The organism is Paraburkholderia sp. MM5384-R2, assembly GCF_014201025.1.
GTDB lineage: Bacteria > Pseudomonadota > Gammaproteobacteria > Burkholderiales > Burkholderiaceae > Paraburkholderia > Paraburkholderia tuberum.
Genome location: NZ_JACHDI010000003.1, coordinates 227899 through 458584 on the forward strand (window position 1 = coordinate 227899; position 230686 = coordinate 458584).

Genomic DNA, 230686 nt, shown 5'->3' on the forward strand with positions numbered 1-230686 from the left:
GGGAAGCCAGGGTCTGTTGATTGATGAACTGCGACTGCGCAACTGCAACCAGCAAGTGCAACGTGAACTGCGTGCAACAGGGACTACGCAACGGACTACAAGACGGACTGCTAGTGCAACTGCAACGGAGACTTGAAACGGCGACTGTACACGGCGATTGCTCGACCCACTGGAAGCGGGGCCCGCGCGTGCCGCACCGCGTACGCGGAACGACACGAGCGCTGCCGAATCGCGACGCCGACGAGGGAGAAAGGAGCCACGGGCTGCCAGCCCGCGCTGGGACCGAACACGCGGCAGGCATTGCCTCAGCATGTTCGCCGCATTGCATCATCCCGCATGCCGCCGCGCAGTGCGCGAACGACCGTACGAGACAACGCGCAATGGGCGCCTTCGCGCATGGCGCGAAGCCCGTCTCCTCCGTCGATGCCGCTTGCGCACGGCGCTTCGCCGTGCCTTGGAACCAAAGGGCGCGAACGAGGGCGCGTGCTAACATTGATTGTTATTCCATCCCGACATCCAGCAGCAAGCTAATGAACACCGAGACGTTTTCCACGCCACCCCACACGCTTGTGATTGCGTCGCGAGAGAGCCGCCTTGCCATGTGGCAAGCCGAGCATGTGCGATGTGCGCTGCACAAATTATATCCATCTTGTGACGTAAAAATCCTCGGAATGACGACACGCGGTGATCAGATTCTCGATCGCACGCTCTCGAAGGTGGGTGGCAAGGGGCTCTTCGTGAAGGAGCTCGAAGCCGCGCTCGCCGATGGCCGCGCCGACCTCGCGGTGCATTCGCTGAAAGACGTGCCGATGGAGTTGCCCGCCGGTTTCGCGCTGTCCACCATCATGGAGCGCGAGGACCCACGCGACGCGCTCGTGTCCAATCAGTACGACTCGCTCGCCGCGCTGCCGGCCGGTGCCGCGGTCGGCACCTCGAGTCTGCGGCGTGAGGCGATGCTGCGCATGCGCTATGCGCATCTCGACGTGCGGCCGTTGCGCGGCAATCTCGATACCCGACTCGCCAAGCTCGATCGCGGCGACTACGCGGCGATCATTCTGGCCGCGGCCGGGCTGAAGCGGCTGGGTCTCGCCGATCGCATCCGCGCGCTGCTCGATCCCGAGGACAGTCTGCCCGCGGCGGGCCAGGGCGCGCTCGGCATCGAGATTCGCGCCGATCGCGCGGACCTCGCCGCATGGCTCGCGCCGCTGCATCATCCGCACACGGCGGCGGCCGTCGAAGCGGAGCGCATGGTATCGCGCGTGCTCGGCGGCAGCTGCGAGGTGCCGCTCGCGGCCTACGCGACCTGGGGCGATGGCGCGCTGCATCTGCGCGGCATCGTCGCGACGCCGGACGGCCAGCGCGTGCTGAGCGCGCAGGCATCGGCGCCGGCGCCCACCGTCGAGCGCGCGCGCGCGCTCGGCGAGGAAGTGGCGCACTCGCTCGCGCAGCAGGGCGCGCTCGACATCGTCCGCGCGCTCAGTACGGCGAGCGGTCCCGCGGCCGCGCCCGGCGCGGCGGCCAACGAGTGATGGCCGCCGTCTCGCCCGAGAAGGCGCCCTTCACGGTCGTGATCACGCGGCCGGCCGGCCAGTCGAGCGAACTCGTCGAACGGCTCGAAGCAGCCGGACTCGCGTCGCTCGACTTCCCGCTGATCGACATCGCGCCCGTCATCGACGACGCGCCGTTGTGCGCGGCGCTCGCGTCGCTCGAACGCTACGCGCTCGTCGTGTTCGTGTCGCCGAACGCAGTCGATCACGCGTTCGCGCGCCAGGACGATATCTGGCCGCATGCGCTGCCGATCGGCGTGGTCGGCCCGGGCAGCGTGCATGCGCTCGCGCGCCACGGCGTCAGCGCGCCCGAGCATCGCGTGATCAGCCCCGCGGCGGGCGCCGACGACGAATCGACGAGCTTCGACTCCGAGAGCCTGTTTGCTGCCCTCGAGGCGCAACTCGGTGCCGCGGGCCTCGAAGGCAAGCGCGTGCTGATCGTGCGCGGCGACGGCGGCCGCGAATGGCTGAGCGAGCGCCTGCGTGAAGCCGGCGCCGAAGTCGACGCGGTGGCCGCTTACCGGCGCATCGTGCCGGAGCCGTCGATCGGCGCATGGGCGCGCGTGCACGAACTGCTCGCGGGCACGCCGCACGCATGGCTTCTGACCAGCTCCGAAGGCGTCCGCAATCTGCACGAACTCGCGCACGAGCATCTGACCGCCGGCGAGATCGAGCAGCTCAAACACGCGCCCCTCGTCACGCCGCATCCGCGCATCGCGCAGACCGCGCGGGCATTGGGTTTTGATAGGATTACGGTGTCCGGCGCGGGCGACGAGCGCATAGTCCGAGCCCTCGTTGCCGCGGCCGCCGTGCCTCCCGTCGTCCAACCGGTATCGTCCAACCCGGCTCAACCACGCATGACTGAAACGAACGCATCCACGAACGCCTCACCTCAGCCGCCCGCAAGCGGCGCCTTGCCGCCGAACCAACCCTTCACGCCGTACGAAGCGCAAAAGCGCCGCAGCGCGAGCGGACCGCTGCTGTGGTTTGCCATCGTGGTCATCGCGTGCGCGGCGGGCGTGGGCGGCTTCGCGATGAACCGCAAGCTGGTGCGCACCGAGCAGGAACTCGCGCAGCGTCAGCAGGCCAACGACACGCAGACCAACGAACTGCGCATCAAGATCGACCAGGCGCTCGCCACCGTGCATCAGTCGGACTCGCAGGTCGCGCAGCTCGAAGGCAAGCTCGCCGATGCGCAGGCCGCGCAGCAGGCGCTGCAACAGCAATACGCGGATCTCGCGCGCAATCGCGACGACTGGACGCTCGCCGAAGTCGGGCAGATGCTGTCGGCGGCGAGCCAGCAGTTGCAGCTGACCGGCAATACGCAGCTCGCGCTGTTCGCGTTGCAAAGCGCCGATACGCGCCTCGCGGCGTCGGACAGTCCGCAGGCGGTCGCGGTGCGCAAGGCGATCGCGCAGGACATCGACAAGCTGAAGGCCGCGCCGTCTACCGATCTGACCGGCCTCGCGATCAAGCTCGACAACGCGATCGATCGCGTGGACGGCCTGCCGCTGTCGGGTGAAGCACCGATTCCGCGTGCCGCGCCGCATGCGGCCACGTGGGCCGACACCGCGAAGGTGGCCGCGGCCACCGGCAAGCCGCGCTGGGAAGTGTGGATCGACGAGGTCACGCACGGCATCGGCGAACAGCTGACGAGCCTCGTGCAGGTGCGCCGTATCGATAACGCCGACGCGATGCTGGTCACGCCGGATCAAGGTTACTTCGTGCGCGAGAACCTGAAGCTGCGTCTGCTGTCGGCGCGTCTCGCGCTGCTGTCGCGCAACCAGACCACGCTGAAGTCCGACCTGCAGGCGGCGCAGTCCGCGTTGACGCGCTACTTCGACGCGTCGTCGAAAGACACGCAGACGGTCATCGATCTGGTCAAGCAGGTGGACGCCGGTTCGGCCGCGGTCGCGCTGCCGAACCTCGATACGAGCCTGCAGGCCGTCAATCAATACCGGAACCGGGGTTAATCATGGCGATCCGGGGACTCCTGTGGCTCGCGGCGCTGTTCGCCGTCGCGGTCGTGCTCGCGGTGGGCGGGCGCTTCGACGCTGGGCAAGTGCTGCTGATCTATCCGCCGTACCGCGTCGACATGTCGCTGAACCTGTTCGTCGTCGGGCTGGTGGTGCTGTTCATCCTGCTCTATGCGCTGTTGCGCATCATCCGCAATATCTGGCGCATGCCGCAGCGCGTCTCCGCGTACCGCGCACGCGCGCGTGTCGCGAAGGCGCACGCGGCGTTGCGCGATGCGATCGGCAACCTGTACGCGGGGCGTTTCTCGCGCGCGGAAAAGGCCGCCAAGGACGCGCTCACGAATGGCGACAACAAGGGCGCGGCCGGTTTGATCGCGGCGACCGCCGCGCATCGCATGCATGAGTACGCGCGGCGCGACGAATGGCTCGCGCAGATCGACGAAGCCGACTGGCAGGACGCGCGCCTGATGGCCACCGCCGACATGCGCGCCGACGGCCGCGACGCCGACGGCGCGCTCAATGCGCTGACCGAGATGCAATCGCAGGGCGCGCGGCGCATTCACGCGCAGCAAATCATGCTGCGCGCGCAGCAGCAGCTGAAGAACTGGGGCGAAGTGCTGAAGCTCGTGAAGACGCTGGAGAAGCGCGAGGCGATCCATCCGGCGGTCGCGGTGCGGCTGCGTCAACTGGCGGCGGAAAATCTGCTGCGCGATCGTCGCCACAATGCGGACGCGCTGCTCGAACTGTGGAACTCGCTGTCGGCGACCGAGCGTCATTCGCCGCGCCTCGCCGACACCGCCGCCGAACTGCTGGTCGCGCTGAACCGTCCGCAGGAGGCGCGCAAGCTCGTCGAGGAGGCGCTCGCGCAGAACTGGGATGCGCGCCTGTTGCGACGCTATCCGGACACGGCCGGCGGCGATGCATTGCCGCTGATCCAGAAGGCCGAGGCGTGGCAGAAGGATCGGCCGGAAGACGCGGACCTGATGTTCGCGCTGGGGCGCCTGTGCCTGCATCAGCAGTTGTGGGGCAAGGCGCAGTCGTTCCTCGAACGCGCGCTGAAGCTTGCCGACAACGAGACGCTGAAGATCCGCTCGCATCGCGCGCTCGCGCGTCTGCACGAGCAGCTGGGCGATACCGACAAGGCGAGCCAGCACTATCGCGAGAGTGCGTTGGCGATGAACGTGACGTGAGTTCGGCGTTTTCGGCCATGCGCTGAAGCGCGCAAGCCTCGGAAACCGCTACCTGATGGCCGCAGCCCCGCGCTGCGGCCATTTGTTTTTCCGGCGGCCGGCGCTCCGGCGGCCGGCGCTCCGGCGGCCGGCGCTCCGGCTGCCGAGCGTGCGCTGGACTCGCGCGCAATTCGCGGATCCCCAGCTCGAATCGTCGGGACTGCGCTTTGCTTCACCACCTCACTGGATGCGCAACCTCGGAGGTGTTCAAAGTGGCCAGCGACGCTGTGACGGTGCAAACCGAGACCCGCAGCGGCGACGTCGAGCGCAAGGGCGTCGTCGTCATTACAGGGGCAAGTGCCGGCGTGGGGCGCGCGAGCGCGTCCGAATTCGCGCGGCAGGGCTACGACGTTGGGCTCATCGCGCGCGAGCCGCGACGGCTCGCTCGTGCCGCCGAGGAGATCGCCGCGACCTATGGCGTGCGCGCACTCGCCATGCCGGCCGATGTCGCCGATGCCGACGCGATCGAGCGCGCGGCGCAGCGTGTGAAGCGCGAGTGGGGCGGCATCGACGTCTGGGTCAACGTCGCGATGGCGACCGCGTTTGCGCCGGTGTCGGCGCTCAGCGCGCGCGATGTCGAACGCGGCACGCAGGTGACCTATCTGGGGCAGGTCAACGGCATGCTGGCGGCGCTCCCCGTGATGCGCGCGCGCGGGCACGGGACGATCGTCAATGTCGGCTCGGCGCTCGGGTACCGGTCGGTGCCGTTGCAGTCGATCTATTGCGGCGCGAAGTTTGCCGTGCGCGGCTTCACCGATTCGTTGCGTTCCGAGTTGCTGCACGACGGAGTCGATATCCATCTGACGATGGTCGATCTGCCCGCGGTCAATACGCCGCAATTCGACTGGGCGCTCAATCGCACGGGGCGCAGGGCACGGCCGGTGGCGCCGGTGTTTCAGCCGGAAGTGGCGGCACGGGCGATCTACTTTGCGGCCACCCATCGGCGGCGGCAGGTGTGGGTCGGGTGGTCGACGGTCAAGGCGATCCTCGCGAACCGGATCGCGCCGACGCTGCTCGACCGCTATCTCGCGCGGGCGGGTTACGACGGGCAATTGACCGATGAACCGTTGCCCGCCGATGCGCCCGCGAATCTCTACGAGCCGGTGCCGGGCCACTACACTTCGCATGGTCGCTTCGATGACGAAGCGCATGCGTACTGCTGGCAGATGTTCACCGATCGGCATCGCAATGCGGTGTACGGCGCGGCAGTGATGGCGCTGGCGGGGGGCGTCGCGTGGCTGCTGAGGCGCCAGCGGCCCTGATGCGCGGCCGGTCGGCCTCATCCCTGTCGCCGACGGAATGTCTGGACTATCCTTCGAATGACGGTACCGCCCACAAACCGTGGTGCGGCGTCCTCGACTACGAACATTCCACAAATGGAAGCGAACAGGCCAGTTCCTCACAAGGAACAGACTGCTGTAAGCAGCGCGCGCCGCTGGATGCGCTGGCTGCCGGGACTGACGGTGTTCAAGACGTACCGGCTGAGCTGGCTGCCGAACGATCTGACAGCGGGACTGGTACTGACCACGATGCTGGTGCCGGTTGGGATCGCTTACGCGGAGGCATCCGGCGTCCCTGGCGTGTACGGCCTCTACGCGACGATCGTTCCGCTGTTGGCGTATGCGCTATTCGGTCCGAGCCGGATTCTCGTGCTCGGTCCCGACTCCGCGCTCGCCGCTCCGATTCTGGCGGTCGTGGTGCAAATCGCCGCGGGCGACCCGTCGCGCGCGATTGCGGCGGCCAGCATGATGGCGATCGTGTCGGGCCTGTTCTGTATCGTGATGGGCTTGCTGCGGCTGGGATTCATCACTGAATTGTTGTCGAAACCCATTCGATACGGCTATATGAACGGCATTGCGCTTGCCGTGCTGATCAGTCAGCTACCCAAACTGTTTGCCATCTCAATCGAGGAGCGCGGGCCATTGCGGGACATCGTGAGCCTCGTGCAGGCCATCGCCGATGGCAAATCCAACTGGTATAGCTTCGCGGTGGGCGCTGGAAGCCTCGTGCTGATCCTGTTTCTCAAGCGCTTCGAAAAGCTGCCGGGCATCCTGATCGCCGTGATCGTTGCGACGTTGTGCGTAACCGCGTTGCACCTCGATAGCATGGGTGTGAAAGTGCTCGGCAAGATTCCTCAAGGCCTGCCGACCTTTGCGCTGCCGTGGGTCACCGATGCCGATCTGGTCAAGATTCTGCTCGGCGGCTGCGCGGTCGCGCTGATCTCGTTCGCGGATACCAGCGTGCTGTCGCGAACTTTCGCGGCACGTTTTCGCAGCCGCGTCGACCCCAATCAGGAGATGGTCGGGCTCGGCGCGGCCAATCTTGCGGCCGGCCTGTTCCACGGCTTCCCGATCAGCAGCAGTTCGTCGCGCACGCCGGTCGCCGAGGCGGCGGGTGCGAAGACGCAACTGACGGGCGTCGTCGGCGCGCTGGCGGTCGCGGCGCTGCTGATGGCCGCGCCCAATCTGATGCGCTACCTGCCCAACAGTGCGCTCGCCGCGGTCGTCATCGCGGCGGCGATCGGTCTGTTCGAGATCACGGACCTGAAGCGGATTTTCCGCATCCAGCAATGGGAGTTCTGGCTGTCGATGGCCTGCTTTGCCGGCGTCGCGGTGTTCGGTGCGATTCCCGGCATCTGCTTCGCGGTGGTGATCGCGGTCATCGAATTTCTGTGGGACGGCTGGCGACCGCACTACGCGGTGCTGGGAAGCGTTGAAGGTTTGCGCGGCTATCACGACTTGCAGCGCTATCCGCATGCCCAGCGAATCCCCGGGCTCGTGCTGTTTCGCTGGGATGCACCGCTGTTCTTTGCGAATGCCGAGCAGTTTCAGGAGCGCCTGCTGGAAGCCGTCGCCGAATCGCCGGCACCGGTGCGGCGTGTGGTGGTGGCGGCCGAACCGGTGACGAGCGTGGACGTCACCTCCGCCGACATGCTGCGCGAACTGACGCGCACCCTCGACGAGCGCGGGATTGCGCTGCACTTTGCAGAGGTGAAGGATCCGGTTCGCGACAAGCTCAGACGCTTCGAGCTGACCGATCTGATTGGCGATGCGCGCTTTCATCCGACAGTGAGCAGTGCGGTTGATAGCTATGTCGAGGGGGTTGGGAAGGAATAGTATTCGGACTTGGAGCTGGATCACCGGAGAGCCGGCATGACCCTGCCGTCCGCTTCTAAAACGCCTGCGAAAACGGTTTGGGACCGCGCCAGTTCACGTCCGCGGCATACCGTGATCCTGTGTTTCGGCGTGGTATTCGTCGTCACGTTGATTCTTGCTGTACACCAATATTTTCTCGTACGTGCCCGGGAGCTCGATAACCGTTCGCATCGGCTCGAGATTCAGGCCAGGGTTCTCGATGTCGCGGTCCGCAATAACAGGCAGCACTTGCAGTTTCTTCGCGAGAGTGCCGAGCGGCTCCTTGCGGACCGGACAGCACAGTTCGATCGAACACCGGATGCCTCGCTCCAGGCAGTACTCCGGGCGCAGGACGAGCGCGTCTGGAATCTTCAAGTCCGCGATATCGACGCCCCCATTCGGGGTATCGGAACACAGCAGCTCGCGGTGACTCCTGATTTGCACCGTGACGAGCCCACATTTGTCGAGGACCTGCGGCTCGCCCAATTGATGAGCCGGCTGTTTGCCGTGCAATTCCAGATGGGCACGGGTCTCGAACGCGCGGTATATGTCTCGCCGACCGGTATCGTGGTCGCTCACCCAACCATTGACGACGACGAGGTAGTCCGGCTGTTGCAAATGTACGGCAGCTCGCGCCTGTTACAGCTGGCCAACCAGAACCCGCTCGACTATGACGTCACGTTCGATCCGGTTCGCGGGCGCAAGAACCCGGCAGGACCTCGCCTGCTGTTTGGGACACCGGTGATGAGTAACGACGTGGTTCGCGGCCTCATATTCTTTGTGGTCCCGCAACGCATCGTTCAGGACTATCTGTGGAACAACACCACAGCGGATGAAACTCACGCTCTGATAGACCCGAGCGGGATGCCAGTTGCAACGAGCGGAAGTACTTTCTCGGTCAATGATGAGAATTGGCTGAAGACTCTGCCGGCGCAGTGGAACACGCTCTCTGCTTCCACGCTGTTTCGGACACCCAGCGGAACGTTGAGTGCGGGACAGGACTTCCTGCTCTTCAGAAAGCTGGATACGGCAGATCTCGTATTGACCGATTACGTATCCGCTGCGACCGTATTCTTCTCGGTCGTTCGCTTGAGCAGCGCGCTGTTCGCCGGGGTGTGGATACTGATGGCATTGCTTCTCTGGGCCACTCTTTTTGTCGTCGACCAGCTTCTTTCCACGCAGATGGCACTCAACGGGCGGCTGCGGGAATTGTCGCTCGCGGACCCCCTGACCGGTCTCGCGAACCGCCGCCGTTTGAATGAGGAATTCGACGCACTTTCACGGCGCAACGACGAGCGCCGCATTGCGCTGCTGATGATCGATATCGACCATTTCAAGGTGATCAACGACAACTGGGGGCACGCTGCCGGAGACGAGGCCTTGAAGCACCTGGCCAACGTGGTCAGGATTGCCGTGCGCCCGGGGGATCTGATGGCACGTCTGGGTGGCGAGGAGTTCTGTGTGCTGCTGCCCGATACGACCGCGGACGACGCGGCCCGAATTGCGGAGCGCGTGCGCGAGGCCGTCGCCCGCAACGCCTGCGTCCTTCAGGAGACGCAATTAACCCGCACCGCGCCGGGCCGTGAGATATGGTTCACGATATCGATCGGGGTGGCGGAGAGTGTCTCGGATAACTGCTTTGACCTCGAGGGGTTGATCGCGATCGCGGACCAGCGACTGTACGCCGCGAAGGCGAGTGGGCGAAACAGGGTGGTGGCAAGCGAGTCCATGCAAAGCTGAAAATGCGGATGTCGTCTCTGTACATGCGGCGCTTTGCCACCTGCTGTTCAAGACGGGCTCTATTCACGGTGTTGCCGTTTCAACGCGGAATAGTCACGACTGAGGAGAACGTCCATCAGGACCGGCGTTTTGGGTTCGTCCGGCGCCGGATCGTTCGGGTCGGGGTCGCCGAAAGCAAATTCGACATCCACCGGAAACCGGCTCGTCGGCAGATTCGAAGCACGATAACGATAGCCATGCAGCCGAATCTGCGGTGGCGTCGTTCCCATATCGTTGCCGGGCCGCCGCTCGCCGTTGCCGTCGATCCAGTAGCCGATATCGACATGGAGGAGGTCTTCCAGCGTCGAACGGTTAATGTCTGTCAACAGTGGACTGAAACGGATCGTGAAGTGCGTCACGACTTGCTTGCCCTTCGTGCGGTCGGCGGAGGGGGCGGCCGGATCGGGTACCACGAATAGAATGATTTGCGTCCGCGGAAATGCCGGATTGACGAAGGAGTACTGCATACCACCTACACGACCGCGCAGTGGGTGCGCCGCAAGAATGCGGCCGAATATCGTATGCGCGGGATCGAAGGGCTGGTCGTCCCGCAGGATCGCCATTGCCGTGGTCAATATCCTGAATGCCATGTCGCGCTGGGCGTCGGTCACAGTCGGTCTCATCTCAACTCCTGGCCCCGACTGTCCTGAGGGCGTCGACGTACTGAGCTGTGCATGTACCGGGATTGCGAAGGAGAGGATCACCACGATTCTGCCAGTAGGCCTGAACCACTTCCGCGCGCCGTGGCGCGTTGCCACCTGCTGTTCAAGACGGGCTTCATTCACGGTGTTGCCGTCTCAACGCGGAATAGTCACGACTGAGGCGAACGTCCATCAGGACCGGCGTTTTGGGTTCGTCTGGCGCCGGATCCTTTGGGTCGGGGTCGCCGAACGCAAATTCGACGTCCACCGGAAACCGGCTCATCGGCAGTTTCGAAGCACGATAGCGATAGTGATGCAGACGAATCTGCGGTGGCGTCGTTCCCATATCGTTGCCGGGCCACCGCTCGCCGTTGCCGTCGACCCAGTAGCCGATATCGACATGGAGGAGGTCTTCCAGCGTCGAGCGGTTGATGTCCGTCAATTGTGGATTGAAGCGGATCGTGAAGCGCCTCACGACCTGCTTGATTTTCGTGCGGTCGGCCGAGGGGTCGAGCGGATCGGGTACCACAACTACGATGATTTGCGTGTCCGGCAACACCGGATTCACGAAGGAATACTCCGCAACACCTACCACACCGCGCTCAGGCCGCGCCGCAAGAATGCAGCCGAATATCGTATGCGCGGGATCGAAGGGCTGGTCGTCCCGCAGGATCGCCATTGCCGTGGTCAATATCCTGAATGCCATGTCGCGCTGGGCGTCGGTCACAGTCGGTCTCATCTCAGCTCCTGGCCCCGACGGTCCTGAGAGCGTCGGCGTACTGGGCTGTGCATGTACCGGGATCGCGAACGAGAGGATCAACAGGATTGCGCCAGTAGGCCTGAACCACTTCCGCGCGCCGTGGCGCTTTGCCACCTGCTGTTCAAGACGGGCTCTATTCACGGTGTTGCCGTTTCAACGCGGAGTAGCCACGTTTGAGGAGAACGTCCATCAGGACCGGCGTTTTGGGTTCGTCCGGCGCCGGATCCTTTGGATCAGGGTCGCCGAAAGCAAATTCGACATCCACCGGAAATCGGCTTGTCGGCAGATTCGAAGCACGATAGCGATAGCCATGCAGCCGAATCTGCGGTGGCGTCGTTCCCATATCGTTGCCGGGCCACCGCTCGCCGTTGCCGTCGACCCAGTAGCCGATATCGACCTGGAGGAGATCTTCCAGCGTCGAGCGGCTAATGTCAGTCAATAGTGGATTGAAACGGATCGTGAAGTGCGTCGCGACTTGCTTGACTTTCGTGCGGTCGGTGGAGGGGTCGAGCGGATCGGGTATCACAAATACGATGATGTCCGTCCGCGGGAAAGCCGGATTCACGAAGGAATACTCGGTACCACCAACTTTACCGCGCAGGGGATCAGCCGCAAGAATGCGGCCGAATATCGTATGTGCGGGATCGAAGGGCTCGTCGTCCCGCAGGATCGCCATTGCCGTGGTCAATATCCTGAAGGCCATGTCGCGCTGGGCATCGGTCACAGTTGGTCTCATCTCAGCTCCTGGCCCCGACGGTCTTGAGAGCGTCGGTGTACTGAGCCGTGCATGTGCCGGGATTGCGAACGAGAGCATCACCAGGATTGCGCCAGTAGGCCTGAACCACTTCCGCGCAGGCGTAGGCATCTTCTTCATGAAGTTGGCTCCTATAGCCGGTTTCGAATTGCGCCATTTTTTGTGCTGTTTCAGCAGAGACGTTCAGCAGTTCACATACCTTCCTTTCAGCACTCGGGAGATCTCGCCTGACGTACTCCCAACCCCGTTTGTCCTGCATGTAGGAAATCAGCCAGTAGTAGTGGAATACAAGCATCCTGTGCAGACCGATGTGAACGCGGTGATCGTCGGGTAGCGGCGAATTTCCAGCCACTTCATAGGCTTCGCTCAGCATCGTCGACCGATACAACGTCTGGATATTCGGCAGGTCCCTATAGTCGTCTGGAAAGTGCTGAAGCAAAGAAAACATCCAGAAGTACTGCTGGCAGTGGCGACACTCGTGATACAGCGTGTCGGCAAATGCGCTGAGACGGTTGTCCAGCGAGGGCTGCTGGTCTCTGAGTTCGACGATGTGCGCGATCTCGCTCTCGTTGACGGCGATAAGCCAGTACTTCCCGATGAATGCGGCGCTGACATCGTGTCGCAGGTTAAACTCCGTTGCCCGCAGTGGATTGACAATCACAACCTGTGGCATGGAACCGTTATTTTCCGGGCTAGCGGCATAGCCTCGTGGCAATCCAAAGGGCCCGGCACCAAGCGCGATTTCCAATTGCGGCGTGACCGCGTTTTGAATGGTCTTTATCGAATCGGAAGTCAACGGCCACGTCACCCCGGCCCAATCGATTCCCTGCAACGCCGTCTTGATCGCAGCCGTATAAGCCTTGGTCACCGGATATTCAACATCCTTGCGCATCGACATACCGGCCGGCGCATCAGCCTCGGTCGCACCGTTGATGAAGTGATGAAAGCGCAGACCGAAGTTCATCGGATCGCACGAAACGAATTCGGGCGGCTTGTCTTCCGTCGTCGCGCTTTGATTGGGAGAGGCCACGGCCTTTCCTGCGACCCTGGCGGTGCGTTTCTCGGCGTTGGGCACTGCGCCCGCAAACGGCTCGTTCGTCTCCCTGATCACCGCGCCTCTGCTCACCGCAATAATCTTGTCCGGTTCACTCGCGGCGAACAGTTCAACCGTCGCGAATGCAAGAAGATTGCTCGTGACGAGACTCGTTTCTCCAAGCGCGTTGGTCACGCCCTGAATCACCTGACCATCGTCGAGCGTGATCCGGTACGGCTGGTTCGGCAGTGCAAAGCCCGTATCGTGTTCGATCAGAACGTGATGCGCGGCCAGCTTGCCCGGCTTTCCGGGCGTTACCGGCACACTGACAGGCCGCCCCGCTGGCCTGTCAGTTTGATGACCACGCGCATGGACCCGATGCTCTCCATCCGTATAGACCCGGTACCCCTCCGAATTGATGACCACCTTCGTGCTTCCCGCATGGAGCACGATCTCTTTGCTGGCCATCAGATTGATCGAATCGGTTCTACTGATGATGCTGACGACCCGCTGCGCGATGACCTCGACATCATCGCTCTGCGCGTCGATTCGCACCTTGCCTGACGCGGCCTTGAGCCTGATGCCGAGATTCTGCGTGAACACCCGCACGCCGTTGATTGCCGACGCCAGCAGCGATTTCGCCGCCGCCATGCTGACGTGTCCGCCCGCTGTGAGCGCGATGTGTTCGATACTCGCCACGTGCGCGCTTTGCGCTGCGGTGAGACCGACCCCCGCCGCGCTGGCCAGCACCATGTCGGGCGCGCTCAGTTGCGGGAAGGGAAGGTCCGCACGCGCCGCGACGCCGCGTATCGCCTCGTTCTGCGCCTTGATGGCCCGCGATACGTCGCTTTGACTGGTCTGTTGCTCCTGTGCCTCATACTGCCGCGCGAGACCCGCGAGGTTCTCGTGGATATCGCGCGCCTGCGTGAGGCGCGCCACGGTCTCGCCGAGATCCTTTGCCGGCGCGGTCGCGCCGCGACGCGCCTCCGTGGTGATCAGCATGCCTCTGTTGGCGCGCGCGACACCCCATGCGTCGGTGGCCAGTTCCCAGCCTTCGCCGCGTGCCTGCTGTCGGCCGGCCTCGCGCACGACCTGCGTGTTGTAGCCCAGCACGAGGCGCGAGCGTGCGTGATCGCTGGCGAGCTGTGCCTGGAGTTGGCCCGGCGTGTCATCCAGTACGACGTGATTGGTCTGGCCGTCGCAGCCACCTTTGAGCTCATTGCTCAAGACGCCTGAAAGTGCCTGGTTATCCGGTAGCTTCCAGGGCGGCTGGTTCCAGCCATTGATCATCCGGCCCGATACGTACGGCTTGTCCGGGTCCTCTTCGTGGTAGCTGACCATGACCTCCTGACCGACACGCGGCGGATAGATCGCGCCGAAGCCATTGCCTTGCCACGGCGACGACACGCGCACCCAGCAACTGGCGCTCTCGTTTTTCGGGCCAAGCCGGTCCCACACGAAACGCACCTTCGCGCGCGCGTATCCATCGACCCAGATCGGCTGGTGCTCGGGCCCAACCACGATCGCCGTTTCCGCCGCGCAGCGCGGCTTTTTCTTCGGGCGGTTTCTGAAGAATGTATTGGCAGGCTGAAGCACGAAGCTGGTCACGCACCGGCGCAACGCGTCGTTCGTGTCGTTACCGGACGGCTGTGTGTTCTGCGGCGCGTTGCGAATGTCGAGCGTGGTCGATACCGCCAGGTACTCGGCGTTGATGTCGCATTGCGGATGGTTGTCGAGCCAGAATGTTTTCCCGGTTGTCAGGCCGCGCAGATTCCCTTGGCCCTTCAGACGCAGCCGGTGGCAGCGCATTGCATCGACGCGCACGCTCGCGAGGTGTTCGGCTTCATTGCGGAAGTTGTTTCGCCTACCCGACAATCCCGTCGCGCCGGCGAGCGGTTGCGAGTAGTCGCCCCAGCCGTGTTGCTCGATGTTGTCGAAGGCCCGTTCGCTGAAGCTCTCGTACTCGCCCTCGAAGTGCATGCCGGGGCGCGTGTAGTCGTAGTCGATCAGACTGACCTTGCCCGTCGTGATCTGACGCGAGACCTCGAGCCTGTGAATGTGTTCTTCGTCGACGTGCCGGCTGTCAGGCGCGTGATAGCGGATAGTGTCGTAGCCGTTGTCGTGCTGTTTGTGCGAGCCGGGCGAATCGCACAGTACCAGCGTCATTCCGTCGAACAGATAGTAGATTCCCCATTCTCTCCAGATCCGCGTGAGGAATTCGAAATCGGATTCCCACATCTGCCGGACATGGTCCCGCTTTGGGTAGCCTTCGCACAGACCGGTCGCGCCCAACTCCATCACCACCGGAAAGTGATAACGCTCCTTGAGTATCCGGTCAGTGATGTCCACTACGCTCGCGTCCTGAAAGATCCTGCTTTCGCGGTTCTTCGTGGCCAGCCACAACCAGGGGCGCACGACGAAGCGGTAATGGGCGCGCCGGTCGTCGGTGCCGGTCTGTTTCATGCCTGTGACGAGGCCCGAAATCGTGCGGCGGCCCGCGCCCGCGTGTGCCACGTCACCGGATTCCAACTCCTGTTGACCGAACAATCCGTTCCCGTCGAACGCGATCGAAATGTCGATGACTTTGCCAATCAGGTTATCGGGTACGACCAGTTCCTGTGCTTGCCACAATCCGAGCGTCGGACTTTCGATCGTCGCCACATCGAGCGTGTATCGATAGAGCTTGCCCAGGGATTCGGTGCCGCGCAGGCGGAGCGGAGCGAGCAAAGGCTCATTGCCCCATGTGGGTAGTGCGTCACTGGAAAGACCTAGCGTGCGGTCCTGTGCGGGTTCGACCATGCGTGCAAGGCGCTCGGTGTTTCGTGGCAATCGGGAAGCGATCATGAAGCGATCAGGATCGCGCCGCAGCCCGTCCTGTCGCCGGCATGGCTGACCCGCTTGCCGTTGTGGGTTCGCTGGCCGGTCGCGATGATCGGATAGACACCGCCACACCTCGGACACTCGACGCCGTGTCCATCGAGTGCAACCGGGATGCCCATGTGCATGAGGTCTGTCGCGGCCTCGATGACCGTGCCGTCGTGCGTCGTCCTGTCTGCGAGCCGGATCATCGGCTGGCCGTTGCCGTTCTTCATCGGTCATCCCCTGTTATGTGCGAATGACAGTATCGGGAGCGGGGCAACCAGGAGCATTCGGAATTGGATGAATTTTTAGCCTATGTAGGCAATTTGTTTGATTTGTCGGGCGAACGGGATCTCGCAGCCTCCAGAAGAGAAGTCGAGGCGGACTGAGGTCTGAGGGGACTTCGTGATTTCGGATCGATTGATGCAGCCGGAGCGGCCACCACGCCGCACGGCCGCATTCTTCGGCACGGCGCCGTCCATAGACGACGCGCCCTTCGCTTAGAAGAACCCCAGCGCCTCCGCCTGATAGCTGACCAGCAGACACTTCGTCTGCTGATAGTTCGACAACGCCATCTTGTGTGTTTCGCGCCCGATCCCCGACTGCTTGTAGCCACCGAAGGCCGCATGCGCCGGATACAGGTGATAGCAGTTGGTCCACACGCGTCCCGCCTCGATCTCGCGTCCCATCTTGTAAGCGCGGGTACCGTCGCGAGTCCACACGCCCGCGCCCAGGCCATAGTACGTGTCGTTCGCGAGTTCGATCGCTTGCTGTTCGTCCTTGAACGTCATCACCGAGGCGACCGGCCCGAAGATCTCCTCCTGGAACACACGCATATCGTTGTTGCCGAACAGCATCGTCGGCTTCACGTAGAAACCCTCGCCGAGGCCGGCGCCAGGGGTTGCGCGCTCGCCGCCGACGAGGCACTGCGCCCCTTCGTCCCGGCCGATGTCGATATACGACAGGATCTTGTCGAGCTGCTGCTGCGATGCCTGCGCACCGATCATCGTTTCGAGGTTCAGCGGATGGCCAGCCTTGATGCGTTCCACCCGGGCGATCGCCTTCTCGATGAAGCGCTCGTAGATCGACTCCTGAACCAGCACGCGCGACGGGCACGTGCACACTTCGCCCTGATTCAGCGCGAACATCGCGAGACCTTCGAGCGCCTTGTCGAGGAACGCGTCGTCGCGATCGAGCACGTCGGCGAAGAAGATGTTCGGGCTCTTGCCGCCGAGTTCGACCGTCGACGGGATCAGGTTGTCCGCGGCTGCGTGCAGGATGCGCTTGCCGACCGGCGTCGAGCCGGTGAACGCGATCTTCGCGATGCGCTTGCTGGTGGCGAGCGCTTCGCCCGCTTCCTTGCCGAAGCCGTTGACGATGTTGATGACTCCGGCAGGGAACAGGTCGCCGATCAGTTCGATCAGCACGAGTATCGAAGCCGGCGTCTGCTCGGCGGGCTTCATCACGACGCAGCAGCCGGCCGCGAGCGCGGGGGCGAGCTTCCATGCGGCCATCAGCAGCGGAAAATTCCACGGAATGATCTGACCGACCACCCCAGCCGGCTCGTGAAAGTGATAAGCGACCGTGTTGTCGTCGATCTCCGAGATGCCGCCTTCCTGCGCGCGGATGCAGCCCGCGAAATAGCGGAAATGATCGACGGCGAGCGGCAGGTCCGCGGCCATCGTTTCGCGCAGCGGCTTGCCGTTGTCGATCGTCTCGGCGACCGCGAGCAGCTTCAGGTTCTTCTCCATGCGCTCGGCCACCGCCAGCAACTGGTTCGCGCGCTCTGTCACCGACGTCTTCGCCCATTTGCGGCGCGCTGCGTGCGCGGCGTCGATGGCGAGGTCGATATCGGCAGCGCTCGAGCGAGGCACGCGACAAAACGGCTGCCCGTTGATCGGCGACACGTTGTCGAAATAGTCGCCGCCGACCGGCGGTACCCACTTGCCGCCGATGTAGTTTTCGTAACGCTGGCGATAGGGATACTCGATGTCGATGCCGAGGGCTTTCAGGTCAAATGGATTCATCACTTGTCTCCGTTTTGTGATGGTGATCGGGTGACTGCGCGGGACCACATCAGGCACGAACCGTACCAATGCATCGAAGTGGGCTATTTCAGGGACTGCGGTGGGCTGTATGGCGGAAGTGTTCCGTTTCGGGACAGTTGCGCGGGCAGCGGGTGTTCAGAAACGCCGCAGATTCGGCCGACGATGACGCAGATCAAGGATGCGGGCCCGCGCGGGGTCGCCGCACGCGTCGGGCGGACCGGCAAAGGGAGTATTCTGTCGACACGCATCAAAGCGTCCGGCACGACCCGGGCGCATTCAGGAGGAGACAATGCGCGACGACGTTCATCCGCTCGGCGTGGCGGCGGCTAACCGCTCCAAAGGTTGGCCCGCACCGGCGATCCAGAAAGCCCACGAACGCTCCGAGACGTTCGGCCTGCGCGCATCGATCCGGCCGGATTACGACATCCTGTCCGACACGGGCCTCGCGCTGAAGCGCGAACAGAACCTGGTGCTGTGCGCGCATGCGATGCCGGTCATGGAGACGCTGCGCGAGCAGATCGTCAACACGCAAAGCATGATCGTGCTGACCAACGCCGAAGGGTTGATCCTGCATTCGATCGGCGACGACGACTTTCTGCATCGCGCGGAAAAAGTGGCGCTGCGGCCTGGCGCGAACTGGGCCGAGGATCGTCAGGGGACCAACGCGATCGGTACCTCGCTGGCCGAGGGGTGTGCGATGGTCGTTCATGGGGACCAGCACTATCTGGCGGCGAACCGCTTCCTGACCTGTTCGAGTGTGCCGATTCTCGATCCGTACGGCGATCTGATCGGCGTGCTCGACGTGACGGGCGACCACCGCAGCTATCACCAGCACACGACGGCACTCGCGAAGATGTCGGTGCAGATGATCGAGAATCATCTGTTTTCGACTGCGTTTCGCGACGTGCTGCAAGTGTCTTTTCACGGCCGGCCGGAATTTCTCGGCACGCTGATGGAAGGGATCATTGCGTTTACCGATGATGGTCGCTTTCTGTCTGCCAATCGGAGTGCGCAGTTTCAGTTGGGCTTGTCGCTCGCTGCGTTGCGCGCGCATACGCTGTCGTCGCTATTTCAGATCTCGTATGCGCAATTGATCGATCGTTTGACGCATGGCGTCGCGCCGCATCTGATGCTGAATTTGCACAACGGTGCGGTGGTTTGCGCGCGCGGGCAGTTCAGGCGGGCGTCGTTTGGGCTGGGGCGTGGGGCCGTCGATGTGCAGGGTGCAGTCGCGCCGCGACCGGTGTGCGCGAATGCGCGTCAACCGGCTGCGGGACTGTCGCGGCTCGGCGATCTCGATACCGGCGATGCTCGTGTGTCCGCACTGATCGCGAAGGTTCGCAAGGTGCTCGGCAAGGATATTCCGATTCTGATCACCGGCGAGACCGGTACCGGCAAGGAGTTGCTCGCGCAGGCGATTCATAACGATTCGCCGCGAGGTGATGGGCCGTTTGTTGCGGTTAACTGTGCTTCGATTCCGGAGTCGCTGATCGAATCCGAGCTATTCGGGTATGAAGAGGGTGCGTTTACCGGCGCGCGGCGTAAAGGGGCGATCGGCAAGCTGATGCAGGCGAATGGAGGCACGCTGTTTCTCGATGAGATCGGGGATATGCCGTATTCGTTGCAGGTGCGGTTGCTGCGTGTTTTGCAGGAGCGGGTTGTGACGCCGCTTGGGGCGACGCGGGCGGTTTCTGTCGATGTCTCCATTATTTGCGCGACCCACCGCAACTTGCGCGAGATGATCGCGCAGAACCAGTTTCGTGAGGATCTTTACTATCGGATCAACGGGCTTGCGGTTCGGTTGCCGGCGTTGCGTGAGCGGAGCGATCTCGCGGTCGTCGTTCAAAAGATGTTGCAGTGGGAATCAGTCGAAAGCGGGGGGCGGCAGGCGCTCAGCGTTGCGGCTGATGTGATGGCGGTGTTCGGGCGACATGCGTGGCCGGGTAACTGTCGGCAACTGGCTAATCTGCTGCGGACCGCGGCGGCGATGGTGGATGAGGATGGGGTGATTCGGTGGGAGCATTTGCCGGATGATTTTTTGGATGATGTGGGGGGCGCGGGTTGCGGCGATGGCGAGGTTGGACAGGGGGACTCTGCTGCGTCGGCCGCTTCGAGCTCTTCAGCCATTTCGGCCGGTTCGGCTGCGGATGCCCCGGCTGCTGGCGATGCGTCGCTGCCCGACGGTGCTCGGCTGCAGGATGTTGCCACCTCTGTGGTTGCGATGACGCTGGCGCGCCACGGCGGAAACGTGTCTGCCGCGGCGCGTGCGCTCGGGGTCTCGCGGAACACGATCTATCGCAGGATGCCGGCTGTGCAGCCGGGGCGGGTGGCGGAAAAGGATTGAGGCGGGAGTTTTCGCAGGACCAATCGATAATGGCCGCGGTGACCGGCCAGTTTTCCCTATGAGTCGAGTCACATGGGTGACGAAGGCTGCGGCGCCCGATGGCCGCCCGCCGGCCGCGCGCGCCGCGTGATGATCATGGACGTAGCCCCCATTACTTCACGAGCTCCCGCAGACTGTCAACGACCTCCGGGTTAGCCAGCGTGGATACGTCGCCGGGGTCTTGATGGTTTGAAAGTGCTGCGAGCACGCGCCGCATGATCTTGCCCGACCGGGTCTTGGGCATGTCCGGAACAATGACCACCCGGTGCGGCTTCGCGATGGCTCCGATCCGATCGACCACCGAGTTCGTGACCCGCTTTGCAAGCTCCTCCGAAGCTTCCACTCCGGGCTTTAACGAAACGTACAGTTCGGGCACTCTGCCCTTGATCTCGTCGGCGACCGGCACGACGGCCGCTTCGACGACTTCGGGGACAAGCAGGGCGGCTGACTCGATTTCTTTGGTACCGAGGCGATGGCCGGCGACGTTGATCACGTCGTCGATGCGACCGAGAATCCGGAAGTAGCCGTCCGCAGCGTCGACAGCACCGTCTCCCGCCATGTAGGGCCAGTCGCGCCAGTCCTTGCTCTTGGGATCCCGGCAGTAGCGGGCATAGTACGTTTTCACGTAGCGCTCCGGGGCCCTCCAGATGGTCTGAAACGCGCCGGGCCACGGATTGAGAATACAGATGTTGCCCGCCTTGCCGGAACCGCTTGCAAGCTCATTACCGTCGTCGTCGTAAATCACCGGATGAATGCCAGGTATTCCCGGACCGGCACTGCCGGGCTTCATCTTGTGCAACGCCGGCACCGTGCTGCAAAGGAACCCGCCCGTTTCAGTTTGCCACCACGTGTCGACAATGACGGCCTCCCCCTTCCCGACAGACCGGTGATACCACTTCCAGACTTCGGGCTCGATGGGTTCGCCCACGGTCGTCATGTGCTTGAAGTGATAGCTGTACTTCGCGGGTTCGTCCGGTCCGCTGCGCCGCAGCGCGCGGATCGCAGTCGGCGACGTGTGGAAGATGTTGACGCCGAGGTTTTCGGCAATTCGCCAAGGGCGCCCGGCATCGGGGTAGACGGGCACGCCTTCATACACGACCGTCGAGGCCGCGAGCGCGAGCGGGCCGTAGACAATGTAGGAGTGACCGGTAATCCAGCCGATGTCGGCCATGCACCAATACACGTCCTCGGGGTGGATGTCCTGGATGTATTTCGATGTCCAGGCGACGTAGGCGAGGTAGCCTCCAATGGAATGCTGGCACCCCTTGGGGCGGCCCGTGGTACCGCTCGAATACATGAGGAATAGCGGTGCCTCAGCGGGCATCTGCACGGGCTCGACACGTTTGCCGCGGAACGCCTTGAGGGCGTCGTTGACGATGACATCGCGTCCTTCCACGAGCTGCGTCGGACTCGAATACTTGCCCGGATACCGCTGCCAGATCAGTACCTTCTCGGCCTGGTGACCCTTCCCGGCAGCTTCGGCGAACGCGGTGTCGGCTTTTTCCTTGTGATCGATCAGCTTGCCGCCACGCCAGTAAGCGTCCATCGTAATCAGCAGACGGCTCTCGGAATCCAGGATGCGGTCGGCGCAGGCCGCGCCGCTGAAGCCGCTAAATACCTGCGAGTGAATCACCCCGAGCCGGGCGCAGGCGAGCATCGTGATGGGTAGCTCCGCCACCATAGGCATATGGAGAGTAACCCGGTCACCGGCTTTTAGACCGCAGAAGTCGCGTAGCATGGCCGCGAACTCGCTTACGCGCACATAAAGTTCCTGGTAGGTGACATGCTGGACCGTCTCGTCCTCGGGCTCTGGCACGAAATGGATCGCGGCCTTGTTCCGGTAGGCGGCGAGGTGACGATCCACGCAGTTGTAGCAGGCATTGATCCGGCCACCGACGAACCAGCGCCAGAACGGAGGATTGCTCGCGTCGAACATCGTGTCCCAGTACTTGTACCAGTCGAGAAGGTCCGCGAACTCCTTGAAGCACTCGGGGAATTTGTCGAGAGAGAAACGTGCGAACACTCCCGCGTCTGTCAGATTGGCTTGGGCGATGAACGAGGCGGGCGGCGGGAAATATTCCTCTTCAGGCCAGTGCACGGCGATTTGCGCCTCGGAAACCTCGGCCGCTTGTTGCTCTGCGCAAGCGCGGCGCGATGACTTGTCTCGTGACATGACAGTTCCTCCTTGCTTCTAGGGGCCCAGGGACACGAGGTGTCCCACGCTACCCGCGGCAGCGCGTCTTTTGACCTGTCTCATGGGTCTGGACACCAGGCGCGACAGTCCGTGCGCTGCATAACGAATTTAAGGCCAGGGCGGATGCAATGCCAAGCAACGTATTCCCTGTCAAAGAGCTGCATCCCGAGGGCCAATGGTGTTAACGCGACGACGAGCGTTGACTTGCCGGTCGGTCAACCCTGAACTAAATTTTCGTTGGGGTTCATCAAACGGGAGAGGCGCCATGGATCTGCTCGTTGAACGTGTCGATGTATGGGCGGCCACAATCGAGGACAGGCCCGGCGGTCTCGCCGAAGTGTTAAGTGTCCTGCGAGATGCCGGAGCGAACCTGCAATTCATCATCTCCCGTCGAACTGCGGAAGCACCCGGGAAGGCAGTCGTGTTTCTCGCGCCGCTTCAGAACGACCGAGAAATTCGTGCCGCCTCGCAGGTGGAGTTCAACGTCCTCCCGAGTCTTCACTCGGTGCGGGTGATGGGCCCTGACCGGCCGGGCATCATTGCAGAGTTGACCCAAAAGTTGGCTACCGGGGGAATCAACCTTCGCGGCGTTTCGGCTGCCGCTATCGGCACACAGTTCGTTGCCTACCTGGCAATGGACGCGCTAGGCGACACGATTCGTGCAATGGAGATTTTGCAGCAGGCGTAGGACGTTGCGCCGCCGCGACAGCAACGGGTGCCGCAATGCCGTGTGCTCGGCATGGCCCACTCCTCAGACAAGACGAAGGCGACATGCTGCCGAGGCCCCGAATTTGTTCACCGGCCCCGATATACCAGCACTGGTATCTTGCTGGGTGTTAGCACCTTTTGCGCTTCGTTGCCAAAAGGAGTGTTTGCGTGCCGCGCCGGCCGTGGGACGCCATCACAGCAGCGCCCTGACACGTTTATGACGTCATAGAGCCGGCCAGCGATCACACCCGCCGATAGCGCGAATTGTCAGGGGGTATTCGTTCGAACATCAGAGTTCCTCCATCGAACGGCGATCCATCGCCTCGTAACGAGTCCAGTCGGTCCACATTTCTCGACCCACTTAGCTGATACCGGAAAGACTCGATACTCAGACCTGGTCTCCGTCTCCATGGAGCACCGCAGGCCTGACTGGCCGGCGCGCTTGCTGCACGCCGGCCGACCCTCGCCGAGTGGCTAGGCCGCTCGCGGATGGGCTTGTGCCCAGTCGTGTGTCGGAAGCACGGTGTGTCCGAAGCTTTCGTTGATCACCATCGCCGCCGACGCATAGAACGCCAGTAGAGCGGTAATCAAGCCTACATAGCCGCCGGCCCGCGTGGCAAGGCTCATACCTGTCCATGCGCCGATCGCCAACAGCAGATAAGTGATCCACAGCGAGAGAAACACCAGTTGCACAGACGTACTCGTGTGCATCGAGCCGATCCACATGTAGAACGTGAAGACCCCCCACACAAACAGATACCAGCCGATGAAGGCCTCAGGCACCTTGGTGCCCAGGAACGCGACAAACAGCGCAAAGGACCACCAGAAGGCGCCGTAACTGAGGAACGCCACCGTGCCTAGCGTATTGCCGCGTGGAAATTCGAGCACGCCCGCGATCATCTGCGCCGTGCCGCCGAAAGCGAACGCTAGCGCCAGCACGAGCCCCAAGGCATCCTTGTCGAACCAGCCGGCATTCACCATGCTGAGCATCCATGTGGTGAATGCGAATCCAGCGAGCCCGAGCGGCGCCGGGTTGGCTAACTTACTGTTCATAAACCGCCTCCTTGGTGGTTAGTCTCTGAGACATATCCGGAGGCGATACGAATCCCTCGGTCGCCGCCGAACGCGACCGCGCCATGCTCGCTATCGATGGCCATCAGCGCAATATGCGTTCGGCCCAATTTGTGGCGCAGCCACGTGCAAGCCTGCGCGGTTGAACTTAAGTGTAGGATGCGTTGCGCCGCTCGCCGAATCGGATGGTACTTATCTGGCTGGAGGATGACCGCCAGATGGACGCAGCGTGTCGCTACCCGTATGAACGTGATCGAAAGCGGGTCAATGGCGTTCGAGCGTCGGTTGGCACGGGTGCGGCCATGAAGGGACAGTCGCGAAGCGCAGGCGAATGGCCTTTGATTTCGCCATACCGGCCGGTCGCGGACGGCGGCCAAAGGTTGCTCAACGTCGCGGCCCACGCGGCCACTTCCCAGAGCTCAGCCATGGGAGGGCCGGTAGTCAATGTGACTCCAGGAAGCCTTGAAGAAAGTGATGGGATTCGGCTCGCTCACCGTCGCCCGTTTGGACTCACCTAACCCCTGCTTGACCGGGAGCCTCGATTTCAATCGGATCAAGATGGACGGCGGGTGCTCAGCGGTACCGGCAACGTTCTTGCGCGAAGGCTGCCGATACAGGGATACGAAAGCATGATCCCGCGTGCACATCTCCCCGCGCGGGGGAGATGTGTCTAGCGCGCCGCGATCCCTTGTGCCCCCGGCGGTACGCCGGTGACTGTGCCAACTGGCTCGAGTGTTCCGTCTGGCATCACGCGAAAGCCACTTACAGCGCCGTTACCTTCACGAACGTAGAGGAATTTGCTGTGACCACTGAGCGCCATGTCAAGGGGAGCGCTGAGTGTGCCTGCAGTCGGATTGAGCAAGCGTACCGTACCGTCCGCCGCGATCCGCAGACTGCTGATCGAGTCGCTCCCGGCATTGGCCGTGTAGGCAAAACGTCCATCGCCCGTGGTGACAAGCCAGCAAGGGGCGCTCTGGCCCAAGGGAATTGCTGCACTGATCGAAGTCAGATGTTTGCTGTCCTCGACCTCATATGAGGAAACAGAACCAGACCCGGCCTCGGAGACGATCGCGTAACCCCGGGTCGTGATGGAAAACCCGAACGGCGTGACGCCGTTTGACGCATGGGGGGTTGGAGTCTTCGAGGCGTAGCCGGTGAAGCCGACATAATACGTGTCAATGAGTTGTGTGCCCTTTTCGGTCACGAGCAGTTCGTTGCCTTCCGGCGCAAACGTCACTTGCGCGGGCTGGGCGGAGTTTCCGCCGGCAAGTGGTCGTTGTGAGCCTGGTAATGGAACGAGACGCTTGCCAAGCGCGTCGACGATAAAGCCATTGATGTTCGGCGTGCCTCCGGCATTAAGCACATACGCGATGGGCCCCTTGACTGTCACGCTGACGGGCATTTGACCACCTGATGGTTTTCTGTCGAGCAGCGTCAGTTTGCTGCCGTCGACCGCGAACAGCGAAACATCATTGCTGCCCGGATTCACGGCGAAGAGAAAGCCCGCTGCTAACGTTAGGGAACCCTGCGAGCCTAGTGGATCGGCTCCCGTGCCTGCTCCTTTACCGCCAGTTGAGTACGTGGCCTCGTAGTTCAGTATTCCGTTGGCAGCGCGCGAATAGACAAGAACCGAGTTCCCGGACGGCTGGTTTGACAGAACGTAAACCGCTCCTGGCGGATCAACCTCCGAGTCGGCTTGCGCAATGCTGATTGAAGCGAATCCTAACGCCGTCGCGAACGCGATGGTTCGCAATAGAAACGTTAAACGGCACGTGATAAATGACATGGCGTACTCCTTGCATCGGCGACGAGCGAACGGGTGACGTCGGATGGACGAGTTAAATTGGGCTACAGGCAGAGCTGCAAGAGCGTTACCCAGTTCGCGATCTGTTTCATTACTTCACCCCTTGTCGCGTTTACTTCACGGTGGTTAAGGAGGTCGAACAGGGAACATCGGGCAGCGGTGGATTGGTCGGGAACGCGTCGCCCCCGGCAATGATGCTAACGCTGCGACCCACTGACCGGTCTATGTGGGAAAAGACGGGTCGCGACTATTCGGCGTCGTACATCTCCGTTCGGCTTGACTGCGGCTCTCGCGGACCTGAGTCAAGGGCGGTTTTCGTTGGACGTACAGCCATTCGCCGCCCTTCGTTTGTATATAGTCCATCTGGTCCGCTTGACCATGAACATTTTTTGACGGTGCTCCCGATGCCGTTGAATCCCGGCAAGGTATGACTGATCCGCCAATAAGTGCTGCCAATGGACTACCTTCGACCTTGACTTGAAAAAGCCCTTCGGGGCGAACAGATTGACGATGGCCTCCTGTAGGGGCAGCAAGGGGACATTCGTCAACGTGGATTGAGTGACTCGAAGGGGTCGCGTGCCGCCAATCGCTGCCGGGCTGCAGCCGGGGAACGAGCGACACTCGCCCGCGCCGGGGCAGTACACTACCGGTCTCGGCAAAAGCCAGGTAATCCCATCCACGTCAGACAGTCCATGGACTACTTCGCCGCAGTACGGGCCTTCGTTTGCGCAGCGGAACTGCAGAGCTTCAGCAAGACGGCCAATGCACTGTCAGTCAAGACCTCGACTGTCTCCCGCTACGTAAGCGAACTCGAAAGAGATCTGGGCATCGCCCTATTCAACCGGTCGACGCGCGGCCTCGTCCTGACAGAAGGCGGCCGGCTGTTTCGTGAACACGCCTTGTTAGCGTTGCAAGCACTCGATGACGCGCGCGACGTGACGTCGTCGCTAAATCGCACGCCACAAGGCGTGCTGCGCGTGACAATGCCACCGGCATTCGGCCGCCTGCACATCGTGCCGCATCTGCCGGCCTTCATGGCGCGCTATCCTGATATCGACCTCGACATCGTCTCTACGGACGAAACGCTCAACATGATCGATGCGGGCATTGATGTGGCGATCCGTACCGGCGTGCTGCCCGATTCGTCATTGATGGCGAGGCGCCTCGCACCGCATCGTCGTATCGTCTGTGGCAGCCCGGCGTATTTCGCGCGTAGCGGCACACCGCGTGTGCCTGGCGATCTGGCCGCGCGCGATGCGCTTCGCGTGTCCCTGGTCCCGGACGACAAATGGTATTTCACGCTGGTCACCACGGACGCGCGGGCGTCGCAAGAACAGGAACAGGTGCTGGTGGAGTTGCAGGGGCGCCTGCGCGCTGACGACTCCGAAGCCGTGCTCGCGCTCGCCGTGGCCGGTTGTGGCGTGGCGCTCCTGCCGACATGGCTCGCCTCTACGGCCCTGCGCGGAGGACGCTTGCAGCACGTGCTACCGGAATGGGAGGCACGCACCGGACGAGCCGAACCCGCGGTCTGGGCGGTCTATCCACCGAAGAAGATCGTCTCGTCGAAGGTGCGCGCCTTCGTGGATTTCTATGCCGAGGCGTTCGGCGAGCCGCCGTACTGGGACGACGGACTCGCACTGGAGCGTCAGCCTTAATGGGCGAAGCGGATGTCTAGCGTGCGCAGGTAAGTCTGCAAGCCTGCATCCTGGATCGGAATCAGATAGGCGTTTTCGTTCGTTTCGTTGAAATGCGCATGCCAGTGTCCCGGCGGCGTGACGAATGCCATTCCCGCTTCCCAATCGACGCGCGTCGGATTCACGATATTGCCATCGCTATCCAGTTCGGTTCCGACCAGCGTATAGACACCCGGCTTGCCGCTGGCGATGAAGTCGAGTGCAATCGACTGGTGCCGGTGCGGCTTCTGCACCGAGTTGGGCGGCACGATGCCGAACATCGCCCACAACACATGCGTGACAGTGCGCGTCTGCGGAAAGTTGGTGTTGCCCATTAGTACGCTGATGCGGTTGCGACGACCCGCGTTCGCTTGTTCCGCGACCGCGCGCAGTGCTGCCTGCGCCTCGGCGGCCGGATAGCGTGTCGGCGCAAAGCGCGCATGTACCCCGGTGGTACCGAGATAGGTGAGCAGTGGCGCGTCATTGACGTAATAGAGCGTGGCCGTCGCAGCAGCGGACAGCACCGTGGCATGGCCGCCAGGGAGCGTGAAGAAATCGCCCATCGAAAAGGGGAAGCTCGTTTCGGACTGCTGCACGCTACCCGCTCCGCTAATGACGTAGCAGACCTGCGAGGTCGCATTGGGATCGAGTGTCAACGCGTCGCCCGCATTGATGCGCAGGAAGTTGGCGCTCAAGCCGGGACCGGTCGCGGGACCCGGGCAGCCCAACTCCGCAGACAGGTCAAGCGGCACGACTCGGGTTGCGCCGTCTGCATAAAGCGAAGGCGAGAAGCTGCAGAACGGCACACGCGAGATGAGCTTCGCCCCAATCGGATTGGCGGACGAAGTGTATTCGAAGTATTGCGCGTCTTCCGTGGCGACATTCGGTTTGGTGAGAAGCGCGGGGGATGTCCTGGTCAGCATGGTTTTGCTCCTTTTTGAGTTTTGAGGGGGCTTCGCGCGGTTCCATTTGTGAGGATCCGCATCCGAAGGCTGACCTGACTTTAGGCGCGGGGCGTTGGCGCCGGAAGTGCCGGACATCGAAATCACCTTTGCGCAAAAGGAACACCGTGCCACGACGGTTTCGAGGCGCGGCGGGTCGTTCGTGCCGGGCCGCTATGCAGTTCATCATCGGCCAAGGTTCGGCCAGGAGGCAATGTTCAACGAGGTTGTGTTGACGGGCCGAAATCGTACCGGGGGACGTTTGATTTCGGACACTGATCGACCGCTTCACGCCCTGAGGCGGTCCGTTAAGCTTTTAGAAGGGGGAAGCATGAGGTTTGCAAGAAGGGGCGAGCCTCGCTTCCTCAATGCGTTTAGATAGACGCTTTCGTCGTATCGTGTCCCAGTCTGCCAGCAGCGGTAGAGGATGCGTATCCATTTCAACACCAGCCATTTCTCTTGAGGCCGGTCTAGCGGCGAAGCACTCATGCTGGCAGGCCGTCCTGTTCATGGATTTAGGGATTTCCCAGGCAGCCACAGGCCTGGGTAAACCAGAGATCCGGGCCCGACGACATTGGTTCGACATGTTGTTAAGTGCCGCGCTAACAGGATCTTTCAAGCCGCCTCTGGTGCCATCGCGAGAATATGCCCGGCACGATCAATTCGATGCTGACGTGACATGGCTTAGCTCCCTAAGCATTGGAAACGTTTCGGGTCTTAACGTTTCCTTCAGATCGGTCTAGTACGATCTTGGGCAACATGTGTTTCACCGTATTCGAGCACATGCTGCGCATCCCGTCGCGTTGTTACGCTGACGGCAGTTCCTCCTGCGGGCGGTTACGCATCGAGGCGCCAATTGAAGCATCGGAAGGTTTGAATAGATCCGGGGCGGACTGAAGTTGCCTTCAATCGTCGCCACCATGATCCATGGCGATCATGGTGCGGGCCGCGATCGTCGTTCACGTTGCGTCTTAGAGTAACTGCAGAAAGCTCTAGTTACGCGAACCTTTCGCCACACTGCTGCGCGAGGGCGAAAATGAGATCGATGACTTCTGGAATCAGGGTGACAGGGAGACGGTGCGGAGCCGCCGCAATCACGGCGTTCACTTTTTCGGGCGCATATGCCGGCGGGATCGATCATGAAGTCGCGCTGGATCAGAGCGGCATATGGAACCGCAATGTTCAGCTCGCACTTGAATACGCCGTGATAGCCACGACGGCGGGTGGGGCTCTGTGGCTTGGGAACGACAACGAACTGGGCCATACATTCTGGCAAACGGCCGACGCTACGGCGATATCGGCGGTCGCTGCTCAAGGCATGAAGTATGCGTTCGGTCGCCAGCGGCCCAGCGCTGGCCAGGGACCGAACCAATGGTTCAGCGGCGGAAAGAGTTTCCCCAGTGGTGAAGTCACCCTTCAGGCGAGTTTCGTAACGCCGTTCATCGTCAACTATGGTCGGCGTGATCCATGGGTTTGGGCACTCGAGGTGTTGCCGCTCTATGATTCGATCGCACGCGTGAAAAGCCAGGCGCATTGGCAGACCGACGTCCTCGCCGGTTGGGCGCTGGGCACGGCGGTAGGATACTTGAGCACGACATGGCAGACACCCCTGTTCGTGCAGATTCTCCCGCACGGTTTAACGATAGGCTTCGCGAAGCGGTTCTAGGTCTGGTTGCGAAACGCACGTGACTGGTGTGCAGGTGGCGGCGCGGCGACGTCCTGACCTCGTTTGAACAACGCTGCGTAAGTTCGACGCGCAGAGTTGCTCGCAACCACCCGTATCCAGCGTCGCGAACCGTCATCGCGATGGAATGGCCGTTTGAATCCGCCCTCCAAACCTGACGATTTCACCACGTTGCGTCGAAGGACGGAAAGGGGTCGACAGTACGCATTCGCTCGCAGCGAGTGCGACATTCGCCAACTCCGATATGCGAATGTCGGAAATGCGACTTGGAGCGGCCTCACAAACCCCGACAGCCGAACGTCGGGTATGGCCGATGAGAAGCGACCGCCATCCCTCCGATTTAATGGCTGCTTCCTGGGCGCAGTGGAAGCCTGAGTGTGCGAGCTGGTTACCGAAGATTGATTGTTGGCCGATCACCACAGGTGCCGCTGCTCGTGTACGGCTATAGCTTTCGGTTGGGAACTCACACGCGAGGCACTAACCAGACCGAGTCATTGCTCCAAATGCCAACGCGCCCAACACTGGGGGGACGCTTTTGAAGTAAGTCGAGCGAAGCTCGCCCGCCAATTTGACACCGACTGATTTTGCGTCTGCTTCACTAAGGTCATATAAACCCGACCTCGTCGGTGGCATTCCGCGAAGGCGGGCAATCACTCTTTCCGCAACATTCTCGCTCAACCTCTTCAGGAGGGTGTCCTCGCCAGCGGCCTGGAACATCTCCCTGGAGAATGAAAGGGACTTCCCCGTCCCGAGGCTACGGCGGAAGCCGCGAGTCCGCATCAATGTGCCAAGATGAAGTTGCAAATGTTCATCGATACCGGCGAGAGGGGAAGTCCATGCCTATTGTCACTATCGGAGTCGATCTTGCCAAGAATGTATTCGCCGTTCACGGTGTGGACGAGGGGCTCTCCGCTTGGAAGAACAGAGAGGCAGTAACGAGTGTCGCTAGACTCTCGCAGCGGCGACTCCACTCACTTATCAACCATCCTCGCCGGCACACTAATAGCAAGCAAACCGCCCAGTACCATAAACGCCGCGAGCATATACATGCCCGAATCGTTCGCCGCGGTAACCTCCTTCAACCACCCCACAGCATAAGGACTAAGGAAACCGGCAAGGTTGCCAATCGAATTAATCATCGCAATCCCGGCAGCGGCGCCGGTGCCTGCCAGAATCGCCGTAGGCAAACTCCAAAACAACGGCAGTGTAGTGAGGATGCCCATAGTAGCCAGCGTCAACCCAGTCATGGCAAGCAGGGTGTTATGCGCCCAAACGACGGAAAGCACGAGCCCCACAGCGCCAAGAAACGCCGGCAACGCAATATGCCATCTCCGTTCCCTCGACCGATCCGCACTCCGCGCCACAAACACCATCGCCACAACAGCCGCCGCAAACGGCACCGCCGATAGCAGCCCAATCAAAAACGCATCGGTAACGCCGGTCGATTTGATAATCGTCGGCAACCAGAAGCTCACCCCATAAAGCCCCATTACAAACGAGAAGTAGGTGAGGCTCAACATCAACACCCGCCCGCTAGTGAGTACCTGCCGAATCGGCATGTCGTGCTTGGTCGCTTCCTCAGCCGACACCTGACTCTCAAGCAACTGCTGCTCTTCCCGGGTCAGCCACTTAGCCTTCGAAATCCGATCATCGAGCATCACGAACACGATGATCCCGACCAGCACCGACGGCACCCCTTCGAGCAGAAACAGCCACTGCCATCCGTGCCAACCGTTCACGCCGTTGAAGTTCTTCAGGATGTACCCAGACACCGGCCCACCAATCACCCCCGACAACGCAATCGCCGTCATAAACCAGGTCGTCATCCGTCCACGCCGATGCGCCGGATACCAGTAGGTGAGATACAAAATAATCCCAGGAAAGAACCCCGCCTCAGCTAGCCCGAGCAAAAAGCGCATCACATAAAACATCGTCGGCGTGGTGACTAACATCGTCAGCATGGATATCACGCCCCACGAAATCATGATCCGCGCGATCCAGACACGCGCGCCGACCTTATGCAGGATCACGTTGCTCGGCACTTCGAAGATGAAATAGCCGAGGAAGAAAATCCCCGCGCCGAAGCCATACACCGCATCGCTCAAGCCAAGATCGGTGCTCATCCCCAGCTTCGCGAAGCCGACGTTCACGCGGTCCAGATAGGCAACGATGTAGCAGAGCATCAATAGCGGCGCGAGCCGCCAGGTAACCTTGCGATAAGTCGCCTCTTCGAACGTCGAAGGCGGCGCGCCAGCGCCGGGATGGTGGAGCGGATTTGCAGGACTAGCCATGACTATGTCTCCTCATTTTTATGGAATTGAAGTGCCGCCGCCGAACGATTCTATCCGCGCTAGGTCTTTTGCAGGACGAATCGATATTGGGGGAAAACACTGACCGCGCACGCAGTGCGTGCGCAGCGCTTCATCTACCGCTACACGCAGCGCCCCCCATCCACGTCGAGGCACACGCCGGTAATAAACTCCGCCTCATCCGAAGCCAGATACAGCGCCGCATTCGCAATATCCTGCGGCGTCGAAAACCGCCCGAGAGGAATCCCTGCCAGGAACTTCTGCCGGTTCTGCGGCGTATCCTCGACCCCCATGAACTCGGACAGCAGCGCGGTCTCACCGATCACCGGATTCACGCAGTTCACGCGAATCCGCTCCGGCCCCAGCTCAACGGCGAGCGACTTGCTAGCGACGATCACCGCGCCCTTGCTGCCGTTGTACCAGACGAGCCCGGGCCGCGGCCGCACGCCCGCCGTCGACGCGATATTGATGAAGCTGCCGCCGCCTTGCTCCCGAAAATACGGCACGAACTCCTGCACGCTCCAGTAGATGCTCTTCACGTTCACCGCATAGACGCGGTCGAACTCGGCCTCGGTCACTTCGAGTACCGGCTTGTTGCGATGCGTGGTGCCCGCGTTGTTGACGACGATCTGCACGCTGCCGAAGTCTTCCAGCGCGGCCTCGCGCAGCGTGCGCCAGTCGTCGCGTTGCGCGACGTTGCCGGGGACCGCGATCGCCTTGCCGCCCGCCATCGCGATCTCACTCGCGACGCGTTCGGCGGCCGGCCCGTTGAGGTCGTTGACCACGACGTTCGCGCCTTCGCGCGCAAAGGTCTTTGCGATGCCTTCGCCGAAACCCGAGCCGCCGCCCGTGACGATGGCCGTTTTACCTGTCAACCGCATGATGTCTCCGTTGTTTGTGATGGATAGAACGATGCGTTGCTGCGTGTAACGTGCTGCTCGCGCCGATCGCTAGCGAGCCCTACGGCACCCGCTAGCCGTGCCGGATCGCGATGGTCTTCAGCACCGTAAAGCCGTACAGCGCCTCGAAGCCTTTCTCGCGGCCATGTCCCGAATGCTTGACGCCGCCGAACGGCAATTCGACGCCGCCGCCCGCGCCATAGTTGTTGATGAACACCTGGCCCGAGCGCACGCGTCGGGCGAGGCGCATCTGGCGCGCGCCATCGCGTGTCCAGATGCCGGCGACGAGCCCGAACTGCGTGCCGTTCGCGAGCGCGAGCGCTTCGGCTTCGTCGCGGAACGACATCGCGGCGAGCACCGGACCGAACACTTCGTCGCGCGCGAGGCGGTGGCTCGCGGGCACGTCGCGAAGCAAGGTCGGGGCCTGATAGAAGCCGCTTTCAGGCGCTTCGGGAATCACCTCGCCGTGCGCGGCCATCGCGATGCCGTCGTGTTGCGCGTCCGACAGAAAGTCCCACACGCGTTGCTGCTGTTTCGCGCTGATCAGCGGTCCGCAGTCGAGGTCGGCATTCGACGGCCCGACGCGCAACGCCTGAAAGGCGCTGCTGAGTCTGTCGAGCAGCGGCTCGTAAATCGCCTGCTCGATCAGCACGCGACTGCCCGCCGAGCAGGTTTGCCCGGCGTTCTGCACGATCGCGGAGATCAGCACCGGCAGCGCGGCGTCGAGATCGGCGTCGGCGAACACGATCTGCGGCGACTTGCCGCCGAGTTCGAGCGTGACCGGCACGTGGTTTTCGGCGGCCATCTGCGTGACGAGCTTGCCGGTTTCGGGCGAGCCCGTGAAGGAGATGTGATCGATGCCCGGATGACGCGCGAGCGCGGCGCCCGCTTCGTGCCCATAGCCGGTCACGATGTTCAGCGCACCGGCCGGCAAGCCGGCCTCGGCGGCGAGCTCTGCGACCCGCAGCACGGAAAGGCACGCGTCCTCGGCCGGTTTGACGACGCACGCATTGCCGGTCGCGAGCGCCGCGCCGACGCTGCGCCCGAAGATCTGCATCGGGTAATTCCACGGCACGATGTGGCCGGTCACGCCGTGCGGCTCGCGGATCGTCAGCACCGTGTAGCCGGATTGGTAGGGCAGGGTTTCGCCGTGCAGCTTGTCGGCCGCGCCGGCGTAGAACTCGAAGTAGCGGGTCAGGGCGGCGGCGTCGGCGCGCGCCTGCTTGAGCGGTTTGCCGGTGTCGCGCGCTTCGAGCCGTGCAAGGTCTTCCTGGCGCGCTGCCACCAGCAGCGACAGCCGGTACAGCACGCGGCCGCGCTCGGCGGCGCTCAGCGCGCCCCAAGTGCCGTCGAACGCTGCGCGCGCGGCGTGCACGGCGGTGTCGATATCGGCCTCGGTGCCGCGCGCGATGCGCGTGAACGGCTGGCCGTCCGAGGGATCGAGTACGGCGATCGATTCGCCGCCGGAAGCGGCGCACCACTCGCCGCCGATGAAATGCCGTGCTTCTTCCATGCATGCTCCTTGATGACGTGCGGCCGGCGTGCGGCGGCGCGGGTTCGAAGGGGAGACACAAAACGGTAGAGACGCGAAGCGAGACTCGCCAGACGATTATCGCGCCGATCCCACCGCGGATGCCACCTGCCGATTGGCTATAATGGCGCATTCCGTACGGTCCGGTGCGCGGCCCCGTCGTTCGGGGCGAGAGGGTTTCAGTGCCCGACGTTCGCGGTTCGCACACACTTCGCACCGCATCCGCAGCCCGCGCGCCGTTCGCCGCCTTCCGATTTCCATCCCCTTCAGAGAGCGCTCATGAGCTTCAATCACGTTCCCGCAGGCAATGACCTTCCGCACGATTTCAACGTCATCATCGAAATCCCGGCGCAAAGCGACCCGGTGAAGTACGAAGCCGACAAGGACCTGGGCCTGCTCGTCGTCGACCGTTTCATCGGCACCGGCATGCGCTATCCGGCCAACTACGGCTTCATTCCGCAGACGCTGTCGGGCGACGGCGACCCGGTCGACGTGCTGGTGATCACGCCGTTCCCGCTGCTGGCAGGCTCGGTCGTGCGTGCCCGCGCGCTCGGCATGCTGCAAATGACCGATGAGTCCGGTGTCGACGCGAAGCTGATCGCCGTGCCGCACGACAAGATCTGCCCGATGACGGCGAACCTGAAGTCGGTCGACGACGTGCCGGCTTACCTGAAGGACCAGATCAAGCATTTCTTCGAGCAATACAAGGCGCTCGAGAAGGGCAAGTGGGTCAAGGTCGAAGGCTGGGCCGACGTCGATGCTGCCCACAAGGAAATCAGCGAAGGCGTGGCGAACTACAAGAAGTAAGCGCGCCGCGGTTCATCCGCTTGCTGCATGCAGTACGAAAACCGCGCGAGTCCGCAAGGACCGCGCGGTTTTTTCATCTGATTTGCGCGGCATTCGACTACCGTGCAAAAACGCCGCGATCTTCGTCTCGCACGCTTCGTCTCGCACGCATAACCTGAACGCATCGCTCCGATGAACGGAACGCATTTTTATATTTAGGTGTAAACCCTTATCATTCGCCGCACGACCTCGCGCGCGAACTCACGGCATCAACGCGCGTTTCCATCACTTCAAGAACCACGGTCCGGATGATGAACAGCAGCAAGTCCCACTCGACATCGCAGCGCTGGTCGACCCGGCTGCATTCGATCGTCACCGCGATCTATCGCAAGCGGCCGGTCTGGATGGTGTCGTTTGCGGCGAGCGAGGCGAATCTGTCGGAGGGCTTGAGGGCGGCGTGCGCATCGACGGCGATGCTCGCGCTCGGCAACGTGCTGCACGATCCGGTATTTGCGTGGGCGGCGATCGGCGCGTTCTGGACCTGCCTCGCCGATGCCGCCGGCTCGAACCGCGCGCGCTTCATGTCGATGATGAGCTTCGCGCTGCTGTCGACGCTGTGCGGCGGCATGACCGCGTTCGCGTCCGCCTCGGGTGCCGCGTGGGCCGCGCTCGCGGTGCTCGCGTTCACGACGCTCGGCGCGTTCGGCCGCATCTGGGGCGCGGCCACGTCGCAGGTGACGATCCTCGCGGCGACCGCCTGCGTCGTGATGGTCGATCGGCCGATGCACGACGCGCGCGCGGGTGTCGCGTTTCTCGGCGTCTATTTGGTCGGCTGCCTGTTCGCGATCGTGCTGAGCTTGACGGTGTGGCGCATTCATCCATTCGGCGCGAGCCGCGCGTCGTTGCGCGCGGTGTATCTGCGCCTCGCCGATGTCGCGTTCGATAGCGCGCGGCTTGTCGGCGGCCGTGCCGCGCCGCGCGAATGGGCCACGCATGCCGCGCGCTTTCGCGCCGATGCGCGCGCGTCGCTCGAACGTTCGCGCGATGCGCTCGCGAACGTGCCCGCATCGAAGGCGGGCGGGGCGGCCGTCTACGACACGTTGCTCGGTTTGCTGACCGGTGGCGAAGCGTTGTTCGCGTATCTGATCGCGGTGTCGGGCGCGGGCGCGAAAGTGCCCGACGATCCGCGCCGGACGCGACGCGCGGTGCGCTCCCTCAATGCGATCGGCGAAGTGCTCAGCGACATCGGCGGCGCGACCGGCGACGCGCGCTGGGAACGTCTCGCGGACCCGCAGGCGCGTCTGCGGCGTCTCGCGCATCGGCTCGAAAGCGCGTTGCTCGAACCGGTGAAGCTGCAATCCGGTTTCGAGCTCGTCGATTTCGCGCCGCGTGAGGTGCACGTCGAGCCGTGGAGCGCGTGCATCGCGCGTTATACGGCGCGCGCGTGGTCGACGCTGAAGGCCAACCTGTCGTGGCAGTCGGTCGGCTTGCGCCATGCGGCGCGTGTCGGCGTGACGACTACGGCGGGCTTCGTCGTGATTCGCGCGCTCGGTCTGCCGTTCGGCTATTGGGCCACGATGGCCACGCTGCTGATCCTGCAGCCGTCGATCGCCGCGACCTGGCCGCGCAGCATCGAACGCGCGACGGGCAGTATCGTCGGCGGCGTGCTCGCGGCGGCGATCGGCTATGCGATTCATTCGCCGCTCGGCATCTCGCTTGCGGTGTTCCCGCTGGTGATGGCGACGATGGCGCTGCGCCCCGTCAGTTACAGCCTGTTCGTGCTGTTCCTGACGCCGACCTTCGTGCTGGTCGCCGACTTCGCGACGCCGGGCGCCAACGAGTTGGCGTTCGCGCTGACGCGGCTCGGCAACAACGTGCTCGGCTGCGTGCTCGCGCTGCTCGCGACGTTCCTTCTATGGCCGACGCGCGAGAAGCTCGATGTGCGCGTCTATCTCGGCGATGCGGTGCGCGCGAATCTCGCGTATCTGCGCGCGTCGCTCGACGCGCCTCGGCATGGCGGCAAGGAGATCGAGCAATTGCGCCGCGCCGCGGGCCTCACCAGCAACAACGCGGAAGAAGCGATCGGCCGCGTGCGACTCGAAAAGCTCGAGGACTCGATGGCCGATACGGTCACGCTGACGGTGCTGAGCCTGCTGCGACGGATGGCCGGCACCGCGACGCAGTTGCGCCTCACCGCGAACCGTCGCGACATGCATAGCGAACTCGACGAATGGGTCGAGGCGATCAGCGCGGCGATCGAGGCCGCGCTGAATCGCACGTTACGGCCGGTGCGGCTCGACTTACCCGCTCGCGAGCAGTTGACGTCGCTGGAAGCAGATGTGGTGGGCGAGCTGGCGCGGGTGCATCGGCTGCTGACGGAGAGGATGCGGGAGGCGAGGGGGTAGCACGACTCAGCCGTCGGAACGCTCGCCGTCTTCCGCGACGTCATTCACCGCCGCAACCGGCAACACCGACTGCAGCGTGCACACCCCGGCCGCCAGCGCCCGTTTATCGGCCGCCGTGAGCCGCTTGACCCAATACTCGGCGCTTGACGCGCTCGACCGGTCCGCCAGCTCGAACGACGCCAGCACCCGCACCGGCTTGCGCGAGCGCGTATAACGCGCGCCCGTGCCGCTCAGATGTTTGTCGAAGCGAGCAGCGACATCGGTCGCGATGCCGGTATAGACGCTGCCGTCCGAGCATTCGAGCAGATAGAGAAACCACGCCATAACCGCGCTGCTAGCCTTTGAACGGATTGTGTTCGCGCAGCTCGTCCACGTACGCGTGGATGCTGTTTTTTTCGTTATCGAGAAAATGGCCGACCGCATCGGCGAACGCCGGATGCGCGAGCCAATGCGTCGAGCGCGTGACCGTGGGCAGAAAGCCGCGCGCCATCTTGTGCTCGCCCTGCGCGCCACCTTCGAATGCGCCGAGTTTTTCTTCGATGCAGAATTCGAGCGGCTGATAGTACGCGGTTTCGAAGTGCAGGCACGGCACGTGTTCGAGCGCGCCCCAGTAGCGGCCATACAAGGTGCCGCCGGTTTTCTCGTCGCGCTGATAGACGACGAGCGAGCTCGCGATCGGCTTGCCTTCATATTCGGCGATCACGAGCAGCAGATTCTCCGGCATCGACGCGCCGATCATCCGGAAGAAATCGAGGTTCAGATACGGACTCGAAAAATGCTCGCGATAGGTTTGCCGATAGCACTTGCTGAAGAAGCGCCAGTCGGCATCCTCGATGTCTGCGCCGCGGATCCTTCGCATCGTGATGCCGGCCTCGTGCACCTTGCGCCGTTCGGCGCGGATGTTCTTGCGCTTCTTCTGTTCGAGCGTCGACAGAAAGTCTTCGAAGTCGCGATAGCCGTCGTTGAGCCAGTGAAACTGCACGCCTTCGCGTTGCATCATGCCGATATCGGTGAGCGCGTTCGCTTCGCTCTGCGTCGGAAACAGCACATGCAGCGACGACACCTCGGCCTGCTCGGCGAACGCCATCAACGTGGCCGCGAGATGGCGCAACGCATGCTCGTTCGCCGACAGCAGCCGGTTGCCCTGTACCGGCGTGAAGGGCACCGCGCACAGCAGCTTCGGGTAATAGGGCAGGCCGTTGCGCTTGTACGCGTCGGCCCAGGCCCAGTCGAACACGTACTCGCCGTACGAGTGTCCCTTCAGATAGACGGGCGCCGCCGCCGCGAGCATGCCCGTGCGCGCGTCGGTCAGCGTGACGAATTGCGGCGCCCAACCGGTGTCGGGAACCGCGCATTGCGTCGCGTTGAGCGCGCTCAGAAACTCGTGCCGCAAAAACGGCGTGGGCTGCGCCTGCGCGGCGAGGAGGGCGTTCCACTCGGCGGCGTCCACCTCGGAGGGCGAGGCCAGAATGCCCGTGCGATAATCGATACGTTGCTGGTTCAATCTGAGTGACTGTATGCAATGACCGGCGCGGCGCTGTGAAACTGAAGCTGCCACGTCGTTCGTTGAGTTCGTTTATCCGGTTTGTTCAATCCCGTCGAGCCATCGAGCCGCGGTACCGCGAGCCGTGAAGGCTTGCCTGTCGATCCTGCCATGAAGACCCGAATCGCTCTTGCTCAAATCAATGTCACCGTCGGCGACTTCGCCGGCAACGTCGCGAAGATCGTCGCCGCCGCGCGCGCCGCGCACAGCGATGGTGCGAAGCTGCTGGTCGCGCCTGAACTCGCGCTGTCGGGTTATCCGCCCGAAGACCTGCTGCTGCGCCCCGCGTTCTACACCGCGAGCGCGGCCGCGTTGGCCGATCTCGCCGCACAGTTGAAGCCGTTCACCGGTCTGCATGTGATCGTCGGCCATCCGCTGCGCGACGGGTCGGACAACCTCGCGCACAGCCCGGCGAACGGCCATGGTAATGCAAACGCGCCGATCGAGCGCGGCGTGCCGCCAGTCGATACGTTCAATGCGGCGTCGCTGATCGTCGACGGCGAAGTGAAGGGCACCTATCGCAAGCAGGATCTGCCGAACACCGAAGTGTTCGACGAGAAACGCTACTTCGCCTCCGACCCGCAGCCGTTCGTGTTCGAACTCGACGGCGTCAAGTACGGGGTCGTGATCTGCGAGGACGCGTGGCATGCGTCGGCCGCGCAGATGGCAAAGGCCGCGGGCGCGCAGGTGCTGCTGATTCCGAACGGCTCGCCGTACCACCTGAACAAGGAGGCGGTGCGCTTCGACATCCTGCGCGCGCGCATTCGCGAAACCGGTATTCCGATGGTCTACGTGAACATGGTCGGCGGCCAGGACGAACTCGTGTTCGATGGCGGTTCGTTCGTGCTCGACGCGCGGGGCGAACTCGTCGCGAAGCTCGCGCAGTTCGAGGAAGCCACGGCTGTCGTCGAGTTCGACGCTGGCACGCCGCTGCCGGCCGCGATCGCGCCGGAGCAGTCGATCGAAGCGCAGGTCTACGCGGCGCTCGTGATGGGCGTGCGCGACTACATCGGCAAGAACGGTTTTCCTGGTGCTTTGATCGGTCTGTCGGGCGGCGTCGATTCGGCGCTCGTGCTGGCCGTTGCATGCGATGCGCTCGGCGCCGACAAGGTACGCGCGGTGATGATGCCGTCGCGCTACACGGCCGATATCTCGACCAGCGACGCCGCCGAGATGGCGCGCCGCGTCGGCGTGCGTTACGACGAGATCGCGATCGCGCCGATGTTCGACGCGTTCCGCGGCTCGCTCGCCGAGGAGTTCGCGGGCCGCGCCGAAGATGCGACCGAAGAGAACATTCAGGCGCGCATTCGCGGCACGCTGCTGATGGCGCTGTCGAACAAGTTCGGCTCGATCGTGCTGACCACCGGCAACAAGAGCGAGATGGCGGTCGGCTATTGCACGCTGTACGGCGACATGGCCGGCGGCTTCGCGGTGATCAAGGACATCGCGAAGACGCTCGTGTACCGGCTGTGCCGCTATCGGAACGCGGCCACCACGTTTGCGACGGGCGACGTGATACCCGAGCGGATTCTAACGCGCGCGCCGTCCGCTGAACTGCGCGAGAACCAGACCGACCAGGACAGCCTGCCCGAATACGAAGTACTCGACGCGATCATGCGCATGTATATGGAGGAGGACCGTTCGCTCGCGGAGATCATCGCGGCGGGTTATCAGGTCGACGACGTGAAGCGCGTCACGCGCCTGATCAAGATCAACGAGTACAAGCGCCGTCAGGCGCCGATCGGCATTCGCGTTACGCATCGCGCGTTCGGCCGCGACTGGCGTTATCCGATCACGTCGCGCTACACCGAACCGGTGGAGTGAAAGTCGACACCCGCGCGCGGATGCCGCAATGCATCCGGCGCGGCGTAGAATAAAAATCATCCTTTTCCTTTCCACTCTTCCCATCAAGAGACGAGGTTCGCCATGAAGCGCATCACCGCAGTCATCAAACCGTTCAAACTCGACGAAGTGCGCGAGGCCCTCGCGGAAGTCGGCCTCACCGGCCTGACCGTTACCGAGGTCAAGGGGTTCGGCCGCCAGAAAGGGCATACCGAGCTCTATCGTGGTGCGGAATACGTGGTCGACTTTCTGCCGAAAGTGAAGATCGAAGTCGTGGTCGCGGACAGCCAGTGCGATCAGGTCATCGACGCGATCATCGGCGCGGCGCGTACCGGCAAGATCGGCGACGGCAAGATCTTCGTCGCGGACGTCGAGCGCGTCATCCGTATCCGTACCGGCGAAGAGAACGAAGCAGCGGTATAAGCTGACGCAATCACGCACCGGCCCGGTGCGCGCAACGGCAAAAACCGTGCGCCGAATAAAAAACGGTGCAATACCCTTGCGGATATTGCACCGATACGCGCCTCTCGCAGCAGCGTGAAAAAGATTCTCTTGAAGAAACCTGTATTACGCCCCGAGGGATGACCCTCGGGGCGCACCGTTCGATTAGAACGAGTGCTGGATACCTGCGTACACGCCGCTTTGCTGGCGGCCTTGCAGCGGGTTGTCCGTTGCAGCGGCGAAGCCCGCATTGTTCGCGTTCAGACCGAAGTTAGCATTGCGGCTGTTGCGCACCGTCGCTGCCTGCAGGTCGAGCAGCGTGCGCTTCGACAGGTTGTACGAACCGCCGATCGTGTAGATCGTCGCATTGCCCGCGCCGTTGTTGCCGTTCACGTGGTAGACCGCCGCGATCAGCGCTGCAGCCGGCGTTGCCTGCCACGTCACACCGCCCCATTCGTGATCGAGCGTGGTCGGCTGACCGGGCAGAACGCCCGTTGCGCCTGCCGAACGGACCGCCTGGTAAGCGGCCTGAATCTTGAACTGGCCGAGGAACACGTTCAGCAGAGCCGAGTACTCGCGCGATGCCGCGAACACGCCGTTGCTCGTGTTATTTGTATTGATGCCGTTGTTGGCAACCGGGCCACCCCACAACCCACCGGTCGTCGGGTTGCGGATTTCGTCGTACAGACCGCGGATCTGGAACAGCGAGCTGGTGTAGGTGATCTGCGCACCAGCTTCGCGACCTTGCGGCGTCGTGCCGTTACCGTTCCAGCTCGTCGCGTTCGACAGCGCGTACTGACCGTAGAAGTCAAAGCCTGCGATCTTCGGCGACTGGTACGCGAAGTTGTTGCTCGACTGCGGCCAGTTGCGGCCACGCACCAGCGATGCCGACGACCAGTCCGACTGACCGAACGGGTCGAAGTCCCACACGCCGTTCGAGATGAAGAGCATGCGGCCCATCGTGAACGTACCGTACTGGTTGTTCGAAATACCGACCGTTGCCCAGCGATTGAAGAGACCGCCGCCGCCGGGACCTGCGCCCGTCATCGTGTTGAACGAGCCTTCCAACTGGAACAGGATCTTGTTGCCGGCGCCGATGTCCTCGACACCCTTCATGCCCCACAGGCTGGTGCCCCAGTCGCCGCTTTCCGCCTTGAAGCGGTTCGAGCTGGTGTTGGCCGCGCCGTTGGCGTTAGCGCCGGTCGGGACGCCCGACATGTACTCGAGACCTGCATCCAAACGGCCATACAGCGTGACGCTACTCTGAGCGTGTGCAACAACGCCGGCCGACATCAGCGCAGCGACGAGCAAAGCTTTCTTCATCTTCTCCTCCATACCCTGTCAAAAAAAAACCCAGTACTGCGAGTGGTGTTCGGACGCGATAAGCACCGAACAGAAAGCGGTACCAGGGAGAGTGGCGGGTGGATAGGGATTCTCCTGTCATGACATGTAGCGTCGAGCTATCTTTGCATCATGCCGATCCCACGCCGACCGGTTCTCCTCTGTGTTTTGAAGTGAAACTACTTTTAATCAACTTTGTTTTGCTACTTTGGTTACCAATTTATCAAAAATAACTTTAACTGGAAGAAGAAATTAGTACCGTCCACAAGGGGTGTCGCCAAATTGCAATACGAATGTGGGCCGACACCCGAAGCAGTTCCTCGGGAAAAGGCGCCAAGTCTTGTCCGGCAAGGGAATCGCGGCCTGGAAGCGGTCGCATTAAGGATTGCCACTATTGACGAGTAAAAAGTGGCAGTGTAGGGCGAAAACTCGGCCTGAATGGCCCGTTTTTTGGGATTTTCGGCGCTTTTTCGTCGTTCGAATGGCCGGGCGGAAGGACATGGTAGAAACGAAAAAGGCGCTCGTAAGCGCCTTGTAAAACTACATTGACTACATTTTCGATGCCATTCGCATCATAAGTCGCGGGTAATTTTATTACTTGAGACTGCCCGACAGGAATTGCTTCAGACGTTCGCTCTTCGTGTTCCTGAACACATCGTCGGGATGGCCTTCTTCCTCGACGCGGCCCTGGTGCAGAAACATCACGTGGTTCGACACGTTGCGCGCGAAGCCCATTTCGTGCGTGACGACGATCATCGTGCGGCCCTCCTCGGCGAGCTTCTGCATTACCTTCAGCACTTCGCCGACGAGCTCCGGGTCGAGCGCGGAGGTCGGCTCGTCGAACAGCATCACGTCGGGGTGCATTGCCAGCGCCCGCGCAATCGCGACACGCTGCTGCTGGCCGCCCGACAGATGCGACGGATACTGCTTCTCGAGACGCGGCGCGAGACCGACCTTCTCCAGATATTCGCGCGCGCGGTCCTCGGCTTCCTTGCGCTTCAGACCGAGCACATGCACCGGCGCCTCGATGATGTTCTCGAGCACGTTCATGTGCGACCACAGGTTGAAGTGCTGGAACACCATCGAAAGCTTGGTGCGCACACGCTGCAACTGCTTCGGGTCCGACACGCGCAACGCGCCGTCCTTGGTGGTCTGCGTGCGCACTTCCTCACCGTCGACGAAAATGCGCCCCGCGTTCGGCTGTTCGAGAAAGTTGATGCAGCGGAGCATCGTGCTCTTGCCCGAACCGGACGAACCGATCACGCTGATCACGTCGCCGGCATTGGCTTTCAGCGACACGCCCTTGAGGACTTCGTTGTCGCCGTACTTTTTGTGAAGCTCGTCGACGAAGAGCTTCTGCTTCTTGGAGTTCATCAGGATCCTTAACGAGCTTGCTTGTCCAGGGATGCGCAGTTACTTGCCTTGCGGCCGCAGGTAAGCGAGCCAGCGACGCTCGGCGCGGCGGAACAGCCACACGAGCGCGAAAGAAATACACAGATACAGCAGCGCGGCGATGCCGAACGCGTTGAACGACTGGTACGTCGCGGAGTTCACGTCGCGCGCGATCTTCAGGATGTCCGGCACCGTGGCCGTGAACGCGACGGTGGTCGCGTGCAGCATCAGGATCACTTCGTTGCTGTAGTAGGGCAGTGCGCGGCGCAGCGCCGACGGCAGAATCACGCGCCGGTACAGCGTGAACGACGACATGCCGTACGCGCGCGCCGCTTCGATCTCGCCGTAGGGCGTCGCCTTGATCGCGCCCGCGAAGATTTCGGTCGTGTACGCGCAGGTATTCAGCGTGAACGCGAGCAGCGTGCAGTGCATGCCGTCGCGGAAGAACGCGTTGGTCAGCTCGTTGTTGCGGATGATCTCGAGGCTGTAGAGACCCGTGTAGCACAGCAGCAGCTGCACGTAGAGCGGCGTGCCGCGGAAGATATACGTATAGAGCCACACGAGGCCCGCGAGCCATTTCTTCTTCGACACGCGCGCGACCGCGAGCGGCACCGACAGACAGAAGCCGAGGCCGATCGACACGACCAGCAGCCATAACGTGATCGCGACGCCGGTGAAGCGATAGCCGTCGGTGAACAGATAGTTGCGCCAGTATTGCTGAATGATCTCGATCATAGATCCGCCTTTCGCACGCCGGTCGAGTAACGCTTTTCGAGGTACATCAGCACGAAGTTCGACACGGTGGTGATGACGAGATAGATCGCCCCCGCGAGCAGGGTAAAGAAGAAGAACCGCAAGGTACCCTTGCCGGCGTCCTGCGAGGCCTTGACGACGTCGGCGAGACCGATGATCGACACGAGCGCGGTCGCCTTGACCATCACCTGCCAGTTATTGCCGATGCCCGGAAGCGCGAAGCGCATCATTTGCGGGAACATCACGCGCGAGAACACCTGCCAGCTCGTCATGCCGTAGGCGGCGCCCGCTTCGAGCTGGCCGCGCGGCACCGCGATAAACGCGCCGCGGAAGGTCTCGGTGAAGTACGCGCCGTAGATGAAGCCGAGCACCACGACGCCGGCCACGAACGGGTCGATGTCGATCTGCTCCCAGCCGAGCGCGTCGGTCAGGTTGTTCAGCCAGATCTGGATGCTATAGAACAGCAGCAGCATCAACACGAGATCGGGCACGCCGCGCACGAGCGTCGTATACACCGTGCCGATGCCGTTCGACAGACGGTTCTTCGACAATTTCGCCGCCGCGCCGAGCAGGCCGAGCACGAACGCGAGCGCGAGCGAGAACACCGCCAGCTTGACGGTTTGCCAGGTGCCGCTGAGAAGCAGCGGGCCGTAGCCTTGAAGGAACATAGGTAGTCCACGACGATGCGCTACGCGCACCGCGAAAGACGCGGTCCGCGTAGCGCCGCGTCGGGGACGAGCGCCTGGCTCGCCGTGATCCGCGGCGCACAGCGTGCCGCTGTGCAAATCATGCTGCAGAAACGTTGGTGCTCCTACAGCGCGCTTGTGGGACTTTCGTCTCGGATTGTTTTGAATCTACTGCCTGGTGTCGCCACCTTCGTTGCCGCTTTCACTGCCACCGGCACGAGCCGGCTTACCACGCAGTATCCTGCCTGTTTCGCTCAACGGCCAGGATAAATGTCGAAATCGAAGTACTGCTTTTCGAGCTTCTTGAACGTGCCGTCCTGATGAACCTCGGCGAGCGCCTGATTGAACTTCGCCTTCAGCTCGGCATCGCCCTTGCGCAGACCGATCGCGGTGCCTTCGCCGATCGTCTGCGGATCCTTCACTTCCGGACCGGCCAAGGAGAATCCTTTGCCGCGCGGCGTCTTCAGAAAGCCGGCGTCGGCCTGCACTTCGTCCTGCAGCGCGGCGTCGAGGCGCCCCGACGCGAGATCCGCGTACACCTGGTCCTGATTCTGGTATGACACGACGAGCACGCCCTTCGGCTCCCACCAGGCCTTCGCGTACTGTTCCTGCGTCGAACCCTGCTCGACGCCGACGTGCTTGCCTTTCAGCGATTCAGGGGTGGGCAGAAGCGGCGAACCGGTTTTCGGAATCATGCGGGCGGGCGCGTCGAACATCCTGTCGGAGAAGTCGATCTGCTCGCGGCGCTTGTCGGTGACGCTCAGCGAGGAAACGATCGCGTCGAACTTGCGAGCTTTCAGCGCCGGGATGATGCCATCGAGATCCTGCGAGACCCACACGCACTTCACGTTCATCTTCGCGCACAGCGCGCGGGTCAGGTCGGCATCGAAACCGACGATGTCGCCATCAGGCGCCTTCGATTCGAATGGCGGATAACTGGCGTCGACCCCGATGCGCACCGTTTTCCATTCTTTCGCCATCGCGCCGGTGGCCATGACTGCCAGAGCCACGCACAGTGCGAACTTCTTCATGTTTCTCCTGAATCAAACTGATCGTCGTGATGACACGACTCGACGAGCACCGGCCGAGGGCCGACGGTCGCTATTCTAGGCGGTCAAAATTGCCGTGCCGCTGGGATTGTCGCCGCGCTCTGGTCGTCCTTGCGCGGGCGGTTCGTCCGACGTGGCGCGCCGGTCCGGCGCGTTCGGTGCTTATCGGGCGTGGCTCGCACGGTTTGGTGCCGAGTCGAAGCCCGTCGCGCACCGGTTGCGGCCCGCCCGCCGAGGCTTGCCGGCGCGCCCTGCACGTCCCGCGGGACGTCCAGGCGGCTCGAAAAGCGCGGTATTTTACCCGAAGAGCGGCAAGCTGCCAGCGCAGCGCGGCATCGAGCGGCAAGACGCCGTGCAACGCGTTGTGCGTGCGCGACGCCGGCGTGGTTTTGCGGGCGCCGGGCATCCGGGCGCCGGGCTTTCCGCGCGATGGGCTCGCCGGTCGCGCGATTGCACGCAGCGATGGAACGCTGCGGTGCGGTTGCGCACGATTGTTATGGGGCGGCGCAACCCCTACATTCCCAACATCGCTCTGATTGACTACTTACCGGGAGACTTTCCATGATCGAGATTCGCCGCTCCGCAGAACGCGGTCACGCCAACCACGGCTGGCTCGACTCGTATCACAGCTTCTCGTTTGCCGATTACCGCGACCCCGAGCACGTGCACTTCGGGCCGCTGCGCGTGATCAACGAAGACCGCATCGCCGGCGGTCAGGGTTTCGGCGCGCACGGGCATCGCGACATGGAGATCGTCACGTATGTGCTCGAAGGCGCGCTCGCGCATCGCGACAGCTTGGGCAATGGCTCGACGATCCGTCCCGGCGACGTGCAGCGCATGAGCGCGGGCACCGGCGTGCAGCATAGCGAGTTCAACGCGTCGCGCGACGAATTCGCGCACTTGCTGCAGATCTGGATCATCCCGCGCCGCGCGGGCGACCAGCCCGGCTACGAGGAAAAGCGCTTCGACGCCGACAGCAAGCGCGGCCGCCTGCGCGTGATCGCGTCGCCCGACGGCCGCGACGGCGCGGTGACGATCCATGCGGACGCGTCGATCTACGCGGGACTGTTCGACGGCGCCGAACACGCGACGTTCGCGCTGCCGGCGGGGCGCCTCGGCTATCTGCACGTCGCGCGCGGCACGCTGAGCGTGAACGGCACGGTGCTCGAGGCGGGCGATGCCGCGAAGCTCAGCGACGTCGACACGGTGACGCTGGAAAAGGGCGACGACGCGGAAGTGCTGCTGTTCGATCTGGGTCAGTTGAACGGCTGATTCAAGCAGTTGATTCGCGCTGGCCGCCGATCGGGCAGCGAGCAGCGCCAAACGGCAACGCCACGGAAAACCTCTTCCGTGGCGTTTTCCTATTAGCGAGGCGCCCTCCCTGGTCCGCCTCGCGAATGCGCCGCTTATTGATTGGCGGCCGGCGCCGACGCCGCGCCCTTGTGATGCTCCCAGCGCTCGCGCATCTTCTCGTGACGCTGCTCCATCCGCGCGAAGCGCTGCTTCAGCGCCGTGCTGACGGTGGTCTTCTGCTGGTCGTTCAGGCCGTTATAGAACTTCAGCCACGCGTCGGTGGTTTGCTGACGCAGTTGCGCGTCCTTCTGCTCGATCTGCTGATGCGTCGCGGCCATCGCGTTCAGATCCAGGATCGGCTGTTGCTGTGCGGCCTTGAACTGGTCTTGAACCTGCTTGTGGTTGGCGCGCATCGCTTCGTGGTTCTGCTTCATCGTATCGAGCGCGTTTTGCCACAGCTTTTCCTGATCCGCGTTCAGCTTCAGCCGGTCGTGGAGTTGGGTCAGTTCCTTCATGAAGTGGCCATGCCAGCCGCCGGGCCCGCCGTGCGCCTGCTCGGCGGGTTGGGCGGCGTAAGCGGCGCCCGCGCCGATGGCGAGAGCGGTGGCAGCAACGGCGAGAACGCGCGACATCTTTTTGGTGGACATATGAGGCTCCTTGTAATGGAATAGCCGACGAAGCAACCGGTCTTTGGACTGCCTGCACTCGGTAAGGCACAGCGTAGAGAACCGGGTGCGCCGCTGTGTTACGCGCCCGGACGCCGCTATTACCAGCAATTACGTGTGGCTTTCACCGTAACACCCGGTAACCCTTCAGACCGTTTGGAAAACGAAATCCCTTTTAGCTGCGCGTTAAACTTCATTCCATGGCTACTCAAATCCTGGTCGTCGACGACGACGTCGAACTGCGCGATCTGTTGCGCGACTATCTCGCCCGTCAGGGCATCGAAGTTTCGGTGCTGCACGACGCGGGCTCGCTCGAACGGCGCCTCGAGCGCGAGCGCCCCGACCTCATCGTGCTGGACCTGATGATGCCCGGCGTGGACGGCCTCACCGCGCTGCGCAAGCTGCGTGCGTCGGGCGACGATATCCCCGTCATCATGCTGACCGCGCGTGCGGACGACGTCGATCGTATCGTCGGGCTCGAACTCGGCGCGGACGATTACCTCGGCAAACCGTTCAATCCGCGCGAACTGCTCGCGCGCGTGCAGGCGGTGCTGCGGCGGCGCCGCACGCTGCCGTCGGCGGCCGCGCCCGAGCAGCGCGAGCCGTTCAGCTTCGGCCGCTTCACGCTGGATTTCCAGTCGCGCACGCTGCATCTCGAAGACAAGCCGCTTACGCTGTCGGGCAGCGAGTTCGCGCTGCTGAAGATTTTCGTCAATCACCCCATGCGCACGCTCACGCGCGAGCGCCTGCTGGAACTGCTGCACGGTCCCGAGTACGACGGCACCGACCGCGGCATCGACGTGCAGGTGTGGCGCCTGCGCCGCATTCTCGAAACCGATCCATCCACGCCGCGCTTCATCCAGACCGTGCGCGGCCGCGGTTACGTGTTCGTGCCGGACGGCGAGCAGCATGCGCCGGCCCATTGATTCGCTGTTCGGGCGGCTCGCGCTGCTCGTCGTCGCGGTGCTGTTGCTGTCGCATTTCGCGTGGTATGCGCTGATGCGACTCGAACGTTCGCAACTGCAAACGCGCTACGCGGTCGAGGAAGCGACCTTCCTCGTCGACGCGGTGCGTCAGCACGTCGCCCGCACACCGGATCAACCGCTGCCGTCGCGTGTGAAGCTGGTCGACCCGGCGAGTCCGGACGTGCCGGCGGCCAGCGCGAACATGCCGCCGCCGCTCGCGCGTTTCGTCGAGGACGTGCGCGACCGCATGCCGGCCGACACCCAGGTGCGCGTCGGTCCGCCCGGCGCTCCGCCCATGCTATGGGTGCGCGCCGTGACCGATCAGAACTGGATCGTCGTGCCGGTGCAGCCGCTGCGCATGCCGCGCTCGCTCGACCGCACGGTCTTGTGGCTCGTCATCATTTTCTCGTTTGCGGTGATGGCGGCGCTGTTCGCCGCGTGGGCGCTGCAGCGGCCGCTGCGCTTGCTCGCGCAGGCGGTGGCGCGCTTCGGTCGCGGGCTGCCGGTGCCGCCGGTGCCCGAGCGCGGGCCGCGCGAGTTGCGGCAACTCACCCATGGCTTCAATCAGATGGTGCAGGAAGTCGCGCGAACCGAGAACGATCGCGCGGTGATGCTTGCCGGTGTCGCGCATGACCTGAAGACGCCGCTCGCGCGTCTGCGGTTGCGCGCCGAAATGATGGACGACGCGAAGACGCGCGACGGCGTCGTGCGCGACGTCGATTCGATGACGCATATCGTCGAGCAGTTCCTGCTGTTCGCGCACGACGGCGCGGACCGCAGCGAACCCGTGGAAGTGGATGCGCAGTGCGAGCGTGTCGTGCGCAGCTATCGGGCGGTGGCCACCAGTGCGCCGACCGTGCACACGGAACTGAACGCCGGGCCGTCATTTCTGCTGCCGGCGGCCACGCTCGATCGGATTCTGTCGAATCTGATCGACAACGCGCATGCGTATGGCGCGCCGCCGGTGGTCGTCGCGACCGCGCGCACACCGCAGAGCTTTACGCTATCAATTAGCGACAACGGCACGGGCATCGCAGCCCAGGACCTGATCAACGCGAGCCGGCCGTTCGTGCGGCTCGATCCGGCGCGAGGCGGCAACGGCCATAGCGGGCTGGGCCTTGCGATCGTCGAGCGGCTCGTGCGGCGCGCGGGCGGTGAATGGGAAATCGGCAATCATGGCGGCCGCGGTTTGCGGGTGTTGATGAGTTTTCCGTTCGACGTGCTGCCGCGGGTCGCGACCGCCTCGGAAAACGCCTGGTAGAAGCAGGGGTGTTGGAGTCGTGATGCGCGCGCGAAGCGTCGGCATCGCGAGCGGCGAGAGCTCAGTCCGAAAACAGCGTATTCAACGCGTTCGCCGTTTCGCTATCGACGGTATTCCACGTCACCGATTCTGCCTCGAAAATATAGTGCGTCGTGTATTTGCCGAGGCGCGCGAGTATTTCCTCCTGAATCAGTTCCGGCGCGACCTCCAGCTTCAGATACCACGCGGTCGACGACAGACGCGTCTGGAACGCGCCGTATTCGGCGAGCAGATGGTCGAAAGCATCAGCGTCGTGATCGCGACAGACGATCACCAGATTTCCCTTCATGCGAATCTCCCGTTAGTGCGGTAGTGACAATCCGATATCAGGATTGATGATACCTGCTTCGTTGCGGGAGGCTCGGCGTCGTTTTCAGCACGGGGCAGGGGTCGGCGTGGGTTGGCTGAGCGGAGAGGGCGATACCGTCGCGCGCTGAATATTTCGGCGAGCGTCAGGCATTCACCAGGCATTCACCGCGGTGCGCGTAGGCGGCGCCGTATCGTCGGGCGGCAGTGCTTCGGTGCGGTCGCGTCCGCCGGTCTTCGCCGCATACAGCGCGGTATCGGCGCGGCTCATGAGACGCTCGGGCAGATCGTCGGGCGACAGTTCGGTGATGCCGATGCTCACGCTCAGCCCCGCCGAGGCCGGCAGCTTCGGCGAGGGCACCGCTTTCAACCGCAGCCGCAGACGCTCGACGACCTCGCGCCCGCCCGTCAGATCGGTGGCCGGCAGCAGCAGGCCGAACTCTTCGCCGCCGAGCCGGCCGACCGCGTCGGAGCCACGCAGCTCGGCGCGACACGTATCGACGAAATGTTCGAGCGCGCGGTCGCCGGCGGCGTGGCCGAAGCGGTCGTTGATCTGCTTGAAGTGGTCGAGATCGGCGATCGCCATGCACAGCGGCTCGCGCCCCGCGTGCGCGCGATCGATCTCGTGGCGTAGCAGGTCGAGGAAATAGCGCCGCGACAGCGCGCCGGTCAACGCATCGTGCCGCGCCTCCGCCGACAGCAGCGTATTGGCCGACTGCAACTGCTCGGCGAGATCGCGTGTCGCGCGATGGTGGCGCCGCTCGCGTACGTAGGACACGGTGATCACCCACGCGAGCGCGACGGTGCCGGCCAGCGTCAGGAACACCAGCAGGTGGTCGCGCTTGTGGTTGCGCAGCAGCTCCGGCCACGCGGCGAGCGGATCGACCAGGTGCGCGGAGAGCCCCGAGTTCAGGCCGCCGCGGTTCTGATAGAGCGCCGGGGCCGGCTGTTCGATCATGCCGAACAGCTGCGCGGCGACCGACGCCGGCACCCACGGCGCCTGCTCACGCACTTGCGTGTCTTCGCGGATCAGCATGTCGGGGAACGTCTCCCGGCGGTAGATGATGCGCCGCTCGGCGGGGCTCATCAGCGTGACGCGCGAGTTCGGCAACGCGTGGCCTTCGAGCGCGCTGTTGTGCGCCATGATGATGACGCCGTTGTCGTCGGACACGAAGGTGCCCGCGTGCGCGACCCAATGGCGCAACCGCGCGATGCCGACCTTCGCGACCACCGCGCCGACCAGCAGCCCGTCCGCATACACCGGCGCGGCGATGAAGATGCCCGGCTCGCCGCTCGCGCGACCCACGCCGTAGGCTTCGGAGAATGCGCCGAGCAGCGCGTTGGTCAGATAGCCGCGCGCGCGCATGTCCACGCCGACGAACGATTGCTGCGCACCCTCGGGGTTCGACATCGTGCCGCTCGACGCAACACAGATGCCGTTCGCGTTGACGATCCAGACCTGATCGAGCCCGGAGAAGCCCTGCGCTTCGTGCAGGAACCTGCTGACCCCGGCCATCTTCGGATCCTTGAGCAAGGCGGATCGCAAGGCGGGTTCCGCCGCCTCGCTGTTCACGGCATAATTCTGCGATTGCACGAGGGCACGCTGGACCACGTCCATTTCGGCCATGGTTGCGGGGATGGCGCGGGACATCGCGAGGTCGCTGGCAATCACTTCAGCCATGTTGTCGACGATCGACGTGGACATTTGCCGCTGCGTGTGCAACGCCGCGTCCAGCTCTTGCTGTACCATCCGGTCCGCGACCATGCCAGCCACGAACCAGCAGACGAGTACGATCAGCACGAAGCTGACCGGCCCGGCTACCTGGCGCAAGGTTGTCCTGTTCATCGACCCTCTGATCCGTCTGGCTGTGACATGCAACTTGCTCGTTCGTGGGCAGCGCGCTCTCAACGCTGTGTCGTTATCTGCATCAGCTGCGGTTTCGTCCCGTCGCGAGCGAGGTGCGCTGCGCCGTCGCCATGTCCGGGATGAACCGCTGATAAACAGGTACGTCGTTTCCCGATTTTAACCGTCGCGGGGCACGATGCCACCGTTATTGCTGGGATGCCGCCTGCATATGCCGCGCCGATCAGATTCTTAACGGCAACCGCGCCGCTTTCTTGATAGCTGTGCGGGCCAATGAAGCGATCGAGCGACGATGGCCGGATGGCCGGGGGCGACGCGCCGATGTGGCTTGCGCGCCACGCCGCGAGACGGCCTCGCGACGTGTCACGCTGAAGCACGCGGCAGCAGAGTACAGTGCGGCGCGGCGACGCGTGCCGGGGCTTGCTGAAGCCTTACGCCACGGCCTCGCGAGGCCGTATCGCAATTTGCGGCGAAAGGTTGTGCCTGAAACATAGGATGGTGTAGTGTCGTGCCGTCCAAAACGAGGAAAGCCCGCCAGCCCTCGGGCGGCGCCCGCGGCGACAGGAGTTCGGCGTGATGGTTGTGGTCGTGGCCGACGCGTTCACGAACCTGTCCATTGCCGGCCCATGTGTCTCCAACGCTAACGATTTACCACGCACGCGCGTTTTGCCATGCCTGATTTCCGCTTTCCGGACCGACCCATAGACCGCCGCGGAGCAGCCGCGGCCTCCTTCGAGCGTTCGAATGCCTGTTTGAAGAGGGAGGGCATCTGATGGATTTCAGCTTCGACCTGAAGCGCACCGCCAATGCGTCGGCATGGCGCGTGTTGCCCAACCGCTGGGACTTCGTCGCGTTCCCGCTGATCATCTGCCTGATCGCGATGGCGTCGATCGGCTTTCACGAGACGCTCGCGCCGATGTCGACGCTAAAGACGCAGGCGATCTCGCTCGATCCGGCCAACCTGCCCGAGTACGCGATGCGCACCACGCTGCGCATGCTCGCGGCGATGGTCGCGTCGCTGATCTTCACGCTGGTCTACGGGACGCTGGCCGCCAAGAGCCGCCGCGCCGGTCTCGTGCTGGTGCCGATTCTCGACATCCTGCAGTCGGTGCCGGTGCTCGGCTACATCTCGTTTACGGTCACGTTCTTCCTCGCGATGTTCCCGGGCCGCGTGCTCGGCGCCGAACTCGCCGCGATCTTCGCGATCTTCACGAGCCAGGCGTGGAACATGACGTTCAGCTTCTATCAGTCGCTGCGCACGGTGCCGCGCGATCTCGACGAAGTCTCGCGCGGCTTTCATCTGACTTCATGGCAGCGCTTCTGGAAACTCGAAGTGCCGTTCTCGATGCCCGGCCTGATCTGGAACATGATGATGTCGATGTCGGGCGGCTGGTTCTTCGTCGTGGCTTCAGAAGCGATCACGGTCGGCAATCATACGGTTACGCTGCCGGGCATCGGCGCCTACCTGGCGCAGGCGATCAGCGACAAGAACCTGCACGCGATCGGCTGGGTCATCCTCGCGATGACGGTCGTGATTCTCGCCTACGACCAGTTGCTGTTCCGTCCGCTCGTCGCGTGGGCCGACAAGTTCCGCATGGAGTTCACGAGTTCGGGCGATGCGCCGGAATCGTGGCTGCTCGACCTGATCCGCCGCACGCGGCTGATTCACCGGTTGCTCGTGCCGCTCGGCTGGATGTTCGCGCGCGCGGCTCGGGTGCGCTTCCAACTGCCGGCGTTCAGCGCACCGCGCTTTCACATCCCGCAGCGCGAGAAGAACTCGAAGCTCGGCGACATCATCTGGGCGGCGATCGTGCTGCTCGCCACGGTGTATGTGGTGTACCGCGTGTTCCTGTATGTGCGGACCGGCGTGACGCTCGACGAGATCGGCCACGTGTTCGTGCTGGGCCTGATCACGCTCCTGCGCGTGGTCGTGCTGATCGCGATCGCTTCCGTGATCTGGGTGCCCGTCGGCGTGCTGATTGGCCTGCGCCCCGCGCTCGCGGAAAAGATGCAGCCACTCGCGCAGTTCCTCGCGGCGTTCCCGGCGAATTTGCTGTTCCCGGTATTCGTGATCGCGATCGTGCGCTTTCACCTGAATCCGGACATCTGGCTGTCGCCGCTGATCGTGCTCGGCACGCAGTGGTATATCCTGTTCAACGTGATTGCAGGTGCAAGCTCGTATCCGAACGACTACCGCGAGGCGGCCAAGAATTTCCACATTCGCGGCTGGCAGTGGTGGCGTCAGGCGATGCTGCCGGGCATTTTTCCGTACTACGTCACCGGTGCGATCACCGCGTCGGGCGGCGCGTGGAACGCGAGCATCGTTGCCGAGTTCGTGCAGTGGGGCGATACCAAGGTCGCCGCGCATGGCCTCGGCGCCTATATCGCGCAGACTACCGCGGCGGGCGACTATCCGAAGATCATCGTGGGCATCGCCGTGATGTCCCTGTTCGTGACCCTGTTCAACCGTCTGCTGTGGCGTCCGATGTACGCCTACGCCGAAGGCAAGCTCCGTCTAGATTGAGGAATGAAGGCTTAACGCGATGCAAAATCCTAAAGCTGCTATGACCGCCGCGCCGATCCAGACGCCGCCGAAGCCCCCGCGCCTCGGCGAGGAAATCCTGCGCGTGAAGGACGTGTGCCGCGGCTTCAACAAGACGCAGGGCGAACTGCTCGTCCTCGACGACGCGAATCTGTCGCTGCGCGAGGGCGAGATCGTCGGCCTGCTTGGCCGTTCGGGCTCGGGCAAGTCGACGCTGTTGCGCATCATCGCCGGTCTGATCGAGCCGACCGACGGCGAAGTCACGTACATGGGCAAGCCGCTCGCAGGCCCGGCCAAGGGTGTCGCGATGGTGTTCCAGACCTTCGCGCTGTTTCCGTGGCTGACCGTGCTGCAGAACGTGGAAGCGGGTCTCGAGGCGCAAGGCGTCGGCGCGTCCGAGCGGCGCACGCGCGCGCTCGCCGCGATCGACCTGATCGGCCTGGACGGCTTCGAAAACGCGTATCCGCGCGAGTTGTCGGGCGGCATGCGCCAGCGCGTCGGCTTTGCGCGCGCGCTCGTCGTCGATCCGACGCTGCTGCTGATGGACGAGCCGTTCTCCGCGCTCGACGTGCTGACCGCCGAAACGCTGCGTACCGACCTGCTCGATCTCTGGACGCAGGGGCGCATGCCGATCAAGGCGGTGCTGATCGTGACGCACAACATCGAGGAAGCGGTGTTCATGTGCGACCGCATTCTGGTGCTGTCGTCGAACCCGGGCCGCGTGATCGCCGAGATCAAGGTGCCGTTCAAGCATCCGCGCAACCGTCTGGACCCGGCATTCCGCCGCCTCGTCGACGAGATCTACGCGAAGATGACCGCGCGTCAGACCGACGAAAAGACCAAGAAGGGGCTGGAGCTCGGTAGCTGGCTGCCGCACGTGTCGACCAACCTGATGGCCGGTCTGATCGAAACGCTCGCCGCCGCGCCGTATCACGGCCGCGCGGACATGCCGGAAATCGCGCGCTCGCTGCATCTGGAGGTCGACGATCTGTTCCCGATCGCCGAAGTGCTGCAGCACCTCGGTTTCGCCGACGTGCGCGAGGGCGACATTTTCCTGACGCCGCCGGCGCGCGTGTTCTCCGAGTTCGGCACGCAGGAACGGAAGATGATGTTCGCCGAGCATCTGCTGCGGCACGTGCCGCTCGCGGCGCGGATCAAGAAGGTGTTGAACGAGCGGCCCGGACATCGCGCGCCGCGCGTGCGTTTCGAGCAGGAGCTCGAGGACTTCCTGTCGGACAGCGCGGCGGAAGAGACGCTCGACGCGGTCATCAACTGGGGCCGTTACGGCGAGATCTTTTCGTATAACGACCAGACCGAAATCTTCAGTCTGGAAGACGTGGAGTCTTAAGCCTGGGTTGCCGCGGAAACGACTGCGGTTCAGACAAAAAAGCGGCGAGGAAAACCTCGCCGTTTTTTTATTGCAGATTGCCCCAGCGTGCAACCGCCGGCTCGGCCGTCGCCCATTTCCAACCCTTGTCCTGCTGGCACGCGCTCGCCGTGAACCACCTCTCGGGCGCGTTCGGGCCGTCGCCGTCCTGCACCGAGAACACGAAATCCTTGCACAGCGCGAGCGCCGAGCTGAACGCGCGGGTCACGCGCACCTCGCCATGGCCGTTTTCGATCGGCAAGGTGTGCTTGACCGACCACGGTTTCGTTTCGCCGACCGGCATCGTGCCGACCAGCGCCGCCATCAGATCCTGCTGATCCTTGTGCATGCTGCGCATGTAGCGCGCGACCGCTTCGTCGGTCGCGGCCTGCACGGCCACGCCGACGCCGAGCGCGACGGCCGGATTGCTGGTCACGAGGCCCGACGTGACACCCGCCGCCGCGCCGCTCGCCGCGCCGATCGACGCGCAGCCGCTCGCCAGCAGGCTCGCGCCGACGCATAGCGCGCCGGCTGCGACGAGCCGCATCCGATCACCCATCGGAACGCCAAGCGAACGCAATTTCATTGCAGCGCACCCCAGCGCTCGGTGGCGGGTTCGGCCGATGCCCAACGCCAGTCCTTACCATCACGGCAAACCGATGCGATGTAGAACGCGCTGCTCGCGGGCTTGTCGCGCGTTGCGTTTTGATCGACGGAAAAGACGATCTCCTTGCAGTCGAGCGGGCCGGTGCTGATCAGACGGCTGACGGTCACGCGGCCGTGTTCGTCGTCTTCGATTGGGAAAGAGTGGGTGATGCTCCACGGGGCGACCGCGCCGACCTCGAGCGGACCGGCCGCCTGCGCGATGCTGTTCTGCGTATTCGTGTGAACCACGCGCTCCGAGTACTGCACACCGGCACGCGCGGCGGCGACCGCGCCAAGACCGATACCGGTCGCGACCGCCGCATTGCTGGTGACCTTGCTGGCGACCGCGGCGCCCGCGACACCGGCGCCCGCAACCGCGCCTTCCGTGTACAACGAACTACAGCCGCTCAATGCCGACGAAACCGCCAGCGCCAGCGCGATCAGCGCTGTTACGTGGGGGCGTTTGCCAGCGACAACGGACTTCGCGTTGACAACCCACACCATGTTCTTTTGCATTTCTCCCGTCCCCGCCCGTACAGGTGCCTGCGTTCACGCTTCGCGCGTGTAAACGAAGGACACGTCGTTCATTACGCAGCCGCATTGTGCAGGATGCGTTTTGTAATTGGCAGCGAAAAAATGCAAGAAATTGCAAAACATCGTGCGCTGCGATGTTTTCTGTCGCATGGGCGGGCTTACCTGGCTCTGCCAGGTATTTGGGACATCAGGTGAATTTGCCGTCGGCGTGAGACGTTGAGCAGGTGAATTCGGTGCCGCGAAACGCGCGGCGAAAGGATCATGACGAACAGCGCAACAGCTGGCCGCCGCCATCGGCGGACGGCTCGCGTTGCACCGTGCCTATGAGTCGGCTTCGTCTTCCCCGCTTTCGTCGCCGTATGCGCTCAGCCGGTTGTACAGCGTTTTGAGGCTCACGCCGAGCGCTTTGGCAGCGCGTCGCTTGTCGCCGCCGCAGTACTTGAGGGTGCCGAGAATGATCTGCTTCTGCGCGTCGGCGAGCGGCGTGCCGATCCACACGCTCATCGTATTGCCTTGCGTGACCGCTTTCTTGACTCGCGACGCAAGATGCGGATGCGGCAATTCGACCGTCTTTTCCGCGAGAATGAACGCGCGATAGACGGCGTTCTTCAACTCGCGCACGTTGCCCGGCCACGACCATGAACGCAGCGTTTCGATCGAGCGTTTGCTGAAGCTCTTGTTGGTGCCTTCCTGCTGATTCAATTGCGCGAGGAAGTGTTGCGCGAGCAGCTCGCGATCGTTTTCGCGCTCGCGCAGCGGCGGCGCGCGCAGCGGAAACACCGCGAGCCGGTACATCAGATCCTCGCGCAAGCCGTTTTCCTTGACGGCTACGGCGGGGTCGCGATTGGTCGCGGCGATCACGCGTACGTTGCCGCTGATCAACTCGTTGCCGCCGACGCGATAGAACGTGCCGGTTTCGAGCGCGCGCAGCAGCTTGACCTGGCGCACCGGCGCCATTTCGGTGATTTCGTCCAGAAACAGCGTGCCGCCGTTCGCATGTTCGAAGTAGCCGACGCGGCCCTGGACCGCGCCGGTGAAGCTGCCTTTTTCGTGGCCGAACAGTTCGGCTTCGATCAGCTCATCGGGAATCGCGCCGCAGTTCACGGCGACGAACGCGCCGTCCTTGCGGCCGCTGCGCTCGTGAATGGTGCGGGCGATCAGCTCCTTGCCGGTGCCCGATTCGCCGATGATCAGCGCGGTCGCGTCGGTATCGGCGACGCGTTCGATCTGTTCGTACAGATCGAGCATTACCGGCGACGAGCCGTACAGCAGCCCGTACGATTTCAGTCCCGAGACGGCGTCCGCGACGCGCTGCTTCGCTTGTGGCGAAGCATTGCCACCGGCGGACACGGTGGGCGAGTCCAGATCGATTGACGCCATAAAAAGGGAAGTCCTGTGCAAATGGAGTTCGTGTTGCGGCGCACAGGCCTTGAATGCGATAGACCGTACAGCCACTGTCTCGTAAAAGACGATTTAACCACTTCGACACCGATTCCGGCAATCGAACTGGCAGCCGCTGAAATTGCCTTGCGCGCAATCGGTCGAAAGTGCGCGAAATTGGCTTTATCAGCGCGCTGGGGCCGGTAAATATACCGGGCACATGCATTGCATCATTGACCGTTTGATCGAGTCGTGCGAGGTTTGACGGCTACGTCGCAGCGCCGCCGGCCAGCGCAAACCGGCAACCCGCATCGTGCGCCCGAACGCCGAACTGTTGCACCTGTCGACGCACCGATTCCGCGGCAACGCACGAACGCCGAATCAGACGAGGAGTGAACGATGACTGACACCACACAACAACTTGCACTCGGCGGACAGAAGATCGTCGAGGATCTTCGGGTGCTGCTGAGGGACTCGGAGGAAATGCTGCGGCTCGCCGCCAACGTGCCGGGCGAAGGCGTCGACGCCTTGCGCGACCGGCTCGGCACGCACGTGGAAACGCTGCAATCGGCGCTCGGCGATGCGCAACGCAACGTGCATCGCCGGTATCGCGGGGCGGCGGTCAGCACCGAGCACTATGTGCGCCATAACCCGTGGCGCTCGCTCGCGCTCGCGGCGGGCACCGGTTTTCTGCTCGGCGTGCTGGTCGCCCGTTAGACGCGGCGCACGCTTGGCACGGCTGCATTCATCCGCATCACGATCCAAGGAGTTCATGATGACACGACCCACAATTGGTTTCTTTGGCGCATTGATGGCAATCGGCGGCTTCCTGGCGGTTCGCTACGTGCAACACAAGCGCACGGGCCAGGTCTCACCGGCGCGCGAGCTGAGCCGCTGGGAAAACGAGGGCGGCGCGGTGGCGGCGCCGGCGACTTTGTCGACCGAGCTGGCGCCCGCCTCGCACAGCGCCAACGGCTCGGGGCAGGTCAACGGCGAACCCCGCGCATGGCCGTTTCCGCGCGGCTGACGCGGTTCGCTCGAATGCAACGCGGCCTGCGGCCGGCGCCCGGAACGGGATTGTTAAATGAATCTTATAAAGCCGTATAATAGGCAAATAGACAACAATGACGTCGAAGTTGGCGCGAATTTGGCCGTTATTGTTGCAATTTTTCATCAAATGGTCGGCGGAACGGAACGCAGTCGATTCCGCGTCATGCAGCCGACCGGACCCAGCCGCATGCCGATTGGCATGTTCCGCATATTTTCTGACCCACGCTTGCAGGCTTTCGAAACGCGATGCCACATGTACTCATAGTCGATGACGACGCAGGTACCCGCGAGGCACTTTCCGCCGTCATCGGGGAAGACGGGCTGACCACCGCCACCGCGGGCGATCTGCGCGAAGCGCGTATTCAACTGATCCGGCAGATGCCGGACGTCGTTTTCACCGACCTGAAGCTGCCCGACGGCAGCGGGGTCGATCTGTTCGAAGATCTCGATCCGCGCTCCGGCGTCGAAGTGATCGTGATCACCGGCCACGCGACGGTCGAGTCGGCGGTCAGCGCACTGAAAATGGGCGCGGCCGACTACCTCGTGAAGCCGATCAACATGCAGCGCGTGAAGTCGATCCTGTCGCGCCTGCCGCGCGCCGGCGACCTGAAGGCCGAAATCGGCACGCTGCGCGGCGAGTTGCGCCGCATGGGCCGCTTCGGTCTGATGCTCGGCAATTCGCCGGCGATGCAGGAGGTCTACGACCAGATCAGCCGCGTCGCGCCGACGGCGGCCTCGGTGATGCTCGTCGGCGAATCGGGCACCGGCAAGGAAGTTGCCGCGCAGACGCTGCACGAGCTGAGCCTGCGCCGCAAGCACGCGTTCCTCGCGGTCAACTGCGGCGCGATTTCGCCGAATCTGATCGAATCGGAAATGTTCGGCCACGAGCGCGGTTCGTTCACCGGCGCGGACCGGCAGCACAAGGGCTATTTCGAGCGCGCGAACGGCGGCACGCTGTTCCTCGACGAAATCACCGAGATGCCGATCGAGCTGCAGGTAAAGCTGCTGCGCGTGCTCGAGACCGGCATGTTCATGCGCGTCGGCACGACCAAGGAAATCGAAACGGACGTGCGTCTGATCGCGGCCACCAATCGCGATCCCGAGCAGGCGGTGCTCGAAGGCAAGCTGCGGCTCGATCTGTACCACCGGCTGAACGTGTTTCCGATCAGCCTGCCGCCGCTGCGCGATCGCGGCAAGGACGTCGAGCTGCTCGCGCAATCGTTCCTCGATGAGCTCAACGAGCGTCACGGCACGAAGAAGCATTTCCCTGTCGCGGTGAAGGACATGCTGCTGTCGTATCCGTGGCCGGGCAATGTGCGCGAGCTGAAGAACTACGTGCAGCGCGCGCACATCATGTCGAGCGGGGATTCGGATAGCACGGCGACGGTGCCGTTGCAAATCACGCTGTCGAAGCCCGCGGCCGGCACCGCGATCACGATCCCGTTCGGCACCTCGCTCGCGGAAGCCGACCGTCAACTGATTCTCGCGACGCTCGAGCAATGCGGCGGCGTGAAGACGCGCGCCGCGGAAATTCTCGGCATCAGCCTGAAGACGCTGTACAACCGGCTCGTCGAGTACGGCAACGATGCGCGCGACGACGGCGATCCCACCGACGAATCACGCGCACTCGGCGGCGCGGACGCCTGATTCGCGCCTCGTTCGCACGTCATCCGCGTCCCCAGTATCCGCCCGCTCGGGCTTCCGGGCGGGCACCCGAACGGCACAAGCCTTGCTGCGCTCCGGTGGAACGCAAAACGAGGTCACCGACATGCCGCACCTGCCGCCGCATCTGTCGCATTACGCCGCCGCTTCCGCGCCGTCCAGGCGGTTGCACGCTCATCGGCCCGAACCGGTCGAGCCGCCCACTGCACCGCCCATCGCGCCGCCGGACCCGGCCGAACCCGACACGATCCCCGGCCCGACACCCGATCCGATCGAACCCGTCGAACCGGTCACGCCGCCGATCGGCGATCCGCCGCCGCAGCCAACGCAAACGCCTCAGGCCGTCGACCGTCCGTCGCGACCGCGGCAATGTTGATACGACCGTCGATGTCGGCGCCCTGTCGCGCACTCGATGGAATCACATCCGCACTGCAAGGCGTCATGCCCTGGGTCGGTGCAGAGCATTGCTGTACTTGTTACAAAGCCGGCGCATGTTTTACCGGCAATTTACGGTTTCGCCCCCTAGACTGTAGGGATGCCGCGACAAGCGGCAGGCTTCCCCCGGAGGCACGATCATGAGACACCCCGCATTGCGACGTTCCGCGCGGCACTCCAAGCGCGGGCCACGGCCGGCCGAGGTCGAGACTGAGCCGGTCGCGTCGCCGGACCCGGCCGCGCAGAATCGGATCGCCCCGCATACGCCGCCGGACGGCGAGCACAACCAGGGCGGGGTGCGTCAGGAAGGCCTCGAATACCAGCGCGATCTGGGCTCGGAGCAGGATGCCTGAGGCAGCGTAGCACCCGGGCGGGGTCTCCCGGCGACCGGGATGCCGGTAAGAAAGACCTCCGCATTCATCGGATTTAACAGAAAAATTTTCTTCGCCATCCGTGATGATTGCGGGGATTCGCTCGTTTGTCACATTTCCATACAACTTTATTCCGGTATCTCATATATCGGCACGATGATTGCATGCACCGTTTTGGCGCAATTCCGCATACAACGAAACAATGGAGCACTAATGAGCAGATTGATCGTGGTATCGAATCGTGTCGCACCGATTCAGGAAGCGCGTCCGGCAGCGGGCGGCCTCGCGATCGGCGTGCTGGACGCACTGAAGGAGACCGGCGGCGTCTGGTTCGGCTGGAGCGGCGAAACGGTCAGCGAGCCATCCGCGCCCGTGATCGAGAAGCAGGGCAACGTCACCTACGCGACTGTGGGCCTCACCAAGCGCGATTACGACGAGTACTACCGCGGTTTTTCGAACACCACGTTGTGGCCGACCTTCCACTATCGCAACGACCTGTCCCGCTACGACCGCGAGGACTATGCGGGCTACCAGCGCGTCAACGCGACGCTCGCCAGGCAGCTCAAGGAACTGCTCAAGCCCAGCGACATCATCTGGGTGCACGACTACCATCTGCTGCCGTTCGCGCGCTGCCTGCGCGAGCTCGGCGTGAAGAACCCGATCGGCTTTTTCCTGCACATTCCGTTTCCGGTGCCCGAAGTGTTGCGCACGATTCCGCCGCATGAAGAACTCGTCAAGGCGATGTGCAGCTACGACGTGATCGGCTTTCAGACCGAGGCGGATCGCCAGTCGTTCGTCGACTATATCGAGCGCGGTCACCATGGCACGTCGAGCGAAGACGGCATGGTGCACGCGTACGACCGCTTCCTGAAGGTCGGCGCGTACCCGATCGGCATCTATCCCGACGCGATCGCGAAGGCCGCCGAGCAGTTCACCGACCGCAAGGCGGTGCGCAGCCTGCGCGACGGCATGCGCGGGCGCAAGCTGATCATGAGCGTCGACCGGCTCGATTATTCGAAGGGGCTGGTCGAGCGCTTCCAGGCATTCGAGCGGCTGTTGCAGAACGCGCCCGGCTGGCACGGCCGCGTGTCGCTCGTGCAGATCGCGCCGCCGACCCGCGCCGACGTGCAGACCTATCAGCGCATCCGGCATACGCTCGAAGGCGAGGCGGGCCGCATCAACGGCCGGTTCGCGCAGCTCGACTGGACGCCGATCCAGTATCTGAACCGCAAGTACGAGCGCAATCTGCTGATGGCGCTGTTCCGCCAGTCGCAGGTCGGCTATGTGACGCCGCTGCGCGACGGCATGAATCTGGTGGCCAAGGAGTACGTCGCGTCGCAGGATCCGGCCGATCCGGGCGTGCTCGTGCTGTCGCAATTCGCGGGCGCGGCCGAGCAGCTGCCGGGCGCGCTCGTCGTCAATCCGTTCGATCTGTCGCAGATGGCCGAAGCGCTCGAACGCGCATTAGCGATGCCGCTCGCCGAACGTCAGGCGCGTCATGCGGACATGATGGAGCCGATGCGCGAGAGCAACCTGTCGGTGTGGCGCGATACGTTGCTCGATGATCTGCGCCACGTCGCGACCGCGTCTTCGGTGACGGCCAAAGCGGTAAAGCTCGCTGACGTGACGGCATCGCCCTGAGCCGACAGGCGCGGCCCGCGCGGGCGGGCGGCGCGTGTGTGCCGCTCACGTCGTGCATGGAGTGACAGGGAAGATCAAGGCGAAAAGGCGTGCATCGCCTCGTGCGATGCGCGCCTTTTATCGTGCATGTCTTGCGCGCGTAACGGCCACACCCCTCAGGCCGGCTGCGCCGCCTTCTGCGTGACCCGCATCGTGCTGACGACCGCCGCGACCGCCGAGAACCCCGCGGCCACATACAGCGCGATGATTGTCCCGCTCTGCGGCGCGACGCCGAAGATCAGCGCGACCAGCGCCGCGCCGAGCGTTTGCCCGGTCAGGCGCGCGGTGCCGAGCATGCCGCTCGCGCCGCCGCTGCGTTCGCGCGGCGCGGACGACAGCATCGTGCGATTGTTCGGCGACTGGAAGATGCCGAAGCCCGCGCCGCACAGCGCCATGCGCCACGAAATCTGCAGCGCGTCCGGGTGAGGCCCGAGCGTCGCGAGCAGCAGCAGGCCGACCGTCATCGCGGCGAGCCCGACGCCGCCGAGCCAGCCGGCCGATATCCTGTCCGACAGCACGCCGGCAATGGGTGCCGCGATGATGATGATCGCGGGCCACGGCGTCATCAAAAGACCCGTTTCGACCTGCGACATGCCGAGCGTTTCCTGCAGCAGGAACGGCAGCGACACGAACGCGAGCATCTGCGCGCAGAACGAGCAGACCGACGTGCCGATCGACAGCGCGAACACCGGAATCCGCAGCAGGTCGATCGGCAGCAGCGGGGCGGGCCGCGTCAGCTGGCGACGCACGAAGAAGTAGCCGATGACCAGCGCTCCGAGCGCCTCGAGCGTCACGTAGCCGAAACGCTCGCCGTGGCCGAGGCCGTCGACCGCGAAAATCAGCAGGCCGAACACGAGCGCGTTCATCACCGCGCTCAGATAGTCATACGGGGATTCGTGGCCGGGGTTCATCGGCAGCGCCTTGAAGCCGCCGACGATCGCCGCAATCCCGATCGGCACGTTGATCGCGAACAGCCACGGCCAGCTCGCGATCGCGAGCACGCCCGAGGCGACCGTCGGCCCGACCGCCGACGACACCGCCACCACCATCGCGTTGATCGAGACGCCGCGCCCGAGCTGGCTGGGCGGATAGATCATGCGCACGATCGCGGTGTTCACGCTCATGATGCCGGCCGCGCCGAAGCCCTGGACCACTCGCGCGAGCGCGAGCGTCGCCAGCGAGTTCGACAGCGCGCAACCGAACGACGCGACCGTGAACAGGATCAGGCCCGACAGATAAATGCGCCGGTAGCCGATGCGGTCGCCGAGCGACGCGAGCGGCAGCAGCGAGATCGTGATCGCGAGCTGATACGCGTTGACGACCCAGATCGACGCGGCGGCGCTCGCATTGAGGTTGCGCGCGATCGTCGGCAGCGCGACGTTGGCGATCGCGCTGTCGAGCACCGCGAGCGTCAGCGAGAGCGCGATGACGAGCATCGCCCAGTAGCGTTGTGGGACCGGTAGGCCCAGTTCCTTGCCTTCGAAGCGGGAAGTGGAGGGCGTCGAGCCGTCCGTGCGCGGGGAGGGTGCGTGCATCGATTGTTTGATTTGTCGGAGATGTTGGCGCGCCTGTGCGCGGCTCACGCGCTGGCCGCTGCGGGCGTATCGGTCGGCGCGGCGCCGGCGTTACCGGGCGCCGGCGCCGCGCGTGCGTTATTTGAGTTCGTAAAGGCCCGTGTGGGTCGTCGAATCGATTTCGTTCAGGTGCGTCATGAAGCGCGCGACCGCGTTGGTGGTTTCCGCGCTGACCGGCAGATGCGGCACTTTCAGCGCATGCAGCCGGAAGATATAGCGATGCGTGCGATCGCCGCGCGGCGGCGCGGCGCCGCCGAAGCCGACCGTCCCATAGTCGTTGCGCACCTGCATCGCGCCCTGCGGCAGCAGCGAGCCGTCGGCCTTGCCGGCGTTGCGCGGCAGCGAGCGCGCGTCGGCCGGAATGTTCACGACGACCCAATGCCAGAAGCCGCTGCCGGTCGGCGCGTCGGGATCGTGAACGGTGAGCGCGAAGCTTTGCGTGTCCGCGGGCGGCGCTTCCCATTGCAGCGACGGCGAGATGTTTTCGCCGTCGCCGCCGAACGCCTTGTCGTTGTACTCGTGGGCCCTCGGCATGAAGCCGTTGGTGGGAAAATCGTCGGACCAGAGACGGAAGTCAGCCATGATGTGCCTCCCTTGTTGATTGGTTCTGGGATCGTCGGAGTTCGCGATGTCGCGGCGGGCGAGGCGCATCTCGTGGCATACCGAAGCGCGTGAGGACGTGCCGCGAAAGCGCCGGAAAGCACCCGGAAAACGCCGCCGAAGCGTGCCTCGAAGGCATCTCGAAAGCGCGCCGGGTGAGCCTTTCGAGTGTAGCACCAGCGGCCGCGAGACCCGCGCGAGCCGGGCAGGTCGCGCGCGGTTTTCAGCCGCGTTCCTCCAACTCCGGCGCGTCGCTTCCGATCCACGCGACGAGCCGCTCGATCACGCCCGCGATATCGCGATTCGCGCCCCGCAAAGCGCATTCCCACACGACCGCGACGCGCCAGCCGCTCGCGAGCAGCGCGGCGCGCACCTTGTCGTCGTTGCTGCGATTGCGGCCGATCTTGTCGCGCCAGAAGTCGGGCCGCGTCTGCGGCCATTTGAACAGATGACAGTCGTGGCCATGCCAGAAGCAGCCATGCACGAGCACCACCGCGCGATAGCGCGGCAGCACGATGTCGGGGCGGCCGGGCAGATCGCGCGCGTCGAGCCGGAAGCGCAGGCCCCGCCGATGCAGCAGGCTGCGGATCAGGATCTCCGGCTTGGTGTTGCGGCCGCGAATGCCGGACATCATCCGGCTGCGCGTCGCGCTATCGACGATATCGACCATCGTCAGCGGGCCAACGGGTCGCGCGGCCGCTCACGCGTCGAGCGGCAGGGAGTGTTTCGACGCATCGCGGGTCGGGTGGGCAAGCAGGGTTTGCACATGCGGCAGCATGATACGCGCCACTTCGCGCATCACCGGCATCACGACGCTGTTGCCGAACTGCCGGTAGGCCTGCGTATCGCTGACCGGAATCCTGAAGGTGTCGGGAAAGCCCATCAGTCGCGCGCATTCGCGCGGCGTCAGGCGACGCGGGCGCAGCGCCTCGCCCTGATAGACGAGAATTTCGGAGCCGTCCTTGTGATAGCGCGCCGACAGCGTGCGCGTCACGCTGTCCGGATAGGCCATGCCGAAACCGAAGCCGTTGCCCGCCGCACGATGCTTGGCCGCGTAGTTTTGCAGATACGCCCACAGCTTCGGGGTGAGCGTGTACTTCGGCTGCACGCGGCGCGCGGTGTGGTCGAAGAAGCGGTCGTGGTCCCACGGCAGCACCGGGTCCGTGCCGTCCGTGCGATGCAGGATCGCGCCGAGCCGCGGACCCTGTTCGGGCAGGCGCAGGTCGTCCCATGTGAACCCGGTCTTGCCGCGAAAGCCCACCATGATGATGCGCTCGCGATGCTGAGGCGTGAAATGCTGGCCATCGATCACGCGGTAGTGCACCTCGTAGCCGAGCTCGTCGCGCAGCGTTTGCAGGATCACGTCGAAGGTGCGGCCCTTGTCGTGCGACAGCAGGTTCTTAACGTTTTCGAGCAGGAACGCGGCGGGGCGCTTCGCGGCGATGATGCGCGCGACGTCGAAAAACAGCGTGCCCTGGGTCGTGCATTCGAAGCCGTGCGGCCGGCCAAGCGCGTTTTTCTTGCTGACGCCGGCGATCGAAAACGGCTGGCACGGAAAGCCGCCGAGCAGCACGTCGTGGCTCGGCACGTCCTCGGCGGGAAACGTGACGATGTCGCCGATCAGCGCGTGCGCGCCGCCGCTCGCGGAGTTGTCGCCGTGATTCTCGCGATAAGTCCGCGTCGAGAACTCGTTCCACTCGCTGGTGAACACGCATTCGCCGCCGTGCGCCTCGAAGCCCATGCGAATGCCGCCGATACCCGCGAACAGATCGATGAAGCGGAAGCGCGCCGCGTCGCCCGCGTGTTGCGCCTCACCCGCGCCTTGCCGCAGCAGATCGCGCAACGCGGGTTCCAGCATCGCGGGACAAGGCGTTTCACCTTTTTCCCAGCGACGCACCGTCTTGATGTCCTTGCCGACATGGGCTGCGATTTCGCGTTGGGTGAAACGGGCGCGCGCCTGCTTGAGCAGGTCGAACGGGGCGGCGAGGGTCACGTGGCGTCCTTGCTGGGAATTTTTGCGGACATTATGACCTAAGGTCGTCCCTTTTCCCTATTGTCGGCGCCGATTGATCAGGAATTTTTCGCGATACGTCGTGCCGCTGCGTTTGTCTGCGGCGAACCATGCCTGTCACGAATGCGGATATACGCTCGTCCCGTGACGCTGTTTTCCGGCGTTGCGACGTGTGTTGGCGGCCGCGACCTCGTGCCCGGCCGCTTTTTTTGCGGCACGCAAGACGAGCCGCGTGCCGGCTTGGCGCCACGCGTGCGGGTGCAGCGGGTGGGGCGGATGCGCTCAGGCCGACTTCACCTTCTTCACCGGGTCAGCCGGCTCGCATCGCGAGGTCGGCGCGGGCGCGAAGCGTTCCCATTCGGGCAGCGGCGTCGAGGCCAGCCGATCGAGTTGCAGCAGCAGGCTGTCGACTTTGTCCAATTGGGCGGTAGAAAGCTGGCCGCTGTCGACCAGCGCGGTCAGTCGTTTGCGCCAATAGGTGGCTGGCAGGATCGGACCGCCGAAATCGCCGCGCAGCGATACGTGCATCACCCGCGCGATGTGCGCGATGTCGTGATCGATCAACGCAGCTTGCGATGATCCCGAAATCGTAGTCTCCGTGCGGTCCATGACTCCTCCCTGAGCGCATTTACGGCGGTGCGCGGCGAGACTTTAGGCCTTTTGATAAAAAATTTGCCCGATCGCGCGTCGGCGTTCGTCGGTGCCGCGGCCCGGCGCGCGCAGCAGCTCCCAGGAACAGCCGTTGCTGCTTCCCACGCACCGGCGCAATACCGCGCCGGCATTTCCGTCGACTACGCATATGGGAGCCGAGCATGAACAAGGATCAAGTGAAGGGCGTTGGCGAGCAGGTCAAGGGCAAGGTCAACGAGGCCGTCGGCAAGACCACGAACGACCCTGCGAAGGAACTCAAGGGCGACCTGCAGCAGGGCGCCGGCAAGGTGCAGAAGGCCTATGGCGATGCGAAGGAAGACGCCAGGGACGATGCAAAGCGCGGTCGTCACTGAACCCGTTCGATGCAGGTTGCCGTAACGGCGGAGGCGTCGCGATCGTCGCGGCGCCTTTGCTTTTTGTACGGCGCAGGTCGGACACGACGCGTCCGATTTCACCAGTTGGCTCACGGCTGACGTTGGCGCGGCGGCCGGCCTGGGAGTAACCCGTGATCGCGATGATCGGCATTCCGCACGCGCTGCGAGCCCTTTAGACTTGGCGCAATCCCATCAGGAGGTCGCGCCAATGACACCCGAAAAGATACTTTCGATGTTTGAACGGCAGTATTTGGAAGGCAAGGCGCCGCCCGATCTCGAAGCGACCTGCGCGAACTTCGCGACTTGGCTCGCGGCCGCGTGGGAACTGCTCGACGGCACCGAAAAGACGCTGCTGCTGACGGTCGGCGCGGCGCTGTGGCGCGAGGGCTTCAACGTGCGCGCGGGTACGGCGACGAAGGACTTGTGGTGAACCGCCGATCGCGAACGGCGCTGTTGCCGCAGCGTTTGTAGGGTCTTCACGCGGCCTCGCACGCGTTGCGGCGAGTCGGTTTATATTGGGCGGTCTTGCAATTTCTGTCCCATAGGGCGACCCGAACCCATGACCGATTTATCCGCTTTCGCGATCACGAAGAAATGGCCGGCCGAGCATCCGGACCGGATTCAGCTCTATTCGCTGCCGACGCCCAATGGCGTAAAAATCTCGATCATGCTCGAGGAAACCGGCTTGCCGTACGAGCCACATCTGGTGCGCTTCGATACCAACGATCAGATGACGCCGGCGTTTCTGTCGTTGAACCCGAACAACAAGATTCCGGCGATCCTCGATCCGAACGGTCCCGACGGCAAACCGCTGTCGCTGTTCGAATCGGGCGCGATCCTGATTTATCTCGCCGATAAAAGCGGCCGGCTGATCCCGCGGGACGCCGCCGGGCGCTACGAGACGATCCAGTGGGTGATGTTCCAGATGGGCGGCATCGGTCCGATGTTCGGCCAGGTCGGCTTCTTCCACAAATTCGCCGGCAGGGAGTACGAAGACAAGCGTCCGCGCGATCGCTACATCGCCGAATCGAAGCGGCTGCTCGGCGTGCTGGAGCAGCGCCTGGAAGGGCGCTCATGGGTGATGGGCGATCAGTATTCGATTGCCGATATCGCGATCTTCCCCTGGGTGCGCAATCTGGTCGGCTTCTATGAGGCGGGAGAACTGGTCGGCATTCAGGACTTCCCGAACGTGCGGCGCGTGCTGGCGGCGTTCGTCGAGCGTCCGGCGGTGGTGCGCGGCCTGAATATTCCGCAGCGGCCGGGTTGATGGCCTGTTGCGCGCGCTCGCCGCGCTGGGCGTCGTCGCGTTTCATACCGACGGCATCGTCGCCGCGCATGGCTGGCTCGTCCGTGTTTTTCCGCGCGTGAGCGCCTGGCATGCGCTGTCGTCGTTTCTGGTGCTTCGACGGTTTTTCGTGTCCTTGAAATTAAGACCGCTGAGCGCGTATAACCTTTGAGGTGAGTAAAGTTCTTACCGGCTTGTCGGGCGAGAATCGCGCGACAGCGCTGTGATGCGACCGGACGAAAAGGTGAAGCAATGAGCGCCGTTACATTGTTCGCGTGGTCCGTTCCGGCGTATTTCCAGGATTCCGTGGTCGACCATACATGGGTGACGACCTACGACAGCCGCGTGAAGATTTACCCAGCGCTGGCGGACGTCCTGATCGCGGGCGAGCACTATTGGTACAGCTGGGGCGGCTTCCACGCCCGAGGTGGGACGCCGGTCAGTGCGGATGGTTTTTTGGCTTCCGGCGCGGCAAATCTGCTTTATGCTAGTTGTCTATGTAAGCCCGATGTGGACTCGAACATCGATCCGGCCGCTCGTGGAACGATCTTCAGCTATGGTCGCGATGGTGTATGCCATCAGCTGTCAAACCAGATTCTTTGGGCGACCGGCAGCGGTGGAGCGGCTCCAGCTACCGTCCGCATGTCGAGGGGCTACTGGTTGAGCATCGCGATCTTCGGACCATACGGCAAGCAGCATGCTGCATGGGCGAGCAAGAAGATTCAGTGCTCGACACCAAGCGGGAGTGATGCGATGAAGCCAGGACATCAGGAATCCGATGTCGACGATTTTCAGGAGCATCTTCAGGCGACTTTGAAGGGTCCCGACGCGGATGCGAAAATCAAGTCGTTGATGAATCATCGACGCGCATTCATGGTGCGGGTCGAGCGTTTGCAACCTGCCCCGCAGGGCGGCGATGTTCCGTCCGCCTCGGAGCTGAACCAGGCCTATTCGTCTTTTCTCCACGACGCTGCTGACATTCTGGGTCCCGAGGACTTCGAGCGAGTTTTTGGTGAACGCCCAAAGGATCAGATGAACGTCGTCGATCCTTCGATATACGAGCAAAGTATCCGTCGGCCGATGCAAAAATAATGGAGCCGCTGGACTGGCGTCGTCTCAAACGCGTTTCGCGATCACCGTCGTCGAACTCGCAATGTCGAGATTCTTTTTTGCGCTTAGCTGCTTCACAAACGATCGATCCAGCAACGTCGGCGGTCCTTGCAGAATTTCTTCGACCGTGAGCGCCTTGAATTCCTTCAGCGCATTCTCGTCGAGACCATCGGCCCATTCGCTCATGATCCAGTAAATCGACCAGATGGCCGATGTAGTAGTGATGCGGGTAGCCGTGAGTAGGTTGAGTGAGCGGAACCACCACGACCAGATCGCCTCCTGGCTTCAACACGCGAAGAATCTCTTTGGCGCCAGTGAATGGGTCCTTCACATGTTCGAGGACATTCAACGACAGAAGGCCATCGAACGATGCATCTTTGAATGGCAGAACTTCGCCGACACCTCGCACATCGGTGGATGGATAGTTGGTGATGTCGAAATTGATCACGTTTTCGTAGATCGCAGGACGGCTGCCGGCCCCACAATCCAGAATGATCCCCGACGGATGGCGCTCGATCATACTCAGTGCATCCTGATCGTACAGATTGCTTCCGGCCAGGTCCGAGTCGTAAATGTCGAACTGGGAGCGCAGATCGGGCGACAAAAAATCGAAATATTTTCCGTCGTCTCTAAATGGCATATCAGTGCGAAGGACAGACGTTATTCTTTTTCTTCGTTCCTGCCTGGATTGGGCCGCCACCTGTGCATCTTGCCTGCGATGACTTTCGGCGCTTCCGAAAACTTCGAAATGCGATCTTCCCGATCGTAATGCGCCGAGCCTGACGGCCTCCGCGACGTCCGGATTTGCGGCGAGATAGGCCTGCTCACAAAAATTCAACGCGGTAACGCATTCAAGCGCTTGATCCATGTCGGTCCTCGGAAACGTTTCGAAGTCGGCTCGCCGATTATAGCGATCTGAGATTTCCGGGAGCGGCCTGATTTTCCGGGGTTGTCGAACGGGTGGTTTGCCTGGAAGGCGGATCGGCAACAAAAAGCACCGCAGCGCAAGGTGTGCGGGGCTTTTAAGAGCACCGGTGGCGGTTGGTCCCCCTGACAGAATTTATACGTCAAGGCTGGCGGTGTTTGCGGGGAGTTTTCGATTTTTTGTGCCCCCCACCTGTGCCCCTAGAATCGGTCTCCTGAGGAAAAACGGGTGCGATTCCTGTGTGACTTAGATGTCGCGCAATCGATCGCCGGGCGATTGATTTGCTTGTATAGCCCCTAAAGCGGGGCCGCTTCATATCCGGCGTCACATAAGGGAGTAGTTTTTCGCCGCTTCGCCGCCTCAGTGCTGCTCTGCATTCAGCAGCATCTAGACTCGTCTCCTCCTTGGAGGAATCCTTGCAAGTCCGGTTTTTCGTCCGGCCTTTTTGGCGCCTCGGCGCGCGCACGGCCGTGCGTGGTGACGCATGGCGGACCGGCGCAGGGACGAGTGTCAACGATTGTGTCGGATCTGTCGCTCCGTTCCCGGCTTTGTGCTACATAGCCTCTTCAAATCGCTTTTGGAGGAGGCACAAGTTGATGGGATTACAGACAGATGGCGATTGACTTCGACGTCGGAACGCATCGGCGCTGCACGCTCTACACGCGACATGAGTATCACGGTAATGCCCTGAGCAACGAGGCGCGCGCCGGCCGCCAGCTCATTACCTCGGCAGGACTGCGGGAACTCACGCGCGACAGACGTCAGCTAGCGCGGCTCGTCGAATTCATGCGCAACGCGCGCAGTGGCGCATACGCGAGTAGCGCTGCTCCAGAGCAGACCGCCCGGGCGCTACAGAACGCCGTCGAACGTGGCGATGTGATCGCAGTCGTGCCCACGCCGCGTACGTCGCGCGGAGGCGGTGCGCCTATTGAGCAGAAGATCCGGCCGTACTACGCGACCGTCACGCCGTCGCAGCTATTCAGGCGCTCGCTGCCTGTGGTGAGTGCCGGGCGTTCATTCCAGCGTCCAGTACTTCCGCGACTGGCCGCCGACGATGATCTCGCCATCTGGTTCGCCCGCCCCGGTACGTGCTTCCGGATGGAACCATCGCTACGCCGGTATCAACGCCGCTTGGCGATGCGCAGGCGTTCGACTATCAGCCCGACATGCCGGGTGGCGCAGCAGATGAAGTTGCCGGGATGCCGTTCAAAGGCACGCCGGGGACGTGGATCTCCAGTATGCCGGGGACGATGCCGCAGTTGCGTCAGTTCGGGCCGAATGGCACGCCGCCAGCGGACTTTGACCTTGAAGCGCACCACGGCAATCCAAATCCGCACGCGCACAATTGGGACGGCTACATCCGCGACGAGGGCGCGCCGGTCTCCTTACTCCCTTGGTAAATCGATATGACGGATGAAATATTGAAGGCGTGGGGCTATTTCCACGATTGGTATCTGGACAGCGTGGTCATTGGCCCGAATACCGAGCCCCGGACGCTGACGCTAGGCCTGTACCTTGCCAACAGGCGCGCGTTGGTCACGTTCAACGGCGTGACGTGTGTTTCGGTTGAGCATCTTGGCTTGCTGAATATCGTCTACGGCATTCACATCGTTGCCCCGGACGACGCGAAGCACGCGCGGGCCAGTGCTGTGCTCGAAGCTGGAGAGCGACTTACCGACAAGAAAGCCGCACTGCTTGTTTTCATCTATTCCACTCTGGGTGCCGAACTCGCGATTGAGTGTGACTCGCTTGAGGTCCATGAGACCGACTGCGGAACATGTGGCCCTCGGCTCCCGTGATCGCAAAACGAAAGCGGGACCGCCTCGCTGGCGAGCGTGGTTGCTTCGTTCAGAAGTACGCGCGTAAGGCGCACGCCCGGCATGATCCGAACGACCGCCGATACGACAGGGAGATCGAGAAAGCGATGCGGGCGGTACGCGCAGACGAGCTTTCCGAACTGCTGTCCGGCGACGGCAACGAGGACGAACTGCCAGAAGTGCTGAGCGGCACAGTGGAGATTGACGAGTACCGCTAGAGCGGGCACGAATGGATGGGCTAGTGGCAATCGAAATCCAGTCGAGAGCCGGCAACCTTTGCGTGGTCTATGCTCGAGCGGAATATTGCGGCGACGCCGGGAGTAGAGAGGTACGCGCTGGCCGCAAACGCATCGTCACTGCCAGCCCGACCACTTTGGCGAGGGACGAACCGCAACAGGTGAAGCTCGCTGAATTTCTGCGCGCTGCCTCCGCACCGTCTCACGTTCGCGGCGACTCGTCAGTGCAGATTGGGCCCATGTCCAATACTTTTCTGGGCAACGCCGGGAAGCTATCTGGTCCCTGACATCTCACATTGTCGACGTAATGCGTTACTGAGTAAGGTTTTTCATGCCGATCGCCATTGCAGATACCCCCCAAAAGTACCCCCAATTATTTTTGCTGCCCCGTTTATCCACAAGCAAGCGGCCATGGATCAACGTTGCGTTGACAACCATCGGACACTTGCCATGGTGGCCTGCTCATTCCAGATCGAACAGCGCGCGGTCAGCGGGCCGGGATAGCGCACCGCCCATCATCTGCCGGAACTCGGCCTCATCCCACTCACCGCGATCGATACGCCGTAGAACCGCCGCACCGGCGGGCATTACCTTGCGGTCGCGATCAGTTTTGGCCTGCTTGTGCGCCCGGCGGCTAGACCTTGGGCGACTTCGGCGGCTCGTGACGTGCAGGAGGTGGATCGCGGCTTGAAATGTCATAGACCGGCGGTACGGTCGCTGCCCGCGAGCATCCGCGCTACGGGCGCGAAAAACCGCAACGTTCTTGGGGGCGCCTTTTTCTGTTTCATCGAAAGCCAGGGAGATTTTGGGCGGTCGCCCATGTACGTACTGCCTGTCGCACGGTAATTATCTGACTGCTGTCAACCCCGGCAGCGACTTCAGATAGACCATCGACACACCAATGTCCCTGTCCGTATTTGAAATGCACTCCGTGGAGCTGTTCTGCCAGCGGCCACCGGGTGGCTGTTATGTCATCTGCGACGAAAGGCACTATAAAGCGTGCCTCGGCAAGGCCGCAGACCTTGAGAGGGCCAGGGCGGAGACGCGGGAATTTCTTGCTATCGCCGCACTGAATCGCAGGAAGTGGGAGGAGGACCGGAAGCTGGTCAGGAATCTCATTGGCCGCAGCTGGCTGTTTTTTCATAGGGTCCGGGACCGCGATCCTGACGCCGATGGCTGGTGGGTCATCGTTGCGCTTCTCGAAGAGCTTCGCCGGGGCAAACTGCTTGCCGTTAAAGGTCCGCGTCACGGCCTGTTTCCGTCACCGTACAGCAGCACGCCGTTAATGAATCCCGTAGTGAAGGCCGGCAGTCAGGCGAACGGCGAAACCATTCTGTCTGTGCAGTACGATCCGGCCACCTGGCAAACCCAACTGAACGCTGCCCGCGCAGCCAGAGCTAGCGATAGAGGCGCCTCAACGCTGCTCGGCGACGCGCAGCCGTTTGAGTATGTGCCTGATGCGTTGAGCGGCGATGTCGTTGAACTCGCCGCGAGCACGAACAACCCAAACTACGCGGCGAAGATGCTGGGGTATGACCGCAAGACGTTTGGGGCTATCTTGCACAGGTTCAAGCCAGGCAATGGCTTGGGGCCAGCCGATAACGTCATCTGGCATGACAACGGCGACGTGTACTTTAATGGTAACCACATCGGAAATTTTCATGACTGGGCAAACTGAGGCCGCTCCAATGGCAGATCACCAACTTGCGCACGCGACCTTTTACATATCCGGCGACTCATTGGAGCCAGCCTTTTGGACGGCGTATTTCGACATCAAGCCGGATACAGCGATTACCAAGGGACAGCCGTTCACCACACCGTCTGGGCGACCGAGCAGCGCGCCGGGCCGCGTTGGCCTTTGGGGCGTGCGCAGTGAGGGCGCAGTTCGTAGCGATTCACTTGAGCCGCATTTGCGTTACCTGATTGGGCGCCTGAATCTGCCGAGAGCGGAACTTGGCCAACTGCTCGCAGACAAGGGACTTCGGATGCGCTTCTTCTGTTACTGGTACAACGAGAGCGGCGACCGCGTGCCCGATGTGCCCGACGATATCCGCACCCTGATGGAAGCGATGGGCGGCACGGTCGAGATTGACGAGTACCGATAGCGCGGCGTGAGCCGGCCCAAACGCAGAAGCCGACCCTCGCGAGTCGGCTTTTTTGTGCCCGTCTTTCCCGGCTGCCAGTTCGACGCCGCTCCCCCAAACGGGGGAACGGGAAATCTGGCGGCGCGTCTGCGCGTGCATCGCCCCGTCATTATTCCGAACTGGAATACCCCTCGGCTACGTTGCAAGATGCGTTTTGCCGTCTCGCGCACGCCTCGCGCTTCGACGGCCCGAAGCGCTTCCACGAGGCGATGCGCCTCGATCGCAGCAATAGGGCGGCCGCCAAGGGTCGGGAATACGTCACCCTCCAGCGACGCGATAACCTTGTCCGCATAGCTCGCCGTCCGTCCGCCGCGCTGCGCCTCAAACCACTCTCGCGCCACTGCTTCGAACGAGCTTTCCGCGTTGAGCCGTGCGGTGCGCCTGTCGTCTTTCCTTGCCTCGCCCGGGTCGATGCCAGCCGCCAGCAGTTCGCGGGCTTCGTCGCGCTTTTTTCGCGCCGCCACCAGCGATACATCAGGGTAGACGCCCAGCGCGAGCAGCTTTTCTTTTCCGGCAATCCGATATTTGAGTCGCCAGTATTTCTGCCCCGTCGACTTGACGAACAGGAACAGGCCGCCGCCGTCGAACAGCTTTTGCGGCTTCGCATCAGGCTTGGCGTTCTTGATAGTGGTATCGGTAAGCGGCATGGGGGTATCTCTTTCGGGTATCTGTTACGCACCCCCAGAGATACCCCCGAATATTCTGGCTGTCAATTGGCAATGATTGGCGACGCTGGAAACAAAAAACCCCGCAGCACATGGCTTTGCGGGGTTTTCTTGTAAAACTTGGGCGTCGCTTGGAGCATCTATGGTCCCCCTGACAGGAATCGAACCTGTATCTAGCGCTTAGGAGGCACTTGTTCTATCCATTGAACTACAGGGAGAGGACCGAGCCGGACAGATCGGCGAGCGCAGAGTATATCAAACCGGCGCGGGCAAAAGGAGAGCCAAGCCAGGGGCCGCCCGCGCCTCGCACAAATCCCGCAAAAACAAACGGCCCCGCAGACATCGCCTGCCGGGCCGCGCAAACCACCTGAGCATCTGGCGAAGCGCACGTAACCGCGCCTATCGCCCGAAGCTCATCTCACTGTCAAAACTCCACCACCGCGAACTCCGCCTTGCCCACGTCGCACAGCGGGCAGCGCCAGTCTTCCGGAATGTCGGCGAAACGCGTGCCCGGTGCGATGCCTTCTTCGGGCAGCCCGTCTTCCTCGTTGTAGATCCAACCGCAAATCAGGCAGACCCAGCTCTTGAATTCCGTCACTTCGATTACTTCGCTCACGACACGCTCTCTCGTTCAATGCAATGGCCGGCTTGCTCTGCCCCTTTATGGGGCGGCGCGGCGACCCGCAATATTACCGGAATTTGTCAAATCAACCGCAGACGACCGATGCGGCGCCGCCCCAACGCCTCTGCGGCGAGCCCGGGTTCGCGCGATGGGCCTCGTCACACAAGCCGTGTACGCTTTGACCTGCAAGCTATTTGATTGGACAGATGCGGCGCTCGCTTCGCACGTGTTGCGACGATCGGTCTCGGGCGAGGCCGCTGGCGGCGACGCATCGCCGGGTTTCGTTTCCAAAGGAGAAGACGATGTTTAAAAACCGATGGTTGGTCGGCGTCGCGGCGGCTTGGCTACTCGCCGGGTCAGGTGTGGCGCAGGCGGAGGGCGTGACCTTCGTGCAACCGGCGGACGGCGCGACCGTCACCAATCCGGTGCACGTCGTGTTTGGCCTCGACGGCATGAAGATCGCGCCCGCCGGCACGCTGACGGACGGCACCGGGCATCATCACCTGCTGATCGACGGCAAGCCGCTGCCGAAGGGCGAGGTCGTCCCCGCGACCGACAAGTCGCTGCACTTCGGCAAAGGCCAGACTGAAACCGATCTGACGCTGCCGCCGGGCGACCATACGCTGACGCTGCAATTCGGCGACGGCGCGCATCGCTCGTATGGGCCGGAGATGAGCAAGACGATCACGGTGCACGTCAAGTAAGCAACTGCTTGAAAGGCCGGCCCGGCGCGCGCGTCGCCGGCCCGCGCCGATCGCGTTGCACGCTGTGTCGCGCGCTTCATCGCACGGATGTTCCCGCCCGGCATACCTGCGACCGGCCCTGCGCCCGGTACAATGAGCAGTTCCGACTCATCGCTGTCTTCTCCCATTCCCATGTCGCTTTACACCATTACCGGAGCGCAGCTCGCGTTCGGTCACGTCGCGCTGCTCGACCACGCGGATTTCTCGCTCGAAGCGGGCGAGCACGTCGGGCTGATCGGGCGCAACGGCGCGGGCAAGTCGTCGCTGTTGAAAATCGTCGCCGATCTGGCCAAACCCGACGACGGCCTCGTCACGCGTCAGCAGCATCTGAGCACGGTCTACGTGCCGCAGGAGCCCGAGTTCAACGCCGACGACACCGTGTTCGACGCGGTCGCCGCCGGACTCACCGAGGCGCGCGCGCTGCTCGACGAATACGACGCGGTCGCGCATCAACTCGCCGACACGCCTGAGGGCGCCGAACACGACGCGCTGCTCGCGCGCATGAACACGCTGCAATCGTCGTTGGACACCGCGGACGCATGGAATTGGAGCACGCGCGTCGCGACCACGCTGCAGCAGGTCGGCCTGAACGGCGAAGCCCGCGTCGGCTCGCTGTCGGGCGGCATGCAGAAGCGCGCCGCGCTCGCGCGCGCGCTCGTCGTGCAGCCCGACGTGCTGCTGCTCGACGAGCCGACCAACCATCTCGACTTCGACGGCATCCGCTGGCTCGAAGATCTGCTGGTGTCGCTGCGCGCTGGGCTGCTGTTCATCACACACGATCGCGCGTTTCTCGACCGCGTCGCGACGCGCATCGTCGAGCTCGATCGCGGGCGGCTGCTGTCGTATCCGGGCAATTTCTCCGCGTACCAGACGCGCAAGGCGCAGCAGCTCGAAGTCGAGCGCATCGAGAACGAGAAGTTCGACAAACTGCTCGCGCAGGAAGAAGTGTGGATTCGCAAGGGCGTCGAGGCACGCCGCACGCGCAGCGTCGGCCGCATCGCGCGCCTCGTGCAGATGCGCAACGAGCGCGCCGAGCGCCGCAACGTGCAGGGCAACGTGAAGCTCGACGTCGGTCAGGGCGAGAAGTCCGGCAAGATCGTCGCGGAACTGACGGACGTGACGAAGCGCTATGGCGAGCGCGCGGTGGTGGACCGCTTCACGGCCTCGGTGATGCGCGGCGACAAGATCGGCTTCGTCGGTCCGAACGGCGCGGGCAAGACCACGCTGCTGAAGCTGATCCTCGGTGAACTCGCGCCGGACGAGGGCAACGTGCGCGTCGGCACGAATCCGCAGGTCGCGTATTTCGATCAGATGCGCGCGGCGCTCGATCTCGAAAAGAGTCTCGCGGACACGATCAGCCCCGGCAGCGAGTGGGTCGAAATCAACGGCCAGAAGAAGCACGTGATGAGCTATCTCGGCGACTTCCTGTTCGCGCCGGAGCGCGCGCGTTCGCCGGTCAAGTCGCTGTCGGGCGGCGAGCGCAACCGGCTGTTGCTCGCGCGCCTGTTCGCGCGCCCGGCCAACGTGCTGGTGCTCGACGAACCGACCAACGACCTCGACATTCCGACGCTCGAACTGCTCGAAGAACTGCTGATCGACTACGACGGCACGGTGCTGCTCGTCAGCCACGACCGCGCCTTTCTCGATAACGTCGTGACGTCGGTGATCGCCTCGGAAGGCGGCGGCAAGTGGCGCGAATACGTCGGCGGCTTCACGGACTGGCAGACGCAGCGCGATCGCTCGGAGCAACTCGCGCTCGAAGCGCAGAAAGAATCGAGCAAGGAAGCGCCGAAAGAAGCGGCGCCGAAGGACAGCGCGTCGGGCCGCAATGCGCAGCGCAGCGCGAAGCTGTCGTTCAAGGAGCAGCGCGAACTGGAGGCGCTACCGAAAATGATTGCCGACCTCGAGGCCGAACAGAAGGCAATCGGCGCGCAGCTCGAAGACGGCTCGGTGTTCGCGAAAGATGCACGCGAAGGCGCGCGTCTGACCGAGCGCTATGCCGAGATCGACGAGGAGTTGATGCTCGCGCTCGAACGTTGGGACGAGTTGGAAAACCGCGTCAAGTAACGCGGCGTGCGCGGCCGGCACAAAAACAACAGAAAGCGCCGCCGCGCACGGCACCGAAATTCAGCCGGCGCGCGCCCGTGCATGTTCCGCCGATACCTATCGCGCCGCCGTCCTGCGAGCCGTCCATCCTTCATTGCATGTCCCCCAACGCCCGCCGCGCCTTATCCAGTCGGCCAATTCAGCGCGGGGTCAATTGCCGCCGTGATCGAAATCAGTACAATACCCCGCGAACAGGCTTCCCCGGCGGGCTGTGCGTCCATCTCCGGCATTCGAGCGCGCCAACGGAAGCCGCGCGACAAAACAGCTTGCCCGCCTCGCGGGCGCTCCACCTAACCCCGTTGTTTCGTTTCGCTTTTTTTGAATACTCAACGCATTGTCCACGGCCCTGTCCACAGGACCTGTGGACAACGATGAACCGACGCACCGAGTCAATCATGTCTACGAAAAAGCCAAACGCCGCGTATAGCGAAGCGTCGATCAAGGTGTTGAAGGGTCTGGAGCCGGTCAAGCAACGACCCGGCATGTACACCCGCACCGAGAATCCGCTGCACATCATTCAGGAAGTCATCGACAACGCATCGGACGAAGCCCTCGGCGGCTACGGCCGGCAAATCACGGTCACGCTGCACGCGGACCATTCGGTCTCGGTCGACGACGACGGCCGCGGCATTCCGTTCGGCCTGCACCCCGACGAAGGCGTACCGGTCGTCGAAATCGTTTTCACGCGCTTGCACGCGGGCGGCAAGTTCGACAAGGCCGCCGGCGGCGCCTATACGTTCTCGGGCGGTCTGCACGGCGTCGGCGTGTCGGTCACCAACGCGCTGTCCACGCGGCTCGACGTCACCGTGTGGCGCGACGGCAGGGTCGCCGAACTGAGCTTCGCGCACGGCGACGTCGCGAAGCCGCTCGAAGTGCGTGCCGCCACCAAGGCCGACAAGAAATCCGGCACGCGCGTGACCGCGTGGGCCGATCCGAAGTACTTCGATTCGCCGAACCTGCCGCTCGGTGAATTGCAGCGTCTGTTGCGCTCAAAAGCGGTGCTGCTGCCGGGCGTCGAGGTCACGCTCGTCAACGAGAAAACCGGCGAGCGGCAAAGCTGGAAATACGAAGACGGCCTGCGCGGCTATCTGCTCGAAGGCATGAACGGCAGCGATCTGCTGATTCCGCTGTTCGAGGGCGAGCGCTACGCGGAAAGCTCGCGTGCGAGCGAAGAGACGTTCGCCGAAGGCGAGGGCGCGGCGTGGGTCGTCGCGTGGAGCGAGGAAGGGCCGCTCACGCGCGAGTCGTACGTGAACCTGATTCCTACGCCCGCGGGCGGCACGCATGAGTCGGGCTTGCGCGACGGTCTTTATCAGGCGGTCAAGAGCTTCGTCGAGTTGCACAACCTGCAGCCGAAGGGCGTGAAACTGCTCGCCGAAGACGTGTTCGCGCGGGTGTCGTTCGTGCTGTCGGCGAAGGTGCTCGATCCGCAGTTTCAAGGGCAGATCAAGGAGCGCCTGAATAGCCGCGATGCGGTCAAGCTCGTGTCGTCGTTCGCTCGGCCGGCGCTCGAACTGTGGTTGAACCAGCACGTCGAGCATGGCAAGAAACTCGCGGACCTCGTGATCAAGCAGGCGCAGGCGCGCACGCGCGCGGGGCAGAAGGTCGAGAAACGCAAGAGCTCGGGCGTTGCCGTGCTGCCCGGCAAGCTGACCGATTGCGAATCGACGGAAATCGGCCGCAACGAGCTGTTCCTCGTCGAGGGCGACTCGGCGGGCGGCTCCGCGAAGATGGGCCGCGACAAGGAATACCAGGCGATCCTGCCGCTGCGCGGCAAGGTGCTGAACACATGGGAAACCGAACGTGATCGCCTGTTCGCGAACAACGAGGTGCACGACATTTCAGTGGCGATCGGCGTCGATCCGCATAATCCGGACGACAAGGTCGATCTGTCGAATCTGCGCTACGGCAAGATCTGCATTTTGTCGGACGCGGACGTCGACGGCTCGCATATCCAGGTGCTGCTGCTCACGCTGTTCTTCAAGCATTTCCCGCAACTGATCGAGCGCGGTCATGTGTGCGTCGCGCGTCCGCCGCTGTTTCGCGTCGATGCGCCCGCGCGCGGCAAGAAGCCCGCGCAGAAGCTCTATGCGCTCGACGAAGGCGAGCTCGAGGCGATTCTCGACAAGCTGCGCAAGGACGGCGTGCGCGACAACCAGTGGTCGATCAGCCGCTTCAAGGGTCTCGGTGAAATGAGCGCCGAGCAGCTGTGGGACACGACGATGAATCCCGACACGCGCCGCCTGCAGCCGGTCGCGCTCGGCGAACTCGACTACGATGCGACCGTCGCGCGCATGACGATGCTGATGGGCAAGGGCGAAGCGGCGTCACGCCGCAGCTGGCTCGAAGAGAAGGGCAACGAAGTGGAAGCGGACATCTGAGCGCATTGCGCCTCAATGCGGCATACGACACTTCAAGCCAAACACGGACACGGAATCTAGATGGACGACGATAACACTCTCGACCTTTTCAACGAGCCGCCGTCGGACAGCGACGTGCTGACGCTCGGCAACTACGCGGAGCGCGCGTACCTCGAGTATGCGGTGAGCGTGGTCAAGGGCCGCGCGCTGCCCGATGTCTGCGATGGGCAGAAGCCGGTGCAGCGCCGCATCCTGTTCGCGATGAACGAGATGGGCCTCGGCGACAACGCGAAGCCGGTCAAATCGGCGCGCGTCGTCGGCGACGTGCTCGGTAAGTATCACCCGCACGGCGACCAGTCCGCGTACGACGCACTCGTGCGTCTGGCGCAAGACTTTTCGATGCGCTATCCGCTGATCGACGGCCAGGGCAACTTCGGCTCGCGCGACGGCGACGGCGCGGCGGCGATGCGTTACACCGAAGCGCGCCTGACGCCGATCGCAAAGCTGCTGCTCGCCGAAATCGACCAGGGCACGGTCGACTTCATGCCGAACTACGACGGCTCGTTCGAAGAGCCGAAGGTGCTGCCGGCGCGTCTGCCGTTCGTGCTGCTCAATGGCGCATCGGGCATCGCCGTCGGCCTCGCGACAGAGATTCCGTCGCACAACCTGCGCGAAGTCGCAGGAGCGGCGGTCGCGCTGATCCGCAATCCGAAGCTCTCGCATGCGGAGCTGATGCAGCATGTGCCCGGTCCGGACTTTCCCGGCGGCGGCCAGATCATTTCGAGCGAGGCGGAAATCGCCGCCGCGTACGAAACCGGCCGCGGCAGCCTGAAGGTGCGCGCGCGCTGGAAGATCGAGGATCTCGCGCGCGGCCAGTGGCAACTCGTGATCACCGAACTGCCGCCGAATACGGCCGCGCAGAAGGTGCTCGAGGAAATCGAAGAACAGACCAACCCGAAAATTAAGCTCGGCAAGAAGACGCTGACGCCCGAGCAGTTGCAGACGCGGCAGATGCTGCTCGGGCTCGTCGACGCGGTGCGCGACGAATCGGGCAAGGACGCGCCGGTGCGTCTCGTGTTCGAGCCGAAGTCGAGCCGCATCGATCAGACCGACTTCGTCAACACGCTGCTCGCGCATACGAGCCTCGAATCGAACGCGCCGCTGAACATGGTGATGGTCGGTGGCGACGGCCGGCCGCGTCAGAAGGGCTTGAGCGAAATCCTGCACGAGTGGATCGCGTTCCGTTTCGCGACGGTGACGCGCCGCACGCGGCATCGTCTGTCGAAGGTCGACGACCGCATCCATATTCTCGAAGGCCGGATGATCGTCTTCCTGAATATCGACGAAGTCATCCGCATCATTCGCGAATCGGACGAGCCGAAGGTCGCGCTGATGGCCGCGTTCGGTCTCACGGATCGCCAGGCCGAGGACATCCTCGAGATCCGGCTGCGTCAGTTGGCGCGCCTCGAGAAGATCAAGATCGAGAAGGAACTGGCCGAGCTGCGCGACGAGAAGGCCAGGCTCGAAGAGCTGCTCGGCAGCGAACCGGCGATGAAGCGCCTGCTGATCAAGGAAATCGAAGCTGACGCGAAACAGTATGGCGACGAGCGCCGCACGCTGATCCAGCAGGAAAAGCGCGCGACGTTCGAGGCGCGCGTGGTCGACGAGCCGGTCACCGTCGTGGTGTCGCAGAAGGGCTGGGTGCGCGCGCTGAAGGGCCACGGGCTCGATACGGCCGGCTTCAGCTTCAAGGCCGGCGACGGCCTTTACGCGGCGTTCCAATGCCGCACGCCCGATACGCTGATCGCGTGGGGTAGCAACGGGCGCGTCTATTCGGTCGCGGTGGCTCAACTGCCGGGCGGACGCGGCGACGGCGTGCCGGTCACGTCGCTGATCGAGCTCGAATCGGGCAGTCATTTGATGCACTACTACGCGGCGTCGGCGGAACAGGCGCTGCTGCTCGCGTCGAGCAACGGCTTCGGCTTCATCGCGAAGGTCGGCGATATGGTGAGCCGCGTGAAGTCCGGCAAGTCGTTCATGACGATCGACGCCGGCGCCGCGCCGCTCGCGCCGATGCCGATGCTGCCGGACGCGGCGCAGGTCGCGTGTCTGTCGTCGGGCGGACGTCTGCTCGTGTTCGGCCTCGACGAGATGAAGACGCTGTCGGGCGGCGGCCGTGGCGTCACGCTGATGGCGCTCGACGACAACGAAACGCTCGTGCAGGCGCTCGCGATCAACAAAGCAGGCGTGATGCTGATCGGCACGCGTCGTGGCGGCCGCGTCGACGAGGAGAAGCTGGCCGGCGCCGAGCTTGCGGCGCATGTCGGCAAGCGTGCGCGCAAGGGACGCGCGCCCGCCAGCAAGCTGAAGCTTGACGGCATGCGTCCGGTGCTGCCGGCCTAGTGGAGTCGATTTAACGAAGTTTGACGCTGTAAAACCGTGAGCGCCTGCTAGCATGCGGGGCGCTCGCGGTCTGTCGCAGCAAAGTCCGTCGCGCGAAGGGCGTGGAAGCAAACGGGGCGCGGCGGCGTCGCGGCCAGATGAACGGGCCGCGATCACAACGACAAAACGCGACGCAATAGACGTCGATACCCGGAACTGCCTGCATCACGTATGGTCGAACGCGCTCAGTTGGTGCTGAGCGGGATCGCGTGTTCTAAACGGTGTGGCGTCGTCGGGAGAGGAAAACTACATGAACAAAGCTATCGAAGTCGCGCTTTTTCTGCATCTGCTCGGGGTGGCGGTGTGGGTCGGCGGTATGGTGTTCGCGCATTTCTGCCTGCGCCCTGCGCTCGGCGATCTGTCGCCGCAACTGCGCCTGCCGCTGTGGGAGTCGGTATTTGGCCGCTTCTTCAACTGGGTCGGGGTGTCGGTGCTCGTGATCCTGATCAGCGGCGGCTTCCTGCTGATGCAATTCGGCGGCGCTCATGCTAGCTGGCCGCTGCATGCGATGGCCGGTCTCGGCATCGTGATGATGCTGATCTTCGGGCATATCCGCTTCGCCGTATATCCGCGCATTCGCCGCGCGGTGCAGGCGCAGAAGTGGCCCGATGGCGCGCAGGCGGTCGGCACGGTCCGCCGTCTCGTGCTGATCAATCTCGTGCTGGGCGTCGTGACGATCGGCTTCGCTGTGCTGTCGCGCGGGTTCTGATCGCCGGACCGCCGGACCGCCGGACCGCCGGACCACCGGATCGCCAACGGCGCAGCAGGCTTCGTGCGGCCCGCGACGCATCACGTCGTGGCGCCGTACGCGAGCCACAAACCGCACGCCACCGCCACCGTTCCATACACGGCATACACCGGCACCTTCAGCTTCGCGAAGCACATCGCGGAGAACGTCGCGGTCAGCAGATAGATCGGCTCCAGCGGTACGTGCACGGCAATGCGCAGTACCGCGACCGCGAGAAACGCGGTCGTGACCGCGCGCAGAATCCTCATGCCGTGCTCGAAGCGCGGGTTCACCTTCAACTGATGCAGATGCCGCTGCGCGAGCACGACGAGGCAGCCTGACGGCACGAATAGCGCGAGCGTCGCGATCAGCGCGCCGAGCCAGCCATCGACGAGATAACCGAAGAACGGGACCACGTTCAGCAGGGGTCCCGGGGACAACGGCGACAGCGTAAACGCGAGCGTGAAGTCGTTATCGGACACGCCGACCGCCGGCGTGACGAACAGCGTCTTCAGCACCGGCAACGCCGAGAAGCCACCGCCGAACAGCGTCATGCCGGCGCCCGCGAGGCGCGGCCACAGCAGCGCGAGGTCATAGCGATGCGGCAGCGGCAGCGCAAACAGCACGAGCAGCACGCCGAGCGAGGCCAGCAGCCGACAGTCGCCGCGCCGGAGCGACACGGCGAGTCGCGAGTCGCGCTCCGGACTCGCGAACCAGCCGGCGCCGAAGGCCGCGCCGAGCATCACCACATACGCCGCGGCGCCGTGCGCATAGAGCAGCGCGATGCTGCCGAGCAGCGCCGCCGTCCATTCGAGCTTGCCGCGCACGAGCGCGCGGGTTTGCTTGTACCAGGTGAGCGCGATCAGCGTCGCGAGCACGACGCTGAAGTGATGCAGCAGGGTTTGCGACGCGATCGTGTGCACGATGGGCGTGCGATAGAAGATCGCGAACAGCGTCATCAGCGTGAAGAAGGGCAGTACGCTCGCCACCCCGGCGACCCATGCGCCCGCGCATCCGCGCAGCGCGTGCCCGAGCTGCACGGCGACGTTGCAGCCGACGGGTCCCGGCACCATCCACGCGAGCGCGATCAGGTCCGAGAACGCCACGCGCGAGAGCCGCCCCTCGCGTTCCACGTAATGATGCTCGAGCTGCGCCATCAACGCGAGACCGCCCCACGACAGCGCCGACAGGCCGCACACGACCCGGAACAGCGTCCATAGCGGTTCCCGTTGCCCGCGGCGGGCAGCCTCATCGCTCGTGATGGTCTGCATCGGCGCTGCACGGGCCCCGTCGTGCGGGCGCCCGTCCTTTAATTGTTGCTGGATAGGCTGCTTGCGCTGTGGGCTTCGTGCGCGACGCGGCGGCCGCCGACGCTGTTCATGCCGCATACCCCGAAGCGCTCGAGCAGTGCCGGGATCGCCTCCACTGGCACCGGCCGCGAGAACAGAAAGCCCTGTGCCTCGATATGGCCGAGCGCGGCCAGCCACGCAATCTGCTCTTCGGTCTCCGTGCCTTCGACCACCACCGTGAGCCCGAGCGAGCGAGCGAGGTTGACGATCGCGGTAACCATTACGCAGACGCTGCGGTCGCCCGGAATCGCCTGGACGAACGAGCGGTCCACCTTCAGCGTATCGACGGCAAAGCGGTTGAGATAGGACAGCGAAGAGTAGCCGGTGCCGAAATCGTCGAGCGCGATGCGTACGCCGAGACGCTTCAGCGCGAAGATCTTTTCGGAGACCACTTCCGGAAATTCCATCATCGTCGTTTCGGTGATTTCGAGTTCGAGGCGGCGGGCGGAGATGCCGGTTTCCTCGATCGCGCGCGAGACCGTTTCGAACAGGTCGCCGCGCCAGAACTGCACCGCCGAAATGTTCACCGCGAGCGATAGCGTGTCGTAGCCCTGCTGCTGCCATTGCGCGAGCTGACGGCATGCGGTCTCGATCACGAAGTCGCCGATCGGCACGATCAGGCCGGTCGACTCGGCCACGGGGATGAACTCGTTGGCCGGGATCAGTCCGTGCTGCGGATGGTTCCAGCGCACGAGCGCTTCGAAGCCGGTGATGCAGCGGCGCTTCAGATCGATCTTCGGCTGATAGGCGAGGAACAGTTGCCCCTCGGCCAGCGCGACGCGCAACTGCTGCTCCCACTTCATCAGATGGTCGGCGCGATGCGACAGATGCGGCGAATAGAACTGGTAGCAGTTCTTGCCGGCGTCCTTGGCGCTGTACATCGCGAGGTCGGCTTTCTTCAGCAGGTCGATCTCGCTTTCGTTGGCGACCGAGTACAGTGCGATGCCGATGCTCGCATGCAGCACGAACGCGCTGCCGCGCACCTCGAACGGCTTCGAGAACGCTGCGCCGGCGGCTTCGGCGAGCGCGATCGCGCGCTTTTCGACATCGTCGCCCTTGATCACGACGACGAACTCGTCCCCGCCGATGCGGCTCAGCGCGCCGTCGTCGCCGACCGCGGTGGCGAGGCGCGAGGCTGTCATCTGCAGCACGATGTCGCCGGCGTTGTGGCCGAGCGTGTCGTTGACGGTCTTGAAGTTGTCGAGGTCGATAAAAAGAATCGCGAGGCGACCCAGGTTGAACGGCTGCGCGACCTCATGGCGCAGCGCCTGCAGCGTCGCGTAGCGATTGCGCAGGCCGGTCAACAGATCGTATTCGACGAGTTGCGTCATCTCGCGCTCGCGGCCTAGCAGTTTGCCTATCAGGCCGGTCGCGACCGCGAAGAAGCTGAGCATCGCGAGCGAGATGAAGCCCGCCATCAACAGATAGACGTTGCGCGTGTGGTTGTAATCGGCGAATTCTTCGCCCTGCGAAAGACCGACGAGCACGCCGAGCGGATAGCCGTCGATGTGCCGGTACGACACGATGCGCGTGACGTTGTCGATCGAATCGACGTAGGTGCCCGACACATGCTCCGAGGTCGGATACGTGCCGCTCGCGGTGAACGTGCTGCTCGTCCTGCTGGCGTTGCCGGTGCGGCGCGCGAGCACGGTGCCGCTGTCCGAGATCACCGCGATCACGCCTTCGCGGCCGATCGCCGCGTTGTTGTAGAAGTCCGACGTAAAGTAGCTCGGGTCTTCGGAGACCACGATGACGCCCGCGAACGAGCCGTCCGGATGATTGAGACGCCGCGTCATCTGCAGCGTCCAGTGACCCGACACGCGGCCGAGCACGGGCTTGCTGATGTACAGCTGGTCGTCGTTTTCGTGCTCGTGGACCTTGAAGTGCTCGCGGTCCGACAAGTCGATGTGAGCGGGGTTGAGTTCGGCCGTATTGGCGATCAGTCTGCCGTGCTCGTCGATTATCGACACCTGCACGAGCGTTTCGCTTTGCACGACGCCCTTTTCGACCGTGCTCGCGAGATCGAAATGATCGGGCGTCTTTTCGAACTCGTACTTGACGAAGCGCGTGATCTGATCGACCTGGTGAATCGCCTTGATGGTGTGCTGCTCGAGCGCCGCGGAAAGTATTGCGGAAGACGCCATCGCTTCGCGGTACGTCGCGTCCCTTTCTACCGACAGCCGCGCGAAGATCACGGTCCACAGCAGGATCAGTACGAGTACCCCGAGGGCGGGAATGACGAGCAATGCGCGCCGGCGCGTGACCAATGGATCGCGTCGCGGCCTGGCTTCGCGCGGCTCGGAGAAGCGGGACTGAGTCATCGCGCGGGCCTTGGCTGGGTGCGGGCCGCTTGCAAACGCATGGGCATCGACTGCGCGAAATAGAAGGATGGCTGCATGGTGACCAAGATGCCAATGCTGCTGCGCAGGAGGAGAGGGCGTGGCGCCGCGCCGGACCGTCCACAGGTCATCGGATACGGTTCGATATTACTGAATGCCACTGGATTAAGGAAGCTTCCGGGCATGGGGTATACGCTCGCGCGGCGGGCGCCCGGGTGCGGCTGTTCACGTGGCCTGCATCGCCGGTCTTATGACGCGGCCGGTCCGTGGTTTGTCGAAGACTTCATCGGCAACGGTGCCTGCCACTCGGCAGTTTCTGGCAGGGCTTTTGCAATCCGGCCACGATGAATTCGGAGAACCAGGTATGGCGGCGCCATCGCGCTGCGGCTTTTTGTGGTGTGAAGCGGCGGCATGTGGCGTGTCGCCGCGGCGTGCGCGCGAAGCCGCAGCTCGCTTACGCGAGCCGGCACGTGCCGTCGACGATCGTCACCGAAGGCCCGCCGATCCAGATCTTGCCGCGCGCATCGTCGTAGTGGACCGACACGTCGCCCGCGCGCCCGAGCGCGGTGCCCTGACGCGCCGTGTAGCGCGCGGCGGGACGACGGCGCTGCAGGTTCAGCAGACCCGCGAGCGCGGCATTGGCGCTGCCCGTCACCGGGTCTTCGCCGACACCGAAGCCGCCGCCCGCCATCAGGCAACGGACCTCGAACGTCGCGGGGCCGTCGGCGTCGTGCGGTCCATACACGGCGACGCCGTGCGTGTCGACCGAATGCACGAGCTCGGCGAGCGCCGCCGCGTCGGGTTCGAGCGCGAGGCAGGCGCGTGCCGAATCGACCCGCACGACGAGCCACGGCGCACCGTTGTCGACCGCGCATGGCGGCGCGCTGAAGTCGATCGCCTGACTATGTAAAGCCGTAGACAGCGCTTCGTAACGATGCTCGGCGAGCGGTGTCACGCGCGCGGGCGGCGCGGCGAACGCCCATGCGCCGTGCATGTTGTCGCCGCCGTCGAGCGCTTCGAGTTCGACGAGACCCACGCCGCATTGCTGGATCAGCTTGCCGGCCTGCTTCGGCTGGTAGCCGCTTTCGCGCAAAGCATGCGCGGTGCCCAAGGTCGGATGACCCGCGAACGGCAACTCGCCCCCCGGCGTGAAGATGCGCACGCGATAGTCGGCGGCCGCGTCGGTCGGCTTTAGCAGAAACGTGGTTTCGGACAGATTGGTCCAGCGCGCAATGGCCTGCATTTGCGCGGTATCGAGCGCGTCGGCATCGAATACGACGGCAAGCGGATTGCCCTTGAACGGTGTCGACGTAAACACGTCGACCTGTTTGAAACGAACGGTGTGAGCGGACATCGACAGGCCCCGGAGCAATGGACGTTGAGGGAGTTCGCGGATTCTATCCGCCCGCGCGGCGGCGATCCACCGTCGCCATAAGACAAAAACGCGCCGCCGGTGCGTGACACCGGTCGGCGCGTTTCAATCGCAATGCGGCGTGAATCAGGTGCCAATCTCGCGCGACACCGCACGCATTGTCACATCGCGTCGATGCTATTGGACCTCGGCGATCAGCTCGATCTCCACGCACGCGCCGAGCGGAATCTGCGCGACGCCGAACGCCGAGCGCGCGTGCTTGCCGCGTTCGCCGAACACCTCGGCGATCAGCTCGGACGCACCGTTGGTGACCAGATGCTGCTCGGTGAACTCGAGCGTCGAGTTGACGAGGCTCATCAGCTTGACGACGCGCGTGACGCGGTTCAGGTCGCCGACGTGCGCATGCAAGGTGGCGAGCAGATCGATCGCGATCGAGCGCGCGGCGGCCTTGCCTTCCTCGGTGGAGAGCGTCGCGCCGAGCTTGCCGACCCACACCTTGCCGTCCTTCCTGGCGATGTGGCCCGACAGGTACACCGTGTTGCCGCTTTGCGCGCTCATCACATAGGCCGCTGCCGGCGCACCCGCCGCCGGCAATTCGATGCCGAGTTCCTTGAGCTTGTCGTACACATTCGATTGAGCCATATCGTGTCCTCGTTTCGGTGAGATTGCATGAATGCAGGCGGGGCGAAGTCCGCGCGCAACGCGCGTGCAAGCTTCGCCCCGATGGCAGTGCGGCTAACGCCGTTCAGATTTTCGCGCGCACGAGTGCGGCGAGACGCGCCACGCCTTCGTCGATTTTAGCCGGTGGCACCGTGACGAACGACAGACGCAGCGTGTTGTGCTGGGCTTCGCTCGCGAAGAACGGAGCGCCCGGCACGAACGCGACGTTCTGCGCGACCGCTTCCTCGAGCAGCTTCATGGTGTCGATGCCCGCCGGCAGATTGACCCAGATGAACATGCCGCCTTCCGGACGGTTCCAGCTGACGCCTTCGGGCATATAGCGTTCGAGCGCGGTGAGCATCGCGTCGCACTGGTTGCGATACAGCTCGCGGATCGTCGGCACGTGCGTGTCGAGAAAGCCGTCCTTGACCACTTCGTGCACGATGCGCTGCGTGAAGCTCGGCGTATGCAGGTCGGTGGCCTGCTTGGCCTGCACGAGTTTGAAGATCAGTTCCTCGGGCGCGATGATGAAACCGACGCGCAGACCCGGCGCGAGCACCTTCGAGAACGAGCCGAGATAGACGATGTGATCGGGCGCCATCGACAACATCGTCGGCAGCGGTTCGCCCGCATAGTCGAGCGCGCCGTAGGGATCGTCCTCGATCACCGGGAACGGCGCGGTCTTCGCGAACTCGGCGAGCGCGCGGCGGCGTTCGACCGGCAGACGGCGGCCCGTCGGATTCTGGAAATTCGGCTGCGCGTACAGCAGACGCGCGCCATTGGTCAGTTCCGGCTTCAGGCTCTCGGGGATCAGGCCCTGCTCGTCGGTCGGCACCTGCACGTAGTGCGGCTCGTACATCGAGAACGATTGCAGCGCGCCGAGGTAGGTCGGCGTTTCGACCAGCACCGGGCTATCGACGCAGATCAGCACCTTGCCGAGCAGGTCGAGCGCCTGTTGCGAGCCGGTCGTGATCAGCACCTGCGACGCACGGATCTGCGCGCCGTTGATCGAGTGGCGTTGCGCGACCCATTCGCGCAGCGGCAGATAACCTTCGGTCGCGCTGTACTGCAGCGCCGCGGCGGGCGTGTCGCGCAGGATGCGGTCGGACGCCTCGCGCATGCGCTCGGCCGGGAAGGTGGCAGGCGAGGGGAGGCCGCCGGCGAAGGAGATGACTTCGGGCCGTTCCGTGACCTTCAGGATCTCGCGGATCGCGGAGCTCGTGAGCTTGCGCGCGCGTTCGGACAATTGCCACGTCGGGGCTTTCAGGTCGCTTTGGTCCATGATCTCCTCTGGTATTTCTGGAACCGGTCAAAATTTCAATTATCGCGCGACTGGCCAACCATTGCCGCTGGGGTGCCACCGGGGGTTGCCACGGGGGTTGCCCAATCACGCGCTGTTTATCCGAGGGTTCGAGAACCCTCGGGTGTTTCGAATTCGGCGACGAGCGCCGCCGCGCCGTCGGTCGGCTGTACGTCGAGCAGATGCGCGGCGCCGAGCCAGCGCAGTTGCTCGCCAATCAGCTCTGGCCGCGGATGCACGGCTTTCAACGCTTTCAGCGCGAGGTTGGTCGGCGCCAGCGACTGCGACGGATGCCGCGTCGAGTCCCACTGGATCATCGAGGGCAGCACGCCGTCGCCGGCGCCTTGCCACGCGGGGAACGACCCGTCGTCGGGCACCGTCAGGCCCCACGTGAAATCGCCGCGCGTCATCGGCACGACCGGCGCGATGCGCTGCGGATACTGCGCTTGCCACGTCGCCAGATGCTTCGGCCGCTCGACGCGCGCGACCCAATGCGACAGATACGGCCCGTTTTCCAGTCGCGCCTGCGTCGCCGGGTCGTCGAGCGCGAACAGGCGCGGGCGCGGCGCGGTGCCATCGGTTGCGTCGGCCGCGGCGTGCGGATCGATGGCGATCACTTCCAGGTAGACGCCGCCCCACAGGCCGAGCAGGCGATTGTGGGTCCGCATCAGCGGATGAGCGCCGCCGCCGGCCGGCGCGACGCCGAGCGTATCGGCGACGTACTGGACGCCTTCGTCCAGGGTGCGCGCGGAGACGACGAGGTGATCGAGACTGAGCGATTGGGCTGTCAGGGTGGTCATGGCGGATCGATGGAAAACGCTGTTCTGCGCAAGGGCCAGTTGCGCGCCACGCTTGAGGGCAGCGCTGCCGGGGCCGTAAGCATAACCGTTTGCCGGATCGGCGGGCCATACGTGTGGATTTACATGGTGTCACCAGCCTCGCTGGATTCAAATGTAACGGCCGTGACCTGCACAGTAACGGTACAATCGGCGCGATACTGTTCGGTACAGTTGGAGTCCGTCATGTCCGTCCCGCTTACCCAGATTCCTGCCCCGCACGACACCGCGTCGTTGACGCTAGTCGAACAGCTCGTCCAGTGGGCGCGGCGCCGCATCGAGGAGCGCGTGTTCCGCCCCGGCATGCGCATGCCGTCGATCCGCAAGCTCGCGCTCGACAAGGGCGTGTCGCGCTTCACGGTGGTCGAAGCGTACGAGCGGCTCGTCGCGCAGGGTTTTCTGGAGTCGCGGCGCGGCTCCGGCTTCTACGTGCGCGAGCGCCAGGGCGGCGCGGCGAGTGTCACCGAGCTGCACCCGCGCGCCGAGACGCTGCCCGCGCCGGCCAATATCGACGTCATCTGGCTGCTGCGCAACATGCTGCACACCGGCGCGCGGCCCGAGCGCAGCCCGGGCCTTGGCTATCTGCCGGCCCGCTGGCTCGACGGCGACCTGATCACCAACGCGCTGCGCACGCTCGGCCGGCAAAGCGGCATGCAGATGCTCGGCATCGGCACCGCGCAAGGTTTCCTGCCGCTGCGTCAGCAGTTGCAGACGCGGCTCGAGGAGCTGGAGATCGGCGCGTCGCCCGAGCAGATCGTGATGGTGTCGGGTATCACCCAGGCGATCGACCTCATTTCGCGCATCTACGTGAAGCCGGGCGATGCGGTGATCGTCGGCGATCCGGCGTGGTTCCAGATGTTCGGCTGCTTCGCGTCGCAGGGCGCGCGGCTCGTCGGCATGCCGTACACGCCGGACGGCCCCGATCTCGACGCGCTCGAAGCGCTGGTCCAGGAATGGCGCCCCAAAATGCTGGTGATCAACTCGGTGCTGCAGAACCCGACCGGCACCTCGCTGAGCGCCGCGCAGGCGTTCCGCATCCTGCGGCTTGCCGAGGCGTACGACTTCATCGTCGTCGAGGACGACATCTACGGCGACCTGTGCCCGCCCAGCTACGCGGGTACGCGGCTCGCGAGCCTCGATCAGCTAAAGCGCGTGATCTACCTCGGCAGTTTCTCGAAGACGCTTGCGCCGAATCTGCGCGTCGGTTTCATCGCATGCGCGGCAGAGGTCGCGACGGTGGTCGCCAATCAGAAGATGCTGGTCGGCATGACGAGCCCGGAGTTGAACGAGCGCGTGATCTACAAGATCCTGACCGAGGGCCACTACCGGCGGCACGTCGAGCGCATTCGCGCACGGCTCGACGGCGTGCGCGAGAAGGCCGTGCGGATGATCGAGAAGACCGGCATGAAGCTGTTTCTGACGCCGACGGCCGGGATGTTCCTGTGGGCCGACACCGGCGTCGACGCAGGCGCGCTCGCCGCGGCCGGGCACGAAGCCGGCTATCTGCTGACGCCGGGCGGGCTGTTTTCGCCGCAGCAGTCGCCGAGCACGTGGATGCGCTTCAACATCGCCAATTGCGGCGATCCTGAATTACCGGCGTTCCTAAGCCGTTATCTCGACGGCGTCGCGCGCCGGGCCTCTTGAAACCGCGCCGGAGCGTCCCCATTTGCGCGGACGATCCGGCGGTCCGGCGCTCCGGCGGTCCGGCGCTCCGGCACGGCGAGCCCGAACCGCGGTTGGAATCCGCTTCGGCCGCCGCTCATCCCCCAATTCGCAACAGAGAGGAAGTCCGACCATGGCACAGGAAACCATGAGCTTTCAGGCAGAAGTGAAGCAACTTCTGCAACTGATGATTCATTCGCTATACAGCAACAAGGAAATCTTTCTGCGCGAGCTGATTTCGAACGCGTCCGACGCGGCCGACAAGCTGCGCTTCGAGGCGATCGAAAACAGCGCGCTGTACGAGAACGAAACGAACCTGCGGATTCGGGTGTCGTTCGACAAGGCCGCGCGCACCGTCACGATCGACGACAACGGCATCGGCATGAGCCGCGACGAGACGATCGCGCACCTCGGCACGATCGCGCGTTCGGGCACCAAGGAATTCTTCGGCAAGCTGTCGGGCGACCAGCAGAAGGACGCGGCGCTGATCGGCCAGTTTGGCGTCGGCTTCTACTCGGGCTTCATCGTCGCGGACAAGATCACCGTCGAGACGCGCCGCGCCGGTTTGCCGGCCTCGGAGGGCGTGCGCTGGGAAAGCGCAGGCGAAGGCGATTTCGCGGTCGAGACGATCGAGCGCGCCGCGCGCGGCACGACCATCACGCTGCATCTGCGTGCCGATGAGGACGAACTGCTGTCGTCGTATCGGCTGAAGTCGATCATCCAGAAGTACTCGGACCACGTCGCGCTGCCGATCCTGATGAAGAAGGAAGAGTGGGACGCGGAAAAGAGCGAGATGGTCACGAAGGACGAGGACGAGACCGTCAACCAGGCGAGCGCGCTGTGGACCCGTTCGAAGAACGACATCACCGACGAGCAATACAAGCAGTTCTACCAGCACATCTCGCACGATCATCAAGATCCGCTGACGTGGACGCATAACCGCGTCGAAGGCCGCAGCGAGTACACGCAACTGCTGTACGTGCCGGCGCACGCGCCGTTCGATCTGTGGAACCGCGAGCAGCGCGGCGGACTGAAGCTGTACGTGAAGCGCGTGTTCATCATGGACGACGCCGAGCAACTGCTGCCCACGTACCTGCGCTTCGTGAAGGGTGTGGTCGATTCGGCCGATCTGCCGCTCAACGTGTCGCGCGAAATCCTGCAGGAAAGCCGCGACGTGAAGGCGATCCGCGAAGGCGTGACGAAGCGCGCGCTGTCGATGCTGGAAGAACTGGCCAACGCGGACAACGACGCTGATAAGGAAAAGTACTCGGGCTTCTGGAAGGAATTCGGCCAGGTGCTGAAGGAAGGTATCGGCGAGGACTTCGCCAATCGCGAGCGCGTCGCGAAGCTCGTGCGCTTTGCGACGACGCATACGGGCACGGCCGAGCAGACCGTGTCGCTGGCCGACTACGTCGCTCGCATGAAGCCCGAGCAGACGAAGATCTACTACGTGACCGCCGACACGTGGCAGGCCGCGTCGAACAGCCCGCATCTCGAAGTGTTCCGCAAGAAGGGCGTCGAAGTGCTGTTGCTGACCGATCGGGTGGATGAATGGATGCTGTCGTTCCTCAACGAATTCGACGGCAAGCCGCTGCAAAGCGTCGCGCGCGGCGACCTCGATCTCGGCGCGCTGAACGACGAGGAAAAAGAGGCGCAGGAGAAGATCGGCGAAGCGTTCAAGCCGCTCGTCGAGAAGATGAAGGAAGCGTTAAAGGACAAGGCGAAGGACGTGCGTCTGACGTTCCGCCTGACCGACTCGCCGTCGTGCCTCGTTGCCGACGACGGCGAAATGAGCGGCTACCTGCAGCGCATGCTGAAGGCCGCGGGCCAGCAGGCGCCTGAGTTCCATCCAATTCTCGAAGTGAATCCGGAGCACGCCCTCGTGAAGGGTCTGCATGCCGATAGCGCGAATTTCGACGACTGGTGCCATCTGCTGTTCGATCAGGCACTGCTCGCCGAAGGCGGCGCGCTGGAAGATCCGGCGAGCTTCGTGAAGCGGACCAATGCGTTGCTGCTTTCGCGCGCGGGTTGAGCGTAAGCCGGAAGCGTTGATGTCGTTGCTGGATTGACGCCCGGTAGTTGAGAAATGCGCTGCTTCGGCAGCGCATTTTTTTGCCTTCTGGTTTGCGTCGGCGGCCCTGGCTGAAGGAGCGCGCACGATCGCCGCGGTCGTTGCCGCGAAAAATTACCGTCGGAGCACGCCGCTATAATCCGACACCATGCCTATCCGTTTCGATCCCGCCGACGCCCACTGGCGCGTTGCGCCTTTGGCCACTTTCAGCGCCGCCCAGAAAGACTGGCTGACCCGCGGCGGTTCACTGACCGCGCACCTGCGCGCGCTCGGCGCGGTCGCGGTGCGCGTGACTCGCGAAGCCGTCGCGCTGCCGTGGCCCGACGAAGCCGCCGCGCTCGGACTCGCGCCGCGCGCGCCGGTGTGGGTGCGCGAAGTGGTGCTGTCGGTCGATGGCGTGCCGTTCGTCGCCGCACATAGCGTGACGCCGCGTGCCGCGAGCGTCGGCATCTGGCAGGCGACGCGCCGGCTGCGCACCCGGCCGCTCGCGGAGTTGCTGTATAGCGATAGCAGCGTCGCGCGTTCGTCGCTGGTGAGCCGCAGGGTGGGGCAGCGGCATCCGTTGTATCGGTTGGCCGCGCATCAAATCGACGGCGGCGATCGGCATGCGCCGCATGCGCTGGTGGCGCGTCGCTCGGTATTCGAGCGGCATGGCGCGCCTTTGATGGTGACCGAATGCATGTTGCCGGCACTGTGGGAGCATTTGCGTGCGTTGGACGCGGCCGCTCGCGCGCACGCTGCCGCGTCAGGCACCGGCGCGGCGCATATCGCGCACGCGCGGGTGCGCGAGCACGGTCGTCCGCTCGATCACACCGCGTCGCGTGCGCACAGCGTGCCGCGCAGCGCCGACGAGCGGAGCCGTTGATGTCGTTCAAGCGTTGCTTTGCGCCTGTCGTCGACGCCGATACGCGGGTCTTGATCCTCGGTAGCTTGCCGGGCGAGGTGTCGTTGGCTCACGGCCAATACTACGCACACCCGCAGAACAAATTCTGGTTACTGGTCGGTGAAGCGATAGAACGGGATCTGGTTGGTATGGCCTATTCGACGCGCCTCGAGACGTTGCTCGAACACCATATCGGACTATGGGATGTCGTTGCCGAGGCTCGTCGAGCAGGAAGCCTGGATAGCCGGATTCGCGACCATGCCAGCAACGATCTGATTGCTCTCATCGATACGCTGCCGAAACTGGCTACCATCGCCTTCAACGGCGGGACGGCGGCCAAAATCGGGATGAAAGCGTTGGGCGAGCGGGGCGAGCAATATCGGCTTGTCCGTTTGCCATCGAGCAGTCCCGCCCATGCCTCGGTTTCATACGCTCAAAAGCTGGACATATGGCGACGGCTAACCTGGGTCTGATCGACCGACAGGATGCCATTTGCGGTCATAGATCCAGCGCAAGAAACCGTGTGCCTTCGACTGGATTCTCGTAGTAGGGCGCGGTTTCGACGAACCCTAACCGCTCGTAGATGAGCTGTGCAAAACGGGTTTGCGGAACCGAGTCGAGAACCAGGGTCGAGAATCCCAATGTCTTCGCTTTCCCGATCACCGATGTGACCAGCGTTTCGCCAAGCGACAACCCTCTGAATGCTTCACGAACATAGAGCCGTTTGATTTCCGCAGTCTCTGCCGTATGGCGCAGCAGCCCCGCGCAACCGGCGAACTCGCCGCCGGCGTCGGCGACGAAGAACATGCCGGATGGCAGCGTATAGACGTGTTCGAACGCGTCCATTTCTGCATCGAATCCACGGTACGACAGATCCATATCCAGCCAGCGGACATATTCGCGGATCACGGCGACGAGGTTGTGCGTGTCGGCGGGGAAAACGGCTTCGCGAACGATCGGCCGCGGCGTCTGCATGGCGGCTCTCAGATCCATACGTCGTTTTCGGCCGTTCTTTCGTTGGTCGTATCGCCAGTATTGACGACGCCGCGCGGCTCGATGAGCAGCAGCTTCACCTCGGACTCGGCATACGGCTTGTGCTCGACTCCCTTTGGTACCACCGCCATTTCTCCGGGAAACAGTTCGATCGAGCGGTCGCGGAAGTCGATGCGCAACCGGCCTGCGAGGACGATGAACGTCTCGTCGGTATCGGCATGCCGATGCCAGACGAAATCGCCGGCTATCTTTACGACCTTGAACTGATAGTCATTCATTTCAGCCACGACGCGCGGCTGCCAGTGGTCGTCGATCTGACTGATCTTGTCGAGCAGATTGATGGTCTTGTATTGGCCGCGTTGCTCGGGTGTCGGCTGGGAATCGCTGTGCATGGTGGCTCCATTCGGGTGATACCTGGAACAGAGCATAGTCCCGCCGCCGGCGAGTGTCTTGAACGATCGTGCAAGCTTGCGTTAGCCGGCGCGCCGATCGCTCGTCATCGCGAGCCAACGTGCGGGCGGGATTCCGTATGCGTGGCGAAAATGTCGGGTCATGTGGCTCTGGTCGGCGAAGCCGGCTGCCGCCGCCGCGTCCACGAGGGAAACGCCGCGCAGCATCATCGCGCGCGCGGCTTCGAGCCGGCGCATGACCAGGTAGTGATAGGGGCTGGTGCCGTAAAAAGTTCGGAAATCGCGCGACAGGCTCCAGCGGTCCTGCCCGCTGACGACGGCAAGTTCATCGAGCGTGACGGTGTGCGTGCACGATGCGTGCAGATATTCGCGTGCTCGCTGCGCTGCCGCGAAATCCGCGGACTTGCGCGTCTGCCGCGCGCCCGAGGCGTTATCCAGCGCGAGCGCGAGACCGGCGAGCGCGTCGTCACGTTCGAGCGGCTCCGCGTCGCCACGCATCTGGCGCAGCGCTGTCTGCGTGGCTTCGAACAGGCGCGGATCGGTCGTGACGCCGCCTTCGACGAAGGGCAGGGTGCGGCCGCCTAGGACTTCCTGGATCGCGGCGGGCTGCACGTAAATCATCTGATAACGAAATCCCTCGTTCGTGCCGGCCTGACCGTCGTGCACTTCGTCGGGATGCAGGACCATAGTCTGTCCAGGCAGGCTGGTGCGCAAACCTCGCCGGTAATGGAAGCATTGGACGCCGGCGAGGGTCAGGCCGATCGCGTAGGTGTCATGCCGATGCATGGAGTACGCGTTGCCGTGGAAAAACGCTTCGATGCGTTCGACTCCGTGGGTGGATTCCGAACGGGAAATCCAGTCGGATTGGGCTTTGCTGATATCGCCGTCCATCACACGCTCCGGCTTGGTTTGACAGATCTGCGGAAACATCGATATCGGAGGATTGTACCGGTGCGAATGTTCGCACGCTTGGCATGCACGATGGCGCGACTGACGTCAGTGTCTCGACGCGGTCCGGTCCTGAGCAATTGCCTACTCACTCAGTAACCGTTTTACTTCATCAAGGAGGGAAGCCGTCGTGTAGCCCCACAAAACACGATCGAACTGGCGGTCAAACCGCTCCTTGAACTCTGAGTCCAACGTCTCTGGATAGTCGGCTTTGAATGAATCTATGTCAGATATGAGCGCGTCACTGTCGGTCGTTGACATTTTCTCGGTATAGGAAGAAACGAGTTCTTCTACTGAGTTTCCGAAAAGGTCAAAATCTTCGTGGAAACGAGAGCGGATCAACCCCGTCAGATTGCCATATTCGTCACCGTCAGCCATACGATAAGCCTTCACTCCATGTCTGCGTGAGCCGATGGCCGTAGAAGCCCCATGCGCGGACCGGATCACGCAGGAAGGCCGTTCCATTGGCAATGTCATGGAAATTGATTCCGCCGGTCTTGAACGCCGGATAAGCCGCCCAGAATCCGTGATCGCCTCGAAAGTCGGGTAGTCCGGAATCGACGCCCATGCCTGCGCCCGCCGTGATCAGAATGCCGTCGGCCTCGCGTATCCAGTCAGCCGCGATCGTCATTTGCTCTGCCGTGTCCATGTGTGCTCCCGTTGTTCACATTCCAAATTCTCCTCGCAGCCCGAAAATGAGGCAGAATCCAACCGTGCGACCCGCTGCGCGACGCAGTCCGCCGTGTTCGCTTAATCGTTCCGCTTTGGCGTTCCTGGGCCCCGCGTCGCCATCCGCCACGCACAGCGTTTGTGTCCTAGCGTTGTCGTTTTCCTGATCGACGTTTGTGCATCCTGCCCGTATCACGTGCGAGATGCCTCTCAACCGCCCGCCCAGAGCCTAGCAATGACGACCCAGCAACCGACCATCATCTACACCCTCACCGACGAGGCGCCGCTGCTTGCGACGGCCGCGTTCCTGCCGATCATCCGGACCTTCACCAGGCCGGCCGGCATCGAGGTCGAGACCAGCGACATCTCGGTCGCGGGCCGCATCCTCGGCGAGTTTCCCGAGTTTCTGACCGAAGCGCAGCGGGTGCCCGACAACCTCGCGGAACTCGGTCGCCTGACCTCGTTACCCGACACCAACATCATCAAGCTGCCCAACATCAGCGCATCGGTGCCGCAACTGACGAGCGCGATCAGGGAACTGCAGGCGAAGGGCTACAAGGTGCCCGACTATCCGGAAGATCCGAAGACCGACGAACAGAAGGCGATTTGTCAGCGCTACTCGAAGTGTCTCGGCAGCGCGGTGAACCCGGTGCTGCGCGAGGGCAACTCGGACCGTCGCGCGCCGGCCGCGGTGAAGAACTACGCCCGCAAGCACCCGCACAGCATGGCCGAATGGAGCATGGCGTCGCGCACGCACGTCGCGCACATGCGGCACGGCGACTTCTATCACGGCGAAAAATCGATGACGCTCGATCGCGCGCGCGACGTAAAGATGGAACTCGTCACGAAGAACGGCAAGACGATCGTGCTGAAGCCGAAGGTCGCGCTGCAGGACGGCGAGATCATCGACAGCATGTTCATGAGCAGGAAGGCGCTCCTAGAGTTCTATGAAGACCAGATGGAAGATGCGCGCAAGACCGGCATGATGCTGTCGCTGCACGTGAAGGCGACGATGATGAAGATCTCGCACCCGATCGTCTTCGGCCACGCGGTGAAGGTGTTCTACAAGGACGCGTTCGCGAAGCACGGCAAGCTGTTCGAGGAACTTGGCGTGAACGTCAACAACGGCCTCGTCAATCTGTACGAGAAGCTCGAGACGCTGCCGGAATCGCAGCGCGAGGAGGTGATCCGCGACCTGCACGCATGCCACGAGCATCGTCCGGAACTGGCGATGGTCGATTCGGCGAAGGGCATCTCGAACCTGCACGCGCCGAACGACGTGATCGTCGATGCCTCGATGCCGGCGATGATTCGCCTCGGCGGCAAGATGTGGGGCGCCGACGGTCGTCCGAAAGACACCAAGGCGGTGATCCCGGAGAGCACGTTCGCGCGCATCTACCAGGAGATTATCAACTTCTGCAAGACCAACGGCGCGTTCGATCCGGTCACGATGGGCACCGTGCCGAACGTCGGCCTGATGGCGCAGAAGGCGGAAGAATACGGCTCGCACGACAAGACTTTCGAAGTGCCGGAAGACGGCGAGGCGCGCATCGTCGATCTAGCCAGCGGCGAGGTGCTGCTCACGCAGAACGTCGAGCAGGGCGACATCTGGCGCATGTGCGAGGTGAAGGACGCGGCGATCCGCGATTGGGTCAAGCTCGCGGTCACGCGCGTGCGCAATTCCGGCATGCCCGCGGTGTTCTGGCTCGACCCGTATCGCCCGCACGAAGCGGAGCTGATCAGGAAGGTCGAGGCCTACCTGAAGGATTACGACACCACGGGCCTCGACATCCAGATCATGTCGCAGGTGCGCGCGATGCGTTACACGCTCGAGCGCGTTGTGCGCGGGCTCGATACGATCTCGGTTACCGGCAACATCCTGCGCGATTATCTGACCGACCTGTTCCCGATCATGGAGCTGGGCACGAGCGCGAAGATGCTGTCGATCGTGCCGTTGATGGCGGGCGGCGGCATGTACGAGACCGGCGCGGGCGGTTCGGCGCCGAAGCATGTGAAGCAGCTCGTCGAAGAGAACCATCTGCGTTGGGACTCGCTCGGCGAGTTCCTCGCGCTCGCGGCGTCGCTCGAAGAACTGGGCATCAAGACCGGCAACAACCGGGCGAAGGTCCTCGCGAAGACGCTCGACACCGCAACCGGCAAGCTGCTCGACAACAATCGCAGCCCGAGCCCGAAGACGGGCGAGCTCGACAATCGCGGCAGCCAGTTCTATCTGGCGATGTACTGGGCGCAGGAGCTGGCCGCGCAAACGGACGACGCCGCGCTCGCCGCACAGTTCGCGCCGCTCGCGACGCAGCTGACCGCCAACGAGCAGGTGATCGTGGCGGAGCTCGCGTCGGTGCAGGGCGCGCCGGCGGACATCGGCGGCTATTACAAGCCGGACTTCAACAAGCTCGAAGAGGTGATGCGGCCGAGCCGCACGCTGAACGAGGCGCTCGGGGCGGTACGCGTCGAATGACGTGATGCGTGAAGTGAGGTGATGTGAAGACGAGCCGCCGGCGGGCGGCTCGTAGCAGGGAAGGGCGGCCAATGCTACCGGCGAACGCGTTCAATACTGCACGACGATCGCGACCCGCCGGTTGGCCGCTCTTGCCGCCGCGTCATTGCCGGCGACCAGCGGAAAATTGTCCGCCCGACCGATCGCGGCCAGCCGATGCGGCTCGATCCCGCGCTCGACCAGATACCTGACCACGGCCCCCGCGCGAGCCGACGACAGCTCCCAGTTGGACGCATACTTCGCGGTCGAAATCGGCACACTGTCGGTATGCCCCTCGACGAGCACATTCCCCGTCGCATCCTGTTGCAGTCCCTGCGCGATCTGATTGAGTACATCGAACGAATCGACGACCTTCTTGTCGTCGCAGCGAGTAGAAAGTTCGACCTTGCCCTCCGTGATCAGAAAGACCACGGCTCACCCGAGTAGCCCTCGGAATAGATGATCTCGCCGGGCGCTGCACCAGGAGGAAATGCGCTGCAAGCTGCGGCTGGTGACGGAGAACGGCGATAAAGCGCCACGTGAATCGTTTGCGCGTCGCGTAATGGCGCGGGTTGGTCGCGAACCAGCGGCCGCAAAAATTTTTGGTTCTTCGAGGATGCCGAACTAAATTCGGCTTCGTCGTGGGCGTGTTGTGAGTTCGTTGAAAGCAGTTTGTGAGCGGTCGATTTGAATGAGCGAACCGCAGCGAATGCTATGCTCTCGTTCGAGCAAAAATATTGCGCCTGTTGCGCGACATCCCTACATGACGAATCTGATCAAGCGCGCTTCGGCCGAGGCGCGCGCTTTCCGTAACCGTGACGCCCAAGCCATCGGCGGTAAACAGCAAATGGCCCGCAAAAAGGCGCCCAAATCCACGCGCAACGCGAGCGGCACCGTCGAGCACGACGCACACGACGCGCCGCAAATCGAAGCGCCGCGCAAGCCGCGCTTCGCACCGGTGACGTTCTCCGAAGAGGGCGGCGTGCGCTACCTGCATTTCGGCACGGAATGGGTGCAAGGCGCGATGCGTCTACGCAAGCCCGATCACATCGAACTCGAATACGCGCAGCAGATGATGGCCTGGCTGCTATTCCTCGAAACGCCGAAGCGCATCGTGCAGCTCGGGCTCGGCGCCGCGTCGCTGACCAAGTTCGCGCACCGCTTCCTGAAGAGCGCGAAGGTCGAGGCCGTCGAACTGAATCCGGCGGTCGTCGTGGCCGCGCGCACGATGTTCGAACTGCCGCCCGACGACCCGCGTCTGGCCGTGCATGAAAGCGACGCGTGGGACTTCGTCAACGAGAGCGCGAACCACGGCACCATCGGCGCGCTGCAGATCGACGTCTACGACGCGACCGCGCGCGGCCCGGTACTCGACAGCGTCGGCTTTTACCGTGCGGCACGTGCGTGTCTGACCGATGCGGGCATCGTCACGGTGAATCTGTTCGGCGATCATCCGAGCTTCGTGCGCAACATGAAGCGTCTGAACGAAGCCTTCGACGGGCGCGTCGTCGCGCTGCCCGAAGTGCACGACGGCAACCGTATCGCGATCGCGTTCTCGGGCCCCGCGCTCGACGTGCCGTTCACCGCGCTAGAGGCGCGCGCGAAGCTGATCGAAGCCGAGCTCGGCTTGCCGGCGCGCAAATGGATCAAGGGCCTGCGCGAATCGACGGGGCAGACGGGCGCATCGTTTGCAATCTGATCAGCGCACGAATGAAGCGGCCGTACCGGCGTATCGGTCGGCACGGCCGCTTTGCTTCCGGTATTTTTTTCACGTCTACGCCGCAACGTCATCCAGACTGCATCGTTGGCGCTTCGTCGCGTTGTTGGACGCCGACGCGCCTCGGGTCGTCCCTGCTTGACCGGGAGTTCGCCACTCCTATACTCTTTCGAAGCTTTCGGGGAGCCCGTGGCTGACCGCGGGACGACCACCCGCTGAGTCCCACCTCCCGTCGACCGCGGGCAGATAAATTCTAAATAGGAAACAGGAGACGTCATGGCTCACGACGCCGACGTGAAGAAAGCCAGCAAGCACTGGCTCTGGCTATTGCTGCTACCGTGGATCGCGATGATCTGGGTGCCGTCCTACAACCGGATCGAGCCGCAGCTGTTCGATTTCCCGTTCTTCTACTGGTATCAGCTGCTGTGGGTGCTGATCAGCGCGGTCATCACCGCGTTCGTCTATTCGAAGACCAGGTCCCGCTATACGGGTCGCACGAACGGGGGCGCCAAACGATGAACCCCATTGCAACTTTCGTCTTCGTTCTGTTTTTCATCGGCGTCACGATTCTCGGCTTCGTCGCGGCCCACTGGCGGCGCGGCGATCTCGCGCATCTCGAAGAGTGGGGTCTCGGCGGCCGGCGCTTCGGCACGATCGTCACGTGGTTCCTGCTCGGCGGCGACCTGTACACCGCCTACACGTTCATCGCGGTGCCGGCGCTCGTGTTCGGTGCGGGCGCAACGGGCTTCTTCGCGCTGCCGTACACGATCCTGATCTATCCGTTCGCGTTCGTCGTGTTCCCGAAGCTGTGGAGCGTCGCGAAGCGGCACGGCTACGTGACCTCGGCGGACTTCGTGTCGGCCCGCTACGGCAGCCGCATGCTCGCGCTCGCCGTCGCGGTCACCGGCATCGTCGCGACGATGCCGTACATCGCTCTGCAACTCGTCGGTATCGAAGTGGTGATCGGCGCGCTCGGTTTCGACACGACCGGCTTCGTCGGCGATCTGCCGCTGATCATCGCATTCGCGATCCTCGCGGCCTACACGTACACGTCGGGCCTGCGCGCGCCGGCCATGATCGCGGTCGTCAAGGATATCCTGATCTACGTGACGATCTTCGCCGCGATCATCGTGATTCCGCCGCAGCTGGGCGGCTTCGGCCATATCTTCGCCGCGGTCCCGCCGGCCAAGCTGCTGCTGAAGTCGCCGGACGTGTCGAGCCTGAACGGCTATAGCGCCTACGCGACGCTCGCGGTGGGTTCGGCGCTCGCGCTGTTCCTGTATCCGCACTCGATCACCGCGGTGCTGTCGTCGAAGTCGGGCAACACGATCCGCCGCAACATGGCGTTGCTGCCGGCGTATTCGCTGGTGCTCGGCCTGCTCGCGCTGCTCGGCTTCATGGCGCTCGCGGCCGGCGTGAAGGACATGCCGGAGTTCGCGCCGTACTTCAAGGCCTTCGGCCCGAACTTCGCAGTGCCGGCGCTGTTCCTGCACTTCTTCCCGTCGTGGTTCGTCGGCGTCGCGTTCGCGGCGATCGGTATCGGCGCGCTGGTGCCGGCGGCGATCATGTCGATCGCGGCGGCGAACCTGTACACGCGCAACGTGCACAAGGAGTTCGTCAACCGCAACATGACGCACGAGCAGGAGACCAACGTCGCGAAGCTGGTGTCGCTGATCGTCAAGGTCGGCGCGGTGGCGTTCATTCTCGGTCTGCCGCTCACGTACGCGATCCAGTTGCAACTGCTCGGCGGGATCTGGATCATCCAGACGCTGCCGGCGATCGTGCTGGGTCTCTACACGCGCGTGCTCGACTACCGGGGTCTGTTGCTCGGCTGGGCGGCAGGTATCGCGACCGGCACGTGGATGGCGATTTCGTTGAACCTCGCGAGCTCGATCTTCACGATCCATCTGTTCGGCATGGCGATTCCGGGCTATGCGGCCGTGTGGTCGCTGGTCGTGAACCTCGTGGTGTCGGTCGTCGTGAGCTTGGTCGTGCGCGCGGTGGGCATGCAGCGCGCCGAGGACCGTACGCATCCGGAGGACTACCTGGACATCGTCGAAGGCTGATTCCAGCTGCAGATCACGTTCTGAAACACGCAACGCCCGCCGACGGAAGTTGGCGGGCGTTTGTGTTTGCGGGGCACTCCAGGGCAGGATAGCGGAACCGTCCTTTCACGCGTTCGCCGCGCGCCGCCATGGCTGCTGCCGATACTCCCACCTTGATTTCCCGCCGCGCGGCGCTCAGCCGGATGGTGCGCGCGGTCACGTCGCCGTACTACCGCTACCGGCACGCCAAGGTGCTGCATAGCCTGCGCGTCGGCCTCGCGATGCTGGTGTCGATTCTCGCGACGACCGGCATCGATATTCCGCACGGAATCTGGTCGTCGGTGACGCTGCTGGTCGTGATCGGCGGCTTGCAGCATCACGGCAATATCCGCAAGAAAGCGGCCGAACGCGCGGCCGGTACGCTGCTCGGCGCATCGATCGGGCTCCTGCTGATCGTGCAACAGCACTTCATCGGTTCGCTGCCGCTCACCTATGGGCTGGAGGCGATCATCGCGTCGATCTGCGCGTGGTTCGCGATTGGCTCGTCCGGCTATATCGGGCTCCTGACCGCCATCACGATGTGCATCGTCGCGGGCCACGGCGACAATCTGATCGACGTCGGCCTGTGGCGCACGCTGAACGTGCTGATCGGTATCGTCATCGCGCTGGCGTTTTCGTTCGCGTTTCCGCTGCACGCGACGTATTCGTGGCGCTACGGCCTCGCCGCTAATCTGCGCGAATGCGCGGGCATCTACGCGCGGCTGCTCGACGGCGAAACGATCACCGCGGAGGAGCAGATCAAGCGCTTCCTGCGGATCAACAAGCGGCTCGTGCAACTGCGCTCGCTGATGCCGTCGGTCGCGAAGGAAATCGACGTGCCGCAGTCGAGGCTCGAGGAGATCCAGCGGCTGCATCGCTCGGTGCTCAGCTCGCTGGAACTGCTTGCCACGGGGCCGCTGATGAACGCCGATGCCGCCGCGCGCACCGCCTATGCAGCGCATTGCGGCGCCGAGGTGCGCGCCGTGCGGGCGATCCTGTTGTCCACCGCGCGCGGGCTGCGTTTCGGCCGTCCGTCGCGCTTTGGCATTCCGGCCGCGGCGCCGCTCGCGAAGGGGCGCGGCGACGTGGCCACCGCGTTGCCGCCCGACTGGCAAGGGCCGTACTGGCTCGGTCAGCGGCTCGCGGAGCAGGTAGACCGGTTGCGCGCGCTATTGCTGGAGACCGAGCCGAACTGGAACATCGAGCGGCACGAGCGGGCGACGCGTGGTAGGTAGGTGCTAGCGCTGGCCTGCCCCTAAGCCTCAAACCTGCGGCGGCAGCGTGACCATCCACATCATGCCGAAGCGGTCCACCACCATTCCGAAGCCCTTGCTCCAGAACGTTTGCTGGAACGGCATCACGACCTGGCCGCCATCGGCGAGCGCGTTGAAGCATTTTTCCGCCGACGCGCCGTCATCGACGGTCAGCGACAGACTGAAGCCATTGAACGGGCCGGCCGCCGGATCGCAGTTGCCGTCGGAAGCCATCCACGTGCTCGAGCCCAACTGCACGCTCGCGTGCATGATCTTGTCGGCGAGTTCGGGGCGTGGCGGATTGTGCGCGTCCGGCGGCGCTTCCTTGAACAGCATCTTGAAGGTCACCTGGGCGCCGAGCTTGTCGGTGTAGTAATCGAGCGCTTCCTGGCAACGGCCGTTGAAGAACACATAGGGCTGAACGTACATGATCGTCTCCATGGTCAGGCGTTGGGCGGGCGCCGTCGTTCCTCGCCAGCGGCGGTGGGGAGAGGCGTCGAGTTCGATTGTAGTCGGTGGCGGCGCGTCGATCGTGACGCTATGTCGCCAGTGGCGACGCAGCGTAAACGAGAAGCGGCGCTGAACCGTGAGGTCCAGCGCCGCCTGTCATGGATGGCATTCGCGCGGAGCCGCGCGGCGAGCGTGAGCGTCACTCAGCCAGCCATGCCCGCGTCCTCCAGCGCCTCAGCGCAGCGTGTCGATCAGTTTTTCCAGCTTCACCGCGTCCGCGGCGAACGTGCGGATGCCTTCGGAGAGCTTCTCGGTCGCCATCGCTTCGTCGTTGAGGAGGAAGCGGAACGACTTCTCGTCGACCGGCACGCGCTCGATGTCCGCGTCGTGCGATGTCTCCGGCGACAGCTTGCGTTCGACCTTGTCGGTGCTCTCGTGCAGTTTCTGCAGCAGGTCGGGGCTGATCGTCAGCAGATCGCAGCCGGCCAGTTCCAGAATCTGCGAGGTCGTGCGAAAGCTCGCGCCCATCACCTCGGTCTTGTAGCCGAACTTCTTGTAGTACGCGTAGATGCGGCGCACCGACTTGACGCCCGGATCGTTGGCGCCGCCGTCTTTCGCTTCGTCCCACGCGCTGCCGGCGTTCTTCTTGTACCAGTCGTAGATGCGGCCGACGAACGGCGAGATCAGCTGCGCGCCAGCTTCCGCGGCGGCGGCGGCCTGCACGAGCGAAAACAGCAGCGTCATGTTGCAGTGGATGCCTTCCTTCTGCAGCACCTCGGCCGCGCGCACGCCTTCCCACGTCGACGCGAGCTTGATCAGCACGCGGTCGCGCTCGATGCCGTGTTCCTTGTACAGCGCGATCAGCTCGCGGCCTTTCGCGATCGAGCCTTCGACGTCGAACGACAGGCGCGCGTCGACTTCGGTCGACACCCGCCCCGGGATGATCTTCAGGATTTCGGTGCCGAAGGCGATCAGCAACTGGTCGATGATCGCGCCGGGCGGCTTCGACGCATGCGCCTTCACGGTCTTTTCGAGCAGCGGCCGGTAGTCGTCTTTCTGCACGGCCTTCAGAATCAGCGACGGATTGGTGGTCGCATCGCGCGGCTTGTACTGCGCGAGCTGCTGGAAGTCGCCGGTGTCGGCCACCACGGTGGTGTATTGCTTGAGTTGGTCGAGTGCGGTTGTCATGTTCGGGCCTTCAGGGCGCGTGTGCGCCATGGTTCAGGAGAAGTGAGGACGCCGCCGCGCCGGCAGGAGAAATGAGCCGGCGCCGGCGGCCGCGGGTCAAGCCGCAGCGCGTCCCACGATGGCTTGGGAAACGCTGCCGGATACATCTATTCTATGGCGGATCGCCGAGGACGGTATGAACACCGCGTATGGACAGCCGGGCGGGGATATCCGTTCACGCGCGCCGCGCGTTCAGCACGACTTGCGTCACCACGCCGGCGACGAGCCCCCAGAACGCCGAGCCGATCGATAGCAGTGTGAGCCCCGAGGCGGTCACCATGAACGTGACGAGCGCCGCCTCCCGCTGCCTCATATCCTGCATCGCATTGGCGAGCCCGCTCATGATCGAGCCGAACAGCGCGAGTGCCGCGACCGACACGACCAACTCCTTCGGGAACGCCGCGAACAGCGCGGCGATCGTCGCGCCGAACACGCCCGCGAGCAGATAGAAAATGCCGCCCCATACGGCCGCTGTGTAGCGCCTGGCGGAGTTTTCGTGCGCTTCAGGGCCGGTGCAGATCGCCGCCGTGATCGCGGCAAGATTGATGCCGTGAGAACCGAACGGCGCGAGTAGCAGCGACGCGACGCCGGTCGTCGCGATCAGCGGCGCGGACGGGGTCGTATAGCCGTCGGCGCGCAGCACCGCGATGCCCGGCACGTTCTGCGAGGCCATCGCGACCACGAACAGCGGAATGCCGATGCTCACGCAAGCCGCCACCGAAAACGACGGCATCGTCAGCACCGGGTGCGCGAGCGCGACGTGAAAGTGGCTGAAGTCGAGCAGCCCGAGGCCGCCGGCGGCTGCGGTGCCTGCCACGAGCGTGGTCGGAATCGCATAACGCGGCACGAACCGTTTGACGATCAGGTAGGTAAAGAACATCGTCAGCACGAGCGCGGTCTGGTACTGCGCGGCACGGAAAATCTCGATGCCGATCTCGAACAGGATGCCCGCGAGCAGCGCTGCCGCAAGGCCGGACGGAATCCGCTTCATCAGCGCGTCGAACCAGCCGGTGACGCCGACCAGCGTCAGCAGCGCCGCGCAGAAGATAAATGCGCCGATCGCCTGCGCATACTCGACATGCGGCAGCGACGACACCAGCAGCGCCGCGCCCGGCGTCGACCACGCGATCACGATCGGCGCGCGAAAGCGCAGCGACAGGCCGATCGTGCACAGGCCCATGCCGATCGACAGCGCCCAGATCCACGACGAAATCTGCGCGTCGCTCAGATGCGCGGCCTGGCCCGCCTGAAACATCAGCACGAGCGAGCTCGTGTAGCCGGTCATCGCCGCGACGAAGCCCGCGACGATCGTCGACAGCGACGTATCGGCGAGCGGATTGAAGCGCCTGGGCGACGTGGCGGCGGGGGACAGCTGGGGCGACGGGGACGAACTCATGCGAAGGCTTTCTTGTTGTGGAAGTTGAAGCGTCGGGACGTGGATTCTGGAGCGGCGGGCGTTACTTGCTCAGCACCCGCATGGCCGTCTCGAGGCCCGCGAGCGTCAGCGGATACATGCGGTGGCCCAGCACTTCGCGGATCGCGCTGACCGACTGCCGGTACGGCCACAGCGCTTCCGGCTCCGGGTTCAGCCACGCGAAGTGCGGGAAGTGATCGGCGAGCCGGCGCAACCACACCGCGCCGGCCTCGGCGTTGTTGTACTCGACCGAGCCGCCGGGCTGCAACACTTCGTACGGGCTCATCGTCGCGTCGCCGACGAAGATCAGCTTGTAGTCGGGCGTGAACTTGTGCAGCACGTCCCACGTCGGTGCGCGCTCGGCGTGGCGGCGGCGGTTGTGCTTCCACAGGAAGTCGTACACGCAGTTGTGGAAGTAGTAGAACTCGAGGTGCTTGAACTCGGCCTTCGCGGCGGAGAACAGCTCCTCGGTGCGCTTCACGTGATCGTCCATCGAGCCGCCGACGTCGAGCAGCATCAGCACCTTCACGTTGTTGTGCCGCTCGGGCACCATCTTCAGATCGAGCCAGCCGGCGTTCGCGGCGGTGCTGCGGATCGTGTCGGGCAGGTCGAGTTCTTCCGCGGCGCCTTCGCGGGCGAACCGGCGCAACCGTCGCAACGCGACCTTGATGTTGCGCGTGCCGATTTCGACCTGGTCGTCGTAGTCGCGATACGCGCGCGCTTCCCATACCTTGACGGCCGTGCGATTGCCGGCCGCGTCGCCGCCGATGCGCACGCCTTCGGGGTTGTAGCCGCCGTGACCGAACGGCGACGTGCCGCCCGTGCCGATCCACTTGTTGCCGCCCTCGTGGCGCTCTTTCTGCTCGTCGAACAGTTCCTTCAGGCGCTCCATCAGCTTGTCGATGCCGCCCATCGCCTCGATCTGCGCCTTCTCCTCGGGCGACAGATCGCGTTGCAGCTTCTTCTTCAGCCAGTCGGGCGGAATCTCGAACGCGAGCTCCGAGGTCGCCGCGACACCGTTGAAAAAGGCGCCGAACGCCTGGTCGAACTTGTCGAAGTACTGCTCGTCCTTCACGAGCGTGATGCGCGAGAGGTAGTAGAACTCGTCGAGCGACGGCGCGATCACGTTGGCCTTCAGCGCTTCGAGCAGCGTCAGGTATTCCTTCACCGAGACCGGCAGGCGGGCGGCGCGCAGCGAGTAGAAAAAGTCGATCAGCATGCTGGATGTCCTGCGGCGCGGCGCCCGCTCAACGGTTGTTGCGGTTCATGAACAGCAGCCGCTCGAACAGGCTCACGTCCTGTTCGTTCTTCAGCAGCGCGCCGTGCAGGGGCGGCACGATCTGCTTCTGATCGGCCGAGCGCAGTGCTTCGGGCGGAATGTCTTCGGCGAGCAGCAGCTTGAGCCAGTCGAGCAGTTCGGAGGTGGACGGCTTCTTCTTCAGCCCCGCGACGTTGCGCAGCTCGAAGAAGCTCTGCAGCGCCGCGGCGAGCAGATCCTTCTTGATGCCGGGGTAATGCACGTCGACGATCTGCTGCATCGTCGTCGCATCCGGAAACCTGATGTAGTGGAAGAAGCAGCGGCGCAGGAACGCGTCGGGCAACTCCTTCTCGTTGTTCGACGTGATGATCACGAGCGGGCGATGTCTGGCGCGCACCAGCTCGCGCGTCTCGTACACGTAGAACTCCATGCGGTCGAGTTCGCGCAGCAGGTCGTTCGGGAATTCGATGTCGGCTTTGTCGATCTCGTCGATCAGCAGCACGCTCTGCTCGTCCGATTCGAACGCCTGCCACAGCACGCCCTTGACGATGTAGTTGCGGATGTCCTTCACGCGCTCGTCGCCGAGCTGCGAATCGCGCAGACGCGACACCGCGTCGTATTCGTACAGCCCCTGCTGTGCCTTGGTGGTCGACTTGATGTGCCATTGCAAGAGCGGCATGCCGAGCGCGGCGGCGACTTCCTCGGCGAGCATGGTCTTGCCGGTGCCGGGTTCGCCCTTGATCAGCAGCGGACGCTTGAGCGTCATCGCGGCGTTGACCGCGAGCTTGAGGTCGTCGGTGGCGACGTACTGCGATGAGCCTTCGAAACGCATGACGAGATGCTCTTGTGCGGGAAAAAACCCAGTATAAGTCAGAAGGCCTGTTGGCCTGAAACCGCCTCACGTATGGTGTCAGCCGCGCAGTGACGCGGCGGCGGTGCCGCTGTGGCGTCGTTGCGAAGCCGCCGCGGTCATGGCGTGGCGCCCGTCCCGGCGGGCGTTGCGCGGCCCCGTGTCTGGTGGACGTTCGGCGCGGCGGCGCGGTACAATGAGCCCGATTTTTTTGGCCTGCGTGGCTACCCTACAAGAAGAACGGCGCGGACCGCTGCCTTTGTGGGCACCCGTTTCCCCTCAAGCCAGGTTACATCTATGAATAAATTCGTCGGCAAACACGTCGTGATCGCAGCGCTGTCGGTGCTCGCGGGGTATGCGGCCAATGCGCAGGCAGCGGATGTCGTAGGCAATGCCAAGGCGGGCCAGGACAAGGTCGCGATGTGTATCGGCTGCCACGGCATCCCCGAATACCGCACGGCTTATCCAGAGGTTTTCCGCGTGCCGAAGCTTGGTGGCCAGAATCAGGCGTACCTCGAAAACGCGCTGCGCGCCTACAAGAAGGGCGACCGCCATTTCGCCACGATGCATGCGATCGCGGTGACGCTGTCGGATCAGGACATTGCCGATGTCGCCGCGTACTACGCAGCGCAAACTGCCGCTTCGAAAAACAATCCCGACAAGTGATCGGCGTCGGTCACTAGCACATCCAATTCGCGGGATAGGAGATTTCATGATCAAGCCCCAACAGGCACTCCACACGGTATTCAAGGCGGTCGGCGCGGCGGCGGTCATCGGTCTGGCCGCAGCGAACGCAGCACACGCGGCCGACGCCGGCAACGGTAAGGTGCTCGCCGACAGCCACAACTGCGCGGCCTGCCACGGTCCCAACCTGAACAAGCCGGTGAGCCCGGAGTATCCGAAGCTGGCCGGTCAGCACGCCGACTATGTCTTCTGGGCGCTGCGTCAGTACCAGATGGGTACTGGCAATCCACACCTCGGCCGCAACAACGCGATCATGCAGGCACAGGTGCAGAGCCTGTCGCTAGGCGACATGAAGGACATCGCCGCTTACGTCGAATCGCTAAAGGGCGACCTCGTGCAGAAAAAGTAAGCGTCGGGCGCGGATTTCGCGCCGAAGCTTCAAAAGCAAAACACCCCGCCTTGGCGGGGTGTTTTGCTTTGAGGGCGTCGTACCTCGGCGTGCTGGCGTCGTGCCGCGCCGGAGTTTCCAGTCGCCTCAGTCGCGCGTCGCGCGCCGTTCGATGCGCTGCAGATACGCGTCCGTGTCCGGCGGCGTGCCGGTGCGCTGCGCTTCCCAGATGGTTTCGCCGAGGCAGTCCATGATCGCGTGCTGCGCCTCGTGCGTCGAGCCGAGGCGCGCGGCGAGCCGCTCATGCGCGGCTCGAATGCCGGGCGGCTGATCGATCGACAACTGCTCGGAGATCGCCAGGTGCATCGACAGGTGCAGGAACGGATTGGTCTGGCCGCGCTCCGGCGAATAGTCCTGCGCCTGGGCGGCGGGACCATCGGCGAGATCGGCGTGATATTCGGGATGCTCGACGATCCAGTCGGCGGCGATCGCCTCGAGCGGCGTCAAAATCTCGCCCTGGCGCTGTTTGCGCCAGGTGTCGGTGAAAAAGAGGCGAACTTCGTCGCGGCTGGGATTGAACATCGTGGAACCGGTGCGTGGGAGTGGAGGCGCGGAGCGCGACGGTGCGGGTCCGCAGTGCGCGCTGCGCGTAAGGCACTATTTTACGCGGCGGCCGAGTGGGCTGCAGGCGCGCCGCACGGCCTCGGGTTTCGAGCTGGGCCGGCCTTATAGATCGGGTGGCGGGGTCTTCGGCCGGAACTCGCACAGCGGCTCGATCGCGCAATGCCAGCATTCGGGGCGGCGCGCCTTGCACACGTAGCGTCCATGCAGGATCAGCCAGTGGTGCGCATCCTGCCTGAATTCGGCGGGCGTGAATTTTTCGAGTGCCGCTTCGACCGCGCGCACGTCCTTGCCGGGCGCGAGGCCGGTGCGGTTGGCGACGCGGAAAATGTGCGTGTCGACAGCGATGGTCGGATGGCCGAATGCGGTGTTCAGGATCACGTTGGCCGTTTTGCGGCCGACACCGGGCAGCCCTTCGAGTGCCTCGCGATCCTCCGGCACCTCGCCGCCGTACCGGTCGAGCAGAATGCGGCAGGTCGCGATCACGTTCTTCGCCTTCGTGCGATACAGACCGATCGTCCTGATATAGCTCGCGACGCCTTCCTCGCCGAGGTCGAACACCTTCTGCGGCGTGTTCGCGACCGGAAACATCCTGCGCATCGCCTTGTTGACCGACACGTCGGTCGCCTGCGCCGACAACAGCACCGCGATCAGCAGTTCGAACGGCGTCGTGTACTCGAGCTCGGTGGTCGGATGCGGATTGAGGCTCTGAAGCGTTTCGTAGATCGCGCGGCGTTTGTTCGCGTTCATGCGGAGCGGGTCCGTGTGAGTGGGCCGGGTTGCGTCGGCATGGTCAGCGCGCGGTTGGCGGCGAGTTGGACGGCGGATTGGACTCATTTGACTCGTCGGACTGCTGCTCCGAGCCGGGCGTGTCGCCACCGCTTGCAAGACCGAGACGGCGGCGGCGCGCTTCGGCGGCGTCGATCTGTGCCTGCACGTCGGCGCTGACGTTCTCGGTGTTCAGCGGTCCCTCGCCTTTCGCGGCCAAGTCTTCCTTCTTCTTGCGCGCGCGGTCGAGCGCGGCCTGGATGATCGCGCGTTTCTTCGCTTCCGCGTCGTCCGCAATCGGGGCGGCGGGAGCCTCGGACGGCACTGTCGCGCCGCTTGCCGCAACCGCGTCCGGCGCAGCCGGCGGCGCGCTTGCGGCTCGCCGCGCCGCAGCGCGCGCTTCGGCGGCGTCGCGCTCGCGCGCGCGACGGGTCTCGTGGCGGTTATGACGCGCCCGCGCCGCGTCCGCGTGGCTCTGGCTCCATGCATCCCAGCCGGTGGCCTCGCCGGTCACGGGGAGCATCGTGATGCAGTCGACCGGGCAGGGCGGCACGCACAGGTCGCAGCCGGTGCATAACTCGGCGACCACGGTGTGCATCTGTTTCGGTGCGCCAACTATCGCGTCGACCGGACACGCCTGCATGCACAGCGTGCAGCCGATGCATACCTGTTCGTCGATAACCGCCAACGGACGCGGACGTTCGACGCCATTGGCCGAATTGAGCGGAATCACCGGTTTGCCGAGCAGCGCGGCGAGGCGCGCGATGCCCTCGGCGCCGCCGGGCGGGCACTGGTTATAGTTCGCCTCGCCGTTGGCGACGGCTTCGGCATACGGACGGCATGCGGGATAACCGCACTTCGTGCATTGCGTTTGGGGCAGCAGATCTTCGATGCGATCCGCGAGTGTTTTGACGTCTGTCACGGTTGCGGCGCGGGGGTTTGCCGTGCGATCGCACGACCTGAACTAAATAGCACATTATCGCCGATTTCCCGGATTGCCATTCGCAATCCATGTGCCATAATCGAAGCGCTTCATTCGAAAGACCGCAGAAAAGGGTGTGTTTCCCAACCACGACGCGCCCGCTAAACGCCGCCACAAAAAGGCTCGAGGAGAGGCCGGCGGCGCGATCCGGAGAACGCGGCTCACGAAGACGATGCCACCATGAATCAGCCGAAAATCAAAAGAGATCCTGAAGGCACGAGGCGCCGCATCTTGCTCGCGGCGGCGGAAGAGTTTGCAAATGGAGGGCTGTTCGGCGCGCGGGTCGATCAGATCGCTCGCCGCGCGGAAACCAATGAACGAATGCTCTATTACTACTTCGGTAGCAAGGAGCAGCTATTCACCGCGGTACTCGAGCACGCGTTCAGCGCGCTCAACGAAGCGGAACGCACGCTCGAACTCAACGGAATCGCGCCGGTCGAGGCGGTTACGCGTCTCGCGCATTTCGTGTGGGACTACTACCGCGATCATCCCGAGTTGTTGAGGCTCATCAACAACGAGAATCTGCATGAAGCACGCTATATGCAGAAGTCCACGCGCATACGCGAAATGATTTCGCCGATCGTCGCCACGCTCGGCGGCATTCTCGAACGTGGGCAGCGCGCGGGGCTGTTTCGCACGAACATCGACCCGCTGCGCTTTTACGTGACGCTCTCGGGCATGGGCTACTACATCGTGTCGAACCGTTTCACGCTCGAGGCGACGCTCGGCCGCGATTTCAGCAGCGCCGCCGAACGCAGCGAGGTGATTCAGATGAATACCGAACTGCTGCTCGCGTATTTGTTGAGAAAGTAACGGGCAGTGCCGCGGTGATCATGGCCGCGGCAAAAATCAGTATCACGAACAAAGCGCGATAAAAAAGCCAACGGCCTCGAACGGGACCGTTGGCTTTTTATATGCTTATGCAAGTTTGATGCTCAGGCTTCGACTTTTTCTTTCGCCGTTTTTGCTGCCTTGTTGTGCTCGAGAATGAAGTCGCGCAATTGCGGGTAAATGATCGTGCGCCAGCGACGGCCCGAGAAAATGCCGTAGTGGCCGCATTTCTCCGCAGTGAAGTGACGCTTGTTCTTCGCCGGAATGCCGCTGCACAAGTCGTGCGCCGCGTAAGTCTGGCCGTCGCCGGAAATGTCGTCGAGTTCACCTTCGATCGTAAACAGCGCGGTCGTCGTGATGTCCTGCGGCCGCACCGGTTCGCCGTTGACGACCCACGTGCCCTCGGCAAGACGGAACTCCTGGAACACGACGCGGATCGTGTCGAGGTAATAATCGGCATCCATGTCGAGCACCGCGTTGTACTCGTCGTAGAACCGGCGGTGCGCTTCGGCGTCGTCCTCGTCGCCGCGCAGCAGGCTCTGGTAGAAATCCCAGTGCGACGCCGCGTGACGCTCCGGATTCATCGCGACGAAACCGGTGTGCTGCAGGAAGCCGGGATAGACCTTGCGGCCCGCGCCGGGATAGTTCGGCGGCACCGTGAAGATCACGTTGTTCTCGAACCACTCGTACGAGTGTTGCGTGGCCAGCGAATTGACCGAGGTCGGGCTCTTTCGTGCGTCGATCGGGCCGCCCATCATCGTCATCGTGCGCGGCGTGTCCTCGCCGCGGCTCGCCATCAGCGAAATGGCGGCGAGCACCGGCACGGTCGGCTGGCACACCGAGATCACGTGCAGATTCTTCGCGCCGATATGGCGAATGAATTCCTGAATATACGCGATGTAGTCGTTCAGACCGAACCAGCCGGCTTCTAGCGGCACCATGCGCGCGTCGAGCCAGTCGGTGATGTAGACCTTGTGGTCTTGCAGCAACGTGCGCACGGTATCGCGTAGCAGTGTGGCGTGGTGTCCTGACAACGGTGCGCAGACGAGCACGACCGGTTCGTCTTTCAGTTGGCTGACAGCTTCGCTGTCGTCCGCGAAGCGCTTGAAGCGCATCAGACGGCAGAACGGCTTTTCGATGAACGTCTGCTCGACGATCGGAATGTTATGGCCGTCTTTGACAATCTGGTGAATATTGAACTCGGGCTTTTCGTAGTCCTTGCCGAGCCGGTAAAGCAGTTCGTAGCCGGCGGAAAGGCGCGTGGCGCCCGGCACATAGGCTAGCGGACTGGCCGGATTCGCAAATGATTTCGATGCGGCCTGAGCCCAGGCGGTGAGGGGGCTCAACATCGCCCGCTGGAATTCATGAAATTGATAGAGCATGTTTGCTCCGTTTTAAGCGGTTCGCATGGGGCTTCGCAAACACGCGTGAGGCGTTGCGGCGGGCCATTGTGGTTGTAGGCACATTATTGTCGGCCGACAGTCAGATCGATAATATCGAATAAGGCAAATTTGTGCAATGCAACAATATTCGCATTCAGTGTACGCAAATTGTCACTGCGTCATGCTAATGGCGATGCTGCTTCGCCGCTATCAGGGCTTGCCTGAACCTCGAGCTCCATCGCGCGGATGCCGTCATGCGCCGGATGGCCGGTCGCCTGCGCCATCTCCTGCTCGTGCTTCATCAGGTTCAGTCCGGTGTTCACGAGCGCCACGTGGGAGAACGCCTGCGGAAAATTGCCGACGAGACGTTTATCGACCGGGTCGTACTCCTCGGACAGCAGGCCGACGTCGTTGCACAGCGCGAGCAGCCGCTCGTACATCTCGGTTGCTTCCTGCACGCGTCCCTGCAGCGCAAGGTTATCCACCATCCAGAACGAACACGCAAGAAAGGTGCCTTCCCCCGGTGGCAAGCCGTCGTCGTATTCCGTGGTGCGGTAGCGCAGCACGAAGCCGCCGTGCATCAGGTCCCGCTCGATCGCCTCGACCGTGCCCTTGATGCGCGGATCCTGCGGCGGCAGGAAGGCGACCAGCGGCATCAGAAGCACGCTCGCGTCGAGCTGATCGCTGCCGTAGTACTGCGAGAACGCGTTGAGCTGCGGATTCCACGCCTTCTCGCAGACCTCGGCGTGGATCGTGTCGCGCGTCGCGCGCCATTCGTCGAGGGGGCCGTCGAGCTTGAACATTTCGGCCGAGCGGATCGCGCGGTCGAACGCGACCCACGCCATCACCTTCGAGAACGTGAAATGCTCGGGGCCGCCGCGCGTCTCCCAGATGCCTTCGTCGGGTTCGCGCCAGATCGTGCTCAGGTGCTCGAGCAGCGCGCGCTGGACGCTCCACGCGGTGACGTCCGCCTGCAGGCCGCCGACGCGCGCCAGATGCAGCGCGTTCATCACCTCGCCGTAGACGTCGAGCTGACGCTGCCCGACCGCATTGTTGCCGATGCGCACCGGTTTCGCGCCCTCGTAGCCGGGCAGCCAGTCGATTTCGGATTCGGGCAGGCGCCGCTCGCCGCCGATGCCGTACATGATCTGCAACTGGTCCGGCGCGCCCGCCATCACGCGGCCGAGCCAGCTGCGCCAGGCGCGCGCTTCGTCGTAGTAGCCGCCGCGCATCATCGCGAGCAGCGTGATGGTCGCGTCGCGCAGCCAGCAGTAGCGGTAGTCCCAGTTGCGCGTGCCGCCGAGCCGCTCGGGCAGCGACGTGGTGGGCGCCGCGACGATGCCGCCGGTCGGCTCGTAGGCGAGCGCGCGCAGCGTGATCAGCGAGCGGCGGATCGGCCCGGCCCAACGTCCTTCGACGGTGCCGCGCGCCGCCCATTCGAGCCAGTGGTTCTCGGTGCGGGCGAGCGACGTGTGCGGATCGCGCGCGGGCGGAATGCGCAGATGCGACGCCGCGTACGCGAGCGAGAACGGCACGCGCTCGCCCTCGGTTACCGTGAATTCCGCGATGGTCTTCATGTCTTCGCCGTGCAGTTCGACCGGCGTGCGCAGCACCGCGTTGTCGGGGCCGACGATCGCCTTGATGCCGCTGTCGTGCTTGAGCTTGTCGACCCACGGAATCGAGAAGCCGTAGTCGAAGCGCAGCACGAGTTCCATCTTCATGCGCACGGTGCCGCGCTTGCCGACGACGATGCGGATCAGCTCCGACCAGCCGTTGCCGGGCGGCATGAAATCGATTAGCGTGACGGCGCCGTCGGGCGTTTCGAAGTCGGTTTCGAGGATCAGCGTTTCGCCGCGATAGCGCCGCGTGATGGTCGGCGCGCCGTGCTCGCCCTCGGTGGCGGGAGCGATCAGCCAACGGCCGTTGTCGGGCGAGCCGAGCAGCGCGGCGAAGCAGGCGCCCGAGTCGAAGCGCGGCCAGCAGAGCCAGTCGACGGAACCCTCGCGGGAGATGAGCGCGGCGGTATGGCCATCGCCGATGAGTGCGTAGTCTTCGATGTGTGCAGGCATGGAAAGCGTGTCGGAAAACGAGTCGTTATTACGGACGGCCACAGCAGCCGCGCTTCGAGTGGGCGTTATTACCGGACCACGATCGGCAGTGTTTGGTTCACCGCACAGTGCGGCAAAACGCGGGTTGGAAAATTGTCAAATCCATGCATACAATCAAATTTCATGCCGATGTCCGGCGACCTGCCGGACTGCGAAACGGCCTTGCTCATGGCGGTTGCAGACGCCGTTTCCGAGGACGAAAGCCATGCTGAACCCTTCGAAATCCGATTGCATCACGATTCTCTCGGCCGCCAGCCAGCTTGCCGGCGACTCCATGCTGCCACTCGATCCTGGCCGGCTCGGCCTGAGCCGCAACGGCATGCTCGCTGCCGCCTCCTTCCTGGTCGAGCGGGCCTGCTTCCGGCGCTATCAGCAGGATGCCGATCATTATGCGGTCGGCGCGCTGTCGTTGCAGGGGCGCCTGCGGCTCGAACAACTGGCGAACGGTTGAGCGGTAGGGCCGAGCGTTCGTAGCGCAGGTTCCTGGCGTATCCGCGCCGGCCATTCGCCGCATCCCTTCGTACCGCGCCTTCGCATTTCCTATCCGTATCTTCACGCCGCGTCGCGTCAGGTCGATCGTTCGCGTGGCGATCTCACACGGGCGAGTGGCGCTGGCACCCAGCGAACCTTCCCTTCGTGCGAAATTACCTCGATACCGGACGCAAATCTCGCGCCCGGCGTCGCGGCACCTGTCGCTCACAGATGCGACGAGCCCACGCCGAAGATCCCGATGATGCCGATGATGATCAGGTAAAGCGCGACGATGTAGTTCAACAGGCGCGGCATGATCAGGATCAGGATGCCGGCGATCAGCGAAACGAGCGGGCCCAGGCTGAGAGTGACGTTCATGGAGACTCCGTGGTTCAGACGCGTGATGCGCGATTGAGAAAACGATTGAAAAACGTCCCGCCGCGCGGGACCCAAGCCGCTGGCGCAGACCGTGCCGCAGCGGTGGATTCACTGCATGATCCGACCTGACGCTCTTATACTGACTTCGACAACAACAACGTGAAACGACGCTCGATTCGCGGCGCGGCAGACCAGACACCGTTACAACCGCTCGTACCCCGGCTCATACGCGAGCCCGTACCGGACAACCGATGTCGAGGAGGTCTCATGCTTCACAGTCGCCGTGCCGTCGGGCGTATTGCCGTGCGCCCAGTTCCGACTTCCGTTTTTACTTCTGTTCCTGCCAGTGTTGCCTTTCAGGGTTCCCGTCCGCGTGGCGCCGACCGCGCTGCTCCATCTGCGGCGGATTGCACGGCGGAAAGCACCGCCCGGCGCGCAACGCGGCCAACGCCGTTGCGGGCCGCCCGTTCGATAATAAGAGGTTTCGCGCTCATGGTTTCGATTGTTGCTTCGCACGCGTATGCGCAAGATTCTGGCCCGGTCCCCGCGGACGGCGTCTATACGATGCTGGTCGGTACTTACACCAGCGGCAAGAGCGAGGGCATCTACGTCTTTCGCTTCGATACGAAGACGGGCGCGGCGACCCAGGTGTCGGTCGCGCAGACGGTCAATCCCTCGTTTCTGGTCGTGAGCCGCGACCGCCGCTTCGTCTATTCGGTCAACGAACTGCCCGGTGACAACGGCCCGGCCACGCAGCGCGGCGGGATCAGCGCGTTCGGCTTCGATGCCGCGCGCGGGCAACTGACGTTTCTGAACAAGGTGTCGTCGGACGGCAATGATCCGTGCTATCTGAGCATCTCGGCGGACGGCAAGTATCTGCTGGGCGCGAACTATTCGGTCGCGCCCGACCCGGGCGGCAGTTTCGCGGTGTTTCCGCTGCAGGCGAACGGCCGGGTCAGCACCTCGGTGCAGACCGTGCATCACGAGGGCGGCGGTCCGGTGAAAGGGCGGCAGGACAACTCGCACGTGCATTCGACCGTGTTCTCGCCTGACGGCCGCTATCTGTTCGCGCAGGACCTCGGCGCCGACAAGCTGTACTCGTACCGCTACGCGCCGCAGAGCAGCGCCGGCGCGGGTCCATTCATCGCGACGGACTGGGGCTACACGCAGCAAAAGGCCGGCACGGGTCCGCGCCATCTGATCTTTGGCGCGGACGGCAAGCACGCGTATCTGACGAGCGAACTCGCGGCGACCGTCAGCACGTTCGACTACCACGACGGCAGGCTGAAGCTCGTGCAGACGCTGCCATTGAGCGAGCCTGACTTCAAGGGGAAGGTGGGCGCCGCGGCGATCCATATGTCGCCGGACGGACGCTTCGTGTATGCATCGAATCGCGGCGACGCGAACGAGATCGTGATCTTCTCGGTCGATCCCGCCACTGGACACCTGAAGCAGATCGGCCGGCAGTCGAGCCTCGGCAAATCGCCGCGCGAGTTCACCATCGATCCGACCGGCAACTGGCTGATCGTCGGCAATCAGCTGAGCGACACGGTCTATGTGTTCAAGCGCGATCCGCAGACGGGGCTGCTCGATCCGAATCCGAAGCAGCATTTCGACCTCGGCTCGCCGGTCGACTTCAAGCTGGTATCACCGTCGTGATGCGCGGCACGCGCGGGTAAATGAAAAACGGACAGCTCACATCCTGAGGCTGTCCGTTTTTTCTTCCGGATCATCGCCGACCCGGTCAGCGATTCACCGGGCGCTCATTCCGCCGGCCCTGGCGCCAGCACTTCGCGGCTACCGTTGATGCTCATCGCCGACACGAGGCCGGCCGTCTCCATCTGTTCGACGAGCCGCGCCGCGCGGTTATAGCCGATGCGCAACTGCCGCTGCACCGACGAGATCGACGCGCGCCGCGTGCGTACGACGAACGCGACCGCTTCGTCGTACAGCGGATCGGCTTCCGCCTCCGGCGCTTCGCCGAACAGGTCCTGGGCCGCGCCGCCATCGGCGGCCGGGCCGTCGAGAATGCCTTCCTCGTATTGTGGCTCGCCGAACTGCTTCAGATATTCGACGATCGCATGCACTTCCTCGTCGGCGACGAACGCGCCGTGCACGCGCTGCGGGTAGCCGGTGCCCGGCGGCAGAAACAGCATGTCGCCCTGGCCGAGCAGCGACTCGGCGCCCATCTGGTCGAGAATCGTGCGCGAGTCGATCTTCGACGACACCTGGAACGCGACCCGCGTCGGAATGTTCGCCTTGATGAGACCGGTGATGACGTCGACGGACGGCCGCTGCGTCGCGAGGATCAGGTGGATGCCGGCCGCACGCGCCTTCTGCGCGAGCCGCGCGATCAGCTCCTCGATCTTCTTGCCGGCGACCATCATCAGGTCGGCGAGCTCGTCGATGACGACGACGATCAGCGGCAGCGGCGCCAGCGGCTCGGGCGCATCGGGCGTCAGCGAGAACGGGTTGCCGAGCTTCTTGCCCTTTGCCTCGGTGTCGCGGATCTTCTGGTTGAAGCCGGCGAGATTGCGCACGCCGACGGCCGACATCAGCCGGTAGCGCTTTTCCATTTCGCCGACGCACCAGTTCAGCGCATTGGCCGCGAGCTTCATGTCGGTGACGACCGGCGCGAGCAGATGCGGAATCCCTTCGTAAACCGAAAGTTCGAGCATCTTCGGGTCGATCATGATCAGGCGCACTTCCTCTGGCGTCGCCTTGAACAGCAGCGAGCAGATCATCGCGTTGATCGCGACCGATTTGCCCGAGCCGGTCGTGCCGGCCACCAGCATGTGCGGCGCCTTCGCGAGATCGGCGACGACGGGATGGCCGGTGATGTCCTTGCCCATCGCAAGCGTGAGTCGCGAGTGCGAGTTCTGGTAGACGCTCGCCTCGAGAATTTCCGAGAGGCGGATCGTTTGGCGCTTCGCGTTCGGCAGTTCGAGGCCCATGCAGGTCTTGCCCGGAATCGTTTCGACCACGCGGATCGACGTGAGACCGAGACCGCGCGACAGGTCCTTCATCAGACCGACGATCTGGCTGCCGCGCACGCCTAGCGCCGGTTCGACTTCGAAGCGTGTGATGACCGGACCCGCCGATGCGCCGACCACCGTCACCGGCACCTTGAATTCCTGCAGGCGCTGCTCGATCAGCAGGCCGGTTTCGCGGAGCTTTTCATCCGGGATCGGTTCGATGTCGGCATCGGCGGGGGCGAGCAGATCGAGCGTCGGCAGTTCGACCATCGATGCGGCCGGCGCATGGAACTCGAAGCCGTTGACCGGCGCGTGGCCGGGCAGCGGCGGGCGGGCGGCGGGCTCGGCAGTGGGTTGGTCGGCGGATTGGACCTGCGGTGTTAGCGCTGGCGAAGACGACGGAGCGGGCGACGGAGCGCGCGACGGTTCGGCGGCCGGCGTGTTCGCGACAGGCGTTGCGCTTGCGCCGACCGAAGGCTCGATGCTGGTCGCCGGCGCGGCGAAGCCCGGGAAACGGACTACGTTCGAGACGACGGCCGGTGCGGTTGCCAGCATAGCGAGGTTCGCCGCACTCGTCGAAGTCGACGACGGCGAGTCGTTTGCGGGGGTGTTCGCGGGCTCGTTCGCGGGCTCGTTCACAGCGGGCAGGGCAGGGGCGTGCGACGTCGCGGGCTCACCTGACTGCGCACTTTCGCTGGCGAGCTCCGAGACCGTCGCGCCGGACCCCGGCGGCACGCTTGCGCTCGACGGCGCGGCGGCCTCCGTCTGCGGCGAGTCCGCCGACGCGGCCGCGCGTTGAGCCGCGGCGGGGCCGAGCTTGCTCTCCCAAGGCACGAGCGTCTTGTCGATGACGATTTCGGCTGCCGGAGCCAGCGCTTGCGGAGGCGTCGCGGTGTCGGCGCTGGCCGGTTCGACGGTTCGCGCGGATTCCTCCCTCTGCGATGCCGGGACGCTGGTGTTTGTTGCTGTCTGCGTCGAATCGTTTTGGACCGCCGGTGCGTCTTCTTGCGAAGCATCGTCCCGTAGGCTGGCTGCGAAGCGCTCGAATGGCGTCGCCGTCGGCGACTCATGTTGCGGCGCGCGTGCGGTGGGTTCGGTGGCGGCAGGTTCAGCCACAGCGGATGCCGATGGCTCGACAACCGCGGATTCGACAGCCGCAGCAGCCACGTCGGCCACCGACTCGGTTGCAGTCGTCGTCTGCGGCGCAGCCGTAAGCGGCGCATGAATGACGGGCGGTTCGGTCGGCCATTGCGCAACCGCTTCGTTGCCGCCCTCGACCGACCTCTCGGACTCGGCCACCGCACGCTCAGCCGGCAACTCGACCGATGCGGTTTCTTGCTGCGACGGCGCCGGCGACACCATCCGCGCCGAACTCTCCACGCTCTGCGCCTGCGGCGCCGCAACCGTCTCGCCGTTTTCGACAGGTAGCACGTCCCGCTGCGCCGGTGGCACATCGAACGTCGTCGACGCACGCTCTGCAACGCCAACCTTCGCGCTATCGGCGCCACGGCTGCGCGCCAGGCTCACGCCGGCCATGTCGGTCCAGCGCGCGGCGTTTTCCGCGATGCTGCGCAGCGTTTCCTCGACGCTCGCGGGCGGCGCGACCGTCGACGCGTTCGTCGTCGTTCCAGTGAAGTTCGGTGTAGGCCGGCGCACGGTCGACGGCGAGGTCACGCCGTTGGCGCGCGAAGCGGCCGGGAACGGTTGACGCGGCGTCGCGCTGCCGTCGGTCGGACGTGACAGCGACGACGGGCGGCTTGCGCGGCCCGCGGCATTCATCGATCCCGCTGTGATGCCGATACCGGCGCCCGACGCGGCGGCGCGGCCCGCCATTGCCTGTGCCGCTCGCGCCGACACGCCGGCCGCGTTGGCGGCCGTCGCCGCCAACGCGGCACTGGAGCCGAACGACGCGGCCGCACGCTGATCTCCGACCGAGCGCCGCCCGATCTGCGCAGCACCATCACGAGCCGACATGCCCGATGCGGCCGATGCACCCGCCGCACCCAGCGATGCCGCCGCCGTCGCCGCGCGCGGCTCCGTGGTGCGCAGCCAGCCGGCCGGCGCGACCGGCTCGGTCGGCAGGAATGGTGCGGCGGATCTGTCCGCTGCCTTGTCCGCATGCAGCGCCTGCGTTGCCGTCGACGTTGCCGGGCGCGGCGACGCGCCCGACCCCGTGCGTAGCACCGGCTCGGTCTGCTTGACCGGCCCGCGCGCCGCGTCAGCGGCCGCATCGGCTCGCCGGCTTACGCCGGCGCCACGGGCGGAAGCGTCCTTGCTAACCGCGATGCCAGCCGCCGCGGTGCCGGCAGCAGCGGCGGAGCCCGCGCCGCGCCCGCTCGCGGGCGGACGCCACACCGTCGGCCGCGCGTAGCGACCCTTGTTATTGCGCGGCGCCATCGTGTTGGTAGCAGGCGACACATGCGACGGCGCGCCGTCGGCGACGCTGCGGTGGCGGCGCGCATCCTCGTCGCGCTTCGCGAGTCCCCGCGACAGACCGAGGCCGAACGCGCCGTCGGCCCAAACGGCGACGTCGCTCCAGCGGAAGTCGACGAGCCACGGCAGGCTGATCACGAGCAGCGCGAGCGCCGCGAGCGGCGTGCCGACATGGCCGAGCAGATGTCCAAGCCCCGCGGCGAGCGCATGACCGAAACCATTGATGCCGGCAATGCCGATCAGCGAGCCCTCGAGCGTGCAACTCGCGATCAGCACGCAGACGAAGCCGAGCCATAGCCGGATCGTGCCGGGGCCGCGCAGACCCGCGCCGCCCGGCAGCATCGACTTCACGAGGCGCCACAAAAGAGGAATGAACCAGACGGCCGACCCGCCGAACCAGCCGAAAACTACCGTGTGCATACCAGACATCTACGAATGACGGAGCGCGCGAGAAGCGCAATCCGTCGAGTTTAAACGGCGCAGCGCGCGGCTTCGAAGTCCGGCGCGAATCCCGAACGCGGCGCAAACTCGCATCACTTGTCGCTGCGATCGAACATCAGGGTGTCGCCGTTGTCGAGGATCAGCTGCATCTGCTGCGGCGCTCGCATCTGCACGCCGGTGCGATCGATGCGCTCGAGCGCGTCGAGGAACGGCTTCTCGATGTCGCCGCCCGGCGAGACGCACGCCATGCGTGTGCCGGCGAGGGAACCGAAGCTCAGCTTGCCGTCCTTCAGCATGTACGAACCCATGAAGCGGTTGCAGCCGGAAAAGCCGCTCGCGTGACGCCGGCCGCCTTCGGTCGACAACGTCAGCGTGAGCGGCTTCTGATCCTTCGACGGCACCGCGCGCGCCGTGCCGTCGGCGTTCTTCCACGAGCTCAGCACCCAGCTAGTGTCGTCGAGCAGTTGCGCGGCGGCGGGATTGAACGGATCGGGCGGCGGCGCCGACGAGTCCGGATGCTTCGGGATCGCGCAGGCACCGAGCAGCGCGGCGATGCTCAACGCGGCGACGGCCGTGCGCAGGCACGGAATGATGCGCGCAAGAGGTCGCGGGCGGGAGCGGATGAGCATGGCGTCGTTCCTGTTCAAACTGGCGAAGGCGTAAGGGTAACGTACTAAGCTTGTCGTGCGCGAGCGATGCTCGCGGTGACGTGATCGCGGCTGCGAATGTAGACGCGGCGGCACGGTTCCGCTCGACCGCCACGGCCTCGCGAGCGCACCCAAAGCGCACCCTGAGCGCACCCTGAGCGCCGCGCGGCAAGGGGCCCGCATGTTAACATCGCGGTCTATCCAATCCCACCCTCATCCCGACTTTTATCTGGAGTTCCCATGCAGATCGGCCAACGGATCGGCACGCCCCTTTCTGAATCCGCGACGCGCGTGATGCTGCTCGGCGCCGGCGAACTCGGCAAGGAAGTGATCATCGCGCTGCAACGGCTGGGCGTCGAAGTGATCGCCGTCGACCGTTACCCGAACGCGCCGGGCCATCAGGTCGCGCATCGCGCGCATGTGATCGACATGACCGACCGCGCCGCGCTGCGCGCGCTGGTCGAGCAGGAGCGCCCGCATCTGATCGTCCCCGAAATCGAGGCGATCGCCACCGACGAGCTCGCCGCGATCGAAACCGAGGCGCTCGCCGAGGTGATCCCGACCGCGCGTGCCACCCAACTGACGATGAACCGCGAAGGCATCCGCCGCCTCGCTGCGGAGGAGCTTCGTCTCCCGACCTCGCCGTACGCATTCGCCGATTCGCTCGACGAGCTGCGCGCGGGCATCGCGAAGGTCGGCTATCCGTGCGTCGTGAAGCCGGTGATGTCGTCGTCGGGCAAGGGACAGTCGGTGCTGCGCAGCGACGCCGACGTCGAAGCCGCCTGGCAGTACGCGATGGCGGGCGGCCGCGTGAATTTCGGGCGCGTGATCGTCGAGGGTTTCATCGACTTCGAATACGAAATCACGCAGCTCACCGTGCGCGCGATCGACCCGGCGAGCGGCGCGGTCGGCACGTATTTCTGCGATCCGATCGGCCACGTGCAGGTCGCGGGCGACTATGTCGAATCGTGGCAGCCGCAGCCGATGAGCCCGCTCGCGCTCGAGCGGTCGCGCGAGATCGCGCACAAGGTGACGGCGGCGCTCGGCGGCCGCGGCCTGTTTGGCGTGGAACTTTTCGTGCGCGGCGACGACGTATGGTTTTCGGAAGTCAGCCCGCGTCCGCATGACACGGGGCTCGTCACGCTGTGCTCGCAGCGCTTCTCGGAGTTTGAACTGCATGCGCGGGCGATCCTCGGCCTGCCGGTCGATACGTCGCCGCGTGCGGCGGGCGCGTCGGCGGTGATCTACGGTGGTCGCGACGAGGCCGGCATCGCGTTCGAAGGCGTCGCGGCCGCACTTGCGGTGCCCAATGCGGATCTGCGCCTGTTCGGAAAGCCGGAAAGCTTCGTCAAACGTCGCATGGGCGTCGCGCTCGCGACCGGCGAGAACATCGGGGAAGCGCGCTCGCGTGCCAGGCAGGCGGCGGCTGCGGTGCGGCCGGTGTCGGCGAAGTAACGGGCAGGCGGCGAGGCGCGGCGCAAAAGTGTGCGGGACGCACACGAAAGAGCCCACCGCATTCGTTTCTGGCTTATCGAAGCAAAGAGATCGGAGTAGAGGATCGTATGGCGCTTGAATCTCGCAGCAATCCATGGCGCGGCGCGCTTCGCCGGGTCGGCGCACTCGGCGTGGCGTTCGCGCTGTGCGCCGGCATCAGCGGCTGCGGGCTCGCGGCCGCGCCGTGCCGGATCGCTTCGGCGGGACTGAAGATCGTGCCGGTGGTCGGCCACGTCGCCGCTGCGCCGACCGATGCGTGTGCCGACGTGATCGATCCTTGAAGCGTCGTTGAGCTGTCCGTGAATCGCCCATGAGCTGCCTGTGACTCGGCTGTGACTCGGCCGTGACTCGGCTGTGACCGGCGTCGCGGCCGGTGTTGCCCTCCCTGCCTGACCCCCGCAACAATCGAGGTGTTCGATGAAGACATGGCGTGTTGCAATCCTCACGGCGGCAGCATCGACGGTGGCCTGGCTGGCGGCATCTTCCGGCGGCGCATCGGCCGCGCCGTTGCAGTTCAAGCACTTCGAGGGCAAGAACCACCAGACGCGCAAATACACCTGCGCGACCGGCAAGATCCTGCAAGTCACCTACTGGAACGCGCGGAACGGCCAGAGCTTCGCCGTGCTGCCGGTGAAAGGCACGTCGATGCTGTTCGTCAACACGATCTCGGCGTCCGGTGCGAAGTACCAGGCCGGCAGCTATACGTGGTGGACCAAGGGTCCGCGCGCCAACCTGTACGACCTGACGAGCGGCGAGAACGCGCCGCCGATTCTCTCCGACTGCGTGACCGTGATTCGCTGATTTGCTGATCGGCGGACACATGCACCTCATGCGGCGGCTTCATTCCCTACCGCCGCCTGCTTCTTCTCTGCCTGGCTTCCTGTCCCTCGCGCCGCCTCGTGCGCTCGCGCGCATCGTTTCCGTTCGAGTAGTAAGCTGTCCGGCATGGCGTTCGCCATGCCGTTTGCCATGCCGCGCGCGCGGAGCGGTGTTTCGCGCGCAGCCGTCGTTGTCGTCTTCGATTGTCCGTTCCCCGAGTCATCAAGCGAGACCCTCAATGAAAGCATCGGACCTGTTCGTCAAATCGCTGGAAGCCGAAGGTGTCGAGTATGTGTTTGGCATCCCCGGTGAAGAAAATCTCGATCTGCTGGAGTCGCTGCGCCGCTCGAAAATCCGTCTGATCCTCACGCGCCACGAGCAGGCGGCCGGCTTCATGGCCGCCACCTACGGGCGGCTCACCGGCCGCACGGGAGTATGTCTGGCGACGCTCGGCCCCGGCGCGACCAACTTCGTGACCGCGGCCGCCTACGCGCAGCTGGGCGGGATGCCGATGCTGATGGTCACGGGCCAGAAGCCGATCAAATCGAGCAAGCAGGGGCACTTCCAGATCGTCGACGTGGTGCGGATGATGGAGCCGCTCACCAAGTACACACGGCAGATCGTGTCGATCGGCAACATTCCGGCGACGGTGCGCGAGGCGGTGCGCCGCGCCGAGGAGGAACGCCCGGGCGCCACCCACCTCGAACTGCCCGAGGACGTCGCGCACGAAGAGGGCGACGGCAAGCCGATTCCGAAGAGCTACAGCCGCCGTCCGGTCGCCGAGGAAAAGGCGGTCGCGCGCGCGGTCGAGGCGATCACCGCCGCGAAGCATCCGCTGCTGATGATCGGCGCGGGCGGCAACCGCAAAACCACCACGAAGATGCTGCGCGAGTTCGTCGACCAGATCGGCATTCCCTTTTTCACCACGCAGATGGGCAAGGGCGTGATCGACGAATCGCATCCGATGTGGCTCGGCAACGCGACGCTCTCCGACGGCGACTTCGTGCACCGAGCGATCGAGCACGCCGACTGCATCATCAACGTCGGTCACGACGTGATCGAAAAGCCGCCGTTTTTCATGCGCAGCGGCGAGGCGGGCGAGAAGACCGTGATCCACGTGAACTTCCTCGGCGCCGAAGTCGATCCGGTGTATTTCCCGCAGATCGAAGTGGTCGGCGATATCGCCAACGCGGTGTGGCAGCTCAAGGAGAGCCTGAAGACGCGTCAGGAGCATTGGGACTTCACGCGTTTCAAGGAGATCAAGGAGCACTTCGAGGCGCATCTGGTGAAGGGCCAGCACGACGACCGCTTTCCGATGTACCCGGTGCGGATCGTCAACGACGTGTACGAGACCACGCCGGTCGACGGCATCGTCTGTCTGGATAACGGCATGTACAAGATCTGGTTCGCGCGCTACTACCGCGCGCACGAGCCGAATTCGCTGCTGCTCGACAACGCGTTGGCGTCGATGGGCGCGGGGCTGCCGTCGGCGATCGCGAGCAAGATCGTGCATCCGGAGCGCAAGGTGATCGCCGTGTGCGGCGACGGCGGCTTCATGATGAACTCGCAGGAGCTCGAAACGGCGGTGCGGCTGAAGCTCGATCTGGTGATCCTGATTCTGCGCGACGACGCGTTCGGCATGATCCGCTGGAAGCAGGAGAACATGAACTTCCCGGACTACGGCATGACGCTTGCGAACCCGGATTTCGTCGCCTATGCGCAGAGTTATGGTGCGCAGGGGCATAGGATCGAGGCGGCCGGGCAGTTCGCGCCGCTGTTGCGCGAGTGCTTCGCGACGCCGGGCGTGCACGTGATCGACGTGCCGATCGACTATTCGGACAACGAGCGCGTGCTCAATCGCGAGATCAAGCGGCTGTCCGCGCGGCTTTGAGCATCCGTGCATCGAATCAAGGAGAGTGCGACATGTTGCAGAAAACCTATCCGTACTACCTGGCCAACGAGCCGGTGGCCGCCAACACCGATCTCGAAGTCACCGACAAATTCAGCGGCGAAGTCGCCACGCGCGTCGCAATGGCCGACGCGGCCGCGATCGACAAGGCGATCGGCCTGGCGGTCGATGCGATGCCGGCCATGCGCGCCTACCCGCCGTTCAAGCGCCAGGCGGTGCTCGAACATTGCGTGAAGCGCTTTCGCGAGCGCTACGACGAACTCGCGCTCGCGCTGTGCATCGAGGCGGGCAAGCCGATCAACGATTCGAAGGGCGAAGTCACGCGCCTGATCGATACGTTCAAGGTCGCCGCGGAGGAGAGCGTGCGGATCGACGGCGAGATCGTCAATCTGCAGATTTCGCCGCGCGCGAACGGGTATCACGGCTATGTGAAGCGCGTGCCGATCGGGCCGTGCTCGTTCATCTCGCCGTTCAATTTTCCGTTGAACCTGACCGCCCACAAGGTCGCGCCGGCGATCGCGGCCGGCGTGCCGTTCGTGCTGAAACCGGCGAGCCGCACACCGGTCGGTGCGCTGATCATGGGCGAAATTCTCGCGGAAACCGATCTGCCGAAGGGCGCGTTCTCGATTTTGCCCGCACATCGCGACGGCGCCGACCTGTTCACGACCGACGAGCGCTTCAAGCTGCTGTCGTTCACCGGGTCGCCCGCGGTCGGCTGGGAGTTGAAGCGCAAAGCCGGCAAGAAGAAGGTGATTCTGGAGCTGGGCGGCAACGCGGCGGCGATCGTCGACGCTGACCAGGGCGGCAAGCTCGACTACGTGGTCGACCGGCTCGCGTTCGGCGCGTTCTATCAGTCGGGGCAGAGCTGCATCGGCGTGCAGCGGATTCTCGCGCACACGAGCGTCTACGACGCGCTGCGCGAGAAGCTGATCGCGAAGACGAAGTCGCTCGTGATGGGCGATCCGAAGAACGAAAAGACCTTTGTCGGGCCGATGATCTCCGAATCGGAAGCGAAGCGGCTCGCTGGCTGGATGGAGGGGGCGGTGCAGGCGGGCGCGCAGATCGTCGCGGGCGGCAAGGTCGACGGCGCGATGTTCGAGGCGACGCTGCTGGAAGGCGTGAAGCGCGACACCGATCTGTATCGCAAGGAGGCGTTCGGGCCGGTTGCGATACTCGAGCGCTTCGACGATTTCGAGGCGGCGCTCGCGCAGGTCAACGACAGCGACTTCGGCCTGCAGGCCGGCGTGTTCACCGATTCGCTCGCGCACGCGCATCGCGCGTGGGATGCGCTCGAAGTGGGCGGCGTCGTGATCAACGACGTGCCGTCGTTCCGCGTCGACAACATGCCGTATGGCGGCGTCAAGGATTCGGGGCTCGGGCGCGAGGGCGTGCGCTACGCGATCGAGGACATGACCGAGATGCGGCTGATGGTGATGCGCGAGACGTGGTGAGGGGCGATCCGACGTGAGCGGGGGCGGGCGACCGTTCGCAATGGGGCCGGTGCGGGCGCGGGGACGGCTGGCGAACGCCGCGCGCCGCCCGCCGAAGTGCCCGGCTGTCACGCCACTGTCGTCTGTGCGCACTACGCTGCGACCGAAGCAACGGCCGCGAGCCGCCGGCCGGCCGGCCGTCACGAGCGTTTTTGCTGAAGTGCTACAATACTCGGCTTTCGGCGGATGCTTCCGCCAGCCGGAGCCGGCCGCATTATCCGAACTCAGACGGGTCTCGCGCGGAACGACGTGGCTCCGCCTTCATCCTGATGCCCTCCGCGGTCCCGACCGCTGCCGCGCGCATCGCGCCACGCGCCTTTTTAGCGAAAGCCACCATGTCCGACACAGCCGTCACGCCCAGCACCGAGACTTTTGATCAATTCGGCCTCGCGCCCGACATCCTGAAGGCCGTCAAGGAATCGGGCTACACGTCGCCCACGCCGATCCAGGCGCAGGCGATCCCGGTCGTGCTGGCGGGCCGTGACGTGATGGGCGCCGCGCAGACCGGCACCGGCAAGACCGCGAGCTTCTCGCTGCCGATCATCCAGCGCCTGCTGCCGCAGGCCAGTACGAGCGCGTCGCCGGCGCGCCATCCGGTCCGCGCGCTGATCCTCACGCCGACCCGCGAACTGGCCGACCAGGTCGCCGCGAACGTGCAGGCGTACGCGAAGCACACAGCGCTGCGCAGCGCGGTCGTGTTCGGTGGCGTCGACATGAATCCGCAGTCGGACCAGTTGCGCCGCGGCGTCGAAATCCTGATCGCGACGCCGGGCCGTCTGCTCGATCACGTGCAGCAGAAAACCGCGAACCTGGGCCAGGTGCAGATGCTCGTGCTCGACGAAGCCGACCGCATGCTCGATATGGGGTTCCTGCCCGACCTGCAGCGCATCCTGAACCTGCTGCCGAAAGAGCGCCAGACGCTGCTGTTCTCCGCGACGTTCTCGGGCGAAATCAAGAAGCTCGCTGCGACGTATCTGCGCAACCCGCAGACCATCGAAGTGGCGCGCAGCAACTCGACCGCGACCAATGTCACGCAGATCGTCTACGAAGTCGCCGAGGGCGACAAGACCGGCGCGGTCGTGCAGCTGATCCGCGAGCGCGGCCTGAAGCAGGTGCTCGTGTTCTGCAACAGCAAGATCGGCGCGAGCCGGCTCGCGCGCAGTCTCGAACGCGACGGCGTGGTCGCGACCGCGATTCACGGCGACCGCACGCAGAGCGAGCGCATGCAGGCGCTCGATGCGTTCAAGCGCGGCGAAGTCGAGGCGCTCGTCGCGACGGATGTCGCCGCGCGCGGTCTCGACATCGTCGAACTGCCGACCGTGATCAACTTCGACCTGCCGTTCAACGCGGAAGACTACGTGCACCGTATCGGCCGCACGGGCCGCGCGGGCGCATCGGGCGACGCGCTGTCGCTGTGCAGCCCGAACGAGCGCAAGCAACTGGCCGACATCGAGAAGCTGATCAAGCGTCCGCTCGACTTGCAGCGCCTGACCGTCGAGGCGCCGGTGCGCCATCATCACGAGGACCGTCCGCCGCGCCGCGATCGCAGCGAATCGCGCGACGAGCGCAGCCGCCGTCGCACGGGCGGGGCGTCGGGTTCGTATGACCGTGCGCATCATCATCGCGCGCAACCGGTCGACGATTTCTTCCTGAAGCCGTACGAGCCGTCGCCGGCATCGGTGCGCAAGATCGAGGAGACGGCCGCGTCGAACCCCGCGCCGCAAAAGACGGCGCCGAAGCGGCCACTGGCCGCGTTGCTCGGTGGCTTCGGAATGCCGAGGAAGACGCCTTCGTCGTCGTAAGACGGGCTGTCGGGTTCAGAGCTCGGGGTGCAACGCCTCGAGCGTAAAAACGGTGGGGCCGCGCGGTTCGATGTCTTGGAAAACGCAGCAGGCTTCACGCGTGCGCATCATCGGGATGCGCGAATGTTCATCCGTTTTGCCCAGGCCGCGGTCGCGGCGCTGTAGAACTGCTCCAGCGTCATGGGCGGCTCGCTTCCCAACTTCAGTCCCAGATGCCGTGCCGCCGCGCCTAGTGCTTCGAGCGGCTTGTCGCTATCGAGCGCGGTCGCGCCGTTCTGCTTGCTCAGTTTCTCGCCGTGCTCGTTCGTGACGACCGGCACATGCAGATACTCGGGCGTTGCCACACCCAGACAACGCTGCAGATAAATCTGCCGCGCCGTCGAATCCATCAGATCCGCGCCGCGCACGATGTGCGTGATGCCCGCGTCCGCATCGTCCACCACCACCGCCAGCTGATATGCCCACTGATCGTCCGCGCGGCGCAGCACGAAATCGCCGACCTCGGTCGCGAGATTTTGCGTCTGCGGACCCTGCCAGCGGTCGTCGAACGTGATCACGGCGGGCTCGCCGTCGGGCACGCGCAGGCGCCACGCGCGCGCCGGCTTGCCATGCAGACCCGTGCGGCAGGTGCCGGGGTAGGCGAGTGTAGTGTTGCGCGCGTGCGCGTGCAGCAGCGAATCGGCGATTTCCTTGCGCGTGCAGCCGCACGGATAGACGAGACCGGCCGATTTCAACTGCTCCAGCGCGTGCTGATAGCGCGCCATGCGCTGGCTTTGCCAGACCGGCGTTTCGTCCGCGCGCATGCCGAAGCGTTCGAGGGTCGCGAGGATGTCCTCGGCGGCACCCGGCACCGTGCGCGGTCCGTCGATATCTTCGACGCGCACGAGCCACGCGCCGCGCTGCGCGCGCGCGTCGAGCCAGCTCGCGAGCGCACTGACCAGCGAGCCGAAATGCAGCGGGCCGGTCGGCGACGGCGCGAAGCGTCCGCGATAGGTCATGGTTGGGGGGCGACAGGTGCGGCGCCCGCGTCACGGAGCGCCCCGGCTGTCTTTACGCGGCGCACGCGGCCTTGCTGTCCGGATGGCACGCCGGACAGGTCTTGCCCGCGACGTACATCGGCGATTGCTGTTGCTCGGGCGTGACCACCGCGCGGCAGCCGAAGCATTGCGCGGTCGCGGTCGGTTCGAGTTGCGGATTCAGCGCGGTGCGGTAGTCGAACACGAAGCAGTCGCCGTGATAATGCGCGCCGCCCACTTCCTCGAAGTATTTGAGGATGCCGCCTTCGAGCTGGTACACGTTCTCGATGCCGACCTCCTTCATATGGATCGCGGCCTTCTCGCAGCGGATGCCGCCCGTGCAGAACGACACCACCGTCTTGTCCTGGAGATCGGCACGGTTGTTCTCGATTACCTCGGGGAATTCGCTGAACTTCGTGATCCGATAGTCGAGCGCGTTGTCGAACGTGCCGACGTCGACTTCGAACGCGTTGCGCGTGTCGAGCATCACGACCGGACGGCCTTCGTCGTCGTGACCGCGGTCGAGCCAGCTCTTCAGCGTCGGCGCGTCGACGAACGGTGCGCGGCCGAGCTCGGGGCGGATCGCCGGCTTTTTCATCGTGATGATTTCGCGCTTGAGCTTGACCAGCATGCGCGTGAAGGGCTGCTTGTCCGACAGGCTTTCCTTGAACTGCAGATTCGCGAACTTGCCTTCGAACAGCGCGTCGTGGCGAATGTAGTCGATGAATGCGTCGATGTTCTCGCGCGTGCCGGCGATGAACAGGTTGATGCCTTCCGGCGCGAGCAGGATGGTGCCGCGCAGGCCGAGCGCATTGCAGCGTTCGGTGACGAACGGGCGCCAGGCGGCGGTGTCTTCGATGGTCGCGAATTGATACGCGGCGAGATTGACGATACTCATGTGTGTTCTGCGGTAAAGATGGCCGGCGTGGCGAGGGGCGGCCGGATGTGCCGCCGCTGTTGCGCCCCGTATGAGACCCGGGGTTTGACGCGCGGGTTCGCGCGCGTTTGCCGCGCGTGTGCCGCGCGTGTGCCGGTTAAATGGCCACGTCGAGAGAGGCGAAACCTCTATTATCCCTCAACCCGGCATTTTCCCCGACCTGGCCGAATGGCTAACGAGTTGCGCTAGCGCAAACAGCGCTCGCTCCGACCTCGTCCTGGCCGGATGGCCAACGCGCCGTTTTGACCTGAAAACAGCGGAAGGGTGGAGTTACAATGTCGCCCATGTCAGATCCCCGCTTCGTTCATCTCCGCGTTCACTCCGAATTCTCGATTGCCGACGGCATCGTGCGTCTCGACGACATCGTCGCGGCGGCGGCCAAAGACGGTCAGGGCGCGCTGGCGCTTACCGACCTCGGCAACGCGTTCGGCCTCGTCCGTTTCTACCAGGAAGCGCGTGGCAAAGGGATCAAACCCATTGCCGGCTGCGACGTCTGGATCACCAATCCTGACGACCGCGACAAGCCTTCCCGCCTGCTGCTGCTGGTCAAGGACCGCCGCGGTTACCTGAACCTCTGCGAATTGCTCAGCAAGGCCTCGCTGACGAACCAGTATCGCGGCCGCGCGGAAATCGAAGCCGGCTGGCTCGAATCCGGTCTGGGCGAAGGGCTGCTCGCGCTGTCGGGCGCGCAGCAGGGCGACATCGGTCTCGCGCTGGCGGCCGGCAACGAAGAGGCGGCGAAGCGCCACGCGCAGCATTGGGCGAAGGTGTTCCCAGGCGGCTTCTATATCGAGCTGCAGCGCTATGGCCAGGCTGGCGGCGAGCAGTACGTGCAGCAGGCGGTCGCGCTCGCGGCATCGCTGAAACTGCCGGTCGTCGCGACGCACCCGATGCAGTTCATGACGCCGGACGACTTCACCGCGCACGAAGCGCGCGTGTGTATTTCCGAAGGCGACATTCTCGCGAATCCGCGTCGCCAGAAGCGCTTCACGGCCGAGCAGTATTTCCGCACGCAACAGGAAATGGCCACGCTGTTCGCGGACCTTCCTTCGGCGCTGGCGAACACGGTGCAGATCGCCAAGCGCTGCAATCTGACGCTCGAACTCGGCAAGCCGAAGCTGCCGCTCTTTCCGACGCCCGACGGCATGTCGCTCGACGACTACCTGGTGCAGCTGTCGAAAGAGGGCCTCGAAAAGCGGCTCGAACAGTTGTATCCGGACGAGGCCGAGCGCGACGCGCAACGCCCGACGTACTACCAGCGCCTCGAATTCGAGTGCGGCACGATCATCAAGATGGGCTTTCCGGGCTACTTCCTGATCGTCGCGGACTTCATCAACTGGGCCAAGAACAACGGCGTGCCGGTCGGGCCGGGCCGGGGCTCGGGCGCGGGTTCGCTGGTCGCCTATGCGCTCGGCGTGACCGATCTCGATCCGCTGCGCTACAACCTGCTGTTCGAGCGTTTCCTGAATCCGGAGCGGGTGTCGATGCCCGACTTCGATATCGACTTCTGCCAGCACGGCCGCGATCGCGTGATCCAGTACGTGAAGGAGAAATACGGCGCGAACGCGGTGTCGCAGATCGCGACGTTCGGCACGATGGCGGCGAAGGCGGCGGTGCGCGACATCGGCCGCGTGCTCGATCTCGGCTATATGTTCACGGACGGCATCGCGAAGTTGATCCCGTTCAAGCCGGGCAAGCACGTGACGATCGCCGACGCGATGAAGGAAGAGCCGCTGTTGCAGGAGCGCTTCGACAACGAAGACGAAGTGCACCAGCTGCTCGAACTCGCGCAGCGCGTCGAAGGCTTGACGCGTAACGTCGGCATGCACGCGGGCGGCGTGCTGATCGCGCCGGGCAAGCTGACCGATTTCTGCCCCTTGTACACGCAGGGCGACGAAAGCGGCGTCGTCAGCCAGTACGACAAGGACGACGTCGAAGCAGTCGGCCTCGTGAAGTTCGACTTTCTGGGCCTGACCACGCTGACCATTCTGGATTGGGCCGAGCGCTACATTCGCCGCCTCGATCCGTCGAAGCAGGACTGGTCGCTCGCCCAGGTGCCGCTCGACGACCCGGCGTCGTTCTCGATCCTGAAGAAAGCGAATACGGTCGCCGTGTTCCAGCTGGAAAGCCGCGGCATGCAGGGCATGCTGAAGGACGCGCAGCCCGACCGCTTCGAAGACATCATCGCGCTGGTCGCGTTGTACCGCCCGGGTCCGATGGACCTGATCCCGAGCTTCTGTGCGCGTAAGCACGGCCGCGAGGTGGTGGAATATCCGGACCCGCGCGTCGAACCTGTTCTGAAAGAGACCTACGGCATCATGGTCTACCAGGAGCAGGTGATGCAGATGGCGCAGATCATCGGCGGCTACTCGCTGGGCGGTGCCGACCTGCTGCGTCGCGCGATGGGTAAGAAAAAGCCCGAGGAAATGGCCAAGCACCGCGAAATTTTCGCGGAAGGCGCGGCCACCAACGGCCTCACGCGCGAGAAGTCCGACGAAATCTTCGACCTGATGGAGAAGTTCGCGGGCTACGGCTTCAACAAGTCGCACGCGGCCGCCTACGCGCTGCTTGCGTACTACACCGCGTGGCTGAAGGCGCACCATCCGGCCGAATTCATGGCGGCCAACATGTCGCTCGCGATGGACGACACGGACAAGGTCAAGATCCTCTTCGAAGACTGTCTCGCGAACAAGATGGCCGTGCTGCCGCCGGACGTGAACCTGTCCGCGTATCGCTTCGAGCCGGTCGCCGAAGCCGACGGCAAGCGCTCGCGCACGATCCGCTACGGTCTCGGCGCGATCAAGGGCAGCGGCCAGAACGCGATCGAAGAAATCCTGCGCGCACGCGAGGAAGGTCGCTTCATCGACATCTTCGATTTCTGCAACCGCGTCGATCGGCGCATCGTCAATCGTCGCACGATCGAGGCGCTGATTCGCGCCGGCGCGTTCGACACGCTGCATCTGAACCGCGCGCAGCTGATCGCGTCGGTGTCGCTCGCGATGGAAGCGGCCGAGCAGGCGGCGGCCAATGCGCTGCAGGCCGGCCTGTTCGACATGGGCGACGCGCCGTCGCAAGGCCACGAACTCGTCGACGAACCGGAGTGGCCGGAAAAGCGCAAGCTGCAGGAAGAGAAGGCCGCGCTCGGTTTCTACCTGTCGGGCCATCTGTTCGATGCATACAAGGACGAAGTGCGTCGCTTCGTGCGCCAGAAGATCGGCGAGCTGAAGGAAGGGCGCGACAAGCTGGTCGCGGGCGTGATCGTGTCGCTGCGCACGCAGATGACCCAGCGCGGCAAGATGCTGATCGCGCTGCTCGACGACGGCACCGGCCAGTGCGAAGTGACGGTGTTCAACGAGGTCTTCGAAGAGCACAAGCAGTTGTTCAAGGAAGACGAGCTGCTGGTCGTGCAGGGCCAGGCGCGCAACGACGCGTTCACGGGCGGCATCCGCTTCACGGTCGAAACGGTGATGGATCTCGGCCGCGCGCGCTGCCGTTACGCGGACTCGCTGAAGGTGCAGATGAACGGCAACGCGGACGCGCAGGCATTGCGCCGGGTGCTCGAAGCGCACACCGCCGGCAAGGACGAGCCGTCCGCCACAGCCGCGCCGGCGGCCGCGCCGCGCGGCAATGGCGGTGGCCGTGGCGGCTTCGGCGGCGACGGCGGCCGTCAGCGTCAAGCGGTGCAGATTCCGAACGGGCTCGCGGTGCAGGTCGTTTATCGCAGCGAGCATGCGCAAGGCGAAATGCGTCTGGGCGACGCGTGGCGCGTGAAGCCGACCGATGAACTGCTCGCCGCGCTGCGCGGCGAGTTTGCGGGAAGCTCGATCGAAATCGTGTATTGAGCGCGGTCCGCGGTATGGATGGGCCAGTGCCGCGTGTACCGGCTAGCCTTTCCGCCCGCCCGTTTTTTCCAGGCGTGCCAGCTTCAGAAACCGGTAGTACACCGTCTCCGCATTGAACAGCGCGATCATCAGCCCGGTGCGGCCATCCAGAAAACCGCGCCGCAGCAGATAAGTCCGCACGAACGCCCACAGGCCGCGCCCGAGCGCGAGTCGAATGCTGCCTTTCTGCCCGGCCTCGTAACGCTGCCGCGCGCCGGCCGTCGAATACGCGTCGAGCTTGCGCAGCACACCCTCGTAGTCCTCGTACGAGTAGTGCATCAGCTTGCCGGCGAGGCGTTGCACGGGCGTGTCGAACACGAGGCGCTCGTGCACGAGGTCGTCGGAGAAGCGCGCGGTGCCGCGTTTGAAGAGGCGCGGAATCCAGTCCGGATACCAGCCGCTGTGATGGACCCAGTGGCCGCAGAAACTCGACAGACGGTCCACTGCATAGACCTCGGCAGCGGGCGCGGCGAGCGTCGCGCGAATCGATGCGGCAAGTTCCGGTGTGACGATTTCGTCGGCGTCGAGCGACAGGATCCAGCTTGTCGTCAGGGCATCGACCGCGCGGTTCTTTTGCGGGCCGAAGCCCGGCCAGTCCGTCTGTTCGATGACGCGAGCGCCGTGCGCGCGAGCGATGTCGGCGGTGCCGTCGGTGCTGCCGCCGTCGATCACGACGATCTGGTCGGCAAAGGCCACGGCCTGCAGGCATTCGGCCAGCCGCGCCGCCGCGTTCCGGGTGATGATGGCGACGCCAAGAGTGGTTTCTTGCATACCTGAGTTGCGTGGAGGACGAAGTGACGGAGCGGGTCGCGACCCGGCAATCGAGCAGCGAGTATACACATCTCATCCGTCCCCACACCACAGCGCCGATCCGCCAGGCGTTGCGCGCATGCCGTCGCGCGCCGAGCGCCGGCCCTCATCTGCAACCGATTACAATGCTCTTTTTTGATATTTCACGCGGCCGCCCAATCATGCGCCGCGTGCTCGCCGTTCCGCATTTCCAGAGGATTCCTTGAGCGCGAAGCCAACGTTAAGCAAACCCATGGGTGCAGGCGATGCGTCGTCGCCGGCCGTCGTCCTGCGGCGCCTGTGGCCTTTCATCAAGCCGCTGCTGTGGGTCGGGGTCGGCGCGATCATCGCGATGGCGGTGAGCGCCGGCACCGACGCCGCCATTCCCGCGCTGCTCAAGCCGCTGCTCGACAAGGGCTTCGGCTCGCACGCGGTCGATAAGACCAAGTGGCTCGTGCCGATCGCGGTGATCGGCCTCGCGCTGATTCGCGGCGTGTCGCAGTACGCGTCCGGCTATCTGCTCGCGTACGTGTCGAACAAGATCCTGCTCGAGCTGCGTCTGAAGATGTTCGACCGCATGATCCACACGAGCGTCGCGTTCTTCCAGCGCGAAACCGCGAGCACGGTGATCAACGCGATCGTCTTCGAGGTCAATCAGATCCTGAACGTGCTGCTGAGCGTGATGGTCACGCTCGTGCGCGACTCGCTGACGGTGATCTTCCTGCTCGGCTATCTGTTTTATCTGAACTGGCGCCTGACGTTGATCGTCGCGGTGCTGCTGCCGGGCATCGGCTGGCTGGTCGGCAAGATCAATCGCCGGCTGCGGCGACTGAACCGCGAGCATCAGCTGCTCACCAACGAGCTGTCGTATATCGTCGAAGAAACGGTGGGCGGCTACAAGGTCGTCAAGGTACATAACGGCGAGCAGTACGAGACGGACCGCTTCACCGAGATGAGCCGGCGTCTGCGCGGCTACGCAATGCGCATGACGGTCTCCGGTGGTCTTGCGCAGCCGTTGACTCAGTTCCTCGCGTCGATCGCGCTCGCGGTCGTGATCACGATCGCGGTGGTGCAGTCGTCGTCGGATCAGACGACGGTCGGCGGCTTCGTCGCGTTCGTCACGTCGATGCTCCTGATCATCTCGCCGCTCAAGCATCTGATGGACGTGAACCAGCCGTTGCAGCGCGGCATGACCGCGGCCGAGCTGATCTTCGGCCTGATCGACGAGCCGGCCGAGCCGGAAGGCGGCGGCAAGCCGCTCGCTCACGCGCGCGGCGAGGTCGAGTTCCGCGACGTGTCGTTCACCTACGGCGCGAACTCCACGCACAACCGCCATACGCTCGACCAGGTGTCGTTCAAGATCGCGCCGGGCGAGATGGTCGCGCTCGCGGGTCCGTCGGGCAGCGGCAAGACCACGCTCGTGAACCTGTTGCCGCGCTTCTTCGATCCGACCGGCGGCGCGATTCTGGTCGACGGCGTCGCGCTGCCCGAGTACGACCTGCACGGGCTGCGCAGCCAGATCGCGATGGTCAGCCAGGACGTCGTGCTGTTCAACGACACCATCGCGCACAACGTCGCGTACGGTCAGGAAGTCGATGCGGAGAAGGTCAAGGCGGCGTTGCGCGCGGCTAACCTGTGGGACACGGTGCAGGCGATGCCGCAGGGCATCGAGACGCTCGTCGGCGACAACGGCATGATGCTGTCGGGCGGCCAACGCCAGCGTCTCGCGATCGCGCGCGCGATCTACAAGAACGCGCCGATCCTGATTCTCGACGAAGCGACGTCGGCGCTCGATTCCGAGTCCGAGCGCCACGTGCAGGCGGCGCTCGAAACGCTGATGAAAGGCCGCACCACGCTCGTGATCGCGCACCGCCTGTCGACGATCGAGCGCGCCGACCGCATCCTCGTGATGGAGGCGGGGCGGATCGTCGAGCGCGGCAGCCATCGCGAACTGCTCGAGCACGACGGCTTGTACGCCCATCTGCATCGCATCCAGTTCCAGCAAAGCCCGGTTTGATCCGGCACATTGCCAACGGGAGCGCAGGCCGGTGTTGTGTTTAAGTCTCAATTTATTGCGCTTTTTCGGCGCTAATCGCATGCCCCGCCCGGCGTCGTGATGCACGACTGGTGGCTCGCGATGGTGGTCGCGTCGTTCGGCGAGATTCGCCACGTCGCAGCGCCGGATCTGAAGTATCGGCAGCATGACGGCAATGCGGTCGGCGCGAGCGCGACCAACGAGCGCGGCGCGGCGCGAGCCGGCGGCGGCAGATCGAAGCCATCGCGGATCAAGTGCGGGTGTTCGTGCGACGCTTCGGCGCCGAGCTGCCCGTCGATGCGCGTCACGACATGTATGCGTTTTCGCGCGGTGTCGCGAGCTGGCGCGGCGCATTCGAGTTCGTGATGATCAGCCACACCGGCGAGACCTTCGTGCGCTCGGTGAAGATGTTGCGGCGCTTGCGCGCGAGCGTGCTGAGCTTCGGCGTCGAGGTGCGAAGGCCGAGTCTCGCGCGACGCTTGCGGCAGCGGCGGGATGCGTCGCGCGGACTTTCGTGACCCATGTGGCGTCGCCAGGCACCGCGAGATCCTATCGTCGTCTTCAGGCCTTTCTGCCCCGCACGACCCGCTTGATCCAGATGCCCGGCGCGTAGACCATCGGGCAACTCGCATACAGGAACATCCGAATCCGCAGCCCGAGCTTCACGCCGGCGCTGCGCGTCACCAGCCCGAGGCGTTCGCCGAGGCTGCCCGCTTCGAGCATCGCATGGATGAACTGCTCGCGCGCGAGCTTCGGCGCCATCGCCGCGCGCATGCGTTCGCCCACACCGGCGATCTGAGCGTCGCGCTGCAGTTGCGCAAGCTCCGCGAGTCCGTAGCGATTGCTTTGCCGCATCCGCGCGATCAGCTCGTCGACCGACTGGTAGCGGCGCTTGCGCGAAAGTCCGCCGCGCCGATAGCGCACCAGCGGCTCGCGCAGACTGATCGCGCCGCCCGACAGGATCGCGCGCAGCACCATGATCTGATCCTCGGCCGCGGCGCCCGGCAGCATCGGCCCGAAGCGCTCGATCAGGCGTCGCGACCACGTATGTGCCGCGCCGATCAGCCATGGACGCTCGACGAGCCAGTCGTCGAAGCTGCGATAGCGATCGAGCTCGGTCGGGCTCACGCGCTCGTGCACGTGACCCGCTTCGTCCATGTCGGCGAGATCGGTGGCGATCAGGTCGGGGCGGCGCCCATGCGCGAGCCAGCAGTCGACGACGCGCTCGCAGCGCTCGGGCGCCGACATGTCGTCGCCGGCGGCGACGAACAGCAGTTCGCCGTGCGCGAGCTGCGCGAGTTGCGACAGGTGCGCGCTGATGCCCTGGTTCACGGTATTGCGCCGTGCGTTCACGCGATGCGGGCCCGCGTAGCCGGCGAGCGCCGCTTCGATCGCGGCGTAGGTGGCGTCGCTGGACGCGTCGTCGGAGACGATGATTTCGAGCGGCTCGTAGGTTTGCGCGAGCGCGCTGCGCACGGCGTCGCCGATCTGCTCTGCCTGGTTGTAGGCGATCAGCAGCATCGAGACGAGCGGGCGGGCGGTATCGGCGGTTGCGGCGGACGGCGGACTATCGGTCATGGAGTCGGGACGAAGGCGATTGGCCTAGATTCTAGCCGCTGACGGCCGCGCCGCGCGACGCACGCGGCAAACCCGGGCACCCCGAGCTGAGCCCGGCGAAACCCATCCTTTACAATTGCCGCTGCCCCGAAACTGCGCACCCACGGCCTCGCCCGCGCGTGCGCCTCACTGAGACCGATCCTTGTCAGAGCCAACCCGCGACGCAGCCCTCGACCCGAACCGCCGCCCCCTCACCGACATCGCGCTGACCGCCCAGGCGCTGAAGAACAGCGGCGGCGCCGAGCGCTACACGCGCGACGTGATCGCCGGCCTGCATCGCCTGGGTTTGCGCCCGACGCTGTTCGCGCGCGAGATCGACCGCGCGCTGCCCGAGGCCGCGTGGATCGATGCGCAGCCGCTCGACGTACGCTGGGCGCCGCGCAAGCTGCGCAACCTCGCGTTCGACTGGCGTCTGAAGCAGCGGTTGAAGCGGCATCGTCCGGCGTGCGTGTTCTCGATCAATCACTCGACGCATGCCGACGTCGCGTTGTGCGGCGGCACGCATCCGGGTTCGCTCGAAGCCGCGGGCCGCGCGCCGCGCCGCAGCGACGAATGGCAGATCGAGCTCGAGCGGCGCGTCTACACGCGGGCGCGCTCGATCGTCGCGCATTCGCAATTGATGAGCCGCGAGTTGCAGCGTTTTTATGACGTGCCGGCCGCGCGGATCGACGTGCTCTATCCGCCCGTCGATACCGCACGCTTCCGGCCGCTCGACGCCGCCGCGCGCGCGGCCGTGCGCCGCCAGCTCGGCGTGCCCGACGATCGCGTGATGTTCGTGTTCTCGTCGACGAGTCACGAGCGCAAGGGCTATCCGCTGCTCGAAGCGTTTTTCTCGCGCACGACGCTACCGGTCTGCCTCGTCGTCGCGGGACGCCCGGTGCCGAAAACCGGCGACACAATTCGTTACGCGGGTTACAGCAAGGAGATCGAAAAACTGTTCGCGGCCGCCGATTTCACGGTCGTGGCGTCGGCGTACGAGCCGTTCGGGCTGGTCGGCGTGGAGTCGGTGATGTGCGGCACGCCGCTCGTGATCGCCGACAACGTCGGCTCGGCGGAGACGGTGAGCGGTGCCGCGAAGATCGAGTTCTCGCGGCAGACCGCGGGCAGTTTCGAGCGCGCGATCGAGCAGGCGGTCGAGCGCGTGAAGAGCGGCGCCGCGCGCATCGCGACGCCGCGCGACAGCCTCGTGTACGACCCGAGCGTCGACGCGCACGTCGCGGCGCTTTACGAGGTGTTCACGCGGGGATGAGGGCGGCGCTCCGCGCTCGGGTTGCCGCTTCTCGTCAAATCAAAATCAATCGCGCGGCTGCGTCTCGCGCACGACCGCGGCTGGCGCCGGCGTGGTCCGCGCTTCGCTTCGCAACTCGCGCTTGCGTGCTTCGATCACCGCCAGCAGCGTCGCCACCAGCGAGGCGAGCAGCACCGCCACCATCATCGGCACCAGCACGTCGATAGTGAGCCCGAAGATCACCGTGCTCGCCGCGACCGCGAGACCCGCGTACGACGCCGCGCGAATCGCCGGATCGGTCGCATGCCGGTGTCGCCAGAAATACACCGTGATCCCGTAGTAGAACAGCAACAGGCAGATCACGCCGACCGCGCCCATCTCGGCGAGCGTCGAGAAAAAGTCGCTATGCGCGCGCTCGTTGACGATCTCGGCCTTCACTTCGCCGCGCTTCGCCATCACGCCGAGCTCGTCGACCAGATGGCCTTTGCCGACGCCCCACACCGGATGCCGCTCGAACATCATCCGCGACGCGTTCCACAGTTGCAGGCGCAGGCCGGTGGCCGTGTCGTCCTCGCCCTTGCGCATCATCGACACGTCGTTCGGCACCTCGGCAAAGCGCTTCTGAACCCGTTCGGTCGACAACAGACCGCCCGCCCCGATCACGATGACGAGCGTCGCGATCAGCAGGCGCTTCTTCTGCGTGAACCAGTGGTACTGCATGCCGAGCAGCACGACGAACACCGGCACGGCGACCCAGCCGCCGCGCGAGCCCGACAGAAACGATGCATAGCCGCCCGACACCAGCGCGAGCACGCGCGGCACCAGCACGCGCCAGTCGCGCGGATTGTCCCAGCCAAGCGTGAACACCGACAGGAACCCGAGCAGCAGCGCGGTATCGCCGAACGGAATCGCGTTCGTGTACGAGTTGTTCAGGCGGTTCGCGTCGGTCCAGCCGCCAGGCGGCTGATCGATGAACGCCCATGCGCCGACCGCGAGCGCGCCGGCCGCGCAGCCCCAGCCGATCATGCGCAGATTGCGCGACGGCAATTGCCGCAGCAGCAGGAACACCAGAAGCGCGAGCACGAAACGCGACGCATTGTCGAACTCGCGTGGCAGCCAGTAGCCGAGCACCAACTGCTGCGCGCCGATCCCGACGACGAACGCGAGCATGCCGATGGTGAACCAGCGGTAGGTCCGCAACGCGGAGAAATAGCCCGGCATGCGCCGGTTGACGATGGCCGCGCCGAGCGCGAGCGCGACGAGCGCGAAAAAGCAGTAGCCGGTGCCGCCGCGCCACATCAGATTGACGGCGGGCGCGAGAAACAGCAGAGCCGACGTGAGCCAGACCAGACTGGAAGCAAAAATCATAGGTCTACGTTATCGATGAAAACACTACCGTTCCGGTGGTGAAATTGCAGGGGGCGCCGGACCATTTGAGTTTCTCAAGACGGTAGAGCGATCCGGATTATAACCATGCGCTTCCTTGCGAAATGCTTGCTGCCGAACGCGGGGAGGTTCCGCAGGTCCGTGGCATGCGGGTGGGGCGGGCGCGGGCGGCGTCTGTCGTGCGAGCAGGCGGGGGCGGTACAATCGCGCGACATTCATGGCCGGGGCGCGGCGCATGCCGCGCCCCGCGCCCAGCTCAACGGACCGACTCGATGTTCTCAATCATCATCCCGACCTGGAACAACCTGCCTTATCTGCGCCTCGTGATCAAAAGCCTGCGCCGTCATTCGACGCATCCGCACCAGCTCATCGTGCACGTGAACGACGGTTCGGACGGCACGCTCGCGTGGGTGCGCGACGAGGGCATCGAGCACACGGCGTCGCCCGGCAATATCGGCATCTGCCACGCGGTCAATATCGCGGCGGCGCGCGCGACGCAGGACTACATCGTCTACATGAACGACGACATGTACTGCTGCCCCGGCTGGGACGACGCGCTCGTCAAGCGTCTCGCGCAGATGCCGGCCGACAACCTGTTCATGTTGTCGGGCACGATGATCGAGCCGGTCGATTCGGGCAATCCATGCGTGGTCGTGCGCGACTTCGGCCGCGACGCGCAGGCGTTTCGCGCCGACGAACTGGTCGCCGCCGCGGCCGGTCTCGTGCGCGCCGACTGGCGCGGCGCGACGTGGCCGCCGACGCTCGTGCATCGGGACTGGTGGTTCAAGGTGGGCGGCTACAGCAGCGAACTGAGCCCCGGCATGAGCAGCGACAACGATTTCTCGATGAAGCTGTGGGACGCGGGCTGCCGCGTGTTCGTCGGCGTCGGCGACAGTCTCGTCTATCACTTCCAGCAGAAGAGCACCGGCAAGATCGTGAAGAACGACGGGCGTCGCCAGTTCCTCAACAAGTGGGGGATGACACAGGCGACCTTCGACCGCTATTACCTGCGCCGCGGCACCGCCATCGACGGCGCGCTCGCGGTCAGCGAGCCCGAGCGCACCGGCCGGCTGCGCCGTGCGCTGCTGAAGTCGCGCATCAAGCGGGCGTTGGGCTGACGGGCGCCGAGCCGAAAACGGCTGCTTGACGCGCTGCGTGTGTCAAACGCCGCCCGTCACGAGCGGCAGCACCGTCAGATCCGGATGCGTGCCGTCGACGATGCTGCGTCCCACGTGCACCGCTTCGTAGAGCGCGTCGTCGAGGCTCGCGAAGCTCTCCTCGCCGTCCGCGTGAAACGGCACCGCATGGCCGGGAAGCTGGGGGTTGGCGCCCGGATGGCAGACGTAGCCTAGATACGTGTAGCGGGTGTTTTTCGCGGCCGCATCGGCGGCATGCGCCGGGTTGGGCGGATCCTTCGCGACAGGTGACACGTGTATCTCGAAGCCTTCGTATTGCACTGTCTGCCAGCTTGCGGTTTGGTCGGCCATGACCGCCTCCGTCTGCGTCTGTCCTGTCCAAAAGTCTAGGTGATTTGCCGCCAAAACGAGCGGGCCGGCGACTACGGCAAAACCATGACGGCTTCGACTATGGAGGCGCTGCTGGGAAGTGGGTTGATGAAGCGCATTCTGCCGAGATCGGCGACGTTTGATAATTGGCCGATAGGTGAAAGGAATTTCGGTTTATTTTTGAAAATAGGCGGTCTGCGGGATTGCGTCCGCCAGGACGCCCCGGCTGGTTCTCCTCGGATAAAATGTTGCGCTTTGCCTAAATCCGACTTCGCTCATGTGGTTCAAAAACCTTCAGCTGCACCGTCTGCCCGCGCCGTGGTCCGTTAACCCTGAACAGATGCAGAAGTGGCTCGCGCCGTACGCGTTCGCGCCCGGCCAGAGCGTCGAGATGCAGGCCCAAGGCTGGGCGCCCCCGCGCGACGGCGACTCGCTGGTCTATGCAATGAACGCTCAGATGCTGCTGACTTTCCGTGCCGAGAAGAAGCTGCTGCCCGCGTCGGTCGTCACCCAGGTCACGCGCGAGCGCGCGGCCGAGCTCGAGGAGCAGCAGGGCTTCAAGCCGGGCCGCAAGCAGATGCGCGACCTGAAGGAGCAGGTCACCGACGAGCTGCGGCCGCGCGCGTTCAGCATCCGCCGCGATACGCGCGTGTGGATCGATTGCACGAATGGCTGGCTCGTGATCGACGCGGCGTCGCAGGCGGTCGCCGACGATGTGCGCGGTCTGCTCGTGAAGTCGATCGACCAGTTGCCGCTGATGACGGTGCGCGTCGCGCAGTCGCCGGTCGCGGCGATGACCGGCTGGCTGCTCGAGGGCGACGCGCCGGCGGGTTTCACGCTCGATCAGGACACCGAGCTGCGTTCGCCCGCCGAGGGCAACGCGACGGTGCGCTATGTCGGGCATGCGCTGGACGCCGAAGACATGCGCCGCCACATCGAGGCGGGCAAGCAATGCATGCGGCTTGCGATGACGTGGAACGATCGCGTGTCGTTCGTGCTGACGCCGTCGCTGACGATCAAGCGCGTCGCGCCGCTCGACGTGCTCAAGGAAGCGAGCGACCCGACCGCGCAGAACGACGACGAGCGCTTCGATTCCGACGTTGCGCTGATGACGGCCGAGCTCGACCGCATGCTGCGCGATCTGCTCGATGCGCTGGGCGGCGAGCAGGGCGAGCAAGGGTTCGCGTTGCCGCAGGCCGTCGCGGCCTGAGCGTCAGATTCTCGCGCTGTCGAGCGCTTCGACGAGGGTCCAGTAAGGCGTGATCGAACGCAAGCGGATCGGGTAGGTCCGCTGCAGCAGCGCGAGCGTCGCGTCGGTATCGGTGAGCTGATAGATGCCCGACACGCGCAGATCGGCGACGTCGTCGGCATAGCGCAATACGCCAGCGTGATAGCGCGCGAGTTCGTCGACGAGATCCGCGATACGCATGTTGTTCGCGTAGAGCAGGCCACGCGTCCACATCGCCTCGCGCGGGTCGAGCGCTTGCGGCGCCGCGACGCCGAAGCGTGTCAGCGTGCACCGTTGGCCTTGCGTCAGCACCAGCGCCGCGCCCGATGCCGGCCTCACCAACGCGTCGCCGCGAAACGCGGCCACGCGCGTGAAACCATCCCCTTGCCTCACGCTGAACTGCGCGCCGCGCGCTTGGACGACGCCTTCGGCCGTCTGCACGAGCAAAGGCGCATGAGTCGCTCGGGCGCCCGGTGCGCCGCCAAAATCGCTCACGGGCCGCACCATGATTTCCCCTCCGAGCAGATCGACGCGCCGAACGTTCGCCTCGAACGCGGCGTTGATCGCGCTCGCGCTGCCCAGCGTGATCTGAGTGCCGTCCGCCAGCAGCACGTCGTCCAGTTCGCCAGTCCCGGTGCGGAATTCGGCGGTCCACATCTGCCACGGCAAGCGGCTCGCGAGCCAGCCCGCGGGCGCGGCGATCGCAAGCCCCGAGAGCGTTTTCAGCGCGCGCCGCCGTCCCTGCGACACGCCGGCAGCATCCGCGTCTTCGCGTAGCGCGGGGCCGACGTCCGCGGGCACGGCGCCGGTTTCGCGCCGTAATTGCTGCGCGCGCCGAAGCATTTGGTTAAAGATGCGGTACTCCGGACGCATTTGACAAATGTGATTTAAATCGAATTTAGCAGATCGGGATTTAACAATTTATATCTGTTAATAATGATTTGCGGCGCATATTCGGATCGAGTTCACATCGAATTGACTCAATACCTTATCCTAAGCGGAAACGTGGGCTCCGATTGCGTCAGGGCATGCAGACCCATTGTCATCGATACAAAAAATTTAGGCTATGTGTGGATCGTTTCTTTTCGTGAATTCTTAAGCAGAAATGCGGCTAATTGCGCTGCAATAGAACGTGGCATTTTTGTCACGAATTACAGCGTGCCGGGTTTAGCTGACGAGCGTGTAAATCTGATGAAACTCTTCGCATGCGCACGGCGCTGACGACGGTCTGGGCACAGCCGGCCACTCATGAACCCCGGTAAAACTCCGTGCGCTGCCCCACCTTCGATGCAGACGAAAAAACGACAGGCGTATCAAAGGCTTGCGGATTTTTCCGGGAAGTTATGCACAGATTTGCCAACAAAAACTGTGGGTAACTTCGAGCGTGTCGTCGCGCGTCGAAGCACCGTTAGTCTTCGAGCGCCCACGCGCGCCTGCGGCGCAGCAGCGCCGAGCCGATCGATACCGCCGCGCCGATGCCGCCCATCGTCAGCGACAGCGCGACGATCAGTGGGCCGGTTTGGGTGCGCGCCGAGACCACGCCGACGAGCAGGCCGGCGAGCGGCTGCGTCAGGTTGTTCAGCAGAATCGCGACGCCGATGGTCTTGCCGTAGTCCTCGGGCGGGATGATCTGCAAACGCGCGCTGCGGATGTAGACGTTGAACATCTTGTCGAAGCCGACGATCAGCAGGAAGCCGAGCGCATAGCCCCACGGCGACGCGCTCGCGCCTGCGATCACGCCGCCCGCGCAGATCGTCACGAATGCGACGAGACCGAGCACGCGCGCCGGCCATCCGGCGCGCGCAACCGTCAGCAGCACCAGCACCGTGGCGATCGCGCCGGCCGTTTGCAGACCGGCGTAGTAGCGGCTCGATTGCGCATGCAGACCCGTCACCATCGCCGCCGACGTCGCAAGCGTGACACCGATGACGAGGTTCTCCGCGGCCGCGAGCATGATGACCTTCTTCAGGCCCGGCAGCGTCCACACGTGATCGAGCGCGATGCGCAGCGGCGTGGTCCAGTGGGCGGCGGGCGTGAGCGATCGAGCGGACACAGGCGAAGGCGCGCGAAAGCCGCTCAGTCGCTGCCAGACGAACAGTGCGGCGTCGGCGCACAGAAACAGCACGCCGGTCGCGGCGACCACCCATTCCCAATGCCACACACCGAGCAGCAACGCGGCGAGCATCGGCCCAAGCACGAAGCCGAGCTGATCGGCCAGTTGCGAATACGCGAGCACCTTCTGGATCTGCTGCGTGCTGAAGATCTGCGGCAGCATCACCTCGCGCGCGACGAGTCCTTGGCTCGTCAGCACGCCGCACGCGGCCGACAGCGCGATCAGCCAGCCGATGCCGCCGAACAGCGCATATGCGGCGATACCGCCGAAGCATGCGAGCGCACGCACCGCCTGGCTCAGCCGCATCAGGCGCAGCGGTGGAAAGCAGTCGCAGAGCGCGCCGAAGAACGGGAACACGAGGTAGCGCGGCAGCGTTTCGATGAAAAACGCGAGCCCCGACCACGAGACCTGGCGCGTCGTTTGAAACACCACGAGCGGCACCAGGAAGAGCAGGATCTGATCGGCGAGACGCGCGATGAACAGCGAGCAGAAGAAGGCCTGATGGTTGACGCGCACCGTGGTTGTCTCGCCGTGTTGGGGTCGAGACCGATCCTATCAAAAGATCGCGCGGGCGAGGCGGGGCGCCCGCTGGCCGCCGTCCTATTCGCCGCGATACGCCTGTTCGAGCGGCGCGATATCGAGCTTGACCATCTTCATCATCTGCGCCATCACGCGGCTTGCCTTGGCGCGATCCGGGTCGCGCAGCATCTCCAGCAGCACGTTGGGCGCGATCTGCCACGACACGCCGAAGCGGTCCCGCAGCCAGCCGCAGGCCCACGGCTCGCCGCCGCCGTCGAGCAGCTTCGACCAGTAGCGATCGATTTCCTCCTGCGAGTCGCAGTGCACGAACAGCGAGATGGCCGGCGTGAATTTGTATTGCGGGCCACCGTTCAGCGCCATGAACTCCTGGCCTTCGATTTCGAAGGTGACGGCGACGACCTTGCCCGCCGGTCCTGGGCCGGCGTCCGTGGCGTGCAGCGTGGTGGCGATGCGCGACGCCGAAAACACCGACGTGTAGAACGCCGCGGCTTCTTCCGCGTTGCCGTCGAACCACAGGCACGGCGCGATTTTCTGCATGACGTTGCTCCTTCGGGATTGGTGTCGGTGGGCGTGGGCCAGCGAGTGCCCGACGCCCATCGGCCGCTCACTTCTTCTCTTGGGACGAACACTCCATCGCGGCCATCGCCTGCTGGATTTCCTCGGCGCTCAGGTCGCGCTTGTGCGTCGCGAGCGACCAGCTGTGGCCGAACGGGTCCTTGACCTGGCCGTAGCGGTCGCCCCAGAACATGTCGGTGACGGGCATCGTGACGGTCGCGCCCGCGTCGACCGCCTGTTTGAAACTCGCGTCGACGTCTGGTACGTAGTGGTGAATCGTGACCGGCGTGCCCTTCAGCGTGTTCGGGCCGAAGGTCTGGTGCTCGGGCCATTCGTCGGTCAGCATCAGCATGGAGTCCCCGATTTTCAGGGTCGCGTGCATCACCTTGCCGTCGGGGCCCGGCAGACGGATCTGTTCGACGGCGTTGAAGGCTTTCGTGTAGAACGCGATCGCTTCGGCGGCGTTCTTGCAGATCAGGTACGGCGTGAGCGAGTGCATCCCGTCCGGGATCGGTTTGGCTGCGGCGCTGGACATGACGGTGACTCCTTGAAGTAACGGTTCCTCAGTGGAAAGACCGGCTGCGTGAGCTGGGTCTTCAACGTTACGACGAGTTGGTCACCGTCGGATCGACACTCCGAAAAAAATATTTTCAGGCGCGCGGGAGGGCGGCCCGCCATTTATCCCGCCGGATTGTCCTCGTCCGCCGGCGGCGCGGACGACGGCGCCGTGCTGCCCGCCGGCGCGCCGAGGATGCTGATCTGGAACGTGGGCGTCGCGGCGAGCGACTGCAGCGTCGCGTCCTCGGGGATGCGTTCGTCGAGCGGCAGGATCACCGAGCCGCCGATGACCGCGCGCCGGCTGTTGTCGGCCGGACGCAGGCCCCACACGTCCTGATAGACGATGGGGACCGTGGCGCCGTTGCGCGTCGTGTTGCCGAGGTACAGCATCACGTGGCCGCCGATGTAGATCAGCGTGCGCAGCGGCACGCCATGCCGCGCCAGATAGTCGAGCCGTTCGGCGGGTGTCGACTCCGACAGATCGACCATGCGGCCGGCGCTCATCTGCGTCGACGAATGGCGCGGCAGCCACACGCCGAACGCGGCGAAGATGCTTTGCAGTTCCGACGAACAGTCGTTGTAGAGCCCGCTATTGCCCCAGCCGTACGGCCGGCCGATCAGCGCCTTCAACAGCATCGCGAGATGGCGCGGTGTCGCGGCGAGCGGCATCGGCGTGATCCGCGTGGCGTCGAGCGACGCGGTGCGGATCAGCGCGCGGCCGTCGACGTCGCGCGCGGGAACGAGGAGCTGGAGTGTGCCTGCATTGGTGCTGGTCGCGGCTGGCGATGCCGAGGCACCCGCCACCAGCGGCAGCATCGTCCCGGCCGGGGCAGCGAAGCGGAACACGCCGTGGCTGTCGTTGACCGCCGCCGACGCGACGATCACCGCGCCCAGCGACTTCCCGGCCGCCGCGCGCCATTGATCGATGAAACCATCGTCGGCGAACGCGACGCCGTCGCTGCGCACCCAGCCCTGCACGTCGGGCGTCTGCACGTAATGCCACGCGCCGTCGACACTGCTACCGAGCACATAGAGCGGCGTGCCGGGTCGCACCGCCGAGATCTGCAGGTTGTCGAACGGATAACCCTCGCCGGCCAGGCGATGGTCGTAGAACGACGGATCGGTGGTAGGCAACTCGCGCACCATCAGGTTGCCGGTCGCGATCGCGCGCCGCTCGGGCTGATAGACCGGCGTTTGCGTGAACTGCGCGACGTTGATGTTGCGCGCGATCGCGTCGATCCACGCCTTGTCGTGCGGCCGGAAGTTTTCGCCGTAACCGATGACCCTGCCACGCTTGCCGGTGTTGTCGAACCTGTCGATGCGGCGCTGTTGCAGTGCGGCAATGTCCTCGCCCTGCTCGCGAAACACGCGTGTCGTCACCCAGGCGGGATTCCACGGCGACGGCGCGTTCTCGCCCGTGCCGAAGTAGCGCGCGAACAGCGCGTCGAAATGTGCGCGCTGCTCGGCGGCGCTGAGAAACGGCCGATCGTAGTCGGGGCTGTTCGGATCGAGCCAGTGATCGACGTTCTGGTCGTAATGGGCGAGCGAAAACAGCGTGACGTTGTCGACGAACGCGTGCGTGCCGCGCGGCGGCGTTGGCGTGCTGCACGCGGCGAGCGTCGTGACGGCGACGCACAGCACGACGGCGCGGCAGGCACGGCGGGAGAGAACGGCGACGGGCATAAAGATTCGGCGTATGAGGTGCACGGCCACGATGATACGGTGTCGGCGATGCGCACGGCGCATCGGATGTTGGGCGGGGGCGCGCGCGGCTTCGATTACACTCGCTTTATCCGTCCACCCGCGCGTCGCCTCGCGCGACAATCGCCAGGGAGTCCGCCATGAAAACCAGCGCACGCAATCAGTTCAGCGGCGAAGTCACCGACGTCAAGCACGGTGCCGTCAACGACGAAGTCACGCTGCGCACGCCGGACGGTCTCGAGGTCGTCGCGATCATCACGCACGGCAGCGCGAAGTCGCTCGGGCTGGCGACCGGCAAGCAGGCGTTTGCGCTCGTGAAGGCATCGTCGGTGATCGTAATGGTCGATGTCGCGAGGCAGCAGGTGTCGGCGCGCAACTGCATCGAAGGGACCGTCGCGGCGGTGACGACGGGCGCCGTCAATTCGGAAGTGACGATCAGTGCCGGCAGCGCGCAGATCGCGGCGATCATCACGAACGACAGCGTCGAGCGCCTCGGCCTCGCGAGCGGCAAGGCCGCGACGGCGGTTTTCAAGGCGTCGAGCGTGATTATTGGGGTCGATCAGTAAAAGGCCCGGGCCTCTGGGACGGGTACTCAACGAGCTCTCACTGATCGCGGATGGCGCGAACGATGATCCCGTCCCATCCAAAAACAATCCTGTGAGCGTCCATCCGGAAGATCGCAAAACAATTGTCGCTATCTACGACAACGGTTGTAGCGGGCAACCCGGTTTCATTCACGCGGAGGTCGAACTGTTTCTTCAACGCCGAAAGCGTGTCAATTCGTTTGACGGTAAAACCTGTGTTGGGCTTGGACACGGCCGGTGATATAGCAAAAATAGAGTCGAAAAAACCCGTTCGATTTAAATTAATGCGAAATGAATATTGATGTTATCAAGATAGAAACTATTAATAAGGAGGGGTAGTCGAGAACCGAGGGGGACGGCGAGCGTAGACGCGCGGCGCGTGTCACAGCGTTCGACACCCGCACGCGGGGATTGCGCTTGCTTTACACTTCACCCCTTACCGCTTTCCATCCCGCTCTGATCACGGACGCCGTCATGTTCGAAGTTTCCTCCACCTCGCATCTGCCCAAAGCCGCGCAATATGAAGAACTGGTCGCGCAGGCGCGCGCGCTGCTGGCCGGCGAAACGGACTGGATCGCCAACGCAGCGAATTTCTCGTCGTTCGTCTTTCATTCGTTGAGCGATCTGAACTGGGCCGGCTTTTACTTTCACGACGGCCGCGAACTGGTGGTCGGCCCGTTCCAGGGCAAGCCCGCGTGCGTGCGCATTGCGCTCGGCAAGGGCGTCTGCGGTACGGCCGCGCAAACCCGTCAGACCCAGGTCGTGCGCGACGTGCACGAGTTTCCCGGCCATATCGCATGCGATTCGGCGTCGCAATCGGAAATCGTCGTGCCGCTCGTCGCGCCCGACGGCACGCTGATCGGCGTGTGGGATGTCGATAGCCCGGTCGTCGCGCGCTTCGACGAGGAGGACGCGAAGGGCATGGAAGCGTTGTGCGCGGTGTTCATCGAGGCAGCGCTGCCGCGCGGCGTGTAGCGTCGCCGGTCCGCTCCGCTTCGGCAAGCAAGTCGCGTACCGCGAGGTGTAACGGAGGGGCAGGAACGCATCACGCGTCGGCGCGATGTTCGCGAAGGCGCACGCACGCGGACCCGACCCTCGCGCCGATGTTGGCTGCGTTGGGCACGTGGGCCAGGTCGCCGGATGCGTCGTTGGCTGGCCGCAATCTGCCCCAGAGGGCGCAGGCTGTGCTGGAGCAGTCGGGGTGTGACGTGGCGGCTTAGAGGTTAGGGCTTGTTGCTAGTCGCTGCAATCTGCGCAATCTGACACGCCGGGACCGAAAAAGTACATTGCCATCGGCCGCCAATCTATCAGAGGGGATCTCCGCTCTATTGGGTCTCGAATCTATCCAGCAAGCCAATCTATCAGCGCAACCTAATCGATGAAGCAACCGAATCTATCCGACGTCCCAATCTGTCGGGAGGCACTTCAATCTTTCAATCTATCGGGTCGTTTCAATCTGCTGCAGTTTTCGCGTAACCGCAGCTTGTCGCGATCGGCCGCAGCCGACCCCAACGAGACATCCGAACTTGGATTTGCAGTCGTCCGTTGCCAAGCGGGATCTGGCCATTCAGGAAACCGGTTCCGCGCACTGGCGATACCATGGCAACCGAGAGCCGCGTCGGAGTAATCGGCCCCCCTCAAGGATCGAGTTGCCAACGCAGTACGGGATGGGTCGCGCCGGCCGGCAATGCCCAGACGCCGGTTGAACTGAAGTCGAACGTCGGGCCGAAGCTCAATGGCACGCTCATCTGCGCGGTGGTGAGTCCATTCGCGATCGGCACGGGGGCACCCGCGCCCACGCCGACCGTGGCTCCGGTTGTCTGCGTGTCCCAGAAGACGTCGTTGGCGATCGTGCCGGCATTGCTGGTCGCAACACCGAGCGCGGGCGGCCCCAAGCCTGGGATAATTTCCTGGATGACGTTGCCCGTCGCGAAGGATTGCTCGATCGTGCCGGTGTTGCTTTGAACGAGCGCGGCGCTCCCCCGGCCAAAGCAGAGCCCGCCGCCGCCGCCACCGCAGTAGTCGGGCGTGAACGTAACGGTCCCGGTCGCATATGACTGCGTAATCAGACCGTCGTTCGTGCCTACCAGACCGCCAGCGCCCCAAGTGTGAGCAACGGCATTCACTGTGCCCGTCCCGGACGTCGGCGGGATGTCCGGGCTTTGTGCTTCGTACGACTGCCGGATCACGCCGGTGCTGAAGTTGTATCCGACGAGGCCGCCCAACACGCCCTCGCTCATCATCGACGCGTCGCTGGACGAGCGTGTGATCGTGCCGTAATTCGAGCCCACCAGGCCGCCGCTGATCGAACCGATCGAGACGAAACCGTTAGACGGCGAAAGGCTGCCACTCGTCTGGGCGTGCGCGATCAGGCCGTCGTTGACGCCGGCCAGGATGCCAAAGGAGCCATAGCCGCTGATGCTGACGAAGCCATTTACGCTGACGTTGCGAACGACAGCCGTTGCGCCGATCACACCGAACAGACCACTCGCTGCCTCGAAATTCGCCGGATCGCTTGTGGCGGCAACACTCTGCCACGCATTCAGATTCGAGATCGTGTGGCCCATGCCATCAAACTGCCCGGTGAACGGCGTGGCGCCTGTTCCGACCGGCACATAAAGGCCTGTGCCGCAGCATCGTGGCGTGCTGATGTCGATGTCCTTGCCGAGCGCATAGTTGCCAGCAAGCTCGAACGATATGTTTTCCAGATCCGCCAGCGAATTGACGAGCTGGTAGCCGGTGATCTGCGTGATCAGTCCGCTGTTGGATGGTGCCGTCCAGGTCGTGTTGGCGAGCAGCGTCCCCGGCGCGTAGGTGCCGTTCATGTCGTACAGCGCGCTGACCGTCCCGGTGCTTTTCGACCAGTCGATCGTGCCGCCGTTCGTCACGCTGCCGCCGTTATCGATGCCCGTCGCGTCCGCGCGCAGCGTGAGGTCACCAGAACCCGTGTCGCGGATCTTCGTGCCCGACGAAAGCGCGACGTTATGGTAAGCCGCGAGCGTCAGCGCCGACGCACCGTGCCAGTCGATATCGGATGCGATCAGCAGGTCACCGGCCGCACCATTGGCGCCGGTGGTCGTGAGGTCGACCGTGCTGCCCGCGTTCAGGCTGCGCTCGAGCGCACGCGCGACTGAGGCGTCCACGGTGAGCGCTGGCGTCGCGATGTTCCATCGACCGGCGTACACGGCGGCGCCTCTCTGGAACGACAGTTGCGCTGCCTCGGTATCAACCGTGCCTCCGCGGCCGTCAGCGTTCTTCGCCACGATCGCGCCTTGTTGCGACACCGTGCCGTCGTCCGCCACGAGCCACACGTGGCCGTCGCGGGTCGCCGTGCCCGTCGCACGGATGCGCGCGCCGCCGCCCGCGAGCGCGTATACGTTGCCGTCCGCGGCTTGCAGGCTGATCTGCGCGGCGCGCGTGGTACCCGAATCAATCACATTGCCCGCGCTGCCCGCCTGGACGAATACCTGTTGGCCGCTCGACGAGTCCTGCAGCAGCACCTTCGATCCGACCGCGAATTCCGCCGTGCCTTCAGGCGCATTGACAGTTCCAGCGTTGATCACGGTCCGGGCGAGCAGGAACACGTCGCCGCCACTGGAGCTGATCTTCCCGAGATTCACGACTACCGCGTCCGAGTTGCCCGACAGGGTAAGCGCGCCGCCGTTCATGAACGCACAGTTGCAGGTGTCCAGCGTGGATGCAACGAAGCGTCCGCCCGTCGCCACTACGCCGGATCGACCCACGACGATGCCTTGTGGATTGATCACGTACACGCTGCCCGTGGCACTGAGCGTGCCGAGAATCGCTGAGAGCGAGCCACCCGTCACCCGGTTCAGGGTTGCGCCCGTGCCGTTGGCGAACGTCACGCTGTTGTGCCTGCCGATCGAGAAGCTGTTCCAGTCGATCACACCGCGTGTCGAACCGGGTTGCGTGATCACGAGGCTGTTGCCCGCGCCCGCTATCGTGCCAGTGCCAGCGACGTAATGGCCGCCCTGCGGCAGGCTGCCCGCCGCGAACGCCACGGGTGTCAGGCAGAGTCCAGTCAGCGAAATGCCGACGGCGAGCCAGAGGTGTCCGCGCGAGTGCTGTCGATTCCGTGCGCGTCCCGCGGACCGAGGTTGTTCTGGACGTGACATACAGCCCCCTTTCCGCATGCATGCGGAATGGCCGCCAACGACCCGCGGAGCCGACCGGAGACGCGTGAGTCGCCGTGTCTGAAGAATAGCAGTTGGCGTCGCGCATGCATGCCGATATCTCAGCGTCTGGCGCCTTCTTATGGGGCTTTTGTGCCATCTGAGGCGTGGCGAGACTTACGATGGCGTCGATAAGATCCGACGCCAAATTGCGTCAAGGCAACAAGAGCAGCGACTGCGTCTTCTACTGTGTCGGTCTCAAGGTGAGTTGTCGACAGCGAAGATTATGTTGATCGCAGATAGGCGTTCATGTTCCGAAGGCCAATGGCAGCTTGCGTTTGCAGAACCGACGTCTGAACGTCTCTTCTACAGTAGGGACGTATGACACTTTCTGGCCGAACTGAGACCGTCGAGGCAGCCGCGTTGCTAGCGGCGCATGACTTCTACGACGCGAACGCGCTTCGCATGACGGATAGCATTGCCGTCGCCCGCTCGGGCGTGATGCCACCATCGGTCGGCCACCTGTAGTAGGTGTGCTTATCAAACGCAGATGCAGATATGGGCGATCCCCACAAGAAAGACAATACAATGCAGTGGGAATGACCAGCCATCGAAACCGCAGCGACTATGCGGTTCGTGTTGTGAATGCGCATGGCGCTCACCATAGGTGCCGGAGCGCTGCCCGAATATCCACAAGCAAGGCGGAGATCATCCTCAGCGCGGGGTTGATGCGGCGGCGGCATGGCGGGCCGATACGCAATTAGGCGTCACTTAGCGCGCTACCAAGGCCCAAATGGGTACCTAGATGGGTACCAGCTTCCTTCTTTGACGCGATTTATGGACGGAAAGCCTTTCTGGATAAGGCTAGAAAGGTTTACATCAACACAATATCGTACTGCTCCTGACTCAAATTCGACTCCACCTGCAACGACACCGGCTTGCCGATGAAATCGATCAGCATTGCCAGATGCTGCGACTCTTCCTCGAGAAACAGATCGATCACCTGCTGCGAAGCGACCACGCGAAACTCGCGCGGATTGAACTGCCGCGACTCGCGCAAAATCTCCCGCAACACGTCATAGCACACCGTGCGCGCAGTCTTCACTTGCCCCTTGCCCTGGCAAATCGGGCAAGGCTCGCACAGCACATGCGCGAGCGACTCACGCGTACGCTTGCGCGTCATCTCGACGAGCCCGAGTTGCGAGAAACCATTGACGGTCACCCGCGTGCGATCGCGCGACAACGCCTTCTTCAATTCGCCTAGCACCTGGTCGCGATGCTCGACGTTTTCCATATCGATGAAATCGATGATGATCACGCCGCCGAGATTCCTGAGCCGCAGTTGCCGCGCGATGGTATGCGCGGCTTCGAGGTTGGTCTTGAAGATCGTGTCGTCGAAGTTGCGCGCGCCGACGTAGCCGCCGGTGTTCACATCGATCGTCGTCATCGCCTCGGTCTGGTCGATCACGAGGTAGCCGCCCGACTTCAGATCCACGCGACGCGATAGCGCGCGCTGAATCTCGGCCTCGATGTTGTACAGATCGAACAGCGGCCGCTCGCCGGTGTAGTGGTGCAGCTTCGACGATACCGCCGGTGTGAACTCGGCCGCGAAATCGGCGAGCATCTGATGCGTCTCGCGCGAATCGACCTGGATGCGCGACGTCTCATCGTTGACGAAATCGCGCAGCACGCGCTGCGCGAGATTCAGATCCTGGTAGAGCAGGCTGGTGGGCGGCATGCGCTGGGCCTGCGACAGAATCGTCGCCCACGTCTTGCGCAGATACGCGACGTCGGCTGCGAGCTCTTCGCTCGTCGCATCCTCGGCGATCGTGCGCACGATGTAGCCGCCTTTCTCGTCGGCGGGCAGCACGGCGGTCAGACGCGCACGCACGGCCTCGCGCTCGGCTTCGCTTTCGATTTTCTGCGAGATGCCGATGTGCGGCTCCTGCGGCAGATACACGAGCGTGCGCCCGGCGATGCTCACTTGCGTGGACAGCCGCGCGCCCTTGGTGCCGATCGGATCCTTGACGACCTGCACCATCAGCGTCTGACCTTCGAAGACGATCTTTTCGATCGGCTGATGCGGTGTTTGATGTTGCGCTTCGCCGGCGATGCGCGGATGCCAGATGTCGGCGACATGAAGAAACGCGGCGCGTTCGAGGCCGATGTCGATGAACGCCGATTGCATGCCGGGCAGCACGCGCACGACCTTGCCGAGATAGACGTTGCCGACGCGGCCGCGCGACAGCGTTCGTTCGACATGAAGTTCCTGGACGGCGCCCTGTTGAACGAGCGCGACGCGCGTTTCCTGCGGCGTGACATTGATCAGGATTTCTTCATTCATGGTGTTGTTCTAGAAGTCGATGCGCGCTGCACGCAGGAGGGCAGCGGTTTCAAAAAGCGGCAAACCCATGATACCCGAATAGGACCCGTCGATATGCTCGATAAACTCCGCCGCGCGTCCCTGCACGCCATACGCCCCCGCCTTGCCGAGCGGCTCACCGCTCGCCGCGTAGCGACGCAACGCGTCTGCGTGCACTGCAGCAAAACGCACCTTCGAGACCGACAACGCCGCGGGCAGCAGCGCGCCGTTGGCATCGATCACGGCGAGCGCGGTCAGCACTTCGTGCGTGCGGCCCGCGAGACGTGTGAGCATGGCGACCGCATCGTCGGCATCGATGGGCTTGCCGAGAATCGCGTCGTCGATCGTGACGGTGGTGTCGGCGACGAGTATCGGCCGCACCTCGTGACCGCCGTCGAGGAGCCGCGCGCGGGCCGCCTGCGCCTTCGCGATGCACACGCGCTGCACGTAGTCGCGCGCGTGTTCGCCGGGCCGTTCGGCTTCGAGCGCTTCGGCGTCTTCATCGGGGCGCGGCAGCAGCAATTCGAAACGCACGCCGAGCTGTTGCAGCAGCTCCTGGCGGCGCGGACTTTGCGAGGCGAGGTAGACGAACGGATGCAGCGAAGCGGAGGGCGTGGGCATGAACGGGTCTCGATGGAGCGGGAAACGGATGGCGCGGGGTGGTGAACGCGGGTGGGCGTGCAAGAGTGAGCGGGGCGAGGTTGCCCCGGTGATCCGATCGATGCGCTGCATCCATTAGCGGCATCGATGCACGGCGCGTCGGGCGCATCATCGCATGAAGCGGCGGCAATACGCTCAAGCGTATGGAGCCGAGCACCCGCGACGCGTCAGCAGCAACGAATCGTTGCCAGGCGTCGCCGCGCGAGGCTCCAGCACCTACGCGCGATGATACGGATGATTTTGCGTGATGGTCCACGCCCGATAAAGCTGTTCGGCCAGCAGCACGCGCACCATCGCGTGCGGCAGCGTGAGGCTCGACACGCGCAGCATCATATCGGCGCGTGCCTTCAGCTCGGGATCGAGCCCGTCCGCGCCGCCGATCAGAAAGGCCACGTCGCGGCCGTCTTGCTGCCAGCCCGGCAACGCGCCCGCGAGCTGCATCGTGGTCCAGTCCTTGCCGCGTTCGTCGAGCGCGACGATGCGTGCGTTCTTCGGCAACGCGGCTTCGATCTTCTGCCGTTCGGCGGCCATCACGCTTTCGGCCGAACGGCCCGACGAGCGCTGCTCCGGTTTGATCTCGCGCAGTTCGATGCGCAACTCCGGCGGCATGCGTTTCGCGTATTCGTCGAAGCCGGTCGCGATCCAGTCCGGCATCTTGTGGCCGACGGCGAGGATGTGCAGTTTCATCGCGAGGACAGTAGCTGTGTGGCCGACACGGCCCGCTTACTTGCGGCGCGCCGTGGTCTTGCGCGCGGGCTTCGCGGCCGGCGCTTCCTCGTCTTCCTCGTCGTCGGGCTCGCTTGCGCGCGCGCCGCCGAACGGATTCGGCGTCGACAGCTTGATGCGCACCGGCTTGTCGCCCCAGATTTCCTCGAGGTTGTAGTACTGGCGCAGCGCCGGCTGCAGGATGTGCACGATCGCGTCGCCGCAATCGACCAGCACCCATTCGCCGATATCCTCGCCCTCGGTGCTGATGATCTCGCCGCCGGCTTCCTTCACGCCTTCGCGCACGCTCGACGCGAGCGCCTTGGTTTGCCGGTTCGACGTGCCGCTCGCGACGATCACGCGATCGAACAGCGAGGTCAGGTGGCTGGTGTTGAACACTTTGATGTCTTGCGCCTTGACGTCTTCGAGAGCGTCGACGATTACGCGTTGCAGTTTGCGAATATCCATGGAGTTACCGGTGGTACAGATGATGTTGAAGAATATAGTCCCACACCGCGGCGGGGACATGACTTGTGGCCTGATCCTGTGCGTTGCCCGCACCCGCGTGGGCGAGCCGCTGGTTGACCTGCTCGCGCAGATGCGCGCGAATGTCGGTGGCCGATACGTTGAACGCGAGCGTCGTGTCGATCAGCAGATGGCCGCAGGGTGTGGCCTGCAGCACGTCGGCGCGCGCACGGCGCGCGGCGATTTCCTTGGCGACCGCGGGGGCGACCGACGCGAGGTCGAAGCCGGGCCGCGTGGCCGCGCCGATATGCGCGAGCTCGAACAGGCGCCGCCAGTCGCGCCATGTGTCGAGATGCACCAGTTGATCTGCGCCGATCAGCAGCGCGATCGATGCGTCGTCGCCTTCGCGCTCGCGCCAGCATTGCAGCGTCTCGACCGTGTAGGTCGCGCCATCGTGCTCGATTTCGTCGGTCGCGACGCGTACCGTCACGCCGGGGATCGCGAGCGACGCGGCCGCCGCGCGCGTCATCGCGAGCCGATGTTCGGCGGGCGACACGTCGGCTTTCTGCCACGGCTGGCCGGCCGGCAGCAGCACCAGTTCGGTCAGCCGCAGCACGTCGGCGAACCGCCGCGCCAGCGCGAGGTGGCCGTCGTGGATCGGATCGAATGTGCCGCCCAGCAGACCGATCCGGCGAGGCAGGGCGACAGGGTGAGCGTTCGGCTTCAGGTGAGGATCCTTTGTCGTGACCGTAAGCGAGACAGGTGGCGCGTCACACCCACTCGCGCGGCACGAGGAAATCGCTGTACAAACGCGCTTCCGGCGTGCCCGGCTCGGGGTGCCAGTCGTAGCGCCAGTTCGCCACGGGCGGCATCGACATCAGGATCGATTCGGTGCGTCCGCCGCTCTGCAGCCCAAACAGTGTGCCACGGTCGAAGACCAGATTGAACTCGACGTAGCGGCCGCGCCGGTAAGCCTGGAACGCGCGCTCGGCTTCGCCGTACGGCGTGTCGCGGCGCCGCTCGATGATCGGCAGGTACGCCTTGAGAAAGCCTTCGCCGACGCTTTTGAGCATCGCGAACGATTGCTCGAAGCCCGGCGCCGAGAAATCGTCGAAGAAAATCCCGCCAATGCCGCGCGGCTCGTTGCGGTGCTTCAGGAAGAAGTACTCGTCGCACCAGCGCTTGAAGCGCGGGTACAGATCCGCGCCATACGGCGCGAGCGCGTCGCGGCACACCTGATGGAACTGCCGGGCGTCCTCTTCGTAGCCGTAGTAGGGCGTTAGGTCCATGCCGCCGCCGAACCAGAACACCGGTTCTTCGCCTTCCCTCGTCGCAATCAGCAGGCGCACGTTCATGTGCACGGTCGGGCAGTGCGGATTGTGCGGATGCAGCACGAGCGACACGCCCATCGCCTCGAAGCCGCGCCCGGCCAGTTGCGGCCGCGCGGCGCTTGCCGAGCCCGGCAGCGCGTCGCCCGCGACGTCCGAGAAGCCGATGCCGGCGCGCTCGAAGAACTGGCCGCCTTCGAGAATCCGCGTGACGCCGCCGCCGCGCAGCTTCTCGCCGGGCGCGCGCTGCCACGCGTCGGTAGCGAACGCGGTGCCGTCGAAGGCGCCGAGCGTGTCCGCGATATGCGATTGCAGGCCTTGCAGCCAGCTGCGCACGGCTTGTGCGTCGTAGCTCGAATTGCTCATGAATGCAGGTGCTGGGGCGGCACGCTCGTCGTGCCGCGGGTTCTTCGAAAGAAAGCGATGGCCGCGTTGGCGCCGGGTGTCTGCGAACCTGGACCGCTGGTTCGGATTGCCTGGTGGCCGGAGGCGAACATCAGAGGCGGCTTGCCGCTTCAGTCGATTCGCGGGTTCCGGGCCCGTCTGCCGCGACGAGCGGGACAGATTCAGTGTAGCGCGCGTCGTGTAACGTGCCGGCACTGCGGCGCCAGTGGCGCCGGCAGTGCGCTGCCCGCACGGCGTCCAGCGCTAGCGAAGCTTACTTGCCGTCGTGCTTGCGGTTGAGCGCGCGATAGCCGATGTCGCGGCGGTACTGCATGCCGTCGAACGCGATCTGGTTGATCGTGTGGTACGCGGCCGCCTGCGCGGTGCGCACCGAATCCGCGAGACCGACGACGCACAGCACGCGCCCGCCCGAGGTGGTCAGCTTGCCGTCCGTCAGCGTGGTGCCGGCGTGGAACGTGACCGAATCCGCGGTTTCGGCGGGAATGCCGTTGATGCGGTCGCCCTTCCTCGGCGTGTCCGGGTAGTTGTGCGCGGCGAGCACGACGCCGAGCGCGGTGCGGCGGTCCCATTCGAGTTCGACGGTGTCGAGCGTGCCGGCGATCGCGTGTTCCACCACCTTCGAATAGTCGCCTTTCAGACGCGCCATGATCGGCTGCGTTTCGGGGTCGCCCATCCGGCAGTTGAATTCGAGCGTCTTCGGGTTGCCTTGCGCGTCGATCATCAGGCCCGCGTACAGGAAGCCGGTGTAGCGGATGCCTTCCTTCTCCATGCCGCGCACGGTCGGCAGGATGATTTCGCGCATCACGCGCGCATGCAGCTGCGGCGTGACGATCGGCGCGGGCGAGTAGGCGCCCATGCCGCCCGTGTTCGGGCCCTGGTCGCCGTCGAGCAGACGCTTGTGATCCTGGCTCGACGCGAGCGCGAGCACATGCTTGCCGTCCACCATCACGATGAAGCTCGCTTCCTCGCCGGCGAGGAACTCCTCGATCACGACGCGCGCGCCGGCGTCGCCGAGCTTGTTGTCCGACAGCATCATGTCGACCGCGGCGTGCGCTTCTTCCAGCGTTTGCGCGACCACCACGCCCTTGCCGGCGGCGAGGCCGTCGGCCTTGATCACGATCGGCGCGCCCTTGGCGTCCAGATACGCGTGCGCGGCGGCGACGTCGGCGAAGGTTTCGTACTCGGCCGTCGGGATGCCGTGGCGCTTCATGAACGCTTTGGCGAAATCTTTCGAGCTTTCGAGCTGGGCGGCCTCTTTGGTCGGCCCGAAGATCTTCAGACCGCGCGAGCGGAACAGGTTGACGATGCCTGCCGCGAGCGGCGCTTCCGGACCGACCAGCGTGAACGCGATCTGTTCTTGTTCGACGAAATCCGCGAGCGCGGCCGGCTCGGTGAGGTCGAGGTTGAGCAGACGCTCATCCTGAGCGGTGCCGCCGTTGCCCGGCGCGACGTAGACGAGCTGGACCCGCGGCGATTGCGCGAGCTTCCATGCGAGCGCATGTTCGCGACCGCCGGAACCGACGACGAGTAACTTCATGTGAATCCCCGAGACTTGAAAACCATAAACGGCCGAGCGGTGTGCTCAGCCGTGCAATAAACCATCAACAGCAAGGGCAAACGATGCCAGAGCCCGGCGCGCCATCACTCGCCGGCGATCGACGCGTTTGTATAGACTTCCTGCACGTCGTCCAGATTTTCCAGCGCGTCGAGCAGCTTCTGCATTTTCACGGCATCGTCGCCGGTGAATTCGACTTCGGTCTGCGGCTTCATCGTGACTTCGGCCAGTTCGGCCTTGAAGCCCGCCGTTTCGAGTGCCGCCTTCACTTTCGAAAAATCGTTCGGCGGGCACAGCACTTCGATACTGCCGTCCTCGTTCGTCACGACGTCGTCGGCGCCCGCTTCGAGCGCGGCTTCCATCAGCGCGTCTTCGGCGGTGCCGGGAGCGAACAGGAACTGGCCGACGTGATCGAACATGAACGACACCGAGCCGTCGGTGCCCATGTTGCCGCCGTTCTTCGAGAACGCGTGACGCACTTCCGCGACCGTGCGGGTGCGGTTGTCGGTCATCGTGTCGACGATCACCGCCGCGCCGCCGATGCCATAGCCTTCGTAGCGGATTTCCTCGTAGTTCGCGCCGTCCGCGCCGCCGACACCGCGCTGGATCGCGCGGTTGATGTTGTCTTTCGGCATGTTGGCGTCGTACGCCTTGTCGACCGCGAGCCGCAGACGCGGGTTCGAGTCGATTTCGCCGCCGCCCAGACGGGCCGCAACCTGGATTTCCTTGATGAGCCGCGTCCAGACCTTGCCGCGCTTGGCATCGGCCGCTGCTTTCTTATGCTTGATGTTGGCCCATTTCGAATGACCCGCCATACTTTTCTCCGTCGCGCGCGCCAGCGGGGCGCACGCATAGTGCAATTGTCGTTGCGATGTCGGGCGCCTCGCGTGTTGCGCCTCGATGTCAATCCGTCAGGTGAAAGGCTGCCGGCCGCTCGTGCCTGTCGCTCGTGTTGGCCCGTCGAGGCGGCCACCTGTGCCGCCGATCTCGGCCTGGCCGTTCCCGCGCGTCGTTCCGCGCTTGCCCGCCGGTGGCGTTCGTGCCGGTTCGTGCATGACCGGCCGGCCAGGCGGAGCCGCAGGGGGGCAGCGCGGCGGAGCGGGGCAGCTTGCGCGGCCAGGCGCCGCATGACCTGATGCGAAAGCGCGGGGCGCCAGTCGAAATTGCAGGCGGTGGTGCGAGTGATCGTGCGGGTCGAGCCGCTGCGTCGAGCGGATGCGAATTTTATCATGCCGCGAGGGTGCGGCAGAGGGGGCCGCGCCGCGAAACCGGCCGCAAATGCAATGAAATCGACGCGAAAATGAATGGAGCCGGCGCGGATGTGTCGCCGGGAGGGCCGGATGCGGGCGAAAGCGGGGCCGGTTCCGGGGCGGCGGCATCGCCAGGCCACCCCCGCTGGCCCCCGGTGCGTCAGTTCTTCGTACCGAACAACCGGTCGCCCGCGTCGCCCAGGCCCGGCACGATGTACGCATGCTCGTTCAGATGCGAATCGAGCGACGCGACGAACAGCTTGACGTCCGGGTGCGCGTCCTGGAACACCTGCACGCCCTCGGGCGCGGCGACGAGCGCGAGGAACATGATGTTCTCGGCCGCCACGTTGCGGCGCTTGAGCACATCGACCGCGTGCACGGCCGAGTAGCCGGTCGCGACCATCGGATCGCAGAGGATGAACACGCGGTCTTCGAGGTCCGGCAGCCGCACCAGGTATTCGACCGGCCGATGATCCTCCGCGCGATACACGCCGATATGGCCGACGCGCGCCGACGGCACCAGCTCGAGCAGGCCGTCCGACATGCCGACGCCCGCGCGCAGCACCGGCACGATCGCGAGCTTCTTGCCGGCGATCACCGGCGCGTCGATCTCGACGAGCGGCGTGGTGATGCGGCGCGTGGTCATGGGCAGGTTGCGGGTGATTTCGTAGCCCATCAGCAGCGTGATTTCGCGCAGCAGTTCGCGGAACGTGCGCGTCGACGTGTCCCGGTCGCGCATGTGCGACAGCTTGTGCTGGATCAGCGGGTGATCGAGGATGAAGAGGTTGGGGAAACGGCTGTCCTGGGTCATGGCGGGCTCGCGCGCGGCGGCAAGGTGGATCGGTTCGGCGCGCTCATCCGTTGGCTCAGTCCGCGCTCGAAGGTCGGACGAACGGTGGAAAAGCGCGCTACCGCGCAAGTTTACCGAAAGAGTACCGCCCGGCGATACCTGAGATTGCAGCGACGCGGCACAGTCCGGCACCGATTCTTCTAGAATCTGGGGAAACTTCCAAGAGGGCATACACATGGACATGGGAATTGCAGGACGCCGCGCGCTGGTTTGCGCGGCGAGCAAAGGTCTGGGACGCGGCTGCGCGGAAGCGCTCGCCGCCGAGGGCGTCGACCTGACGATCGTCGCGCGCACCGCCGAAACGCTCGAAGCGACCGCCGAGGCGATCCGCAAGCAGAGCGGTGTCGAGGTGAAGACCGTCGCATGCGACATCACCACGCCTGAGGGGCGCGCGGCCGCGCTCGCGGCCTGCCCGCAGCCGGACATTCTCGTCAACAACGCGGGCGGTCCGCCGCCGGGCGATTTCCGCAACTTCACGCACGAGGACTGGATCCGCGCGCTCGAAGCCAACATGCTGACGCCGATCGAGCTGATCCGTCAGACCATCGACACGATGAGCGCGCGCGGCTTCGGGCGCATCGTCAACATCACGAGTTCGGCGGTGAAGGCGCCGATCGACGTGCTCGGTCTGTCGAACGGCGCGCGCTCCGGCCTGACCGGTTTCGTCGCGGGGCTCGCGCGCAAGGTCGCGCCGACCGGCGTGACGATCAACAACCTGCTGCCGGGCCTGTTCGACACGGACCGTATCGCGGTCACGTTCGAGGCGCAGGCGAAGACGCACAACATTTCGATCGACGAAGCGCGCAAGCAGCGCATGAAGACGATCCCCGCCGGCCGCTTCGGTAATCGCGAAGAATTCGGCCGCGCCTGCGCGTTCCTGTGCAGCACGCACGCGGGTTACATCACCGGGCAGAACTGGTTGATCGACGGCGGCGCCTATCCCGGTACGTACTGAGCAGGCACGTACCGAGCCGCCGCGCGCGAACGACACCCGTCACATCACAACAACGATAGTCACAAGGGTTTGAGGAGTCTTACGTCATGAGCACCCGCATTGCGCTGATCGCGCACGATCACAAGAAGGACGACATCGTCAAACTGGCCGGCGAATACGTCGACACGCTCGCGCGCTGCGAGATCGTCGCAACCGGCACGACCGGCGGACGCATCAGCGACGCGCACGGCCTGACGGTCGAGCGCATGCTGTCGGGCCCGCACGGCGGCGACCTGCAGATCGGCGCGCAACTCGCCGAAGGGCGCGTCGACATGGTGATTTTCCTGCGCGACCCGATGACGCCGCAGCCGCACGAGCCGGACATCAACGCGCTAGTGCGCGCGTGCGACGTGCACAACATTCCGTGCGCGACGAACATTTCGACCGCCCGCATGGTGCTCGACGTGCTGACGCTGCGCCTGTCCGGCGAGGCGTGAGCGCGCGCGTCGCCGCACCCACATCCATACAGATGAAGGAGACGTGATGGTCAAGGCAATCCGTTTCGACAAAACCGGCGGCCCCGAAGTCATGAAATGGGTCGACGTCGAGGTGGGCGAGCCCGGCGCGGGCGAGATCCGCATTCGCCAGACGGCGGTCGGCCTCAATTACATCGACGTGTATTTCCGCACCGGTCTGTATCCGCTGCCGCTGCCGGGCGGGCTCGGCATGGAAGCGGCCGGCGAGGTCAGCGCGGTGGGCTCGGGCGTGACCGGTCTGAAGGTCGGCGATCGCGTCGCGTACGTCGCGCGGCCGCCCGGCGCGTATGCGCAGGAGCGCGTGCTGCAGGCCGCGCAGGTCGTCAAGCTGCCCGATGCGATCAGCGACGAGCAGGCCGCGTCGGTGATGCTGCAAGGCTTGACTGCGCAATATCTGCTGCGCCGCACGTATCGCGTGAAGGCCGGTGACACGATCCTCATTCAGGCCGCAGCGGGCGGCGTCGGCCTGCTCGTGTGCCAGTGGGCGAAGGCGCTCGGCGCGACGGTGATCGGCACGGTCGGTTCCGACGAGAAAGCCAAGATCGCGAAAGCGCACGGCTGCGATCACGCGATCGTCTATACGCGCGAGAACTTCACGAAGCGCGTACGCGAGATCACCAACGGCGCGGGCGTGCCGGTCGTCTACGATTCGATCGGCAAGGACACCTTCGAAAAGTCGCTCGACTGTCTCGCGCCGCTCGGCCTGTTCGTGAGCTTCGGCAACGCGTCGGGTCCGCTGCCGCCGATCGATTCGTCGGAGTTCGCGGGACGCGGCTCGCTGTTCTTTACACGACCGACGCTCTTCACCTATATGGCGAAACGCAGCGACTACGAGGCGATGTCGGCCGAGCTGTTCGACGTGCTGAGCTCGGGCAAGGTCAAGACCAGCATCAATCAGCGCTATGCGCTGCCGGACGTCGGGCAGGCACATGCGGACCTCGAAGGGCGCCGCACGACGGGGTCGACGATCCTGCTGCCATAAAGAAGTGGCAGCGCGGCCTCGGGCTGCGCTGCACGTCATCCATCAGGGCCGTTTCATCGCGAGATGAAACGGCCTTGTCCGTTTACGCGATTTTTACGCGCACCCCGCGATCTTTGACCAGCCCTTTAGGCCGATCGGCATACCGTTCTATCCATCCAAAGTCCGTGAATGGAGAACGAGAATGGATCTGCTGTATGTCGGGGGCCTGGCGCTGTTTGCCTTGCTGACCTTTGGGCTGATTGGCGGCTGCGAGAAGCTGATCCAGTTGCGCCGCGGACAAGGAGCGCGCTGATGACCTGGATGCTGTGGCTGGCCGGCGCGTCCACCGCGCTGCTGTTCGTATATCTCGTGTATGCGCTGCTGCGCGCGGAGGACATTGAATGAACACGAACGATGTCCTGCAGGCGAGTCTTTTCATTGTCGTGCTACTGGCCGCGGCGGTGCCGATGGCGAGCTATCTCGGCGCCGTGATGGACGGCAGTTCGCGCGTGGTGCGCTTCGGCGCGCCGCTCGAACGGCTGCTTTACCGTATCGCGGGCGTCGATCCAGCGGCGGAAATGGGCTGGAGGCACTACGCGGTCGCCACGCTCGCGTTCAACGTGCTCGGCGCGGCGTTCCTGTACGTGCTGCTGCGCGTGCAAGGGTGGCTGCCCGGCAATCCGCAGCAGTTCGGCGCAATGTCGGTCGACAGCGCGTTCAACACCGCGGTCAGCTTCGTGACCAACACCAACTGGCAGGACTACACGCCCGAGCAGACCGTCGGTTATCTGACGCAGATGCTCGGCATGACCGTGCAGAACTTCCTGTCGGCGGCGACCGGCATCGTCGTCGTGTTCGCGTTGATGCGCGGCTTCGCGCGTCATACCGCGCAGACGATCGGCAACTTCTGGGTCGACATCACGCGCGTGACGATGTACGTCCTGCTGCCGATGGCGGCGATCATCGCCGCACTGCTGATGAGTCAGGGCGTGATCCAGAACTTCAAGGCATATCAGGAGGTGCCGACGCTGCAGACCACCACCTACGCCGCGCCGAAGCTCGACGCGCAAGGCAAGCCGGTGAAGGACGCGAAGGGCGATCCGGTGATGCTCGACACGCCCGTGAAGACGCAGACCATCGCGATGGGCCCGGTCGCGTCGCAGGAAGCGATCAAGATGCTCGGCACCAACGGCGGCGGCTTCTTCAACGGCAACTCCGCGCATCCGTACGAAAACCCGACGCCGTTCTCGAACTTCGTGCAGATCATCTCGATCCTGATCATCCCGGCGGCGCTCGCGCTCGTGTTCGGCCGCGTGATCGGCGACCGGCGGCAGGGCGTCGCGGTGCTCGCGGCGATGACGATCGCGTTCGGCGTTTGCGTGTTCGGCGAGATCAGCGCCGAGCAGGGCGGCAATCCCGCGTTCACGGCGCTCAACGTCGACCAGTCGGCGAACGCGCTGCAGGCGGGCGGCAATGCGGAGGGCAAGGAAACGCGCTTCGGCATCGCGCAGTCGGGCATCTTCACGGTCGCGACGACGGCGGCTTCGTGCGGCGCGGTCGACAACATGCACGATTCGTTGACGCCGCTCGGCGGCCTGTATCCGATGCTGCTGATCCAGCTCGGCGAAGTGATCTTCGGCGGTGTCGGTTCCGGCATGTACGGGATGCTCGTGTTCGCGCTGCTCGCGGTGTTCGTCGCGGGACTGATGATCGGGCGTACTCCTGAATATGTCGGCAAGAAGATCGAGGCCTACGAGATGAAGATGGTGTCGATCGTCGTGCTGCTCACGCCGCTGCTCGTGCTGGTGGGCACCTCGATCGCGGTGCTCAGCGCGGCGGGCAAGGCCGGCATCGCAAACCCCGGCGCACACGGCTTCTCCGAGATCCTCTATGCGTTCAGCTCGGCGGCGAACAACAACGGTAGCGCGTTCGCGGGTCTCACGGTGAATACGCCGTTCTACAACTGGCTCACCGCGATCGCGATGTGGTTCGGCCGCTTCGGCACGATCGTGCCGGTGCTCGCGATCGCCGGTTCGCTCGCCGCGAAGAAGCGCATCGCCGTCACCGGCGGCACGCTGCCGACGCACGGACCGCTGTTCGTCGTGCTGCTGCTCGGCACGGTGCTGCTGGTCGGCGCGCTGACCTACGTCCCGGCGCTCGCGCTCGGTCCCGGCGTCGAGCATCTGATGATGATCGGCGTGCAGTGACCCACGGCAGTGACCCAGGCCGCGAGCCAACGACCGAACAGGCGCTTGCACGCCGCAAGCCTGCCAGCGCCCACGGACATTCGAGGATTCAATGACTGAACATAACGCTACCCGGTCCATGTTCGACCCGGCGCTGCTGCGCCCGGCGATCGTGGACTCCTTTAAAAAGCTCACGCCGCGCACGCAGTTTCGCAATCCGGTGATGTTCTGCGTGTACGTCGGCAGCATTCTGACGACCATTCTGTGGATCGCCGCGCTCGGCGGTCAGGCCGAGGCGCCCGCGGGCTTCATCCTCGCGGTCACGCTATGGCTGTGGTTCACGGTGCTGTTCGCGAACTTCGCGGAGGCGCTCGCCGAAGGCCGCTCGAAAGCGCAGGCCGCGTCGCTGCGCAGCGCGAAGAGAGACGTGATGGCGAAGAAGCTCAACGAGCCGCATCCGAAGTCGCCGATCCGCATCACGACCGCGACCGATCTGCGCCGTGGCGACGTCGTGCTGGTCGAGACCGGCGACGTGATCCCGGCCGACGGCGAAGTGATCGAGGGCGTCGCTTCGGTCGACGAATCGGCGATCACCGGTGAATCGGCGCCGGTGATCCGCGAGTCGGGCGGCGACTTTTCGTCGGTGACGGGCGGCACGCGGGTGCTTTCGGACTGGATCGTCGTGCGCGTCACGGCCAACCCGGGCGAGGCGTTCCTCGACCGCATGATCGCGATGGTCGAAGGCGCGAAGCGTCAGAAGACGCCGAACGAAATCGCGCTCACCATCCTGCTCGTCGCGCTGACCATCGTGATGCTGCTCGCCACCGCGACGCTGCTGCCGTTCTCGATGTTCTCCGTCGAAGCCGCGAAAGCGGGCCACGTGGTGACGATCACCGCGCTCGCCGCGCTGCTCGTGTGTCTGATCCCGACGACGATCGGCGGCCTGTTGTCGGCGATCGGCGTGGCCGGGATGAGCCGCATGATGCAGGCGAACGTGATCGCGACCTCGGGCCGTGCCGTCGAAGCGGCCGGCGACGTCGACGTGCTGCTGCTCGACAAGACCGGCACGATCACGCTCGGCAACCGCCAGGCGTCGCAGTTTCTGCCGGCGCCGGGTCTGACCGAAGAGGCGCTTGCCGATGCCGCGCAGCTGTCGTCGCTCGCCGACGAAACGCCGGAAGGCCGCAGCATCGTCGTGCTCGCGAAGCAGCGCTTCAATATCCGTCAGCGCGATATGGCCTCGCTGCATGCGGTGTTTCTCGCGTTCACGGCGCAGACCCGCATGAGCGGCGTCGATCTGTCTCCGCAAGGGACTCCCTACGGGACTCATGGCCGTGAAATCCGCAAGGGCGCGGCCGATGCGGTCAAGCACTATGTCGAAGCGAACGGCGGCCGTTTCCCGAACGAAGTCAGCAACGCGGTCGCCGATGTCGCGCGACGCGGCAGCACACCGCTGGTGGTCGCCGAGAAAGGCGAGCAGGGCGCGCGCGTGCTCGGCGTGATCGAGTTGAAGGACGTCGTGAAGGGCGGTATCAAGGAGCGCTTCGCCGAGCTGCGCAAGATGGGCATCAAGACCGTGATGGTGACGGGCGACAACCGCCTGACCGCCGCCGCGATCGCGGCCGAAGCGGGCGTCGACGACTTCCTTGCCGAGGCGACACCCGAAACGAAGCTCGCGACGATTCGCGCGCATCAGGCCGAAGGGCGTCTGGTCGCGATGACCGGCGACGGCACCAACGACGCGCCCGCGCTCGCGCAGGCCGACGTCGCGGTCGCGATGAACACCGGCACGCAGGCGGCGAAAGAGGCCGGCAATATGGTCGACCTCGATTCGAATCCGACCAAGCTGATCGAGATCGTCGAGATCGGCAAGCAGATGTTGATGACGCGCGGGTCGTTGACCACATTCTCGATCGCCAACGACCTCGCCAAGTACTTCGCGATCATCCCGGCCGCGTTCGCGTCGACGTATCCGGCGTTGAACGCGCTGAACGTGATGCATCTCGCGACGCCAACCTCGGCAATCATGTCGGCGGTGATCTTCAACGCGCTGATCATCGTGCTGCTGATTCCGCTGGCGCTGAAGGGCGTGCGCTATCGCGCGCTAGGCGCTGCGATCCTGCTGCGCCGCAATCTGCTGATCTATGGCCTTGGCGGGATCATCGTGCCGTTCATCGGCATCAAGCTGATCGATATGGTGCTCGTCGCGTTCGGCTGGGTTTGAGCGCAGTGACCATGTGATGAAAAGGGAAAGAGACCCATCATGAAAAATCTGTTCCGTCCGCTGATCGTGATCTTCGCGGTGCTGGCCGCGATCACAGGACTCGCATATCCCGCCGTGATGACCGCGTTCGGCCAGGCGGCGTTCCACGAACAGGCCAACGGCAGCCTCATCGAGCAGAACGGCAAGGTGGTCGGCTCACAGCTGATCGGCCAGCAATTCGACGCGCCCCAGTACTTCTGGGGCCGGCTGTCGGCAACGAGCCCGATGCCGTACAACCCGCAGAGCTCGGGGGGCTCGAACCTCGGGCCGAACAACCCGGCGCTGCTCGACGAGATCAAGGGCCGTCTCGCGGCGCTGAAGGCGGCGGGCACCGACATGTCGAAGCCGGTGCCGGTCGATCTGGTCACGTCGTCGGGCAGCGGGCTCGATCCGGAGATCAGTCCGGCCGCGGCCGCGTATCAGCTCGAGCGGGTCGCGCAGGCCCGTCACCTCGCGCCGAACGACGTGCAGGCGCTCGTCGAGCGCTACACGACGGGGCGCCAGTTCGGCGTGCTCGGCGAGCCGCGCGTGAATGTGCTGAAGCTCAATCTCGCGCTCGATGAAATGAAGCGCGGCTGACACTGATCGCATCGACGACGCACCAGCCGCAATTGCGGTTCATCGATGAAACAGCGGCGTTTCGCGTGGCGCCGCGCCGCCATTTGCGGGCCGGCGCGGGCCGTGCCACCATGCAGACACCGCCGCTCGCACGACTATGATAACTACTGAGCATGAACCGCCCCGATCCTGACGAACTGCTCGACAAGCTGCAGCGCGACGAAGAAAAACGCCAGCGCGGCCGGCTGAAGGTTTTCTTCGGCGCGTCGGCCGGCGTCGGCAAGACCTATGCGATGCTGCAGGCCGCGAGCCGCCGCCAGCAAGAAGGTGTCGACGTGCTGGTCGGCATCGCCGAAACGCATGGACGCAGCGAAACCGCCGCGTTACTCGCGGGGCTCGACGTGCTGCCGCTCGCGCAGATCGAGTATCGCGGCCGCAAGCTCGGCGAGTTCGATCTCGACGCCGCGCTCGCGCGCAAGCCGCAACTGATCCTCGTCGACGAACTCGCGCATTCGAACCTGCAGGGCGCGCGTCATCTGAAGCGCTGGCAGGACGTCTACGAACTGCTCGACGCGGGCATCGACGTTTATACGACCGTCAACGTGCAGCACCTGGAGAGCCTGAACGACGTGGTCGGCCAGATCACCGGCATCCGGGTGTGGGAGACCGTGCCCGATCGCGTGTTCGACCATGCCGACGAAGTCACGCTCGTCGATCTGCCGGCCGAGGAACTGCTCGACCGTATGCGCGACGGCAAGGTCTACATGGCGCAGCAGGCCGAGCGCGCGGTGCGCAACTTCTTTCGCAAGGGCAACCTGATCGCGCTGCGCGAGCTCGCGCTGCGCCGCACCGCCGATCGGGTCGACGCGCAGATGCGCGAGTACCGCGCCGATCGTTCGATCCAGCGTATCTGGCAGGCGCGCGAGCGGCTGCTGGTGTGTGTCGGTCCTGGTCCCGAAGCGCCGGCGCTGGTGCGCTCGGCGGCGCGCCTCGCCGCGAGCCTGAAGGCCGACTGGCTCGCGGTCTATGTCGAAACGCCCGCGTTGCAGCGCCTGCCCGACGCCCGCCGCGAACGCACGCTGAACGCGCTGAAGCTCGCCGCCGAACTCGGCGCCGAAACCGCGACGCTCGCCGCCACCGATGCGCTCGACGCGTTGATCGGTTACGCGCAGGCGCGCAACGTATCGAAGCTGGTGGCGGGCGCATCGTCGCGCACGGGCGCGAGCCGCTGGCTGCGCCGGCCGCTGGGCGAGCGCATCGCCGAGAAGAGCGGCGATCTCGATCTCACGCTGATTCGCGTATCGTCGGAGCGCGACGGCGGCGAGCAGCGGCGGCTGTTGAACACGACCGCGAACGCGTGGCGCGAGGCGTTGAGCGCGGCCCGCGAGCGTCGCTCGCCGCCGCGCGCGTACGCGTACGCGCTCGCGATCGGCGCGGCGATCACGTTGCTGTCGAGCCAGTTGATCGACCGCATCGATCTGACCAACCTCGTGATGCTGTATCTGCTCGGCGTGATCTTCACCGCGGTGAAGCTCGGGCGCGGGCCGGGTGTCGTGCTGTCGTTCGCGAGCGTCGCCGCGTTCGATTTCTTCTTCGTGCCGCCGCGCATGTCGCTGTCGGTCTCCGACACGCAATACCTGCTGACGTTCTTCGGCATGCTGCTGACCTCGCTCGTGATCAGCCATCTGACTTCGAGCCTGCGCCACGAGGCGAGCGTCGCGCGACGCCGCGAGCAGCGCACCGGCGCGATGTACGAGATGGCGCGCGAGCTCGCCGCGGCGCTCGCGACCGAGCAGATCGTCGGCATCGGCACCCGGCACGTGAGCGAGGTGTTCGGCGCGCGTGTCGCGATCCTGCTGCCCGACAGCGCCGACCAGATCAAACAGAAGATCGAGGACCCCGACGCGGCGATCACGCTCGAAGGCGATGCGCTCGATCTCGACGTCGGCCAGTGGGTCTACGATCAGCAGAAGCCGGCCGGCCACGGCACCGATACGCTGCCGGCCGCCGCGGCGCTGTATCTGCCGCTGAAGGCGCCGATGCGCACGCGCGGCGTGCTCGCGGTGGTCGTGCATGACGAGCGCGAGCTGACCGTGCCCGAACAGCGCCGCATGCTCGATGCGTTCGCCGCACAGATCGCGCTCGCGCTCGAACGGGTGCACTACGTCGATATCGCGCGCGATGCGCTCGTCAACATGGAGTCGGAGCGGCTGCGCAATTCGCTGCTGTCGGCGATTTCGCACGATCTGCGCACGCCGCTGACGACGATCGTCGGGTTTTCGTCGATGCTCGCACAGGGGCGGCAGGCGGGACAGGGGCGGACAGAAGGCGAGGCGAATGCTTCTTTGCGGACCGACGCGCAAGCCGCCGCGCGGCGTGACGACGAACTCGTCGACGCAATCCACGAGGAAGCGCTGCGCATGACCGGCATCGTCACGAATCTGCTCGACATGGCGCGCTTGCAGGCCGGCAGCCTGCAACTGAACCAGCAATGGACGCTGCTCGAGGAGACCGTCGGCGCCGCGCTGCGAGCGTGCAAGCGTGTGCTCGCGGATCATCCGGTGCGGGTTACGCTGCCCGCCGATCTGCCGCTGCTGCATCTCGACGCGGTGTTGATGGAGCGCTTGTTCTCGAACCTGTTCGAGAACGCGGCCAAATACACGGCGTCCGGCACGCCGCTCGCGATCGGCGCGCAGCAGATCGACGCGGACGGCACGCCGTTCGTGCGCATCACGATCGACGACAACGGCCCCGGCCTGCCCGCCGGCATGGAAGCGCGCGTGTTCGAGAAGTTCACGCGCGGCGAGAAGGAGTCGGCGAAACCAGGCATCGGCCTTGGGCTCGCGATCTGCCGCGCGATCGTCGAGGCGCACGGCGGTACAATCGGCGCGCTCAACCGGCTGGCCGCGGATGGCCACGTCGAGGGCGCGCGCTTCTGGTTCACGCTGCCGGTCAAGACGCCGCCCGACGCACCCGAGACGTTTGATACGCTCGAAGACGAAGGCGCAGCCACCGACACCGCCGCCGACCTCAACCCGCTCACCCGCCCCGCCCATGAGTGACCTGAGCATCACCGTCGTTCTGATCGAAGACGAGAAGCAGATTCGCCGCTTCGTGCGCACGGCGCTCGAAGGCGAGGGCATCGCCGTGTACGACGCCGAGACCGGCAAGCAGGGGCTCGTCGAAGCAGCGACGCGCAAGCCCGATCTCGTGATCGTCGATCTGGGCCTGCCCGACACCGACGGCCTCGACGTGATCCGCGAGCTGCGCGGCTGGAGCGAGCTGCCGGTGATCGTGCTGTCGGCGCGTACTCAGGAAAGCGAAAAGGTCGCCGCGCTCGACGCCGGCGCCGACGATTACCTGACCAAGCCGTTCGGCGTGTCCGAGTTGCTTGCGCGGATCCGCGCGCATCTGCGGCGGCGCAATCACGGCGGCGCGAACGAATCGCCGCAGGTGCGTTTCGGTGCGGTCACCGTCGACCTTGCGCTGCGCCAGGTTACGCGTGACGGCGCCGCGGTCCATCTGACGCCGATCGAATACCGGCTGCTCGCGACGCTCGTGCGCCATGCGGGCCGCGTGCTCACGCACCGGCAGTTGCTGCGCGACGTGTGGGGGCCGTCGCACGTCGAGAGTCATCACTATCTGCGCATCTACATGGCGCATCTGCGCGGCAAGCTCGAGCGCGATCCGGCGCAGCCTGAGCATATCGTCACGGAGACCGGCGTCGGGTACCGGCTGGTGGGCGCGTTGTGAATTCGTCCGAGATGCCGCTTCGTTATAATCTCCCGACGTAAGGACGACCTTGCGCCTGCATCAATCATCGGGGACGGCCCCATTTTTCATGGAGCTGTGTCGATGTCCTGGTTTCTTCTCCTGATTGCCGGTCTGCTCGAAGTCGCGTGGGCGGCCGGTCTCAAAACTTCCGAAGGTTTCACCCGCTTGTGGCCGTCCCTCTTCACGGTCGTGACCGCGCTTGGCAGCTTCGTGCTGCTCGCGCTCGCGATGCGCCAGTTGCCGCTCGGCACAGCCTATGCTGTCTGGACAGGGATCGGCGCGGTCGGCGCGTTCATCTTCGGCGTCGTGATGATGGGCGAGGCGTTGACGGTCGCGCGCGTTGCCAGTGCGTCGCTGATCGTGATCGGCCTCGTCGGCCTGAAGCTGTCGTCGGGGCACTGACCGGGCGGCCACGTCCGCTCGGGGCGCGGCCGCCATTGCCTGCAAGCCACAGCGAAGGCTTCGCCGCTCTACGTTCTGCGAATTATCGTAGCTATAATGAGACAGAAGAGACCTTGAGATTGTCCGCGGCCTGGCTGGCGCGGCCAGCTTGGCGAGCCTGATGGCTTCGGCGCGGAACGCCCGCTCGTTCCCGCCGCGGCGCCTGGCACGCACTGAGCGCGTGGAGGCGGCCATGCTTGAATCACTTTCACTTGCAGCGGGCCTTTCATGGGGCAGCGGTCTGCGCCTCTATCTGACGGTCCTCCTGGCCGGCGTGTTCGAACGTCTTGGCCTGATTCACTTGCCGAACACATTGTCCGCGCTGTCATCGCCATGGGTGATCGGTGCGGCGGCCGTGCTGACGCTGGCCGAATTCCTCGCCGACAAGATCCCCGCGTTCGATTCGCTGTGGGATGCGATCCACACCTTCATCCGCATTCCGGCCGGCGCCGTGCTGGCCGCCGGCGCGCTCGGCCACGCCGATCCGACGCTGCTGAGCGTTGCCGCGCTCGCGGGCGGCACGCTCGCCGGCACCGCGCATCTCGCGAAGGCGGGTACGCGCGCGCTGATCAACCTGTCGCCGGAGCCGGTGTCGAACGTCGTCACGTCGACCGCCGAGGACGGCCTCGTGGTCGGCGGCGTACTGCTTGCGCTGTTCGTGCCGCTCGTGTTTCTGGTCTTGATGGTAGGCTTCCTGCTGCTCGCGGCGTGGGCATTGCCGCGATTGTGGCGTGGCGTGCAGGGCGGTTTTCGCGGCATGGCCACGCACATGGTGTCGCGATTTGCGAGGAGCAGGCACGATTGAGCGAAGCACTACCAGGATCCAAGGCGGGTTCAAGAACGCGCGCCGACACGAGACCGGCGCGGCGGCTTGGCGGCATCGATCTGTTGCGCCAGGCCATGCGGATGACGGCGCGCGACTGGCGCGCGGGCGAACTGACGATGTTGCTGCTCGCGCTCGTGCTGGCGGTCGCGGCGTTGTCGAGCGTCGGGTTTCTGGGCGATCGGCTGCATCAGGGGCTCGAGCGCGATGCGCGGCGCATGATCGCCGCCGACTTCATCGTGCGCGCCGATCATCCGGTCGATCCGCAATTCGCCGCCGAGGCGCACGCCCTGGGCCTGCGCACCGCCACCACGGCGATCTTTCCCAGCATGATCAATTCGACCGGCGCGCAGCCGGCGTCGCGGCTCGCCGCCGTCAAGGCGGTGTCGCCCGGCTATCCGTTGCGCGGCGCGCTGCGCATCGCGGCGGCGCCGGGTGCGGCCGATCATCCGGCGACGTCGATTCCGGCGCCGGGCACCGTGTGGGTCGACCAGCAGTTGCTCGACGCGCTGAAGCTGAAGATCGGCGATGCGGTGAAGCTCGGCAATCGCAACTTCACGGTCGGCGCGCTGATCACGCGCGAGCTCGATCGCGGCTTTTCGTTCGTCAACTTTTCGCCGCGCCTGATGCTGAACGCCGCTGACGTACCGTCGACGGGCCTGATCACCTATGGCAGCCGCGTCACGTACCGGCTGCTGGTCGCCGGTTCAGACGACGCGGTCGCGCGCTTCGCGCAGTTTGCGCATGAGCGCGTCGACGGCGGCAAGCTGCGCGGCGTCGCGCTCGAGTCGCTGCAGGACGGCCAGCCGCAGGTGCGCCAGGCGCTCGATCGCGCGGGCCATTTCCTGACGCTCGTGTCGCTGTTGACCGCGCTGCTCGCGGCCGTCGCGATCGCGATGGCTGCGCACCGCTATATGCGCCGGCATCTCGACGGCTGCGCGGCGATGCGCTGTCTCGGCGTGAGCCAGGCCGCGCTGCGCGCGCTGTTCACGCTCGAATTCGTCGGGCTGGGCGTGCTCGGCGGCGTGCTCGGCGTGGCGCTCGGTTATCTCGGGCATCTCGCGCTGCTGACGTGGCTCGGCGGCCTGATCGACGTGGTGCTGCCGCAGCCGACGCTGTGGCCCGCGCTCGAAGGCATCGCGGCCGGCCTCGTGCTGCTGCTCGGCTTCGCGCTGCCGCCGCTGTTGCCGCTCACGCGCGTGCCGCCGGTGCGCGTGCTGCGGCGTGAATGGGGCGAGGAGGGACGCACTGCGTGGGCCGCCTACGCGGTCGGCATCGTGCTGTTCGCGGGGCTGCTGATACTCGCCGCGGGGGAATTGAAGCTCGGGGGCATCGTCGCGGGTGGATTCGCGGGCGGGCTGCTGGTGTTCGCCGGCATCGCGCGGCTCGCGTTGTGGGGCGCGGCGCGCGTGGTGCGCAGCGAGCGCGTCAATGCGGGCATCGGCTGGCGCTATGCGCTGGCGTCGCTCGAGCGGCGCAGCAGTACCAGCACGCTGCAGATCACCGCGCTCGGCATCGGCCTGATGTGCCTGCTGCTGATCGCGATGACGCGCAACGACCTCGTGCAGGGCTGGCGCAAATCGACCCCGCCCGATGCGCCCAACGAGTTCATCATCGACATCCAGCCCGATCAGCGCGACGCGGTCACGCAGTATCTGGACGCGCACGGCATCGCCGGCGCGGCGCTGTCGCCAATGGTGCGCGGGCGGCTCGTCGCGATCAACGGTAAGGCGGTCAATCCGGATTCATTCAAGGGCGAGGATGCGCGGCGACTGGTCGACCGCGAGTTCAACCTGTCCTATACGACGCAACTGCCCGACGACAACCGGATCGCCGCGGGAACCTGGTTCGGCGAGACGACGAAGCCGCAGATCTCGATCGAGCAGGGTCTCGCGAAGCTGATCAACGTGAAGCCCGGCGACGTGCTGCGCTTCGACGTGACGGGGCTGACTGTCGAGGCGCCGGTGACGAGCGTGCGCAAGCTCGACTGGGGTTCTTTCAAGGTCAACTTCTTCGTGCTGATGCCGCCGGTTTCGTTGCAGGATTTTCCGGCGACGTTCATCACGAGCTTCCATCTGCCGGTGGACAAACAGTCGACGATCGATGGCCTGATCGCCGCGTATCCCAATCTGACCGCGATCGATACCGGCCCGATCCTCGCGCAGGTGCAGCGCGTGTTGCTGCAGGTGATCGGCGCGGTGCAATTCCTGTTCGCCTTCACGCTCGCGGCCGGCGTGCTGGTGCTGTACGCGGCGCTCGCCGGCACGCGCGACGAGCGTATGCGAGAATCCGCGCTGCTGCGTGCGCTGGGCGCATCGCATCGACAGGTGCGGTCGGTGCAGGTGGCCGAATTCGTCGCGGTCGGCGCGCTTGCCGGCCTGATGGCGGCGCTCGGCGCGCAGATCGTCGGCTCGATGCTGGCCACGCACGTGTTCGAGTTTTATCTGGACTTCGATCCGTGGCTGCTGCCGGTGGGCATTGCGGCCGGCATCGCGTGTGCCGGTGTCGGCGGGTGGCTGAGTTTGCGGCATGTGTTGGCGCGGCCGGCGCTGCAGTCGCTGCGCGACGCGTGAGTTTTCCTGGTGATGTCTTTTTGCTGTTGAGCAGGGTATGAGCGATTTGAACGACGAAGTGTCCTCGGACAAGCCGACGGCCTTCGAACTGGTGGGCGGCGAGACGCGCGTGCGCGACCTGGTCGACCGGTTTTACGACCTGATGGATCTCGAGACGGATTTCGCCGGGATTCGCGCGCTGCATCCGGCGTCGCTGGAAGGTTCGCGCGACAAGCTGTTCTGGTTTTTGTGCGACTGGCTCGGCGGTCCCGATCATTACATCGGCCGCTTTGGCCATCCCCGTCTGCGCGCGCGGCATCTGCCGTTCGCGATCGCGTCGAGCGAGCGTGACCAGTGGTTGAGGTGCATGGCATGGGCGATGGAGGATGTCGGCTTGCCGGAACCGCTGCGCGAGCGCCTGCTCGGCTCGTTCTTCGAAACCGCCGACTGGATGCGCAACCGCAATGGCTGACACGCCGCCGCACGCCACCTCGGCACCGTACTCGGTCGAAGCCGACTATGCGGCGCTTGCGCCGCGGGCGCGCGAGGTTCTCGACTGCTGGTTCGGTGCGCCGGGCACGCCGGAGCGCGGCACGGAGCGCAGGCTCTGGTTCAAGCGCGATGACGCCGTCGATACGATGCTGCGCGAACGTTTCGGTAACCTGATCGATGCGGCGAACGCGGGTGAGCTCGACGCATGGCAGAGCACGCCGTTGGGTGCGTTGGCGCTCGTCATCGTGCTGGACCAGTTTTCCCGCAACTGCCATCGCAATACGCCGCGCGCCTTCGCGGCCGACGGCAAGGCGCGGCAAACCGCGCAACGGATCATCGCGAGCGGCGCCGATCGGCTGTTGCCGGACGTGCAGCATCGCGCGTTCGCGTATCTGCCGTTCGAGCACGATGAAACGCTCGCGAGCCAGCAGGAGTCGCTGCGTCTGTTCAAACAGCTTGCGGCGGAGCCGGGCGGTGACGGCTACTATCAGTACGCGCTGCGGCACGCGAAAGTGATCGAACGATTTGGCCGCTTTCCACATCGCAACGGGTTGCTCGGACGTGCATCGAGCGACGAGGAGATCGCGTTCCTGCGCGAGCCCGGTTCGTCGTTCTGAATCGACGCGGACGCGCGCGAGACACTCGGCCGGCGCGACGCGTTGCGCGGCTCTATTCGTCGCCGTGCAGCTTGCCCGCCATCGGCGTGCGCACGAAGACGCGCAACAGCTCATCCGAATCGCCCGGTCGCGCACCGGACCAGAACGGCCGCCATTCGCCGGCCGGCGGCCGCGCGTTGTCGCGGCGGCTTTCCTCGATCAGCCAGGTGCAGGCGGTCGTGCGCGGATCTTCGCTCGGCTGATGCACGATGCCCGTGTAGTAGAAGAGCATCGGCGCTTCGGATTCGCCGAGTCCGGAGCTTGCCATGCAGTCGCCGTCGTTCCATTCGATATCCATCTTCGCGCCGAGGTCCCGGAACACCGAGCGGTAGCTTTTCGCGTAGTCGAGCCACGGCAGCAACAGCGTGCTGACGAGCCCCCAGACGAGCATCGCGCCCGCGCACCAGCTGAGCGCGCCGCGCCATTTGCCCGCGTACTTGAACGACGGCAGCAGCCACAGCCAGCCGATCGTCAGCAGCAGCGCGCCGACGATCAGCGCGGGCGAAATCGGCAGCACCCAGTCGAGCGGCAGCCAGCGGCCGAGCAGATGCAGCGACGCATGCGTGCTCGCGGGGGTCGTCATGATCGACCAGACGATCCACACGAGCGCGGCCGCGCTGCCGAACAGCACTCGGCTAGTCATATCCCAGCCGGTATGCAGGCGCGCCGGCAAACGTTCGACGCCCTGCATCGCGACCAGCGCGAGCGGCGCGATGAACGGCAGGATGTATAGCTCGCGAACCGTCGCCGAGCTTTGCAGCACCGCGAAACCGATACCCGCGAACAGCACCGGCAACGCGACGCGCGGATCGCGCCAGCGCCGCCATGCGCCACCGGCGAGCGCGGCCAGCGCGAGCGGTACGACCGGAAAGCCGACGCTCAGCACGGTGCGCAGCACGAACAGGTGGCTCTCGTTTTCGGAGCCGAGCTCGGCGACCGAAAAACCGAAGAAACGCCCGACGTTGTTATCCCACAGCCACACCTTGAAGAGTGCCTCTGAGCGCAGGTAGAAGCAGATCGGCCAGATCAGCGCGAACGGCGCGCAGACGAGCGCGGCGAGGCCGAGCGCGCCGGCGAAGCCGCGGCTGCGGCATGCGGGATAGAGCAGCAGCGCCGCGCAGGTGGTGGCGCCGAACACGAGCGGTACGAACAGCCCCTTGGCGAGCAGCGACACGCCGACGCCCGCGCCGAACATCGTCGCGCCGCTGATGATCGCGTGACGCCGCTCGCGGGCATCGAGCGGTTCGGTCTGCCGGGCGGCTTGCGCGTGCATCGGTAAATACGACGCGGCGCGCGGGTCGTCACGCAGATGCACGAGTACGAGTTCGAACAGTCCGCAAAAGCCGAGCGCGGCGCCGGCCATCAGCGCGACGTCGGTCATCATGTCGTGCACGTGCTTGACGACGACGAGCGTGCCGCCGAACAGCGCGAGCGTGCCGATCACGCGCAGGTCGAACCAGCTCGACGCAGCGACCGCGCGACGCGCGACCCGCGCGGTGTAATACACCGTCAGGCCCGCGAACAGCGCACTCGCGAGCCGTGCCGCATCGTGCAGCGGCAGATAGCGGCCGAACATCCACGCGAGGCCCGTGGCGACCCAATCGTAGATCGGCGGCTTTTCGACGAAGGGCTGGCCGGCATTGGTCGGCACGACGAGGTCGCCGGTATCGAGCATGTGCTGGACGATGCCGAATGTGTAGGTTTCGTCCTGCTTCCACGGTTCGTGGCCGAGAATGCCGGGGGCGAGCCACGCGCACAGGATCGCCAGCGCGACGAGCCACAGCAGCGGGCGGATCGCCGCGAGCGCGCGCCAACGCCGCAGGCCGCGCGTCGCGCGGTCGGCAGAAACGGCGGAGCCCGATGGATGGGCGGTGTCGGCGCTGTATACCGCTGCGGCCGAAGCCGCGGGGTCCCCGGCCGCCGGCTGGGTCTGCGCGCCGGCAAACGGGTGCGCGGCGCCGGCGGAAAGCGCGGCCTCGTGCGCGCCACCTGCTGGAGCGGCCGAGGTCGGGGCCGTCGCGTTGGCACTGTGCGCGCGCCAGCGCGTGGACTGCTGGTCTTGCATGGAAGTCTCTGGTCAGCGTACGCGGCGGCGTTGGCCTCGTACTTATGCTTTGCTTACGTCGCCTGCGGATGCATACGATCTGGCCGATTGTAGCGCCGCATCATTACTGAAGATTACAGACGAACGGACGCGCGCGCATTCGATGCGCGACTGTGCCGGTTTCATGAGAAATCGACCAGGGTTCGTGGGGAAAGAGGAGAGGGGAGCGGGCTGGAAAGGCGCGGCCGTAGTGGACCGCGCCAAGTGTTTAAGGCTTGCGCCCCGTTGCGTGCGGCGTTCGCTCAGCGGCCGCCGGCGACGTCGAACAGCGCGCCCGTCACGTACGACGACGCGTCGCTGAGCAGCCACACGATGGCTTCGGCGACTTCGTCGGCGCGGCCGGGGCGGCCGAGCGGCGTGGTCGCGCCCAGTTGCGCGGCGCGCTCGGGCTTGCCGCCGCTCGCATGGATCTCGGTGTCGATCAGGCCCGGACGCACCGCGTTCACGCGCACGCCCTGCGGGCCGAGTTCTTTCGCGAGGCCGAGCGTCATCGTGTCGATTGCGCCTTTCGACCCCGCATAGTCGACGTATTCGTTCGGCGAACCGAGCCGCGCCGCCGCCGACGAAACATTGACGATCGCGCCGCCCGCGCCGCCGCGCTGGGTCGACATGCGCCGTGCCGCTTCCCGTGCGCACAGATAGGCGCCGAGCACGTTGACGTCGAACACGCGTTTCAGACGCGCGAAGTCCATATCGGCGAGCTGGCTCGACGGCGCGACGATGCCCGCGTTGTTGACGAGCGCATCGATGCGGCCGAAGGATTGCTGCAGCGTATCGAACATGCCGGTCACGTCGGCTTCGTTCGCGACATCGCCGGCGATCGGCACCGCGCGGCCGCCCGCGTGTTCGACCTCTGCGACTGTCTGCTGCGCGGCAGCGAGGTCACGCACGTAGTTCACGCCGACGCACCAGCCGCGCGCGCCAAGCAGACGCGCGGTGGCACGGCCAATGCCGCGGCTGCCGCCGGTGATCAGAACGGCTTTCGTCATCGCAACCTCGTCGTTGGGGTGGTGCGTGCGCGGCGCGCTTCGCTCGGGTTCGGCGGACCCGGGATTCAGATCGCGTCGCTTTGGACCGCCGCCCATTTGTCGCGCGCGGGCGGCGCGTAGCGTTGCAGCTTGCCGATCAACGCGAGCGGATCGGCGTCGATCTGCAGCATGTCGAGATAGGTCTTGCGCATGAAGCCTTCGTCGACCGTGTGCTGAAGCAGGTCGATCAGCGGCGCATAGAAGCCGTCGGTGTTCAGGAGTGCAACCGGTTTGCCGTGGTAGCCGAGCTGCGCCCACGTGAAGACCTCGAACAGCTCCTCGAGCGTGCCCGCGCCGCCGGGCATCGCGACGAACGCATCGGACAGCTCGGCCATCATCTTCTTGCGATGATGCATGTCGGGCACCACGTGCAGTTCGGTCAGGCCGTTATGCCCCACTTCCTTGCTGACGAGCAGCTCGGGAATCACGCCGATCGCGCGGCCGCCTTCGGCCATCACGGTATCGGCGATCACGCCCATCAGCCCCACCTTGCCGCCGCCATAGACGAGCGCGAGATCGGCCTCGACCAGCGCACGGCCGAACGCGCGCGCAGCCTGCGCATACAACGGTTTGGCTCCCATCGAGGAGCCGCAATAGACACACACCGACTTCATGCTCAATTGTCCTTCGATTCGTTGCGAGGCGCGGCGCCTTCACGCGGCGGCAGGTAGTCGTAGAACTCGCGCTTGGGCAGCCTGCCCGATACGAGGTCGTCGAACAGCTGCCGCGAACGGCCGCGCAGGTAGGGCGCCATCAGCGAGACGATCTGCACGCTGACCTGATGCAGCTCTTCGCGGATCGCTTCCTGCTCGTTGTATTTGCGCGGATTCATCACGAACTGATATGACAGCCAGTACGTGCCGATCACGCCGACGTTGGTCGCGATCACCTGCATTTCCTGCGGCGTCGCGACCATTTCGCCGTCGGCGACGAGCTGCTCGCAGAACTGGCTCGCGAAGCGCACCTTATGGCTGATGATCTGCTTGAAGTGCGTCTCGAGCGTGCGGTTGCGCGCGAGCAGGTCGTTCAGGTCGCGGTACAGGAAGCGGTAGCGCCACGTGAAATCGACCATGTACTGCAGATACGACCACATCTCGTCGATGGTCGCGCGATGGTCCTCGGGGAAACGCAGACGCTTCTCGATCTCCTGCTCGAACTGGCTGAAGATGCTGTTGATGATGTCGTCTTTGTTGCGGAAGTGGTAGTACAGGTTGCCTGGGCTGATTTCCATTTCCTCGGCGATCGTCGTCGTCGTGACGTTCGGCTCGCCGATTTCGTTAAACAGCTTCAACGACAGTTCGAGAATCCGTTCGCGCGTGCGGCGGGGAGGTTTGGCTTCCATGTCGTCCGGCCCTGGTTATGCCGGGCTGGGCGCGTGGCGGCGTGCCGCTGCTGCGTGTTCCACCCGGATGCGGTTGGTATATTGAGCTCTCCCGAACCCGCCGACACGCGGCGGGCCCCCCGAAAGGGCAGGATGAGGCGAGGCGCGGATCCGTTTGCGCGAGCGCTTTCCTGTGAGACCGTTAAACGATTATAAACCGAGCGTTCTAATACCCAACCGCCTGCGCGGATTTTCATCCTGTGGGGCGTGGCGAAGCGTGCGCTTCAACCCGCATCGAACCTCAAAGCCACGCGCGAACCCAGCCGACGACGAGCGGCCCGACGATGACTCCCCACGTCATCACACACATGCCGAGCGCGACCATCACGGCCGCACTGCCGAGATCCTTCGCGCGGCGCGACAACTCGTGACGTTCGAGCGAGATCCGGTCGATTGCCGCTTCGACGCTCGAGTTGAGCAGCTCGACGATCAGCACCAGCAGTACCGAGCCGAGCAGCAACACGCGCGACACGGGATCGACGGGCACCACGAGGCCGCACGGAATCAGGATCGCGGCCAACGTGAGTTCCTGACGAAACGCGCTTTCCTCGCGAATCGCAACGCGAAAACCGGCCAGCGAGTTTTTCATCGCGTGCCATGCGCGCGTGAGGCCGCGGTTGCCTTTGTAGGGGTTGAAGGGCAGCGGGGCGAGCGGGTCGTCGGGGCTGAGCGGTTCGTTGGGGGCGTCGTGGCTTGAGTCGCGAGTCGTGTCCGGTGTGGCGTCAGGTTGCACGCCGCCCGCGACGCTGGCGCCGCCGGTCGTGGTCCTCGCGCCGTTCACCCGATGCACGGTATCCGCATGCCCGGTCATACCCGGCTCGCGTACGTCGTCGAACGGTTCGATGCTGGTGGTGTCGCGGGTGGACTCGGCGGCGCGCAGTGCGCCGTTCGACGCGCCTTCGGCGCTGGATCGACTGCTTCGCATGGATGGCTCCGCGCGCCGCATCACGCAGCGGCGCTTTCCTCACGATACGCCGTGTCGCGCAGCGGCTTCAGATGCGCGGCGAATTGTGCGGACGCCGCTGCCCACGAGAAGCGCTCGGCCCATGCGCGCGCATGCGACCGATCGATCTTCAGTGCCTCCAGACACGCTTCGCGCAGATCCTCGTGCATTGCACCGGCGCCGCCGTCGCCGAGCACGTCGATCGGGCCGGTGACCGGATATGCGGCCACCGGCGTGCCGCATGCGAGCGCTTCGAGCAGCACGAGTCCGAACGTGTCGGTGCGGCTCGGAAACACGAAGACGTCGGCGGCCGCGTAGACCTTCGCGAGTTCGGCCTGCGACAGCACGCCCAGATAGTTGACCTGCGGATAGCGCGACTTCAGTTCGGCGAGCGCCGGACCTTCGCCCGCGACCCACTTCGAGCCGGGCAGATCGAGCTGCAAGAATGCCTCGACGTTCTTCTCGACCGCCACGCGTCCCACGTACAGGAAGATCGGCCGCGCGGTGTTGAGCACCTTCGAGTCCAGCGGACGGAAGATTTCGAGATCGACGCCGCGCGTCCACAGCACGACGTTCGTGAAGCCGAACTTCTCGAGGTCCTGCTTGACGACGGGGGTCGGCGCCATTACCGCGAGCGACGGCTTGTGGAACCAGTGGAGAAACCTGTAGGTCGCCGCGAGCGGGATGCGAAAGCGCGCCTGCACGTACTCGGGAAAGCGCGTGTGATACGCGGTCGTGAACGGCAGCTTGTGTTCGAGCGCATACGCGCGCGCGGCCATGCCCAGCGGACCTTCGGTCGCGATGTGCAACGCGTCGGGCGCGAAACGGTCGATGCGCTCGCGCAGCCGGCGGCGCGGCAGCAACGAAAGGCGTATCTCCGGGTAAGTCGGGCACGGGATGGTGCGGAATTCGAGCGGCGTCAGCAGATCGACCTGATGGCCGAGCGCGGTGAGTTCGCGCCGGGTGTTCTTCAGCGTGCGTACGACACCGTTGACCTGCGGCTCCCATGCGTCGGTGACGATCATGATCTTCATCGCGTTGTTCATCGCTGCGGGCCCTGTGGAAGTGGAGAGTGGAAGTGCTCAGGCAGTGGCGCGGGCTTTTTGTGTGCCCGCCTGGGGCGCGCGCAGCGCAGTCCAGAAGATCACCTTGAGCTCGCCTTCATAAGTCTCGACGAGCGCCGACAGACTCTCGACCCAATCGCCATCGTTGCAATAGAGCACGCCATCGATCTCGCGCATCTCGGCCTTGTGGATGTGCCCGCAGACGACGCCGTCGCAGCCGCGGCGACGCGCTTCGTCGGTCATTACGCGTTCGAACGACGAGATGAAGTTGACCGCGTTCTTGACCTGATGCTTCAGGTATTGCGACAGCGACCAGTACGGAAATCCGAGCTTGCTGCGAATGCGGTTGAACCAGCGGTTCAGCACGAGGATCATCGTGTACAGCGTGTCGCCGAGATAGGCGAGCCATTTCGCGTGCTGGATCACGCCGTCGAACAGATCGCCGTGCACGATCCACAGCCGCTTGCCGGCGAGCGTCGTGTGGAACGCTTCGCCGCGTACGTGGATGTCGCCGAACGCGAGGTCGCAGAACTGGCGCGCGGCTTCGTCGTGATTGCCGGGCACGTAGATGACCTGGGTGCCTTTGCGCGCTTTGCGCAGCACTTTCTGCACGACGTCGTTGTGCGCCTGCGGCCAGTACCAGCCTTTCTTCAACTGCCAGCCGTCGATGATGTCGCCGACGAGGTACAGGTACTCCGATTCGTTGTGGCGCAGGAAGTCGAGCAGATATCCCGCCTGGCAGCCGCTCGAGCCGAGATGGATATCCGAGAGCCAGATCGTGCGATAGCGATGCGGATCGTCGTGGCCGTCATCGGGATGATCGGCGCGGGCATCGAGTGATGGCGTCGCGGGCAGCGGCAGGCCGTGTTGAGTAGAACCCGGAGCGGGCCGGAACGCGACGGGGTCGACGCTCGGTCCGGTTTGACGAAACAGGGAAGTCGCGGACGTATTGGGGTCCATGGCTCACGCGTCGAGTGGCGGTGCCCGTATTGGGCCGGGTGCGCGTGACTGCGGCGTGACAGTCATGAGAAGTTCTTATTACGGAGGGGCCTTGGCGGGGCCTGTTTTTTCGTTGTTCTGGCTTGGTTGGCCTTTCCTTGCTGGCTTGTCGGTCTATTAGCGTAGCCCCTGTGCGGGGCGGCACCTACTTTCTTTGCTGCTGCAAAGAAAGTAGGCAAAGAAGACAGCTCAAACCGCAAACTGTTAAGCGGGTTCCCTGGCTTGGAGGGGGTAGTGGTGCATCTGGAATCCGGGTCCCCGCACATTCCCCCGTTCGTGACAAAGCCATCATCCCTCCCACTCCGCACTACGTGCGTCGCGGACGGGTCTACCAGGGAAACCAATGGTTTGGCCCGCGCAGCGGGGGCCGTCGGCTGCGCCTCGGCGATGCGCCGAAACAACCGGTGGTTTTGGAACGGGGATTCGGCGCGCGCAGCGCCGCCGGAAGAATGACTGCCTTGTCACTAGCGCGGAATGTGCGGGAGCACGGATTCCAGATGCACCACTACCTCACGCGGACCGACGGACCCGCTTAAGAGTTGGCGGTTTGAGCTGTCTTCTTTGCCTACTTTCTTTGCAGCAGCAAAGAAAGTAGGTGCCGCCCCGCACAGGGGCAACGCCAATAGACCGATAACAAAGCAAGGAAAGGCCAACACCGCACGAACAAAGGCAAAAAGGCCTCACCCCGCCCAAGGAGAGCACCGCATTCGGCCCATCGCCCACGCGCGCTAGCGCCCAACCGCTACCACCCGCGTCCCCGCGAGCCGATCATGCAAAAACTGCCGCTGTGGATCAAAACGCCCACTCGCGGCCCACACCACGAACCAGACGCCCGCAATAACAAGCGTCTGCGGCACCCGCAACCCAAGAAGTGGATGCAACGCCAGCGGCGGCAAAAACCACAACCAGGCGAACACATACCGCGCAATCGCCCGCCCAACCGAAACCGGCGCGCCATCAGCGCCAACAACCCGTAATCGCCAGGTTTTCATCGGCAGCGTCTGGCCGCCGTGCGTCCAGAACCAGACGAAGTACACGCCAACCACGAGGCCGATCCAGCCGGCGAGCAGGTTGTGATGCGCGAGCCCGTTACGCTGCTGCGTCAGCGTGCTGAACAGATAGCCGGCGACAAACACGACGCCGAACAGAATGACCGCTTCGTAGAGCAGTGCCGCGAGCCGTCGCCGGACGGTGGGCGCCGTGCCGCCGGGTGCGGCGGCAGGCAGGCTGGGGGTGGCGAGCGGCTGGGACACGTAATGGGTTCGGGGTCGGAATCAGGAGCCGTGGAAGATTGCCGGCGCTTCGGCAGGCGACACGGGCACCGGCGTCGCCGGTACGAAGCTGCCCGCCGCCGGAATCGCAGGCGTTGCCGGCAGCGAGGCCGCGGCCGGCGCGGAGGCAGCCGGCGCGGCGCTCGCCGCCGCGGCAGCACTGGCGCCGTGCTCGCGCGCATTCACGAACCGGTCGATGCCCTTGATCTCGTTGCGAGCCGATGGCGGCGCGCTGACGACGCTGGGGCGACGCTTGCGTTCGCTCGCGGCGAGCCGCTCCTTCGTTTCTTCGGGCAGTTGTTGGTACGCTTTCCACGCCTTCTGGCGCGCTTCGCGCGGCAACTCCTTCGAAACCTGGTAGTTTTCGCGCGCGACGCGGCGCTGATCGGGCGTCATGCGCACCCATTCACTCATGCGCTCATGCAGACGCTTTTGCGCATCCGGCGACATCTTTGCGTATCGCGACGCAATCTTGATCCACTTTCGCTTGCGTTCGTCGCTAAACGAATCCCATTGCGATGCGAATGGGGCCAGCGCGGCGTGGTCGGCGGCGCTCAGGCGTGACCACGCGAGGGGGCTATTGCTGCCCGGCAGGCCGGGCAATTCGACGGAAAGTGCGGGGGCGGGCGCGGGCGCGGCGACGTTGACGCCGGGCGACGGATTGCCCGCCGACGATGGGCTCGGGTGAAAGCGCGGATAGGTCGCGACAAACGACACCAGGGCCGCGATCGTGCATCCGAAAACAACGGCCAGGCCACGCTTGTAACTCACCCGAGGAATCTCCCGCTCAGTGGGCGCGTGAAAGATACGCGTTGAAGCCGTGGTCGAGATAGGCATTGAGCGGCAGGTCGTCGCTTAGCATGGCGGCATCGATATCGGCAAGTTCGGCGGTGCGCTGGTGATCTTCCCAGTACGCGATGCCGATCAGGCTCACGACCAGCGCGGCCAGCGGCCACGCGAGCGCGAAGCGGCGCAGCGGCCAGCGGCGGCGCGGCTCGAAGCCTCCCTGCGGTAGCCCCGCCATTCCGGCCGGCATGCCGGCGAACGCAGGCACGAACACCGGCGCGCTGACGGCTTCGGGCTTTTTGCGCGCCAACGCGGCACGACGCGCGGCAGCGAGCCGGTCGACGGTGGCGGGAGGGAGGCTGGCGGTGGTTTCGTCGAGCGCGCGGCGCAGTTGACGCGCAAACTCGAGTTCTGTGTTTTCAAGGGAGCTCATAGCGTGATTCCTTTCGCCTTGAGCGCTTGCGCCAGCGTGTGAGTGGCCCGGGAGCAGTGCGTTTTCACGCTGCCTTCGGAGCAGCCCATTGCGGCGGCAGTCTCGGCGACATCCATATCCTCCCAATAACGCATGAGAAACGCCTCCCGTTGACGTGCCGGTAATTTCTGGATCTCGTTGTCGATCGACTGCAGGACCTGCTCTCGTTCGAGCTTCTGTTCGTTGCTCTCGGCGCCAGCCGAACCCGCCTCGGCCTCGATGGTTTCCAGCGGATCGAACTCGTCGTCGTCGGCATTGCCGAGCGACGAGAATAGACTAACCCAGGTGTTGCGTACTTTGGCACGGCGGAAATAGTCGTGCGTCGCATTCTGCAGAATACGCTGAAACAGCAGCGGTAGCTCGGCCGCCGGACGGTCGCCGTATTTCTCGGCGAGCTTGATCATCGCGTCTTGCACGATGTCGAGGGACGCATCGTCGTCCCGCACGGCGTAGACCGTCTGCTTGAATGCGCGCCTTTCGGCGCCCGCCAGAAAATCGGCGAGTTCCTTGTCTGATGCCATCCGGTTGGGGTCGGCGCAGCAAGCGTGCGCGTAATCGGTCGAAAAATGTCGTAAAACTCGCGGATGCTAACAAACTTTTGCTCCGATAGGGGTGAAACCTGCTCAAGCTTGCATTTGCATGACGGTCGACATTCCGTCCGATCGCGCGCTCTTACGCGCGAGCAAATGGCAATATTTTCTTGACCGCGAGCGCGTCAGAAGCTATCGTCGCTGGTTCGCAACATAAGTGAGTTGTCTCAATTGAGGTGTGGCCCAAGAAGCCTGCCTATCAACTGGACGCGCCGCTTGAACCCGAGCCACAAGCCCGGCAGAGAGCACCCGATCAATTTTTTGCCGAAAATTCGAAAGGTGAATCAATGAATATGCCCAGCGCGGAATTCTCCACGTCGGATACGACCCCCCATCACGAAGCAGACTCTATCGGCGCCACCGTGCTCATGAAGGCACTGGCCGACGAAGACGTCGAGTTCATCTGGGGCTATCCCGGCGGCTCGGTACTCTACATTTACGACGAGCTGTACAAGCAGGACAAGTTCCAGCATGTGCTCGTGCGCCACGAGCAGGCCGCCGTGCATGCCGCGGACGCCTACGCGCGCTCCACCGGCAAGGTCGGCGTGTGTCTCGTGACCTCCGGCCCCGGCGTCACTAACGCGGTGACCGGCATCGCGACCGCCTATATGGATTCGATCCCGTTGGTCGTGATCAGCGGCCAGGTGCCGACTGCCGCGATCGGTCAGGATGCATTCCAGGAATGCGACACGGTCGGCATCACGCGTCCCTGTGTGAAGCACAACTTCCTCGTGAAGGACGTGCGCGATCTCGCCGCCACCGTCAAGAAAGCTTTCTACATCGCCCGTACCGGCCGTCCCGGCCCAGTGCTGATCGACATTCCGAAGGACGTGTCGAAGACGCCGTGCCAATACGAGCCGATCAAGAGCGTTTCGCTGCGCTCATACAACCCGGTCACGAAGGGCCACTCCGGTCAGATCCGCAAGGCGGTGTCGCTGCTGCTGTCGGCGAAGCGTCCGTATATCTACACCGGCGGCGGTATCGTGCTCGCGGATGCGTCGCGTGAATTGAACCAGTTCGCCGATCTGCTCGGCTATCCGGTCACCAATACGCTAATGGGTCTGGGCGGCTACCGCTCGAGCGACAAGAAATTCCTCGGCATGCTCGGCATGCACGGCACGTACGAAGCCAATATGGCGATGCAGCACTGCGACGTGCTGATCGCGATCGGCGCGCGCTTCGACGACCGCGTGATCGGCGATCCGAGCCACTTCGCGTCGCGGCCGCGCAAGATCATCCATATCGACATCGATCCCTCTTCCATTTCCAAGCGCGTCAAGGTCGACATTCCGATCGTCGGCGACGTGAAGGAAGTGCTGAAGGAACTGATCGAGCAGTTGCAGACGGCCGAGCATGGCCCCGACGCAGCGGCGCTTGCCGACTGGTGGAAGGACATCGAAGGCTGGCGCGCGAAAGATTGCCTGAAGTTCGACCGCAAGAGCGACATCATCAAGCCGCAGTACGTGGTCGAAAAGGCGTGGGAGCTGACCGACGGCAACGCGTTCGTGTGCTCCGACGTGGGCCAGCACCAGATGTGGGCCGCGCAGTTCTACAAGTTCAACAAGCCGCGTCGCTGGATCAATTCCGGTGGCCTCGGCACGATGGGCTTCGGCTTACCGGCCGCGATGGGCGTGAAGATGGCCCATCCGGACGACGACGTGCTGTGCATCACGGGCGAAGGCTCGATCCAGATGTGCATCCAGGAGCTGTCGACCTGCAAGCAGTACGACCTGCCGATCAAGATTATTTCGCTGAATAACCGCTATCTGGGCATGGTGCGCCAGTGGCAGCAGATCGAATACAGCAAACGCTATTCGCATTCGTACATGGATGCGCTGCCGGACTTCGTGAAGCTCGCCGAAGCGTACGGACACGTGGGCATGCGCATCGAGCGCACGGCCGATGTGGAACCGGCGCTGAAGGAAGCGCTGCGCCTGAAGGATCGCACGGTGTTTCTCGACTTCCAGACCGATCCGACCGAAAACGTCTGGCCGATGGTTCAGGCCGGCAAGGGCATCACCGAGATGCTCATGGGTTCGGAAGATCTTTAACGACGGGGCGTCTGGATAACTCCAGCGCCGGCTTCGTGATGCGCGTCTTCAAAAAAGGCGAGGGCAGACGAAGCGGCGCCGCTCCGCTCGCAGACATCGACACATCATCTGGAAGAAGCGAAACATGAGACACATCATTTCCGTCCTGCTGGAAAACGAACCAGGCGCGCTGTCGCGCGTGGTGGGTCTGTTCTCCGCACGCGGCTACAACATTGAAACCTTGACGGTGGCTCCGACCGAAGACCGTTCGCTGTCGCGCATGACCATCGTCTCCGTTGGCTCGGACGACGTGATCGAACAGATCACGAAGCATCTGAACCGCCTGATCGAGGTGGTGAAAGTGGTCGACCTTACCGAGGGCGCCCACATCGAACGCGAGCTGATGCTGATCAAGGTGAGGGCGGTCGGCAAGGAACGTGAGGAGATGAAGCGGATGGCGGACATTTTCCGCGGCCGCATCATCGACGTCACCGAAAAGACCTACACGATCGAATTGACGGGGGCGAGCGACAAGCTCGACGCCTTCATCGAGGGGCTCGATTCCACGGCGATTCTCGAGACGGTCCGCACGGGCAGCTCGGGCATCGGTCGCGGCGAGCGCATTCTGAAGGTCTGACGTCGCGTTTCGCAAGGCCGGGCAACGCGGTATCGCCCGGCTGGCAATAACAACATTCGCAGTACCTGAATTTCTCTGAATCATCGAATCTAGCCAAGGAACCGACATGAAAGTTTTCTACGACAAGGACGCCGATCTCTCCCTCATCAAGGGCAAGCAGGTCACCATCATCGGCTATGGCTCGCAAGGCCATGCGCACGCGCTGAACCTGAAGGAAAGCGGCGTGAACATCACGGTCGGTCTGCGCAAGGGCGGCGCATCGTGGAGCAAGGCTGAAAACGCCGGCCTGCAAGTCAAGGAAGTCGCGGAAGCGGTGAAGGGCGCGGACGTCGTCATGATGCTGCTGCCGGACGAGCAGATCGCCGACGTGTACGCGAAGGAAGTCCACGCGAACATCAAGCAGGGCGCAGCGCTCGCGTTCGCGCACGGCTTCAACGTTCACTACGGCCAGGTGATCCCGCGTGCCGACCTCGACGTCATCATGATCGCGCCGAAGGCGCCGGGCCACACGGTTCGCGGCACCTACTCCCAAGGTGGCGGCGTGCCGCACCTGATCGCGGTTGCGCAGGACAAGTCGGGTGCGGCGCGCGACATCGCGCTGTCGTACGCAGCGGCTAACGGCGGCGGCCGGGCCGGCATCATCGAAACGAACTTCCGCGAAGAGACCGAAACCGACCTGTTCGGCGAGCAGGCTGTGCTGTGCGGCGGTACCGTCGACCTGATCAAGGCCGGCTTCGAAACGCTGGTCGAAGCGGGTTACGCGCCGGAAATGGCGTACTTCGAGTGCCTGCACGAACTGAAGCTGATCGTCGACCTGATCTACGAAGGCGGCATCGCGAACATGAACTACTCGATCTCGAACAACGCCGAGTACGGCGAGTACGTGACGGGGCCGCGCATCGTGACCGCTGAAACGAAGAAGGCGATGAAGGCCGTGCTGACCGACATCCAGACCGGCGAATACGCGAAGAGCTTCATCATCGAGAACAAGGCTGGCGCACCGACGCTGCAATCGCGTCGCCGTCTGACGGCCGAGCACCAGATCGAGCAGGTTGGCTCGAAGCTGCGCGCGATGATGCCGTGGATCGCGAAGAACAAGCTCGTCGACCAATCGAAGAACTAAGCGTCTCGACGTAACGAGGTCCGGCGCGGCGCTTCGGCGCGGTGGCCCGGACCAGTCAAAAAGCCGTCCAAGGGTGCTGAACCCTGGGCGGCTTTTGCTATCCTACGGTTTTACAAAAACACAGAAGCCATCCATGAATTACCCTCATCCGATCATCGCGCGAGAAGGCTGGCCGTTCATCGCCATCGCGGCCGTCGTTGCACTACTGGTTCATGCCTTCGGGGGGTTCGGCTTTGCGTGGCTCTTCTGGCTGATCCTGATCTTCGTCGTGCAGTTCTTCCGCGACCCGGCGCGTCCGATTCCGACGCAGGCCAACGCGGTGCTGTGTCCTGCCGACGGTCGTATCGTCGCGGTAGAAACCGCGCATGATCCTTATGCGAATCGCGAAGCGATGAAGATCAGCGTGTTCATGAACGTATTCAACGTGCACTCGCAGCGCTCGCCCGTCGACGGTGCGATCTCGAAAGTCGAATACTTTCCTGGCGCCTATCTGAACGCGGCGGTCGATAAAGCCTCGCTCGAAAACGAGCGCAACGCGGTCGTGATCGAAATGGCCGGCGGCCAGACGGTCACGTCGGTGCAGATTGCCGGGCTGATCGCGCGGCGAATCCTTTGCTACGTCCGTGCAGGCGAGCCGCTGACCCGCGGCCAGCGTTACGGATTCATCCGCTTCGGTTCGCGCGTCGACGTGTATTTGCCGGTGGGCAGCCGTCCGCGCGTGTCGATCGGCGAGAAGGTGTCGGCGTCGTCCACGATCCTCGCCGAGCTGTAAAGCGGCATACAGGAGGTTGTCCGAATGGCCGCATTCAAACCGCGTCGACCCCGCAGCAGTGGACCGCTGCCGCGGCCGTTTCGTCGCAACAAGCCGCCGGTGGTCACGGAGTCGCCGGTCGCCGACAGCCGGCGCGCGCAGCGTCAGCAGTTCCTCAGAAAACGCGGCATCTACCTGCTGCCGAACGCATTCACCACGGCCGCGCTGTTCTGCGGCTTCTTCGCCGTCGTGCAGGCGATGAACGTGCGCTTCGAGATCGCGGCGATCGCGATCTTCGTCGCGATGGTGCTCGATGGCATGGACGGTCGCGTCGCGCGCATGACGCATACGCAAAGCGCGTTCGGCGAGCAGTTCGACAGCCTGTCGGACATGGTGTCGTTCGGTGTTGCGCCCGCGCTCGTGATGTACGAGTGGATCCTGAAGGACCTCGGCCGGTGGGGCTGGCTCGCGGCGTTCGTCTATTGTTCCGGCGCGGCGCTACGGCTCGCGCGTTTCAACACGAATATCGGCGTGGTCGACAAGCGTTTTTTCCAGGGCATGCCGAGCCCGGCCGCGGCGGCACTGATCGCCGGTTTCGTGTGGCTCGCCACCGACAACCGCGTGCCGCTGAAGCTCGTCTGGCTGCCGTGGGTCGCGTTCGTGCTGACCATCTACGCGGGCGTGACGATGGTGTCGAACGCGCCGTTCTATAGCGGCAAGGCGCTCGACGTACGGCATCGCGTGCCGTTCGGCGTGATCCTGCTGGTGGTGGTCGCCTTCGTGCTCGTGTCGTCCGATCCGCCGTTGATGCTGTTCGGTCTGTTCGTGCTGTACGGTCTGTCCGGCTACGTGTTCTGGGCGTATCAGGCGGTGCGCGGCCGGGCCAATCCGGCGCGGTCGATGTCGCACGACCGTTGAGGATTTGAACCGCGCTGCATCGCAGCGGCGTACGAAAAACGGCAGCCTGCAGGCTGCCGTTTTTCGTTGGTTGGTGCCGTTACGCGGTCGCTTCGGACAGCGCCGCAGACCGCCCCGGCGCGCATTGCGCGGTGGCTGGAATGCCGCTATAGTCGTCGGATCAGTGCGTGGGCGTGGCCGATTTTGCCGGGTCGGCGAGGCCGTTCGCTGCGCCGCGCCATCATGCTTCGTTCACGCCCTTATGCGTTTTTGCGTTCCGTCCGCACCGGCCGCGATCATCGTGATCGCCCTACCTTGCCAGCGGCGGCGCTCATCGTCCCATTCCAAAACCAAGTCTCACATCTGAACGACTCCCGAGGAGGCCCGACATGTCCGACAAACTGATCATTTTCGACACCACGCTGCGTGACGGCGAGCAATCGCCCGGCGCGTCGATGACGAAGGAAGAGAAGATCCGCATCGCGAGGCAACTCGAACGGATGAAAGTCGACGTGATCGAAGCGGGCTTCGCGGCCAGCTCGAACGGCGACTTCGACGCGATCCATACGATCGCCGGCCTCGTGAAGGACAGCACGATCTGCTCGCTTGCGCGCGCGAACGACAAGGACATACAGAAGGCCGCCGACGCACTGAAGCCGGCCGATCATTTCCGCATCCACACGTTCATCGCAACGTCGCCACTGCACATGGAGAAGAAGCTGCGGATGACGCCCGAGCAGGTATTCGAGCAGGCCAGGCTTGCGGTGCGTTTCGCGCGCAAGTTCACCGACGACGTCGAATTCTCGCCGGAAGACGGCAGCCGCTCGGATTTGGACTTCCTGTGCCGTGTGCTGGAAGCGGTGATCGCCGAAGGCGCGACCACGATCAACATCGCGGACACCGTCGGCTACGGCGTGCCGGAACTCTATGGCCAACTCGTGAAGACGCTGCGCGAGCGCATTCCCAACTCGCACAAGGCGGTGTTCTCTGTGCATTGCCACAATGACCTCGGCATGGCGGTCGCGAATTCGCTCGCCGGCGTGCAGATTGGCGGCGCGCGTCAGGTCGAATGCACGATCAACGGGCTCGGCGAGCGCGCGGGCAATACGTCGCTCGAAGAAATCGTAATGGCGGTGAAGACCCGCAAGGATTACTTCGGACTCGACGTCGGCCTCGACACGACTCAGATCGTGCCGGCCTCGAAGCTCGTGTCGCAGATCACTGGCTTCGTCGTGCAGCCGAACAAGGCCGTGGTCGGCGCGAACGCTTTCGCGCATGCGTCGGGCATCCATCAGGATGGCGTGCTGAAGGCGCGCGATACCTACGAAATCATGCGCGCGGAAGACGTGGGTTGGGCCGCGAACAAGATCGTGCTCGGCAAGCTGTCGGGCCGCAATGCGTTCAAACAGCGTCTGCAGGAGCTTGGCATCGCGCTCGACAGCGAAGCCGAACTGAACACCGCGTTCGCGCGCTTCAAGGAACTCGCCGATCGCAAGGCGGAGATCTTCGACGAAGACATCATCGCCATCGTCAACGAGGAATCGGCGGAAGCGCACGAGAAGGAGCACTACAAGTTTCTGTCGATGTCGCAGCATTCCGAAACCGGCGAGCAGCCGCACGCGAAGGTCGTGTTCTCGGTAGAGGGTAAAGAGATCACCGGCGAAGCGCGCGGCAACGGACCGGTCGACGCCACCCTCAACGCGATCGAAACGGAAGTGGGCAGCGGCTCCGAACTGCTGCTGTACTCGGTCAACGCGATCACGACCGGCACGCAGGCGCAGGGCGAAGTGACCGTGCGGTTGTCGAAGAGCGGGCGCATCGTCAACGGCACGGGCACTGATCCGGATATCGTCGCGGCATCCGCGAAGGCATATTTTTCGGCGCTCAACAAGCTGTATTCGAATGCGGACAAGGTGAATCCGCAGCGCTCGGAGTAACGCGAGCATGGCGCGCCGGTAGCGCGCGATCGCTTGCGTGGATCGGAGGAGAAGCCCCGTGGTGTTCGGCACACGGGGCTTTTTTCTGCCGTCATCGCGCAGCTGCGGCGGCGCGATATGACGAAACTACTCCGCCGTCGTGCGCCGCAGCGACCAGCCGCGCGTTGCGCGGGCCTGCTCGCGGACTTGAAATCTGACGTCGACGGTAATCCCACGGCGAGGCGCATCGGCGACGAACGCGTCCAGCAGTTCGCGCACGTCGTGGTCGACGAAATCGGCGCGTGTCGCATCGACGATAACGGTGGCGCCATCCGGAATCTGCTGCAGATAGTGCTTGAGCGGCACTTTACCGAGAAACGACACGTCCTTGCGAAACGACAGCAGGTAGTGATCGCCATGCTGCGCGAGCACGATCGGGCCGCGCAGGTTTGCGTACAGCGCGAACAGCATGCTGCACAGGATGCCGAGCACGATACCGATCAGCAGATCGGTGACGAGCACACCGACGACTGTGACGATAAATGGTGCGAACGGCGCGAATCCCTGCCGCGCGAGCCCGGCGAACAACGACGGCTTGGCGAGTTTGAACCCGGTGAAGATCAGGATCGCGGCAAGGCAGGCGAGCGGGATCAGGTTGATCACGCTCGTGAGCGCGAACACGCTGACGAGAAGCAACACGCCGTGAACGATCGCCGAGAGTCGGCTTTTTGCGCCGGCATGGACGTTCGCGGAGCTACGCACGATCACCGCGGTGATCGGCAGGCCGCCGATCGCACCCGCGATCAGATTGCCCACGCCCTGCGCCTTCAGCTCGCGATCGGGAGGCGCGCGGCGGCGCTCCGGATCGATCTGTTCGACCGCTTCGAGGCTCAGTAGCGTTTCGAGACTTGCGAGGATGGCGATCGTGATCGCAACGCGCCATATGTCGGGATTGACGAGCTGGGCGAACCGTGGGCCGAAGTCGGCCGACGCGAGCACGGCCTGCAGTGCCGCGAACGATTCCAGCGAAGGCAACGTGACCCGCCCTTCGGCGGGCGGTGCCAACGATGGCGCGACGAGATTGAGGGCGAGCGTCGCGCCGATGCCGAGCAGCACCACCGCGAGCGGCGCGGGCATGATGCGCACGACAGCGAAGCGGCGCAGCGCGCGCGTTTCCCAGCCGGCGAGGATCGCGAGCGACAGCAGTGTGATCAGCACGGCGGTCAGTGAGATTGGGCCGAGCGGCGTTGCGACCGCCGCCGCGGCCGCCGACTGGCCGGAGTCGGCGGTGCCGGACAGCCCCAGCGCAACGGGAAACTGCTTGAGGATCAACAGCACGCCGATGGCCGCGAGCATCCCCTTGATCACCGGCGACGGCACGTAGGCGGCGAACCGGCCGGCCTTGAGCATGCCGAAGCCGAACTGGATGACGCCCGACAGCAGTACGGCCAGCAGGAAAGCGGAAAAGCCGCCAAGCCGTGCGATGCCGTCGACGACGATCACGACGAGGCCCGCGGCCGGCCCGCTCACGCTCAGACGCGAGCCGCTCAGCGCGGCAACCACGAGCCCGCCAATGATGCCGGACACCAGTCCGGCAAACGGGTCGACGCCCGATGCGTGAGCAATGCCGAGGCAAAGCGGCAGGGCCACCAGAAAAACGGCCGTTCCGGCGAGCACGTCGCTCTGGAGCGCGGAGAAAGAGGTTTGATTATCCATGGTGTCGAAGAGCGAGAGGTGGGACGATGGGCGACGAACAGGTATGGCCCGATGACGATTCCGCTGTCGGCTCCGTCCGCGGTTCGAATGGGACGGGCGACGCGCTTCGCTAGGCCGCGCTGTGCGCCGCGGTCGTGCAGGTCATCGCGTCGTCGGCGGTATAGCCGGAGGTGAGAACCTTGATGCGCCCGTCGTCGAGCGCAAAGATCCAGCCGTGCACGAGCGGCGCCGGCTCAGCCTCGTGCACGATCGGGCTCGCCCGTAGCTGCCGCACCTGTTCGAGCACGTTCAGCTCGGCGAGGCGATTGACGCGATCCGGCTCGGTCGCCGCGCCGTCCAGCTCCGAGTGATGCGTTTTGGCGAGTGCGCAGAGCGGCGCGATACGGCGGTTCACATGGGGCAGCGCGGGGTCCGGCGGCAGCAGCGCGGCGCGCACGCCGCCGCAGCCATAGTGGCCGCAGACGATCACATGGCCGACCTTGAGCACCCGCACCGCGTATTCAAGGACGCTCGCGACGTTGTCGTCGCCGGGATGAAACAGGTTGGCGATGTTGCGATGGACGAACAGATCGCCGGGCTCGCAATGCGTGATCGTTTCGGCGGGCACGCGGCTGTCCGCGCAGCCGATCCAAAGAATGTGTGGATTCTGTCCGCGCATCAGGTCGCGAAAAAATGCCGGATTACGCGTCGCGGTTTCATGGGCCCACGCGACGTTGGCGACCAGCAGGTGTTTGGGTCGGTTCATCGTAGCAACTCCGTATGAGAGGCAATTGACCTGGCACCGGACCGAAACCGCGTCTGCACGTGATTGCGAGCCGGCGCCCGAACGGCGTTTACAATAACCTTTCTTTCGCAAAATTGTGGACGCAAACAGGATAAAATTCTGTTTTATGCTTAAACAATAAAAAAGCCGCCTATAGAAGGCGGCTTTTTTGAGATTTGGTGCTTCTTCCGAAGAGGGTGCTCAGTGCTCAGAACAGGTTGCGGCGGTCGGGGTCGTGCAGCGGGTCGGGGGTCTTCTGCGTGAGGCGCAAGATGCCCTGGTCATCGAAGTAGAAGTTGTACATCATGTACCAGACGTTGTCTTCGAGATAGCGATAGGTCCAGACTTCGCGCCTCATCAGCGGGAAGTACGACGTTTCGACCGGGCGGCCGAAGTTCACCAGCACGTCGCCGCGTGTCCATTTGCCGATCTCGGCGCGGTAGAACTCGTTGGGCTGCAGCACTTGGCGCATGTTGACGATCTTGCCGGCTGCGTTGATGTCGGCGGCGGTGGTGGTTTCGCCCATCGGTTGGGTCGGCCACATGAGACGCTTGCCACCGTCGGGCAGATCATAGGTTTCGCGCGGCGGACCGAGACGCGCGATGACCGTCGATGCGTCCGCTCCCGGTTGATACTGCTGCCACGGCTGGGCGCAGCCGGCGAGCGCGAGCACGCTCAGGCAAACGAGCGCGGCGCGGCGCAGACTGGCGCCGGCCGGGGCTGTGATAGCAGCGGCCGTGGGGTGGTGGCGGTTCGGCATGTATTCCTCCGATGGCGTTTGAATAGCGGTTCTTATCATCGAAACATACTATTTTGACACGCGCTGTGGCGAAAGAACGGCGTTGCTTGAACGTGCGTCGCCACCAAACGGTAACGGATGCGCCGGCTTGCCTATTCCGTGCGCGTCATCCTATGATCCGCGCTTCGAAGATTCAGGCGGGACGACCATGACGGCGATGTGGCGAGGGGCGGCGGCGATTGCGCTGACGGCGATTTCGATGGCGGTGGCGGGAGTTGGCGTGGCTGAGGCGGCGAATCCGGCCTCGACGGGCGCGAGTCAGGCGTCCGCGCAGGGGACCGTTCCGCCCACCGGCAAGCCGGGGAGCCGCGCGGCCACGCTGGCGGCAAGCCCGGCCGGTAATCACGCAAGCAAGTCCGCCAGCCTGCCGGCCGGCAAACTCACCGGCACGCCAATCCAGCTCGCGCTGATCGAAGGCATGTCCGGCCCGTTCGCGAACGCGGGCGCGGCAGTCGAGCGCAATCTGCGTTTCGGTGTCGAGCAGGTCAACGAGCACGGCGGCGTGGAGCTCGCGGACGGCGCGCATCCGTTCGAACTCGTCGTGCTCGACAGCAAGGGCAGCACGGAGGAAGCGCTGACGCAATTGCGCGCGGCCGCGGATCGCCATATCGGCTACATCCTGCAGGGCAATAGCTCGGCGGTCGCCGCGGCGCTGATCGGCGCGATCGAGAAGCAGAACAGCCGCGAGCCGGACAACCGCGAACTGTTCCTCAACTACTCCGCCGACGACCCCGCGCTCACCAACGCGGACTGCAGCTTCTGGCACTTCCGCTTCGACGCGCACGCCGGCATGCGGATGGCCGCGCTCGCCGAGGTGATCGAGCGCGACAAGGCGGTGAAAAAGGTGTACCTGCTGAACCAGGATTACAGCTTCGGACACGACGTGAGCAGCCTCGCGCGTTCGACGCTCGCGGCGAAGCGTCCCGACATCGCGGTGGTCGGCGACGAATTTCACCCGATCGGCCGCGTGAAGGATTTCGCGCCGTACATCGCGAAGATCCGCGCGAGCGGCGCGGACGCCGTGATCACCGGCAACTGGGGCAACGACCTGACGCTGCTCGTGAAGGCGGCGCGCGAGCAGGGCCTCGACACGAAGTTCTACACGTTCTACGGCAACAGCCTCGGCGCGCCGGCCGCGCTTGGCGACGCAGGCGTGGGTCACGTGATCGCGGTGGCCGAGTGGCATCCGAATGTCGGTGGCGCGGCCTCCGACGCGTGGTACGCGGCGTTCCGCGCGCGCTTTCCGGCCGCCCAGGACGACTATCCGGTGCTGCGCATGCCACTGATGATCGAAACGCTCGCCGCCGCGATGAGCCGCGCCGGCAGCGCCGCTCCGACGGCGGTCGCGAAAGCGCTAGAGGGCATCCGCTTCGACAACGGTATTCACGCATCGTGGATGCGCGCCGATGACCATCAACTGATCCAGCCCCTCTACGTGATGCAGATGGACAAAGCCGGCACACCCGGCGTGCATTTCGATAACGAAGGGTCGGGCTATGGCTTCCGCACGGTGCTGGCGATACCAGCCGAGCGCACACTATTGCCGACGGTCTGCCGGATGCGGCGCCCCTGAGCGCCCCTGGGCGCCCGCGAGCGACACTCAATCCGCCTTGCTGGCCCGGGGTTCGCGGCCGGAATCGGCTGTGCTACAATACGCGTCCCGTTGTTGGGCTGGGTTCTGATTCAGTTAATTCAGCCACGAACGGGACTCAGTAAATTGTGAAACGGGTATCCCACGGCACGGCCTTTCTTCCGTGACCGCCTGTCCAGTTATCAAGGAAATTGACATGTCCGCAGTTGATGCAAGCAAGAAGTCCAAAGTCGTCGCGCAATTCGCACGCGCGGCCAACGACACCGGCTCCCCCGAAGTTCAGGTCGCGCTGCTCACGACCCGTATCAACGAACTGACCTCCCACTTCAAGGAGCACACGAAGGATCACCACAGCCGCCGCGGTCTGCTGCGCATGGTGAGCCGCCGTCGCAAGTTGCTCGACTACCTGAAGGGTAAGGACGCGGATCGTTACCGCAGCCTGATCGAGAAGCTGGGTCTGCGTAAGTAATCGGCCAGTCGTTCAGCAAGATGCCTGTGTCAGTTTCGCTGATACAGGCATTTTGTTTTTGCGCGGCGCGCTTCGTGTAACGCGCACCGCCTGTGATCCGCGGCGTATGCCGGTTCGCGCGGCGTCTACGGGCAAGCGTAGTAGGAGCAGCAGAACAGCAGTAGAAGAAGAAGCAGCAGTAACAGGAAACAAGGCCGGGCTTCAGGGCGGAGTTTTGTGTCATTCCAGCGGTTCGCGCGCAGTCGCAGCACGTGGCTCTCTGGAATGGCATAGCACGACTCTTCCCATGCGGCGCCGGCCTGGCGTTGCCGCGCCGCTCCGGTCCGCGCGGCATTACGATGAGGAAAAGCAATGACTATGTTCAATAAGATCGTCAAAGAGTTTAAGTGGGGGCAGCACAACGTTCGCCTCGAAACCGGTGAAATCGCTCGCCAGGCGGGCGGCGCGGTGATCGTCGACGTCGAAGATACCGTGGTGCTCGCCACCGTGGTCGGCGCGAAGACCGCGAAGCCGGGCCAGGACTTCTTCCCCCTCACCGTCGATTACATCGAAAAGACCTACGCCGCCGGCAAGATCCCGGGTGGCTTCTTCCGTCGCGAAGGCCGTCCGTCGGAAGGCGAGACGCTGATCTCGCGCCTGATCGACCGTCCGCTGCGTCCGCTCTTCCCGGAAGGCTTCTACAACGAAGTGCAGGTCGTGATTCACGTGCTGTCGCTGAATCCGGAAATCCCCGCCGACATCCCTGCGCTGATCGGCGCCTCGGCGGCGCTCGCGGTGTCCGGTCTGCCGTTCAACGGCCCGGTCGGCGCGGCGCGCGTGGCCTACATCAACAACGAATACGTGCTGAACCCGACGCGTCCGCAGATGAAGGAATCGGCGCTCGACCTCGTCGTCGCCGGCACGGAACGCGCGGTGCTGATGGTCGAATCGGAAGCGCAGCAATTGAGCGAAGAAGTGATGCTCGGCGCCGTCGTGTTCGGTCACGAGCAGATGCAGACCGCGATCGACGCGATCCACGAACTGGTCCGCGAAGGCGGCAAGCCCGAGTGGGACTGGCAGCCGGCCGCGAAGAACGAAGCGCTGATCGCACGCGTGACCGAACTCGCGCAAGCCGATTTGCTCGCCGCGTACCAGATCCGCGACAAGCAGGCTCGCTCGACCAAGCTGAAGGAAGTCTACGCGGCGACCTCGGCGAAGCTCGAGGAAGAAGCGGCGGCAGCGGGCACCGTGGCGGCCGACAAGGCGTCGGTCGGTAACGTGCTGTTCGACATCGAAGCGAAGATCGTCCGTACGCAGATCCTGAACGGCGAGCCGCGTATCGACGGCCGCGACACGCGCACCGTGCGCCCGATCGAAATCCGCACCGGCGTGCTGCCGCGTACCCACGGCTCGGCGCTGTTCACGCGCGGCGAGACGCAGGCGATGGTGGTCGCGACGCTCGGCACGAAGGGCGACGAGCAAAACATCGACGCGCTCGAAGGCGAGTACCGCGAACGCTTCATGCTCCACTACAACATGCCTCCGTTCGCGACGGGCGAAACGGGCCGCGTCGGTTCGCCGAAGCGCCGTGAAATCGGTCACGGCCGTCTCGCCAAGCGCGCGCTCGTCGCGTGCCTGCCGAGCGCCGACGAGTTCGGCTACTCGATCCGCGTCGTGTCGGAAATCACCGAGTCGAACGGATCGTCGTCGATGGCTTCGGTGTGCGGCGGCTGCCTCGCGCTGATGGACGCCGGCGTGCCGATGAAGGCGCACGTCGCCGGTATCGCGATGGGCCTGATCCTCGAAGGTAATCGCTTCGCGGTGTTGACCGACATTCTCGGCGACGAAGATCACCTCGGCGACATGGACTTCAAGGTAGCGGGTACGGAACAAGGCGTGACCGCGCTGCAGATGGACATCAAGATTCAGGGCATCACGAAGGAAATCATGCAGGTCGCGCTCGCGCAGGCGAAGGAAGGCCGCATGCACATCCTCGGCAAGATGACCTCGGCCGTGGCTGGCGCGAACACCCAACTGTCGGAGTTCGCACCGCGCATGATCACGATCAAGATCAATCCGGAAAAGATTCGCGACGTGATCGGCAAGGGCGGCTCGGTGATCCGCGCGCTCACCGAAGAAACCGGCACGACGATCGACATTTCGGATGACGGCGTCGTCACGATCGCGAGCACGAACAGCGAAGGCATGGCCGAAGCGAAGCGTCGTATCGAAGCGATCACGATGGAAGTCGAAGTGGGCCAGGTGTACGAAGGCACCGTGCTCAAGCTGCTCGACTTCGGCGCGATCGTGAATATCCTGCCGGGTAAGGATGGTCTGCTGCATATCTCCGAGATCGCGAACGAGCGCATCAAGGACATCAACGACTATCTGAAGGATGGCCAGCAAGTGAAGGTCAAGGTCATCCAGACGGACGAGAAGGGTCGTGTGCGTCTGTCGGCGAAGGCATTGCTGAACGACGCGCCGCAAGGCGAGCCGACGCCGCAGTAAGGCGGTAGCGGACAAACGGCCGGCCGTGTCATGCGCGCCGGCCGTTTTTCATGCAGGATGGATTGCGTCGCGCATTCGAATCGCAGCGCGGCGCTACGGCAGACGGCAGCAACGGGTAGGTAACGCAATCCAATCTTGGAGTTGACGCAGATGAAAGCGATCGAAATCACTGAATTCGGTGCGCCGGAAGTCCTCAAGCTGGCGGAGCGTCCGACGCCGCAGCTCAAGGCTGGCGAGGTGCTGATCAAGGTGGCGGCATCCGGCATCAATCGTCCGGACGTGTTTCAGCGCAAGGGCGGCTATGCGCCGCCGCCGGGAGCGTCGGATCTGCCGGGGCTGGAGGTGGCGGGCGAGATCGTCGGCGGCACGATCGACGCGAAGAACAACCCGTTCGGTCTGAAGATCGGCGATCGCGTGTGCGCGCTGCTCGCGGGCGGCGGCTACGCGGAATTTGCGGCCGCGCCGCTGCTGCAATGCCTGCCGGTGCCGGCGGGATTGTCGGATATCGAAGCGGCTTCGCTGCCCGAGACTTTTTTCACGGTGTGGAGCAACGTCTTCAATCGGGCGCAGCTCGGCCAGGGCGAGGGCGGTGCGAATGAAACGCTGCTCGTGCAGGGTGGTTCGAGCGGCATCGGCGTGACGGCGATCCAGATTGCGCACGCGCTCGGCTTCCGTGTGTTCGCGACCGCGGGCTCGGACGAAAAGTGCCGCGCGTGCGAAGCGCTCGGCGCCGAACGCGCGATCAACTACAGGACTGAAGATTTCGTCGAAGTCATCAAGTCGCTGACCAACGATCGTGGCGTCGACGTGATCCTCGACATGGTGGCGGGCAGCTACGTGCCGCGCGAATTGTCGGCTCTCGCCGACGGTGGCCGTATCGTACTAATTGCGCTGCTCGGCGGCGCGAAGGCGGAGCTGAACCTGAACGAAGTGTTGCGCCGCCGTCTGACGGTTACCGGTTCCACACTGCGACCACGGCCGATCGAGTTCAAGGCGCAGATCGCCGCGCAACTGAAGGAGCGCGTATGGCCGCATCTCGAAGCTGGGCGCATCAAGCCGGTCGTGCATCGCGTGTTTCCGGCCGCCCAGGCTGCCGACGCGCATGCGCTGATGGAAAGCGGCACGCACGTCGGCAAGATCGTGTTGACGTGGGGTCAGGAGGCTTGACGTCATCGGTTTGACCCGATCCACCCCACGCAGTAAAATTGCATGTTTTGCGCGCGCCGGATCAATCCGACGGGCGGGCCGCGAGCGCGGGAACAAACTGCAGCGAGGCGCGAGCGAAGTCCGCCGGCAGCAGGCCGGACTGGCAAGACAGGACAATACGAGACGATGTCGAATCAACAACGAGCCAAACTGGTAGTCGGTAACTGGAAGATGCATGGGCGGCTCGCCGCAAACGCCGCGTTGCTGCAGGCAGTGGCACACGGCGCCAGTGAATTGCCGGCCGACGTGCGCGTCGGTGTGTGCGTGCCGAGCCTCTATCTCGGACAGACTCAGTCGCTGCTCGAAGGCAGCCCGGTCGTGTGGGGCGTGCAGGACGTGTCCGCGTTCACGCATGGCGCCTATACCGGCGAAGTGGCTGCGCCGATGGTGACGGACTTCGGCGCCACGTTTGCGATCGTCGGGCACTCGGAGCGCCGCGCGTATCACCGCGAAAGCGCCGAACTGGTCGCGGTGAAAGCGCAGCGTGTGCTCGAGGCGGGTTTGACGCCGATCGTGTGCGTCGGCGAAACGCTCGAAGAACGCGAAGCGGGTCGCACCGAGCAGGTCGTCGGCGGTCAGCTCGACGAGGTGCTCGCGAAGCTGTCGGCTCAGGAAGCGGCTCGCCTCGTCGTCGCGTATGAGCCGGTGTGGGCAATTGGCACCGGCAAGAGCGCATCGGCGGCACAGGCGCAGGCCGTGCATGGGTTCCTGCGCGCACGTCTTGCGGCCAAGGGTGCGGCGGACGTGCCGTTGCTATACGGCGGCAGCGTTAAGCCGGACAACGCGGAAGAACTGTTCCGTCAGCTCGATATCGACGGCGGCCTGATCGGCGGCGCGTCGTTGAAGGATCAGGATTTCCTGGCGATCTGCAAGGCGGCCGCTGCGACCAGCGTGGCTGGTTAAGCCGGGCGTCTCGGCGAGGATGACTCCATTTCGCGCAACACACAGTGTGCGGCGCGGTTAAATAAAGACTCAGGTGAGTGTGATGCTGTATTTGAAAACATTGATTATCGTCGTTCAGTTGTTGTCGGCGTTCGGGGTCATCGGACTTGTGTTGCTGCAGCACGGCAAAGGTGCCGATATGGGCGCGGCTTTCGGCAGCGGCGCGTCGGGCAGCCTGTTCGGTGCGACGGGTTCGGCGAACTTCCTGTCGCGTACCACGGCAGTGCTCGCAGCGCTGTTCTTTGCCACGACGCTGGCACTCACTTACCTTGGTGCGTATCACGTGAAGCCGTCGGCAGGCGTGCTGGGCGCGGCAGCTACTGCGCCGGTCGCGGCTTCGGCGCCGGCTGCGGGCTCGGCCCCGGTGGGGGCAACGCCGGCTTCGCCTGCGTCGGTTCCGGCGACGGGCGTGCCGAAATAAATTTTCGGCGGACGTGGTCTTGTGCGTTGAACAATCTGCTTAAGCAAGTTACAATTCAAGTCTTGAAGCGATTCGCGGGTTTTGCAAGTTGTTTTCCCGGATTGCATATAGTGCCGACGTGGTGAAATTGGTAGACACGCTATCTTGAGGGGGTAGTGGCGAAAGCTGTGCGAGTTCGAGTCTCGCCGTCGGCACCAAATGTTATCTAAATGCCAGCCGTTTGCTTCGCTTCGGCTGGCATTTTCACTTCTGGCGTATCGCTGTACGGCTTACGTCATGCGCGTTGAGGAAGTGATTTCGCGTCAGGGGTGCTATGCTCCTGACGGCACTGAGAACCAACCGATTGAGGATTGTCTTGAACCTCGCAGCCTATTTCCCCGTTTTGCTGTTCCTTATTGTGGGCACCGGTTTAGGCGTAGCACTGGTCAGTATTGGCAAGCTCCTCGGTCCCAACAAGCCCGACACCGAGAAAAACGCACCGTACGAGTGCGGCTTCGAAGCATTCGAAGATGCGCGCATGAAATTCGACGTGCGCTACTACCTCGTCGCCATTCTCTTCATCATTTTCGACCTTGAGACCGCATTCCTGTTCCCGTGGGGCGTGGCGTTGCGTGACATCGGCTGGGCTGGGTTCACGGCAATGATGATTTTCCTGCTCGAGTTCCTGCTTGGCTTTGCCTACATCTGGAAGAAGGGCGGCCTCGACTGGGAATGATGGATTAATCGCCGGTTTGCGTGGGTGGCCAGGCTTGCCGCCCCGTCTGGAGTGGAAAGCAAATGAGTATCGAAGGGGTCTTGAAGGAAGGGTTTGTCACCACTACGGCGGACAAACTGATCAATTGGACGCGCACCGGCTCGCTGTGGCCGATGACGTTTGGTCTTGCGTGCTGCGCGGTCGAGATGATGCATGCGGGCGCTGCCCGTTATGATCTCGATCGTTTCGGCGTGGTGTTTCGTCCGAGTCCGCGTCAGTCGGACGTGATGATCGTCGCCGGCACGCTGTGCAACAAGATGGCGCCCGCTCTGCGCAAGGTTTACGATCAGATGGCGGAGCCGCGGTGGGTGATCTCGATGGGCTCATGCGCGAACGGCGGTGGCTATTACCACTACTCGTACTCGGTGGTGCGCGGCTGCGACCGGATCGTCCCGGTCGACGTGTACGTGCCGGGTTGTCCGCCCACGGCGGAAGCGCTGGTATACGGCGTGATCCAGCTGCAAGCCAAGATTCGCCGCACTAACACCATCGCCCGTCAATAAGGCCAACGCCTCTCCACAATATGGCAAGCAAACTCGAGACCCTGAAAGCGAACCTCGAGGCGGCCTTTGGCGGCCTCCTGTTGAGCGTGACCGAGTCGGTCGGTGAATTGACGATCGTCGTCAAGGCCGGCGACTACCTCAACGTGGCAAAGCGTCTGCGCGACGATCGCTCGCTCGGTTTCGAGCAGTGTGTCGACCTGTGCGGCGTCGATTATCAGACCTATGCCGAAGGCGCTTACGACGGCCCGCGTTTTGCGGCGGTGCTGCATCTGCTGTCGGTACAAAACAACTGGCGTCTGCGGCTGCGCGTGTTCGCGCCGGACGACGACATGCCGATCCTGCCGTCCGTCGTCGATATCTGGAATTCGGTCAACTGGTACGAGCGCGAAGCGTTCGACCTGTACGGCATCGTCTTCGAAGGTCACCCGGACCTGCGCCGCATTCTGACCGACTACGGTTTCATCGGTCATCCGTTCCGCAAGGATTTCCCGGTCTCCGGCTACGTCGAGATGCGTTACGACCCGGAAGAGAAGCGCGTCGTTTATCAGCCGGTGACGATCGAGCCGCGGGAAATCACGCCGCGCGTGATCCGCGAGGATCGCTATGGCGGTCTGAAACACTAAGAGAACGTCATGGCAGAGATCAAGAACTACACGCTCAACTTTGGTCCGCAGCACCCGGCAGCGCACGGTGTGTTGCGTCTCGTGCTCGAACTCGACGGCGAAGTGATCCAACGCGCCGATCCGCACATCGGTCTGCTGCATCGCGCGACTGAAAAGCTCGCCGAAAGCAAGACGTTCATCCAGTCGGTGCCGTACATGGACCGTCTCGACTACGTGTCGATGATGGCCAACGAGCACGGCTACGTGCTCGCCATTGAAAAGCTGCTCGGCATCGACGTGCCGCTGCGCGCGCAATACATTCGTGTGCTGTTCGACGAAGTCACGCGCGTGTTGAATCACCTGATGTGGATTGGCTCGCACGCGCTCGACGTCGGTGCGATGGCGGTGTTCCTGTATGCGTTCCGCGAGCGCGAAGACCTGATGGACGTGTACGAGGCGGTGTCGGGCGCGCGCATGCACGCGGCCTACTATCGCCCGGGCGGCGTCTATCGCGATCTGCCTGACGCAATGCCGCAATACAAGGCGTCGAAGATTCGCAATGCGAAGGCGTTGTCGAAGATGAACGAAAACCGTCAGGGTTCGCTGCTCGACTTCATCGACGACTTCTTTACGCGCTTCCCGAAGTGCGTCGACGAATACGAAACGCTGCTCACCGACAACCGGATCTGGAAGCAGCGTCTGGTTGGTATCGGCGTGGTCAGCCCGGAGCGCGCGCTGCAGCTCGGCATGACCGGCGCGATGCTGCGTGGCTCGGGCATCGAGTGGGATCTGCGCAAGAAGCAGCCGTATGAGGTTTATGACAAGCTCGACTTCGACATTCCGGTCGGCGTGAATGGCGACTGCTATGACCGCTATCTGGTGCGCGTCGAAGAAATGCGCCAGTCCACGCGTATCGCGAAACAGTGCATTGAGTGGCTGCGCAAAAATCCGGGCCCGGTGATGACGGACAATCACAAGGTTGCGCCGCCGTCGCGCGTCGGCATGAAGTCGAACATGGAAGATCTGATCCACCACTTCAAGCTGTTCACCGAAGGCTTCCATGTGCCCGAAGGCGAGGCGTATGCCGCAGTCGAACATCCGAAGGGCGAGTTCGGCATCTATCTGATCTCGGACGGCGCCAACAAGCCGTATCGTTTGAAGATCCGCGCCCCGGGCTATGCGCACCTGTCCGCGCTCGACGAAATGGCGCGCGGCCACATGATCGCCGACGCCGTGACGATCATCGGCACGCAGGACATCGTGTTCGGCGAAGTGGATCGCTAGGACGTATTCATCGACGCGCGTCTGCGGTCGTCGCACCGCCACGCGGGTCAAGCAAAGGAACGCCGGGTCTGTCGCAGTATGACGTGAGCGACAGGTTTTCGTTCGGTAGGAATTGAAAGAGTCGTGTCTGAAAATGATCTCAGCTGAAGGCCTGAAAGAAATCGATCGTGCGGTCGCAAAGTACCCCGCGGATCAGAAACAGTCCGCCGTGATGTCGGCGTTGGCCATTGCTCAAACGGAGCATGGCTGGCTGTCGCCGGAACTCATGCAGTTCGTCGCGGATTATCTCGGCATGCCGGCAATCGCCGTGCAGGAGGTAGCGACCTTCTACACGATGTATGAGACCTCGCCGGTCGGCAAGTTCAAGATCACGCTCTGTACGAACCTGCCGTGCCAGCTCGGCCCGGACGGCGGTTCCGAAAGCGCCGCTGAATACCTGAAGCAGAAGCTCGGCATCGACTTCGGTGAAACCACGCCCGATGGCAAATTCACGCTGAAAGAGGGTGAGTGCATGGGTTCGTGCGGCGACGCACCGGTGATGTTGGTGAACAACCAACGCATGTGCAGCTTCATGAGCCGCGAGAAGATCGACCAGCTGCTCGAGGAACTTTCGAAATGACGGCTTTACACGATCGTCACATCAAACCGCTGATTCTCGCCGGACTGAACGGCGACAACTGGCATCTCGAAGACTATGTGGCTCGCGGCGGTTACGCCCAGCTGCGCCGCATCCTGGAAGAAAAGATCGCGCCCGAGCAGGTGATCGCCGACGTCAAGGCGTCGGGTCTGCGCGGCCGCGGCGGCGCGGGCTTCCCGACCGGTCTGAAGTGGAGCTTCATGCCGCGTCAGTTCCCGGGCCAGAAGTACCTCGTCTGTAATTCGGACGAGGGCGAGCCGGGCACGTTCAAGGACCGCGACATTCTGCGCTTCAATCCGCATTCGCTGATCGAAGGTATGGCGATCGGCGCGTACGCGATGGGCATCACGGTCGGCTACAACTATATTCACGGCGAAATCTGGGAAGTCTATAAGCGCTTCGAAGAAGCGTTGGAAGAAGCTCGCCGCGCCGGGTTCCTCGGCGACAACATCATGGGCTCTGGCTTTTCGTTTGAGCTGCATGCGCATCACGGTTACGGTGCGTACATCTGTGGCGAAGAAACCGCGCTGCTCGAATCGATCGAGGGCAAGAAGGGGCAGCCGCGCTTCAAGCCGCCGTTCCCGGCGAGCTTTGGCGTGTACGGCAAGCCGACCACGATCAACAACACCGAAACGTTCGCGGCGGTGCCGTTCCTGCTCGCCATCGGCCCGCAGAATTACCTTGAAATCGGCAAGCCGAACAACGGCGGCACGAAGATTTTCTCGGTGTCGGGCGACGTCGAGCGTCCGGGCAATTACGAAATTCCGCTCGGCACGCCGTTCGCGACGCTGATGGAACTCGCCGGCGGCATGCGCGGCGGCAAGAAGATCAAGGCTGTGATTCCCGGTGGTTCGTCGGCGCCGGTGATTCCGGGCGAGATGATGATGCAGACCGACATGGATTACGACTCGATCGCGAAGGCCGGCTCGATGCTCGGCTCGGGCGCAGTGATCGTGATGGACGAGACGCGCTGCATGGTGCGCTCGCTGCTGCGCCTGTCGTACTTCTATTACGAAGAGTCGTGCGGTCAATGCACGCCTTGCCGTGAAGGCACGGGCTGGCTGTATCGCGTCGTGCATCGTATCGAGCATGGTCTCGGCCGCCAGGAAGATCTGGATCTGCTGAACTCCGTCGCGGAAAACATCATGGGCCGCACGATCTGCGCGCTCGGCGACGCGGCCGCGATGCCGGTTCGGGGCATGCTCAAGCACTACTGGGACGAATTCGAATATCACGTCGCCCACAAGCATTGCCTCGTCGGCGGCCATGCCGGCACGGCGGCGCACGAAACAGTGGCTGCCTGACGGTGGCCGCCTGAGTCGGCCCGCCAGGTTCGGCTGACGGATAACTACCAGACGAACACCTCAACCGCAGGATTCATGGCCCGAAGCGGGCGATGAACAGGCGAACGATTGAGCGGTAACAGGTTAAGGAAGATTGACCATCATGGTTGAACTGGAAATAGACGGCAAGAAAGTCGAGGTGCCTGAAGGCAGCATGGTGATCCAGGCTGCGCATAAGGTCGACACCTACATTCCTCACTTCTGCTATCACAAGAAGCTGTCGATTGCGGCCAACTGCCGGATGTGTCTGGTCGATGTCGAGAAGATGCCGAAGGCCGTGCCGGCGTGCGCGACCCCGGTGTCGGCTGGCATGATCGTGCGCACCAGGTCGGACAAGGCGGTGAAAGGCCAGCAAGCCGTGATGGAATTCCTGCTGATCAACCATCCGCTCGACTGCCCGATCTGCGATCAGGGTGGCGAATGCCAGTTGCAGGATCTGGCCGTTGGTTACGGCAAGTCGTCGTCACGCTATAGCGAAGAAAAGCGCGTGGTGTTCCACAAGAACGTGGGTCCGCTGATCTCGATGGAAGAGATGTCGCGCTGCATTCACTGCACGCGTTGCGTTCGCTTCGGCCAGGAAATCGCCGGGGTGATGGAACTCGGCATGCTGGGCCGCGGCGAGCATGCGGAAATCACATCGTTCGTCGGCAAGACGGTCGACTCCGAGCTGTCGGGCAACATGATCGACCTGTGCCCGGTCGGCGCGCTCACGAGCAAGCCGTTCCGCTACAGCGCCCGTAGTTGGGAGCTGTCACGCCGCAAGTCGGTGAGCCCGCACGATTCCGTCGGTGCGAACCTCATCGTGCAGGTGAAGAACAATCGCGTGATGCGCGTTCTGCCGTTCGAAAACGAAGCGATCAACGAGTGCTGGATCTCGGACAAGGACCGCTTCTCGTACGAAGGCCTGAACAGCCCCGAGCGTCTGACCAAACCGATGCTCAAGCAAGGCGGCCAGTGGGTCGAAACCGACTGGCAGACCGCGCTCGAATACGTGGTCAAGGGTCTGAAGGGCATCAAGAGTGACCACGGCGCGAACGCGCTTGCCGCACTGTCGAGCGCGCACAGCACCGTCGAAGAACTGTTCCTGTTGAAGCAGATCGCGCAAGCGGTCGGCACGCCGAACGTCGACTTCCGTCTGCGTCAGTCGGATTTCTCGGCGCCCGTTACTGGCGCGCCGTGGCTCGGCGGCACGATCGCCGATCTGTCGAACGTCGATGCGGCGCTCGTGATCGGCTCGGATCTGCGCCGTGACCATCCGCTGCTCGCCGCGCGTTTGCGCCAGGTCGCACGAGGCGGTTCGGCACTTACGCTGCTCCAGGCCACCAACGACGACGCGATGATCCCTCAGGCGCAACGCGTGGTCGCGGCGCCGTCGGCATGGCTCGAGGTGTTGTCAGGCATCGCCTGCGCGGTGGGCGAAGCGAAGGGCGTCGCGCTGCCGGAAGCATTCGCGGGCACGCAGCCGACGGACGCGCAAAAGCAGATAGCGAAATCGCTGACTACCGGCGAGCACCGCGTCGTGCTGCTCGGTAACGAAGCGGTCCGTCATCCGGACTTCGCGGCGATCCACGCCGCGGCGCAATGGATTGCCGAGGCAACCGGCGCAACGCTCGGTTTCCTGACCGAAGCGGCCAACACGGTCGGCGCGCACCTCGTGAACGCGCTGCCGGGCGAAGGCGGTCTGAACGCGCGCGAAGTGTTCGAGCAGCCGCGCAAGGGCTATCTGCTGTTGAATCTCGAGCCGGAATTCGACACGGCCAATCCGGCGCAGGCGCTTGCCGCGCTGAAGCAGGCCGAGATGGTCGTCGTGATGTCGCCGTTCCAGACCGGCGCCGACTATGCCGACGTGCTGCTGCCGATCGCGCCATTCACCGAATCGGGCGGTACGTTCGTCAATGCCGAAGGCACGGTGCAGGCGTTCAACGGCGTCGTGCGTCCGCTCGGCGACACGCGTCCGGCCTGGAAGGTGTTGCGCGTGCTGGGTAGCCTGCTTGGCGCGCCGGGCTTCGAATACGACACGGTCGAAGAAGTGCGTGCGGCCGCGCTCGGCGACGGCGAGCTGAAGTCGCGTCTATCGAACCGCACGAGCGTCGCGGTGACGCGCGGCCAGGCCGCGAAGGCGGCGGAAGGCAAGTTCGAGCGTCTCGCGAACGTGCCGATCTATCATGCCGATGCGCTCGTGCGTCGCGCGGAGTCGCTGCATCTGACCGCGGCGGCCCGTACGGCGAATTCGGTCGGCCTGCCGGCTGCGCTGTTCGACAAACTGGGTTTGAAAGAGGGCGACGCGGTGCGCGTTCGTCAGGGCGAGCAAGCGGTGCAGTTGCCTGCCGTGCGCGATGCGAATCTTGCGGAGACGGTCGTCCGCGTATCGGCGGCTACGCCTGCCGGTGCAGCGCTGGGCAGCCTGTTCGGTGAACTGGTGGTGGAGAAGGCGTAAATGAGCTTGTTCGATACGATCAACTCGGGCGGCGCCCAACTTCTCGGTGTGGCATGGCCCACGGTGTGGGCGCTCGTGCGCATCCTGGTGGTGGCCGTCGCGATCCTGCTGTGCGTCGCTTACCTGATCCTGTGGGAGCGCAAGCTGATCGGCTGGATGCATGTGCGTCTCGGTCCGAACCGCGTCGGTCCCGCCGGGCTCTTGCAGCCGATCGCCGACGTGCTGAAACTGCTGCTGAAGGAAGTGATCCAGCCCGCTCAGGCAAGCCGCTGGATCTACGTGATCGCGCCGATCATGGTGGTGGTGCCGGCCTTCGCGGTCTGGGCGGTGATTCCTTTCCAGGCGGGCGCGGTGCTCGGTGACATCAACGCGGGTCTGCTATACGCGATGGCGATCTCGTCGATCGGCGTGTATGGCGTGATTCTGGCCGGCTGGGCGTCGAACTCGAAGTACGCGTTCCTCGGCGCGATGCGCGCCGCCGCGCAGATGGTCTCGTACGAAATCTCGATGGGCTTCGCGCTGGTGGTCGTGCTGATGACGGCCGGTACGCTGAACCTGTCGGGCATCGTCGGCTCGCAGGAACAGGGCTTCTTCGCCTCGCACGGCCTGAACATCCTGTCCTGGAACTGGCTGCCGCTGCTGCCGATGTTCGTCGTGTACTTCATCTCGGGCATCGCCGAAACGAACCGCCACCCGTTCGACGTGGTGGAGGGCGAATCGGAAATCGTCGCGGGCCACATGATCGATTACTCGGGTATGGCGTTCGCGCTGTTCTTCCTCGCCGAGTACATCAACATGATCGTGATCTCGGCATTGGCTGCAACACTGTTCCTCGGCGGCTGGAGCGCCCCGTTCGGGTTCCTGTCGTTCATCCCGGGCATCGTCTGGCTCGTCGCCAAGGTTTTCTTCCTGTTGTCGGTGTTCATCTGGGCGCGCGCCACGTTCCCGCGCTATCGCTATGACCAGATCATGCGTCTCGGCTGGAAGGTTTTCATTCCGGTCTGCGTGGTGTGGCTCGTGGTGGTCGGCTTCTGGATCATGTCGCCGTTGAACATCTGGAAATAAAGGGCGGACGAACCTATGACCGCAATCCAAAACTTCTTCAAGACTTTCTTCCTCACGGAACTGCTGAAAGGCCTCGCGCTGACCGGACGCTACGCGTTCCAGCGCAAGATCACCGTGCAGTTCCCTGAAGAGAAGACCCCGATCTCGCCGCGTTTCCGCGGTCTGCATGCGCTGCGCCGCTATGAAAACGGCGAAGAGCGCTGCATCGCGTGCAAGCTGTGCGAAGCAGTGTGCCCGGCGCTCGCGATCACAATCGAATCGGAAACGCGCGCGGACAACACGCGCCGCACGACGCGCTACGACATCGACCTGACCAAGTGCATCTTCTGCGGTTTCTGCGAAGAAAGCTGCCCGGTCGATTCGATCGTCGAGACGCACATTCTCGAGTATCACGGCGAGAAGCGCGGCGACCTTTACTTCACGAAGGAAATGCTGCTGGCCGTTGGCGACCGCTACGAAGCAGAAATCGCGGCCAACAAGGCAGCCGACGCACCGTATCGTTGAAGCGTTTTCCCGCGTGCAGCAAATGCGGCAGTAAAAGCAGTAACACGGCCTGCTGTCGGGCCGACCGCCGCGGCCTGAACGCCGCGGCACGGCGCACCTGTGTGGCGATTCTGGCGGTTTCGTCCGCTTTTGCCAGCCACGGGTGCCAAAGAACAATGCCTGACGATGGCCTAACGATGAACCGGTAATCATGGAATTCACGACCGTACTGTTCTACATCTTCGCGCTGCTCCTGGTGGTTTCAGGGCTGAAGGTGATCACCTCGCGCAACCCGGTGTCGTCCGCACTGTTTCTCGTGCTGGCGTTCTTCAACGCAGCAGCGATCTGGATGCTGCTGGAGGCCGAGTTCCTCGCGATCCTGCTGGTGCTGGTCTACGTCGGCGCGGTGATGGTGCTGTTCCTGTTCGTCGTGATGATGCTGGACGTCAATCTCGACGTGCTGCGCAAGGACTTCAAACGCTTCGTGCCGATGGCCTCGGCGGTGGGCGCGATCATCGTGATCGAAACCGCGCTGATCCTGTGGCACGGCTACGGCGCGACCACCACGGCGCTGCGCGACACGGCAGCGGCTGCCGCTGGCATGGGCGACTGGTCGAACACGCGCCTGATCGGCAAGGTCATCTATACCGACTACATCTTCGCGTTCGAAATTGCCGGCCTGATCCTGCTGGTTGCCATCATCGCGGCGATCGCGCTGACCACGAGCCACAAGAAGGACAGCAAGCGTCAGAACGTCAGCGCACAGGTCAAGGTGCGCGCCCAGGACCGCGTGCGCGTCGTGAAGATGCCGTCAGAGAAAACCGCGGCGACCCTCGCTGCGGAACAAGCGGCTGCCGCGGCAGCTGCAGCAGCAGCAGCCGACTCGGCGCCGGCCAAGAACAGCTGAGCGGACAGGAGATAGAAATCATGTTGACCCTTGCCCATTACCTTGTCCTCGGCGCGATCCTGTTTGCGATCAGCATCGTCGGCATTTTCCTGAACCGCCGCAACGTCATCATCATCCTGATGGCGATCGAACTGATGCTGCTCGCGGTGAACACCAATTTCGTCGCGTTCTCGCACTACCTGGGCGACGTGCATGGCCAGATTTTCGTCTTCTTCGTGCTGACGGTTGCGGCAGCCGAAGCGGCGATCGGTCTCGCAATTCTGGTGACCCTGTTCCGTAGTCTCGACACGATCAATGTCGAGGATCTCGATCAGCTCAAAGGTTAATTTCAGGAAAAGCGGTTATGTCCACGATACTCAATGAAAACCTGCTGTTGGCAATTCCGCTGGCACCGCTCGCCGGTTCCCTGATTGCGGGGCTGTTCGGCAAGGCGATAGGGCGGGCGGGTGCGCATTCGGTCACGATCCTCGGCGTCGCGATTTCGTTCATCCTGTCGGTCATGGTCTTTTTCCAGGTGATGGACGGCGCGAGCTTCAACGCTACCGTTTATCAATGGATGTCAATCGGCAAGACCCAGCTCGAAGTCGGTTTCCTGGTCGACTCGCTGACCGCGATGATGATCTGCGTGGTGAACTTCGTGTCGCTGATGGTGCATATCTACACGATCGGCTACATGGCCGACGACGACGGCTACCAGCGCTTCTTCTCGTACATCTCGCTGTTCACGTTCTCGATGCTGATGCTCGTGATGAGCAACAACTTCCTGCAGCTGTTCTTCGGCTGGGAAGCGGTGGGTCTCGTTTCGTACCTGCTGATCGGCTTCTACTTCAAGCGTGAGAGCGCGATCTACGCGAACATGAAGGCGTTCATCGTGAATCGCGTCGGCGACTTCGGTTTCCTGCTCGGCATCGGTTTGCTGTTCGCGTTCGCCGGCTCGATGAACTACGGCGAAGTCTTCGCGAAGCGTACCGAACTCGCGGCGCTGAACTTCGCGGGTACCGACTGGGGCCTGCTGACGGTGGCTTGCATCTGCCTGTTCATCGGCGCGATGGGTAAGTCGGCTCAGTTCCCGCTGCACGTGTGGCTGCCGGACTCGATGGAAGGCCCGACGCCGATCTCCGCGCTGATTCACGCGGCGACCATGGTGACGGCCGGTATCTTCATGGTCACGCGCATGTCGCCGCTCTTCGAACTGTCGGATACGGCGCTGTCGTTCGTCATGGTCATCGGTGCGATTACCGCGCTGTTCATGGGTTTCCTCGGGATCGTCCAGAACGACATCAAGCGTGTGGTCGCTTATTCCACGCTGTCGCAGCTCGGTTACATGACGGTCGCGCTCGGCGCGTCGGCATATTCGGTCGCCGTGTTTCACCTGATGACGCACGCGTTCTTCAAGGCGCTGCTGTTCCTCGGCGCGGGTTCGGTGATCATCGGCATGCATCACGATCAGGACATGCGCAACATGGGCGGCCTGCGCAAGTACATGCCGATTACGTGGATCACGTCGCTGATCGGTTCGCTCGCGCTGATCGGCACGCCGTTCTTCTCGGGCTTCTACTCGAAAGACTCGATCATCGACGCGGTGAAACTGTCGCATCTGCCGGGCTCGGGTTTCGCGTACTTCGCGGTGGTCGCAAGCGTGTTCGTGACCGCGTTGTATTCGTTCCGTATGTATTTCATGGTGTTCCACGGTGAGGAGCGCTTCCGCAATCCGAAGCACCCGGAATCGCCGATGGGCGCGGAGGCCGAGTCGCATGGGCATGACGACCATGGTCATGGTCACGACGACCACGCTCACGAGCCGCACGAAACGCCGTGGGTCGTGTGGGTGCCGCTCGTGCTGCTGGCGATTCCGTCGATCGTGATCGGCGCGATCGGCGTTGGTCCGATGCTGTTCGGCGACTTCTTCCAGCACGGCGTCGCGTTCGACAAGGTGATCTACATCAGCGAGAACCATCCGGCGCTGCATGAGATGACCGAAGAATTCCAGGGCTGGGCATCGATGGGTCTGCACTCGGTGTCGGGCCTGCCTGTGTGGCTCGCGCTCGCAGGCGTGGTGGTCGCATGGTTCCTGTATCTGGTCCGTCCGGATCTGCCTGCTGTCATCAAGCGCGCATTCGGCCCGATCTACACGTTGCTCGATAACAAGTACTACATGGACAAGATCAACGAAGTCGTGTTTGCGCGGGGCGCGGTGGCCATTGGTCGGGGTCTGT

Annotated in this window: 200 protein-coding genes, 2 tRNA genes and 3 pseudogenes (1 of these 205 cut by a window edge); 106 read left to right on the top strand and 99 right to left on the bottom strand. The window is 64.2% G+C overall.

Translation table 11 applies throughout. The features are described 5' to 3' along the window. Positions 1-530 precede the first annotated feature (530 nt). The 6 genes from hemC (at position 531) to HDG37_RS07185 (ending at position 9626) form a co-directional block, all read left to right on the top strand. Positions 531-1529, top strand: a complete 999-nt coding sequence (gene hemC / locus HDG37_RS07160; RefSeq protein ID WP_184045650.1) for a hydroxymethylbilane synthase — start codon at positions 531-533, stop codon at positions 1527-1529. Continuing rightward, the gene (gene hemDX, locus HDG37_RS07165; RefSeq protein WP_184045652.1) at positions 1529-3520 is read left to right on the top strand and encodes a fused uroporphyrinogen-III synthase HemD/membrane protein HemX; all 1992 of its coding nucleotides are present in this window, start codon (positions 1529-1531) and stop codon (positions 3518-3520) included. Before hemC ends, hemDX begins: the two co-directional genes overlap by 1 nt. A gap of 2 nt (positions 3521-3522) precedes the next feature. Then, positions 3523-4713 carry a heme biosynthesis protein HemY gene (locus HDG37_RS07170; RefSeq protein WP_184045654.1) on the top strand — a complete coding sequence of 397 codons (1191 nt, stop codon included), beginning with the start codon at positions 3523-3525 and terminating at the stop codon, positions 4711-4713. A gap of 272 nt (positions 4714-4985) precedes the next feature. Further along, a complete protein-coding gene (locus HDG37_RS07175; protein ID WP_184045986.1) occupies positions 4986-6014 on the top strand; it encodes an SDR family oxidoreductase in 1029 nt (342 codons plus the stop codon). Positions 6015-6128: 114 nt separating this feature from the next. Beyond that, positions 6129-7868, top strand: a complete 1740-nt coding sequence (locus tag HDG37_RS07180) for a SulP family inorganic anion transporter (protein WP_184045656.1) — start codon at positions 6129-6131, stop codon at positions 7866-7868. Between the two features lie 36 nt (positions 7869-7904). Then, positions 7905-9626: a diguanylate cyclase gene (locus HDG37_RS07185; RefSeq protein WP_184045658.1), complete on the top strand. Its 1722-nt coding sequence runs from the start codon at positions 7905-7907 to the stop codon at positions 9624-9626. 59 nt (positions 9627-9685) lie between these two features. On the opposite strand, the gene HDG37_RS07190 is transcribed toward HDG37_RS07185, so the two are convergent. The 6 genes from HDG37_RS07190 to HDG37_RS07215 all read right to left on the bottom strand — a co-directional run bounded on the left by HDG37_RS07190 (position 9686) and on the right by HDG37_RS07215 (position 17739). Next, complete coding sequence (locus HDG37_RS07190; RefSeq protein WP_184045660.1) at positions 9686-10288, bottom strand: hypothetical protein; 603 nt, start codon at positions 10286-10288, stop codon at positions 9686-9688. 154 nt (positions 10289-10442) lie between these two features. Further along, positions 10443-11045, bottom strand: coding sequence for a hypothetical protein (locus HDG37_RS07195; RefSeq protein ID WP_184045988.1), 603 nt, complete (start codon positions 11043-11045; stop codon positions 10443-10445). A gap of 154 nt (positions 11046-11199) precedes the next feature. Then, positions 11200-11802 (bottom strand): hypothetical protein, encoded by a 603-nt coding sequence (locus HDG37_RS07200; protein ID WP_184045662.1) that lies wholly within the window; start codon positions 11800-11802, stop codon positions 11200-11202. A 1-nt stretch (position 11803) separates the two neighbouring features. Then, positions 11804-15697, bottom strand: a complete 3894-nt coding sequence (locus tag HDG37_RS07205; protein WP_311541123.1) for a type VI secretion system tip protein TssI/VgrG — start codon at positions 15695-15697, stop codon at positions 11804-11806. Beyond that, positions 15694-15945, bottom strand: coding sequence for a PAAR domain-containing protein (locus HDG37_RS07210; RefSeq protein ID WP_184045666.1), 252 nt, complete (start codon positions 15943-15945; stop codon positions 15694-15696). The genes HDG37_RS07205 and HDG37_RS07210 overlap by 4 nt, the downstream gene beginning before the upstream one ends. 267 nt (positions 15946-16212) lie before the next feature. Beyond that, positions 16213-17739, bottom strand: a complete 1527-nt coding sequence (locus tag HDG37_RS07215) for an aldehyde dehydrogenase family protein (RefSeq protein WP_184045668.1) — start codon at positions 17737-17739, stop codon at positions 16213-16215. A gap of 310 nt (positions 17740-18049) precedes the next feature. Here HDG37_RS07215 and HDG37_RS07220 point away from each other — a divergent pair, with 310 nt between their 5' ends. Further along, on the top strand, positions 18050-20104 hold the full coding sequence (locus tag HDG37_RS07220) for a sigma-54-dependent Fis family transcriptional regulator (protein WP_184045670.1): 2055 nt from the start codon (positions 18050-18052) through the stop codon (positions 20102-20104). Between the two features lie 151 nt (positions 20105-20255). Here the strand turns inward: HDG37_RS07220 and acs are convergent, their stop codons facing one another. Then, complete coding sequence (gene acs / locus HDG37_RS07225; RefSeq protein ID WP_184045672.1) at positions 20256-22316, bottom strand: acetate--CoA ligase; 2061 nt, start codon at positions 22314-22316, stop codon at positions 20256-20258. A gap of 286 nt (positions 22317-22602) precedes the next feature. Between acs and HDG37_RS07230 the strand changes: the two genes are divergently transcribed. Next, entirely contained in the window at positions 22603-23025 is a 423-nt protein-coding gene (locus tag HDG37_RS07230) for an ACT domain-containing protein (protein WP_184045674.1), read from the top strand. A gap of 494 nt (positions 23026-23519) precedes the next feature. On the opposite strand, the gene HDG37_RS07235 is transcribed toward HDG37_RS07230, so the two are convergent. Further along, entirely contained in the window at positions 23520-24098 is a 579-nt protein-coding gene (locus HDG37_RS07235) for an acetate uptake transporter (RefSeq protein ID WP_184045676.1), read from the bottom strand. A 688-nt stretch (positions 24099-24786) separates the two neighbouring features. Beyond that, a complete protein-coding gene (locus HDG37_RS07240; protein WP_184045678.1) occupies positions 24787-25902 on the bottom strand; it encodes a beta-propeller fold lactonase family protein in 1116 nt (371 codons plus the stop codon). Positions 25903-26612: 710 nt separating this feature from the next. Here HDG37_RS07240 and HDG37_RS07245 point away from each other — a divergent pair. Continuing rightward, entirely contained in the window at positions 26613-27575 is a 963-nt protein-coding gene (locus HDG37_RS07245) for a LysR family transcriptional regulator (RefSeq protein WP_184045680.1), read from the top strand. On the opposite strand, the gene HDG37_RS07250 is transcribed toward HDG37_RS07245, so the two are convergent. After that, positions 27572-28516 carry a cupin domain-containing protein gene (locus tag HDG37_RS07250; RefSeq protein ID WP_184045682.1) on the bottom strand — a complete coding sequence of 315 codons (945 nt, stop codon included), beginning with the start codon at positions 28514-28516 and terminating at the stop codon, positions 27572-27574. The genes HDG37_RS07245 and HDG37_RS07250 overlap by 4 nt on opposite strands. Before the next feature lie 1063 nt (positions 28517-29579). Between HDG37_RS07250 and HDG37_RS07255 the strand changes: the two genes are divergently transcribed. Further along, positions 29580-30200: a phosphatase PAP2 family protein gene (locus HDG37_RS07255; protein ID WP_221311921.1), complete on the top strand. Its 621-nt coding sequence runs from the start codon at positions 29580-29582 to the stop codon at positions 30198-30200. Between the two features lie 989 nt (positions 30201-31189). Here HDG37_RS07255 and HDG37_RS07260 read toward each other — a convergent pair. The 3 genes from HDG37_RS07260 to HDG37_RS07270 form a co-directional block, all read right to left on the bottom strand. Further along, positions 31190-32509, bottom strand: coding sequence for an MFS transporter (locus tag HDG37_RS07260; RefSeq protein ID WP_184045684.1), 1320 nt, complete (start codon positions 32507-32509; stop codon positions 31190-31192). Positions 32510-32649: 140 nt separating this feature from the next. Continuing rightward, complete coding sequence (locus tag HDG37_RS07265) at positions 32650-33408, bottom strand: SDR family oxidoreductase (protein ID WP_184045686.1); 759 nt, start codon at positions 33406-33408, stop codon at positions 32650-32652. A 91-nt stretch (positions 33409-33499) separates the two neighbouring features. Next, positions 33500-34939 (bottom strand): aldehyde dehydrogenase family protein, encoded by a 1440-nt coding sequence (locus HDG37_RS07270; RefSeq protein WP_184045688.1) that lies wholly within the window; start codon positions 34937-34939, stop codon positions 33500-33502. A 297-nt stretch (positions 34940-35236) separates the two neighbouring features. On the opposite strand from HDG37_RS07270, the gene ppa reads away from it, so the two are divergent. Next, on the top strand, positions 35237-35764 hold the full coding sequence (gene ppa, locus HDG37_RS07275) for an inorganic diphosphatase (protein WP_090803541.1): 528 nt from the start codon (positions 35237-35239) through the stop codon (positions 35762-35764). A gap of 287 nt (positions 35765-36051) precedes the next feature. Then, positions 36052-38148 (top strand): FUSC family protein, encoded by a 2097-nt coding sequence (locus HDG37_RS07280; RefSeq protein ID WP_184045690.1) that lies wholly within the window; start codon positions 36052-36054, stop codon positions 38146-38148. 6 nt (positions 38149-38154) lie between these two features. Here HDG37_RS07280 and HDG37_RS07285 read toward each other — a convergent pair whose 3' ends face one another. Together HDG37_RS07285 and HDG37_RS07290 are read right to left on the bottom strand one after the other, a co-directional pair. After that, positions 38155-38472 (bottom strand): GIY-YIG nuclease family protein, encoded by a 318-nt coding sequence (locus HDG37_RS07285; protein WP_184045692.1) that lies wholly within the window; start codon positions 38470-38472, stop codon positions 38155-38157. Positions 38473-38482: 10 nt separating this feature from the next. Further along, on the bottom strand, positions 38483-39652 hold the full coding sequence (locus tag HDG37_RS07290; protein WP_184045694.1) for a GNAT family N-acetyltransferase: 1170 nt from the start codon (positions 39650-39652) through the stop codon (positions 38483-38485). A gap of 150 nt (positions 39653-39802) precedes the next feature. Here HDG37_RS07290 and HDG37_RS07295 point away from each other — a divergent pair, with 150 nt between their 5' ends. Together HDG37_RS07295 and glnK are read left to right on the top strand one after the other, a co-directional pair. Further along, positions 39803-41515: an NAD+ synthase gene (locus HDG37_RS07295; protein ID WP_184045696.1), complete on the top strand. Its 1713-nt coding sequence runs from the start codon at positions 39803-39805 to the stop codon at positions 41513-41515. A 102-nt stretch (positions 41516-41617) separates the two neighbouring features. Then, entirely contained in the window at positions 41618-41956 is a 339-nt protein-coding gene (gene glnK, locus HDG37_RS07300) for a P-II family nitrogen regulator (protein ID WP_013088783.1), read from the top strand. A gap of 183 nt (positions 41957-42139) precedes the next feature. Here glnK and HDG37_RS07305 read toward each other — a convergent pair whose 3' ends face one another. From HDG37_RS07305 to HDG37_RS07325, 5 genes are all read right to left on the bottom strand, one after another. Further along, on the bottom strand, positions 42140-43297 hold the full coding sequence (locus HDG37_RS07305; RefSeq protein ID WP_184045698.1) for a porin: 1158 nt from the start codon (positions 43295-43297) through the stop codon (positions 42140-42142). Positions 43298-43909: 612 nt separating this feature from the next. Continuing rightward, positions 43910-44689 (bottom strand): ABC transporter ATP-binding protein, encoded by a 780-nt coding sequence (locus HDG37_RS07310; RefSeq protein ID WP_184045700.1) that lies wholly within the window; start codon positions 44687-44689, stop codon positions 43910-43912. 39 nt (positions 44690-44728) lie between these two features. Beyond that, positions 44729-45442 carry an ABC transporter permease gene (locus tag HDG37_RS07315; protein ID WP_018419774.1) on the bottom strand — a complete coding sequence of 238 codons (714 nt, stop codon included), beginning with the start codon at positions 45440-45442 and terminating at the stop codon, positions 44729-44731. Beyond that, positions 45439-46128 carry an ABC transporter permease gene (locus HDG37_RS07320; protein ID WP_184045702.1) on the bottom strand — a complete coding sequence of 230 codons (690 nt, stop codon included), beginning with the start codon at positions 46126-46128 and terminating at the stop codon, positions 45439-45441. Before HDG37_RS07320 ends, HDG37_RS07315 begins: the two co-directional genes overlap by 4 nt. A 272-nt stretch (positions 46129-46400) precedes the next feature. Further along, positions 46401-47177, bottom strand: a complete 777-nt coding sequence (locus HDG37_RS07325) for an ABC transporter substrate-binding protein (RefSeq protein WP_184045704.1) — start codon at positions 47175-47177, stop codon at positions 46401-46403. A 579-nt stretch (positions 47178-47756) separates the two neighbouring features. Between HDG37_RS07325 and HDG37_RS07330 the strand changes: the two genes are divergently transcribed. Continuing rightward, complete coding sequence (locus tag HDG37_RS07330; RefSeq protein WP_184045706.1) at positions 47757-48467, top strand: pirin family protein; 711 nt, start codon at positions 47757-47759, stop codon at positions 48465-48467. Between the two features lie 134 nt (positions 48468-48601). Here HDG37_RS07330 and HDG37_RS07335 read toward each other — a convergent pair whose 3' ends face one another. Further along, the gene (locus HDG37_RS07335; protein WP_184045708.1) at positions 48602-49135 is read right to left on the bottom strand and encodes a periplasmic heavy metal sensor; all 534 of its coding nucleotides are present in this window, start codon (positions 49133-49135) and stop codon (positions 48602-48604) included. A 218-nt stretch (positions 49136-49353) separates the two neighbouring features. On the opposite strand from HDG37_RS07335, the gene HDG37_RS07340 reads away from it, so the two are divergent. Beyond that, positions 49354-50079, top strand: a complete 726-nt coding sequence (locus HDG37_RS07340; protein WP_013338547.1) for a response regulator — start codon at positions 49354-49356, stop codon at positions 50077-50079. Then, the gene (locus HDG37_RS07345) at positions 50063-51379 is read left to right on the top strand and encodes an ATP-binding protein (RefSeq protein WP_184021348.1); all 1317 of its coding nucleotides are present in this window, start codon (positions 50063-50065) and stop codon (positions 51377-51379) included. The genes HDG37_RS07340 and HDG37_RS07345 overlap by 17 nt, the downstream gene beginning before the upstream one ends. Before the next feature lie 61 nt (positions 51380-51440). On the opposite strand, the gene HDG37_RS07350 is transcribed toward HDG37_RS07345, so the two are convergent. Together HDG37_RS07350 and HDG37_RS07355 are read right to left on the bottom strand one after the other, a co-directional pair. After that, positions 51441-51707 (bottom strand): hypothetical protein, encoded by a 267-nt coding sequence (locus HDG37_RS07350; protein WP_018419782.1) that lies wholly within the window; start codon positions 51705-51707, stop codon positions 51441-51443. A gap of 171 nt (positions 51708-51878) precedes the next feature. After that, positions 51879-53570 (bottom strand): sensor domain-containing diguanylate cyclase, encoded by a 1692-nt coding sequence (locus HDG37_RS07355; protein WP_184045710.1) that lies wholly within the window; start codon positions 53568-53570, stop codon positions 51879-51881. Positions 53571-54360: 790 nt separating this feature from the next. Between HDG37_RS07355 and HDG37_RS07360 the strand changes: the two genes are divergently transcribed. Beyond that, complete coding sequence (locus tag HDG37_RS07360) at positions 54361-56112, top strand: ABC transporter permease subunit (RefSeq protein ID WP_184045712.1); 1752 nt, start codon at positions 54361-54363, stop codon at positions 56110-56112. A 19-nt stretch (positions 56113-56131) separates the two neighbouring features. Next, entirely contained in the window at positions 56132-57478 is a 1347-nt protein-coding gene (locus HDG37_RS07365; protein WP_026225663.1) for an AAA-associated domain-containing protein, read from the top strand. Positions 57479-57545: 67 nt separating this feature from the next. On the opposite strand, the gene HDG37_RS07370 is transcribed toward HDG37_RS07365, so the two are convergent. The 3 genes from HDG37_RS07370 to HDG37_RS07380 all read right to left on the bottom strand — a co-directional run bounded on the left by HDG37_RS07370 (position 57546) and on the right by HDG37_RS07380 (position 60055). After that, positions 57546-58082: a hypothetical protein gene (locus tag HDG37_RS07370; RefSeq protein WP_184045714.1), complete on the bottom strand. Its 537-nt coding sequence runs from the start codon at positions 58080-58082 to the stop codon at positions 57546-57548. Beyond that, complete coding sequence (locus tag HDG37_RS07375) at positions 58079-58657, bottom strand: hypothetical protein (RefSeq protein WP_184045716.1); 579 nt, start codon at positions 58655-58657, stop codon at positions 58079-58081. Before HDG37_RS07375 ends, HDG37_RS07370 begins: the two co-directional genes overlap by 4 nt. A gap of 339 nt (positions 58658-58996) precedes the next feature. Next, positions 58997-60055, bottom strand: a complete 1059-nt coding sequence (locus HDG37_RS07380; RefSeq protein WP_184045718.1) for a sigma-54-dependent Fis family transcriptional regulator — start codon at positions 60053-60055, stop codon at positions 58997-58999. A gap of 399 nt (positions 60056-60454) precedes the next feature. Between HDG37_RS07380 and HDG37_RS07385 the strand changes: the two genes are divergently transcribed. The 6 genes from HDG37_RS07385 (at position 60455) to otsA (ending at position 65214) form a co-directional block, all read left to right on the top strand. Beyond that, positions 60455-60772: a YqjD family protein gene (locus tag HDG37_RS07385; protein ID WP_184045720.1), complete on the top strand. Its 318-nt coding sequence runs from the start codon at positions 60455-60457 to the stop codon at positions 60770-60772. A 58-nt stretch (positions 60773-60830) separates the two neighbouring features. Further along, positions 60831-61082, top strand: a complete 252-nt coding sequence (locus HDG37_RS07390) for a hypothetical protein (RefSeq protein ID WP_018419790.1) — start codon at positions 60831-60833, stop codon at positions 61080-61082. 269 nt (positions 61083-61351) lie between these two features. Then, positions 61352-62752: a sigma-54 dependent transcriptional regulator gene (locus tag HDG37_RS07395; RefSeq protein ID WP_184045722.1), complete on the top strand. Its 1401-nt coding sequence runs from the start codon at positions 61352-61354 to the stop codon at positions 62750-62752. Positions 62753-62873: 121 nt separating this feature from the next. Further along, positions 62874-63143 (top strand): hypothetical protein, encoded by a 270-nt coding sequence (locus tag HDG37_RS07400; protein ID WP_260332789.1) that lies wholly within the window; start codon positions 62874-62876, stop codon positions 63141-63143. A gap of 199 nt (positions 63144-63342) precedes the next feature. Next, positions 63343-63555, top strand: a complete 213-nt coding sequence (locus HDG37_RS07405) for a hypothetical protein (protein WP_184045724.1) — start codon at positions 63343-63345, stop codon at positions 63553-63555. A gap of 231 nt (positions 63556-63786) precedes the next feature. Then, on the top strand, positions 63787-65214 hold the full coding sequence (gene otsA, locus HDG37_RS07410) for an alpha,alpha-trehalose-phosphate synthase (UDP-forming) (RefSeq protein ID WP_184045726.1): 1428 nt from the start codon (positions 63787-63789) through the stop codon (positions 65212-65214). A 155-nt stretch (positions 65215-65369) separates the two neighbouring features. Here the strand turns inward: otsA and HDG37_RS07415 are convergent, their stop codons facing one another. From HDG37_RS07415 to HDG37_RS07435, 5 genes are all read right to left on the bottom strand, one after another. Then, positions 65370-66788, bottom strand: coding sequence for an MFS transporter (locus HDG37_RS07415; protein ID WP_184045728.1), 1419 nt, complete (start codon positions 66786-66788; stop codon positions 65370-65372). Between the two features lie 117 nt (positions 66789-66905). Further along, positions 66906-67409 carry a YbhB/YbcL family Raf kinase inhibitor-like protein gene (locus HDG37_RS07420; RefSeq protein ID WP_018419796.1) on the bottom strand — a complete coding sequence of 168 codons (504 nt, stop codon included), beginning with the start codon at positions 67407-67409 and terminating at the stop codon, positions 66906-66908. 241 nt (positions 67410-67650) lie between these two features. Continuing rightward, positions 67651-68097 (bottom strand): very short patch repair endonuclease, encoded by a 447-nt coding sequence (locus HDG37_RS07425; RefSeq protein ID WP_184045730.1) that lies wholly within the window; start codon positions 68095-68097, stop codon positions 67651-67653. Positions 68098-68127: 30 nt separating this feature from the next. Beyond that, a complete protein-coding gene (gene dcm, locus HDG37_RS07430) occupies positions 68128-69420 on the bottom strand; it encodes a DNA (cytosine-5-)-methyltransferase (RefSeq protein WP_184045732.1) in 1293 nt (430 codons plus the stop codon). Positions 69421-69720: 300 nt separating this feature from the next. Further along, positions 69721-70047 (bottom strand): hypothetical protein, encoded by a 327-nt coding sequence (locus tag HDG37_RS07435; protein WP_184045734.1) that lies wholly within the window; start codon positions 70045-70047, stop codon positions 69721-69723. 203 nt (positions 70048-70250) lie between these two features. On the opposite strand from HDG37_RS07435, the gene HDG37_RS07440 reads away from it, so the two are divergent. The 4 genes from HDG37_RS07440 to HDG37_RS07455 all read left to right on the top strand — a co-directional run bounded on the left by HDG37_RS07440 (position 70251) and on the right by HDG37_RS07455 (position 72840). Next, the gene (locus tag HDG37_RS07440; RefSeq protein WP_184045736.1) at positions 70251-70442 is read left to right on the top strand and encodes a CsbD family protein; all 192 of its coding nucleotides are present in this window, start codon (positions 70251-70253) and stop codon (positions 70440-70442) included. A gap of 229 nt (positions 70443-70671) precedes the next feature. Beyond that, entirely contained in the window at positions 70672-70893 is a 222-nt protein-coding gene (locus tag HDG37_RS07445) for a hypothetical protein (protein WP_184045738.1), read from the top strand. Positions 70894-71022: 129 nt separating this feature from the next. Continuing rightward, positions 71023-71730 carry a glutathione S-transferase C-terminal domain-containing protein gene (locus tag HDG37_RS07450; protein ID WP_184045740.1) on the top strand — a complete coding sequence of 236 codons (708 nt, stop codon included), beginning with the start codon at positions 71023-71025 and terminating at the stop codon, positions 71728-71730. A 270-nt stretch (positions 71731-72000) separates the two neighbouring features. Beyond that, positions 72001-72840 (top strand): hypothetical protein, encoded by an 840-nt coding sequence (locus tag HDG37_RS07455; RefSeq protein WP_184045742.1) that lies wholly within the window; start codon positions 72001-72003, stop codon positions 72838-72840. A 24-nt stretch (positions 72841-72864) separates the two neighbouring features. Here the strand turns inward: HDG37_RS07455 and HDG37_RS39105 are convergent, their stop codons facing one another. Both HDG37_RS39105 and HDG37_RS40005 read right to left on the bottom strand, forming a co-directional pair. Beyond that, on the bottom strand, positions 72865-73044 hold the full coding sequence (locus HDG37_RS39105; RefSeq protein WP_260332796.1) for a hypothetical protein: 180 nt from the start codon (positions 73042-73044) through the stop codon (positions 72865-72867). Positions 73045-73177: 133 nt separating this feature from the next. Beyond that, positions 73178-73726: pseudogene (locus HDG37_RS40005) on the bottom strand (methyltransferase domain-containing protein); the annotation flags it as partial. Positions 73727-74871: 1145 nt separating this feature from the next. Here HDG37_RS40005 and HDG37_RS07465 point away from each other — a divergent pair. From HDG37_RS07465 to HDG37_RS07485, 5 genes are all read left to right on the top strand, one after another. Further along, complete coding sequence (locus HDG37_RS07465; RefSeq protein WP_184045743.1) at positions 74872-75183, top strand: hypothetical protein; 312 nt, start codon at positions 74872-74874, stop codon at positions 75181-75183. A 6-nt stretch (positions 75184-75189) separates the two neighbouring features. Continuing rightward, positions 75190-75582 (top strand): hypothetical protein, encoded by a 393-nt coding sequence (locus HDG37_RS07470; RefSeq protein WP_260332790.1) that lies wholly within the window; start codon positions 75190-75192, stop codon positions 75580-75582. Then, on the top strand, positions 75579-75818 hold the full coding sequence (locus HDG37_RS07475) for a hypothetical protein (RefSeq protein WP_184045745.1): 240 nt from the start codon (positions 75579-75581) through the stop codon (positions 75816-75818). The genes HDG37_RS07470 and HDG37_RS07475 overlap by 4 nt, the downstream gene beginning before the upstream one ends. Before the next feature lie 919 nt (positions 75819-76737). Next, positions 76738-77514 (top strand): hypothetical protein, encoded by a 777-nt coding sequence (locus HDG37_RS07480; protein ID WP_184045747.1) that lies wholly within the window; start codon positions 76738-76740, stop codon positions 77512-77514. A gap of 10 nt (positions 77515-77524) precedes the next feature. Continuing rightward, positions 77525-77941 (top strand): DUF4279 domain-containing protein, encoded by a 417-nt coding sequence (locus tag HDG37_RS07485; protein WP_184045749.1) that lies wholly within the window; start codon positions 77525-77527, stop codon positions 77939-77941. Positions 77942-78057: 116 nt separating this feature from the next. On the opposite strand, the pseudogene HDG37_RS07490 reads toward HDG37_RS07485, so the two are convergent. From HDG37_RS07490 to HDG37_RS07500, 3 genes and pseudogenes are all read right to left on the bottom strand, one after another. After that, positions 78058-78627, bottom strand: a pseudogene (locus tag HDG37_RS07490) (tyrosine-type recombinase/integrase); the annotation flags it as partial. A gap of 161 nt (positions 78628-78788) precedes the next feature. Next, positions 78789-78863 (bottom strand) — tRNA-Arg (locus HDG37_RS07495). A gap of 206 nt (positions 78864-79069) precedes the next feature. Next, positions 79070-79261, bottom strand: a complete 192-nt coding sequence (locus tag HDG37_RS07500; RefSeq protein ID WP_184009557.1) for a rubredoxin — start codon at positions 79259-79261, stop codon at positions 79070-79072. A 308-nt stretch (positions 79262-79569) separates the two neighbouring features. Here HDG37_RS07500 and HDG37_RS07505 point away from each other — a divergent pair, with 308 nt between their 5' ends. The 5 genes from HDG37_RS07505 to HDG37_RS07525 all read left to right on the top strand — a co-directional run bounded on the left by HDG37_RS07505 (position 79570) and on the right by HDG37_RS07525 (position 87627). Then, positions 79570-79971, top strand: a complete 402-nt coding sequence (locus tag HDG37_RS07505) for a DUF4399 domain-containing protein (RefSeq protein ID WP_184045753.1) — start codon at positions 79570-79572, stop codon at positions 79969-79971. A gap of 171 nt (positions 79972-80142) precedes the next feature. After that, a complete protein-coding gene (locus tag HDG37_RS07510; protein WP_184045996.1) occupies positions 80143-82077 on the top strand; it encodes an ATP-binding cassette domain-containing protein in 1935 nt (644 codons plus the stop codon). A gap of 434 nt (positions 82078-82511) precedes the next feature. Then, positions 82512-84497: a DNA topoisomerase IV subunit B gene (locus HDG37_RS07515; RefSeq protein WP_184045755.1), complete on the top strand. Its 1986-nt coding sequence runs from the start codon at positions 82512-82514 to the stop codon at positions 84495-84497. Between the two features lie 60 nt (positions 84498-84557). Then, positions 84558-86879 carry a DNA topoisomerase IV subunit A gene (gene parC, locus HDG37_RS07520; RefSeq protein WP_184045757.1) on the top strand — a complete coding sequence of 774 codons (2322 nt, stop codon included), beginning with the start codon at positions 84558-84560 and terminating at the stop codon, positions 86877-86879. Positions 86880-87168: 289 nt separating this feature from the next. Continuing rightward, positions 87169-87627, top strand: coding sequence for a CopD family protein (locus HDG37_RS07525; protein WP_184045759.1), 459 nt, complete (start codon positions 87169-87171; stop codon positions 87625-87627). Positions 87628-87707: 80 nt separating this feature from the next. Here HDG37_RS07525 and HDG37_RS07530 read toward each other — a convergent pair whose 3' ends face one another. The 6 genes from HDG37_RS07530 to HDG37_RS07555 form a co-directional block, all read right to left on the bottom strand. Beyond that, entirely contained in the window at positions 87708-88916 is a 1209-nt protein-coding gene (locus tag HDG37_RS07530; protein ID WP_184045761.1) for a chromate transporter, read from the bottom strand. Positions 88917-88954: 38 nt separating this feature from the next. Further along, positions 88955-91315 (bottom strand): EAL domain-containing protein, encoded by a 2361-nt coding sequence (locus HDG37_RS07535; protein WP_184045763.1) that lies wholly within the window; start codon positions 91313-91315, stop codon positions 88955-88957. A 472-nt stretch (positions 91316-91787) separates the two neighbouring features. After that, positions 91788-92687, bottom strand: a complete 900-nt coding sequence (locus tag HDG37_RS07540) for a PhzF family phenazine biosynthesis protein (protein ID WP_184045765.1) — start codon at positions 92685-92687, stop codon at positions 91788-91790. Positions 92688-92882: 195 nt separating this feature from the next. Then, a complete protein-coding gene (locus HDG37_RS07545) occupies positions 92883-93347 on the bottom strand; it encodes a RidA family protein (RefSeq protein ID WP_184045767.1) in 465 nt (154 codons plus the stop codon). A gap of 103 nt (positions 93348-93450) precedes the next feature. Continuing rightward, positions 93451-94647 carry a PLP-dependent aminotransferase family protein gene (locus HDG37_RS07550; RefSeq protein WP_184045769.1) on the bottom strand — a complete coding sequence of 399 codons (1197 nt, stop codon included), beginning with the start codon at positions 94645-94647 and terminating at the stop codon, positions 93451-93453. 116 nt (positions 94648-94763) lie between these two features. Continuing rightward, a complete protein-coding gene (locus HDG37_RS07555; RefSeq protein ID WP_184045998.1) occupies positions 94764-95456 on the bottom strand; it encodes a VOC family protein in 693 nt (230 codons plus the stop codon). Positions 95457-95687: 231 nt separating this feature from the next. Between HDG37_RS07555 and HDG37_RS07560 the strand changes: the two genes are divergently transcribed. The 4 genes from HDG37_RS07560 (at position 95688) to HDG37_RS07575 (ending at position 100590) form a co-directional block, all read left to right on the top strand. Further along, on the top strand, positions 95688-97145 hold the full coding sequence (locus HDG37_RS07560; RefSeq protein ID WP_184045771.1) for a PLP-dependent aminotransferase family protein: 1458 nt from the start codon (positions 95688-95690) through the stop codon (positions 97143-97145). A 151-nt stretch (positions 97146-97296) separates the two neighbouring features. Then, positions 97297-99195 carry a molecular chaperone HtpG gene (htpG, locus tag HDG37_RS07565; protein ID WP_184045772.1) on the top strand — a complete coding sequence of 633 codons (1899 nt, stop codon included), beginning with the start codon at positions 97297-97299 and terminating at the stop codon, positions 99193-99195. A gap of 187 nt (positions 99196-99382) precedes the next feature. Further along, positions 99383-100099 carry a chorismate lyase gene (locus HDG37_RS07570; protein WP_184045774.1) on the top strand — a complete coding sequence of 239 codons (717 nt, stop codon included), beginning with the start codon at positions 99383-99385 and terminating at the stop codon, positions 100097-100099. After that, positions 100099-100590: a DNA-deoxyinosine glycosylase gene (locus HDG37_RS07575; RefSeq protein WP_184045776.1), complete on the top strand. Its 492-nt coding sequence runs from the start codon at positions 100099-100101 to the stop codon at positions 100588-100590. Before HDG37_RS07570 ends, HDG37_RS07575 begins: the two co-directional genes overlap by 1 nt. 25 nt (positions 100591-100615) lie before the next feature. On the opposite strand, the gene HDG37_RS07580 is transcribed toward HDG37_RS07575, so the two are convergent. The 5 genes from HDG37_RS07580 to HDG37_RS07600 form a co-directional block, all read right to left on the bottom strand. Next, a complete protein-coding gene (locus tag HDG37_RS07580; protein WP_260332791.1) occupies positions 100616-101110 on the bottom strand; it encodes a GNAT family N-acetyltransferase in 495 nt (164 codons plus the stop codon). After that, positions 101101-101502: a cupin domain-containing protein gene (locus HDG37_RS07585; protein WP_184009588.1), complete on the bottom strand. Its 402-nt coding sequence runs from the start codon at positions 101500-101502 to the stop codon at positions 101101-101103. The genes HDG37_RS07580 and HDG37_RS07585 overlap by 10 nt, the downstream gene beginning before the upstream one ends. Before the next feature lie 81 nt (positions 101503-101583). Further along, positions 101584-102411 carry an AraC family transcriptional regulator gene (locus HDG37_RS07590; protein WP_184045778.1) on the bottom strand — a complete coding sequence of 276 codons (828 nt, stop codon included), beginning with the start codon at positions 102409-102411 and terminating at the stop codon, positions 101584-101586. Between the two features lie 141 nt (positions 102412-102552). Further along, positions 102553-102846, bottom strand: coding sequence for a contact-dependent growth inhibition system immunity protein (locus tag HDG37_RS07595; protein ID WP_184045780.1), 294 nt, complete (start codon positions 102844-102846; stop codon positions 102553-102555). After that, on the bottom strand, positions 102839-103117 hold the full coding sequence (locus tag HDG37_RS07600; protein ID WP_184045782.1) for a Sir2 family NAD-dependent protein deacetylase: 279 nt from the start codon (positions 103115-103117) through the stop codon (positions 102839-102841). The genes HDG37_RS07595 and HDG37_RS07600 overlap by 8 nt, the downstream gene beginning before the upstream one ends. Before the next feature lie 255 nt (positions 103118-103372). Between HDG37_RS07600 and HDG37_RS07605 the strand changes: the two genes are divergently transcribed. Beyond that, complete coding sequence (locus HDG37_RS07605) at positions 103373-105613, top strand: NADP-dependent isocitrate dehydrogenase (RefSeq protein ID WP_184045784.1); 2241 nt, start codon at positions 103373-103375, stop codon at positions 105611-105613. Positions 105614-105703: 90 nt separating this feature from the next. Here the strand turns inward: HDG37_RS07605 and HDG37_RS07610 are convergent. Beyond that, positions 105704-105994, bottom strand: a pseudogene (locus tag HDG37_RS07610) (flagellar motor protein MotB); the annotation flags it as partial. 400 nt (positions 105995-106394) lie between these two features. Between HDG37_RS07610 and HDG37_RS07615 the strand changes: the two are divergent. From HDG37_RS07615 to HDG37_RS07630, 4 genes are all read left to right on the top strand, one after another. Next, positions 106395-107330: a spermidine synthase gene (locus tag HDG37_RS07615; protein WP_184045786.1), complete on the top strand. Its 936-nt coding sequence runs from the start codon at positions 106395-106397 to the stop codon at positions 107328-107330. A gap of 294 nt (positions 107331-107624) precedes the next feature. Then, entirely contained in the window at positions 107625-107867 is a 243-nt protein-coding gene (locus HDG37_RS07620) for a DUF3311 domain-containing protein (RefSeq protein ID WP_184045788.1), read from the top strand. Continuing rightward, entirely contained in the window at positions 107864-109414 is a 1551-nt protein-coding gene (gene mctP / locus HDG37_RS07625; RefSeq protein ID WP_184045790.1) for a monocarboxylate uptake permease MctP, read from the top strand. Before HDG37_RS07620 ends, mctP begins: the two co-directional genes overlap by 4 nt. A 128-nt stretch (positions 109415-109542) precedes the next feature. After that, entirely contained in the window at positions 109543-110667 is a 1125-nt protein-coding gene (locus HDG37_RS07630) for an FUSC family protein (RefSeq protein WP_184045792.1), read from the top strand. Between the two features lie 27 nt (positions 110668-110694). Here the strand turns inward: HDG37_RS07630 and HDG37_RS07635 are convergent, their stop codons facing one another. The 5 genes from HDG37_RS07635 to HDG37_RS07655 all read right to left on the bottom strand — a co-directional run bounded on the left by HDG37_RS07635 (position 110695) and on the right by HDG37_RS07655 (position 115866). Beyond that, the gene (locus tag HDG37_RS07635; RefSeq protein WP_090805641.1) at positions 110695-111114 is read right to left on the bottom strand and encodes a VOC family protein; all 420 of its coding nucleotides are present in this window, start codon (positions 111112-111114) and stop codon (positions 110695-110697) included. 255 nt (positions 111115-111369) lie between these two features. After that, the gene (tal, locus tag HDG37_RS07640; protein ID WP_184045794.1) at positions 111370-112323 is read right to left on the bottom strand and encodes a transaldolase; all 954 of its coding nucleotides are present in this window, start codon (positions 112321-112323) and stop codon (positions 111370-111372) included. A 214-nt stretch (positions 112324-112537) separates the two neighbouring features. Beyond that, positions 112538-113758 (bottom strand): benzoate/H(+) symporter BenE family transporter, encoded by a 1221-nt coding sequence (locus tag HDG37_RS07645; RefSeq protein ID WP_184045796.1) that lies wholly within the window; start codon positions 113756-113758, stop codon positions 112538-112540. A gap of 61 nt (positions 113759-113819) precedes the next feature. Then, a complete protein-coding gene (locus HDG37_RS07650; RefSeq protein ID WP_184045798.1) occupies positions 113820-114995 on the bottom strand; it encodes a VWA domain-containing protein in 1176 nt (391 codons plus the stop codon). A 28-nt stretch (positions 114996-115023) separates the two neighbouring features. Then, positions 115024-115866 carry a MoxR family ATPase gene (locus tag HDG37_RS07655; RefSeq protein ID WP_090803635.1) on the bottom strand — a complete coding sequence of 281 codons (843 nt, stop codon included), beginning with the start codon at positions 115864-115866 and terminating at the stop codon, positions 115024-115026. Positions 115867-116181: 315 nt separating this feature from the next. Here HDG37_RS07655 and HDG37_RS07660 point away from each other — a divergent pair, with 315 nt between their 5' ends. Both HDG37_RS07660 and HDG37_RS07665 read left to right on the top strand, forming a co-directional pair. Then, the gene (locus tag HDG37_RS07660) at positions 116182-116550 is read left to right on the top strand and encodes a c-type cytochrome (protein WP_184045800.1); all 369 of its coding nucleotides are present in this window, start codon (positions 116182-116184) and stop codon (positions 116548-116550) included. 46 nt (positions 116551-116596) lie between these two features. Further along, the gene (locus tag HDG37_RS07665) at positions 116597-116977 is read left to right on the top strand and encodes a c-type cytochrome (RefSeq protein WP_184009617.1); all 381 of its coding nucleotides are present in this window, start codon (positions 116597-116599) and stop codon (positions 116975-116977) included. 126 nt (positions 116978-117103) lie between these two features. Here the strand turns inward: HDG37_RS07665 and HDG37_RS07670 are convergent, their stop codons facing one another. The 3 genes from HDG37_RS07670 to rsxB all read right to left on the bottom strand — a co-directional run bounded on the left by HDG37_RS07670 (position 117104) and on the right by rsxB (position 119267). Then, positions 117104-117538, bottom strand: coding sequence for a DUF1841 family protein (locus HDG37_RS07670; protein ID WP_018419890.1), 435 nt, complete (start codon positions 117536-117538; stop codon positions 117104-117106). Positions 117539-117682: 144 nt separating this feature from the next. Then, positions 117683-118327, bottom strand: coding sequence for an endonuclease III (gene nth, locus HDG37_RS07675; RefSeq protein ID WP_184021540.1), 645 nt, complete (start codon positions 118325-118327; stop codon positions 117683-117685). 43 nt (positions 118328-118370) lie between these two features. Then, on the bottom strand, positions 118371-119267 hold the full coding sequence (rsxB, locus tag HDG37_RS07680; protein WP_184045802.1) for an electron transport complex subunit RsxB: 897 nt from the start codon (positions 119265-119267) through the stop codon (positions 118371-118373). A gap of 240 nt (positions 119268-119507) precedes the next feature. On the opposite strand from rsxB, the gene HDG37_RS07685 reads away from it, so the two are divergent. Further along, positions 119508-120140 carry a TetR family transcriptional regulator gene (locus HDG37_RS07685; protein WP_013088849.1) on the top strand — a complete coding sequence of 211 codons (633 nt, stop codon included), beginning with the start codon at positions 119508-119510 and terminating at the stop codon, positions 120138-120140. 122 nt (positions 120141-120262) lie between these two features. On the opposite strand, the gene HDG37_RS07690 is transcribed toward HDG37_RS07685, so the two are convergent. Next, entirely contained in the window at positions 120263-121540 is a 1278-nt protein-coding gene (locus tag HDG37_RS07690; RefSeq protein WP_090803645.1) for a polyhydroxyalkanoate depolymerase, read from the bottom strand. A gap of 179 nt (positions 121541-121719) precedes the next feature. After that, complete coding sequence (locus tag HDG37_RS07695; protein ID WP_184045804.1) at positions 121720-123609, bottom strand: glycoside hydrolase family 15 protein; 1890 nt, start codon at positions 123607-123609, stop codon at positions 121720-121722. Positions 123610-123853: 244 nt separating this feature from the next. Here HDG37_RS07695 and HDG37_RS07700 point away from each other — a divergent pair, with 244 nt between their 5' ends. Next, entirely contained in the window at positions 123854-124099 is a 246-nt protein-coding gene (locus tag HDG37_RS07700) for a hypothetical protein (protein WP_184045806.1), read from the top strand. 245 nt (positions 124100-124344) lie between these two features. Here the strand turns inward: HDG37_RS07700 and HDG37_RS07705 are convergent, their stop codons facing one another. Then, positions 124345-124497: a DUF3096 domain-containing protein gene (locus HDG37_RS07705; RefSeq protein ID WP_013088853.1), complete on the bottom strand. Its 153-nt coding sequence runs from the start codon at positions 124495-124497 to the stop codon at positions 124345-124347. Between the two features lie 492 nt (positions 124498-124989). Here HDG37_RS07705 and HDG37_RS07710 point away from each other — a divergent pair, with 492 nt between their 5' ends. Beyond that, entirely contained in the window at positions 124990-126156 is a 1167-nt protein-coding gene (locus HDG37_RS07710; protein ID WP_184045808.1) for a lactonase family protein, read from the top strand. 104 nt (positions 126157-126260) lie between these two features. On the opposite strand, the gene HDG37_RS07715 is transcribed toward HDG37_RS07710, so the two are convergent. Continuing rightward, positions 126261-130325 carry a DNA translocase FtsK gene (locus HDG37_RS07715; RefSeq protein WP_184045810.1) on the bottom strand — a complete coding sequence of 1355 codons (4065 nt, stop codon included), beginning with the start codon at positions 130323-130325 and terminating at the stop codon, positions 126261-126263. 113 nt (positions 130326-130438) lie between these two features. Then, positions 130439-130975: an META domain-containing protein gene (locus HDG37_RS07720; RefSeq protein ID WP_184021557.1), complete on the bottom strand. Its 537-nt coding sequence runs from the start codon at positions 130973-130975 to the stop codon at positions 130439-130441. Positions 130976-131233: 258 nt separating this feature from the next. Between HDG37_RS07720 and purT the strand changes: the two genes are divergently transcribed. The 6 genes from purT (at position 131234) to HDG37_RS07750 (ending at position 138507) form a co-directional block, all read left to right on the top strand. Continuing rightward, positions 131234-132448, top strand: a complete 1215-nt coding sequence (gene purT / locus HDG37_RS07725) for a formate-dependent phosphoribosylglycinamide formyltransferase (protein ID WP_184045811.1) — start codon at positions 131234-131236, stop codon at positions 132446-132448. Between the two features lie 107 nt (positions 132449-132555). Then, positions 132556-132768 (top strand): DUF6726 family protein, encoded by a 213-nt coding sequence (locus HDG37_RS07730; RefSeq protein WP_184045813.1) that lies wholly within the window; start codon positions 132556-132558, stop codon positions 132766-132768. A 136-nt stretch (positions 132769-132904) separates the two neighbouring features. After that, positions 132905-133288, top strand: a complete 384-nt coding sequence (locus tag HDG37_RS07735) for an MliC family protein (protein ID WP_018419902.1) — start codon at positions 132905-132907, stop codon at positions 133286-133288. Between the two features lie 256 nt (positions 133289-133544). Next, a complete protein-coding gene (locus HDG37_RS07740) occupies positions 133545-135197 on the top strand; it encodes an acetolactate synthase large subunit (protein ID WP_184045815.1) in 1653 nt (550 codons plus the stop codon). A 32-nt stretch (positions 135198-135229) separates the two neighbouring features. Then, positions 135230-136666 carry an aldehyde dehydrogenase family protein gene (locus tag HDG37_RS07745; protein WP_184045817.1) on the top strand — a complete coding sequence of 479 codons (1437 nt, stop codon included), beginning with the start codon at positions 135230-135232 and terminating at the stop codon, positions 136664-136666. A 374-nt stretch (positions 136667-137040) separates the two neighbouring features. Next, positions 137041-138507 (top strand): DEAD/DEAH box helicase, encoded by a 1467-nt coding sequence (locus HDG37_RS07750; RefSeq protein ID WP_184045819.1) that lies wholly within the window; start codon positions 137041-137043, stop codon positions 138505-138507. 107 nt (positions 138508-138614) lie between these two features. Here HDG37_RS07750 and gluQRS read toward each other — a convergent pair whose 3' ends face one another. After that, positions 138615-139505 carry a tRNA glutamyl-Q(34) synthetase GluQRS gene (gene gluQRS, locus HDG37_RS07755; RefSeq protein ID WP_184045821.1) on the bottom strand — a complete coding sequence of 297 codons (891 nt, stop codon included), beginning with the start codon at positions 139503-139505 and terminating at the stop codon, positions 138615-138617. 52 nt (positions 139506-139557) lie between these two features. Continuing rightward, positions 139558-140421, bottom strand: a complete 864-nt coding sequence (locus tag HDG37_RS07760) for a sulfurtransferase (protein ID WP_184045823.1) — start codon at positions 140419-140421, stop codon at positions 139558-139560. A 314-nt stretch (positions 140422-140735) separates the two neighbouring features. On the opposite strand from HDG37_RS07760, the gene dnaE reads away from it, so the two are divergent. After that, the gene (dnaE, locus tag HDG37_RS07765) at positions 140736-144302 is read left to right on the top strand and encodes a DNA polymerase III subunit alpha (protein WP_184045825.1); all 3567 of its coding nucleotides are present in this window, start codon (positions 140736-140738) and stop codon (positions 144300-144302) included. Positions 144303-144344: 42 nt separating this feature from the next. On the opposite strand, the gene HDG37_RS07770 is transcribed toward dnaE, so the two are convergent. Then, positions 144345-145112, bottom strand: a complete 768-nt coding sequence (locus tag HDG37_RS07770) for a glycosyltransferase family 2 protein (protein ID WP_184045827.1) — start codon at positions 145110-145112, stop codon at positions 144345-144347. A 241-nt stretch (positions 145113-145353) separates the two neighbouring features. Here HDG37_RS07770 and msbA point away from each other — a divergent pair, with 241 nt between their 5' ends. Next, a complete protein-coding gene (gene msbA, locus HDG37_RS07775; protein ID WP_184045829.1) occupies positions 145354-147147 on the top strand; it encodes a lipid A export permease/ATP-binding protein MsbA in 1794 nt (597 codons plus the stop codon). A gap of 71 nt (positions 147148-147218) precedes the next feature. Here msbA and HDG37_RS07780 read toward each other — a convergent pair whose 3' ends face one another. The 3 genes from HDG37_RS07780 to HDG37_RS07790 are packed head-to-tail and all read right to left on the bottom strand — an operon-like array spanning position 147219 to position 148743. After that, positions 147219-147473: a hypothetical protein gene (locus HDG37_RS07780; protein WP_184045831.1), complete on the bottom strand. Its 255-nt coding sequence runs from the start codon at positions 147471-147473 to the stop codon at positions 147219-147221. Next, entirely contained in the window at positions 147470-147688 is a 219-nt protein-coding gene (locus HDG37_RS07785) for a hypothetical protein (protein ID WP_184045833.1), read from the bottom strand. The genes HDG37_RS07780 and HDG37_RS07785 overlap by 4 nt, the downstream gene beginning before the upstream one ends. Positions 147689-147726: 38 nt before the next feature. Then, positions 147727-148743, bottom strand: coding sequence for a glycosyltransferase family 2 protein (locus HDG37_RS07790; protein ID WP_184045835.1), 1017 nt, complete (start codon positions 148741-148743; stop codon positions 147727-147729). A 181-nt stretch (positions 148744-148924) separates the two neighbouring features. Here HDG37_RS07790 and HDG37_RS07795 point away from each other — a divergent pair, with 181 nt between their 5' ends. After that, positions 148925-150031: a glycosyltransferase family 4 protein gene (locus tag HDG37_RS07795; RefSeq protein WP_184045837.1), complete on the top strand. Its 1107-nt coding sequence runs from the start codon at positions 148925-148927 to the stop codon at positions 150029-150031. Positions 150032-150076: 45 nt separating this feature from the next. On the opposite strand, the gene HDG37_RS07800 is transcribed toward HDG37_RS07795, so the two are convergent. Further along, on the bottom strand, positions 150077-151378 hold the full coding sequence (locus HDG37_RS07800; RefSeq protein WP_184045839.1) for an O-antigen ligase: 1302 nt from the start codon (positions 151376-151378) through the stop codon (positions 150077-150079). Between the two features lie 290 nt (positions 151379-151668). Between HDG37_RS07800 and HDG37_RS07805 the strand changes: the two genes are divergently transcribed. Beyond that, positions 151669-152514 (top strand): glycosyltransferase family 2 protein, encoded by an 846-nt coding sequence (locus HDG37_RS07805; protein ID WP_184045841.1) that lies wholly within the window; start codon positions 151669-151671, stop codon positions 152512-152514. Between the two features lie 42 nt (positions 152515-152556). On the opposite strand, the gene HDG37_RS07810 is transcribed toward HDG37_RS07805, so the two are convergent. Then, positions 152557-152883 (bottom strand): hypothetical protein, encoded by a 327-nt coding sequence (locus tag HDG37_RS07810; RefSeq protein WP_184045843.1) that lies wholly within the window; start codon positions 152881-152883, stop codon positions 152557-152559. Positions 152884-153178: 295 nt separating this feature from the next. Between HDG37_RS07810 and HDG37_RS07815 the strand changes: the two genes are divergently transcribed. Beyond that, complete coding sequence (locus HDG37_RS07815) at positions 153179-154111, top strand: recombination-associated protein RdgC (protein WP_184045845.1); 933 nt, start codon at positions 153179-153181, stop codon at positions 154109-154111. Positions 154112-154114: 3 nt separating this feature from the next. On the opposite strand, the gene HDG37_RS07820 is transcribed toward HDG37_RS07815, so the two are convergent. From HDG37_RS07820 to HDG37_RS07840, 5 genes are all read right to left on the bottom strand, one after another. Further along, positions 154115-154930 carry a FecR domain-containing protein gene (locus HDG37_RS07820; protein ID WP_311541158.1) on the bottom strand — a complete coding sequence of 272 codons (816 nt, stop codon included), beginning with the start codon at positions 154928-154930 and terminating at the stop codon, positions 154115-154117. Positions 154931-155537: 607 nt separating this feature from the next. Continuing rightward, complete coding sequence (locus HDG37_RS07825) at positions 155538-156758, bottom strand: MFS transporter (RefSeq protein WP_184045849.1); 1221 nt, start codon at positions 156756-156758, stop codon at positions 155538-155540. Positions 156759-156842: 84 nt separating this feature from the next. Continuing rightward, on the bottom strand, positions 156843-157319 hold the full coding sequence (locus HDG37_RS07830; RefSeq protein WP_184045851.1) for a VOC family protein: 477 nt from the start codon (positions 157317-157319) through the stop codon (positions 156843-156845). Between the two features lie 67 nt (positions 157320-157386). After that, on the bottom strand, positions 157387-157872 hold the full coding sequence (locus HDG37_RS07835) for a VOC family protein (RefSeq protein ID WP_184045853.1): 486 nt from the start codon (positions 157870-157872) through the stop codon (positions 157387-157389). Positions 157873-158015: 143 nt separating this feature from the next. Further along, complete coding sequence (locus HDG37_RS07840) at positions 158016-159578, bottom strand: SH3 domain-containing C40 family peptidase (RefSeq protein ID WP_184045855.1); 1563 nt, start codon at positions 159576-159578, stop codon at positions 158016-158018. Positions 159579-159736: 158 nt separating this feature from the next. On the opposite strand from HDG37_RS07840, the gene HDG37_RS07845 reads away from it, so the two are divergent. Beyond that, positions 159737-160162: a molybdopterin-binding protein gene (locus HDG37_RS07845; RefSeq protein WP_184045857.1), complete on the top strand. Its 426-nt coding sequence runs from the start codon at positions 159737-159739 to the stop codon at positions 160160-160162. A 37-nt stretch (positions 160163-160199) separates the two neighbouring features. On the opposite strand, the gene HDG37_RS07850 is transcribed toward HDG37_RS07845, so the two are convergent. Further along, entirely contained in the window at positions 160200-160412 is a 213-nt protein-coding gene (locus HDG37_RS07850; protein ID WP_260332792.1) for a hypothetical protein, read from the bottom strand. Between the two features lie 242 nt (positions 160413-160654). Between HDG37_RS07850 and HDG37_RS07855 the strand changes: the two genes are divergently transcribed. Continuing rightward, complete coding sequence (locus HDG37_RS07855; protein WP_018419924.1) at positions 160655-161155, top strand: GAF domain-containing protein; 501 nt, start codon at positions 160655-160657, stop codon at positions 161153-161155. 662 nt (positions 161156-161817) lie between these two features. Here the strand turns inward: HDG37_RS07855 and HDG37_RS07860 are convergent. The 10 genes from HDG37_RS07860 to upp all read right to left on the bottom strand — a co-directional run bounded on the left by HDG37_RS07860 (position 161818) and on the right by upp (position 173854). Further along, positions 161818-164316: a filamentous hemagglutinin N-terminal domain-containing protein gene (locus HDG37_RS07860; protein ID WP_221311923.1), complete on the bottom strand. Its 2499-nt coding sequence runs from the start codon at positions 164314-164316 to the stop codon at positions 161818-161820. A gap of 871 nt (positions 164317-165187) precedes the next feature. Then, a complete protein-coding gene (gene rng / locus HDG37_RS07865; RefSeq protein ID WP_018419966.1) occupies positions 165188-166657 on the bottom strand; it encodes a ribonuclease G in 1470 nt (489 codons plus the stop codon). Positions 166658-166666: 9 nt separating this feature from the next. After that, the gene (locus HDG37_RS07870) at positions 166667-167296 is read right to left on the bottom strand and encodes a nucleoside triphosphate pyrophosphatase (RefSeq protein WP_184010124.1); all 630 of its coding nucleotides are present in this window, start codon (positions 167294-167296) and stop codon (positions 166667-166669) included. Positions 167297-167551: 255 nt separating this feature from the next. Then, positions 167552-168022: a 23S rRNA (pseudouridine(1915)-N(3))-methyltransferase RlmH gene (gene rlmH, locus HDG37_RS07875; RefSeq protein ID WP_008919684.1), complete on the bottom strand. Its 471-nt coding sequence runs from the start codon at positions 168020-168022 to the stop codon at positions 167552-167554. Positions 168023-168058: 36 nt separating this feature from the next. Next, positions 168059-168508 carry a ribosome silencing factor gene (gene rsfS / locus HDG37_RS07880; RefSeq protein WP_018419969.1) on the bottom strand — a complete coding sequence of 150 codons (450 nt, stop codon included), beginning with the start codon at positions 168506-168508 and terminating at the stop codon, positions 168059-168061. Positions 168509-168512: 4 nt separating this feature from the next. After that, positions 168513-169232: a nicotinate-nucleotide adenylyltransferase gene (locus HDG37_RS07885; RefSeq protein WP_221311935.1), complete on the bottom strand. Its 720-nt coding sequence runs from the start codon at positions 169230-169232 to the stop codon at positions 168513-168515. A gap of 43 nt (positions 169233-169275) precedes the next feature. Further along, on the bottom strand, positions 169276-170199 hold the full coding sequence (gene hemF / locus HDG37_RS07890; RefSeq protein ID WP_184045859.1) for an oxygen-dependent coproporphyrinogen oxidase: 924 nt from the start codon (positions 170197-170199) through the stop codon (positions 169276-169278). A gap of 292 nt (positions 170200-170491) precedes the next feature. Continuing rightward, complete coding sequence (gene purD, locus HDG37_RS07895; RefSeq protein ID WP_184045861.1) at positions 170492-171775, bottom strand: phosphoribosylamine--glycine ligase; 1284 nt, start codon at positions 171773-171775, stop codon at positions 170492-170494. Between the two features lie 104 nt (positions 171776-171879). After that, positions 171880-172608 carry a YebC/PmpR family DNA-binding transcriptional regulator gene (locus tag HDG37_RS07900; protein WP_018419973.1) on the bottom strand — a complete coding sequence of 243 codons (729 nt, stop codon included), beginning with the start codon at positions 172606-172608 and terminating at the stop codon, positions 171880-171882. 595 nt (positions 172609-173203) lie between these two features. After that, positions 173204-173854 (bottom strand): uracil phosphoribosyltransferase, encoded by a 651-nt coding sequence (gene upp / locus HDG37_RS07905; protein WP_062126416.1) that lies wholly within the window; start codon positions 173852-173854, stop codon positions 173204-173206. A 214-nt stretch (positions 173855-174068) separates the two neighbouring features. Here upp and HDG37_RS07910 point away from each other — a divergent pair, with 214 nt between their 5' ends. The 15 genes from HDG37_RS07910 to HDG37_RS07980 all read left to right on the top strand — a co-directional run bounded on the left by HDG37_RS07910 (position 174069) and on the right by HDG37_RS07980 (position 190030). Then, the gene (locus HDG37_RS07910; protein WP_090803723.1) at positions 174069-174848 is read left to right on the top strand and encodes an SDR family oxidoreductase; all 780 of its coding nucleotides are present in this window, start codon (positions 174069-174071) and stop codon (positions 174846-174848) included. Between the two features lie 86 nt (positions 174849-174934). Next, positions 174935-175324 carry a methylglyoxal synthase gene (locus HDG37_RS07915; protein ID WP_013088898.1) on the top strand — a complete coding sequence of 130 codons (390 nt, stop codon included), beginning with the start codon at positions 174935-174937 and terminating at the stop codon, positions 175322-175324. 46 nt (positions 175325-175370) lie between these two features. Beyond that, the gene (locus tag HDG37_RS07920; protein WP_184045863.1) at positions 175371-176345 is read left to right on the top strand and encodes a quinone oxidoreductase; all 975 of its coding nucleotides are present in this window, start codon (positions 175371-175373) and stop codon (positions 176343-176345) included. Between the two features lie 181 nt (positions 176346-176526). Beyond that, entirely contained in the window at positions 176527-176637 is a 111-nt protein-coding gene (locus HDG37_RS07925; RefSeq protein ID WP_184045865.1) for a potassium ABC transporter ATPase, read from the top strand. Then, on the top strand, positions 176637-176729 hold the full coding sequence (gene kdpF, locus HDG37_RS07930) for a K(+)-transporting ATPase subunit F (protein ID WP_013088901.1): 93 nt from the start codon (positions 176637-176639) through the stop codon (positions 176727-176729). The genes HDG37_RS07925 and kdpF overlap by 1 nt, the downstream gene beginning before the upstream one ends. Beyond that, positions 176726-178531, top strand: coding sequence for a potassium-transporting ATPase subunit KdpA (kdpA, locus tag HDG37_RS07935; RefSeq protein ID WP_184045867.1), 1806 nt, complete (start codon positions 176726-176728; stop codon positions 178529-178531). Before kdpF ends, kdpA begins: the two co-directional genes overlap by 4 nt. Positions 178532-178622: 91 nt before the next feature. Further along, complete coding sequence (gene kdpB, locus HDG37_RS07940; protein ID WP_184045869.1) at positions 178623-180734, top strand: potassium-transporting ATPase subunit KdpB; 2112 nt, start codon at positions 178623-178625, stop codon at positions 180732-180734. A 39-nt stretch (positions 180735-180773) separates the two neighbouring features. Next, on the top strand, positions 180774-181352 hold the full coding sequence (kdpC, locus tag HDG37_RS07945; protein ID WP_184045871.1) for a potassium-transporting ATPase subunit KdpC: 579 nt from the start codon (positions 180774-180776) through the stop codon (positions 181350-181352). 152 nt (positions 181353-181504) lie between these two features. Continuing rightward, positions 181505-184393, top strand: coding sequence for a DUF4118 domain-containing protein (locus HDG37_RS07950; protein WP_184045873.1), 2889 nt, complete (start codon positions 181505-181507; stop codon positions 184391-184393). Beyond that, entirely contained in the window at positions 184386-185084 is a 699-nt protein-coding gene (kdpE, locus tag HDG37_RS07955) for a two-component system response regulator KdpE (RefSeq protein WP_184045875.1), read from the top strand. Before HDG37_RS07950 ends, kdpE begins: the two co-directional genes overlap by 8 nt. Positions 185085-185186: 102 nt before the next feature. Continuing rightward, positions 185187-185507: a quaternary ammonium compound efflux SMR transporter SugE gene (sugE, locus tag HDG37_RS07960; RefSeq protein WP_184045877.1), complete on the top strand. Its 321-nt coding sequence runs from the start codon at positions 185187-185189 to the stop codon at positions 185505-185507. A gap of 232 nt (positions 185508-185739) precedes the next feature. Further along, positions 185740-186351 carry a DUF4126 domain-containing protein gene (locus HDG37_RS07965; RefSeq protein WP_090805650.1) on the top strand — a complete coding sequence of 204 codons (612 nt, stop codon included), beginning with the start codon at positions 185740-185742 and terminating at the stop codon, positions 186349-186351. A 101-nt stretch (positions 186352-186452) separates the two neighbouring features. Then, positions 186453-188942 carry an ABC transporter permease gene (locus HDG37_RS07970; RefSeq protein ID WP_260332794.1) on the top strand — a complete coding sequence of 830 codons (2490 nt, stop codon included), beginning with the start codon at positions 186453-186455 and terminating at the stop codon, positions 188940-188942. Between the two features lie 37 nt (positions 188943-188979). Then, complete coding sequence (locus tag HDG37_RS07975; RefSeq protein ID WP_184045881.1) at positions 188980-189393, top strand: group II truncated hemoglobin; 414 nt, start codon at positions 188980-188982, stop codon at positions 189391-189393. Further along, positions 189386-190030 carry a DUF924 family protein gene (locus tag HDG37_RS07980; protein WP_184045884.1) on the top strand — a complete coding sequence of 215 codons (645 nt, stop codon included), beginning with the start codon at positions 189386-189388 and terminating at the stop codon, positions 190028-190030. The genes HDG37_RS07975 and HDG37_RS07980 overlap by 8 nt, the downstream gene beginning before the upstream one ends. 52 nt (positions 190031-190082) lie before the next feature. On the opposite strand, the gene HDG37_RS07985 is transcribed toward HDG37_RS07980, so the two are convergent. The 11 genes from HDG37_RS07985 to HDG37_RS08035 all read right to left on the bottom strand — a co-directional run bounded on the left by HDG37_RS07985 (position 190083) and on the right by HDG37_RS08035 (position 200638). After that, positions 190083-192134: a glycosyltransferase family 39 protein gene (locus tag HDG37_RS07985; protein ID WP_184045886.1), complete on the bottom strand. Its 2052-nt coding sequence runs from the start codon at positions 192132-192134 to the stop codon at positions 190083-190085. 281 nt (positions 192135-192415) lie between these two features. Further along, positions 192416-193162, bottom strand: a complete 747-nt coding sequence (locus HDG37_RS07990; RefSeq protein WP_184021746.1) for an SDR family oxidoreductase — start codon at positions 193160-193162, stop codon at positions 192416-192418. A 65-nt stretch (positions 193163-193227) separates the two neighbouring features. Next, complete coding sequence (locus HDG37_RS07995; RefSeq protein ID WP_026225698.1) at positions 193228-193815, bottom strand: TIGR00730 family Rossman fold protein; 588 nt, start codon at positions 193813-193815, stop codon at positions 193228-193230. A 2-nt stretch (positions 193816-193817) separates the two neighbouring features. After that, positions 193818-194543 carry a TetR/AcrR family transcriptional regulator gene (locus HDG37_RS08000; protein ID WP_184045888.1) on the bottom strand — a complete coding sequence of 242 codons (726 nt, stop codon included), beginning with the start codon at positions 194541-194543 and terminating at the stop codon, positions 193818-193820. A 280-nt stretch (positions 194544-194823) separates the two neighbouring features. Next, positions 194824-195507, bottom strand: a complete 684-nt coding sequence (locus HDG37_RS08005; RefSeq protein ID WP_184045890.1) for a diacylglycerol kinase — start codon at positions 195505-195507, stop codon at positions 194824-194826. A gap of 20 nt (positions 195508-195527) precedes the next feature. Continuing rightward, on the bottom strand, positions 195528-196559 hold the full coding sequence (locus HDG37_RS08010) for a glycosyltransferase family 1 protein (protein WP_184046006.1): 1032 nt from the start codon (positions 196557-196559) through the stop codon (positions 195528-195530). A 48-nt stretch (positions 196560-196607) separates the two neighbouring features. Next, positions 196608-197549, bottom strand: coding sequence for a UDP-2,3-diacylglucosamine diphosphatase (locus HDG37_RS08015; RefSeq protein WP_090803742.1), 942 nt, complete (start codon positions 197547-197549; stop codon positions 196608-196610). A 767-nt stretch (positions 197550-198316) separates the two neighbouring features. Further along, positions 198317-198841 carry an RDD family protein gene (locus HDG37_RS08020; protein ID WP_184045892.1) on the bottom strand — a complete coding sequence of 175 codons (525 nt, stop codon included), beginning with the start codon at positions 198839-198841 and terminating at the stop codon, positions 198317-198319. Positions 198842-198862: 21 nt separating this feature from the next. After that, the gene (locus tag HDG37_RS08025; protein ID WP_184045894.1) at positions 198863-199630 is read right to left on the bottom strand and encodes a DUF3106 domain-containing protein; all 768 of its coding nucleotides are present in this window, start codon (positions 199628-199630) and stop codon (positions 198863-198865) included. A 16-nt stretch (positions 199631-199646) separates the two neighbouring features. Continuing rightward, positions 199647-200078 (bottom strand): DUF3619 family protein, encoded by a 432-nt coding sequence (locus HDG37_RS08030; RefSeq protein ID WP_184045896.1) that lies wholly within the window; start codon positions 200076-200078, stop codon positions 199647-199649. After that, positions 200075-200638 (bottom strand): RNA polymerase sigma factor, encoded by a 564-nt coding sequence (locus HDG37_RS08035; RefSeq protein WP_184045899.1) that lies wholly within the window; start codon positions 200636-200638, stop codon positions 200075-200077. Before HDG37_RS08035 ends, HDG37_RS08030 begins: the two co-directional genes overlap by 4 nt. Before the next feature lie 356 nt (positions 200639-200994). Between HDG37_RS08035 and HDG37_RS08040 the strand changes: the two genes are divergently transcribed. From HDG37_RS08040 to HDG37_RS08065, 6 genes are all read left to right on the top strand, one after another. Further along, positions 200995-202758: an acetolactate synthase 3 catalytic subunit gene (locus HDG37_RS08040; protein WP_184028488.1), complete on the top strand. Its 1764-nt coding sequence runs from the start codon at positions 200995-200997 to the stop codon at positions 202756-202758. Between the two features lie 124 nt (positions 202759-202882). Beyond that, the gene (gene ilvN, locus HDG37_RS08045; protein WP_018420000.1) at positions 202883-203374 is read left to right on the top strand and encodes an acetolactate synthase small subunit; all 492 of its coding nucleotides are present in this window, start codon (positions 202883-202885) and stop codon (positions 203372-203374) included. 106 nt (positions 203375-203480) lie between these two features. Then, the gene (ilvC, locus tag HDG37_RS08050; protein WP_008920617.1) at positions 203481-204497 is read left to right on the top strand and encodes a ketol-acid reductoisomerase; all 1017 of its coding nucleotides are present in this window, start codon (positions 203481-203483) and stop codon (positions 204495-204497) included. Positions 204498-204630: 133 nt separating this feature from the next. Next, positions 204631-205269 carry a phosphatidylserine decarboxylase gene (locus tag HDG37_RS08055; RefSeq protein WP_184045900.1) on the top strand — a complete coding sequence of 213 codons (639 nt, stop codon included), beginning with the start codon at positions 204631-204633 and terminating at the stop codon, positions 205267-205269. Between the two features lie 24 nt (positions 205270-205293). Continuing rightward, positions 205294-206166 carry a CDP-diacylglycerol--serine O-phosphatidyltransferase gene (gene pssA, locus HDG37_RS08060; protein ID WP_018420002.1) on the top strand — a complete coding sequence of 291 codons (873 nt, stop codon included), beginning with the start codon at positions 205294-205296 and terminating at the stop codon, positions 206164-206166. 368 nt (positions 206167-206534) lie between these two features. After that, positions 206535-208082: a 2-isopropylmalate synthase gene (locus HDG37_RS08065; protein ID WP_018420003.1), complete on the top strand. Its 1548-nt coding sequence runs from the start codon at positions 206535-206537 to the stop codon at positions 208080-208082. Between the two features lie 126 nt (positions 208083-208208). On the opposite strand, the gene HDG37_RS08070 is transcribed toward HDG37_RS08065, so the two are convergent. From HDG37_RS08070 to HDG37_RS08080, 3 genes are all read right to left on the bottom strand, one after another. Continuing rightward, a complete protein-coding gene (locus HDG37_RS08070) occupies positions 208209-209777 on the bottom strand; it encodes a SulP family inorganic anion transporter (protein WP_184045902.1) in 1569 nt (522 codons plus the stop codon). 109 nt (positions 209778-209886) lie between these two features. Then, positions 209887-210522: a carbonic anhydrase gene (locus tag HDG37_RS08075; RefSeq protein ID WP_018420005.1), complete on the bottom strand. Its 636-nt coding sequence runs from the start codon at positions 210520-210522 to the stop codon at positions 209887-209889. 226 nt (positions 210523-210748) lie between these two features. Continuing rightward, on the bottom strand, positions 210749-211300 hold the full coding sequence (locus HDG37_RS08080) for a hypothetical protein (RefSeq protein WP_184045904.1): 552 nt from the start codon (positions 211298-211300) through the stop codon (positions 210749-210751). Between the two features lie 187 nt (positions 211301-211487). Here HDG37_RS08080 and HDG37_RS08085 point away from each other — a divergent pair, with 187 nt between their 5' ends. The 19 genes from HDG37_RS08085 to nuoL all read left to right on the top strand — a co-directional run. Beyond that, positions 211488-212912, top strand: a complete 1425-nt coding sequence (locus HDG37_RS08085; protein ID WP_184045906.1) for a branched-chain amino acid ABC transporter substrate-binding protein — start codon at positions 211488-211490, stop codon at positions 212910-212912. A gap of 214 nt (positions 212913-213126) precedes the next feature. After that, positions 213127-213399, top strand: coding sequence for a 30S ribosomal protein S15 (rpsO, locus tag HDG37_RS08090; RefSeq protein WP_184045908.1), 273 nt, complete (start codon positions 213127-213129; stop codon positions 213397-213399). 351 nt (positions 213400-213750) lie between these two features. Then, a complete protein-coding gene (pnp, locus tag HDG37_RS08095) occupies positions 213751-215886 on the top strand; it encodes a polyribonucleotide nucleotidyltransferase (protein ID WP_176078899.1) in 2136 nt (711 codons plus the stop codon). Between the two features lie 150 nt (positions 215887-216036). Beyond that, a complete protein-coding gene (locus tag HDG37_RS08100) occupies positions 216037-217053 on the top strand; it encodes an NAD(P)H-quinone oxidoreductase (RefSeq protein WP_184045910.1) in 1017 nt (338 codons plus the stop codon). A gap of 165 nt (positions 217054-217218) precedes the next feature. After that, positions 217219-217995, top strand: a complete 777-nt coding sequence (gene tpiA, locus HDG37_RS08105; RefSeq protein WP_184045912.1) for a triose-phosphate isomerase — start codon at positions 217219-217221, stop codon at positions 217993-217995. Positions 217996-218077: 82 nt separating this feature from the next. Then, positions 218078-218455 (top strand): preprotein translocase subunit SecG, encoded by a 378-nt coding sequence (gene secG / locus HDG37_RS08110; protein WP_184045914.1) that lies wholly within the window; start codon positions 218078-218080, stop codon positions 218453-218455. Positions 218456-218567: 112 nt separating this feature from the next. Beyond that, positions 218568-218652: transfer RNA gene (locus tag HDG37_RS08115), tRNA-Leu, on the top strand. A gap of 158 nt (positions 218653-218810) precedes the next feature. Further along, complete coding sequence (locus HDG37_RS08120; RefSeq protein ID WP_018420012.1) at positions 218811-219170, top strand: NADH-quinone oxidoreductase subunit A; 360 nt, start codon at positions 218811-218813, stop codon at positions 219168-219170. A 62-nt stretch (positions 219171-219232) separates the two neighbouring features. After that, a complete protein-coding gene (locus tag HDG37_RS08125) occupies positions 219233-219712 on the top strand; it encodes an NADH-quinone oxidoreductase subunit B family protein (RefSeq protein ID WP_006052903.1) in 480 nt (159 codons plus the stop codon). A 20-nt stretch (positions 219713-219732) separates the two neighbouring features. Next, positions 219733-220335 (top strand): NADH-quinone oxidoreductase subunit C, encoded by a 603-nt coding sequence (locus HDG37_RS08130; RefSeq protein WP_090803764.1) that lies wholly within the window; start codon positions 219733-219735, stop codon positions 220333-220335. Between the two features lie 9 nt (positions 220336-220344). Continuing rightward, positions 220345-221598, top strand: a complete 1254-nt coding sequence (locus HDG37_RS08135; protein ID WP_090803765.1) for an NADH-quinone oxidoreductase subunit D — start codon at positions 220345-220347, stop codon at positions 221596-221598. Between the two features lie 133 nt (positions 221599-221731). Continuing rightward, a complete protein-coding gene (nuoE, locus tag HDG37_RS08140) occupies positions 221732-222217 on the top strand; it encodes an NADH-quinone oxidoreductase subunit NuoE (protein ID WP_027197216.1) in 486 nt (161 codons plus the stop codon). Then, positions 222214-223539 carry an NADH-quinone oxidoreductase subunit NuoF gene (gene nuoF / locus HDG37_RS08145; protein WP_184045916.1) on the top strand — a complete coding sequence of 442 codons (1326 nt, stop codon included), beginning with the start codon at positions 222214-222216 and terminating at the stop codon, positions 223537-223539. The genes nuoE and nuoF overlap by 4 nt, the downstream gene beginning before the upstream one ends. A gap of 142 nt (positions 223540-223681) precedes the next feature. Then, positions 223682-226015 carry an NADH-quinone oxidoreductase subunit NuoG gene (gene nuoG / locus HDG37_RS08150; RefSeq protein ID WP_184045918.1) on the top strand — a complete coding sequence of 778 codons (2334 nt, stop codon included), beginning with the start codon at positions 223682-223684 and terminating at the stop codon, positions 226013-226015. After that, complete coding sequence (gene nuoH, locus HDG37_RS08155) at positions 226016-227080, top strand: NADH-quinone oxidoreductase subunit NuoH (RefSeq protein WP_184045920.1); 1065 nt, start codon at positions 226016-226018, stop codon at positions 227078-227080. A 15-nt stretch (positions 227081-227095) separates the two neighbouring features. Next, positions 227096-227584 (top strand): NADH-quinone oxidoreductase subunit NuoI, encoded by a 489-nt coding sequence (gene nuoI / locus HDG37_RS08160; RefSeq protein ID WP_090803773.1) that lies wholly within the window; start codon positions 227096-227098, stop codon positions 227582-227584. A gap of 190 nt (positions 227585-227774) precedes the next feature. Beyond that, on the top strand, positions 227775-228470 hold the full coding sequence (locus HDG37_RS08165) for an NADH-quinone oxidoreductase subunit J (RefSeq protein ID WP_184045922.1): 696 nt from the start codon (positions 227775-227777) through the stop codon (positions 228468-228470). A 20-nt stretch (positions 228471-228490) separates the two neighbouring features. Continuing rightward, positions 228491-228796: an NADH-quinone oxidoreductase subunit NuoK gene (gene nuoK / locus HDG37_RS08170; protein ID WP_006052894.1), complete on the top strand. Its 306-nt coding sequence runs from the start codon at positions 228491-228493 to the stop codon at positions 228794-228796. A 17-nt stretch (positions 228797-228813) separates the two neighbouring features. Beyond that, positions 228814-230686, top strand: partial view of an NADH-quinone oxidoreductase subunit L gene (gene nuoL / locus HDG37_RS08175; RefSeq protein ID WP_184045924.1) — the 5' portion only. It continues 179 nt past the right edge of the window; 1873 of the gene's 2052 nt are visible here — the first part of the coding sequence; it begins with the start codon at positions 228814-228816; its stop codon lies off the right edge, out of view.

Excerpts from the sequence above, each read along its gene's own strand:
- hemC (WP_184045650.1), top strand. The coding sequence starts at position 531 with ATGAACACCGAGACGTTTTCCACGCCACCCCACACGCTTGTGATTGCG.
- hemDX (WP_184045652.1), top strand. The coding sequence starts at position 1,529 with ATGGCCGCCGTCTCGCCCGAGAAGGCGCCCTTCACGGTCGTGATCACG.
- HDG37_RS07170 (WP_184045654.1), top strand. The coding sequence starts at position 3,523 with ATGGCGATCCGGGGACTCCTGTGGCTCGCGGCGCTGTTCGCCGTCGCG.
- HDG37_RS07180 (WP_184045656.1), top strand. The coding sequence starts at position 6,129 with ATGGAAGCGAACAGGCCAGTTCCTCACAAGGAACAGACTGCTGTAAGC.
- HDG37_RS07185 (WP_184045658.1), top strand. The coding sequence starts at position 7,905 with ATGACCCTGCCGTCCGCTTCTAAAACGCCTGCGAAAACGGTTTGGGAC.
- HDG37_RS07190 (WP_184045660.1), bottom strand. The coding sequence starts at position 10,288 with ATGAGACCGACTGTGACCGACGCCCAGCGCGACATGGCATTCAGGATA.
- HDG37_RS07195 (WP_184045988.1), bottom strand. The coding sequence starts at position 11,045 with ATGAGACCGACTGTGACCGACGCCCAGCGCGACATGGCATTCAGGATA.
- HDG37_RS07200 (WP_184045662.1), bottom strand. The coding sequence starts at position 11,802 with ATGAGACCAACTGTGACCGATGCCCAGCGCGACATGGCCTTCAGGATA.
- HDG37_RS07205 (WP_311541123.1), bottom strand. The coding sequence starts at position 15,697 with ATGATCGCTTCCCGATTGCCACGAAACACCGAGCGCCTTGCACGCATG.
- HDG37_RS07210 (WP_184045666.1), bottom strand. The coding sequence starts at position 15,945 with ATGAAGAACGGCAACGGCCAGCCGATGATCCGGCTCGCAGACAGGACG.
- HDG37_RS07215 (WP_184045668.1), bottom strand. The coding sequence starts at position 17,739 with ATGAATCCATTTGACCTGAAAGCCCTCGGCATCGACATCGAGTATCCC.
- HDG37_RS07220 (WP_184045670.1), top strand. The coding sequence starts at position 18,050 with ATGCGCGACGACGTTCATCCGCTCGGCGTGGCGGCGGCTAACCGCTCC.
- acs (WP_184045672.1), bottom strand. The coding sequence starts at position 22,316 with ATGTCACGAGACAAGTCATCGCGCCGCGCTTGCGCAGAGCAACAAGCG.
- HDG37_RS07230 (WP_184045674.1), top strand. The coding sequence starts at position 22,603 with ATGGATCTGCTCGTTGAACGTGTCGATGTATGGGCGGCCACAATCGAG.
- HDG37_RS07235 (WP_184045676.1), bottom strand. The coding sequence starts at position 24,098 with ATGAACAGTAAGTTAGCCAACCCGGCGCCGCTCGGGCTCGCTGGATTC.
- HDG37_RS07240 (WP_184045678.1), bottom strand. The coding sequence starts at position 25,902 with ATGTCATTTATCACGTGCCGTTTAACGTTTCTATTGCGAACCATCGCG.
- HDG37_RS07245 (WP_184045680.1), top strand. The coding sequence starts at position 26,613 with ATGGACTACTTCGCCGCAGTACGGGCCTTCGTTTGCGCAGCGGAACTG.
- HDG37_RS07250 (WP_184045682.1), bottom strand. The coding sequence starts at position 28,516 with ATGCTGACCAGGACATCCCCCGCGCTTCTCACCAAACCGAATGTCGCC.
- HDG37_RS07255 (WP_221311921.1), top strand. The coding sequence starts at position 29,580 with ATGACTTCTGGAATCAGGGTGACAGGGAGACGGTGCGGAGCCGCCGCA.
- HDG37_RS07260 (WP_184045684.1), bottom strand. The coding sequence starts at position 32,509 with ATGGCTAGTCCTGCAAATCCGCTCCACCATCCCGGCGCTGGCGCGCCG.
- HDG37_RS07265 (WP_184045686.1), bottom strand. The coding sequence starts at position 33,408 with ATGCGGTTGACAGGTAAAACGGCCATCGTCACGGGCGGCGGCTCGGGT.
- HDG37_RS07270 (WP_184045688.1), bottom strand. The coding sequence starts at position 34,939 with ATGGAAGAAGCACGGCATTTCATCGGCGGCGAGTGGTGCGCCGCTTCC.
- ppa (WP_090803541.1), top strand. The coding sequence starts at position 35,237 with ATGAGCTTCAATCACGTTCCCGCAGGCAATGACCTTCCGCACGATTTC.
- HDG37_RS07280 (WP_184045690.1), top strand. The coding sequence starts at position 36,052 with ATGATGAACAGCAGCAAGTCCCACTCGACATCGCAGCGCTGGTCGACC.
- HDG37_RS07285 (WP_184045692.1), bottom strand. The coding sequence starts at position 38,472 with ATGGCGTGGTTTCTCTATCTGCTCGAATGCTCGGACGGCAGCGTCTAT.
- HDG37_RS07295 (WP_184045696.1), top strand. The coding sequence starts at position 39,803 with ATGAAGACCCGAATCGCTCTTGCTCAAATCAATGTCACCGTCGGCGAC.
- glnK (WP_013088783.1), top strand. The coding sequence starts at position 41,618 with ATGAAGCGCATCACCGCAGTCATCAAACCGTTCAAACTCGACGAAGTG.
- HDG37_RS07305 (WP_184045698.1), bottom strand. The coding sequence starts at position 43,297 with ATGAAGAAAGCTTTGCTCGTCGCTGCGCTGATGTCGGCCGGCGTTGTT.
- HDG37_RS07310 (WP_184045700.1), bottom strand. The coding sequence starts at position 44,689 with ATGAACTCCAAGAAGCAGAAGCTCTTCGTCGACGAGCTTCACAAAAAG.
- HDG37_RS07315 (WP_018419774.1), bottom strand. The coding sequence starts at position 45,442 with ATGATCGAGATCATTCAGCAATACTGGCGCAACTATCTGTTCACCGAC.
- HDG37_RS07320 (WP_184045702.1), bottom strand. The coding sequence starts at position 46,128 with ATGTTCCTTCAAGGCTACGGCCCGCTGCTTCTCAGCGGCACCTGGCAA.
- HDG37_RS07325 (WP_184045704.1), bottom strand. The coding sequence starts at position 47,177 with ATGAAGAAGTTCGCACTGTGCGTGGCTCTGGCAGTCATGGCCACCGGC.
- HDG37_RS07330 (WP_184045706.1), top strand. The coding sequence starts at position 47,757 with ATGATCGAGATTCGCCGCTCCGCAGAACGCGGTCACGCCAACCACGGC.
- HDG37_RS07335 (WP_184045708.1), bottom strand. The coding sequence starts at position 49,135 with ATGTCCACCAAAAAGATGTCGCGCGTTCTCGCCGTTGCTGCCACCGCT.
- HDG37_RS07340 (WP_013338547.1), top strand. The coding sequence starts at position 49,354 with ATGGCTACTCAAATCCTGGTCGTCGACGACGACGTCGAACTGCGCGAT.
- HDG37_RS07345 (WP_184021348.1), top strand. The coding sequence starts at position 50,063 with ATGCGCCGGCCCATTGATTCGCTGTTCGGGCGGCTCGCGCTGCTCGTC.
- HDG37_RS07350 (WP_018419782.1), bottom strand. The coding sequence starts at position 51,707 with ATGAAGGGAAATCTGGTGATCGTCTGTCGCGATCACGACGCTGATGCT.
- HDG37_RS07355 (WP_184045710.1), bottom strand. The coding sequence starts at position 53,570 with ATGAACAGGACAACCTTGCGCCAGGTAGCCGGGCCGGTCAGCTTCGTG.
- HDG37_RS07360 (WP_184045712.1), top strand. The coding sequence starts at position 54,361 with ATGGATTTCAGCTTCGACCTGAAGCGCACCGCCAATGCGTCGGCATGG.
- HDG37_RS07365 (WP_026225663.1), top strand. The coding sequence starts at position 56,132 with ATGCAAAATCCTAAAGCTGCTATGACCGCCGCGCCGATCCAGACGCCG.
- HDG37_RS07370 (WP_184045714.1), bottom strand. The coding sequence starts at position 58,082 with ATGAAATTGCGTTCGCTTGGCGTTCCGATGGGTGATCGGATGCGGCTC.
- HDG37_RS07375 (WP_184045716.1), bottom strand. The coding sequence starts at position 58,657 with ATGCAAAAGAACATGGTGTGGGTTGTCAACGCGAAGTCCGTTGTCGCT.
- HDG37_RS07380 (WP_184045718.1), bottom strand. The coding sequence starts at position 60,055 with ATGGCGTCAATCGATCTGGACTCGCCCACCGTGTCCGCCGGTGGCAAT.
- HDG37_RS07385 (WP_184045720.1), top strand. The coding sequence starts at position 60,455 with ATGACTGACACCACACAACAACTTGCACTCGGCGGACAGAAGATCGTC.
- HDG37_RS07390 (WP_018419790.1), top strand. The coding sequence starts at position 60,831 with ATGACACGACCCACAATTGGTTTCTTTGGCGCATTGATGGCAATCGGC.
- HDG37_RS07395 (WP_184045722.1), top strand. The coding sequence starts at position 61,352 with ATGCCACATGTACTCATAGTCGATGACGACGCAGGTACCCGCGAGGCA.
- HDG37_RS07400 (WP_260332789.1), top strand. The coding sequence starts at position 62,874 with ATGCCGCACCTGCCGCCGCATCTGTCGCATTACGCCGCCGCTTCCGCG.
- HDG37_RS07405 (WP_184045724.1), top strand. The coding sequence starts at position 63,343 with ATGAGACACCCCGCATTGCGACGTTCCGCGCGGCACTCCAAGCGCGGG.
- otsA (WP_184045726.1), top strand. The coding sequence starts at position 63,787 with ATGAGCAGATTGATCGTGGTATCGAATCGTGTCGCACCGATTCAGGAA.
- HDG37_RS07415 (WP_184045728.1), bottom strand. The coding sequence starts at position 66,788 with ATGCACGCACCCTCCCCGCGCACGGACGGCTCGACGCCCTCCACTTCC.
- HDG37_RS07420 (WP_018419796.1), bottom strand. The coding sequence starts at position 67,409 with ATGGCTGACTTCCGTCTCTGGTCCGACGATTTTCCCACCAACGGCTTC.
- HDG37_RS07425 (WP_184045730.1), bottom strand. The coding sequence starts at position 68,097 with ATGGTCGATATCGTCGATAGCGCGACGCGCAGCCGGATGATGTCCGGC.
- HDG37_RS07435 (WP_184045734.1), bottom strand. The coding sequence starts at position 70,047 with ATGGACCGCACGGAGACTACGATTTCGGGATCATCGCAAGCTGCGTTG.
- HDG37_RS07440 (WP_184045736.1), top strand. The coding sequence starts at position 70,251 with ATGAACAAGGATCAAGTGAAGGGCGTTGGCGAGCAGGTCAAGGGCAAG.
- HDG37_RS07445 (WP_184045738.1), top strand. The coding sequence starts at position 70,672 with ATGACACCCGAAAAGATACTTTCGATGTTTGAACGGCAGTATTTGGAA.
- HDG37_RS07450 (WP_184045740.1), top strand. The coding sequence starts at position 71,023 with ATGACCGATTTATCCGCTTTCGCGATCACGAAGAAATGGCCGGCCGAG.
- HDG37_RS07455 (WP_184045742.1), top strand. The coding sequence starts at position 72,001 with ATGAGCGCCGTTACATTGTTCGCGTGGTCCGTTCCGGCGTATTTCCAG.
- HDG37_RS39105 (WP_260332796.1), bottom strand. The coding sequence starts at position 73,044 with ATGAGCGAATGGGCCGATGGTCTCGACGAGAATGCGCTGAAGGAATTC.
- HDG37_RS07470 (WP_260332790.1), top strand. The coding sequence starts at position 75,190 with ATGACGGATGAAATATTGAAGGCGTGGGGCTATTTCCACGATTGGTAT.
- HDG37_RS07480 (WP_184045747.1), top strand. The coding sequence starts at position 76,738 with ATGTCCCTGTCCGTATTTGAAATGCACTCCGTGGAGCTGTTCTGCCAG.
- HDG37_RS07485 (WP_184045749.1), top strand. The coding sequence starts at position 77,525 with ATGGCAGATCACCAACTTGCGCACGCGACCTTTTACATATCCGGCGAC.
- HDG37_RS07505 (WP_184045753.1), top strand. The coding sequence starts at position 79,570 with ATGTTTAAAAACCGATGGTTGGTCGGCGTCGCGGCGGCTTGGCTACTC.
- HDG37_RS07510 (WP_184045996.1), top strand. The coding sequence starts at position 80,143 with ATGTCGCTTTACACCATTACCGGAGCGCAGCTCGCGTTCGGTCACGTC.
- HDG37_RS07515 (WP_184045755.1), top strand. The coding sequence starts at position 82,512 with ATGTCTACGAAAAAGCCAAACGCCGCGTATAGCGAAGCGTCGATCAAG.
- parC (WP_184045757.1), top strand. The coding sequence starts at position 84,558 with ATGGACGACGATAACACTCTCGACCTTTTCAACGAGCCGCCGTCGGAC.
- HDG37_RS07525 (WP_184045759.1), top strand. The coding sequence starts at position 87,169 with ATGAACAAAGCTATCGAAGTCGCGCTTTTTCTGCATCTGCTCGGGGTG.
- HDG37_RS07530 (WP_184045761.1), bottom strand. The coding sequence starts at position 88,916 with ATGCAGACCATCACGAGCGATGAGGCTGCCCGCCGCGGGCAACGGGAA.
- HDG37_RS07535 (WP_184045763.1), bottom strand. The coding sequence starts at position 91,315 with ATGACTCAGTCCCGCTTCTCCGAGCCGCGCGAAGCCAGGCCGCGACGC.
- HDG37_RS07540 (WP_184045765.1), bottom strand. The coding sequence starts at position 92,687 with ATGTCCGCTCACACCGTTCGTTTCAAACAGGTCGACGTGTTTACGTCG.
- HDG37_RS07545 (WP_184045767.1), bottom strand. The coding sequence starts at position 93,347 with ATGGCTCAATCGAATGTGTACGACAAGCTCAAGGAACTCGGCATCGAA.
- HDG37_RS07550 (WP_184045769.1), bottom strand. The coding sequence starts at position 94,647 with ATGGACCAAAGCGACCTGAAAGCCCCGACGTGGCAATTGTCCGAACGC.
- HDG37_RS07560 (WP_184045771.1), top strand. The coding sequence starts at position 95,688 with ATGTCCGTCCCGCTTACCCAGATTCCTGCCCCGCACGACACCGCGTCG.
- htpG (WP_184045772.1), top strand. The coding sequence starts at position 97,297 with ATGGCACAGGAAACCATGAGCTTTCAGGCAGAAGTGAAGCAACTTCTG.
- HDG37_RS07570 (WP_184045774.1), top strand. The coding sequence starts at position 99,383 with ATGCCTATCCGTTTCGATCCCGCCGACGCCCACTGGCGCGTTGCGCCT.
- HDG37_RS07575 (WP_184045776.1), top strand. The coding sequence starts at position 100,099 with ATGTCGTTCAAGCGTTGCTTTGCGCCTGTCGTCGACGCCGATACGCGG.
- HDG37_RS07580 (WP_260332791.1), bottom strand. The coding sequence starts at position 101,110 with ATGGATCTGAGAGCCGCCATGCAGACGCCGCGGCCGATCGTTCGCGAA.
- HDG37_RS07585 (WP_184009588.1), bottom strand. The coding sequence starts at position 101,502 with ATGCACAGCGATTCCCAGCCGACACCCGAGCAACGCGGCCAATACAAG.
- HDG37_RS07590 (WP_184045778.1), bottom strand. The coding sequence starts at position 102,411 with ATGGACGGCGATATCAGCAAAGCCCAATCCGACTGGATTTCCCGTTCG.
- HDG37_RS07595 (WP_184045780.1), bottom strand. The coding sequence starts at position 102,846 with ATGGCTGACGGTGACGAATATGGCAATCTGACGGGGTTGATCCGCTCT.
- HDG37_RS07600 (WP_184045782.1), bottom strand. The coding sequence starts at position 103,117 with ATGGACACGGCAGAGCAAATGACGATCGCGGCTGACTGGATACGCGAG.
- HDG37_RS07605 (WP_184045784.1), top strand. The coding sequence starts at position 103,373 with ATGACGACCCAGCAACCGACCATCATCTACACCCTCACCGACGAGGCG.
- HDG37_RS07615 (WP_184045786.1), top strand. The coding sequence starts at position 106,395 with ATGACGAATCTGATCAAGCGCGCTTCGGCCGAGGCGCGCGCTTTCCGT.
- HDG37_RS07620 (WP_184045788.1), top strand. The coding sequence starts at position 107,625 with ATGGCTCACGACGCCGACGTGAAGAAAGCCAGCAAGCACTGGCTCTGG.
- mctP (WP_184045790.1), top strand. The coding sequence starts at position 107,864 with ATGAACCCCATTGCAACTTTCGTCTTCGTTCTGTTTTTCATCGGCGTC.
- HDG37_RS07630 (WP_184045792.1), top strand. The coding sequence starts at position 109,543 with ATGGCTGCTGCCGATACTCCCACCTTGATTTCCCGCCGCGCGGCGCTC.
- HDG37_RS07635 (WP_090805641.1), bottom strand. The coding sequence starts at position 111,114 with ATGTACGTTCAGCCCTATGTGTTCTTCAACGGCCGTTGCCAGGAAGCG.
- tal (WP_184045794.1), bottom strand. The coding sequence starts at position 112,323 with ATGACAACCGCACTCGACCAACTCAAGCAATACACCACCGTGGTGGCC.
- HDG37_RS07645 (WP_184045796.1), bottom strand. The coding sequence starts at position 113,758 with ATGAGTTCGTCCCCGTCGCCCCAGCTGTCCCCCGCCGCCACGTCGCCC.
- HDG37_RS07650 (WP_184045798.1), bottom strand. The coding sequence starts at position 114,995 with ATGCTGATCGACTTTTTCTACTCGCTGCGCGCCGCCCGCCTGCCGGTC.
- HDG37_RS07655 (WP_090803635.1), bottom strand. The coding sequence starts at position 115,866 with ATGCGTTTCGAAGGCTCATCGCAGTACGTCGCCACCGACGACCTCAAG.
- HDG37_RS07660 (WP_184045800.1), top strand. The coding sequence starts at position 116,182 with ATGAATAAATTCGTCGGCAAACACGTCGTGATCGCAGCGCTGTCGGTG.
- HDG37_RS07665 (WP_184009617.1), top strand. The coding sequence starts at position 116,597 with ATGATCAAGCCCCAACAGGCACTCCACACGGTATTCAAGGCGGTCGGC.
- HDG37_RS07670 (WP_018419890.1), bottom strand. The coding sequence starts at position 117,538 with ATGTTCAATCCCAGCCGCGACGAAGTTCGCCTCTTTTTCACCGACACC.
- nth (WP_184021540.1), bottom strand. The coding sequence starts at position 118,327 with ATGAACGCGAACAAACGCCGCGCGATCTACGAAACGCTTCAGAGCCTC.
- HDG37_RS07685 (WP_013088849.1), top strand. The coding sequence starts at position 119,508 with ATGAATCAGCCGAAAATCAAAAGAGATCCTGAAGGCACGAGGCGCCGC.
- HDG37_RS07690 (WP_090803645.1), bottom strand. The coding sequence starts at position 121,540 with ATGCTCTATCAATTTCATGAATTCCAGCGGGCGATGTTGAGCCCCCTC.
- HDG37_RS07695 (WP_184045804.1), bottom strand. The coding sequence starts at position 123,609 with ATGCCTGCACACATCGAAGACTACGCACTCATCGGCGATGGCCATACC.
- HDG37_RS07700 (WP_184045806.1), top strand. The coding sequence starts at position 123,854 with ATGCTGAACCCTTCGAAATCCGATTGCATCACGATTCTCTCGGCCGCC.
- HDG37_RS07705 (WP_013088853.1), bottom strand. The coding sequence starts at position 124,497 with ATGAACGTCACTCTCAGCCTGGGCCCGCTCGTTTCGCTGATCGCCGGC.
- HDG37_RS07710 (WP_184045808.1), top strand. The coding sequence starts at position 124,990 with ATGGTTTCGATTGTTGCTTCGCACGCGTATGCGCAAGATTCTGGCCCG.
- HDG37_RS07715 (WP_184045810.1), bottom strand. The coding sequence starts at position 130,325 with ATGCACACGGTAGTTTTCGGCTGGTTCGGCGGGTCGGCCGTCTGGTTC.
- HDG37_RS07720 (WP_184021557.1), bottom strand. The coding sequence starts at position 130,975 with ATGCTCATCCGCTCCCGCCCGCGACCTCTTGCGCGCATCATTCCGTGC.
- purT (WP_184045811.1), top strand. The coding sequence starts at position 131,234 with ATGCAGATCGGCCAACGGATCGGCACGCCCCTTTCTGAATCCGCGACG.
- HDG37_RS07730 (WP_184045813.1), top strand. The coding sequence starts at position 132,556 with ATGGCGCTTGAATCTCGCAGCAATCCATGGCGCGGCGCGCTTCGCCGG.
- HDG37_RS07735 (WP_018419902.1), top strand. The coding sequence starts at position 132,905 with ATGAAGACATGGCGTGTTGCAATCCTCACGGCGGCAGCATCGACGGTG.
- HDG37_RS07740 (WP_184045815.1), top strand. The coding sequence starts at position 133,545 with ATGAAAGCATCGGACCTGTTCGTCAAATCGCTGGAAGCCGAAGGTGTC.
- HDG37_RS07745 (WP_184045817.1), top strand. The coding sequence starts at position 135,230 with ATGTTGCAGAAAACCTATCCGTACTACCTGGCCAACGAGCCGGTGGCC.
- HDG37_RS07750 (WP_184045819.1), top strand. The coding sequence starts at position 137,041 with ATGTCCGACACAGCCGTCACGCCCAGCACCGAGACTTTTGATCAATTC.
- gluQRS (WP_184045821.1), bottom strand. The coding sequence starts at position 139,505 with ATGACCTATCGCGGACGCTTCGCGCCGTCGCCGACCGGCCCGCTGCAT.
- HDG37_RS07760 (WP_184045823.1), bottom strand. The coding sequence starts at position 140,421 with ATGAGTATCGTCAATCTCGCCGCGTATCAATTCGCGACCATCGAAGAC.
- dnaE (WP_184045825.1), top strand. The coding sequence starts at position 140,736 with ATGTCGCCCATGTCAGATCCCCGCTTCGTTCATCTCCGCGTTCACTCC.
- HDG37_RS07770 (WP_184045827.1), bottom strand. The coding sequence starts at position 145,112 with ATGCAAGAAACCACTCTTGGCGTCGCCATCATCACCCGGAACGCGGCG.
- HDG37_RS07785 (WP_184045833.1), bottom strand. The coding sequence starts at position 147,688 with ATGGGTCACGAAAGTCCGCGCGACGCATCCCGCCGCTGCCGCAAGCGT.
- HDG37_RS07790 (WP_184045835.1), bottom strand. The coding sequence starts at position 148,743 with ATGACCGATAGTCCGCCGTCCGCCGCAACCGCCGATACCGCCCGCCCG.
- HDG37_RS07800 (WP_184045839.1), bottom strand. The coding sequence starts at position 151,378 with ATGATTTTTGCTTCCAGTCTGGTCTGGCTCACGTCGGCTCTGCTGTTT.
- HDG37_RS07805 (WP_184045841.1), top strand. The coding sequence starts at position 151,669 with ATGTTCTCAATCATCATCCCGACCTGGAACAACCTGCCTTATCTGCGC.
- HDG37_RS07810 (WP_184045843.1), bottom strand. The coding sequence starts at position 152,883 with ATGGCCGACCAAACCGCAAGCTGGCAGACAGTGCAATACGAAGGCTTC.
- HDG37_RS07815 (WP_184045845.1), top strand. The coding sequence starts at position 153,179 with ATGTGGTTCAAAAACCTTCAGCTGCACCGTCTGCCCGCGCCGTGGTCC.
- HDG37_RS07830 (WP_184045851.1), bottom strand. The coding sequence starts at position 157,319 with ATGCAGAAAATCGCGCCGTGCCTGTGGTTCGACGGCAACGCGGAAGAA.
- HDG37_RS07835 (WP_184045853.1), bottom strand. The coding sequence starts at position 157,872 with ATGTCCAGCGCCGCAGCCAAACCGATCCCGGACGGGATGCACTCGCTC.
- HDG37_RS07840 (WP_184045855.1), bottom strand. The coding sequence starts at position 159,578 with ATGCCCGTCGCCGTTCTCTCCCGCCGTGCCTGCCGCGCCGTCGTGCTG.
- HDG37_RS07845 (WP_184045857.1), top strand. The coding sequence starts at position 159,737 with ATGAAAACCAGCGCACGCAATCAGTTCAGCGGCGAAGTCACCGACGTC.
- HDG37_RS07855 (WP_018419924.1), top strand. The coding sequence starts at position 160,655 with ATGTTCGAAGTTTCCTCCACCTCGCATCTGCCCAAAGCCGCGCAATAT.
- HDG37_RS07860 (WP_221311923.1), bottom strand. The coding sequence starts at position 164,316 with ATGTCACGTCCAGAACAACCTCGGTCCGCGGGACGCGCACGGAATCGA.
- rng (WP_018419966.1), bottom strand. The coding sequence starts at position 166,657 with ATGAATGAAGAAATCCTGATCAATGTCACGCCGCAGGAAACGCGCGTC.
- HDG37_RS07870 (WP_184010124.1), bottom strand. The coding sequence starts at position 167,296 with ATGCCCACGCCCTCCGCTTCGCTGCATCCGTTCGTCTACCTCGCCTCG.
- rlmH (WP_008919684.1), bottom strand. The coding sequence starts at position 168,022 with ATGAAACTGCACATCCTCGCCGTCGGCCACAAGATGCCGGACTGGATC.
- rsfS (WP_018419969.1), bottom strand. The coding sequence starts at position 168,508 with ATGGATATTCGCAAACTGCAACGCGTAATCGTCGACGCTCTCGAAGAC.
- hemF (WP_184045859.1), bottom strand. The coding sequence starts at position 170,199 with ATGAGCAATTCGAGCTACGACGCACAAGCCGTGCGCAGCTGGCTGCAA.
- purD (WP_184045861.1), bottom strand. The coding sequence starts at position 171,775 with ATGAAGTTACTCGTCGTCGGTTCCGGCGGTCGCGAACATGCGCTCGCA.
- HDG37_RS07900 (WP_018419973.1), bottom strand. The coding sequence starts at position 172,608 with ATGGCGGGTCATTCGAAATGGGCCAACATCAAGCATAAGAAAGCAGCG.
- upp (WP_062126416.1), bottom strand. The coding sequence starts at position 173,854 with ATGACCCAGGACAGCCGTTTCCCCAACCTCTTCATCCTCGATCACCCG.
- HDG37_RS07910 (WP_090803723.1), top strand. The coding sequence starts at position 174,069 with ATGGACATGGGAATTGCAGGACGCCGCGCGCTGGTTTGCGCGGCGAGC.
- HDG37_RS07915 (WP_013088898.1), top strand. The coding sequence starts at position 174,935 with ATGAGCACCCGCATTGCGCTGATCGCGCACGATCACAAGAAGGACGAC.
- HDG37_RS07920 (WP_184045863.1), top strand. The coding sequence starts at position 175,371 with ATGGTCAAGGCAATCCGTTTCGACAAAACCGGCGGCCCCGAAGTCATG.
- HDG37_RS07925 (WP_184045865.1), top strand. The coding sequence starts at position 176,527 with ATGGATCTGCTGTATGTCGGGGGCCTGGCGCTGTTTGCCTTGCTGACC.
- kdpF (WP_013088901.1), top strand. The coding sequence starts at position 176,637 with ATGACCTGGATGCTGTGGCTGGCCGGCGCGTCCACCGCGCTGCTGTTC.
- kdpA (WP_184045867.1), top strand. The coding sequence starts at position 176,726 with ATGAACACGAACGATGTCCTGCAGGCGAGTCTTTTCATTGTCGTGCTA.
- kdpB (WP_184045869.1), top strand. The coding sequence starts at position 178,623 with ATGACTGAACATAACGCTACCCGGTCCATGTTCGACCCGGCGCTGCTG.
- kdpC (WP_184045871.1), top strand. The coding sequence starts at position 180,774 with ATGAAAAATCTGTTCCGTCCGCTGATCGTGATCTTCGCGGTGCTGGCC.
- HDG37_RS07950 (WP_184045873.1), top strand. The coding sequence starts at position 181,505 with ATGAACCGCCCCGATCCTGACGAACTGCTCGACAAGCTGCAGCGCGAC.
- kdpE (WP_184045875.1), top strand. The coding sequence starts at position 184,386 with ATGAGTGACCTGAGCATCACCGTCGTTCTGATCGAAGACGAGAAGCAG.
- sugE (WP_184045877.1), top strand. The coding sequence starts at position 185,187 with ATGTCCTGGTTTCTTCTCCTGATTGCCGGTCTGCTCGAAGTCGCGTGG.
- HDG37_RS07965 (WP_090805650.1), top strand. The coding sequence starts at position 185,740 with ATGCTTGAATCACTTTCACTTGCAGCGGGCCTTTCATGGGGCAGCGGT.
- HDG37_RS07970 (WP_260332794.1), top strand. The coding sequence starts at position 186,453 with ATGACGGCGCGCGACTGGCGCGCGGGCGAACTGACGATGTTGCTGCTC.
- HDG37_RS07975 (WP_184045881.1), top strand. The coding sequence starts at position 188,980 with ATGAGCGATTTGAACGACGAAGTGTCCTCGGACAAGCCGACGGCCTTC.
- HDG37_RS07980 (WP_184045884.1), top strand. The coding sequence starts at position 189,386 with ATGGCTGACACGCCGCCGCACGCCACCTCGGCACCGTACTCGGTCGAA.
- HDG37_RS07985 (WP_184045886.1), bottom strand. The coding sequence starts at position 192,134 with ATGCAAGACCAGCAGTCCACGCGCTGGCGCGCGCACAGTGCCAACGCG.
- HDG37_RS07990 (WP_184021746.1), bottom strand. The coding sequence starts at position 193,162 with ATGACGAAAGCCGTTCTGATCACCGGCGGCAGCCGCGGCATTGGCCGT.
- HDG37_RS07995 (WP_026225698.1), bottom strand. The coding sequence starts at position 193,815 with ATGAAGTCGGTGTGTGTCTATTGCGGCTCCTCGATGGGAGCCAAACCG.
- HDG37_RS08000 (WP_184045888.1), bottom strand. The coding sequence starts at position 194,543 with ATGGAAGCCAAACCTCCCCGCCGCACGCGCGAACGGATTCTCGAACTG.
- HDG37_RS08005 (WP_184045890.1), bottom strand. The coding sequence starts at position 195,507 with ATGCGAAGCAGTCGATCCAGCGCCGAAGGCGCGTCGAACGGCGCACTG.
- HDG37_RS08010 (WP_184046006.1), bottom strand. The coding sequence starts at position 196,559 with ATGAAGATCATGATCGTCACCGACGCATGGGAGCCGCAGGTCAACGGT.
- HDG37_RS08015 (WP_090803742.1), bottom strand. The coding sequence starts at position 197,549 with ATGGACCCCAATACGTCCGCGACTTCCCTGTTTCGTCAAACCGGACCG.
- HDG37_RS08030 (WP_184045896.1), bottom strand. The coding sequence starts at position 200,078 with ATGAGCTCCCTTGAAAACACAGAACTCGAGTTTGCGCGTCAACTGCGC.
- HDG37_RS08035 (WP_184045899.1), bottom strand. The coding sequence starts at position 200,638 with ATGGCATCAGACAAGGAACTCGCCGATTTTCTGGCGGGCGCCGAAAGG.
- HDG37_RS08040 (WP_184028488.1), top strand. The coding sequence starts at position 200,995 with ATGAATATGCCCAGCGCGGAATTCTCCACGTCGGATACGACCCCCCAT.
- ilvN (WP_018420000.1), top strand. The coding sequence starts at position 202,883 with ATGAGACACATCATTTCCGTCCTGCTGGAAAACGAACCAGGCGCGCTG.
- ilvC (WP_008920617.1), top strand. The coding sequence starts at position 203,481 with ATGAAAGTTTTCTACGACAAGGACGCCGATCTCTCCCTCATCAAGGGC.
- HDG37_RS08055 (WP_184045900.1), top strand. The coding sequence starts at position 204,631 with ATGAATTACCCTCATCCGATCATCGCGCGAGAAGGCTGGCCGTTCATC.
- pssA (WP_018420002.1), top strand. The coding sequence starts at position 205,294 with ATGGCCGCATTCAAACCGCGTCGACCCCGCAGCAGTGGACCGCTGCCG.
- HDG37_RS08065 (WP_018420003.1), top strand. The coding sequence starts at position 206,535 with ATGTCCGACAAACTGATCATTTTCGACACCACGCTGCGTGACGGCGAG.
- HDG37_RS08070 (WP_184045902.1), bottom strand. The coding sequence starts at position 209,777 with ATGGATAATCAAACCTCTTTCTCCGCGCTCCAGAGCGACGTGCTCGCC.
- HDG37_RS08075 (WP_018420005.1), bottom strand. The coding sequence starts at position 210,522 with ATGAACCGACCCAAACACCTGCTGGTCGCCAACGTCGCGTGGGCCCAT.
- HDG37_RS08080 (WP_184045904.1), bottom strand. The coding sequence starts at position 211,300 with ATGCCGAACCGCCACCACCCCACGGCCGCTGCTATCACAGCCCCGGCC.
- HDG37_RS08085 (WP_184045906.1), top strand. The coding sequence starts at position 211,488 with ATGACGGCGATGTGGCGAGGGGCGGCGGCGATTGCGCTGACGGCGATT.
- rpsO (WP_184045908.1), top strand. The coding sequence starts at position 213,127 with ATGTCCGCAGTTGATGCAAGCAAGAAGTCCAAAGTCGTCGCGCAATTC.
- pnp (WP_176078899.1), top strand. The coding sequence starts at position 213,751 with ATGACTATGTTCAATAAGATCGTCAAAGAGTTTAAGTGGGGGCAGCAC.
- HDG37_RS08100 (WP_184045910.1), top strand. The coding sequence starts at position 216,037 with ATGAAAGCGATCGAAATCACTGAATTCGGTGCGCCGGAAGTCCTCAAG.
- tpiA (WP_184045912.1), top strand. The coding sequence starts at position 217,219 with ATGTCGAATCAACAACGAGCCAAACTGGTAGTCGGTAACTGGAAGATG.
- secG (WP_184045914.1), top strand. The coding sequence starts at position 218,078 with ATGCTGTATTTGAAAACATTGATTATCGTCGTTCAGTTGTTGTCGGCG.
- HDG37_RS08125 (WP_006052903.1), top strand. The coding sequence starts at position 219,233 with ATGAGTATCGAAGGGGTCTTGAAGGAAGGGTTTGTCACCACTACGGCG.
- HDG37_RS08130 (WP_090803764.1), top strand. The coding sequence starts at position 219,733 with ATGGCAAGCAAACTCGAGACCCTGAAAGCGAACCTCGAGGCGGCCTTT.
- HDG37_RS08135 (WP_090803765.1), top strand. The coding sequence starts at position 220,345 with ATGGCAGAGATCAAGAACTACACGCTCAACTTTGGTCCGCAGCACCCG.
- nuoE (WP_027197216.1), top strand. The coding sequence starts at position 221,732 with ATGATCTCAGCTGAAGGCCTGAAAGAAATCGATCGTGCGGTCGCAAAG.
- nuoF (WP_184045916.1), top strand. The coding sequence starts at position 222,214 with ATGACGGCTTTACACGATCGTCACATCAAACCGCTGATTCTCGCCGGA.
- nuoG (WP_184045918.1), top strand. The coding sequence starts at position 223,682 with ATGGTTGAACTGGAAATAGACGGCAAGAAAGTCGAGGTGCCTGAAGGC.
- nuoH (WP_184045920.1), top strand. The coding sequence starts at position 226,016 with ATGAGCTTGTTCGATACGATCAACTCGGGCGGCGCCCAACTTCTCGGT.
- nuoI (WP_090803773.1), top strand. The coding sequence starts at position 227,096 with ATGACCGCAATCCAAAACTTCTTCAAGACTTTCTTCCTCACGGAACTG.
- HDG37_RS08165 (WP_184045922.1), top strand. The coding sequence starts at position 227,775 with ATGGAATTCACGACCGTACTGTTCTACATCTTCGCGCTGCTCCTGGTG.
- nuoK (WP_006052894.1), top strand. The coding sequence starts at position 228,491 with ATGTTGACCCTTGCCCATTACCTTGTCCTCGGCGCGATCCTGTTTGCG.